The 223,531-nt window shown below is 64.0% G+C and carries 211 protein-coding genes and 1 tRNA gene (1 of these 212 cut by a window edge); 117 read left to right on the forward strand and 95 right to left on the reverse strand.

Annotated features, from left to right (window positions below; all coding sequences use genetic code 11):
- Positions 1 to 174: 174 nt before the first annotated feature.
- Positions 175 to 1,566: a Si-specific NAD(P)(+) transhydrogenase gene (sthA, locus tag BMW89_RS12030; RefSeq protein ID WP_092027269.1), complete on the reverse strand. Its 1,392-nt coding sequence runs from the start codon at positions 1,564 to 1,566 to the stop codon at positions 175 to 177.
- Positions 1,567 to 1,725: 159 nt separating this feature from the next.
- Here sthA and BMW89_RS12035 point away from each other — a divergent pair, with 159 nt between their 5' ends.
- Together BMW89_RS12035 and BMW89_RS12040 are read left to right on the forward strand one after the other, a co-directional pair.
- Complete coding sequence (locus tag BMW89_RS12035) at positions 1,726 to 3,138, forward strand: MFS transporter (RefSeq protein WP_092026380.1); 1,413 nt, start codon at positions 1,726 to 1,728, stop codon at positions 3,136 to 3,138.
- Between the two features lie 139 nt (positions 3,139 to 3,277).
- Positions 3,278 to 4,432, forward strand: coding sequence for an extracellular catalytic domain type 1 short-chain-length polyhydroxyalkanoate depolymerase (locus tag BMW89_RS12040; RefSeq protein ID WP_177195996.1), 1,155 nt, complete (start codon positions 3,278 to 3,280; stop codon positions 4,430 to 4,432).
- Between the two features lies 1 nt (position 4,433).
- Here BMW89_RS12040 and BMW89_RS12045 read toward each other — a convergent pair whose 3' ends face one another.
- Positions 4,434 to 4,736, reverse strand: coding sequence for a hypothetical protein (locus BMW89_RS12045; protein ID WP_244547579.1), 303 nt, complete (start codon positions 4,734 to 4,736; stop codon positions 4,434 to 4,436).
- A gap of 139 nt (positions 4,737 to 4,875) precedes the next feature.
- Between BMW89_RS12045 and BMW89_RS12050 the strand changes: the two genes are divergently transcribed.
- Positions 4,876 to 5,244 (forward strand): winged helix-turn-helix transcriptional regulator, encoded by a 369-nt coding sequence (locus BMW89_RS12050; RefSeq protein WP_092026385.1) that lies wholly within the window; start codon positions 4,876 to 4,878, stop codon positions 5,242 to 5,244.
- Between the two features lie 3 nt (positions 5,245 to 5,247).
- Here the strand turns inward: BMW89_RS12050 and BMW89_RS12055 are convergent, their stop codons facing one another.
- Positions 5,248 to 5,916: an MBL fold metallo-hydrolase gene (locus tag BMW89_RS12055; protein ID WP_092026388.1), complete on the reverse strand. Its 669-nt coding sequence runs from the start codon at positions 5,914 to 5,916 to the stop codon at positions 5,248 to 5,250.
- Positions 5,917 to 6,088: 172 nt separating this feature from the next.
- Between BMW89_RS12055 and BMW89_RS12060 the strand changes: the two genes are divergently transcribed.
- Positions 6,089 to 7,693 (forward strand): alpha-amylase family glycosyl hydrolase, encoded by a 1,605-nt coding sequence (locus BMW89_RS12060; RefSeq protein ID WP_092026391.1) that lies wholly within the window; start codon positions 6,089 to 6,091, stop codon positions 7,691 to 7,693.
- Between the two features lie 42 nt (positions 7,694 to 7,735).
- Here BMW89_RS12060 and BMW89_RS12065 read toward each other — a convergent pair whose 3' ends face one another.
- Positions 7,736 to 9,433, reverse strand: coding sequence for an alpha-amylase family protein (locus BMW89_RS12065; RefSeq protein ID WP_092026395.1), 1,698 nt, complete (start codon positions 9,431 to 9,433; stop codon positions 7,736 to 7,738).
- A gap of 126 nt (positions 9,434 to 9,559) precedes the next feature.
- On the opposite strand from BMW89_RS12065, the gene BMW89_RS12070 reads away from it, so the two are divergent.
- Entirely contained in the window at positions 9,560 to 10,051 is a 492-nt protein-coding gene (locus BMW89_RS12070) for an MmcB family DNA repair protein (protein WP_092026398.1), read from the forward strand.
- A gap of 185 nt (positions 10,052 to 10,236) precedes the next feature.
- On the opposite strand, the gene BMW89_RS12075 is transcribed toward BMW89_RS12070, so the two are convergent.
- Together BMW89_RS12075 and BMW89_RS12080 are read right to left on the reverse strand one after the other, a co-directional pair.
- Positions 10,237 to 10,791 carry an ActR/PrrA/RegA family redox response regulator transcription factor gene (locus tag BMW89_RS12075; RefSeq protein ID WP_092026401.1) on the reverse strand — a complete coding sequence of 185 codons (555 nt, stop codon included), beginning with the start codon at positions 10,789 to 10,791 and terminating at the stop codon, positions 10,237 to 10,239.
- A gap of 102 nt (positions 10,792 to 10,893) precedes the next feature.
- Complete coding sequence (locus BMW89_RS12080; protein WP_092027273.1) at positions 10,894 to 12,204, reverse strand: ActS/PrrB/RegB family redox-sensitive histidine kinase; 1,311 nt, start codon at positions 12,202 to 12,204, stop codon at positions 10,894 to 10,896.
- 105 nt (positions 12,205 to 12,309) lie between these two features.
- On the opposite strand from BMW89_RS12080, the gene BMW89_RS12085 reads away from it, so the two are divergent.
- The 5 genes from BMW89_RS12085 to BMW89_RS12105 all read left to right on the forward strand — a co-directional run bounded on the left by BMW89_RS12085 (position 12,310) and on the right by BMW89_RS12105 (position 16,894).
- Positions 12,310 to 13,116: an ABC transporter ATP-binding protein gene (locus BMW89_RS12085; protein WP_092026404.1), complete on the forward strand. Its 807-nt coding sequence runs from the start codon at positions 12,310 to 12,312 to the stop codon at positions 13,114 to 13,116.
- Entirely contained in the window at positions 13,113 to 13,931 is an 819-nt protein-coding gene (locus BMW89_RS12090; protein WP_092026407.1) for an ABC transporter permease, read from the forward strand. Before BMW89_RS12085 ends, BMW89_RS12090 begins: the two co-directional genes overlap by 4 nt.
- A gap of 121 nt (positions 13,932 to 14,052) precedes the next feature.
- Positions 14,053 to 15,381 carry a polyhydroxyalkanoate depolymerase gene (locus tag BMW89_RS12095; RefSeq protein WP_092026410.1) on the forward strand — a complete coding sequence of 443 codons (1,329 nt, stop codon included), beginning with the start codon at positions 14,053 to 14,055 and terminating at the stop codon, positions 15,379 to 15,381.
- A 217-nt stretch (positions 15,382 to 15,598) separates the two neighbouring features.
- Positions 15,599 to 16,438: a M48 family metallopeptidase gene (locus BMW89_RS12100; RefSeq protein WP_092026413.1), complete on the forward strand. Its 840-nt coding sequence runs from the start codon at positions 15,599 to 15,601 to the stop codon at positions 16,436 to 16,438.
- A gap of 24 nt (positions 16,439 to 16,462) precedes the next feature.
- Positions 16,463 to 16,894 (forward strand): hypothetical protein, encoded by a 432-nt coding sequence (locus BMW89_RS12105; protein WP_092026415.1) that lies wholly within the window; start codon positions 16,463 to 16,465, stop codon positions 16,892 to 16,894.
- 197 nt (positions 16,895 to 17,091) lie between these two features.
- On the opposite strand, the gene BMW89_RS12110 is transcribed toward BMW89_RS12105, so the two are convergent.
- On the reverse strand, positions 17,092 to 19,302 hold the full coding sequence (locus tag BMW89_RS12110; RefSeq protein ID WP_092026418.1) for a transglycosylase domain-containing protein: 2,211 nt from the start codon (positions 19,300 to 19,302) through the stop codon (positions 17,092 to 17,094).
- Between the two features lie 168 nt (positions 19,303 to 19,470).
- Here BMW89_RS12110 and BMW89_RS12115 point away from each other — a divergent pair, with 168 nt between their 5' ends.
- Entirely contained in the window at positions 19,471 to 19,896 is a 426-nt protein-coding gene (locus BMW89_RS12115; RefSeq protein ID WP_092026420.1) for a DUF1330 domain-containing protein, read from the forward strand.
- A 137-nt stretch (positions 19,897 to 20,033) separates the two neighbouring features.
- Here BMW89_RS12115 and BMW89_RS12120 read toward each other — a convergent pair whose 3' ends face one another.
- The 3 genes from BMW89_RS12120 to BMW89_RS12130 all read right to left on the reverse strand — a co-directional run bounded on the left by BMW89_RS12120 (position 20,034) and on the right by BMW89_RS12130 (position 23,218).
- Positions 20,034 to 21,260, reverse strand: coding sequence for an ABC transporter substrate-binding protein (locus BMW89_RS12120; protein WP_177195997.1), 1,227 nt, complete (start codon positions 21,258 to 21,260; stop codon positions 20,034 to 20,036).
- A gap of 233 nt (positions 21,261 to 21,493) precedes the next feature.
- Positions 21,494 to 22,720, reverse strand: a complete 1,227-nt coding sequence (locus BMW89_RS12125; RefSeq protein WP_092026426.1) for an ABC transporter substrate-binding protein — start codon at positions 22,718 to 22,720, stop codon at positions 21,494 to 21,496.
- A gap of 135 nt (positions 22,721 to 22,855) precedes the next feature.
- Positions 22,856 to 23,218, reverse strand: a complete 363-nt coding sequence (locus BMW89_RS12130) for a DUF1304 domain-containing protein (RefSeq protein ID WP_210187570.1) — start codon at positions 23,216 to 23,218, stop codon at positions 22,856 to 22,858.
- Between the two features lie 95 nt (positions 23,219 to 23,313).
- On the opposite strand from BMW89_RS12130, the gene BMW89_RS12135 reads away from it, so the two are divergent.
- Entirely contained in the window at positions 23,314 to 23,844 is a 531-nt protein-coding gene (locus tag BMW89_RS12135) for a methylated-DNA--[protein]-cysteine S-methyltransferase (RefSeq protein WP_092026429.1), read from the forward strand.
- Between the two features lie 10 nt (positions 23,845 to 23,854).
- Here BMW89_RS12135 and BMW89_RS12140 read toward each other — a convergent pair whose 3' ends face one another.
- A complete protein-coding gene (locus BMW89_RS12140; protein ID WP_092026432.1) occupies positions 23,855 to 26,644 on the reverse strand; it encodes a [protein-PII] uridylyltransferase in 2,790 nt (929 codons plus the stop codon).
- Positions 26,645 to 26,832: 188 nt separating this feature from the next.
- On the opposite strand from BMW89_RS12140, the gene BMW89_RS12145 reads away from it, so the two are divergent.
- The 6 genes from BMW89_RS12145 to BMW89_RS12170 all read left to right on the forward strand — a co-directional run bounded on the left by BMW89_RS12145 (position 26,833) and on the right by BMW89_RS12170 (position 32,945).
- On the forward strand, positions 26,833 to 27,804 hold the full coding sequence (locus BMW89_RS12145) for an aliphatic sulfonate ABC transporter substrate-binding protein (protein WP_177195998.1): 972 nt from the start codon (positions 26,833 to 26,835) through the stop codon (positions 27,802 to 27,804).
- Positions 27,805 to 27,957: 153 nt separating this feature from the next.
- Entirely contained in the window at positions 27,958 to 28,803 is an 846-nt protein-coding gene (locus BMW89_RS12150; RefSeq protein WP_092026439.1) for an ABC transporter permease, read from the forward strand.
- 17 nt (positions 28,804 to 28,820) lie between these two features.
- The gene (locus BMW89_RS12155; protein WP_092026442.1) at positions 28,821 to 29,606 is read left to right on the forward strand and encodes an ABC transporter ATP-binding protein; all 786 of its coding nucleotides are present in this window, start codon (positions 28,821 to 28,823) and stop codon (positions 29,604 to 29,606) included.
- A gap of 54 nt (positions 29,607 to 29,660) precedes the next feature.
- The gene (locus tag BMW89_RS12160) at positions 29,661 to 30,170 is read left to right on the forward strand and encodes an OsmC family protein (protein ID WP_092026446.1); all 510 of its coding nucleotides are present in this window, start codon (positions 29,661 to 29,663) and stop codon (positions 30,168 to 30,170) included.
- A 40-nt stretch (positions 30,171 to 30,210) separates the two neighbouring features.
- Entirely contained in the window at positions 30,211 to 31,020 is an 810-nt protein-coding gene (locus BMW89_RS12165; protein WP_092026449.1) for a hypothetical protein, read from the forward strand.
- 248 nt (positions 31,021 to 31,268) lie between these two features.
- Positions 31,269 to 32,945 carry a methyl-accepting chemotaxis protein gene (locus BMW89_RS12170; protein WP_092026452.1) on the forward strand — a complete coding sequence of 559 codons (1,677 nt, stop codon included), beginning with the start codon at positions 31,269 to 31,271 and terminating at the stop codon, positions 32,943 to 32,945.
- 89 nt (positions 32,946 to 33,034) lie between these two features.
- Here BMW89_RS12170 and mutS read toward each other — a convergent pair whose 3' ends face one another.
- Positions 33,035 to 35,770 (reverse strand): DNA mismatch repair protein MutS, encoded by a 2,736-nt coding sequence (gene mutS / locus BMW89_RS12175; RefSeq protein ID WP_092026455.1) that lies wholly within the window; start codon positions 35,768 to 35,770, stop codon positions 33,035 to 33,037.
- Between the two features lie 216 nt (positions 35,771 to 35,986).
- Between mutS and pcaF the strand changes: the two genes are divergently transcribed.
- The 6 genes from pcaF to BMW89_RS12205 all read left to right on the forward strand — a co-directional run bounded on the left by pcaF (position 35,987) and on the right by BMW89_RS12205 (position 42,681).
- A complete protein-coding gene (gene pcaF, locus BMW89_RS12180; RefSeq protein WP_092026458.1) occupies positions 35,987 to 37,195 on the forward strand; it encodes a 3-oxoadipyl-CoA thiolase in 1,209 nt (402 codons plus the stop codon).
- A 104-nt stretch (positions 37,196 to 37,299) separates the two neighbouring features.
- Positions 37,300 to 38,193: a dioxygenase family protein gene (locus BMW89_RS12185; RefSeq protein ID WP_092027277.1), complete on the forward strand. Its 894-nt coding sequence runs from the start codon at positions 37,300 to 37,302 to the stop codon at positions 38,191 to 38,193.
- A gap of 96 nt (positions 38,194 to 38,289) precedes the next feature.
- Positions 38,290 to 38,991, forward strand: coding sequence for a protocatechuate 3,4-dioxygenase subunit beta (gene pcaH / locus BMW89_RS12190; protein WP_092026461.1), 702 nt, complete (start codon positions 38,290 to 38,292; stop codon positions 38,989 to 38,991).
- Positions 38,966 to 39,583 carry a protocatechuate 3,4-dioxygenase subunit alpha gene (pcaG, locus tag BMW89_RS12195; RefSeq protein ID WP_092026464.1) on the forward strand — a complete coding sequence of 206 codons (618 nt, stop codon included), beginning with the start codon at positions 38,966 to 38,968 and terminating at the stop codon, positions 39,581 to 39,583. Before pcaH ends, pcaG begins: the two co-directional genes overlap by 26 nt.
- Before the next feature lie 269 nt (positions 39,584 to 39,852).
- Entirely contained in the window at positions 39,853 to 41,544 is a 1,692-nt protein-coding gene (locus BMW89_RS12200) for a methyl-accepting chemotaxis protein (RefSeq protein ID WP_092026467.1), read from the forward strand.
- A gap of 48 nt (positions 41,545 to 41,592) precedes the next feature.
- On the forward strand, positions 41,593 to 42,681 hold the full coding sequence (locus BMW89_RS12205) for a phosphotransferase (RefSeq protein WP_092026470.1): 1,089 nt from the start codon (positions 41,593 to 41,595) through the stop codon (positions 42,679 to 42,681).
- Positions 42,682 to 42,818: 137 nt separating this feature from the next.
- Here the strand turns inward: BMW89_RS12205 and BMW89_RS12210 are convergent, their stop codons facing one another.
- Genes BMW89_RS12210 through BMW89_RS12220 form a run of 3 tightly spaced genes read right to left on the reverse strand, consistent with a single transcriptional unit; the run spans position 42,819 to position 46,018 of the window.
- The gene (locus BMW89_RS12210; protein WP_092026473.1) at positions 42,819 to 44,375 is read right to left on the reverse strand and encodes an MDR family MFS transporter; all 1,557 of its coding nucleotides are present in this window, start codon (positions 44,373 to 44,375) and stop codon (positions 42,819 to 42,821) included.
- 4 nt (positions 44,376 to 44,379) lie between these two features.
- Entirely contained in the window at positions 44,380 to 45,543 is a 1,164-nt protein-coding gene (locus tag BMW89_RS12215) for an HlyD family secretion protein (protein ID WP_092026476.1), read from the reverse strand.
- Complete coding sequence (locus BMW89_RS12220; protein WP_092026479.1) at positions 45,536 to 46,018, reverse strand: MarR family winged helix-turn-helix transcriptional regulator; 483 nt, start codon at positions 46,016 to 46,018, stop codon at positions 45,536 to 45,538. The genes BMW89_RS12215 and BMW89_RS12220 overlap by 8 nt, the downstream gene beginning before the upstream one ends.
- 157 nt (positions 46,019 to 46,175) lie before the next feature.
- Between BMW89_RS12220 and BMW89_RS12225 the strand changes: the two genes are divergently transcribed.
- From BMW89_RS12225 to BMW89_RS12245, 5 genes are all read left to right on the forward strand, one after another.
- Positions 46,176 to 46,670: a Fur family transcriptional regulator gene (locus tag BMW89_RS12225; protein WP_092026481.1), complete on the forward strand. Its 495-nt coding sequence runs from the start codon at positions 46,176 to 46,178 to the stop codon at positions 46,668 to 46,670.
- 35 nt (positions 46,671 to 46,705) lie between these two features.
- Positions 46,706 to 47,659: a DMT family transporter gene (locus BMW89_RS12230; RefSeq protein ID WP_092026485.1), complete on the forward strand. Its 954-nt coding sequence runs from the start codon at positions 46,706 to 46,708 to the stop codon at positions 47,657 to 47,659.
- Positions 47,660 to 47,671: 12 nt separating this feature from the next.
- Positions 47,672 to 48,955, forward strand: coding sequence for a flavodoxin-dependent (E)-4-hydroxy-3-methylbut-2-enyl-diphosphate synthase (ispG, locus tag BMW89_RS12235; RefSeq protein WP_092026488.1), 1,284 nt, complete (start codon positions 47,672 to 47,674; stop codon positions 48,953 to 48,955).
- 147 nt (positions 48,956 to 49,102) lie between these two features.
- Positions 49,103 to 49,999 carry a TauD/TfdA dioxygenase family protein gene (locus BMW89_RS12240; protein ID WP_092026491.1) on the forward strand — a complete coding sequence of 299 codons (897 nt, stop codon included), beginning with the start codon at positions 49,103 to 49,105 and terminating at the stop codon, positions 49,997 to 49,999.
- 77 nt (positions 50,000 to 50,076) lie between these two features.
- Positions 50,077 to 50,424 (forward strand): Vch_cass14 family protein, encoded by a 348-nt coding sequence (locus BMW89_RS12245; RefSeq protein WP_092026494.1) that lies wholly within the window; start codon positions 50,077 to 50,079, stop codon positions 50,422 to 50,424.
- A gap of 100 nt (positions 50,425 to 50,524) precedes the next feature.
- Here BMW89_RS12245 and BMW89_RS12250 read toward each other — a convergent pair whose 3' ends face one another.
- On the reverse strand, positions 50,525 to 51,388 hold the full coding sequence (locus BMW89_RS12250; RefSeq protein ID WP_143062751.1) for a hypothetical protein: 864 nt from the start codon (positions 51,386 to 51,388) through the stop codon (positions 50,525 to 50,527).
- Between the two features lie 215 nt (positions 51,389 to 51,603).
- Here BMW89_RS12250 and BMW89_RS12255 point away from each other — a divergent pair, with 215 nt between their 5' ends.
- The gene (locus tag BMW89_RS12255) at positions 51,604 to 52,941 is read left to right on the forward strand and encodes a Rieske 2Fe-2S domain-containing protein (protein ID WP_092026500.1); all 1,338 of its coding nucleotides are present in this window, start codon (positions 51,604 to 51,606) and stop codon (positions 52,939 to 52,941) included.
- A 3-nt stretch (positions 52,942 to 52,944) separates the two neighbouring features.
- Complete coding sequence (locus BMW89_RS12260) at positions 52,945 to 53,772, forward strand: N-acetylmuramoyl-L-alanine amidase (RefSeq protein ID WP_092026503.1); 828 nt, start codon at positions 52,945 to 52,947, stop codon at positions 53,770 to 53,772.
- A gap of 107 nt (positions 53,773 to 53,879) precedes the next feature.
- Here the strand turns inward: BMW89_RS12260 and BMW89_RS12265 are convergent, their stop codons facing one another.
- The 3 genes from BMW89_RS12265 to BMW89_RS12275 form a co-directional block, all read right to left on the reverse strand.
- Positions 53,880 to 55,490 carry a Na+/H+ antiporter gene (locus BMW89_RS12265; protein ID WP_092026505.1) on the reverse strand — a complete coding sequence of 537 codons (1,611 nt, stop codon included), beginning with the start codon at positions 55,488 to 55,490 and terminating at the stop codon, positions 53,880 to 53,882.
- A gap of 46 nt (positions 55,491 to 55,536) precedes the next feature.
- Positions 55,537 to 56,394 carry a class A beta-lactamase gene (gene bla / locus BMW89_RS12270; RefSeq protein ID WP_092026508.1) on the reverse strand — a complete coding sequence of 286 codons (858 nt, stop codon included), beginning with the start codon at positions 56,392 to 56,394 and terminating at the stop codon, positions 55,537 to 55,539.
- A 150-nt stretch (positions 56,395 to 56,544) separates the two neighbouring features.
- Positions 56,545 to 56,919 carry a nuclear transport factor 2 family protein gene (locus BMW89_RS12275; protein WP_092026511.1) on the reverse strand — a complete coding sequence of 125 codons (375 nt, stop codon included), beginning with the start codon at positions 56,917 to 56,919 and terminating at the stop codon, positions 56,545 to 56,547.
- Between the two features lie 94 nt (positions 56,920 to 57,013).
- On the opposite strand from BMW89_RS12275, the gene BMW89_RS12280 reads away from it, so the two are divergent.
- Together BMW89_RS12280 and BMW89_RS12285 are read left to right on the forward strand one after the other, a co-directional pair.
- Complete coding sequence (locus BMW89_RS12280; RefSeq protein WP_177195999.1) at positions 57,014 to 57,442, forward strand: GFA family protein; 429 nt, start codon at positions 57,014 to 57,016, stop codon at positions 57,440 to 57,442.
- Positions 57,443 to 57,623: 181 nt separating this feature from the next.
- A complete protein-coding gene (locus BMW89_RS12285; protein WP_092026516.1) occupies positions 57,624 to 59,444 on the forward strand; it encodes a caspase family protein in 1,821 nt (606 codons plus the stop codon).
- A gap of 16 nt (positions 59,445 to 59,460) precedes the next feature.
- Here BMW89_RS12285 and BMW89_RS12290 read toward each other — a convergent pair whose 3' ends face one another.
- Together BMW89_RS12290 and BMW89_RS12295 are read right to left on the reverse strand one after the other, a co-directional pair.
- Entirely contained in the window at positions 59,461 to 60,150 is a 690-nt protein-coding gene (locus BMW89_RS12290; RefSeq protein WP_092026519.1) for a DUF1345 domain-containing protein, read from the reverse strand.
- Positions 60,151 to 60,159: 9 nt separating this feature from the next.
- Complete coding sequence (locus BMW89_RS12295; RefSeq protein ID WP_092026522.1) at positions 60,160 to 61,083, reverse strand: polyprenyl synthetase family protein; 924 nt, start codon at positions 61,081 to 61,083, stop codon at positions 60,160 to 60,162.
- A gap of 161 nt (positions 61,084 to 61,244) precedes the next feature.
- Between BMW89_RS12295 and mtgA the strand changes: the two genes are divergently transcribed.
- The 3 genes from mtgA to BMW89_RS12310 all read left to right on the forward strand — a co-directional run bounded on the left by mtgA (position 61,245) and on the right by BMW89_RS12310 (position 63,053).
- Positions 61,245 to 61,919, forward strand: a complete 675-nt coding sequence (mtgA, locus tag BMW89_RS12300) for a monofunctional biosynthetic peptidoglycan transglycosylase (RefSeq protein WP_092026525.1) — start codon at positions 61,245 to 61,247, stop codon at positions 61,917 to 61,919.
- Positions 61,920 to 62,087: 168 nt separating this feature from the next.
- The gene (gene rpmF / locus BMW89_RS12305; RefSeq protein WP_007598106.1) at positions 62,088 to 62,270 is read left to right on the forward strand and encodes a 50S ribosomal protein L32; all 183 of its coding nucleotides are present in this window, start codon (positions 62,088 to 62,090) and stop codon (positions 62,268 to 62,270) included.
- 144 nt (positions 62,271 to 62,414) lie between these two features.
- Positions 62,415 to 63,053, forward strand: coding sequence for a hypothetical protein (locus BMW89_RS12310; protein ID WP_177196000.1), 639 nt, complete (start codon positions 62,415 to 62,417; stop codon positions 63,051 to 63,053).
- Between the two features lie 106 nt (positions 63,054 to 63,159).
- Here the strand turns inward: BMW89_RS12310 and BMW89_RS12315 are convergent, their stop codons facing one another.
- Positions 63,160 to 63,420, reverse strand: coding sequence for a hypothetical protein (locus BMW89_RS12315; protein ID WP_177196001.1), 261 nt, complete (start codon positions 63,418 to 63,420; stop codon positions 63,160 to 63,162).
- Positions 63,421 to 63,641: 221 nt separating this feature from the next.
- Here BMW89_RS12315 and BMW89_RS12320 point away from each other — a divergent pair, with 221 nt between their 5' ends.
- On the forward strand, positions 63,642 to 65,336 hold the full coding sequence (locus BMW89_RS12320; RefSeq protein ID WP_177196002.1) for a bifunctional diguanylate cyclase/phosphodiesterase: 1,695 nt from the start codon (positions 63,642 to 63,644) through the stop codon (positions 65,334 to 65,336).
- A 98-nt stretch (positions 65,337 to 65,434) separates the two neighbouring features.
- Here BMW89_RS12320 and BMW89_RS12325 read toward each other — a convergent pair whose 3' ends face one another.
- The 4 genes from BMW89_RS12325 to BMW89_RS12340 form a co-directional block, all read right to left on the reverse strand.
- Positions 65,435 to 68,302, reverse strand: a complete 2,868-nt coding sequence (locus BMW89_RS12325) for a PAS-domain containing protein (protein WP_092026536.1) — start codon at positions 68,300 to 68,302, stop codon at positions 65,435 to 65,437.
- 324 nt (positions 68,303 to 68,626) lie between these two features.
- Positions 68,627 to 69,502: a GNAT family N-acetyltransferase gene (locus BMW89_RS12330; RefSeq protein WP_092026539.1), complete on the reverse strand. Its 876-nt coding sequence runs from the start codon at positions 69,500 to 69,502 to the stop codon at positions 68,627 to 68,629.
- A gap of 38 nt (positions 69,503 to 69,540) precedes the next feature.
- Complete coding sequence (locus tag BMW89_RS12335) at positions 69,541 to 70,521, reverse strand: amino acid--[acyl-carrier-protein] ligase (RefSeq protein WP_092026542.1); 981 nt, start codon at positions 70,519 to 70,521, stop codon at positions 69,541 to 69,543.
- 47 nt (positions 70,522 to 70,568) lie between these two features.
- A complete protein-coding gene (locus tag BMW89_RS12340) occupies positions 70,569 to 71,786 on the reverse strand; it encodes an acyl-CoA dehydrogenase family protein (RefSeq protein WP_092026545.1) in 1,218 nt (405 codons plus the stop codon).
- A 356-nt stretch (positions 71,787 to 72,142) separates the two neighbouring features.
- Here BMW89_RS12340 and BMW89_RS12345 point away from each other — a divergent pair, with 356 nt between their 5' ends.
- The 3 genes from BMW89_RS12345 (at position 72,143) to mtnA (ending at position 74,526) form a co-directional block, all read left to right on the forward strand.
- Positions 72,143 to 72,415: a phosphopantetheine-binding protein gene (locus tag BMW89_RS12345; RefSeq protein ID WP_092026548.1), complete on the forward strand. Its 273-nt coding sequence runs from the start codon at positions 72,143 to 72,145 to the stop codon at positions 72,413 to 72,415.
- 110 nt (positions 72,416 to 72,525) lie between these two features.
- Positions 72,526 to 73,401 carry an S-methyl-5'-thioadenosine phosphorylase gene (locus BMW89_RS12350; RefSeq protein WP_092026550.1) on the forward strand — a complete coding sequence of 292 codons (876 nt, stop codon included), beginning with the start codon at positions 72,526 to 72,528 and terminating at the stop codon, positions 73,399 to 73,401.
- An 18-nt stretch (positions 73,402 to 73,419) separates the two neighbouring features.
- Complete coding sequence (gene mtnA, locus BMW89_RS12355; protein ID WP_092026554.1) at positions 73,420 to 74,526, forward strand: S-methyl-5-thioribose-1-phosphate isomerase; 1,107 nt, start codon at positions 73,420 to 73,422, stop codon at positions 74,524 to 74,526.
- A 6-nt stretch (positions 74,527 to 74,532) separates the two neighbouring features.
- On the opposite strand, the gene BMW89_RS12360 is transcribed toward mtnA, so the two are convergent.
- On the reverse strand, positions 74,533 to 75,168 hold the full coding sequence (locus BMW89_RS12360; RefSeq protein ID WP_177196003.1) for an HAD-IA family hydrolase: 636 nt from the start codon (positions 75,166 to 75,168) through the stop codon (positions 74,533 to 74,535).
- A gap of 103 nt (positions 75,169 to 75,271) precedes the next feature.
- Between BMW89_RS12360 and BMW89_RS12365 the strand changes: the two genes are divergently transcribed.
- Both BMW89_RS12365 and BMW89_RS12370 read left to right on the forward strand, forming a co-directional pair.
- Positions 75,272 to 76,030 carry a S1 family peptidase gene (locus BMW89_RS12365; RefSeq protein ID WP_177196004.1) on the forward strand — a complete coding sequence of 253 codons (759 nt, stop codon included), beginning with the start codon at positions 75,272 to 75,274 and terminating at the stop codon, positions 76,028 to 76,030.
- A gap of 122 nt (positions 76,031 to 76,152) precedes the next feature.
- A complete protein-coding gene (locus BMW89_RS12370; RefSeq protein WP_092026557.1) occupies positions 76,153 to 77,655 on the forward strand; it encodes a flavin-containing monooxygenase in 1,503 nt (500 codons plus the stop codon).
- Positions 77,656 to 77,716: 61 nt separating this feature from the next.
- Here BMW89_RS12370 and BMW89_RS12375 read toward each other — a convergent pair whose 3' ends face one another.
- A complete protein-coding gene (locus BMW89_RS12375; protein WP_092026560.1) occupies positions 77,717 to 78,811 on the reverse strand; it encodes a citrate synthase/methylcitrate synthase in 1,095 nt (364 codons plus the stop codon).
- A gap of 79 nt (positions 78,812 to 78,890) precedes the next feature.
- Here BMW89_RS12375 and BMW89_RS12380 point away from each other — a divergent pair, with 79 nt between their 5' ends.
- Positions 78,891 to 80,126 (forward strand): citrate/2-methylcitrate synthase, encoded by a 1,236-nt coding sequence (locus BMW89_RS12380; RefSeq protein ID WP_092026562.1) that lies wholly within the window; start codon positions 78,891 to 78,893, stop codon positions 80,124 to 80,126.
- A 156-nt stretch (positions 80,127 to 80,282) separates the two neighbouring features.
- On the opposite strand, the gene BMW89_RS12385 is transcribed toward BMW89_RS12380, so the two are convergent.
- Positions 80,283 to 80,942, reverse strand: coding sequence for a DedA family protein (locus BMW89_RS12385; RefSeq protein ID WP_092026565.1), 660 nt, complete (start codon positions 80,940 to 80,942; stop codon positions 80,283 to 80,285).
- A 337-nt stretch (positions 80,943 to 81,279) separates the two neighbouring features.
- Between BMW89_RS12385 and cobS the strand changes: the two genes are divergently transcribed.
- The 7 genes from cobS (at position 81,280) to BMW89_RS12420 (ending at position 88,356) form a co-directional block, all read left to right on the forward strand.
- Positions 81,280 to 82,278: a cobaltochelatase subunit CobS gene (gene cobS, locus BMW89_RS12390; protein ID WP_092026568.1), complete on the forward strand. Its 999-nt coding sequence runs from the start codon at positions 81,280 to 81,282 to the stop codon at positions 82,276 to 82,278.
- Between the two features lie 16 nt (positions 82,279 to 82,294).
- Positions 82,295 to 82,705, forward strand: a complete 411-nt coding sequence (locus BMW89_RS12395) for a GNAT family N-acetyltransferase (protein WP_092026571.1) — start codon at positions 82,295 to 82,297, stop codon at positions 82,703 to 82,705.
- Positions 82,702 to 84,609: a cobaltochelatase subunit CobT gene (gene cobT / locus BMW89_RS12400; RefSeq protein ID WP_092026574.1), complete on the forward strand. Its 1,908-nt coding sequence runs from the start codon at positions 82,702 to 82,704 to the stop codon at positions 84,607 to 84,609. The genes BMW89_RS12395 and cobT overlap by 4 nt, the downstream gene beginning before the upstream one ends.
- Complete coding sequence (locus BMW89_RS12405) at positions 84,606 to 85,676, forward strand: esterase-like activity of phytase family protein (protein ID WP_092026577.1); 1,071 nt, start codon at positions 84,606 to 84,608, stop codon at positions 85,674 to 85,676. Before cobT ends, BMW89_RS12405 begins: the two co-directional genes overlap by 4 nt.
- 52 nt (positions 85,677 to 85,728) lie before the next feature.
- A complete protein-coding gene (locus BMW89_RS12410) occupies positions 85,729 to 86,427 on the forward strand; it encodes a hypothetical protein (RefSeq protein WP_092026583.1) in 699 nt (232 codons plus the stop codon).
- A gap of 165 nt (positions 86,428 to 86,592) precedes the next feature.
- Positions 86,593 to 87,705, forward strand: coding sequence for an NADH:flavin oxidoreductase/NADH oxidase (locus BMW89_RS12415; RefSeq protein WP_092026586.1), 1,113 nt, complete (start codon positions 86,593 to 86,595; stop codon positions 87,703 to 87,705).
- Between the two features lie 243 nt (positions 87,706 to 87,948).
- Positions 87,949 to 88,356 carry a hypothetical protein gene (locus BMW89_RS12420; protein ID WP_092026589.1) on the forward strand — a complete coding sequence of 136 codons (408 nt, stop codon included), beginning with the start codon at positions 87,949 to 87,951 and terminating at the stop codon, positions 88,354 to 88,356.
- Between the two features lie 250 nt (positions 88,357 to 88,606).
- On the opposite strand, the gene BMW89_RS12425 is transcribed toward BMW89_RS12420, so the two are convergent.
- The 3 genes from BMW89_RS12425 to BMW89_RS38565 all read right to left on the reverse strand — a co-directional run bounded on the left by BMW89_RS12425 (position 88,607) and on the right by BMW89_RS38565 (position 90,880).
- On the reverse strand, positions 88,607 to 88,852 hold the full coding sequence (locus tag BMW89_RS12425) for a PilZ domain-containing protein (protein ID WP_177196005.1): 246 nt from the start codon (positions 88,850 to 88,852) through the stop codon (positions 88,607 to 88,609).
- Positions 88,853 to 89,160: 308 nt separating this feature from the next.
- Positions 89,161 to 90,483 carry a T6SS phospholipase effector Tle1-like catalytic domain-containing protein gene (locus BMW89_RS12430; RefSeq protein ID WP_092026595.1) on the reverse strand — a complete coding sequence of 441 codons (1,323 nt, stop codon included), beginning with the start codon at positions 90,481 to 90,483 and terminating at the stop codon, positions 89,161 to 89,163.
- A 262-nt stretch (positions 90,484 to 90,745) separates the two neighbouring features.
- Positions 90,746 to 90,880, reverse strand: coding sequence for a hypothetical protein (locus BMW89_RS38565; RefSeq protein ID WP_283805326.1), 135 nt, complete (start codon positions 90,878 to 90,880; stop codon positions 90,746 to 90,748).
- Positions 90,881 to 91,236: 356 nt separating this feature from the next.
- Here BMW89_RS38565 and BMW89_RS12435 point away from each other — a divergent pair, with 356 nt between their 5' ends.
- The 3 genes from BMW89_RS12435 (at position 91,237) to BMW89_RS12445 (ending at position 92,199) form a co-directional block, all read left to right on the forward strand.
- Positions 91,237 to 91,503 (forward strand): hypothetical protein, encoded by a 267-nt coding sequence (locus BMW89_RS12435; RefSeq protein ID WP_092026598.1) that lies wholly within the window; start codon positions 91,237 to 91,239, stop codon positions 91,501 to 91,503.
- Positions 91,496 to 91,795 carry a hypothetical protein gene (locus BMW89_RS12440; protein ID WP_092026600.1) on the forward strand — a complete coding sequence of 100 codons (300 nt, stop codon included), beginning with the start codon at positions 91,496 to 91,498 and terminating at the stop codon, positions 91,793 to 91,795. Before BMW89_RS12435 ends, BMW89_RS12440 begins: the two co-directional genes overlap by 8 nt.
- 125 nt (positions 91,796 to 91,920) lie before the next feature.
- On the forward strand, positions 91,921 to 92,199 hold the full coding sequence (locus BMW89_RS12445; RefSeq protein ID WP_092026602.1) for a DUF1488 family protein: 279 nt from the start codon (positions 91,921 to 91,923) through the stop codon (positions 92,197 to 92,199).
- A gap of 118 nt (positions 92,200 to 92,317) precedes the next feature.
- Here the strand turns inward: BMW89_RS12445 and eruA are convergent, their stop codons facing one another.
- Together eruA and rpmB are read right to left on the reverse strand one after the other, a co-directional pair.
- Positions 92,318 to 96,586, reverse strand: coding sequence for an NACHT domain-containing antiphage protein EruA (eruA, locus tag BMW89_RS12450; RefSeq protein WP_143062752.1), 4,269 nt, complete (start codon positions 96,584 to 96,586; stop codon positions 92,318 to 92,320).
- 233 nt (positions 96,587 to 96,819) lie between these two features.
- Positions 96,820 to 97,131, reverse strand: coding sequence for a 50S ribosomal protein L28 (rpmB, locus tag BMW89_RS12455; protein ID WP_092026606.1), 312 nt, complete (start codon positions 97,129 to 97,131; stop codon positions 96,820 to 96,822).
- Between the two features lie 418 nt (positions 97,132 to 97,549).
- Between rpmB and BMW89_RS12460 the strand changes: the two genes are divergently transcribed.
- The 5 genes from BMW89_RS12460 (at position 97,550) to BMW89_RS12485 (ending at position 104,346) form a co-directional block, all read left to right on the forward strand.
- Positions 97,550 to 98,413, forward strand: a complete 864-nt coding sequence (locus BMW89_RS12460) for a DUF3108 domain-containing protein (RefSeq protein WP_092027282.1) — start codon at positions 97,550 to 97,552, stop codon at positions 98,411 to 98,413.
- A 614-nt stretch (positions 98,414 to 99,027) separates the two neighbouring features.
- On the forward strand, positions 99,028 to 102,450 hold the full coding sequence (locus BMW89_RS12470) for a helicase-related protein (RefSeq protein ID WP_092026609.1): 3,423 nt from the start codon (positions 99,028 to 99,030) through the stop codon (positions 102,448 to 102,450).
- 22 nt (positions 102,451 to 102,472) lie between these two features.
- On the forward strand, positions 102,473 to 102,730 hold the full coding sequence (locus tag BMW89_RS12475) for an RNA-binding S4 domain-containing protein (protein ID WP_092026611.1): 258 nt from the start codon (positions 102,473 to 102,475) through the stop codon (positions 102,728 to 102,730).
- A 132-nt stretch (positions 102,731 to 102,862) separates the two neighbouring features.
- Entirely contained in the window at positions 102,863 to 103,201 is a 339-nt protein-coding gene (gene fdxA / locus BMW89_RS12480) for a ferredoxin FdxA (protein WP_092026614.1), read from the forward strand.
- 350 nt (positions 103,202 to 103,551) lie between these two features.
- Complete coding sequence (locus BMW89_RS12485) at positions 103,552 to 104,346, forward strand: CarD family transcriptional regulator (protein WP_177196006.1); 795 nt, start codon at positions 103,552 to 103,554, stop codon at positions 104,344 to 104,346.
- A 119-nt stretch (positions 104,347 to 104,465) separates the two neighbouring features.
- On the opposite strand, the gene BMW89_RS12490 is transcribed toward BMW89_RS12485, so the two are convergent.
- From BMW89_RS12490 to cyoA, 9 genes are all read right to left on the reverse strand, one after another.
- On the reverse strand, positions 104,466 to 104,822 hold the full coding sequence (locus BMW89_RS12490) for a DUF1496 domain-containing protein (RefSeq protein WP_092026619.1): 357 nt from the start codon (positions 104,820 to 104,822) through the stop codon (positions 104,466 to 104,468).
- 54 nt (positions 104,823 to 104,876) lie between these two features.
- Complete coding sequence (locus BMW89_RS12495; protein WP_143062753.1) at positions 104,877 to 105,488, reverse strand: hypothetical protein; 612 nt, start codon at positions 105,486 to 105,488, stop codon at positions 104,877 to 104,879.
- Positions 105,489 to 105,771: 283 nt separating this feature from the next.
- Positions 105,772 to 106,305 (reverse strand): response regulator transcription factor, encoded by a 534-nt coding sequence (locus BMW89_RS12500; protein WP_092026624.1) that lies wholly within the window; start codon positions 106,303 to 106,305, stop codon positions 105,772 to 105,774.
- Positions 106,295 to 107,692: an ATP-binding protein gene (locus BMW89_RS12505; RefSeq protein WP_092026627.1), complete on the reverse strand. Its 1,398-nt coding sequence runs from the start codon at positions 107,690 to 107,692 to the stop codon at positions 106,295 to 106,297. The genes BMW89_RS12500 and BMW89_RS12505 overlap by 11 nt, the downstream gene beginning before the upstream one ends.
- The gene (locus BMW89_RS12510) at positions 107,664 to 108,515 is read right to left on the reverse strand and encodes an SURF1 family protein (protein WP_092026630.1); all 852 of its coding nucleotides are present in this window, start codon (positions 108,513 to 108,515) and stop codon (positions 107,664 to 107,666) included. Before BMW89_RS12510 ends, BMW89_RS12505 begins: the two co-directional genes overlap by 29 nt.
- On the reverse strand, positions 108,512 to 108,892 hold the full coding sequence (gene cyoD / locus BMW89_RS12515; RefSeq protein ID WP_092026632.1) for a cytochrome o ubiquinol oxidase subunit IV: 381 nt from the start codon (positions 108,890 to 108,892) through the stop codon (positions 108,512 to 108,514). The genes BMW89_RS12510 and cyoD overlap by 4 nt, the downstream gene beginning before the upstream one ends.
- Positions 108,889 to 109,518 (reverse strand): cytochrome o ubiquinol oxidase subunit III, encoded by a 630-nt coding sequence (gene cyoC / locus BMW89_RS12520; RefSeq protein WP_092026635.1) that lies wholly within the window; start codon positions 109,516 to 109,518, stop codon positions 108,889 to 108,891. The genes cyoD and cyoC overlap by 4 nt, the downstream gene beginning before the upstream one ends.
- Positions 109,519 to 111,516 (reverse strand): cytochrome o ubiquinol oxidase subunit I, encoded by a 1,998-nt coding sequence (cyoB, locus tag BMW89_RS12525; protein ID WP_092026638.1) that lies wholly within the window; start codon positions 111,514 to 111,516, stop codon positions 109,519 to 109,521.
- Between the two features lie 11 nt (positions 111,517 to 111,527).
- Positions 111,528 to 112,688, reverse strand: coding sequence for a ubiquinol oxidase subunit II (cyoA, locus tag BMW89_RS12530; RefSeq protein ID WP_092026641.1), 1,161 nt, complete (start codon positions 112,686 to 112,688; stop codon positions 111,528 to 111,530).
- Positions 112,689 to 112,869: 181 nt separating this feature from the next.
- Here cyoA and BMW89_RS12535 point away from each other — a divergent pair, with 181 nt between their 5' ends.
- On the forward strand, positions 112,870 to 114,198 hold the full coding sequence (locus BMW89_RS12535; protein ID WP_092026644.1) for an MFS transporter: 1,329 nt from the start codon (positions 112,870 to 112,872) through the stop codon (positions 114,196 to 114,198).
- Between the two features lie 69 nt (positions 114,199 to 114,267).
- On the forward strand, positions 114,268 to 114,663 hold the full coding sequence (locus BMW89_RS12540) for a c-type cytochrome (protein ID WP_092026647.1): 396 nt from the start codon (positions 114,268 to 114,270) through the stop codon (positions 114,661 to 114,663).
- Positions 114,664 to 114,673: 10 nt separating this feature from the next.
- Here the strand turns inward: BMW89_RS12540 and BMW89_RS12545 are convergent, their stop codons facing one another.
- Complete coding sequence (locus BMW89_RS12545; protein ID WP_143062762.1) at positions 114,674 to 116,164, reverse strand: M48 family metalloprotease; 1,491 nt, start codon at positions 116,162 to 116,164, stop codon at positions 114,674 to 114,676.
- Between the two features lie 32 nt (positions 116,165 to 116,196).
- Entirely contained in the window at positions 116,197 to 117,048 is an 852-nt protein-coding gene (locus tag BMW89_RS12550; RefSeq protein ID WP_092026650.1) for a thermonuclease family protein, read from the reverse strand.
- A gap of 195 nt (positions 117,049 to 117,243) precedes the next feature.
- Here BMW89_RS12550 and BMW89_RS12555 point away from each other — a divergent pair, with 195 nt between their 5' ends.
- The 4 genes from BMW89_RS12555 (at position 117,244) to BMW89_RS12570 (ending at position 122,422) form a co-directional block, all read left to right on the forward strand.
- Positions 117,244 to 118,449 (forward strand): ABC transporter substrate-binding protein, encoded by a 1,206-nt coding sequence (locus tag BMW89_RS12555; RefSeq protein ID WP_092026652.1) that lies wholly within the window; start codon positions 117,244 to 117,246, stop codon positions 118,447 to 118,449.
- Positions 118,450 to 118,579: 130 nt separating this feature from the next.
- Entirely contained in the window at positions 118,580 to 119,368 is a 789-nt protein-coding gene (locus BMW89_RS12560; protein WP_092026655.1) for an enoyl-CoA hydratase, read from the forward strand.
- 2 nt (positions 119,369 to 119,370) lie between these two features.
- Positions 119,371 to 120,117, forward strand: a complete 747-nt coding sequence (locus tag BMW89_RS12565; protein WP_177196050.1) for a VOC family protein — start codon at positions 119,371 to 119,373, stop codon at positions 120,115 to 120,117.
- A 190-nt stretch (positions 120,118 to 120,307) separates the two neighbouring features.
- The gene (locus BMW89_RS12570; protein ID WP_092026659.1) at positions 120,308 to 122,422 is read left to right on the forward strand and encodes an acetate--CoA ligase family protein; all 2,115 of its coding nucleotides are present in this window, start codon (positions 120,308 to 120,310) and stop codon (positions 122,420 to 122,422) included.
- Between the two features lie 33 nt (positions 122,423 to 122,455).
- Here BMW89_RS12570 and BMW89_RS12575 read toward each other — a convergent pair whose 3' ends face one another.
- From BMW89_RS12575 to BMW89_RS12585, 3 genes are read right to left on the reverse strand one after another with little or no spacing between them, the layout of a single operon-like run.
- The gene (locus BMW89_RS12575; RefSeq protein WP_092026662.1) at positions 122,456 to 123,274 is read right to left on the reverse strand and encodes an enoyl-CoA hydratase/isomerase family protein; all 819 of its coding nucleotides are present in this window, start codon (positions 123,272 to 123,274) and stop codon (positions 122,456 to 122,458) included.
- Between the two features lie 15 nt (positions 123,275 to 123,289).
- Entirely contained in the window at positions 123,290 to 124,450 is a 1,161-nt protein-coding gene (locus BMW89_RS12580; protein ID WP_092026665.1) for an acyl-CoA dehydrogenase family protein, read from the reverse strand.
- Positions 124,451 to 124,466: 16 nt separating this feature from the next.
- On the reverse strand, positions 124,467 to 125,531 hold the full coding sequence (locus BMW89_RS12585) for an acyl-CoA dehydrogenase family protein (protein ID WP_092027284.1): 1,065 nt from the start codon (positions 125,529 to 125,531) through the stop codon (positions 124,467 to 124,469).
- A gap of 247 nt (positions 125,532 to 125,778) precedes the next feature.
- Between BMW89_RS12585 and BMW89_RS12590 the strand changes: the two genes are divergently transcribed.
- On the forward strand, positions 125,779 to 126,564 hold the full coding sequence (locus tag BMW89_RS12590) for an SDR family NAD(P)-dependent oxidoreductase (RefSeq protein ID WP_092026667.1): 786 nt from the start codon (positions 125,779 to 125,781) through the stop codon (positions 126,562 to 126,564).
- A gap of 100 nt (positions 126,565 to 126,664) precedes the next feature.
- Here BMW89_RS12590 and BMW89_RS12595 read toward each other — a convergent pair whose 3' ends face one another.
- Together BMW89_RS12595 and BMW89_RS12600 are read right to left on the reverse strand one after the other, a co-directional pair.
- Entirely contained in the window at positions 126,665 to 126,937 is a 273-nt protein-coding gene (locus tag BMW89_RS12595; protein WP_177196007.1) for a GlsB/YeaQ/YmgE family stress response membrane protein, read from the reverse strand.
- Between the two features lie 28 nt (positions 126,938 to 126,965).
- Positions 126,966 to 127,568 (reverse strand): YidB family protein, encoded by a 603-nt coding sequence (locus tag BMW89_RS12600; protein ID WP_092026675.1) that lies wholly within the window; start codon positions 127,566 to 127,568, stop codon positions 126,966 to 126,968.
- Between the two features lie 160 nt (positions 127,569 to 127,728).
- Here BMW89_RS12600 and BMW89_RS12605 point away from each other — a divergent pair, with 160 nt between their 5' ends.
- Positions 127,729 to 128,736, forward strand: coding sequence for a 2-dehydropantoate 2-reductase (locus BMW89_RS12605; protein WP_092026678.1), 1,008 nt, complete (start codon positions 127,729 to 127,731; stop codon positions 128,734 to 128,736).
- Positions 128,737 to 128,754: 18 nt separating this feature from the next.
- Positions 128,755 to 128,958 (forward strand): hypothetical protein, encoded by a 204-nt coding sequence (locus BMW89_RS12610; RefSeq protein WP_092026681.1) that lies wholly within the window; start codon positions 128,755 to 128,757, stop codon positions 128,956 to 128,958.
- Between the two features lie 118 nt (positions 128,959 to 129,076).
- Here the strand turns inward: BMW89_RS12610 and BMW89_RS37870 are convergent, their stop codons facing one another.
- Positions 129,077 to 129,697 (reverse strand): hypothetical protein, encoded by a 621-nt coding sequence (locus tag BMW89_RS37870; protein ID WP_177196008.1) that lies wholly within the window; start codon positions 129,695 to 129,697, stop codon positions 129,077 to 129,079.
- Positions 129,698 to 129,906: 209 nt separating this feature from the next.
- Here BMW89_RS37870 and BMW89_RS12620 point away from each other — a divergent pair, with 209 nt between their 5' ends.
- The 6 genes from BMW89_RS12620 to BMW89_RS12645 all read left to right on the forward strand — a co-directional run bounded on the left by BMW89_RS12620 (position 129,907) and on the right by BMW89_RS12645 (position 134,789).
- Positions 129,907 to 130,935, forward strand: a complete 1,029-nt coding sequence (locus BMW89_RS12620) for a hypothetical protein (RefSeq protein ID WP_092026683.1) — start codon at positions 129,907 to 129,909, stop codon at positions 130,933 to 130,935.
- Positions 130,936 to 131,026: 91 nt separating this feature from the next.
- Positions 131,027 to 132,544, forward strand: coding sequence for an AMP-binding protein (locus BMW89_RS12625; RefSeq protein WP_092026686.1), 1,518 nt, complete (start codon positions 131,027 to 131,029; stop codon positions 132,542 to 132,544).
- A 22-nt stretch (positions 132,545 to 132,566) separates the two neighbouring features.
- A complete protein-coding gene (locus tag BMW89_RS12630) occupies positions 132,567 to 133,205 on the forward strand; it encodes an RraA family protein (protein ID WP_092026688.1) in 639 nt (212 codons plus the stop codon).
- Between the two features lie 27 nt (positions 133,206 to 133,232).
- The gene (locus tag BMW89_RS12635) at positions 133,233 to 133,604 is read left to right on the forward strand and encodes a cupin domain-containing protein (protein ID WP_092026691.1); all 372 of its coding nucleotides are present in this window, start codon (positions 133,233 to 133,235) and stop codon (positions 133,602 to 133,604) included.
- A gap of 48 nt (positions 133,605 to 133,652) precedes the next feature.
- Positions 133,653 to 134,609 (forward strand): tripartite tricarboxylate transporter substrate-binding protein, encoded by a 957-nt coding sequence (locus tag BMW89_RS12640; RefSeq protein WP_092026693.1) that lies wholly within the window; start codon positions 133,653 to 133,655, stop codon positions 134,607 to 134,609.
- 103 nt (positions 134,610 to 134,712) lie between these two features.
- Positions 134,713 to 134,789: transfer RNA gene (locus tag BMW89_RS12645), tRNA-Arg, on the forward strand.
- Positions 134,790 to 134,803: 14 nt separating this feature from the next.
- On the opposite strand, the gene BMW89_RS12650 is transcribed toward BMW89_RS12645, so the two are convergent.
- Positions 134,804 to 135,787 carry a GlxA family transcriptional regulator gene (locus tag BMW89_RS12650; RefSeq protein WP_092026696.1) on the reverse strand — a complete coding sequence of 328 codons (984 nt, stop codon included), beginning with the start codon at positions 135,785 to 135,787 and terminating at the stop codon, positions 134,804 to 134,806.
- A gap of 105 nt (positions 135,788 to 135,892) precedes the next feature.
- Between BMW89_RS12650 and BMW89_RS12655 the strand changes: the two genes are divergently transcribed.
- The 4 genes from BMW89_RS12655 to BMW89_RS12670 all read left to right on the forward strand — a co-directional run bounded on the left by BMW89_RS12655 (position 135,893) and on the right by BMW89_RS12670 (position 140,820).
- Complete coding sequence (locus tag BMW89_RS12655; RefSeq protein ID WP_092026698.1) at positions 135,893 to 136,534, forward strand: HD domain-containing protein; 642 nt, start codon at positions 135,893 to 135,895, stop codon at positions 136,532 to 136,534.
- Between the two features lie 110 nt (positions 136,535 to 136,644).
- Positions 136,645 to 137,367, forward strand: coding sequence for a DUF2569 family protein (locus BMW89_RS12660; RefSeq protein ID WP_092026701.1), 723 nt, complete (start codon positions 136,645 to 136,647; stop codon positions 137,365 to 137,367).
- A gap of 202 nt (positions 137,368 to 137,569) precedes the next feature.
- Positions 137,570 to 139,576 carry an SPFH domain-containing protein gene (locus BMW89_RS12665; protein WP_092026704.1) on the forward strand — a complete coding sequence of 669 codons (2,007 nt, stop codon included), beginning with the start codon at positions 137,570 to 137,572 and terminating at the stop codon, positions 139,574 to 139,576.
- A 104-nt stretch (positions 139,577 to 139,680) separates the two neighbouring features.
- Entirely contained in the window at positions 139,681 to 140,820 is a 1,140-nt protein-coding gene (locus BMW89_RS12670) for an amidohydrolase/deacetylase family metallohydrolase (protein ID WP_092026706.1), read from the forward strand.
- 35 nt (positions 140,821 to 140,855) lie between these two features.
- Here the strand turns inward: BMW89_RS12670 and BMW89_RS12675 are convergent, their stop codons facing one another.
- Together BMW89_RS12675 and BMW89_RS12680 are read right to left on the reverse strand one after the other, a co-directional pair.
- Entirely contained in the window at positions 140,856 to 142,466 is a 1,611-nt protein-coding gene (locus tag BMW89_RS12675) for an ABC transporter substrate-binding protein (protein ID WP_092026709.1), read from the reverse strand.
- Between the two features lie 197 nt (positions 142,467 to 142,663).
- A complete protein-coding gene (locus BMW89_RS12680) occupies positions 142,664 to 143,809 on the reverse strand; it encodes an acyl-CoA dehydrogenase family protein (RefSeq protein ID WP_092026712.1) in 1,146 nt (381 codons plus the stop codon).
- A 126-nt stretch (positions 143,810 to 143,935) separates the two neighbouring features.
- On the opposite strand from BMW89_RS12680, the gene BMW89_RS12685 reads away from it, so the two are divergent.
- Complete coding sequence (locus BMW89_RS12685; RefSeq protein WP_092026715.1) at positions 143,936 to 144,613, forward strand: alpha/beta hydrolase family protein; 678 nt, start codon at positions 143,936 to 143,938, stop codon at positions 144,611 to 144,613.
- Positions 144,614 to 144,616: 3 nt separating this feature from the next.
- Here the strand turns inward: BMW89_RS12685 and BMW89_RS12690 are convergent, their stop codons facing one another.
- Positions 144,617 to 145,591, reverse strand: a complete 975-nt coding sequence (locus tag BMW89_RS12690) for a ketopantoate reductase family protein (RefSeq protein ID WP_092026718.1) — start codon at positions 145,589 to 145,591, stop codon at positions 144,617 to 144,619.
- Positions 145,592 to 145,747: 156 nt separating this feature from the next.
- On the opposite strand from BMW89_RS12690, the gene BMW89_RS12695 reads away from it, so the two are divergent.
- Positions 145,748 to 146,551 (forward strand): enoyl-CoA hydratase-related protein, encoded by an 804-nt coding sequence (locus BMW89_RS12695; RefSeq protein WP_177196009.1) that lies wholly within the window; start codon positions 145,748 to 145,750, stop codon positions 146,549 to 146,551.
- Between the two features lie 41 nt (positions 146,552 to 146,592).
- Here the strand turns inward: BMW89_RS12695 and BMW89_RS12700 are convergent, their stop codons facing one another.
- A complete protein-coding gene (locus BMW89_RS12700; protein WP_092026722.1) occupies positions 146,593 to 147,477 on the reverse strand; it encodes a LysR family transcriptional regulator in 885 nt (294 codons plus the stop codon).
- 113 nt (positions 147,478 to 147,590) lie between these two features.
- Here BMW89_RS12700 and BMW89_RS12705 point away from each other — a divergent pair, with 113 nt between their 5' ends.
- From BMW89_RS12705 to BMW89_RS12720, 4 genes are read left to right on the forward strand one after another with little or no spacing between them, the layout of a single operon-like run.
- Positions 147,591 to 148,955 (forward strand): FAD-dependent oxidoreductase, encoded by a 1,365-nt coding sequence (locus BMW89_RS12705; RefSeq protein ID WP_092026726.1) that lies wholly within the window; start codon positions 147,591 to 147,593, stop codon positions 148,953 to 148,955.
- 43 nt (positions 148,956 to 148,998) lie between these two features.
- The gene (locus tag BMW89_RS12710) at positions 148,999 to 150,003 is read left to right on the forward strand and encodes an ABC transporter substrate-binding protein (RefSeq protein WP_092026729.1); all 1,005 of its coding nucleotides are present in this window, start codon (positions 148,999 to 149,001) and stop codon (positions 150,001 to 150,003) included.
- Between the two features lie 15 nt (positions 150,004 to 150,018).
- Positions 150,019 to 150,792 carry an ABC transporter ATP-binding protein gene (locus BMW89_RS12715; protein ID WP_092026732.1) on the forward strand — a complete coding sequence of 258 codons (774 nt, stop codon included), beginning with the start codon at positions 150,019 to 150,021 and terminating at the stop codon, positions 150,790 to 150,792.
- Positions 150,785 to 151,600: an ABC transporter permease gene (locus BMW89_RS12720; RefSeq protein ID WP_177196010.1), complete on the forward strand. Its 816-nt coding sequence runs from the start codon at positions 150,785 to 150,787 to the stop codon at positions 151,598 to 151,600. Before BMW89_RS12715 ends, BMW89_RS12720 begins: the two co-directional genes overlap by 8 nt.
- Positions 151,601 to 151,715: 115 nt before the next feature.
- Here BMW89_RS12720 and gtdA read toward each other — a convergent pair whose 3' ends face one another.
- Positions 151,716 to 152,756, reverse strand: coding sequence for a gentisate 1,2-dioxygenase (gene gtdA, locus BMW89_RS12725; RefSeq protein WP_092026738.1), 1,041 nt, complete (start codon positions 152,754 to 152,756; stop codon positions 151,716 to 151,718).
- A gap of 94 nt (positions 152,757 to 152,850) precedes the next feature.
- Here gtdA and maiA point away from each other — a divergent pair, with 94 nt between their 5' ends.
- Both maiA and BMW89_RS12735 read left to right on the forward strand, forming a co-directional pair.
- A complete protein-coding gene (gene maiA / locus BMW89_RS12730; protein ID WP_092026741.1) occupies positions 152,851 to 153,483 on the forward strand; it encodes a maleylacetoacetate isomerase in 633 nt (210 codons plus the stop codon).
- A complete protein-coding gene (locus tag BMW89_RS12735) occupies positions 153,473 to 153,982 on the forward strand; it encodes a MarR family winged helix-turn-helix transcriptional regulator (RefSeq protein ID WP_177196011.1) in 510 nt (169 codons plus the stop codon). The genes maiA and BMW89_RS12735 overlap by 11 nt, the downstream gene beginning before the upstream one ends.
- A gap of 138 nt (positions 153,983 to 154,120) precedes the next feature.
- Here BMW89_RS12735 and BMW89_RS12740 read toward each other — a convergent pair whose 3' ends face one another.
- From BMW89_RS12740 to BMW89_RS12760, 5 genes are all read right to left on the reverse strand, one after another.
- Positions 154,121 to 155,734 (reverse strand): benzoate-CoA ligase family protein, encoded by a 1,614-nt coding sequence (locus BMW89_RS12740; RefSeq protein WP_092026747.1) that lies wholly within the window; start codon positions 155,732 to 155,734, stop codon positions 154,121 to 154,123.
- Positions 155,731 to 156,888, reverse strand: a complete 1,158-nt coding sequence (locus BMW89_RS12745) for an FAD-dependent monooxygenase (protein ID WP_177196012.1) — start codon at positions 156,886 to 156,888, stop codon at positions 155,731 to 155,733. Before BMW89_RS12745 ends, BMW89_RS12740 begins: the two co-directional genes overlap by 4 nt.
- 184 nt (positions 156,889 to 157,072) lie before the next feature.
- On the reverse strand, positions 157,073 to 157,288 hold the full coding sequence (locus BMW89_RS12750) for a hypothetical protein (RefSeq protein WP_092026749.1): 216 nt from the start codon (positions 157,286 to 157,288) through the stop codon (positions 157,073 to 157,075).
- A 122-nt stretch (positions 157,289 to 157,410) separates the two neighbouring features.
- Complete coding sequence (locus BMW89_RS12755) at positions 157,411 to 158,199, reverse strand: cysteine rich repeat-containing protein (protein ID WP_092026752.1); 789 nt, start codon at positions 158,197 to 158,199, stop codon at positions 157,411 to 157,413.
- Positions 158,200 to 158,355: 156 nt separating this feature from the next.
- Positions 158,356 to 159,357, reverse strand: a complete 1,002-nt coding sequence (locus BMW89_RS12760) for an NADP-dependent oxidoreductase (RefSeq protein ID WP_092026754.1) — start codon at positions 159,355 to 159,357, stop codon at positions 158,356 to 158,358.
- 209 nt (positions 159,358 to 159,566) lie between these two features.
- On the opposite strand from BMW89_RS12760, the gene BMW89_RS12765 reads away from it, so the two are divergent.
- Positions 159,567 to 160,862, forward strand: a complete 1,296-nt coding sequence (locus BMW89_RS12765) for a dicarboxylate/amino acid:cation symporter (protein ID WP_092026756.1) — start codon at positions 159,567 to 159,569, stop codon at positions 160,860 to 160,862.
- A 12-nt stretch (positions 160,863 to 160,874) separates the two neighbouring features.
- On the forward strand, positions 160,875 to 161,795 hold the full coding sequence (locus tag BMW89_RS12770; protein WP_092026758.1) for an amino acid ABC transporter substrate-binding protein: 921 nt from the start codon (positions 160,875 to 160,877) through the stop codon (positions 161,793 to 161,795).
- A 187-nt stretch (positions 161,796 to 161,982) separates the two neighbouring features.
- Here BMW89_RS12770 and BMW89_RS12775 read toward each other — a convergent pair whose 3' ends face one another.
- Positions 161,983 to 162,786, reverse strand: a complete 804-nt coding sequence (locus tag BMW89_RS12775; protein WP_092026760.1) for an ATP-grasp domain-containing protein — start codon at positions 162,784 to 162,786, stop codon at positions 161,983 to 161,985.
- Between the two features lie 376 nt (positions 162,787 to 163,162).
- Between BMW89_RS12775 and BMW89_RS12780 the strand changes: the two genes are divergently transcribed.
- The 4 genes from BMW89_RS12780 (at position 163,163) to BMW89_RS12795 (ending at position 167,174) form a co-directional block, all read left to right on the forward strand.
- Entirely contained in the window at positions 163,163 to 163,936 is a 774-nt protein-coding gene (locus BMW89_RS12780) for a ferredoxin--NADP reductase (protein ID WP_092026762.1), read from the forward strand.
- A gap of 192 nt (positions 163,937 to 164,128) precedes the next feature.
- Positions 164,129 to 165,001, forward strand: a complete 873-nt coding sequence (locus BMW89_RS12785) for a patatin-like phospholipase family protein (RefSeq protein ID WP_244547589.1) — start codon at positions 164,129 to 164,131, stop codon at positions 164,999 to 165,001.
- 201 nt (positions 165,002 to 165,202) lie between these two features.
- Positions 165,203 to 166,828 carry an FMN-binding glutamate synthase family protein gene (locus BMW89_RS12790; protein ID WP_092027291.1) on the forward strand — a complete coding sequence of 542 codons (1,626 nt, stop codon included), beginning with the start codon at positions 165,203 to 165,205 and terminating at the stop codon, positions 166,826 to 166,828.
- 106 nt (positions 166,829 to 166,934) lie between these two features.
- A complete protein-coding gene (locus BMW89_RS12795; protein WP_092026764.1) occupies positions 166,935 to 167,174 on the forward strand; it encodes a PilZ domain-containing protein in 240 nt (79 codons plus the stop codon).
- 13 nt (positions 167,175 to 167,187) lie between these two features.
- Here the strand turns inward: BMW89_RS12795 and BMW89_RS12800 are convergent, their stop codons facing one another.
- The 4 genes from BMW89_RS12800 to BMW89_RS12815 form a co-directional block, all read right to left on the reverse strand.
- A complete protein-coding gene (locus BMW89_RS12800) occupies positions 167,188 to 168,483 on the reverse strand; it encodes a hemolysin family protein (RefSeq protein WP_092026766.1) in 1,296 nt (431 codons plus the stop codon).
- A 124-nt stretch (positions 168,484 to 168,607) separates the two neighbouring features.
- Positions 168,608 to 170,572, reverse strand: a complete 1,965-nt coding sequence (locus tag BMW89_RS12805; RefSeq protein WP_177196013.1) for a carbohydrate porin — start codon at positions 170,570 to 170,572, stop codon at positions 168,608 to 168,610.
- 393 nt (positions 170,573 to 170,965) lie between these two features.
- Positions 170,966 to 171,226, reverse strand: coding sequence for a hypothetical protein (locus BMW89_RS12810; RefSeq protein WP_092026769.1), 261 nt, complete (start codon positions 171,224 to 171,226; stop codon positions 170,966 to 170,968).
- Positions 171,227 to 171,366: 140 nt separating this feature from the next.
- On the reverse strand, positions 171,367 to 172,173 hold the full coding sequence (locus BMW89_RS12815) for a creatininase family protein (RefSeq protein WP_092026771.1): 807 nt from the start codon (positions 172,171 to 172,173) through the stop codon (positions 171,367 to 171,369).
- A 139-nt stretch (positions 172,174 to 172,312) separates the two neighbouring features.
- Here BMW89_RS12815 and BMW89_RS12820 point away from each other — a divergent pair, with 139 nt between their 5' ends.
- Genes BMW89_RS12820 through BMW89_RS12840 form a run of 5 tightly spaced genes read left to right on the forward strand, consistent with a single transcriptional unit; the run spans position 172,313 to position 176,672 of the window.
- The gene (locus tag BMW89_RS12820) at positions 172,313 to 173,335 is read left to right on the forward strand and encodes an ABC transporter substrate-binding protein (RefSeq protein WP_092026773.1); all 1,023 of its coding nucleotides are present in this window, start codon (positions 172,313 to 172,315) and stop codon (positions 173,333 to 173,335) included.
- Positions 173,336 to 173,345: 10 nt separating this feature from the next.
- Complete coding sequence (locus tag BMW89_RS12825; RefSeq protein ID WP_092026775.1) at positions 173,346 to 174,176, forward strand: ABC transporter ATP-binding protein; 831 nt, start codon at positions 173,346 to 173,348, stop codon at positions 174,174 to 174,176.
- The gene (locus tag BMW89_RS12830; RefSeq protein ID WP_092026777.1) at positions 174,173 to 174,991 is read left to right on the forward strand and encodes an ABC transporter permease; all 819 of its coding nucleotides are present in this window, start codon (positions 174,173 to 174,175) and stop codon (positions 174,989 to 174,991) included. Before BMW89_RS12825 ends, BMW89_RS12830 begins: the two co-directional genes overlap by 4 nt.
- A complete protein-coding gene (locus BMW89_RS12835) occupies positions 174,991 to 175,980 on the forward strand; it encodes a 2-hydroxyacid dehydrogenase (RefSeq protein ID WP_092026778.1) in 990 nt (329 codons plus the stop codon). The genes BMW89_RS12830 and BMW89_RS12835 overlap by 1 nt, the downstream gene beginning before the upstream one ends.
- On the forward strand, positions 175,980 to 176,672 hold the full coding sequence (locus BMW89_RS12840; protein ID WP_092026780.1) for a protease inhibitor Inh/omp19 family protein: 693 nt from the start codon (positions 175,980 to 175,982) through the stop codon (positions 176,670 to 176,672). The genes BMW89_RS12835 and BMW89_RS12840 overlap by 1 nt, the downstream gene beginning before the upstream one ends.
- A 67-nt stretch (positions 176,673 to 176,739) precedes the next feature.
- On the opposite strand, the gene BMW89_RS12845 is transcribed toward BMW89_RS12840, so the two are convergent.
- The gene (locus tag BMW89_RS12845; protein ID WP_092026783.1) at positions 176,740 to 178,125 is read right to left on the reverse strand and encodes a peptidoglycan-binding protein; all 1,386 of its coding nucleotides are present in this window, start codon (positions 178,123 to 178,125) and stop codon (positions 176,740 to 176,742) included.
- Positions 178,126 to 178,430: 305 nt separating this feature from the next.
- Between BMW89_RS12845 and BMW89_RS12850 the strand changes: the two genes are divergently transcribed.
- Entirely contained in the window at positions 178,431 to 178,736 is a 306-nt protein-coding gene (locus BMW89_RS12850; protein WP_092026785.1) for a YMGG-like glycine zipper-containing protein, read from the forward strand.
- A 239-nt stretch (positions 178,737 to 178,975) separates the two neighbouring features.
- On the opposite strand, the gene BMW89_RS12855 is transcribed toward BMW89_RS12850, so the two are convergent.
- The 3 genes from BMW89_RS12855 to BMW89_RS12865 all read right to left on the reverse strand — a co-directional run bounded on the left by BMW89_RS12855 (position 178,976) and on the right by BMW89_RS12865 (position 180,576).
- On the reverse strand, positions 178,976 to 179,200 hold the full coding sequence (locus BMW89_RS12855; protein WP_092026786.1) for a DUF4926 domain-containing protein: 225 nt from the start codon (positions 179,198 to 179,200) through the stop codon (positions 178,976 to 178,978).
- A gap of 190 nt (positions 179,201 to 179,390) precedes the next feature.
- Positions 179,391 to 180,104: a RadC family protein gene (radC, locus tag BMW89_RS12860; RefSeq protein WP_092026788.1), complete on the reverse strand. Its 714-nt coding sequence runs from the start codon at positions 180,102 to 180,104 to the stop codon at positions 179,391 to 179,393.
- 85 nt (positions 180,105 to 180,189) lie between these two features.
- The gene (locus BMW89_RS12865; RefSeq protein ID WP_092026790.1) at positions 180,190 to 180,576 is read right to left on the reverse strand and encodes a VOC family protein; all 387 of its coding nucleotides are present in this window, start codon (positions 180,574 to 180,576) and stop codon (positions 180,190 to 180,192) included.
- 296 nt (positions 180,577 to 180,872) lie between these two features.
- Here BMW89_RS12865 and BMW89_RS12870 point away from each other — a divergent pair, with 296 nt between their 5' ends.
- The 3 genes from BMW89_RS12870 to BMW89_RS12880 all read left to right on the forward strand — a co-directional run bounded on the left by BMW89_RS12870 (position 180,873) and on the right by BMW89_RS12880 (position 183,008).
- Complete coding sequence (locus BMW89_RS12870) at positions 180,873 to 181,439, forward strand: TetR/AcrR family transcriptional regulator (RefSeq protein ID WP_092026792.1); 567 nt, start codon at positions 180,873 to 180,875, stop codon at positions 181,437 to 181,439.
- Positions 181,440 to 181,487: 48 nt separating this feature from the next.
- Positions 181,488 to 182,456: a quinone oxidoreductase family protein gene (locus BMW89_RS12875; protein WP_092027293.1), complete on the forward strand. Its 969-nt coding sequence runs from the start codon at positions 181,488 to 181,490 to the stop codon at positions 182,454 to 182,456.
- A gap of 111 nt (positions 182,457 to 182,567) precedes the next feature.
- Positions 182,568 to 183,008, forward strand: a complete 441-nt coding sequence (locus BMW89_RS12880) for an antibiotic biosynthesis monooxygenase family protein (protein ID WP_092026794.1) — start codon at positions 182,568 to 182,570, stop codon at positions 183,006 to 183,008.
- Positions 183,009 to 183,114: 106 nt separating this feature from the next.
- Here BMW89_RS12880 and map read toward each other — a convergent pair whose 3' ends face one another.
- Together map and BMW89_RS12890 are read right to left on the reverse strand one after the other, a co-directional pair.
- Positions 183,115 to 183,933, reverse strand: a complete 819-nt coding sequence (gene map / locus BMW89_RS12885; RefSeq protein WP_092026796.1) for a type I methionyl aminopeptidase — start codon at positions 183,931 to 183,933, stop codon at positions 183,115 to 183,117.
- A 107-nt stretch (positions 183,934 to 184,040) separates the two neighbouring features.
- Positions 184,041 to 185,357, reverse strand: coding sequence for a mechanosensitive ion channel family protein (locus tag BMW89_RS12890; RefSeq protein WP_177196014.1), 1,317 nt, complete (start codon positions 185,355 to 185,357; stop codon positions 184,041 to 184,043).
- A 209-nt stretch (positions 185,358 to 185,566) separates the two neighbouring features.
- On the opposite strand from BMW89_RS12890, the gene BMW89_RS12895 reads away from it, so the two are divergent.
- Entirely contained in the window at positions 185,567 to 187,360 is a 1,794-nt protein-coding gene (locus BMW89_RS12895; protein ID WP_092026800.1) for a potassium/proton antiporter, read from the forward strand.
- Positions 187,361 to 187,489: 129 nt separating this feature from the next.
- Here BMW89_RS12895 and BMW89_RS12900 read toward each other — a convergent pair whose 3' ends face one another.
- From BMW89_RS12900 to BMW89_RS12920, 5 genes are read right to left on the reverse strand one after another with little or no spacing between them, the layout of a single operon-like run.
- Entirely contained in the window at positions 187,490 to 188,398 is a 909-nt protein-coding gene (locus BMW89_RS12900) for a polysaccharide deacetylase family protein (protein ID WP_092026802.1), read from the reverse strand.
- A 4-nt stretch (positions 188,399 to 188,402) separates the two neighbouring features.
- On the reverse strand, positions 188,403 to 189,200 hold the full coding sequence (locus tag BMW89_RS12905) for an ABC transporter permease (RefSeq protein WP_092026803.1): 798 nt from the start codon (positions 189,198 to 189,200) through the stop codon (positions 188,403 to 188,405).
- A complete protein-coding gene (locus tag BMW89_RS12910; protein WP_092026805.1) occupies positions 189,200 to 190,063 on the reverse strand; it encodes an ABC transporter permease in 864 nt (287 codons plus the stop codon). The genes BMW89_RS12905 and BMW89_RS12910 overlap by 1 nt, the downstream gene beginning before the upstream one ends.
- Positions 190,060 to 191,139 carry an ABC transporter ATP-binding protein gene (locus BMW89_RS12915; RefSeq protein WP_092026807.1) on the reverse strand — a complete coding sequence of 360 codons (1,080 nt, stop codon included), beginning with the start codon at positions 191,137 to 191,139 and terminating at the stop codon, positions 190,060 to 190,062. The genes BMW89_RS12910 and BMW89_RS12915 overlap by 4 nt, the downstream gene beginning before the upstream one ends.
- Positions 191,136 to 192,170, reverse strand: a complete 1,035-nt coding sequence (locus tag BMW89_RS12920) for an extracellular solute-binding protein (RefSeq protein WP_092026809.1) — start codon at positions 192,168 to 192,170, stop codon at positions 191,136 to 191,138. The genes BMW89_RS12915 and BMW89_RS12920 overlap by 4 nt, the downstream gene beginning before the upstream one ends.
- Positions 192,171 to 192,366: 196 nt before the next feature.
- Here BMW89_RS12920 and BMW89_RS12925 point away from each other — a divergent pair, with 196 nt between their 5' ends.
- The 5 genes from BMW89_RS12925 to BMW89_RS12945 all read left to right on the forward strand — a co-directional run bounded on the left by BMW89_RS12925 (position 192,367) and on the right by BMW89_RS12945 (position 197,049).
- Positions 192,367 to 193,131, forward strand: a complete 765-nt coding sequence (locus tag BMW89_RS12925; protein ID WP_092026811.1) for a GntR family transcriptional regulator — start codon at positions 192,367 to 192,369, stop codon at positions 193,129 to 193,131.
- A gap of 406 nt (positions 193,132 to 193,537) precedes the next feature.
- Positions 193,538 to 194,116, forward strand: a complete 579-nt coding sequence (locus BMW89_RS12930) for a class I SAM-dependent methyltransferase (protein WP_092026813.1) — start codon at positions 193,538 to 193,540, stop codon at positions 194,114 to 194,116.
- 10 nt (positions 194,117 to 194,126) lie between these two features.
- Positions 194,127 to 194,804, forward strand: a complete 678-nt coding sequence (locus BMW89_RS12935) for a DedA family protein (protein ID WP_092026815.1) — start codon at positions 194,127 to 194,129, stop codon at positions 194,802 to 194,804.
- A gap of 317 nt (positions 194,805 to 195,121) precedes the next feature.
- A complete protein-coding gene (locus BMW89_RS12940; protein ID WP_244547590.1) occupies positions 195,122 to 195,913 on the forward strand; it encodes a UDP-2,3-diacylglucosamine diphosphatase in 792 nt (263 codons plus the stop codon).
- The gene (locus tag BMW89_RS12945) at positions 195,913 to 197,049 is read left to right on the forward strand and encodes a glycosyltransferase family 4 protein (protein ID WP_244547581.1); all 1,137 of its coding nucleotides are present in this window, start codon (positions 195,913 to 195,915) and stop codon (positions 197,047 to 197,049) included. The genes BMW89_RS12940 and BMW89_RS12945 overlap by 1 nt, the downstream gene beginning before the upstream one ends.
- On the opposite strand, the gene modC is transcribed toward BMW89_RS12945, so the two are convergent.
- The 5 genes from modC to mepA all read right to left on the reverse strand — a co-directional run bounded on the left by modC (position 196,949) and on the right by mepA (position 201,053).
- Positions 196,949 to 197,611, reverse strand: a complete 663-nt coding sequence (gene modC, locus BMW89_RS12950; RefSeq protein ID WP_092026817.1) for a molybdenum ABC transporter ATP-binding protein — start codon at positions 197,609 to 197,611, stop codon at positions 196,949 to 196,951. The two genes, BMW89_RS12945 and modC, sit on opposite strands and share 101 nt — an antisense overlap.
- Before the next feature lie 2 nt (positions 197,612 to 197,613).
- Entirely contained in the window at positions 197,614 to 198,309 is a 696-nt protein-coding gene (gene modB, locus BMW89_RS12955; protein ID WP_092026819.1) for a molybdate ABC transporter permease subunit, read from the reverse strand.
- 6 nt (positions 198,310 to 198,315) lie between these two features.
- On the reverse strand, positions 198,316 to 199,101 hold the full coding sequence (modA, locus tag BMW89_RS12960) for a molybdate ABC transporter substrate-binding protein (RefSeq protein ID WP_092026822.1): 786 nt from the start codon (positions 199,099 to 199,101) through the stop codon (positions 198,316 to 198,318).
- 183 nt (positions 199,102 to 199,284) lie between these two features.
- Complete coding sequence (locus BMW89_RS12965; protein ID WP_177196015.1) at positions 199,285 to 199,788, reverse strand: hypothetical protein; 504 nt, start codon at positions 199,786 to 199,788, stop codon at positions 199,285 to 199,287.
- Between the two features lie 320 nt (positions 199,789 to 200,108).
- On the reverse strand, positions 200,109 to 201,053 hold the full coding sequence (gene mepA, locus BMW89_RS12970) for a penicillin-insensitive murein endopeptidase (RefSeq protein ID WP_092027296.1): 945 nt from the start codon (positions 201,051 to 201,053) through the stop codon (positions 200,109 to 200,111).
- A gap of 514 nt (positions 201,054 to 201,567) precedes the next feature.
- Between mepA and BMW89_RS12975 the strand changes: the two genes are divergently transcribed.
- The gene (locus BMW89_RS12975) at positions 201,568 to 203,730 is read left to right on the forward strand and encodes an EAL domain-containing protein (RefSeq protein WP_092026825.1); all 2,163 of its coding nucleotides are present in this window, start codon (positions 201,568 to 201,570) and stop codon (positions 203,728 to 203,730) included.
- A gap of 206 nt (positions 203,731 to 203,936) precedes the next feature.
- Here BMW89_RS12975 and BMW89_RS12980 read toward each other — a convergent pair whose 3' ends face one another.
- Both BMW89_RS12980 and BMW89_RS12985 read right to left on the reverse strand, forming a co-directional pair.
- Positions 203,937 to 205,901 carry a methyl-accepting chemotaxis protein gene (locus BMW89_RS12980; protein WP_092027299.1) on the reverse strand — a complete coding sequence of 655 codons (1,965 nt, stop codon included), beginning with the start codon at positions 205,899 to 205,901 and terminating at the stop codon, positions 203,937 to 203,939.
- A gap of 206 nt (positions 205,902 to 206,107) precedes the next feature.
- On the reverse strand, positions 206,108 to 207,262 hold the full coding sequence (locus BMW89_RS12985) for an acyl-CoA dehydrogenase family protein (RefSeq protein ID WP_177196016.1): 1,155 nt from the start codon (positions 207,260 to 207,262) through the stop codon (positions 206,108 to 206,110).
- Between the two features lie 273 nt (positions 207,263 to 207,535).
- On the opposite strand from BMW89_RS12985, the gene BMW89_RS12990 reads away from it, so the two are divergent.
- Entirely contained in the window at positions 207,536 to 209,164 is a 1,629-nt protein-coding gene (locus BMW89_RS12990) for an amidase family protein (protein WP_092026829.1), read from the forward strand.
- 36 nt (positions 209,165 to 209,200) lie between these two features.
- Here BMW89_RS12990 and BMW89_RS12995 read toward each other — a convergent pair whose 3' ends face one another.
- Together BMW89_RS12995 and BMW89_RS13000 are read right to left on the reverse strand one after the other, a co-directional pair.
- Complete coding sequence (locus tag BMW89_RS12995; protein ID WP_092026831.1) at positions 209,201 to 209,470, reverse strand: hypothetical protein; 270 nt, start codon at positions 209,468 to 209,470, stop codon at positions 209,201 to 209,203.
- Between the two features lie 13 nt (positions 209,471 to 209,483).
- Positions 209,484 to 209,693, reverse strand: coding sequence for a hypothetical protein (locus BMW89_RS13000; RefSeq protein WP_143062754.1), 210 nt, complete (start codon positions 209,691 to 209,693; stop codon positions 209,484 to 209,486).
- 158 nt (positions 209,694 to 209,851) lie between these two features.
- Between BMW89_RS13000 and BMW89_RS13005 the strand changes: the two genes are divergently transcribed.
- Complete coding sequence (locus BMW89_RS13005; protein ID WP_092026834.1) at positions 209,852 to 210,541, forward strand: aspartate/glutamate racemase family protein; 690 nt, start codon at positions 209,852 to 209,854, stop codon at positions 210,539 to 210,541.
- 163 nt (positions 210,542 to 210,704) lie between these two features.
- Positions 210,705 to 211,448 (forward strand): hypothetical protein, encoded by a 744-nt coding sequence (locus BMW89_RS13010; RefSeq protein WP_092026835.1) that lies wholly within the window; start codon positions 210,705 to 210,707, stop codon positions 211,446 to 211,448.
- A gap of 36 nt (positions 211,449 to 211,484) precedes the next feature.
- On the opposite strand, the gene BMW89_RS13015 is transcribed toward BMW89_RS13010, so the two are convergent.
- Complete coding sequence (locus tag BMW89_RS13015; protein WP_092026837.1) at positions 211,485 to 212,384, reverse strand: LysR family transcriptional regulator; 900 nt, start codon at positions 212,382 to 212,384, stop codon at positions 211,485 to 211,487.
- A 115-nt stretch (positions 212,385 to 212,499) separates the two neighbouring features.
- On the opposite strand from BMW89_RS13015, the gene BMW89_RS13020 reads away from it, so the two are divergent.
- Genes BMW89_RS13020 through BMW89_RS13040 form a run of 5 tightly spaced genes read left to right on the forward strand, consistent with a single transcriptional unit; the run spans position 212,500 to position 215,773 of the window.
- Positions 212,500 to 213,708 carry an arabinose transporter gene (locus BMW89_RS13020; protein WP_092026838.1) on the forward strand — a complete coding sequence of 403 codons (1,209 nt, stop codon included), beginning with the start codon at positions 212,500 to 212,502 and terminating at the stop codon, positions 213,706 to 213,708.
- A complete protein-coding gene (locus BMW89_RS13025) occupies positions 213,705 to 214,490 on the forward strand; it encodes a carboxymuconolactone decarboxylase family protein (RefSeq protein WP_092026839.1) in 786 nt (261 codons plus the stop codon). Before BMW89_RS13020 ends, BMW89_RS13025 begins: the two co-directional genes overlap by 4 nt.
- A 26-nt stretch (positions 214,491 to 214,516) precedes the next feature.
- The gene (locus tag BMW89_RS13030) at positions 214,517 to 214,912 is read left to right on the forward strand and encodes a (R)-mandelonitrile lyase (RefSeq protein ID WP_092027301.1); all 396 of its coding nucleotides are present in this window, start codon (positions 214,517 to 214,519) and stop codon (positions 214,910 to 214,912) included.
- A gap of 59 nt (positions 214,913 to 214,971) precedes the next feature.
- Entirely contained in the window at positions 214,972 to 215,364 is a 393-nt protein-coding gene (locus tag BMW89_RS13035) for a putative quinol monooxygenase (protein ID WP_092026840.1), read from the forward strand.
- 25 nt (positions 215,365 to 215,389) lie between these two features.
- Entirely contained in the window at positions 215,390 to 215,773 is a 384-nt protein-coding gene (locus BMW89_RS13040; protein WP_177196018.1) for a DUF1330 domain-containing protein, read from the forward strand.
- Between the two features lie 108 nt (positions 215,774 to 215,881).
- On the opposite strand, the gene BMW89_RS13045 is transcribed toward BMW89_RS13040, so the two are convergent.
- Together BMW89_RS13045 and BMW89_RS13050 are read right to left on the reverse strand one after the other, a co-directional pair.
- Entirely contained in the window at positions 215,882 to 216,175 is a 294-nt protein-coding gene (locus BMW89_RS13045; protein WP_092026843.1) for a hypothetical protein, read from the reverse strand.
- Between the two features lie 82 nt (positions 216,176 to 216,257).
- Positions 216,258 to 216,881 carry a hypothetical protein gene (locus BMW89_RS13050; RefSeq protein ID WP_092026844.1) on the reverse strand — a complete coding sequence of 208 codons (624 nt, stop codon included), beginning with the start codon at positions 216,879 to 216,881 and terminating at the stop codon, positions 216,258 to 216,260.
- Positions 216,882 to 217,153: 272 nt separating this feature from the next.
- Here BMW89_RS13050 and BMW89_RS13055 point away from each other — a divergent pair, with 272 nt between their 5' ends.
- The gene (locus tag BMW89_RS13055; protein ID WP_092026845.1) at positions 217,154 to 217,567 is read left to right on the forward strand and encodes an SRPBCC family protein; all 414 of its coding nucleotides are present in this window, start codon (positions 217,154 to 217,156) and stop codon (positions 217,565 to 217,567) included.
- Positions 217,568 to 217,843: 276 nt separating this feature from the next.
- On the opposite strand, the gene lepA is transcribed toward BMW89_RS13055, so the two are convergent.
- The gene (lepA, locus tag BMW89_RS13060; protein WP_092026848.1) at positions 217,844 to 219,655 is read right to left on the reverse strand and encodes a translation elongation factor 4; all 1,812 of its coding nucleotides are present in this window, start codon (positions 219,653 to 219,655) and stop codon (positions 217,844 to 217,846) included.
- Positions 219,656 to 219,781: 126 nt separating this feature from the next.
- Here lepA and BMW89_RS13065 point away from each other — a divergent pair, with 126 nt between their 5' ends.
- The gene (locus BMW89_RS13065) at positions 219,782 to 221,407 is read left to right on the forward strand and encodes a glycosyltransferase family 39 protein (protein WP_092027303.1); all 1,626 of its coding nucleotides are present in this window, start codon (positions 219,782 to 219,784) and stop codon (positions 221,405 to 221,407) included.
- Positions 221,408 to 221,414: 7 nt separating this feature from the next.
- Here BMW89_RS13065 and BMW89_RS13070 read toward each other — a convergent pair whose 3' ends face one another.
- From BMW89_RS13070 to BMW89_RS13085, 4 genes are all read right to left on the reverse strand, one after another.
- Positions 221,415 to 221,732: an HPr family phosphocarrier protein gene (locus BMW89_RS13070; protein ID WP_092026851.1), complete on the reverse strand. Its 318-nt coding sequence runs from the start codon at positions 221,730 to 221,732 to the stop codon at positions 221,415 to 221,417.
- Positions 221,729 to 222,130 (reverse strand): PTS sugar transporter subunit IIA, encoded by a 402-nt coding sequence (locus tag BMW89_RS13075; RefSeq protein WP_007597752.1) that lies wholly within the window; start codon positions 222,128 to 222,130, stop codon positions 221,729 to 221,731. Before BMW89_RS13075 ends, BMW89_RS13070 begins: the two co-directional genes overlap by 4 nt.
- Before the next feature lie 209 nt (positions 222,131 to 222,339).
- Entirely contained in the window at positions 222,340 to 222,804 is a 465-nt protein-coding gene (locus BMW89_RS13080) for an HPr kinase/phosphorylase (RefSeq protein ID WP_244547582.1), read from the reverse strand.
- A gap of 11 nt (positions 222,805 to 222,815) precedes the next feature.
- A protein-coding gene (locus BMW89_RS13085) for a sensor histidine kinase (RefSeq protein WP_177196019.1) crosses the window boundary here: on the reverse strand, positions 222,816 to 223,531 show its 3' end. It continues 1,081 nt past the right edge of the window; 716 of the gene's 1,797 nt are visible here — the last part of the coding sequence; its start codon lies off the right edge, out of view; its stop codon occupies positions 222,816 to 222,818.

Consider the following 223,531-nt stretch of genomic DNA (forward strand, 5'->3'; position numbering starts at 1 on the left):
CCGAACTCGTCGGCCAGCTTCTGTTCACCCGCCGAGCCCTTGCCACGATCGACAAGCCCCCGCCCATCAACCCCAGCCGCCGCCAATCCTGCAAAATCCCCGGCCAGATCGAGTTCTGCTACGGCTGAGTTTCCCCGGACAGCCCTGCCGCAAGCGGGGCGAGGTGAAGGAAGATCAGCGCGTCATCCTGTTCCACGCATCGAGGCCGGCGATCTTGTACGCCTCCGCCAGCGTCGGATAGTTGAAGGTGTTCTGGATGAAATAGTCGATGGTGCCTTTGAGATTGAGCACGGCCTGACCGATATGGATCAGCTCGGTGGCGCCTTCGCCCAGAATATGTACGCCGAGCAGGCGGCGCGTCTTGGTCGAGAAGATCATCTTCATCATGCCGCTGTTCAGCCCCATGATGTGGCCGCGCGAGGTCTCGCGGAAGCGCGCGATGCCGACCTCGTAGGGAATGCCGCGCGTGCGCACCTCTTCCTCGGTGAGGCCGGTGGTCGAGATCTCCGGCACCGAATAGATGCCGTAGGGAAAGAATTCCGGCGGCGCCATCGGCTCCATGCCGAGCGCATGGCACGCGGCGACGCGGCCCTGCTCCATCGACGTCGAGGCAAGGCTCGGAAAGCCGATCACGTCGCCGGCCGCGTAGATGTGCGGCACGCTGGTCTGCAAGGTCACGGGATCGACCGAGATGCGGCCGCGATGGTCGACCACGATGCCGGCGGCCTCTAAGTTGAGGCGATCCGTGGCGCCGACGCGCCCCGCGGCGAACAGCAGCATTTCCGTGGTGACGTGCCGCCCGTCCGACAGATGCGTGACGATGCTGCCTTGTGCGGTCTTCTCGATCGAGTTGACCTTGGCGCCGAGCCGCAGCGCGACGTTGCGGTCGCGCAATTCGTGCATGAACTCGTCGATCAATTCCTTGTCGATGAAGTCGAGGAAGGTCGGCCGCGGCTCGATCAGGGTCACGGGCACGTCGAGCGCGCTGAAGATGGTGGCATATTCGACGCCGATCACGCCGGCACCGATCACGGCCAGGCTGCGCGGCAGCTTTGGCAGATCGATGATCTCGTCGCTGTCGAGCACGGTCACGCCGTCGAACGGCACGTCGTCGGGCCGGAACGGCCGCGTGCCGCAGGCGATCAGGATGAAGGCAGCCGTGACCACCTTGGTCTCGCCGATCGGGCTCGTGATCTCGATCTCGTGTGCCGAGACCAGCCGCGCCTCGCCATTGGCGGTCCGCACCTGATTGCGACTGAACTGATGCTCGAGCACCTCGACCTCGTGGTCGAGCGTCTTCTGCAGCCGGGTCATCAGATCGCTCGCCGCGATGTCCTGCTTCACCCGGTAGGAGCGGCCGTAAAAGCCGCGCTCGCGCCAGCCCGACAGGTTCAGCACGGTCTCGCGCAGCGTCTTCGAGGGAATTGTCCCCGTGTGAACGGAAACGCCGCCGACCCGCCGGCCCTTCTCGACCACCAGCACGGCCTTGCCGAGCTTGGCACATTGCACCGCGGCCCGCCGACCCGACGGGCCCGAGCCGATCACCACCATGTCGTAGTCGTACATCGCGAAGACTTCCGAGCCCGCAAAACCAGCAGAAACCGACATGCAGCAATCGGGCCAGAGCGGCAAGGGGGTAGCAAGTCCTACCTCGGAGGTAATCGCGCGGATGCCGCCGATCTGCCAGCATCGCGCGCAAATAAATTCCCTGGGGTTCGCGCGCCGATGCATCAAATCGTCACAAAGCCTATCGATTCGACGCGGCGCTGGTGGGTGCTCGCCATCGTCGTCGCGGCACAGTTCATGTTCGGCGTCGACGCCTTCATCGTGAACGTCGCCATTCCCACCATCGCGGTCGACCTGCATGCGACGCCGGCGCAGATCGAATCCGTCATCGCGATCTATCTGATCGCCTATGCCACGCTGGTCGTCACCGGCGGCCGGCTCGGCGACATCCGGGGCACCAGGAACGTCTTCCTCGCCGGCGTGCTCGGCTTCACGGCGACCTCGCTCTGGTGCGGTCTGGCGCAATCAGGCTTCGAGCTGATCGTCGCGCGGCTGGCGCAGGGCGCCACCGCGGCGCTGATGGTACCGCAGGTGCTGGCGACGCTGCATTTGCTCTTCACCGACGAGCAGCGAAGCCGCGCCTTCGCCGTCTACGGCATCGTGCTCGGGCTCGCGGGCGCTGCGGGCTTCCTGCTCGGCGGTCTCCTCGTCACGCTCGATCTCGCCGGTGCCGGCTGGCGCTCGGTGTTCTTCGTCAACGTGCCCTGCGGCCTCGTGATCGCCGCTGTGGCCTGGCGCATCATGCCGTCGGTGCCGCGCCGGGCCGGCACAAGGCTCGACATCAAAGGGAGTGTCGTGCTGTTCGCGGGGCTGTTGTGCCTGATCGGTCCGCTGCTGTTCGGCCACGATGCCGGCTGGGCGCCGTGGCTGTGGGCGGTGATGATAGGCGGCGGTGCGATCCTCGCGGGATTCCTGAAGCTCGAGCACGCGGTCGCACGTGCCGGCGGCATGCCGCTGATCGATCTCACGCTACTGGCTGACGCAGCTTTCCTGCGCGGGCTCGGTGCTGCCTTCTTTTTCTTCGTCGCCAATCTCTCATTCTATCTGGTCATGACGCTGTTCATGCAGCGCGGTCTGAAGATCCCGCCGCTCGCAGCCGGGCTAGTCTTCGTTCCGCTCGCGCTGGCCTTCGTCGTGGCGTCGCGCCACAGCGGCGCGCGGGCGCGCCATCGCGGCACCAAGGTGCTGATCGAGGGCTGTGCGTTGCAGATCGCAGGTCTTGGAGCGCTCGCGCTTGTTGCGGCCTATGTCGAAGCGCCGACGCCGATCGTGCTCGCATTGACGCTGATCATCTTCGGTTACGGTCAGGGCCTCGTGATGGCACCGCTGTCAGGCGCGGTGCTCTCGACCGTCAAACCCGCCGCCGCAGGCTCAGCTTCCGGCATGTACGGCACGACGGCGCAGATCGGAAATGCGGCCGGAGTGGCCGCAATCGGAGCCGTGTTCTTCGCGGTCGAATCATTGCAATCAGCGCGCGCAGGATTCCTGGTCTCGCTTGCATTGTTCGCGGTGTTAATGATGATCTGCGTCGCATTTCTGTCGTGGATGCGCCGCGCATCTGCACGAAGTTGAGGCATTGCGGTTAATACGCACGGATTCCTGCGGGGTTTTGCGTGATTCAGGGCTGATCGACAGCACACGGCCTTTTCATTTTGCAGTGCAGCAACTATTTGGTTGGCTGAACGTTGAACGTCGCCTGCCAGGAGTTGCCGTGTCGCTCGCCAAAAATCTCGATCTCTTGAGACATCTGCCCAAGGTGGATGGTTTGCGCCTGACCGAGTTCGGCCGGAGCGCGGATGTGTCCAGTCCGTTGCAGGAAGTCACTGATTTCGGTGACAATCCCGGGGCCTTGCGCATGTTCGCATTGGTGCCGGAGCAATTGCAGAAGTCGCGTGCGCTCGTCGTCGTGCTGCACGGCTGCGGCCAGACCGCAGCAAGTTACGATCTCGGTGCGGGCTGGTCGACGCTAGCGCAGCATTACGGCTTTGCGCTGGTGATGCCCGAGCAGCAGCGCATCAACAATGGCAACACCTGCTTCAACTGGTTCAATCCGGAAGACACCGCGCGCGACAGCGGCGAGGCGCGTTCGATACGCGAGATGATCGCGCACATGGCCACGACACACCGCATCGATCCCAGGCGCATCTTCATCACGGGGCTTTCCGCTGGCGGCGGCATGACCTCGGTGATGCTCGCGACCTATCCGGAAGTTTTCGCGGCCGGTGCGATCATCGCCGGGCTTCCTTACGGCATCGCGTCGAATTTGCGTGAGGCGCTCGACGGCATGTTTCATTCGCCGGAGCGGCCCGAGCGCGAGCTCGGCGATTTCGTGCGGCGGGCCTCGAGCCATAGCGGGCCCTGGCCGAAGGTTTCGGTGTGGCACGGCAGCGCCGACCGCACCGTCAATCCCGGCAATGCCAACGAGATCGTCAAGCAGTGGCTCGATCTGCACGACCTGCCGCTGGTGCCGATGGCGGAGACCAATGTCGACGGCTATCCGCGCCAGGCCTGGTGGGACAAGGACGGCGAGACGCTGGTCGAGTCCTATGCCATCACCGACATGGCGCACGGCACGCCGCTTGGGCTCGCCGACAACGACCAACGCTATGGCGTCGAAGGCGCGTTCCTGATCGAGGCCGGCATTTCGTCGTCCTACCACATCGCGAAGTTCTTTGGCCTGACCGGATGGATTGCGGACGCGAAGAACGCGGAGGCAAAGCCGACACGTTCGCCCGCGCCGCATCTGGCACGCTCGATCCGCGCGGCGGTCGCGGAGCCGGCCGAGCCGAAGCCCGAGGAGGCCCGCGGCTTCGATCTCGGCCAGATCATTACCCGCGCGCTGACCGCCGCGGGGTTGATGAAGTAGCTCAGGCCGTCGCGTCGACCATCTCGATCGGCGTTACCGTCACCTCGCCACCGGCGACCTTCCGCGTCATCTCCTGATACTGCTTGAAGAACTCCCGCGATTGCAGCGCCTTTTGCGCGGCATCGTCGGCGGCGCTGGCGAGATGGAAATAGTGGCCATCGTCGCGGTTCTTGAGGACGCGGTAGCCGATCCGCCCTTTCAGCTCCGGGTCGCCGTCGATCGCCTTGATGAAGCGGCCGATCTCCTGGTGCCAGGCTTCCGTCGTGCCGTTTTTGAATTCATACCGGATCATGAAGTGCTTCATGTGACGCTCCCTGTTCGTCATGTGCACCATCATCTGCGGCCTGCAGGCAATCCTGCAAGTATGGACAAAATTGATAGTATGGACTTTTTCGGCGTCGCTCCTATCCTCATGCGAGTCCGCTGCACATGGAGGAGACGACATGGCAAAAGCTTCCGCCGTGCGCACCTGCCCGGTCGCAGCGTTTCAAAAAATGATCAGCGGCAAGTACAAGCTGCGCATCGTCTGGGACCTCAAGGACGGCCCCCGCCGCTATGGCGAGATCAGGAGCGGCCTGCTGCGCGGCACGGAAGGCAGCGCCGAGATTACCCCGCGCGTGCTCAGCCGTGAATTGAAGGCGCTGACAGAGAGCGGCCTGATCGACCGCAAGGATTTTGGCGAGGTGCCGCCGAAGGTCGAGTATCGACTGACGCGGAAAGGAAAGAGTTTTGTCCCCGTGGTCGCTGCGATCCGCGAATGGGGTGAGCGCAACCTGAGTGAGACGGCGGCGCTCGTAGACGCCGCCGAATAACCCTCACATCTCGCCGGTGATGAACGGATTGGTCATCCGCTCCTGGCCGATGCTCGAACCCGCGCCATGGCCGCAGATGAAGCCGACATCGTCGCCGAGCGGCAAGAGCTTGGTCTTGATCGAGTTGATCAGCGTCGCATGACTGCCGCCGGGCAAATCAGTGCGCCCGACCGAGCCTGCGAACAAGACGTCGCCGACATGGGCGAAACGTAAATCCTTGTTGAAGAACACCACGCTGCCCGGTGAGTGGCCGGGGCAGTGGAAAATCTCGAAGTTGAGGTCGCCGATCGACACGGTGTCGCCCTCGTCGAGCCAGCGGTCCGGCTCGAAATTGCGGCCCCCCGTCATGCCGAAGCGCGCGCCGCTCTCGACCACGTTGTCGAGCAGATATTTGTCCGCTTCATGCGGGCCCTCGATCGGCACCTTCAGCGCATCGCGCAATTCCGCCGCGCCGCCGACATGGTCGATGTGGCCGTGGGTCAGCCAGATCTTCTCCACGGTGACGCCGGTCTGCTTGATCGCCTCCAGAATTTTCGGCACGTCGCCGCCGGGGTCGATCACCACGGCCTTCTTGGAAGGCTCATCCCAGATGATGGTGCAGTTCTGCTCGAACAGCGTCACGGGGACGATGATCGCGCCGGCCTTGGCTTTGTTGTCATCTTGCTCTGTCATGGCGCCACAATGCCGATTTTTGCCATGCCGCCAAGCAAAAGATTCGTGGCGGGCTCGGGGAACGGCGGCCCCGGCCGTCACACGGCCGTCCCATTTCGCCTGCTGGTTTGAACCGGGACGTCGCTTCCGCGTTCTCTTGCGCGAGACATAGTTTCAGGATGGGTTTTCCAAGATGGGTCAGGGCAGCGAGACTTGGTGGCGCGACGGCATCTTCTATCAGATCTATCCGCGCTCCTATCAGGACTCGGACGGCAATGGCGTCGGCGATCTCGCCGGGATCCTCCGGCGCCTTCCCTATGTGAAATCGCTCGGCGTCGACGCGATCTGGCTGTCGCCGATCTTCCCCTCGCCGATGGCCGATTTCGGCTACGACATTTCCGACTATACCGACATCGATCCGCTGTTCGGCACGATGGCGGATTTCGATGCGCTGCTCGCCGCCGTGCACGACAACGGTCTCAAGCTGATCCTCGACCTCGTGCCGAACCACACTTCGGACCAGCATCCCTGGTTCGTCGAGAGCCGCTCTTCGCGCGACAATCCCAAGCGCGATTGGTACATCTGGCGCGACCCGCAGCCTGATGGAAGCGCGCCCAACAACTGGCTGTCCGAGTTCGGCGGCAGCGCCTGGCAGTTCGACGAGGCCACGGGTCAATATTACTACCACGCCTTCCTTGCGAAGCAGCCGGACCTCAATTGGCGCAACCCTGAGGTCCGCGCCGCGATCTACGACGTGATGCGGTTCTGGCTGGGGAAGGGCGTCGACGGCTTTCGCGTCGATGTGATCTGGCACCTGATCAAGGATTCCGAATTCCGCGACAATCCGCCGAACCCGCATTATGTCGAGGGCCGGCCGCCGAACGAGAAGATCCTGACGCAATACTCCACCGATCAACCGGAGGTGTTTGACGTCATCGCCGAGATGCGGCGTGTCACCGATGCCTATGATGCCCGCGTGCTGATCGGCGAGATCTATCTGCCGCTGCACCGGCTGATGGCCTATTACGGCAACGATCTCACCGGCGCGCAGATGCCGTTCAACTTCGCACTGCTCTCGACCTTCTGGAGTGCGCGTTCGATCGAGCACATCATCGAGGATTACGAGAAGGCGTTGCCGAAGGGCGCCTGGCCGAACTGGGTGCTCGGCAACCATGATCGCCCGCGGGTGGCAAGCCGCGTCGGGCCCGAGCAGGCCCGAATCGCCGCCATGCTGCTGCTGACCTTGCGCGGCACGCCGACGCTCTATTACGGCGACGAGATCGCCATGCACCAGCTCGCCATTGCGCCCGAGGACGTCCGCGACCCCTTCGAGAAGAGCGTCCCCGGGATTGGCGTCGGGCGCGACGGCTGCCGCACGCCGATGCAATGGGACTCGTCCGGCTTCGGAGGCTTCTCGGAGGTCAGGCCGTGGTTGCCGCTGCCGGAGGACCATATCCATGAGAACGTCGTCAATCTCGAAGCCGACACGCGCTCGATCCTGAACCTGTACAAGCGCCTGATCGCGTTGCGGAAGACCAGCCCGCCGCTGGTGTCAGGCGACTATCACCCGATCGCCGCGCAGGGCGATTTGCTCGTCTATCGCCGCGAGGCCGAGGGCAGGAGCGTGATCGTGGTGCTCAATCTCGGCCCCGAGCCGATCGCCGTGACCACCAGCGCGATCCGTTTCGGCAGCGAGATCTTGCTGTCGACGTTTCTGGATCGTGAGGGTGAGAGGTTGGAAGGCGTATTGGACTTGCGCGGCAACGAGGGCGTGGTGGTGATGCCGCCACATACCTAGCTGTCGTCCTCGCTTTCGCGGGGACGACAGGCGTGTGTGTGGTTACCCCGGATGCTTGTTGCCCGCGGTATTCTCGTCGATATCACTCCGCTTCAGCAAATAATCCAGCCCACCCACCCGGTACCAGCGATAGCCATACGGCTCCAGCACGATGCGATGTTGTCCGCGCTTGTCGGCGTGGCTGTGGTCCTCCGCGAGCAGATTGATCAAATGCTCGCCGGCATCGCCGGGCAGTCCCACTGAGAACGCGGTCTCGCGCGGCTTTTCGTCGAGATTATGCACGAACAGCACCGAGTTGTTGCGCCAGTCGTAGCGCATGATGAAGACGGCGGGATCGCGCGTCGGAATGACAGCGAAATCGCCCCAGCCGATCTCCGGCACCTCCTTGCGCATGCGGACGATACGCTCGGTCCAGTTCAGCATCGAGTTGGGATCGCGCCGCTGTTTTGCGACGTTGACGTGCTGATAGCCGTAGGGACCCTTGTCGATGACGGGGCAGGCCGGCTTGTTGCTCTTGGTGAAGCCGCCATGCGGCTCGGTCGACCATTGCATCGGCGTACGCGCGCAGTTGCGCTCGGGCAATGAGAGGTCGTCGCCCATCGCGATCTCGTCGCCGTAGCGGATCACGGGCGTTCCCGGCAGCGTGCACATCAGGCTGTAGGCGAGCTCGAGCCGTCGGCGGTCGCCGCCCAGCATCGGCGCGAGGCGGCGGCGGATGCCGCGGTCGTAGAGCTGCATGTCCTTGTCGGGGCCGAATTTGTTGAACACGGTGTCGCGCTGCGCCTTGGTCAGTCGTCCCAGATCGAGCTCGTCGTGATTGCGCAGGAACAGGCCCCATTGCGCCGCGGCCGGCCGTGGCTTGGTCGCCTTCAGCGCCTTTGCGAGCGGTCGTGTATCGCCGGACGCCAGCGCATAGAACAGATGCTGGTTGACGTGGAAGTTGAACATCATGTGCATGCGGTCGCCATCCCTGCCGAAATATTCCATGTCGGTTTCCGGCAGCACATTGGCTTCGGCGAGGATGATGGCATCGCCCTGCCGCCATTGCAGGAATTCGCGGAGCGCGCGCAGCATGTCGTATTGCTCGACCGGTTTCTTCACCTTGGCGCCCTTGGTCGCGATCACGAACGGCACGGCGTCCATGCGGAAGCCGGAGACGCCGAGCTGGATCCAGAACCCCATGATCTTCAGAATTTCCGCCTGCACATGCGGGTTCGAGGTGTTGAGATCGGGCTGGAAATCGTAGAAGCGGTGGAAGTAATACGCGCCGGCTTCCTTGTCGCGCGTCCAGGTCGATTTCTGCACGCCGGGAAACACCATGCCCTTGTTGGCATTGGCTGGCTTCTTGTCGGACCAAACATACCAGTCGCGATACGGGGAATTCTTGTCGCGCCGCGCCTCCTTGAACCAGTGGTGCTGGTCGGACGTGTGGTTGACGACGAGGTCGATGATGATGCGGATGCCGCGCTGCTTGCAGCCATGGGTGAACTCGACGAAATCGCCGAGCGTGCCGTAGCGGGAATCGACACTGTAATAATCGGCGATGTCGTAGCCGTCGTCGCGGCCCGGCGAGGTCTGGAACGGCATCAGCCAGATCGTGGTGATGCCGAGCCCGTGCAGATAATCGAGCCGGCGCAGCAGCCCCTTGAAGTCGCCGATACCGTCGCCGTTGGCATCCATATAGGTGCCGACGGAGAGGCAATAGATCACGCCGTTCTTGTACCAGAGATCGTCGATCATGCAGGGCAGCCCTCGTCGGTCCGCCTGCGACCGTCGGCGGCTGCGTGATAATTGCGAGGACAGGGTGAGGTTCCCGCCTCCCGCCCCGGAATGACGGGCTCAACGGAATCGGCTATCCTGCCTCCCATGGACAGCAGCGCCCGCAACATCGCCCTCGTGCCACCGCCGGATCGCCGGCAATCCGAGACAGCGCTCGCGATCGCGCGCGGCACGGCGCGGCTGCTGCGCTCGCTCGGCTTCACCTGCATCAGCGAATTGCCGCTGCCGTCGGGCCGGCGCGCTGATCTCGTGGCGCTGAACGAGCGTGGCGAGATCTGGATCGTCGAGATCAAATCGTCGGTCGAGGATTTGCGCGCCGATCAGAAATGGCACGAATACCGCGCCCATTGCGACCGGCTGTTCTTCGCCTTCACGCAGGATCTCCCCTGCGAGATCTTCCCGCAAGACACCGGCCTGATCATCGCGGATGCCTATGGCGCGCACATGCAGTGCGAGGCGCCGGAGCACAAGATCGCCGCGGCTACGCGCAAACAGATGACGGTGCGGTTTGGAATGGCGGCGGCTTTGCGGATCAACCGCCTGGTCGATCCGCAGGGGCACGCGGAGCTCTGGGAGTGAGGCGTTCTCGTGTCCCGGACGCGCTGCGGCGTGTAACGCTGCAGCGCAGAGCCGGGACCCAGAAGGCCGCGGCGTGAACACAAGAATGGGGCCCGGCTCAGCAGCGCATCACCGTAGCGCGTCGAAGACGCGCGTAAACACGCTTGTGGTGCTGCGCTGCGTCCGGGGCACGAGAGCGGTGAAGGTTACCTTGGCGCGCGCTTGGCCAGAATACGCTGCAAGGTCCGGCGGTGCATGTTCAGCCTTCGCGCCGTTTCCGAGACGTTGCGACTGCACATTTCGTAGATGCGCTGGATGTGCTCCCAGCGGACGCGGTCGGCGGACATCGGGTTGCTCGGCAGCTCGGATTTCTCCGCGCTGGTCGAGAGCAATGCTGCGACGACGTCGTCGGCATCCGCGGGCTTCGAGAGATAGTCGACCGCGCCCATCTTCACCGCGGTGACGGCGGTGGCGATATTGCCGTAGCCGGTCAGCACGATCGCGCGGGCATCGGGGCGCTTCTTCTTCAGCGCCGAGACCACGTCGAGGCCGTTGCCGTCACCGAGCCTGAGATCCACCACCGCGAATGCGGGCGCCGACTTGCCGATCTGCGCCAGGCCGTCCGAGACGCTGTCGCAAGACGTCACCGCAAAGCCGCGTGTTTCCATGGCGCGCGACAAGCGCTCCAGGAACGGCTTGTCGTCCTCCACGATGAGAAGCGAGCGGTCGGTCTGTTCGTTCAGTTCGGCGATGGCGTTCAAGGTTTTTCCTCTCTCCTGCTCATCTACATATGGCGTCGCAATCGGGCGGTGCCAAGGCCGCCAATAGTCGATCAGGCGGTCCGTGCGACGCAAGGTCGCGGTCTATCCTATTGTTTCTTCGAAGGTCTCGATAGCCTCAAAACCGTCTCGCGGCCAGGTGACCTGGACCACCGCACCGTGTTCCGGGAACACTCGATTGGTAAACGAGACCTTGGCGCCGGTGCGTTCGAGCAAAGTGCGCGCGATGAACACGCCGAGCCCGAGCCCGCCGCCTGCTTCCTGGGTGCGCCGCCGCGACAGATAGGGCTCGCCGATCCGGTTGAGGATGTCAGGCGGAATGCCGGGACCGTCGTCGGAGATCAGGAGCTCGATCGTATCCTTGTTCCACCAGGCGTTCACCTCGACGGTGGTGTGGGCGAAATCGACCGCGTTCTCGACAATGTTGCCGACGCCGTAGAGGATTGCCGGGTTGCGCGAGCCGACCGGTTCGGCGAAGGCGGCGACCGCGATCCGCACCTTGATGTCGACGCCGAAATCGCGGTGCGGGGCCACCACCTCCTCGATCAGCTCCGACAGCCTCATGCGGTCGAACGGCGCGCCTTCGGAGGAGAGCTGGGTGATCTTGCTCAATATGTCGCGGCAGCGCTGGGTCTGCTCGCGCAGGGTTTTCAGATCGGCGGCAAAGCTTGCGTCCTTCACCGTCTTTTCCAGCTCGCGCGAGATCAGGAAGATGGTCGCGAGTGGCGTGCCAAGCTCGTGCGCGGCGGCGGCCGCAAGACCGTCGAGCTGGGTCAGGTGCTGCTCGCGCGTCAGCACCAGCTCGGTTGCGGCCAAAGCATCCGCAAGCTTGCGCGCCTCTTCGGTGACCTGGAACGAGTAGAGGCTGGTGACGCCGATTGCGAGCACGATCGAGAGCCAGACGCCGACCAAATAGATCGGCGGCAGCACCAGCGGATCGTCGGAATCCCAGGGCAGCGGCAGATGGAAGAAGAACAGCACCGAGGCGCAGGCCACCGCCAGCACGCCGAGGCCGAAGGTGAAGCGCGCCGGCAGCGCGGTGGCGGAGATCAGCACCGGCGCGAGGAACAGGAACGAGAACGGATTCTGAAGTCCGCCGGTGAAGAACAGCAGGCCGGCGAGCTCCACGATGTTCAGCGCGAGCAGGCCGGCGGCCTGCATCGGCTCCAGCCGATGCATCGGATTGGCGACGGTCTGGAGCGCCAGATTGAGCGCGGCCGACAGCGCAATGATGCTGACGCAGGGGACGATCTCGACATTGAACTCCAGCCCCTGCGCGACGATGAAGATCGCGGCGAGCTGGCCCAGCACCGCGAGCCAGCGCAGCCGCAGGATGGTGTCCAGGCGGATATGCCGCTGCGCGGGGCGGAAGTCCGTATCGGCAGTCTCAGTCATCTCGGCCAATGTGGCGGCGCCTTCTTGTCACAAACGCAGGGCTCGCGGAACCACCCGGATTACAAGCCTTGCGCTCTCCGCTGCAATAGCAGAAGAACGGCCAGCATGACCGGGAATGACAAGGCTTCAAGTCGGCCGACTGTCGCGGGTAGCACTTCATCCGCGGCAATCGAGGTCGATCGCCTGGTCAAGGTCTACAAGCAGACCCACGCCGTCGACGATATCTCCTTTTCGCTGCCGCGCGGCAGCATCACCGGGCTTTTGGGCGGCAACGGCGCCGGCAAGACCACGACCATCGCGATGATCATGGGCCTGGTGCTGCCGACCTCCGGCCGCGTGCAGGTGCTCGGTCACCGCATGCCCGAGGAAAGCGCGGCCGTGCTGGGGCGGATGAATTTCGAGAGCCCCTATGTCGACATGCCGATGCGGCTCACGGTGCGGCAAAATCTCACCATCTTCGGCAAGCTCTATGCGGTGAAGAACCTGTCCGACCGCATCGCTGAGCTCGCCGACGATCTCGATCTCACCGAATTCATCGACCGTGCCAACGGCAAGCTCTCCGCCGGGCAGAAGACCCGCGTCGCGCTGGCGAAGGCGCTGATCAACCAGCCCGAGCTCTTGTTGCTCGACGAACCCACCGCCTCGCTCGACCCTGATACCGCCGATTGGGTGCGGGGCCATATGGAGCGCTATCGCAAGGCGAACAACGCCACCATTTTGCTGGCCTCGCACAACATGCTCGAGGTCGAACGGCTCTGCGACCGCGTCATCATCATGAAACGTGGTCGCGTCGAGGACGACGACACCCCTGAGGCCATCATGGCCCGCTACAACCGCACCACGCTGGAAGAGGTGTTTCTGGACGTCGCGCGCGGGCGTGTGAACGGTCTCAAGGAGGAGGCGGCGCGATGACCGAGCTTTCCCTCCATCGCGGCCTGTCCATGCAGCGCATCGGCGCGATGATCCTGCGCTACTGGTACCTGCTGATGTCGTCCTGGCCGCGGCTGCTCGAGCTGCTGTACTGGCCGGCGATGCAAATCATCACCTGGGGCTTCATCCAGCATTACATCGCCCTCAACGCCAATTTCTTCGCGCGCGCGGGCGGCACGCTGATCGGCGCCGTCATCCTCTGGGACATCCTGTTTCGCGGCCAGCTCGGCTTCTCCATCTCCTTCCTGGAGGAGATGTGGGCGCGCAACCTCGGCAATCTCATGATGAGCCCGCTCAAGCCGATCGAGTTTCTGCTGTCGCTGATGGTGATGAGCCTGATCCGGCTCGCGATCGGCGTGATCCCGATGACGCTGCTGGCGCTATTCCTGTTTCACTTCAACATCTATGGCCTCGGCCTGCCGCTGATCGCCTTCTTCTGCAATCTGATCTTCACCAGCTGGTCGGTCGGCATCTTCGTCTCGGGCCTCGTCTTGCGAAACGGCCTCGGCGCCGAGAGCATCGTCTGGACACTGATGTTCGCGATCATGCCGCTCGCCTGCATCTACTATCCCGTCAGCGTGTTGCCGGTCTGGCTGCAATACGTCGCTTGGGCGCTGCCGCCGACTTACGTGTTCGAGGGGATGCGCGCGCTGCTGATCGAAAACACCTTCCGGATCGATCTGATGCTTGATGCGTTGGCTATCAATGCAGCGCTGCTGGTTGCTTCTTTTTGGGCATTCCTTGCCCTTTTGCGCAGCGCCAAGAAGAACGGCTCGCTGCTGTCGGGCGGCGAATAACGTCACTTTCTCGTGGATTCAGGCTAGTTTAACCGTCTTCGCTACGTAGATGTACGGAACCATGCATTGACGCAATATTACGCATTCGGCAGTATGCTGCGATGCGAAAAGGAATATAGCGATGCCTATTGGTGAGTTTGGCGGCGCGCCGCCCCTGTCGACCGAAGGCAGTCCGGTCCTGACGACGCCGATGTACTGGATGTACGAGATGGGGCAGGCCTCTCTCAATCCGGCGCGTGCGATCACCGACGCGACCAAGCTCCTGTTTCAGAATCCCCTCAATCCCTGGGCGCGTACCGAGGTCGGCAAGTCGGTCGCTGCGGCCTGCGAATTGTTCGAGCGCACCACGCGCCGCTATGGCAAGCCGGAATGGGGTCTCAACGACACCGAGGTCAACGGCATCCGCGTCCCGATCGAGGTTCGCTCGGTCTGGGAAAAGCCGTTCTGCCGGCTGCTCTACTTCGATCGCAAATTCACCCGTCCGCTGCGCAGCCCGCAGCCGCGCGTGCTGATCGTCGCTCCGATGTCCGGCCATTATGCGACGCTGCTGCGCGGCACGGTCGAAGCTTTCCTGCCGGCGCATGAGGTCTACATCACCGACTGGGCCGACGCCCGCATGGTGCCCTTGAGCGATGGCCGCTTCGATCTCGACGACTACATCGACTACGTCATCGAGATGCTGCACGTCCTCGGCGGCAACACCCATGTGCTGGCGGTGTGCCAGCCCTCCGTGCCCGTCGTCGCCGCCGTCTCGATCATGGAAGCGCGCCGTGATCCCTTCGTGCCGACCTCGATGACGCTGATGGGCGGTCCGATCGACACCCGCCGCAATCCGACCGCGGTGAACAACCTCGCGCAGGAGCGCGGCATCGACTGGTTCCGCAACCACGTCATCACCAAGGTGCCGTTTCCGCATCCGGGCATGATGCGCGACGTCTATCCGGGATTCCTGCAGCTCAACGGCTTCATCAGCATGAATCTCGACCGTCACATGGACGCCCACAAGCAGCTCTTCGCCAATCTGGTGAAGGGCGACGGCGACCTCGTCGACAAGCATCGCGACTTCTATGACGAATATCTCGCGGTGATGGACCTCTCGGCCGAGTATTATCTGCAGACCGTCGACACCGTGTTCGTGAAACACTCGTTGCCGAAGGGCGAGATGTCCCATCGTGGAACTCGCGTCGATCCCTCCAAGGTCACGCGCGTTGCGTTGATGACGGTCGAAGGCGAGAACGACGACATCTCAGGTATCGGTCAGACCGAAGCAACGCACACATTATGCAGCGCGATTCCAGATCATCGCCGTGTTCATTACGTCCAGAAGGGCGTCGGACATTACGGCGTGTTCAACGGATCGCGTTTCAAGTCGGAAATCGTGCCGCGGATTCATGATTTCATGGTCTCGGCCGCGACTCCGAACGCATCGCAGGCGCTCGCGGCCGAATAACCTTCGTTTTCGGCTTTCCCGTCGAAAATTCAGGCCCTGCCGGAGGTTCCGGGAGGGCCTGGTTCCCTCCAGATTCGAGGTATTTAGGTAGCGATCTAGGAGTGAGTCAGCCCTCACCCCTTGGGGGTGCCGCATGCGTCCAGCGGGGGCGAAAAAAGCCGGTTCCAACCCCAGTCTGTAGGGTCTCCCGGACGCCAGACCCCTGTATATTGGGCAAATGATTTGTTTTTGCGCCGAGCGCTTTCCCTGGCGGCGGTTATGGCAGAATCCGGGCGAACTCTTGCTCCCCGGACTGACAGACATGGCCACTCGCGCGCTCCTCTACCGTCGGCCCCACGAACCAAAGACCCTTCTGATCGCCCACGGGTCGCAATTCTTTGCGATTCGATTGCGCCGGCATCGGCGCGCGCGCCGCTACACGCTCAGAATCCATCCGAGCGATCGCGAAGCCATCCTCACCATGCCGCCGCGAGGAACACTCGCTGAAGCAAAGGACTTCGCGCAGCGTCATGGTGCATGGATCGCGGCACGTCTCGGCCGTTTGCCGAAGGCCGCACCGTTCCAGCCTGGCACAGTGATACCGCTTCGTGGCACGCCCCATCGCATCGTTCACCGCGCCGGCACGCGGGGCACGGTTTGGACCGAGGTGCGCGACAGCGGCGAACGCATTCTCTGCGTCGCCGGCGGCGCCGATCATGCTGATCGTCGCGTCCACGATTTCCTCAAGCGCGAGGCGCGCAAGGATTTGCAGCGTTCGGCGGAGGCCTATGCCGTCGAGCTCGGCGTCAAGGTGAAGCGGCTCTCGATCCGCGACCAGTCCAGCCGCTGGGGCTCCTGCACCTCGGCGGGCTCGCTGTCGTTCTCCTGGCGCCTGATCCTCGCGCCGCCCTTCGTGCTCGACTACCTCGCCGCCCACGAGGTCGCCCATCTCGTCGAGATGAACCACTCAGCGCGCTTCTGGCGCGTGTGCGGCAAGGTGTGTCCCTCGATGGAGCGCGCCAAGAAGTGGCTCGATACGTACGGGAACGATCTGCACCGGTATGGGGTCGAGGATTAGGGCCGGTCAGGCAAGGCATCAGCGATGATCACAGCCAGGCGTGTGGCTGTCGCATCGCTGCTGCTGATCATGTGGCGTGTTGCCCACGTTGTGGCGAGTCTCGCTCCGGCCTGCATGCCTCCCCCGCAAGCCGCCCCCATCCCGTTTGAGCACGTGCCGCCGGTATTGCTGCGGTCATTCAAGGAGAGGCTCGGCGAGATCTCCGCGCCGGGCGGAAGCTTCAACGCCACCGACGTGGTCTGGTTCGAGAGCGTGCCGCAGCGCCGCTTCATGTTCTTTTGGACGGTCGGCCGAAGGTGGCTCATCGCGACCGAACGCGGTGGCTTCGCCTACAGCAACCCGATCTTTCTCTACGATCTTGGCAACGATGAACGGAAGGCCGATCTGATTGCTGAGAAGGACGCGTCGTCCGATACGGCGTGTGCGGTCGCGCTGGATCTGATCGCCGCGCCGTAACCACGCTCGGCGCCGAATCCAGCCAAACCACCCGATTCAGGGCGGCGCGGCGGTTGTTGCGCGCTCGGTCGAAATTTGCTCGACAAACCAAGCAGTTTCGCAAATCCACCGAGCATCACGCCGGAAGTCACCGGCTACTGTGCATGGGGTTGTTTTCGACATTTTTGTTTTGAGGCCGCGACGACCTCAGTCCAGCGCTACCTGTTCCCGCCAAACAGCCGGTCCATCAACCAGCCATCGAGCCCTGACGCTGCTTCAGGCCGCACATTGGCGCGCGTGGGTGGCGGTCGATAGCCGCCATTGTTCGCCGGAGCCGGAGCGGGTGCTGCCGCTGTCGGCGGCGACACCTGCGAGGCCGCCTGTGCCAAGTTCGACAGGCCCCATGTGCCTTGTGAGTTCGGCAAGTTTGCCACCGGCACGCCCTCGTGTGCCGTCTTCATGAAGCGCGACCAGACTTCCACCGGCAAGCCGCCGCCGGTCGCCTTCTTGGTCGGCGAGTTGTCGTCATTGCCGAGCCAGACGCCGGTGACGAGGTTGGCGGTGTAGCCGATGAACCAGGCGTCGCGGTAATCCTGGCTGGTGCCGGTCTTGCCGGCGGCCGGCCAGCCGGGGATCTCCGCCTTCTTGGCGGTGCCTGATATCAGCGTCTCCCGCATCATCGTGTTCATCATGCCCACATAGCGCGGGTCGATCACCTGGTTGTGCTCGTCCGCCTGGCGCATGTAGAGCAGCTTGCCGCTGAGCGTCCTGATCCGCGTCACGACATGCGGGGCCACTGCAAAACCGCCATTGGCGAACGGCGCGTAGGCGCCGACCAGCTCGACCACCGAGACTTCCGACGTGCCGAGCGCGATCGAGGCATTGGGTTCGAGCTTCGAGTTGATGCCGAGCCGGTGCGCGGTGCGGACCACGTTCTTCGGCCCGACTTCGAGGCCGACGCGGATGGCGACCGTGTTGAGCGACATCGCCAGCGCCTGGGTCAGCGTCACCGCGCCGAAATATTCGTGGGTGTAGTTCTCGGGCTTCCAGCCCTTGACCTCGATCGGTGCGTCCTGGCGCACGGTATCCGGCGTCAGCCCCTGCTCGAGCGCGGTCAGATACACGAACGGCTTGAACGAGGAGCCCGGCTGGCGCTTTGCCGTGACCGCGCGGTTGTACTGGCTGTCGGAATAGTTCCGCCCGCCGACCATGGCGCGCACCGCGCCGTCGGGCGTCATTGCCACCAGCGCGCCCTGGCTGACATTGAACTTCACGCTCTTGGCCGCGAGCTCGTCGATGATGGCGGCTTCCGCCACGCTCTGCAGCTTCGGATCGATCGTGGTCTCGACCTTGATGCTCTCGTCGATCTGGCCGACCAAATCGTCCAGCACCTCGCCGATCCAGTCTGCGACGTAATTGACCGTGCCGGCGCCGGCCGGCTTCACATTGTAGGAGGGATGGCCGATCGAGGCCTGCGCCTGCGCATCGGTGATGAATTGTGCATCCGCCATCGCCGTGAGCACGATCTTCGCGCGCGCTTCGGCGCCTTCGGGATTGCGGTTCGGCGCCAGCCGTGAGGGCGATTTGACGAGGCCGGCCAGCATCGCGGCCTCGGCGATCGTCACGTTCTTCGCGGGCTTGCCGAAATATTTTTGCGCGGCGGCTTCGACGCCGTAGGCACCGGAGCCGAAATAGACGCGGTTGAGGTAGAGCTCCAAAATCTCGTTCTTGGAATGCTTGCGCTCCAGCCAGATCGCGAGCTCCGCCTCCTGCAGCTTGCGCGCCATGGTGCGCTCCTGGGTCAGGAACAGGTTTTTGGCGAGCTGCTGCGTCAAGGTCGAGCCGCCCTGCGACACGCCGCGATGCATGACGTTGGTGACGAGGGCGCGCAGGATGCCTACGGGATCGATGCCGAAATGTGAATAGAAGCGGCGGTCCTCGATGGCGATGAACGCTTTCGGAAGATAGGGCGGCAAATCCTTCAGCGACACGTTGGCGCCGGCCATCTCGCCGCGCTGCGCCAGCATGCTGCCATCGATGCCGACGATCTGGATCGTCGGCGGGCGTTTTGGAATCTCCAGCGAGTCGATCGGCGGCAGATGGGCGCCGACATAGATCACGACGCCCGTCACGGCGATCACGCCCCACAGGCTGAGCACCGCGCCCCAATAGACCAGGCGGCCGAGGCTGAACCCTCCGGACTTCGATCGCCGTTTGGCGCCGCTGCGGCTGGCCTGCGGTTTCCGCTCGCGCGGCGGCTCGTCGCCGGAATCGGCGGCTTTGCGCTTGGCTAATGACTTGTCTGATTTCTTGGGCTTGTCCTCGGCATTGGGAATGCGGTCCGCCGCCGTCAGGCGCAGATCGGCGAGCGCAGCAGGCAAGCCGAACAACGGCTCCTTCCGCCCACCCTTTTTCTTTCCCAACCCCATACGCAAAACGCCCGGTCAGCCCGCCCCGCCGCACGCTAGCGGTCGCTGTTTAAGGCTCGGTTACGCGGACGTTAACGCGTGATTAGGAGATGCGGCATTCGCCTGCCGCAGTTCCGCTTCCGGGGGGCCGGGGCTAGGATCGCGGCCATAAAACAAGAGGGAACCCACATGGGCCACATCGATCCGACCAAGGAGATCTTTGCGCAATTCCGGGACAATAACCGCCCGGGCCCGATCCACATGCTCAATATGGTGCGCCTGCGCAAAGACGCCGCCTATCCCGACGGCCGCAAGGCCAGCGGGGCGGAGGCCTATGCGGCCTATGGCCGCGACAGCGGCCCGGTGTTCGAACGCCTCGGCGGCAAGATCGTCTGGCAGGGCCGGTTCGAGCTGATGCTGATCGGCCCCGAGACTGAGCGCTGGGATCATTGCTTCATCGCCGAATATCCGAGCGTCGGCGCCTTCGTCGAAATGATCCGCGATCCCGTCTATCGCGAAGCGGTCAAGCATCGCCAGGCGGCGGTGGAGGATTCGCGATTGATCCGCCACGCTGTGCTGCCGGTGGGGAAGAACTTTGGGGAGATACCCACCTGAATAGTGTCGGGCGAATCTCTCTCCATCGTCATGGCCGGGCTTGACCCGGCCATCCACGTTTTCCTTTGCCGCTCCAAGAACGTGGATGCCCGGGACAAGCCCGGGCATGACGTCGTTGAGGCAGTGGAGCGAGAGAACTAACCCGCTGGACCCGCATCCTCGAGGATCGGGCCGAACAGCTCCCAGCGCTCGCCGTTGAACTTCATCATCTGAAGCTGCTTGTTGACGCGGTAGTCGGTCGGCGAGGTGTTGGCCTTGATGCCGGGCAACGCGGTGTCGCTGACGACGTCCTTCAGCGACGCGGCCTGCTTCATGACGTTCTCGCGCGTCAGGTCGTCGCCGCACTGCTTCAGCACATGGACCAGCAGCTGCGCCGTGCTGTAGCCATAGGTGTTGAAGTTCGAGTCCTTGTCGCCATCAGGATAGTACTTCGCCATGAAGTCGAAATACCTCTTCAGGCCGGCATCGTCCTTCCAGGTCGGATCCAGCGGTTCCTTGCCGTAGTTGACGCTGATCAGGCCCTTGGCGGCATCGAGGCCTGCGGGCTTCAGCACTGCGCCGACCGAGGTGGCGTTGATGTCGACGATCTGCACCGGATGCCAGCCCATCTCCGCGATCTTCTTGATCGCCTGCGCGGCCTGCTTCGGTGTTGTCGCGCTGAAGAACAGATCGGCGCCGGCGTCCTTGATCTTGAGGACCTGCGAGTCGACCGTGGGATCCGACACCTCGTAGGACGCTTCGGTCACGATCATCTTGGCGGCCTTGTCGCCGAGGCCGGCCTTGATGCCGTTCAGATAGTCCTTGCCGAGATCGTCGTTCTGATAGAGCACGCCGATCTTGGCGTTCGGATACTCCTTCGTGATGTACTGACCGTAGATGCGGCCCTCGACGAAGTAGTTGGGATTGAAGCCCATGGTCCACGGGAAGTTCTTCGGGTCAGTGAACCTGGAGGCGCCGGTCGCCGCGAACAGCTGCGGCACTTTCTTGGAATTGAGATATTTCTGGACGGCTGCGTTCACCGGCGTGCCGATGATCTGGAAGGTCAGCAGCACCTCGTCGCTCTCGACCAGCTTGCGAATCTGCTCCACGGCTTTCGGCGGCGAATAGGCGTCGTCGTACTGGATCAGGTTGATCTTGCGGCCATTGATGCCGCCCTGGTCGTTGATCATCTTGAAATAGGCGGCTTGGGTCTTGCCGATCGACGAATAGGCCGACGCCGGTCCTGAGAACGGCATGGTCTGGCCGACCTTGATCTCGGTGTCGCTGGCGCCCGGATCATATTTCTTCTGGGCATTGGCCGCCGAGACCGACAGCGCCAGAGTCAGCGCCGTGCTCGCAGCCAGATGCAGAATTCCATTCCTCATTGGCAGTTTCCTCAGTTTGTTATTGCAGGTGATCGATCCGGCTGGACGTCACCGCTGAGGGCGATTGTGGAGGAGGCGTTGCTGCAACGCAAGGTGGGGAGAGACACGCAGTTCGTAGGGTGCAAGTTTGTAGGGTGGGTTAGCCTTGCGGCTGCGCGAAGCGCCCACCACTTCTGTTGCCGCGGGTAGAAAAGAGGTGGGTTACGCTGACGCTAACCCACCCCACGTAGTTGCTAGCCCGACGGACCGTTGTCCTCGATGATCGGTCCGAACAGCTCCCAGCGTTCGCCGTTGAACTTCATCATCTGCATCTGCTTGTTGACGCGGTAATCGTTCGGCCCGGTGTTGATCTTGATGCCGGGCAGCGCGAAGCTCGGGGTGAAATCCCGGATGTTGGCGACCTGCTTCATCACGTTCTCGCGCGACAGGTCGTCGCCGCATTGCTTCAGCACCTGCGTCAGCAGTTCGGCCACCGAATAAGCGTAGGTGTTGACGGTGTTGAGCTTGTCGCCTTCGGGAAAATACTTGTCCATGAAGGCGAAGAACGCTTTCACGCCCGGATCGTCCTTCCACTGCGGATCGCTCGGCTCCTTGCCGTACTGGGTCGAGATGATGCCCTTGGAGATGTCGAGGCCGGCCGGCTTCAGCGTCGCCGAGATCGGGCTCGCATTGATATCGAGGATGTGCACCGGATTCCAGCCGAGCTCGGCCACCTTCTTGATGGCCTGTGCCGCGAACTTCGGCGTCGAGGCATCGTAGAAGAGATCGGCACCCATCGACTTCAGCTTGACCACCTGCGAGTCCACCGTCGGGTCGGTGACCTCGTAGGAGACTTCGCCGACGATCATGCCGGCGGCCTTGTCGCCGAGGCCGCTCTTGAGGCCCGCGAGATAGTCGCGGCCCATGTCGTCGTTCTGGTAGAGCACGCCGATCTTGGCGTTCGGATGCTCCTTTAGAATGTACTTTGCGTAGATGCGTCCCTCGGACACGTAGTTGGGATTGTAGGCGATGGTCCAGGGATAGTTCTGCGGATCATTGAAGCGCGCAGCGCCGGTCGAGGCCAGCAGCTGCGGGATCTTCTTGCCGTTGAGATATTTCTGCACGGCCGCGTTCGCCGCGGTGCCGATGATCTGGAAGGTGAACAGCACCTCGTCGCCTTCGACGAGCTTGCGCACCTGCTCGACCGTCTTCGGCGGCGAATAGGCGTCGTCATACTGAATCAGATTGATCTTGCGGCCGTTGATGCCGCCCTGATCGTTGATCATCTTGAAATAGGCGGCCTGGGTCTTGCCGATATTGGCATAGACGGAGTAGGCGCCGGAGAACGGCACGGTCTGGCCGATCTTGATCTCGGTGTCGCTTGCGCCGATGTCGTATTTCTTTTGTGCGAGGGCTTGGCTGGCGGAGAACGCGAAGGCGAGCGCCGCCGTGGCAGCTAAAAAGGCTCTGCGATTGCTCATGTTGGGATGTTCCTCCTGACGGAATTTTCCGGCCGACGGTCTTGTCCCGTTGATTGCAACGGTCGCCGTCGCTGCCGAAGATTGTGGAGGAACGTCAGCCGCCGCGCAAGGATCGCGGCGCTGCGCCGAAGCGTCTCAGGCGAGAAACAACACAACCAGCGCGATCGCCGCCGGCAGCGCCTGCACGATCAGGATGCGCGTGCTGACGGTCAAAGCGCCATAGGCGCCGGCCACGATCACGCAGAGCAGGAAGAACGCCTTGATCTGGAACGCGAAGGCCGGGTTGCCGTGGAGCAGGCCCCAGATCAGGCCGGCGGCGAGGAAGCCGTTATAGAGGCCCTGATTGGCGGCGAGCACTTTCGTGATCTCGGCCTTCTCCGGCGTATTGTGGAATGTCTTCAAGCCAAGCGGCTTGTCCCAGAGAAACATCTCCAGGATCAGGAAATAAGCGTGCAGTGCGGCGACGAGCGCCACCAATATATTGGCGATCCAGATCAAGTTGAGCTCCCCCCAAAAGCGTCAGCTTTCGGGTGGACGTTAGCACGGCCGCCATGGCAAACGCGATGGGTGTGTTTCGATGCCATGGTGCCGCAATGCCCGTGCGATCAACTAAACCGTCTGTAAGCTTCGGCCTCGATCGGCTGCCAACGCCGATCGGAACCGCGTTGCTCGTCACCGACGCTGACGGTGCGCTGCGCGCGCTCGACTGGGAAGATTACGAGCACCGCATGCGCGAGCTGTTGCGCCTGCACTATGGCGCGGTGGATCTGAGTGACCAGACTGCGCCGGCGCAGATGCGGACGGCGTTGTCGCGTTACTTCGAAGGCGATCTCGGCCAGCTCTCAGGCGTCGCATGGCGCATCGCCGGCACGCCGTTCCAGCAAAAAGTCTGGACCGCGCTTGCGAAAATCCCCGCCGGCACCACGATGAGCTACGGCGCGATGGCTGCAAAAATCGAGATGCCCAAGGCCATTCGCGCCGTCGGCCATGCCAATGGCTCCAACCCGATCAGCGTAGTGCTGCCGTGCCACCGTCTGATCGGTGCGGATGGCTCGCTGGTGAAATACGGCGGCGGGCTCGCGCGCAAGCGCTGGCTGCTGCGGCATGAGGGCGTGGAGGTTTAGATCTCTCGGCTCACGCCGCCGGCTGAACCGCCTTGTCGCCGGCCATCACATGGGTCAGCGCGCTCTTGATTGCGGACTGGCGTGTTGGCGCGTTGATCTGGGCGCCCAGGAGATCAGTGACATAGAACACGTCGCGGGCGCGCTCGCCGAACGTCGCGACATGGGCGGACGCAATGTTGAGATTGAGCTTCGAGATCGCGGTGGTCAGCTCGTAGAGCAGGCCGGGGCGGTCGAGGCCGGACATCTCGATCACGGTGTAGCGGTCGGACCATTGGTTGTTGATGGTCACCTCGGGCTCGATCACGAACGGACGCGCCTTGCTGCGCACGGTGCGCCGCGCCACCACTTCGGGCAGGCGGAGCTTGCCTTCCAGCACGTCCTCGATCATCTCGCCGATGCGCGTGGCGCGGCGGCCCTCGTCTTCGTCGCGGTCGTATTCCCGCGAGATCGAGATCGTGTCGAGCGCGCGGCCGTCGGTGGTGGTGTAGATCTGGGCGTCGACGATGTTGGCGCCGGCCGAGGCGCAGGCGCCCGCGATGATCGAGAGCAGCCAGGGATGGTCGGCCGCGAAGATCGTGAGCTCGGTGACGCCGCGCACTTCGTCGAAGCCGACATTGATCGCGAGCTTGTGGCCGGCCTGCTCGCTGGAGCGGACGAAGCGGGCGTGGCGGATTTTTCGCGGCAGCTCGACCTTGAGCCAGTAGGCCGGATAATGCCGGCCGATATAGGCATCGAGCTCGTCCGTCGGCCATTCGGCGAAGGCCATGCGGAATTCGGCGTGCGCGGCCACGAGGCGCTTGCCGCGGTCGACTTCCGAGAAGCCGCCGGTCAGCACCGGCTCGGTCTCATAATAAAGCGAGCGCAGCAGCTGCGCCTTCCAGCCGTTCCACACGCCGGGACCGACGCCGCGGATGTCGGCGGTGGTCAGGATCGTCAAAAGCTTCATCTGCTCGACCGATTGCACCACGGCGGCGAAATTCTCGATGGTCTTGCGATCGGACAGATCGCGCGACTGCGCGACCGTGGACATCGTCAGATGCTCCTCGATCAGCCAGGCCACGAGCTCGGTGTCTGCTGCACTGAAGCCGAGCCGCGGGCAGAGCCGCCGCGCCACCTTGGCGCCGGCGATCGAGTGATCCTCGGGCCGGCCTTTGGCGATATCGTGCAGCAGCGTCACGATGTAGATAACCGAACGGTGCTCGGGCCGGATCTTGCGCATCAGATCGCTGGCGAGCACGAACTCGTCGAGGCCGCCGCGCTCGATGTCCTGCAAGAAGCCGACGCAGCGGATCAGATGCTCGTCGACGGTGTAGTGATGATACATGTTGAACTGCATCATCGAGACGATCTTGCCGAAGGCGCGGATGAAATGGCCGAGCACGCCGGTCTCGTTCATCCGCCGCAGCACGATCTCGGCGTTGTCGGAGGTCAGGATCTCCATGAACAGCCGGTTGGCTTCGGGGTTCTCGCGCATACTCGCGTTGATCAGCCCGAGCGAGCGGGTCACGTCGCGCATCGCATCCGGGTGGAAGGCGAGGTTGTTCTTCTGCGCCAGCCGGAAGATGCGGATCAAATTGACCGGATCGTGCTTGAAGATGTCGGGCGCGGCGACGTTGATGCGGTTGTTGTCGACGATGAAGTCGTCGCTGTCAGGCACGCGCCGCTTCACGGGCGTGGGCCGCAGCCGGGCCATCATACGGCTCAAGACCGGCGCGGGCTTGGCCTGCTGGTCCTCGAGCTTGGCGCACAGAATGGCGGTGAGGTTGCCGACTTCCTTGGCAACCAGGAAGTAGTGCTTCATGAAGCGCTCGACGTCCTGCATCCCGGGATGCGAGGTGTAGCCAAGCCGGACCGCGATCTCGCGCTGGAGGTCGAACGACAGCCGCTCCTCCGGTCGTCCGGAATAGAAGTGCAGATTGCAGCGCACCGACCAGAGGAAGTCTGCGCAGCGGCGGAAGGTGCGGTACTCCTGCGCGTCGAACACGCCGCGCTCGACCAGCTCGTCGGTGTCGCGGACGCGGTAGACGTATTTGGCGATCCAGAACAGCGTGTGCAGGTCGCGCAGCGCGCCCTTGCCGTCCTTGACGTTGGGCTCGACCAGATAACGCGACTGGCCGCCGCGGCGGTGGCGTTCCTCGCGCTCGGCAAGCTTTGCGGTGACGAATTCGGACGCGGTGCCCTGCACCACTTCCTTGTCGAAGCGATCGACCAGCTCGTCATAGAGCGGCTGGTCGCCGGTGAGGAAGCGGGTCTCCAGGATCGCGGTGCGGATGGTCATGTCGCCGCGCGCCTGGCGGATCGATTCATCGACCGAGCGCGTGGCGTGGCCGACCTTCAGCCCCATGTCCCAGAGGCAGTAGAGGATGGCTTCGGCGACCTGCTCGCCCCAGGCGGTCTGCTTGTAGGGCAGGATGAACAACAGATCGATGTCGGATTCGGGCGCCATCAGGCCGCGGCCATAGCCACCGGTCGCGACCACCGCCATCCGCTCCGCGCCGCTCGGGATATGCGAGCGGTAGAGATGGCGCGTCGCCGCAGAATAGAGAATGCGGATGATCTCGTCCTGCACATGGCACAGCCGCTCGGCGCAGCGGCGGCCGTGGCGGTCCTTCAGCAGGATCGCCTGTGCTGCGGCGCGCGACGCGATCAGCTCGGCCTTGAGCAATTGCGCCATGGCGGTGCGGAACGCGTCCTCGCGGCCCTCATGCTTTTCGGCAAGCGCATCGACCGCGGCGGTGATCCGCGCGGTGTCGAAGCGATCGTCCACCTCTGGCTTTTGCTCAGTCGCGACGCTGTCCATGCTTCACCGGATATAAGAGGTGACAGGCGCTGTCACCCGCCATTCTCTGGCAATAGTCGTTCCATGCTGGAAAAGGCCGGCTTGGAGCAAATCTGTTCTCAGGCGGCGGCCTTTCAAGGGGCGGATTTTCTCGTTGACCTCTAGTTATAACTCATTGAAAAACAATGAAGTTTTGGAGGAGGCTGGGCATGACCAAGATAACACGACGCATTCTGTTGGCGGGAGCAGTTGCATTCGCCATGACCCCCGCGGCGAAGGCGGCGGACCCGCTCAAGGAAATCCGCATCGACTGGGCGACCTACAATCCGGTGTCGATGGTCCTGAAACAGAAGGGCCTGCTGGAGAAGGAGTTCGCCAAGGACGGTATCACCGTCACCTGGGTGCAGTCGGCGGGCTCGAACAAGGCGCTCGAATTCCTCAACGCCGGTTCGATCGATTTCGGCTCGACCGCGGGCTCGGCGGCGCTGGTCGCGCGCATCAACGGCAACCCGATCAAGTCGATCTACGTCTATTCGCGTCCCGAGTGGACCGCGCTGGTGACGGCCAAGGATTCCAAGATCGCGAGCGTGGCCGATCTCAAAGGCAAGCGCGTCGCGGTGACGCGCGGCACCGACCCGCACATCTTCCTGGTGCGCGCGCTGCTTGGCGCCGGCTTGACTGAAAAGGACATCACGCCGGTGCTGCTCCAGCATGCCGACGGCAAGACCGCGCTGATCCGCGGCGACGTCGACGCCTGGGCCGGTCTCGATCCGATGATGGCGCAGGCCGAGGTCGAGGAGGGCGCAAAGCTGTTCTACCGCAAGGCCGACGCCAACACCTGGGGCATCCTCAATGTGCGCGAGCAGTTCTTGAAGGATTATCCGGACGCCGCCCGCCGCGTGCTCGCGGTGTACGAGGACGCGCGCAAATATTCGCTGGCGAATTACGATGATCTCAAGAAGACCTTCATCGCGGTGACCAAGCTGCCTGAGGCTGTCGTCGACAAGCAGCTTAGAGAGCGCACCGAGCTCACCCATAGCCGCATCGGCGCGCCCCAGCGCGAGTCGATCCTCGCCGCGGGCCTCGCGCTGCAACAGGCCGGCGTCGTCGATGCCAAGGTCGATGTGAAGGCGACGCTGGATGCCCTGATCGACGACCAGGTCCCGCTGCCGACGAATTGATCTCAGACTTGTAGCCCGGATGGAGCGCAGCGAAATCCGGGACTGCTCGAACGATGGCGAGGTCCCCGGATTGCGCTGCGCTCCATCCGGGCTACGCGGAAGAGACCGCCGCACGCCCTTGCATTCCCCGATCAGACGCGCTTCCTACCGGCCATGATCTCCGACGCGCCAGTCCTGCAACAGACCTCGGAACCAGCGGACAGCACCGCTGCGCCGTCGCGACTGTCGCGCTATGCGCGGCCTCTGCTGGGCGTGCTGTTGCCGCTGATCCTCGCGCTCGGCTGGGAGATCGTGGTCTGGTCCGGCTGGTCCAACGGCCGGCTGGTGCCGCCGCCCTCGCGCGTCTTTGCCACCATCGCCGACCTCGCCCGCTCCGGCGAATTGGTCCGCCACATCGCCGCGACGCTGTGGCGTGTCGGCCTCGGCTTCGCCTTCGGCGTGGTCGCGGGCACGCTGTTAGGCGCCATCTCCGGCTATTGGTCGCTGGCGCGGCGGCTGCTCGATCCGACCGTGCAGGCGCTACGCGCGATCCCGTCGCTGGCCTGGGTGCCGCTGTTCATCCTCTGGCTCGGCATCTTCGAGACCTCGAAGATCGTGCTGATCGCCGTCGGCGTATTCTTCCCGGTCTATCTCGGCGTGATGGGTGCGATCCTCATCGTCGATCGCAAGATTGTCGAGGTCGGCCGCACCTTCCGTCTCTCCGGCCCGGCGATGATCCGCCGCATCCTGCTGCCTGCGGTGCTGCCGGCCTATGTCGTGTCCTTGCGTGTCGGCCTCGGCCTCGGCTGGATGTTCGTCGTCGCGGCCGAGCTGATCGGTGCTTCCGAAGGCCTCGGCTATCTCCTGCTCGACGGCCAGCAGCTCGGCAAGCCCGCGCAGATCCTGGCCGCGATCGTGATCTTCGCCATCCTCGGCAAGCTCACCGATTGGCTGATCGAGGTCGGCGCCGCGCCGTTCCTGCGCTGGCAGGACGCCTTCGGGCGCGCCAAAGAAACTTGACAAGGGAGCGTAACGCGATGCTGGCGCTCGACCGGGTCAGCAAGACCTATCCCAACGGCGTACAGGCGCTGGCGCGGTTCTCCGCCGAGATCAGGCAAGGCGAGATTCTTGCCATCATCGGTGGCTCCGGCTGCGGCAAATCAACATTGCTGCGCGCCATCGCCGGCCTCGATCGCGCCAGCTCCGGCACGGTGACGCTCGATGACGAGGCGATCGCCGCGCCGCATGCCAAGATCGGGATCATCTTCCAGGAGCCGCGACTGCTGCCCTGGCTCAGCGTCGCCGATAACATTGGTTTCGGCCTCGCCGATCTGCCCGCAGCCGAGCGGCGCGCGAAGGTCGCGCGGGCGCTCGAACGCGTCGGTCTTGCCGACAAGGCGCAGGCCTGGCCGCGCGAGCTCTCGGGCGGGCAGGCGCAGCGCGTCGCGATTGCGCGGGCGCTGGTGCCGCAGCCCGAAGTGCTGCTGCTCGACGAGCCGTTCTCGGCACTCGATGCCTTCACCCGCCGCGACCTCCAGGATCATCTGCTCGACCTCTGGGCTGATACGCGGCCGACCTTGATCCTCGTCACACATGACGTCGACGAGGCCGTGGTGCTGGCCGATCGCGTGCTGGTGATGCGGCCGCGGCCGGGCCGGCTGTTCGACCAGATCGAGATCAATCTGGGCCGGCCGCGCGACCGCAATTCGCCGTTGTTCGAGAATTTCAAGCGAAGTGTGCTGACGTCACTCGACCGTTCGCTCGACCGCAATGTGCCCGACCGTGACGCAACCCAGGGTCCCGGTCAGGCCATGTGGTGGTGACATTCTCTCTCTGAGCCGGTACATCGAGGAGCGATTTTTCCGGGAGAGAACAAGATGGACGCCGCAGAACTGCGCCAGATGCAGGCCCCGATCAAGGAACGTTACAAGACCGATCCCAAGACCGCGATGATCACGCTGAAGGCCAAGGGCTCGACCGACAGCGAAGGCATCGCCTGCAAGGTCGAGACCGGCCGCGCCATCGCGATGGCGGGCCTGCATCCGGCCACCGGCGGCTCCGGCCTCGAGCTCTGCTCCGGCGACATGCTGCTGGAAGCGCTGGTCGCCTGCGCCGGCGTCACGCTGAAATCGGTTGCAACCGCGGTCGAGATTCCGTTGAAGACCGGCAACATCTATGCCGAGGGCGATCTCGATTTCCGCGGCACGCTCGGCGTCGACAAGGAAACCCCGGTCGGCTTCGCCGAAATTCGCCTGCGCTTCGAGGTCGACACCGATGCGCCGCAGGACAAGCTCGATCTGTTGCTGAAGCTCACCGAGCGTTATTGCGTGGTCTACCAGACCATCAAGAACGGCCCGAAGGTTTCGGTGTCGATGCAGCGGATGTGATGCTCTGACCCTCCCCTCCAGGGGAGGGTAAGAAGAAAAAATGTCCCCCGATCTCCACTTCGTCCTCTTCCTTCTCTTGCGCATGGCGATAGCGGCGGCGTTCGTCGTGACGGCGTCTGTTATCACCGAGCGGTCGGGCCCCGTGATCGGCGCGCTGATCGCGACCCTGCCGGTCTCGGCCGGTCCCTCCTACGTATTCCTCGCGATCGACCACGACGCCGCCTTCATCGCGCAGGGCGCGCTGGCGAGCCTGCCGATCAATGCGGCGACGATTTCCATGTGTCTCACCTATGTCGTGCTGGCGCAGCGGCGCGGCATGCTGGTGAGTTGCGCAAGCGCGTTCGCGGTCTGGATCATACTGGCCTCGATCATCCGCCGGTTCGACTGGTCGCTCACCGCCGGGCTCGCCGCCAATCTGATCGCGTTCGGCATCTGCATTCCGCTGCTCGCGGGCTATCGTCACGTCAAGATGCCGCTGGTGGCGCGCCGCTGGTATGACGTCCCGATGCGGGCCGTGCTGGTCGCAACCCTCGTCGCCATCGTAGTCTCGACCTCCAGCTGGGTCGGCCCTCGCATCAGCGGCATCATCGCGATCTTTCCGGTCGTGTTCTCCAGCATCATGGTGATCCTGCATCCGCGCATCGGCGGTCCACCGACAGCCGCCGTGCTCGCCAACTCCGCCTGGGGCCTGCTCGGATTCGGCATGGCGATTGCCGTTATGCACGTCGCGGTGGAGCAGTTCGGTTCCGCGATCGGTTTGAGTCTCGCGCTCGCGACCTGCGTGACATGGAACCTGACGCTCTGGGGGATCGGGCGGCGTGCGGTGCACAAGGCGCGGCAGACGCCGTGAGACTACGGAAACTTGTCGCCGCCGGATTTCGACATGTTCGTTAGAACTTTATTCGAGCTTTCCCCTTACGAATTATATTGCGTGCCCGTCTCGGCTCCATTCGTGCGTCATGATGGCGAATTTGGCGATTTGATCGCCCCGGACCCGCGGGATTGTGGATTGGAATACGGCGACTCCGCCGCACGGTTGCACTCCCTGGTTTAGATGGGCGTGTTCCATCGGCGTTATTTCGAGATGGAGATTCCTTGATGTTTGGTCGTAAGTCCCGCGGTGATGCGGAAGCACAGCTCGCTGCCATCGGCCGCTCGCAGGCGATGATCGAATTCAAACTTGATGGGACGATCATCACGGCTAACAAGAATTTTCTCGATGCCCTCGGCTATCGGCTTGACGAAATCCAGGGCAAGCATCACTCGATGTTCGTGCCGGCCGACCAGCGCGACAACGCTGAGTACGAGGCGTTCTGGGCCGCACTGAACCGTGGCGAGTATCAGGCGCGCGAGTTCAAGCGGATCGCGAAGGGCGGCCGCGAGGTCTGGATCGAAGCATCCTACAATCCGGTACTCGACGGCGATGGCAAGGCGGTGATGGTCGCCAAGATTGCCACCGACATCACTGAGAAGAAGATCCGGGGCCTGACGGACGCCTCGAAGATCGCCGCCAACAGCCGAGCCCAGGCCGTGATCGAGTTCAAGCTTGACGGCACCATCGTCACCGCCAACGAGAATTTCTGCAAGGCGCTCGGCTATTCGCTCGCCGAGATCCAAGGCAAGCATCACAGTCTGTTCGTCGCCGAGGCTGACCGCAACAGCACGGCCTATCGTGAATTCTGGGCTGCGCTCAACCGGGGCGACTACCAGGCCGGCGAGTTCAAGCGGATCGGCAAGGGCGGCCGCGAGGTCTGGATCCTCGCCTCCTACAATCCGCTGCTCGACGAGAACGGCAAACCGTTCGGCGTCGTCAAATACGCAACCGACGTCACCGCGGAGAAGCTGAAGAACGCCGATCTCGCCGGTCAGATGTCGGCGATCGACAAGGCGCAGGCCGTGATCGAGTTCAACATGGACGGCACGATCATCACTGCCAATCCCAATTTCCTCGCCACGCTCGGCTATTCGCTGGCCGAGATCCAGGGCAAGCATCACAGCATGTTCGTCGATCCGTCGGAGCGCGACAGCCCCGCCTATCGCGAGTTCTGGGCTGCGCTTGGCCGCGGTCAGTACCAGGCGGCCGAATACAAGCGCATCGGCAAGGGTGGCCGGGAGGTCTACATCCAGGCGTCCTACAACCCGATCCTCGATCTCAACGGCAAGCCGTTCAAGGTCGTGAAATACGCCACCGACACCACGCGGCAGGTGCTGGTCCGCATGGGCAATGAGCGCGTCCGCGCCATGATGGAATCGGTTGCGGCAGGCTCGGAGGAGCTGAACGCCTCGGTGCGGGAGATCTCCGCGGCGATGACGAAGTCGCGGGAGACCGCGATGAGCGCGGTGGATCAGGTCGCTTCTGCGGACGCCAAGGCGCAGCGCCTCACCGAGGCCGCGCAGTCGATGAGCGGTATCGTCGAGATGATCAACAGCATCACTGGCCAGATCAACCTGCTGGCGCTGAACGCCACGATCGAATCCGCCCGCGCCGGCGAAGCCGGCCGTGGCTTTGCCGTGGTTGCGTCCGAAGTGAAGAGCCTCGCCAACCAGGCCAAGCAGGCAACCGACAAGATCGGCCAGGAGATCGGCAGCCTCAACGGCATCTCAGGCGATGTCGTCAGCGCGCTCGCCTCGATCAAGCAGGCGATCAACAATGTCAGCGAATACGTGACATCCACGGCCGCCGCCGTCGAGGAGCAGAGCACGGTCACGAACGAGATGTCGACCAGCATGCAGCGTGCCGCCGCGGAAGCGACCGCGATCGCGGCTAGGGCGTAGATCTCCATCTGTAGCCCGCATGAGCGTAGCGATATGCGGGACACGCGATCCCGGATGTCGCTTCGCTCATCCGGGCTACGGCACTGTCTCTACTTCGGTAGCTTGGCCCTCAGCGCATACAACGCATCGAGCGCCTCGCGGGGCGACATTTCGTCCGGGTGCAGCGCCTTCACGGCATCCATCAGCAGCTCGGCTTCGCTCGGCGGCGCGGCTTCGGCGGCGGCGCGCGAGGGCACGGCGAATAGCGGCAGATCGTCGGCCAGCGCACGGGCGGTCTGACCGCGGTCCTGGGCCTCAAGCTTTGCCAGCACCGATTTGGCGCGATTGATCACGGCCGGCGGCAGGCCTGCGAGCTTCGCCACCTGGATGCCGTAGGAGCGGTCGGCGGAGCCGGGCAGCACCTCGTGCAGGAACACGACATTGCCCTGCCATTCCTTCACCCGCACCGTGGCGTTGAACATGCGCGGCAGTTTTGCCGAGAGCGCGGTCAGCTCGTGATAATGCGTCGCGAACAGCGTGCGGCAGCGGTTGCTTTCGTGCAGATGCTCGATCGCGGCCCAGGCGATCGAGAGGCCGTCGAAGGTCGCGGTGCCGCGGCCGATCTCGTCGAGGATCACCAGCGCGCGCTCGCCGGCCTGGTTGAGGATCGCGGCGGTCTCGACCATCTCCACCATGAAGGTGGAGCGGCCGCGGGCCAGATCGTCCGCGGCGCCGACGCGCGAGAACAGCCGGTCGATGATGCCGATCCGCGCGCGCGTGGCCGGCACGAAACTGCCGATCTGGGCGAGCAGCGCAATCAACGCGTTCTGACGCAGGAAGGTCGACTTGCCGGCCATGTTCGGACCGGTGAGCAGCCAGAGCTGGCCGGACTTTTGCGCCGGCCCCGGCGACAGGTCGCAAGCATTGGCGATGAACGGCTCGCCGTTGCGCTTGAGCGCCTGCTCCACCACGGGATGGCGGCCAGCCTCGATGGCGAAGCCGAGGGAGTCATCCACGTCCGGCCGCACATAATTATCGTCGATTGCGAGCTTGGCCAGCGAGGTCGCGACGTCGAGCAGCGCAAAGGCATGAGCGGCGGCGCGCAGATCGTCGCTGATATCAAGTGCCTTCGCCGAAAGCCGCTCGAAAATTTCGAGCTCGAGCCCGAGCGCGCGGTCGCCGGCATTGGCGATCTTGGCTTCGATCTCGCCCAATTCCGAGGTGGTGAAGCGGACTTGTCCTGCCAGCGTCTGGCGATGGATGAAGGTCGCATTCAGCGGCGCCGACATCAGCTTGTCGCCGTGCTGCGCAGTGACCTCGACGAAATAGCCGAGCACGTTGTTGTGCCGGATCTTGAGACCCTTGACGGAGGTCGTGTCGGCGTAGCGCGCCTGCATCGAGGCGACGACGAGGCGGGAAGCATCGCGCAAGCTTCGCGTTTCGTCGAGAGCGGGCTCATAGCCCTGACGAACGAAGCCGCCATCGCGCTTGATCAGCGGCAATTGCTCGTCGAGCGCAACGGCAAATTCGGTCGCGAGCTCGCGCGACGGGCGCTGCAGGGCCGCCATCACCGCCCCGATCTCCTGCGGCGGCTGGTCGAGCTCGCCGAGGCGCGCCAGCACCTGGTCGGCGGCGATGATGCCGTCGCGCAGGCCTGCGAGGTCGCGCGGGCCGCCGCGGCCGACCGAGAGACGGGCCAGCGCGCGTGACATGTCGGGCGCGCCGCGCAGGATGCTGCGGATGTCTTCGCGTGCAGCCGAGTCGGCAACGAAGGCGCTGACGGCATCGAGCCGCCGCGCGATTGCCGCTGCGTCGGTGAGCGGCGCCGCCAGCCGCTGCGCCAGCAGGCGCGAGCCGGCCGAGGTCACGGTGCAGTCGATGGCATCGAGCAGCGAGCCGCGGCGTTCGCCCGCGAGCGTGCGCGTCAGTTCGAGATTGGCGCGCGTGGCCGGATCGATCGCCATGGTCGCGCCGGAGGCTTCGCGTGCCGGCGGCGACAGCGGCGGGTGCTTGCCGACCTGGGTGCGATCGACATAGGTGACAGCGGCGGCAGCAGCCGTGGCTTCCAGCCGCGTGAGCTGAGCCAGCCCGTCCATGGTTGCGACCGCAAAATAATCGCACAGGCGCTTCTCGGCGGTGGCGCCGTCGAAGACGTCGCGGGTCAGCGGCGTCACCGCCGGCAATTCGCGCAAGGTCTGTCCGAGTTCGCTGTCATTGTAGAGCGCGTCGGCGACGATCGCCTCGGTCGGGTTGATGCGCGCCAGCGTGGCGGCAAGCTCGCCGCTGGAGCATTCCAGCACGGTGAATTCGGCGGTCGAGATGTCGATCCAGGCAAGGCCAAAGCGGTCGCCGCCGCCGGAGGCGCGGGCGCGCGCGATCGCCAGCAGATAATTGTTGGCGCGCGCATCGAGCAGCGTGTCCTCGGTCAGCGTGCCCGGCGTCACCAGCCGCACCACGCCGCGGCGGACCACGCTCTTGTTGCCGCGGGCTTTCGCGGCGGCCGGATCCTCGGTCTGCTCGCACACCGCGACCCGGTGGCCGGCGATGATCAGCCGATGCAGATAATCCTCGGAACGCTCGACCGGCACGCCGCACATCGGGATATCGGCGCCCTGATGCTTGCCGCGCTTGGTCAGGACGATGCCGAGCGTTTTCGAGGCGATCTCGGCGTCCTCGAAGAACAGCTCGTAGAAATCGCCCATCCGGTAGAACAGCAGCAGGCCCTGATGCGCCGCCTTGATCTCGAGGTACTGTTCCATCATCGGGGTGACGCGCGCGGCGGCTTCTGCCTGCGGCGCGGGCGCTTCGTCGGGGGGCGGTATGGGTATCGGCTGTTGCATTGTCATGAGCGGCGCAACCTACAAAATTTCACCCCCTGCTCCTATCGCTTTGGCCGGGGCGGGGAGGTTTTCCACGTTGTCCGCACCGCGGCATGCGCCAGCGGCGTGCGCGCCCCTCGGAACATGCAAGAAACCGTCAATTGACCTGCCGCGGGCGCCCTCCTAAAACTCCGCCGACATTGAAGAATTTTCGCCGAACCGCGGCATTCAGGGAGAACAACGATGCGTGACGTCTTTATCTGCGATGCCGTGCGGACCCCGATCGGTCGTTTCGGCGGCTCGCTCGCCAAGGTGCGCGCCGACGATCTGGCCGCCGCGCCGATCAAGGCGCTGATGGCAAAACACCCCAATCTCGACTGGGCGCAGGTGGACGAAGTCTTCTTCGGCTGCGCCAACCAGGCCGGCGAGGACAACCGCAACGTCGCGCGCATGGCGCTGCTGCTGGCCGGCCTCCCGGACTCGGTTCCCGGCCACACCCTCAATCGCCTCTGCGCCTCCGGCCTCGATGCGGTCGGTGCGGCCGGCCGCGCCATCCGCTCCGGCGAGATCGAGCTGGCGATTGCCGGCGGCGTCGAATCCATGACCCGTGCGCCCTTCGTGATGGGCAAGGCGCAGGAAGCTTTCTCGCGCTCGGCTGAAATCTTCGACACCACGATCGGCTGGCGCTTCATCAATCCGCTGCTGAAGGCCCAGTACGGCGTCGACGCGATGCCGGAGACCGGCGAGAACGTTGCCGAGGAATTCCAGGTCTCGCGTGCCGACCAGGACGCCTTCGCCATCCGCTCGCAGCAGCGCGCGGGCGCGGCAATCGCCGCCGGTTATTTCGCGGAAGAAATCATCGCGATCACCATTCCCGGCGGAAAGGCCGGTCCCATCACGATCGACAAGGACGAGCACCCGCGCCCCGAGACCACGCTGGAAGCGCTCGCCAAACTGAAGCCGATCGTGCGCAATCCCGGCACGGTCACCGCCGGCAACGCTTCCGGCGTCAATGACGGCGCTGCCGCGATGATCCTGGCGTCCGAAGCCGCCGTGAAGAAGCATGGTCTGACGCCGCGCGCGCGCATCCTCGGCCTCGCCTCGGCCGGCGTGCCGCCGCGCATCATGGGCATTGGACCGGTGCCCGCAACCCGCAAGCTGATGGAGCGGCTCGGCAAGAAGATCAGCGATTTCGACCTGATCGAGCTCAATGAAGCCTTCGCCTCGCAGGGCATCGCCTGCATGCGCCAGCTCGGCGTCGCCGATGATGCCGATTTCGTCAATCCGCATGGCGGCGCCATCGCACTCGGCCATCCCCTCGGCATGAGCGGCGCGCGCCTCGCGCTCACCGCCGTGCACGGCATGGAGAAGCGCGGCGGCAAGCTGGCGCTGGCCACCATGTGCGTCGGCGTCGGCCAGGGCGTCGCGGTTGCGATCGAGAAGCTGAACTGACGGTCTATTCTCTCCCTCTCCCCGTTCTTACGGGGAGAGGGAGAGGAGTCCGGGGCCGCTCCTTCCATGCGCGCCCGGAACGACCGGGTGGTTGGGAGGTGGCCATGATCATCGAACGCGAGCAGGACGTCACGGCCGCCGCACTGGCGGTGATGGAGCGGACGTCCGATCCGCGGATGCGGCAGATCATGATCTCGCTGGTCAAGCATCTGCATGGCTTCGTCCGCGATGTCAGGCTGACCGAGAAGGAGTTTCGCGACGCGACCGCTGTCATCGCCGAGCTCGGGAAGCTGACGACCGACACGCATAACGAAGTCGTGCTGATGGCCGGCTCGCTCGGCGTCTCGCCACTGGTGTGCCTCCTGAACAATGGCGACCAGGGCAATACCGAAACTGACCAGTCGCTGCTCGGTCCATTCTGGCGGCTGAACTCGCCGCGGGTCGAGAATGGCGGATCGATCGTGCGCTCGGAGACGCCCGGCGCACCGCTGTTCGTCAGCGGCCACGTCGTCGACAAGGACGGTCGTCCCGTCACGGGCGCCGAGGTCGATGTCTGGCACGCCTCGCCGGTCGGGCTCTACGAGAACCAGGACCCCGAGCAGGCCGACATGAACCTGCGCGGCAAGTTCACGACCGATTCAGATGGGCGCTTTGCCTTCCGCTCGGTGATGATGATTGGCTATCCCATTCCGACCGATGGTGTGGTCGGCCGCCTGCTGGAGGCGCAGAGCCGACATCCCTATCGTCCCGCGCATCTGCATGCCCTGATCTTCAAGCCCGGCTTCAAGGTGCTGATCTCGCAGGTCTACGATCCCAACGACCCCCATATCGACAGCGACGTGCAGTTCGGCGTGACGCAGGCGCTGATCGGCAAGTTCCAGCGCCACGATGCGCCGCATCCGACCGCACGCGACGTCGCGACGCCCTGGTATTCGCTCGACCACACCTACCGGCTCGAGGCCGGCGAGGCCGTGCTGCCGCGCCCGCCAATCAAATAGAGCGCTCCTGCCGGGCTTCCCTAGATTAGTTATATTGTATAATGATCGGGGAAGCGTTGACCGGCCGGACCAACATGGCCGGGGAGGAGTTTGCCCATGACATTCATCTATCCCACGGACAGCAACAAGGCGCATCCGCTGCCGCTGTCGCCCGAGTACAAGAGCTCGATCAAGCGTGCGCCGAACAAGCCCTTGATCCCGATGCGCCACACGCTGTCGGAATTGACCGGCCCGGTCTACGGCCACGAGACCGTGCGCGACGGCGACAGCGATCTCACCACCCAGCATACCGGCGAGCCAATCGGCGAGCGCATCATCGTGCACGGGCATGTGCGCGACGAGGACGGAAGCGGCGTGCCGAACTCGCTGGTCGAGATCTGGCAAGCCAATGCTTGCGGCCGCTATGTCCATGTCCGCGACCAGCATCCGGCGCCGCTCGATCCGAATTTCACCGGCGCGGGCCGTACCGTGAGCGATGCCGCCGGCTACTACCGCTTTGTGACGATCAAGCCCGGCGCTTACCCCTGGGGCAATCACCACAATGCCTGGCGGCCCGCGCACATCCATCTCTCGGTGTTCGGCCATTCCTTCGTCACCCGGCTGGTGACGCAGATGTACTTCCCGGCCGACCCGCTGTTCCCGTTCGACCCGATCTTCAACTCGGTGCCGGACGAGAAGGCGCGGGCGCGGATGGTGTCGTCGTTCGACCTGGAGAATACCAAGCCCGAATGGGCGCTGTGCTACCGCTTCGACATCGTGCTGCGCGGCAAGAATGCCACTCCCATGGAGACCAAGTAACGTGCAGGATAATGGGATCACACCATCGCAAACGGTCGGCCCGTTCTTCAAATATGGCATGACGCCAACAGGCGAATATGCCTGGAACGACGCCTTCACCAACTCGACGCTGACGCCCGACGTCACCGGCGACCGCGTCCGCATCGAGGGCTGCGTCTTTGACGGCGACGGTGCCACCGTGCCTGACGCCATGCTGGAGATTTGGCAGGCCGATGCACAAGGCCGCTTCGCCGATCCGCAGGACAAGCGCGCGCTGCCGAACGCCAGCTTCCGCGGCTTCGCCCGCTGCGGCACCGACAAGGACGGCAATTATTCCTTCGACACCATCAAGCCGGGCGTGGTGCCTGATCCCGATGGCAAGCCGCAGGCACCGCACGTTGTTCTGGCGGTGTTCGCGCGCGGCATGCTGCGGCATCTCTATACCCGGATCTATTTCAGCGACGAGGCCGGCAACGCCGCCGACCCGGTGCTGGCGCTGGTCCCCGCCGACCGCCGCGCCACGCTGATTGCGGTGCGCGAGGCGGGTAAAGCCGTCTATCGCCTCGACCTGCGTTTGCAGGGCGACGGCGAGACGGTGTTCTTCGACGTCTGAAGCGACGACATGCCGGCGATCTTGAAGTCGCCGGCACGGGCTTCTCACGCAGCGCATCGATGACCGATGCTGCGCTGTATTGCCGGTGCGAATTGATCTGTCGTCGCCTCTGTGTGTCAGCCTCGCTGTCCCAAAGCCAAATTTCCCTGCGTTGCGAATCCCGTAGTCTTGCGGAGTTGTCCCGTTGGGCGGTCTCAACCGGAGGCAATCCCGTGTTTACCGCGTTGGCATAGGGTCGTTGCGGAACTGATTCGGGCCGGGATTGCTCTATGAAAATTCGTCTTTCGCTGTCCTCCGCGATCATCGCGTTCGGTGTCGTGATCGCCATCGGCTTCACCGCGGTGGTCTCGACCAGTCTGTATGCGTTGCGCGAGCTCAAGGTCGGCGGTCCGCTCTATTCCGACATCAAGCTCGGCAACGACCTCATCGCCGACATCCTGCCGCCGCCGGAATACGTCATCGAGGCTTATCTTGAGGCGACGCTGGCCATGCGCGAGCCGGATCAGCTGGCGGCCCATGGCGAGCGCCTGGTCCAGCTCCGCAAGGATTACGACGAGCGCAAGGCCTACTGGACCGCATCCAGCCTCTCGGCCGACCTGAAGACTGCGCTGGTGTCGAAGTCCGATGCCGAGGTGCAGAAGTTCTGGAAGCTCCTGTCCGACCAGCTCTTGCCCGCCTTGAAGGGCAAGGACATGGCCGCCGCCGAGCGCGCCTATGCGCAGCTCAAGGACGCCTACGCCGCACATCGTGCCGTCATCGACAGTATCGTCGAGAGCTCCAACAAGCAGAACGCGGACATGGAGAAGCTGGCCGCGGATCGCGACAGTGCGATGCTCTATATCCTGCTCGGTGTCTCTGCCGCGGTGCTGGCTTTCATCGCCGCCGGCCTGCTCGGTGTCGCGCTCGGTGTGGTGCGCCCGATCGTGCGCATGACCGGGACGATGCAGAAGCTCGCGACCGGGGATCTCGAAGCCGACATTCCCTTCGCCAACCGGCAGGACGAGGTCGGCTCGATGGCGGGTGCATTGCTGGTGTTCAAGCAGTCAGCGGTCGAGAATTCCCGTCTGCGCGATGAGCAACTGCGCAACGAGCAGGAAGCGGCGCTGGCCAAGCGCTCTGCTCTGCAACAGATGGCCGAGACCGTCGAGCGCGAGACCGGCCGCTCGGTCGACACCGCGAGCGCGGCAAGCCAGGGCGTCGAACGGGCCGCCGCCAGCCTGTCCGAGATCGCCCGATCGCTGTCCGTGGAGTCGCAGGCGGTTGCCTCCGCCTCCACCCAGGCGCTGGGCAGTTCGCAAACCGTTTCGGCCGCAGCCGAAGAGCTGAGCGCTTCGATCCGGGAGATCGCGACCCAGGTCGCGCGCACCAGCACGGTCACCAAATCGGCGGTCGCCGGCCGCGAGCAGGCCCGTTCGACCATCCAGACACTAGCCGGCTCGGTGAAGAAGATCGCCGAGGTCTCCGACCTTATCGGTGGCATCGCCGGCCAGACCAACCTCCTGGCGCTCAACGCCACGATCGAGGCGGCGCGTGCCGGCGAGGCCGGCCGCGGCTTCGCGGTGGTCGCCGCCGAAGTGAAATCGCTCTCCGACCAGACTGCCAAATCGACCGAGGAGATCTCGCGGCTGATCGCGGAGATCCAGGCCTCGACACAGGCCGCGGTCGATGCTGTCGAGACCATGGGCGGCCACATCGTCGAGATCGACGGCGTTGCGACCTCGGTCGCCGCCGCGATGGAAGAGCAGGACGCCGCGACGCGGGAGATCTCGCGCTCGATCTCCGAATCGGCGTCTGCCGCGAAGGAAGTCTCGGCCAAGATCTCCAATGTCAGCCGCGACGCCGCCTCGGTGAACGAGCGCGCCGCGGAGGTCAGGCAGGCGATCACAGGCATGGCGGCCAATCTCGAACAGCTGCGGTCGGTCGTGGTCCGGACCGTGCGCGATTCCACCGCCGCGGCTTGAGCCCGGCATCAGGTCGGCCGCTGGCGCCCGGGGTGTTGATCGTGCAGTATGCCGCGGCACAGGGGCATCGGGGTCATGACACCTCCACAATTGCCTGAAGTCGTTGAGCCCGGCCGACTGACGGCGGCGCTGCGCAGGAGCGGCGTGCTGGACGCCGGCGCGGTGCGCGAGGTGAAGGTGCTGCACCAGCGTGACACCGTGGTGTCACATATCATCCGCCTCGGCCTGCGCTATGTCGGGGAATCCGCCGGTGCTCCGCAATCGCTGATTCTGAAGACCGCGAATGCCGAGTTTGCCGGCACGCTCGCGGATGCCGGCCGGCAGGAGGTCGCCTTCTACACACGGCTTGCGCCGAACATGCCGCCCGGGCTGGCGCCGCGCTGCTTCGACGGGAGCTTCGACGAGGAGAGCCTGGTCTGGCATCTTTTGCTGGAAGATCTCACCGACAGCCATGAGATCGCAACCCAGTGGCCGCTGCCGCCGTCGCATGAGCAGGCGATGGCCATCGTCACGACGCTGGCGCGCTGGCATGCGGCATGGTGGGATCATCCCGGCCTTGGCGACACCGTCGGCACCTGGGCGAGCGCCGAGGATCGGGCGCAGCACATGGAGACCTTCGCCGGCCATTACGACCGATTTGCCGATCTGCTCGGCGACCGCCTCGGCGAGGAGCGTCGCATCCTCTACCGTCGCTTGATCGAGCACTCGGCTCGGCTATCCCAGCGCTATCGATCGCGGCGTCACATCAGCATCGCCCATGGCGATGCCCATATCTGGAATTTCCTGCTGCCGCGGCCCGGCGTCGCAGACACCGCGCGCATCTTCGATTTCGACCAGTGGCGCATCAATGTGCCTACGAGCGACCTCGCCTACATGATGGCGATGCAATGGTATCCAGACCGCAGGCAGGCACTCGAACGTCGGCTGCTCAATCACTATCACGAGACGCTTCTCGCCCACGGCGTGGTCGGCTACACGCGCGGCGCGCTCGACCAGGACTACCGTCTGTCGGTGCTGTGGCACATCACCAGGCCGGTTTGGCAGTGGAGCATCAACCTTCCGCCGCTGATCTGGTGGAATAATCTGGAACGAGTGATGATGGCGGTCGAGGATTTGGGGTGCGAGGAGTTGCTGTAGAAGCTCTCGTGTCCCGGGCGCGGTGCAGCGTGTAACGCTGCGCCGCAGAACCGGGACCCAGTTGCCGCGAGTATGGGCTCCGGCTCTGCAGCGCATCACTCGCGTGCTGCGCTGCGTCCGGGGCACGAGAGCGCGTCCTACTCCATCACCGCATGCTCCGGCCCAGCCGTCTGCTTTCGCAGCATGGCCTTGGTCGAGCCGATCATCAAGGCGAGCGGGATGGTGCAGAGGATGAAGACCATCACCAGCATGTAGTCGTGCGCAAACGCAATGATCTGCGCCTGCACGTTGACCATCCGGTCGGCCATGGCGCGGCCGGCGTCTGTGGAGAGGTCGATCATGCTACGCACGTTCGGCATCTGGAGCGCGTGATTGAACGGGTTGATGTATTCCGAGAGGATCGCATAGGTCTTGCGCGTGCCCTGCGTCAGCTCGGCGATCACGATGGAGATGCCGACCGAGCTCGCGACGTTGCGCATCAGCGTCAGCATCGAGGTGCCGTCGGTGCGCAGATGGTTCGGCAGCGTCAGGAACGCCACCGTCGACAGCGGCACGAAGACCAGGCCGAAGCCAAAGCCCTGGATGACGCTGACGACGACGATCTCCGGCACCTGGGTCTGGTCGGTCCAGCCGGTCATCTGGAACAGCGAGGCCGCCGTCAGCGTCAGTCCGGTGATGATCAGCGTCCGCGCCTCGATCCAGCGCATGATGCGGCCGACCATCATCATCGCGAAGAAGGTGCCGAAGCCGCGGCTCGCGAGCAGGCCGCCGGCGGTCATGATGGGATAGCCGATGACGTTTTGCAGATAGGGCGAGGCCAGCGCCATGGTCGAGTACAGCACGAGGCCCATCACCGTCATGAAGATGCAGCCGGTGAGGAAGTTGCGATCCCGAAACAGCGCGAACTGGATGAACGGACGCGAGGTCGTGAACGAGTGAGCGAAGAAATAGTAGAAGGCGACGCCTGAGATCACGAACTCGGTCACGATCTCGGCGGATTCGAACCAATCGAGCTGCTCGCCGCGGTCGAGCGCGAGCTGAAGCGCGCCGATCCCGACTGCCAGCGCGGCAAAGCCGAACCAGTCGAATTTGAGACTGGTGTCCTGCTTGGTCTCGTCCATGAAGACGCTGAGCCCGAGCACGGTGATGGCGCCGAAAGGAATGTTGACGAAGAATACCCAGTGCCAGGAATAGCTCTCGGTCAGCCAGGCACCCAGAGACGGCCCCATGATCGGACCCATCATCACGCCCATGCCCCAGATCGACATCGCCTTGGCGCGTTCCTGGAGCGTGTAATAGTCGAGCATGACGGACTGCGACAGCGGCACCAGCGCCGCGCCGAACACGCCTTGCAAGAGGCGGAACAGCACCATCTGGTTGATGTCTTGCGCGAGCCCGCACAGCACGGAGGCGAAGGTGAAGCCGGCAGCGCAGATGATGAAGATGCGCTTGCGGCCGAAGCGGTTGGAAATCCAGCCCACCGGCGCCGTCATGATCGCGGCTGCGACGATGTAGGAGGTCAGCACCCAGTTGATCTGGTCCTGCGAGGCCGACAGCGTGCCCTGCATGTAGGGCAGCGCGACGTTGGCGATGGTGGTGTCCAGCGCCTGCATGATGGTGGCGGTCATGGCGCAGATCGTCACCATGTTCCGGCGCAGGCCGGGGACCATGAGGGCGGGATTGGACTCCGCCATCGGATCAGTCCTTGTCCTGACTTGCCGTCGCCGACAGGCCGAGCAGGCCGGCGAGCGAGCGCTGGTGGCCGGTGTCGATGGTGGCGTAGACGCTCATGCCGGCCTTCAGCCGCCGCACATATTTGTCGGTCTCGTCGAAATAGATGCGGATCGGCACGCGCTGCACCACCTTGACGAAATTGCCAGTGGCGTTCTGCGGCGGCAGGATCGCGAATTGCGCGCCGGTGCCGGGCGAGAGCGAGCCGATCTTGCCCTTGAAGACGTGGTTCGGGAATGCGTCGACCTCGAGGGTAACGGCCTGGCCTTCGGTGACGTGGGTGAGGTCGCTCTCCTTCGGATTGGCATCGACCCAGGGATGGGCGACGTCGATGATGGAGAACACCGCCATGCCCGCGGTGACGTAGCGGCCGAGCTGGATCTGCTCGACCTGCGTCGCGACGCCACCCATCGGCGCGCGCACCACGGAATGGTCGAGGTTGCGCTCGGCGTTGTCGAGCTTGGACTTGGCTTGTGCGTAAGGCGGGAATTTCTCCAGCGGCAGGTCGGTGTCGCCAAGCAATTGCGTCTTGGCCGTCGACATCTGCTGCTTGACGTATTGCGCGATCGAGCCGGATGTGACCAGCGCGTTCGAGGCGTTGTCGAGATCGAGCTGCGAGCCAAAACTGTTCTTCACCAGCGCCTGCTTGCGCTCGACATCGCGCTGCTTCAGGTCGACGCCCTTCTGAGCGAGATCGAGCATGTCGCCGTAGATCTTGATGTTGGCGCGGAGGTTGTCATAGGTCGTCTGCGCCTGCATCAGCTGCGCCTTGGCCTCATTCACCGCGAGGCGAAACGGCACGGGGTCGATCTCGAACAGTTCGTCGCCCTGCTTGACGATCTGGCCCTCCTTCACGACGACCTTCTCGATCTTGCCGGAGATGTCGGGCGTGACCAGCACCTTCTGTGCGCCGACATAGGCGTCGTCAGTGCCGACATAGCGGCCGCCGTTGAGATAGAAGGTGATGCCGGCGATGGCGACGACGATTGGCAGCACGACCATCAGCAGGACGCGGCGATACCGTCGCAGGCCTGCGATCAGGCGGCGGCGCGGATTGGTGCCGGCCTTCTTGGTGGACTTGCCGCTGTCGATCTTCTGCTCGGGCTGGAACTTGAGAACCTGATCAGCCATAGCGCTGCTCCTTACGCGCTTGTTCCGCCCCAGAGGCCTGGATCGCGTTACGCACGTTTTCCTTGATGGATTCGAGTTGGGTGAGGAGACGGTGGGCGTCCGCCGGGCTGATGCCGTCGAGCGCGTTGGCCGTGAGTTCCGACTTCAGGCCGCTCATCTTGCCGAGCAGCGTCCGTCCGGCCTTCTTGAGGTACAGCCGCTTGACGCGGCGGTCCGAGGGGTCGTTGCGGCGCTCGATCCAGTCGCTGTCGCAGAGCTTGTCGATCAGCCGCGTCAGCGTGATCGGCTGCATATCGAGGAGCTCGGCGAGTTCCGACTGTTTCATGCCCTCGCTGCGCTCGACCTTGGCCAGCACCGCCCATTGGGCGCGGGTGATGCCGAAGCGCGAGGCCTCCTTGTCGGCGTAGACGCGGAGCAGGCGGTAAAGCTCACCGAGCGTGAACAGGAAATTATGGTCAACGGACCCGCGGGTCATAAGCTTGGTCTCCAATAAGCTTGGAATATTATAAGCAAGCTTATGATTATGACATGGCGGGTTGCCGGGACGCTGTCCCGCGGGATGAGCATGGCTGGCAGCCGTGCGGCGGGTCGCGCTTTGGGTTCCCCCGCCGAAATGCTAGAACGCCGATCCCATGACCCTCGCAAAGCCAGCATTTCCCGCGCCCGACCACGATCACGGCCGCTGCACCGCGGACGCGCTGTCCCATGCGGAAGCGGTCTGCAAGCAGCGCGCGCAGAAATTCACGCCGATACGCCGCCAGGTGCTTGCGGCGCTGCTCTCCAGCCACCGCCCGCTCGGCGCCTATGAGGTGATCGACGAATTGGCGAAATCGATGCCGCGGCCGGCGCCGATCACGGTCTATCGTGCTCTCGATTTTTTGATGACGAATGGCCTGGTGCACCGCATCGAAAGCCGCAACGCCTATCTCGCCTGCGCCGCCCATGACCATGATGCGACCTCGGCGGTGGCGTTCCTGATCTGCGAGCGCTGTGGTCTGGTCGGCGAGATTCCGTCGGCGTCCTTCGCCGGGGATCTCAACGCCGCGGCGCGAGCGTCAGGCTTCGCGCCGAAGCTGTCCGTGGTGGAGATCACGGGCGTCTGCACCCATTGTCAGAAAGCTGCATAAAGCAACAACGGCGCAAAGCCGGTATCCGGGAAGACATGTCCTCACCTCAAATCAACCCATCCGCCGCGCGCCCCCTCAGTGCCGGCGCCATCGCCCTGATGCTGATGCTGTGCCTGACCTGGGGCTTCAACCAGATCGCGGTGAAGCTGGTGCTGCCGGAGATCCCGCCGATGCTCCAGGCCACGATCCGTTCGATGGGTGCATTGCCGGTGCTGTTCATCATCGGCACGTTTCGCGGCGTCAAATTCTTCGAGCGCGATGGCACGTGGAAGGCCGGCCTATTTGCCGGGGTGATGTTCGGCATCGAGTTCGTGCTGATCTACCAGGGCCTGCGTTTCACCTCGGTGTCACGCGCGGTCGTGTTTCTCTACACCGCGCCGTTCTTCGTCGCGCTCGGCTCCTACCAGGTGCTCGGCGAGCGGCTGGGCGGCGTGCAATGGCTGGGTCTGGCCGTGAGCTTTGCCGGTGTCGCGCTCGCGATCGGCGTGCCGCAGCCGGATGTCGATGCCTGGGTGCTGCTCGGCGACCTCATGATCGTGGGCGGTGCCGGGCTGTGGGCCGCAACCACGCTGGTCGCCAAGAGCACGCGGTTGCGCTTCATCGCGCCCGAGAAGGCGCTGGGCTATCAGGTCGCGACCTCGATCCCGATCCTGGGCCTGGCCGCCTTGCTGTTCGGCGAGACCATCCCCCACACGCCGTCGCCGCTGTCCATCGCCTTGGTGGCCTTCCAGGCGATCTGGGTGGTGGGAACCACGTTCACGCTTTGGTTCGCGCTGGTAAAGACCTATTCGGCCAGCAAATTGTCGGCTTTTACCTTCATCACCCCTTTGTTTGGCGTGGTGGGTAGCTATTTCATCATGCACGACACCTTGAGCCTGACATTCGGGGCCGCAGCGATCCTTGTAATTGCTGGGCTTTTTCTGGTTAACCGTCCGAGCCAAACGGCTGCGGCGCCACGCGATGCATTGCTGAACGTCACCAAAACCTGATATTTGGACCCCATGAACAAGCTCGAAAACACCATCGATTCCGACATCGCGGGCCCGGCGCCCCGGCATCACACCACCCAGGTCATGGTCGGCGACGTCGCCGTCGGCGGCGGTGCGCCGATCGTCGTGCAGTCGATGACCAACACCGATACCGCCGATATCGACGGCACCATCGCCCAGGTCGCAGCGCTCGCGCGCGCCGGTTCCGAGCTGGTCCGCATCACCGTCGATCGCGAGGAGGCGGCGGCTGCCGTTCCGCATATCCGCGACGGCCTGCTCAAGCTCGGTCTCACCACGCCCCTGATCGGCGACTTCCACTATATCGGTCACAAGCTGCTCGCGGCTTATCCGGCCTGCGCCGAAGCGCTGGCGAAGTACCGCATCAATCCCGGCAATGTCGGCTTCAAGGACAAGCGCGACACCCAGTTTGGCGACATCATCGAGATCGCCAACAAGAACAGCAAGCCGGTGCGCATCGGCGCCAATTGGGGCTCGCTCGACCAGGAACTGCTGACCAGGCTGATGGACGAAAACACCGCCTCGCCCAATCCGCGCGATGCGCGCGCGGTGATGCGCGAAGCCATGGTGCAGTCGGCGCTGCTCTCGGCGGCGCGCGCCGAAGAGCTCGGCATGCCCAAGAACCGCATCATCCTGTCGGCCAAGGTCTCGGCGGTGCAGGATCTGATCGCGGTCTATGAGGTTCTCGCCAGCCGTTCCGATTACGCCATCCATCTCGGCCTTACCGAGGCCGGCATGGGCACCAAGGGCATCGTTGCCTCCTCCGCCGCGCTCGGCATTCTGCTTCAGCAGGGCATCGGCGACACCATCCGTATCTCGCTGACGCCGGAGCCCGGTGGCGACCGTACCCGCGAAGTGCAGGTCGGCCAGGAACTGCTCCAGACCATGGGCTTCCGTACCTTCGTGCCGCTGGTTGCGGCCTGCCCCGGCTGCGGCCGCACCACCTCGACCACGTTCCAGGAGCTGGCCCAATCGATCCAGGGTTTCATCCGCGACGAGATGCCGAACTGGAAGACGAAATATCCGGGCGTCGAAGAGCTCAACGTCGCGGTGATGGGCTGCATCGTCAACGGCCCTGGCGAATCCAAGCACGCCAATATCGGCATCTCGCTGCCCGGCACCGGCGAAGCGCCGGCCGCGCCCGTCTTCGTCGACGGCAAGAAGTTCCGCACGCTGCGCGGGCCGACCATCTCCTCCGACTTCAAGGCACTGGTGATCGACTATATCGAGCAGCGCTACGGCCAGGGCGCCAAGGTGCCGGTGACCGCGGCGGAGTAGGCGTCTCCAAACATCGAAATCGTAAGGCGGGTTTGCGAAGCGCAACCCGCCTTATTTTTTTGCGCGCGCGAAGTGGCGGGTTACGCTTCGCTAACCCGCCCCACATTGCTACGATGGCTCCCAATCAAAACGATCGGGAGACACGCCATGAGCTCACTCGCCGGCAAGCAGGGCCCGCGCTATCGCCACACGGCGGATGACGGTGCGCCTTACGAGACCATCGCGGTCGAAAAGCTCACCCCCATCATCGGCGCAGAAATCTCCGGCGTCGATATCGGCAAGCTCGTCTTGGACGACGCGCGCTCCAACCAGCAGATGGACGAGATCCATCGCGCGCTTGCTGAAAACCTCGTCATCTTCTTCCGCGACCAGCACATCACGCCACAACAGCACCTCGCCTTCGGCCGCAAGTTCGGCGAGCTGCATTTCCATCCTGCCGCGCCGCACGAAGACGAAGACCCGGCGCTGATGAAGATCTACGCCGACAAGAATTCGCCGCGCGCCAACGGCGAGGGTTGGCATTCCGACGTGTCCTGCGATCAGGAGCCACCGATGGGCTCGATACTCTATATCAAGCAGTGCCCGCCGCGTGGCGGCGACACGCTGTTCGCCAATATGTACGCCGCCTATGAGGCGCTGTCGGATCGTATGAAGGCCTATCTCGACGGGCTGACCGCGCTGCACGACGGTGAGCCGATCTACCGCGGGCTCTACGCGAATTACGGCGTCGCCGACCGCCCAGCCTATCCGCATGCCGAGCATCCGGTGGTGCGCACGCATCCGGTCACGGGCAAGAAGGCGCTCTACGTCAACCGCGGCTTCACCCGCCACATCAATGGCGTCCCGCGCGACGAGAGCGACGCCATGCTCGCCTATCTCTACCAGCACGCCGAAAACCCGCTGTTCCAGTGCCGCTTCCGCTGGACCGAGAACGCCATCGCCTTCTGGGACAACCGCTGCGCCCAGCACCGCGCGATGTGGGATTACTGGCCGCATACGCGCTCGGGCACGCGGGTGACGGTGAAGGGGGAGCGGCCGGTGTAGGGGATCACAAGAAGAGTACCGCAGTTGCAGCTCTCTCTAATTTATTGAGGATCACAAAACGCGGAGTCGGATGCGCTATGGCTAGACGACTTAGAACCGACGCTCAGATCGACAATTTCATCAGGAGAGTAAGAAGTGAAGCCGAACACCATGCGCCAGGCGTCGCTGCCATAATCGAGCCTCTCTCGGATGCTGTTCGAGAAAGGTTGGATTTGTCCGTCGATAGGATTGAAGTGTACGAGCGCAACGGGCGCTTGGCGCGGACTTGTTGGGTCACGATTTCAGGTCATCGTTACTCATTCTCGTACAATTACTCAGAAGGAATGATTGATTTAAGAGATGGCGGATTGCAGGGCCCTCTGCTTCATCAATTCGACAACAACACTTCTCAGCGTGAGGTGCGGCGCCAAGCAAGACAGCTTTAGTGTTGCTAGGGAGACTCGAGTAACGGCAATGAGATCGCCGTCTCCGGAGGACTTGTAGGCTCTCGCTTTCTCTGCTCCTCGTCTACAAGCTATCCGCGGATCACGCCCATTGGGCTAGCTCGTCAATATATTCTTGCGCCGTATAGGTCGCTCCACAAGCGATGCAATTTACGGAACCGTCCCGCCGCTTCTGTGCGAATTTTGGTTCAGAATCGTCGTATTTGGTCTGAAGGGATTTGCAGTTCGGGCAAAGAACGCCCCTCTTTCTTTTGTCATATCCAAAGAAAGCTTTGGTGTAGCGATTTTCAAGTGAAGACACTGCGGCGGTGAGTTCGTAAAGAAAATTTGAGTGAGTGAAGTCCTCCTCGTAGTCTGAAATTGGCGAATATTCACCGGTCGATATCATATATTTCTTTCGAAACTCGATCCAATTTCCATCAGGAAACAAAAATCTATATCCCGTCAGTATATCCACGAGAATCTTGTGTGCTTCGACCCGAGCGTTTCCCGCATTTAGGTGAGCTATCTTGTTCCTCTGGGTTCTGATGCGTTCGAAGAAGGAATTGAAGTCCGAATGTAGACGGGTGTTAGTAGCAAGACTAACGGCTCGACAGAGTTGTGACGCATCAAGCGTTCGAAATTCTGAGAACCTTACCTCGCCTGCCTTGCTTGCTTTTGGCCATGATTGCGGATCGCCCACAATGAGAAGGTACGGGCTGGTCTCAGCAATTCTCGTCTTCAGCAGGAGCTCAATCGATTGCTGAAGGAGCGCAATAGCGTTGTTTAGTCTGTAGCGTTTCTGGTGCCAGTATGCCTCAAGTGGACTTTTCTCGGGATTTTCTTCACTTAGTTGCTCAAGATAGCCCGCGCTGTCTTGAAATTTTGCCAAGGCTTCAATTGTGATTTCCCATGCGAGGTTGAGCCAACCGTTGGCTGTCTCGCCTAGTTCTTGATGGTCTGGCACGTCGATTATCATTGTTAGCAACGCGTGTCTGAGTAAAGAATGCTTCAAACAGGAAGCTCACGTTAGCCATCGTGGCTCGTATCATCCCCCGATTCAACCGGCATAGGGATGCAGCGGATGGTCGAATTTGAAACTGCGTCGCAACGGGCGTTGACGCCTCGCCCCGCCTGCGACAAGCTTGGTCAAAAGCAAAATAATAGTCCGGAGGGCGCCCCATGCTCCGCGCAGAAGACAACAAGTTCCTGACCGAGTCCGGCCCAGGCACGGGAATGGGTGAGCTGTTGCGCCGCTTCTGGATTCCCGTGCTTCTCTCTGAAGAACTCCCCGAGCCCGACGGCGAGCCCAAAAAGATCACCGTCCTCGGTGAGGAGCTGCTCGCCTTCCGCGATACGCGCGGCGTCGTCGGTGTCATCGATCAATATTGCCCGCATCGCGGCGCCAATCTCTGGCTGGGGCGCGTTGAGGAGTGCGGCATCCGTTGCGTCTATCACGGCTGGAAATTCGATACCGACGGCCGATGCATGGACATGCCGACCTCCTATCCCGACCTCAACGCCAAAGACCTGATCCGCATCAAGTCGTATCCTGTGCGCGAATGGGGCGAGATGATCTGGGCCTATATGGGCCCGGCGGACGCCATGCCCGAGCTGCCCGATCTCGAAATGGCGCTGCTGCCGGCCTCGCACCGCTACGTCAGCAAGAAATGGCAGGACTGCAACTGGGTGCAGGCACTGGAAGGCTCGATCGACACCGCGCATTTCACCTTCGCCCATCTCTCCTTCGACAAGGAGGAGAACGAGATTCTGGACATCAAGCGGCATTTCGTGAATCCGATCGCGCGGATGTCGAGCGATCACATGCGCTGGATCGCGGAAGACCCGCGGCCCGTGATCAAGATCAACGCGCACGACGCCGGCCTCACCATCGCCGGCGGCCGGCTCACCGGCGGCGACAACATTTACTGGCGCATCGCGCAGTTCCTGATGCCGTTCCATGCCTACGCGCCAAGCGCGATGCCGGGCGAGAACATCTTTGGCCAGACCTTCGTGCCCGTCACCGACACCAATTGCTGGATCTACACCTATGCCTGGAATCCGGAGCGGCCGCTGACGCAAGCCGAGCGTGATGCCTACGACCGCGGTAACGGCGTGATCTCGGAGGTCGACGACAATTACGTGCCGCTGCGTCACAAGGGCAACGATTATCTGATCGACCGCAAGCTCCAGAAGACCCGAAGCTATACCGGCATCAAGGGCGTCTCCGAACAGGACGCCGCCGTGCAGGACAGCCAGGGCCCGATCGCCGACCGTACCCGCGAGCATCTCGGCCCGACCGATCTCGGCATCATGCATTTCCGTAAAACCGTGATGGAGTTGGCGCGCGCGCTCCAGCAGGGCGAGCCGCCACCGCAGGCCGCGCATCAGGATCGCTACGCGGTGCGCTCCGGCGCCTGCGTCACCAGCAAGGCCAAGGACCTGCCCGCGGTGATGCTGGAACGTTTTGGCGATGTCGCGGGATTTGTGGGTCGTCCCCAGGTTGCGGCAGCGGAGTAGGGCTTGTCGCGGGCGCGGGGCATCATCGGAACTCTCGTCCTGTCGCTCGTCGCGTCGATCCTGTTGTCGTCGCTTGCGCCTGTTGACCCCGGCCACGCCGCTGCCGCGCGAAAGATCGCGAAACTGAAGGCGAAGTCGCCGCAGCCGGCGGCCAAATGCGAGAAACCAAAATTCCGCATCGTCGTGGATGCCGGGCATACTCCGGATTCCTATGGTGCGTTGAGCGCGCGCAACGATCCGGAGTTCGGCTTCAATGTTCGTCTTGCAAGACTGATCACGGCGAAACTCAAGTCCGAGGGCTTTGCCGCAACCCGCTTGCTCGTCACGGACGGCAAGGCGCGGCCGAGCCTGTTCAAGCGTGTCAGTGCGGCGAATGATGGCCGGGCCGATCTGTTGCTGTCGGTCCATCACGATTCGGTGCCGGACAAATTGCTCGAGACCTGGGAATTCGACGGCGCGCAGAGCTATTTCAGTGACCGGTTTTCAGGCCATTCGCTGTTCGTATCCGAACGCAATCCGCACTTCGCCAGCAGCCTGATGCTGGCCCGGATGATCGGCCGGCGGTTGAAGGATCAAGGCCTGCACTATGCCGGCCAGTACACCCTGCCGGTGATGGGGCGCTATCGGCGCGAGTTGCTCGACAAGGATGTCGGCGTCTACCGCTATGACGGGCTCGTCGTGCTGTCGCAAACGAGAAGCGCGGCAGTGCTGCTGGAGGCCGGCTCCATCATCAACCGCGACGAGGAGATGACGATGAACTCGCCGGAGCGGCAGGAGCTGATTGCGGGGGCTGTGGCAGCGGCGATGGGGGAGTTTTGCGAGAGGCGGTAGTGTGCCCCGGTGCTTCAACAACCGTCATTGCGAGCGCAGCGAAGCAATCCAGAATCTTTCCGTTGAGGCTATCTGGATTGCTTCGCTGCGCTCGCAATGACGAGGAGCTACAGCGGCACGCCCCGATACTCCCGGTTCGCCAGGCTCGCCTCCTCCAGATCGAGATCTCGCTCGATCCGGCGCCGTGTCTCGTCGGTGATCTGGCCGTCGCGCAGGAGGCCGTGGATGAATTTGCGCTCGGCGGCGATCAGCTCGCGAGTCAGTGCGGTGCCGGCGGCGGAGACATCATGGTGGGCGGGATCGAGCGAATCTGGAAGCTGGGTGACGCGAATCTCGTGGCGTGCGCGCAGGAGCCTCATCACCTCCTCCGACACCTCCTTCTCCTCCGTCAATGCGTCCAGCGATTTCAGTGCGGCGTCGAGGGCCTGGCGGCGTGCGGCGATCTCGGCCTCGTGCTCGGCGACGTGCTCGTTGCGGCCGGCCTCGGCAACGCCGAGCCAGCGCACCACCGGCGGCAGCGTCAGGCCGACGCCGATCAGCGTGACGAAGATGACGCCGAACGCGACGAACAGGATCAGGTCGCGATAGGGAAAGGCATCGCCATCAGGCAGCGTGAACGGCAGCGCCAGCGCGGCCGCCAGTGACACCGCGCCACGCACGCCGGTGAAGGCGAGCACGAACGGCCATTGCCAGGGCGGCGACGGATCGCGCTCGCGCAGCGACTTGCTGAGGATTCGCGGCAAATAGGTCGCGGGATAGAGCCAGACGAAACGCGCGATCACGATGATCGCCAGCACCACGGCGGTGGCGATCAGGATGTCGTCAAGCGGGAACGCCTTCGACTTCTCGTAGAGCGCCCGCATCTGGAAGCCGGTGAGCAGGAACAGCAGGCCCTCGATCAGGTAGATGATGAGGTCCCAGAAGAAAATGCCTTGCAGGCGCGTCGCCGACGAGATCAGGAGCGGGCCGTTCCAGCTGACATAGAGGCCGCAGGCCACCGTTGCGATCACGCCGGAACCGCCGACATGTTCGGGCAGCCAGTAGGAGACGAAAGGCGTGATCAGCGACAGCGTCAGCTCGACCTGCTGATCCCTCGCCCATTTGCGCAAGCGCAGCGAGAGCCAGCCGACGCCGATGCCGAAGGCGATCTCGCCGGCGACGATCAGGACAAACTCGCCGGCCGCGAGCGGCAGCGAGAAATGTCCGACCATGATGGCGGCGAGTGCGAAGCGGTAGAGGATCAGGGCGGTGGCGTCGTTGGCGAGCCCTTCGCCCTCGAGGATGACCAGGAGCCGGCGCGGCATGTTCAGCCGGCGCGCGATCGCGAGCGGGGCCACCACGTCGGGCGGAGCGACGATGGCGCCCAGCAGGAAGCCGATGGTCCAGGGCAGGCCGATCACATAATGCGTGGCGGCCGCGACCAGTGCCGCGGTGAAGATCACCGCGCCGACCGCGAGCAGCACGATGGGGCGCAAATTGTTCCTGAACTCGCGCCAGCTCATGGCGACGCTCGCCGAGTAGATCAGCGGCGGCAGCACCATCAGCAGCACCAGCTCCGGCGGCAGCTCCACCGGCGGCATGCCCGGCACGAACGCAAGGCCGACGCCGGCCAGCATCAGCAGAATGGCCGGGGCGATATTGAAGCGGCGGGCGACAAGCGCAGTGCCCGCCAGGACAGTGAGCAGGATGAGAAAGATCTGAAATTTCGCTGCGATCATGACCTGTCTTGGCCCGGAAGCGGCCAGAAGGTCAATGCAGCGCGGTTCACGCGAGACGTTCGGCCACCATGCGCCCGATGCGCGCGAACGCCGCCTCGATCTGTGCTGAGGTCGGCGTGCCGCCCTGGGTATAGGCCGCGATCAGGATCGGCCGATCTGGCTTCGGCCAAACCACCGCGATATCGCCCGATGCGTCCTTGCCGTTGTTGCCGGTCTTGTCGCCGATGGTCCAGGCTGCCGGCAGGCCGCCGCGCAGCCGGTTCGCGCCGGTCTTGCAGCCGACCATCCATTCGGTGAGCTGGGCACGCGAGGCGCCTGACAGCGCCTCGCCCGTCACCAGCCGCTTCAGATTGCTCGCCATCGCTGCTGGCGTCGCCGTGTCATGGGGATCGCCGGGTGGCGAGCGATTGAGCTCGGGCTCGTTGTGGTCGAGCCGCGAGATGGTGTCGCCGAGCGATCGCCAGAATGCGGTGAGTGCGGCGGGGCCGCCGATCCGCGCCAGCAGCAAATTGGCGCAGGTGTTGTCGCTGAGCTCGACGATCGCCTTGCACATCTCGGTGACCGACATCGCGCCGGCCGAAAGATTCTGCTTCGCGACCGGTGCGTACTCCAGCAGGTCAGCCTTGCCGTAAGGGATCATGCTCGCAAGCTGCTCCTCGCCGCGATCGACCCGTGCCAGCACGCAGGCCGCGAGCGAGGCCTTGAAGGTCGAGCACATCACAAAGCGCTCGTCGGCACGCCAGGCGAGCTTGGCGCCGGTCGCAAGGTTTTCAGCATAGACCCCGATCCGCCCGCCGCTTTCGCGCTCGTAGGATTCGAGTTCAGGTGGCGCCTCCGCGGCGAATGCGGGCGAAGCGGCGATCCAGCAGAGCGAGGCGAGCAGGGAACGGCGGTCGAGCGGCATGGGAACTTTCAGACATCGTCATTGCGAGCGGAGCGAAGCAATCCAGAATCTCTCCGCGGAGACAGACTGGATTGCTTCGCTGCGCTCGCAATGACGGAGAATGCGGGGCGAGTGTGCCGGATTTCGGGCAGTGCGAGGGTGAAAGCCCTCTCAGTCTCTCAAATCATACCGATACGATTTCGACACGATCTGCCAGCCATCGGCGAGCTTCATCGCCACCAGATAATCCGTGAAGAAACGTGGCGGCAGCTGGCACCGGACCTTGATGAAGGCCGTCTTCTCGTCGGAGCGGTCGATGGTGACGATGAAATCCTCGCGCGGCTTGCCTTCGGCCTTGCCGGAGGGGCGCTTGCGCACGCGGTCGAGCCAGTCGGGTACGGTCAACACCTGCAATTCGCCCTTCTCGACCCAGCGCAAATCGGCCGAGGGATGGAAGATCGCGCCGAGCTTTTCGGCATCGCCATCGTAGAGTCCGTCGAAATAGGATTGCACGACGGCTTCGACGCTCGAACGGTTCTGGCTCATGGGTCGTCCCTTTGGATGATGGCTTGGGCGGAACTTAGTCGTACACATCGAAATGCGCTATGGCTGTGTCAGCCATTTGCGCCAAGGCATTGCCATGACCGGATCAGAAAATTCGAACGCTCGTATCCTCACCGGCGAATGCTATTGCCGCGCCGTGCGCTACGAGGTGGCGGACGCATTCTCCTATGCGATGAACTGCCACTGCTCGAATTGCCGCCGCACCACCGGCTCGGCCTTCAAGCCGTTCGCCGGAATCCCGCAGGACAAGCTCCGTATCGTCCATGGCGAGGACCAGCGGTTGATCTACGGCGACGACATCACCCATGACGCGCACTGCGTCCGCTGCGGCTCGCTGCTTTATTCCCGGGTGCGCGAGGGAAAATGGGTCCATGTCGCCATGGGAACCCTGGTCGATGCCCCCTCGATCCGGCCAAACGCCCATATTTTTGTCGGCTCGAAGGCGCCCTGGCACGAGATCACGGACAATCTGCCGCAGTACCGGGGGCATGTCGGGGATTCCTAGGGGAATCCGATCCGCGCGGGCATTCGTCGGCGAACCCCGACCGCGCTGGCGCGACATACAAAAAGGGGGCTCTCGGCCTGTCGTCGGCGCCGCCTTCGTGACCTCCATCACAAGCGACGGCGGTGGATCTTGCTAAAGCGGTCCCAAAGGGGCGAACGGCCCTGAATTTTCGGAAGTTGTCATGCGCATTTTGTTCAGACTTTACCCGCTTCTCCTCGCCGCAGCGCTGCTGTTCGGCGCCGGGCCCGCATTCGCAGGAAAGCGGGTCGCGCTGGTGATCGCCAACTCGGCCTACCAGCACGCGCCGTCGCTGACGAACCCCGTCAATGACGGCTCGGTGATGGCGAAGACGCTGAAGGACGCCGGCTTCGACATCGTCGATTCCCGGCACGACCTGACGGCGCTGGATACGCGGCGTGTGCTGCGCGAATTCGCCGATACAACCCGCGATGCCGACATTGCCGTGGTCTACTATGCCGGCCACGGCATCGAGGTCGAAGGCTCGAACTATCTGATCCCCGTCGATGCCAAGCTCGAGCGCGACACCGATGTCTACGACGAGGCGCTCTCCCTCGATCGCGTCCTGGTCGCGGTCGAGCCGGCAAAACAGCTTCGCCTGGTGATCCTCGATGCCTGCCGCGACAATCCGTTCGGCAGGACCATGAAGCGCACGCTTGCGTCGCGCGGCATTGGCCGTGGCCTGGCCCAGGTCGAGCCGACCAGCTCCAACACGCTGATTGCCTATTCGGCCAAGGCCGGCTTCACGGCCCAGGATGGCGACGGCGCCAACAGTCCTTTCACGATCGCGCTGTCGAAGCATCTGACGACACCGGGCCTCGACGTCCGCCGCGCCTTCGGTTTCGTGCGCGACGACGTGCTCAAATCGACCGGCAACAAGCAGGAGCCGTTCGTGTACGGCTCGCTCGGCGGCGAAGATGTGCCGCTGGTGCCGGTCAAGATGGTGGCTGCAGCACCTGCGGCACCAGTGGCGAACCCGCAGGTCGATATCCGCCGCGACTACGAGCTCGCGCTCCAGGTCGGCAACAGGGCGGCGTGGGATGCGTTCCTCGCCCAGCATCCCGACGGTTTCTATGCGAGCCTTGCCAAGCTTCAAGTCGAGAAAATCGGCGCCGAGCAGGCTCATGCGACGGCCACCGAGAAGGCGAAGCAGGCCGAGGCCGAGCGTGATCGTCTCGCTGCCCTCGGTGCTCAGAAGGATACGCAGGCCAAGGCCGCAGCCGATGCCAAGGCGGCCGAGCAGGCGCAGCTCGTCGCCCAGAAGGCCAAGGAGCAGGCGCAACAGCAGGCGGCTGCCGCCGAACAGCAGCGCGTCAATCTCGCCGCCGCCGCGCCGAATGCTGCGCCCAGTACGGCGAGCCCCGCCGGCACCAACGTCGCTTCGCTGACGCCGGCGACCGCGCCGGCCGATCTCAGCCGCTCGATGCAAACTGAGCTCAGCCGCGTCGGTTGCTTCTCGGGCCAAGCCGACGGCAATTGGACCACGTCCTCGCAGCGGTCGCTGTCGCAGTTCAACCGCTATGCCGGCACCAAGCTCGACGTGAAGGTGGCGAGCACCGACGCGCTCGATACGGTCAAGGCCAAGCCGTCGCGCGTCTGCCCGCTGGTCTGTGAGCACGGCTTCAAGGCCGACGGCGACAAGTGTACCAAGATCGTCTGCGGCGACGGTTATGTGCTCGACGACGACAATGACTGCGTGAAGCAGCGCGCCGCCAAGCCCGCGTCGTCAAAGCCCGCGACCTCGCGGCGCGACGACAGCGAGGACCGTCCGGTGCGGCAGCGCCCGCAGATCGGCGCCGCGGGTGGTTATGGCGGCATGGGCGGCGCCGCGGCCGGTATTGCAGCCGGCGCGGGTCGCGCCTCGGGCGGCGGGCAGGTCTTCTGCAATGGCACCGGCTGCCGTCCGGTCAACCGCGGCTGCCATCTCGAATATCGCGGCGGCGGCGGACCCGGCAACGATGCCAATGCCGAGGTGTGTCATTGACCTTGCAGGGACGACGTCAAGCCGAAATCGCGCTCGCCGCGATGTTCACCGTCAAAGCCAGCAAGGCCGTGTTGTAGATGAACGAGACGATGCCGTGCGCGGTGGCGGTGCGGCGGATGGTCTTGTCTGTGATGCCGACGTCGGAGACCTGCGCGGTCATGCCGATCACAAATGAGAAATAGACGAAGTCCCAATAATCGGCGTGGTCCTCCTTGTCGCCGCTCGGGAACTGCAACCCGCCCACCGGCTGGCGGTAATAGTCATGGGCGTAATGCAGCGCGAAGGTGGTGTGCACGGCGGCCCAGGACAGCGCGATGGTGGTGATCGCGATCGTCAGCTCCCATGCCCCACGATGCGGCGTGCCGAGTTCGGAAACGATCGCCGCGATGCTCGCGAAGGCGCCGATCGCCGTCACCAGCAGGATCACGAAGCGGCCGTCGTCCTGCATCGCCGCGCTGCGGCGGATGTGCTGATGGTCGTTGCACAGCATCATCGCATAGACCAGCACGAGATAGACCGCGATCAGCGCATCCCAGCCGAACAAGAGGCGCGTCACCAGCCGGTGCGAGCCCGGCACGAGCAGGCAGACGAGGATGCCGACGCCGAGCGAGATAAAGGTCCGCGGCCGCGCGTAGATCAGCCGCACCGGCCGCGACATCTTGCGGAAGCGGGCGAGGACGGGATCTTCTTTGCCCTCGATCGCCATCGTTGCGCGCTAGCTCTTGCGCTCAGCGACGAACCGCGCTGCGGCTTGCAGCACGGCGGCACGGTCGCCGAAGATCGACACGGCGCTGTCCGCACGCGCGAGCAGGTCGCGCACGCGCTGCTTGGCGCCATCGATGCCGAGTTGGGTGACGAAGGTGGTCTTGCCGAGCGCGGCATCGGCGCCGGCCGGCTTGCCGAGGGCTGCGGCATCGCCTTCGACGTCGAGCAGATCGTCCGCGATCTGGAAGGCTTCGCCGAGCGCGCGGCCGTAATCGTCGAGCGCCTGATATTCCTTTTGCGGGGCCTGGCCGAGGATCGCGCCGGCGATGCAGCCGTAGCGCAACAGCGCGCCGGTTTTCATCTGCTGAATACGTGCGACATCGATCGGCTCGTTGCCGCCGAAGCGGCCTTCGCCGGCGAGATCGAGGATCTGGCCGCCGACCATGCCGCCGATGCCGGCGCAGCGCGCCAGCGCGCGCGTCAGCAGCAGCTGCACATTGGCGTCGCGATGGATCTCGTCGCGGGTGACGATGTCGAAGGCCAGCGTCAACAGGCCGTCGCCGGCGAGGATCGCGGTGGCGTCATCGGTCTGCTTGTGCAGGGTGGGGCGGCCGCGGCGCAGGTCTGAATTGTCCATCGCCGGCAGATCGTCATGAATCAGCGAATAGCAGTGGATGCATTCGAGCGCCGCGCCGACGAGCAGCGCCGCTTCGCGGGGAACTCCGAACACGGCCGCGCTTTCGACGACCAGGAACGGCCGCAGGCGCTTGCCGCCGTTCAGGCTCGAATAGCGCATTGCGTCCATCAGTCGCTTGGGCCGGGCGATCTCATCGTGCAGGATGTCGTCCGACAGCAGGCGGCCGAGCAGGGCCTCGGTATCATCAGCGGTCTTGTCCAGACGTTTGGCGAAATCGGACGGGGACGTGCCGGTCATCAAGAAGGGCTCCAGAACTAAAATTCGGCGGGACAATCCTTTATGCGCCCGCCTCAGTCAATCGTTTGGAAGGCCTAAAAAGTGCTGGAAAAGGCCCGATTTATCACAGACTTAATGCCGGGATCCGTGGCCGCGTTTCGTTCCGCGCCGGAAAGGTCGATTTGCGCATCGTCAAAATCCTGCTGGTAGCGCTCGCGGTCGTCGTTCTCGCGCCTTACGTGATCGCGCCGTTCTACCGCACCGGCCATCCGGTTTCGACACTGATGGCCTGGCGCAGCCTGCGGGGCGCGCCGATGCAGCGGGAATGGATCGATCTGGCGGCGATGTCGCCTTATCTACCGCGCGCGGTGGTGGCGGCCGAGGACGCCCATTTCTGCAAGCATCATGGCATCGACTGGGGCGCACTGCGCGAGGCCATCGACGACGCCAAGGAGGACGGCACCGCCTTCCGGGGCGCCTCCACCATCACCCAGCAGGTCGCGAAAAACCTGTTCCTCTGGCAGGGCCGGGATTTCGTCCGCAAGGGTCTGGAATTCCCGCTGGCGCTGTGGATCGACTTCGTCCTGCCCAAGCCGCGGATCCTGGAAATTTACCTCAACATCGCCGAGCTCGGCCCGCAGGGTCAGTTTGGCGTCGAGGCGGCCAGCGCCTATGCCTTCGGCAAATCGGCCGGGGACCTCTCGCCCCGGGAGGCGGCCCTGCTGGCCTCGATCCTGCCGAATCCGGTCAAACGCAGCGCCCGGACCCCTGGCCCGGGTGTCCGGCGGCTGGCCGGGACCTATGTGGCGCGGGGGCAGGCGAGCTCGCTTTCGACCTGCTGGCGGGAAAATCGCTGATTTCGGGTCCTTTTCGGGCGTATTTTCCGGCCCAGAACCCTAGATTTAAGGTCGGCCTTCCTCTATAAGCCCGGCCTTGACTGGCATTCAGCTCGCCTCGGTTTGCGGGTGCTGAGCCGTTCCTTCGTGGACGATGCCCCGAAACACCAATCCCTAGAGGATATTGAAATGGCCGTTCCGAGAAGAAAAACCTCGCCGTCGCGTCGTGGCATGCGCCGCTCGGCAGACGCCATCAAGAAGCCGACCTATGTGGAAGACAAGGACTCCGGCGAGCTCCGTCGTCCGCACCATCTCGACCTCAAGACCGGCATGTACAAGGGCCGTCAGGTCCTGAAGAAGAAAGAGTCCTGAGTTTTAGGACCTTTCTCCGGGCAGGATGATTTCGCCTGCCTGATTTCGGCCACCCTATGAGATATGACAGTGACGGCGGCGGAGCCAATGCTTCGCCGCCGCATTGTCCTGTCCGGATATCTTGATCGAGAAGGCATTTCGCCGATGGTCGGTTTCCCGCTGCTTTTGATTCCGCTCGCGGTCTACAACATCATCGCCTTCCTGATGCCGAGCGTGTCCTTTACGGACGTGCTGTTCAAGGTGCCGATGATCACGGGCGAGGCCTGGCCGGTCACGCTCGCCGACTTGATGCTCGCCCTCGGGATCGTGCTGCTGCTGCTCGAAGTCGTCAAAGGCGCGCGGCCCGGCTCGAAATTCCTGATGGATCATCTGCTGTCGCTGATCATGTTCGGCGCGGCCGCGGCCGAATTCGTGATGTGGCCCAAATTCGGCAACTCCACTTTTTTCCTGCTGGTGCTGCTCGCGATGGCCGATTTCCTCGGCGGTATCGCTCAGCGCACGCGCCGCCGCGTCACCTATGTCGCCGAGACGACAGTGCCGGCGCCGCGCAAGTCCAAGCGCCAGGCCGAGGCGCCGGTGGAGGATGTCGCGTCCGAGCCCAGGTTCGAGCCGGTGACCGCGCCGCAAGCAGCGCCGCCTGCGCCTTCCGCGCAGTCGGTCGCTGAATCCGTGCTGATGGATCATCCCGCGCCCAAGCCGGTGACGCCGCCCTCGCCGGAAATTCCCTCGCCGGACCTGCAGCCAGGCAACGGCACCCCGTCCTCGCCCGACGCGCCGCGCTGATTTTTTGAGATTTGCCTAAGCCTCACCGCGCCGGTGGTGCGCTTCCTCGCCCCGTTCTTACGGGGAGAGGTAAGAGGCCGCGCGTCCTTCAACAAATTCGTTGTGTTCAAGCCACCTGCCGCGTGCGCGCGGTGACGCTTGGAAGCGGGCGCTTGTTGCCATAGGCCATCTGCGCATCTTCGGAGGACGCGCGGCGGAGCCGGCTCGTCTGGGGCAGGTGCTCGGCATTGGCGATGAGCTGGGTGACGAAGCTCGAATCCGGGCGCGGCAGCGGCGTCTTGTTAACCCACTGCAACGTCGGAATCATCGGCACCAGGGCCGTGCCCGTGCCGTTCGCCGCCTCGTCTGATCGATCGGTACCCAACATCGCAATCACCGTTGATCCGGCGGACGCTGTCGCGTTTCGGGACGCGTGCGCCGGGTGCGTGTCAGTACTCGCAAGGCCTATGCCGGACGGGCCGTTTGGTTCCGTCGCCCCTTCATAACGTGGTTTCCAAATTGTTTATGAACTTTGCCTAGGGTCGGAGGCGAATCTGGCCGTATTCTGTGCCGGCTCAGGACTCCCCGCTGTCCCGAAACGAGGCGATTTTGACCCCTGCATTGCCGCAAGCCTCCGACATCCTGGCTGCCCTCGGCCAGGCCGTGTTCGCCTGGGACATCGCCAGTGACGTCATCGTCTGGGGTGAGCAGCTCAGTGCCGTCTTCCCCGGCATCCCCGCCGAGCGGCTCGCGACCGGCGCCGAATTCGCCAAGCTGATCGAGCCCGTGCAAACGCTCCGAACTGCCGCGCTGGCGCAGACCTCCCCCGTGCACGGCGCCGACGGCACGCCCTATCGGGTCGAGTATGGCGTGCGCATGAGCGCTGCCGATCCCGTGGTCTGGATCGAGGAGACCGGCCGCTGGTTTGCCGGTCCCGACGGCCGCCCTACGCGTGCGATCGGGTCCGTTCGCATCAACAATGAGCGTCATGCCCGCGACGAAGAGCTGACGAAGCTGGCGCGGCTCGATCCCCTCACCGGCGAGCTCAACCGCTCGCATCTGATCGCGGCGCTGGCCGAGGCGATCGAGGAGACGGCCCGCTTCCGCTCGACCGCGGCCTTCATGCTGGTCGGGATCGATCACCTCGCCCGTGTCAACGACGCCTTCGGCTTCGATGTTGCCGATGCCGTGATTCTCGACATCGGCAAACGCATCCGTGCGCGCCTGCGCGGCGGCGACGTGCTCGGGCGCTTTTCCGGCAACAAGTTCGGCCTGATCCTGAAGAACTGCACCATCGACGACATGAACGTCGCGGCCGAGCGTTTCCTTGCCGGCATCCGCGACGAGGTGGTGCCGACGAAATCAGGTCCGGTCTCGGTCACGGCCTCGATCGGCGCGGTCAGCCTGCCGCGCTACGCCCGCAACACCGACGAGGCGGTCAACCGCGCCCATGAGACGCTGGATGCCGCCAAGCGCCGCCGCGCCGGCTCATTTGCGACCTGGCGTCCGGACGCCACGCGCGATGCGCAGCGCCGCGTCAACATCCGCGTCACCGACGAGATCGTCACCGCGCTGAACGAGCGCCGCATCAAGCTCGCCTATGAGCCGGTGGTTGCGGCCGCCTCGCGCGCGAGCGCATTCCATGAATGCCTGGTGCGGATGGACCAGGGTGACGGCCAGGTGCTGCTCGCGCCTGATATCGTGCCGGTTGCCGAACGGCTCGGCCTGATTCGCCTCGTCGATCATCGCGTGCTCGAGCTCGTGGTTGCCGAGCTCGCGGCCGCGCCCGACATAAGTCTCAGCCTCAACATCTCACCTGATACGACCATGGATCCGGATTGGTGGGCGGGCATCGAATCGCTGATGCAGGCCCATCCCGGCGTCGCCGAGCGGCTGATCGTCGAGATCACCGAGACGGTTGCGATCCAGGACATCGATGATGTCCGCGGCTTCGTCACGCGGCTGAAGAATTTCGGCAGCCGCATCGCCATCGACGATTTCGGCGCCGGCTACACCTCGTTCCGCAATCTGCGCAAGCTCGGCGTGGATATCGTGAAGATCGACGGCGCCTTCGTGCAGAACATCACCCGTTCCGCCGACGATCGCGCCTTCGTGCAGACCCTGATCGACCTCGCCCGCCGCCTCGACATCAAGACGGTCGCCGAATGGGTGCAGGACGAAGAGGCCGCCAACATGCTGCGCGACTGGGGTTGCGACTACATCCAGGGCCGCCTGATCGGCCTCGCCTCCGGGGAACGCCCGTGGGGTGCGTCGCCGGACAGTGCACTGCCTGCGGCGGGGTAAGTTGCGTAGGGTGGATTAGCGTAGCGTAATCCACCACCTTCTCGCGTCTGGATGGAAATTGGTGGATTACGCCTTCGGCTAATCCACCCCGCGTGCCCTCACGCCACTTGCCGGACCATGGTGAGTCGTTCGATCGTGCGGCCGACCTCGTCCGCCGGGCAGGGCCTGCCGAAATAAAATCCCTGCACCGCGGTGCAGCCGCATGCGCGCACGAAGTCGAGCTGCTCGATCGTCTCGACACCCTCCGCCGTGGTCTCGACGCCGAGCACGGAGCCCAGGCTCGCAATGGTGCGGACGATCGCGACACTCTCCGGGCTTTCGCCGAGCGTGCCGACAAAGGAACGATCGATCTTGATGCGGTCGAACGGAAATTTGCGCAGATAACTCAGCGAAGAATAGCCGACGCCGAAATCGTCGAGGCTGACGCGCACGCCGAGTCCGCGGAGCTGGTGCAGGATCTCGATCGTTGCCTCGCTGTCGTCGAGCAGCGCGGTCTCGGTGACCTCGAGCTCGAGCCGCTGCGGCGGCAGGCCGGCCTCGGCAAGCGCGCTCGTGACCATCGTCACCAGCCCGCGCGAGCGGAATTGTACCGGCGACAGGTTCACCGCGATCGTCATAGCAGGCCAGGAGGCGGCCGTGGCGCAGGCGGAGCGCAGCACCCACTCGCCGATCGGAACGATCAGCCCGTTCTCTTCGGCGAGCGGAATGAATTCCGCCGGCGAAACCAGGCCGCGCGTCGGATGTTTCCAGCGCAAAAGCGCCTCGAAACCGGTGAGCTCTGTGGTGTCGAGCCGCACCTGCGGCTGGAACACCAGGTGGAATTCGTTGGATTCCAGCGCGCCGCGCAGGTCGTGCTCGAGTGCGTGACGGCTGCGCGCCTGTTCCTCCATCTCGGGCTCGAACAGCTGATAGGCGCCGCGTCCTTTGGCCTTGGCCTGGTACAGCGCGAGGTCGGCGCATTTCATCAGCTCGTCGGCATCGAGCCCGTGATCCGGCGCGATCGCGATGCCGACGGAGACGCCGACATGGATCGACTGGCTTTCCAGCGGCGGCGGGTGGCCGATGATCTCGACCAGGCGGCGGGCGAGCCGTTCGGCCGATTGCGGCTGCGGTCCGCGCTGGAGCACGGCGAACTCGTCGCCGCCGAGGCGCGCAACGGTGTCGTGCTCGCCGACACTCTCCTTCAGCCGCGCGGCGACCCAGCGCAACAGCCGGTCGCCGGCGGCGTGGCCGAGGCGGTCGTTGACGGTCTTGAAATTGTCGAGGTCGAAGCACAGCACGGCCATCGCGCCGCCGGCGATCGCGACCTGGTTCAGTCCCTCGCCCATCTTCTCGCGGAACAGCGTGCGGTTGGGCAAGTCGGTCAGGGCGTCGTGCCGCGCCATGTGCGCGACGCGGGCCTGCGCCTTGTGACGCTCGGTGACGTCCTCATAGGTGACGACCCAGCCGCCGAGCTCCATCCGCTTGTGGTTGAGCTTGATGATGCGGCCGTCGCTCAAATGGCGGTGCAGCGTGTGCTCGCCCTCGCGCAGCCGCTCGACATAGTCGGCGTAGATCTTCGCGCCCGTCGTGTTCGGATGGATGCCGAGATCGCAGCTGTGCTCCATGATCTCCCGCATCGAGACGCCGGGCTTCACGATCTCGGGCGAGAGCCCGTACATCTCGATATAGCGGCGGTTGCAGACGATCACGCGCAGGCTCGAATCGAGCATGCACAGGCCCTGGCTCATATTGTTCAGCGCCGCGTCGAAGCGGCGATATTGCTCGCTCAGCTCCTCGACTGCGTGCTCGCGCTCGGTGATGTCCTCGTAGGTGGCGACGAAGCCGCCCTCGGCCAGCGCGCAATAGCGCACCGAGATCACGGTGTCGTTCGTCATGCTCCGGCGCATCGCCGAGGAATCGCGGTTCGCGATCCGTGCACTGGCGGATTCCAGGATCTGCTGCGGGGTGTATTCCGAAGAGAACGCGCCGTTCGTCATCGATCGTTCGATCAACTCGCCGAGATGCGTGCCGGGCCTGGTCTCTTCCGGCGACAGCCGGTAGATCTTGCGGTAGGTGTTGTTGCAGACGCGCAGGCGCATGTCGCTGTCGTAGAAGGCGAGCCCGTGCGCCATGTTCTCCAGCGCCGCGTCGAGCATGAAGTTCTGCTGCCTCAGCGTCTCCTCGTATTGCAGCCGTTCGGTGACGTCTTCATGCACGGTGACCCAGCCGCCGTCGGGCAGGAAGCGGGAGACCGCCTGCACCATCCGCCCGTCGTAGCGCATCACCAGCAGGGTCTTTGCCTTCCTGCCGCGCACGTCCCCCAGGCGCGTGTCGTGGAATTCGTCGGCGGACATGCCCGGCAGGTTGCCGCGCGAGAGCCAGTGGTCGATGGTCGTTTCGTGGGCGACGCCCGGCTTCACGATGTCGGGGTCGAGGTCGTAGAGGGTCAGGAAGCGCTCGTTGCAGACGACGATGCGGCTGTCGGAATCATACATGATGAGGCCGTGCGACATGTTGGCGAGCGCATGCTGGCTGCGTTCGGTCTGAAGCTGCAGCTCAGCCTCGAGCCGGGCGAGCCGGCTGACATCATCGCAAATCGTCATCCAGCCGCCGTCGGGGAGCGGCTTCAGTTCGAGCGTTATGACAAGGCCGCTTGGCAGTGTCTGGCGGGTACGGAAGGGTTTGCCAGCCGCGATCAATGCGATTCGTGAAGCGTAGAGCGCGTCGACTTCCTCTGCCGGGATGTTGCCGAGCACAACGCTGTGGCCGAGCACATCACGATAGCGCGTGCCGACCCGGACGATCTCGCCCGACATGTTGAACAGCGTGAGGTAACGCTGGTTGATCAGCACGATCCTGTTGTCGGCGTCGTAGACGCAAACGCCCTGCTCCATGTGGTCGAGCGCAAGCTGGCCGAGCGCGACCAGGGCCTGCGGGCCCTGCTCACGGTGTGCACCAAGCTCGTTGTCGCAGGTCGACGTCATGGGATCGGTGGGTCTCGGCGTGCAATACACTTAACGCAACGTAATCCGAGTGCCGAGGGTAACGAAGAGGCGGGAAAATTCCCTTAAGCGCAGTAGTTTACGGAGGGTGACTGGCGGTGGATAGATGCGTGTGTGCCGACATCTGAATGGTGAGGTCTTACCACCAGCCCGGACCTTATCACCGTCATCCTGAGGTGCCGGAGCGAAGCGGAGGCCTCCAAGGGCGACGGCCCGGCTGCATTCCGCCCGTTCATCCTTCGAGGCTCACCGCGCTGCGCGCGGCGAGCACCTCAGGATGACGGAGCTAGGGCAGGCTGCAGACCACTACGGTCCGTACAGCACGAGCTCGGTGTCGGTGAGGTCGGCGAGCCGCGGCCGGTGCGGGCCCTTGAAATATTTGCGGCCGCGCCGCTCGGTATAAATGCCGACGAGGCCGGGAATCGGGCCGTTGGCGTCGACGATCACCGAGATCTTGCCGAGTCGCAGCAGCAGGCGGCCGATGCGGCCAGCGCAGGCGGCGTATTCGGCGGCGCTGCGGCAGTAGATCAATTGCATCGCCGGCGGTGCAATGAAACCGCGGCGGATGCGCACCGGCTGCAGGACGAACGGGAACGTGCCCTTCGGCGTGCGGCAGACCAGGCTGAGGCAATTGTAGCGTGCATGCCGCGTCAGCAGCTCGGTCTCGGTCTCGGAAAGCCCCTCAATCGTCTTGGCGTGGGGCGAGATGACCTCGATCTTGCTCCAGCGTGGCGCGCGCGACAGTGCTGGCACCGAGAAGAACAGGCCCCGGCAATAAGCGCGAAAGCCCTGCGTCTCGATGATCGGCCAGGTCCACACCGCCGGGCTGATGTTGAGATAGGTGACGTCCTTGTGCCGCTGCGCGATCTTGGTCAGCAGCGGCGCGTAGTTGCGGTAGGCGGGATCGACATACCAGCTCGACAAATTGCAGTGGATGGCGGTGGTTTCGCCGTCCTTCCGCGCCGTGTAGATCAGCAGCAGCACGCCGACCGGCGTGCCGTCATTGTCGAGCATGTAGCCGAAACGCGGATAGCCCTCCGGCACCGGCCGGAAAGCCTGCCGGCGCAGGCCCTGGATCCAATAATTGCGCGAGCGGCCCACAAAGCCGCGCGTCAACAGGTCCGCGACCGCATCGACGTCGGCTTCGGTGATCTCGCGGCATCGGACCTTGGTGTGGATCACGCTCGTCTTGCCCGTAGAAATGGTCGGCCTCTTATCTCTTAGCGCCAGCCTTCGCCGTGGGCGCCGGCCGCGACTTGCGGCTGTAGCCCCATGATCTCCCGCACCTTGGCGGGCCAGGCGGAAAGGTCGGTGCCGTGGGTTTGGAACATGGCGACCGCAAGCCGGTCCATGCCGAAAGCGACGCAGCCGGTGTGGGCCGCCTCACCATTGGTGTCCTGGATGCCCCAGGTGATGCCGAAATGCTCGCGGTGATAGTTGAAGCTCATGCAGGCGGTCGGCTGCTCTTCCGAGCGCAGCGGGATCAGCAGCTCGAATTTGAGCTGCTGCTGCTTCTGGCTCACCGCCTTCATCTGGCCGACGCGACCGAAGAAGGGATCGCTGGCATAGTCGACGCGGAAGGTGAGGCCGAGATCGGTCGCGATCGCCTGCGCGCGCACCATCCAGCGATCGCGGAAATCGGACACGTCGTCGGGACTGCCGATGCAGACATATTCGCGCATCCGGAACGATTGCAGCCGGTCGAGATGCTTTGACGGCTCGCGGCGGAAGCAGTCGGCGGCGACGTCGAAGCGCAGGCCGCCCTTCGGCAACTGGCCGCGGCTCGCGGCGATCGGATAGACCGGATAACAGGCGGCGGGCGACAGCACGAGATCGGCTGGTGAGAGTGATGAAGTCCAGTCACCGCCGGCATCGAAGCGGCTCACCGCGGCGTTGATCTCGCGCTCGGTGCCGTGCAGGCCGCAGACGCAGCCGAGCAGGTTCGGGAAGCTCTTGAGGTAACCGGATTTCTCCAGCTGGGAGCGGCTCATCACCGGCGGGAAGCGCATCACCTCGGTACCGGCTTCGCGATGGCTCGTGATCAGCGCAGCGAGCTTTTCAACAACGCCCTCGTAGAGCGCGGTGCGGGCATAGACGCCATCCGCACCCATGCGATGGAACAGCTTGTCGGCGAGGTGATCGAGCGGATCGACGATCTGCGGGGCGGTCTCGGGCGAATCGGGGAGAACAGCAATGTTCATGTTCGAGGTCCTGCTATCTGAAATTATTATTGTTGATCGAAGGCTCGTCAGTCACGAAGGCTCGTCGGCACGCCGCTCATGAGCGTCGAAGTCGCGGCGTTGGCCAGGATGCGGTCGTTGTTGATCATGATCGGCGACGACAGCACGTCGCGCAGATGGCGGCCCATGGTGAACTCGCCGTCGTTGCGGTAGCCGGAAAGGCCCGCAGTGCGCATCGCATGCATCACGGTCTCGACCGCGAGCTCGGAGGCCTGCACCTTCAGCAGCGTGATCGAAGACTGGAAATCGAGCGAGCCAAGTGCGCGCTCATCATGCTCGGCGCGGGCGAAGGCGTCGATATTGGCCGATATCAGCGCGCGGAGTTTTGCGAGCGACATTTTTGCGGCGGTGAAATGTGCGGCCGCCGGCGGCATCTGTCCGCCGGAGCTGCGGGCGGCCTTGCGGACGAAAGCCTGTGCGCGGGTCACGGCAGCAGCGGCGATGCCGGCCCAGGCCGACGACCAGCACAGATGCGCGAACGGCGTCATGGTCTGGGCGTGGATCTTGTCATAGGATTCGGGGAAGACGCGGTCGGCCGGGCAGTCGACCTTCAGCTCGAAACCGGTCGAGCAGGTGCCGCGCATGCCGAACGTCTCCCAGCCCAGCGTCCGCTTCAGCGAATAATCGTCCTTGGCGAGCGCCATCAAGACCTGGTCGGAGGCGGCGGCCTCGGTGGCGCGGCGGGCGATGGTGACGAGACCGTCGGCCTCGGCGCCGTAGGAAATCACGGTGGCGTCGCGCACCAGCGAAACGGTGTCGCCGGCGTGGTCGACGGCAGCGGCGCTGGCGCGAATGTTGCCGCCGTTCTGGCCTTCGGTGGTGGAGGAGGCGAGCAGCCACTGGTCGCGCGCGACCCGGCGCATCATGGTTTCCATCCAGGGGATGCCGTGGCCGTGCCTGATGACGCAGGCGACCTTGGTCGTGTGCATCGCGTAGACCATCGCGGTCGAGGCGCAGGCGCGCCCGAGCGTGTAGCAGATGTCGGTGACGTCGTGGATCGAAGCACCGAAGCCGCCGAACTCGACGGGGATCATGACGCCGAGCAGTTTCTGCTCACGCGCGACGTCGAAAGCCTTGTGAGGGAAGCGGGCGTCGCGATCGACGCCGTCTGCGTCGGCTGCCGCCGCAGCCGCAGTTTGGGCGGCGCGCTCGATCAGCGAGGGACCTTGCTCGAGGAAGCTCGTCTGCGTCTCGTCGACAGTGAGGACCGCTTCACGCACGTTCATGCTCGTCCGCCTCCGGTTTGCCGTTCAGGATCGCCGGCATCATTCGCGATGCCGCTCGACAATCCTCCGACCATCTTTGCTTGTGAGATGAGGCTACGGATTTAATTCAAATTCGTCGATGAAATAGAGGGTAAACGATCTGCAATTCCAAACGAACAGTTAAGGCCCGGTTTTTCGCATCCCCCGGATTTCCGCGATCGCGTTAGGGATCTGGAAGAAGTCTGAATTCCAGACAATCTGAGTCATCGTTTACTAAGAAACGCGAAGTAATGGTGTCGCCCATTGCGGGATCGGCCGTCCCTGCCCATCGTAGCCGGCAGACCGGTCCGACCTTTATATACAGATGGAATTTAACCATGCAGGCCTTCGACGCCGACGTGCGCAACCGCATCATCAAGCTGGTGAAGGGCATCCTCGCGCAGAATTCGCTCACGGCTGACGTCACGCCATCGACGAAACTCGTCGATGCCGGCTTGACCTCGATGGACATGGTCAATCTGATGCTCGGCGTCGAAGCCGAGTTCGACTTCACCATTCCGCAAGTCGAGATCACGCCGGAGAATTTCCAGTCCGTCGAGACGCTGGAGCGCATGGTCGCCACCCAGCTGCAGCCGGCGACCGCGGCTTAAGTCCGGCGCGCGTCTTCCTCCCCGGCATCGCCGCACCACCCCGTTTCAAAATCGCCGCAAAACTGGCATAGCTTAACCATGTCGCAGGTAGCGGACAGGGTGGAGCAGGCATGACGCAGGCGGTATTGGGCATCATCGGTGGCTCCGGCATCTACGATTTGCCGGGACTCGAGGGCGCGCACGAAGAGGTGATCGCGAGCCCCTGGGGCGAGCCGTCGGCGCCGCTGCGGCGCGGCTCCATCGCCGGTCTTCCGATCGTATTCCTGCCGCGGCACGACAAGGGCCATCGGCTGTCGCCCTCCGACATCAACTATCGCGCCAATATCGACGTGCTGAAGCGGGCTGGCGTCACCGATTTGATCTCGCTGTCGGCCTGTGGCTCTTTCAAGGAAGAAATGCCGCCCGGCACCTTCGTGCTCGTCGATCAATTCGTCGATCGCACCCACAAGCGCGAGAGCTCGTTCTTCGGCCGGGGCTGCGTCGCGCATGTGTCGATGGCGCACCCGGTCTCGCCGCGCTTGCGCATCCATCTTGCCGCCGCCGCCGAAGCCGAAGGTCTCGCGATCGCGCGCGCCGGCACTTACGTCTGCATGGAAGGGCCGCAATTCTCGACCTATGCAGAAAGCATGACCTACAAGACGCTGGGCTATTCCGTGATCGGCATGACGAACATGCCCGAGGCAAAGCTCGCGCGCGAGGCGGAGATTTGCTACGCCACCGTTGCGATGGTGACGGATTTCGATTGCTGGCATCCCGACCACGACGCCGTCACCGTGCAGGACATCATCCGCGTGCTGACGTCCAATGCCGACAAGGCCAAGGCGCTGGTGGCGCGGCTGGCCAAGGATTTTCCGCGCGAGCATGAACCGTGCCCGATCGGCTCGGACCGCGCGCTCGACACCGCGCTGATCACGGCGCCCGAGGCGCGCGATCCCGCGCTTCTGAAGAAGCTCGATGCGGTGGCCGGGCGTATCCTGCGGGCGTGATACGAAAGGCAGAATGCCATGAAGGTCGACGGTAAGCATTTCCGCAGCATCTGGCGCGAGCGCGACGGCTGGTCGGTCGGCGCGATCGACCAGCGCAGGCTGCCGCATGAGTTCGTCCTCGCGCGCCTGACGTCGTGCGAAGACGCGGCCACGGCGATCCGCGACATGCTGGTACGCGGCGCACCACTGATCGGTGCCACCGCGGCTTACGGCATGGCGCTCGCGATGCGCGAGGACGCCTCCGATGCTGGCCTGAAACGGGCTTACGAGACGCTCGTCGTGGCGCGGCCGACAGCGATCAACCTGAAATGGGCGCTCGACGAGATGCGCACGGCGCTGACACCGATCGATCCGCTTGAGCGGGCGGAAGCCGCCTATGCCCGCGCCGACGAGATCGTCGAGCAGGATGTCGAGATCAACCGCGGCATCGCCGCCAACGGACTGAAGCTGATCGAGGCGATCGTCGCGAAGAAACCGGGCGAGACGGTCAATGTGCTGACCCATTGCAACGCCGGCTGGCTCGCCACCGTCGACTGGGGCACCGCAACGGCGCCGATCTATCTGGCGCATGAGCGCGGCATCAAGATCCATGTCTGGGTCGACGAGACCCGCCCGCGCAACCAAGGCGCCTCGCTCACGGCGTGGGAGCTCGGTCATCACGGCGTGCCGCATACCGTGATCCCCGACAACACCGGCGGGCACCTGATGCAGCACGGCATGGTCGATCTCGCCATCGTCGGTACGGATCGCGTTGCCGCCAACGGCGATGTCTGCAACAAGATCGGGACCTATCTGAAGGCGCTCGCAGCGCACGACAACAACGTGCCGTTCTACGTCGCATTGCCGTCGCCGACGATCGACTTCGCCGTCAATGACGGCATTCGCGACATTCCGATCGAGCAGCGCAGCGGCACCGAAGTCACCGACATGACCGGCCGCACCGCGGACGGACGGTTGGAGACGGTGCGCATCGTGCCCGAGGGATCGCCGGTCGCGAATTATGCGTTCGATGTGACCCCGGCGCGCCTCGTCACCGGCCTGATCACCGAGCGCGGCGTGCTGAAGCCGGATCGCGCCTCGCTGGCGGCAGCGTTCCCGGAGCGGATGGCGGCTGCGGCGGAGTAATTCGGGCTAGGAGAGCTTCAGCCCCGTCGCCGCCTCGAGCTCCGCGATCGCCTGCGCGCCACTTGCGACCTTGATCGTCGTCATGCCCATCTCGCGCGCCGGCTTCAAATTGACGCCGAGATCGTCGAGATAGACGCAGGCCTTCGGATCGACCTTCAGCGTCTCGATCATCAGCTGATAGATGCGCGGATCCGGCTTGCGCAGGCCGATCTTGGCGGATTCGATGACGTGGTCGAACAACACCATCACCTCGGCAACATAGAGTGAGCGCCCGGTCATGCTGCCGATCGCGTTAGCCGGCAGATTGTTGGTGATGCAGCCGGTCTTGAACTGCGCCTTGATGCGCTTCAGGGCTTCGACCATTTCGGGGCGAAGATCGCCCTGGAGCAGCGGCAGCACGTCGCGGCCGCGCACCTCGGCGCCAAGCGCGCGCGATTCCTCGGCGAACAAATGATCGAACGTCTCGATATCGACCTCGGCGCGCTCGAACTTGGCCCAGGCGTTCTCCAGATGATTGGCGGTGTTGGTGCGCCGGATGATGTCGACGGGCAGGCCGCGCTCGGTCTCGAACCGCGAAAACGCCTCGAACGGCGAACTCGTCAGCACCCCGCCAAAATCAAAGATCACAGCCTCGATCGCCACTATCCTGCCCTCGTCAATTCCTTTCCAAGACGGCTAGCATGCGCTATCGGCAAGAGCCAGTCCGAAGCAATTTTCCGCCGTCACCGACGCTGAAGCGTGTTCCATGAAGAAGCTTGTCACTCTCGTCACAGCCGCGCTGCTGCTCGCGACGCCCGCTTATGCCATTGTCGGTGGCGGCACGCCGCAGACGGATGGCGTTGCGCGCGCGGTCGTCACCATCGTCGGCTCGCGCGGCAATTTCTGCACCGGCACCCTGATCGCACCCAAACTGGTGTTGACGGTCGCGCACTGCGTGCAGCCGGGCGCCGACTACAAGATCGTGGATCGCGGTGCCGACGGCGCGCCGCAATTGCTGAACGTGCGCACCGTCGCGATCCATCCCGGCTTCAACATGCAGGCGATGCAGGCGCATCGCGCCACCGCCGACGTGGCACTGCTGCAACTGGAAATTCCACTCAAGGGAAAATCGACGGTGCCGGTCGGCGCACCAAACATTCCAATCCAGGTCGGCAGCCGCTTCGTCATCGCCGGTATCGGCGTCACCGTGCGCGGTGACGGCAAGAGCGGCGGCACGACACGCGTTGCCGGGCTCGTCGCCACCGGCCAGCCCGGCACGCTTCAGATCCGGCTGGTTGATCCCGTAACCAACGGTGTTCGCGACGGAATTGGCGCCTGCACCGGCGATTCCGGCGGTCCCGTGTTCGAAGACAAGCCTGGTGGCGCGGTGCTCGTCGGCGTCATCAGCTGGTCGACAGGGCCGAACGGCGCGGCCGGTTGCGGCGGATTGACCGGGGTCACGCCGCTCACGCTCTATCGCGACTGGATCTTGCAGACTGCGCGGGGCTGGGGCGCGGCGTTGTAGTTTGATCGCGGCTTGATCTATGTCATTTTGCAGGGGAAGCGCGATGGGCGGCAATGCCCGTCGCGGAGGAAACGCGTCGCCAATCAATGGCGGCCTGAAAAAGACAAGGCATAGAAGCAACAATGAATGTCGCTGTTCGCAGTCACGCCACCACCAAGCAGGCCTCTGAACATTTCGACGTGCTGATCGTCGGCGCCGGCATCTCCGGCATCGGCAGCGCTTATCACATGAAAAAGCAGCTTCCGGGTGCGAGCTTCGTCGTCCTGGAAACGCAGGCGACTTTCGGCGGCACCTGGACCACGCATCACTATCCCGGAATTCGTTCGGACAGCGACCTCCACACCTTCGGCTACAGCTTCAAGCCCTGGGTCGGGCCGCCGATCGCAACGGCCGAGGAAATCCTCACCTACATGAACGAGGTGATCGACGACAACGACATCGCGAAGCATATTCGCTACAAGCACAAGATCAATTCCGCGAGTTGGTCGAGCGAGAACAATCTCTGGACCATCGAAGCGGTGACGACCGACACCGGCGAAGTAAAGACCTTCACCGCCAACTTCCTCTGGATGTGCCAGGGCTATTACCGCCATTCGGAAGGCTACACGCCGGAATGGAAGGGCACGGATCGCTTCAAGGGCCGCATCGTCCATCCGCAGACCTGGCCTGACGATATCGACCTCACGAACAAGAAAGTCGTCGTGATCGGCTCGGGCGCGACGGCGGCAACGCTGGTGCCGAACATCGCCGACAAATGCGCGCATGTCACCATGCTGCAACGCTCGCCGACCTATTTCCGGCTCGGCCGCAATGCCATCGAGATCGCCGAAGAGCTACGCAGGCTTCAGGTCGACGAAGAATGGATTCACGAGATCGTCCGGCGCAAGATTTTGTTCGAGCAGGATGCGTTCACAAAGCTCTGCCTGTCCAAGCCGGAGCAGGTGAAGAAGGAGCTGATCGGCCAGATCAGCGCGGTGCTCGGCCCGGACTACGACGTCGAGACGCACTTCACACCGAGCTATCGGCCATGGCGGCAGCGCATCGCCTTCGTGCCCGACGCCGATCTGTTCAAGGGCATCGCCAGCGGCAAGGCCTCCGTCGTCACCGACGAGATCGAATGCTTCGTCGAGAACGGCGTCCAGCTCAAATCAGGCAAAGTGCTCGAAGCCGATGTCATCGTCACCGCGACCGGCTTCAACCTCGCAGCCCTCGGCGACATCGCCTTCGAGATCGACGGCAAGCCGCTCGCCTTCGGCGACACCGTCACCTATCGTGGCATGATGTTCACGGGCGTGCCGAACATGGTCTGGGTGTTCGGCTATTTCCGCGCCAGCTGGACGCTGCGCGTCGATCTCGTCGCCGACTTCGTCTGCCGTTTACTCGGACACATGAAAGCGAAGGGCGCGAAGAAGGTCGAGGTCGCCTTGCGTCCCGAAGACCACAACATGCCGATCCTGCCCTGGATCGATCCGGAAAATTTCAACCCCGGCTACATCATGCGCGACATGAACCTGCTGCCCAGGCGCGGCGACAAGCCGGAATGGCAGCACAGCCAGGACTACTGGACCGAGAAGGACGAGATCCCGAAGACGGATCTGGACGACGGGGCGTTCGTGTATGGCTGAGCGAGCCGCCGTCCCGTAGCCTGTAGCCCGGATGGAGCTTCGCTCCATCCGGGCGGCTTCATCACGCCTCCGGCATTGCCCCCACATAAGACGAGCTCGGCCGGATCAACCGCCCCGTCCGCTGCTGCTCGCGCGCATGCGCGGTCCATCCCGCCGCGCGCGCCACCGCGAAGATCGGCGTGAACGCCTGCCGTGGAATCGCCAGTGCATCGAGCAGGATCGCGGTGAAGAACTCGACATTGGTCTCCAGCGGCCGCTCCGGATTTTTCTTCCGCAGCGCGCTGCGAATGTAGGCTTCGACCTCGCCGGCAAACGGCAGGTTCGCGCCATTGGAGGCGAAAGCCTCGATGGCGGTCTTGAGCACGTCGGCGCGTGGATCGCGCACGCGATAGACGCGGTGACCAAAGCCCATCATCCGCTCGCCGCGCGCCAGCGCAGCATCCACCCAGGGCTGGATGCGCTCGCGCGATCCGATCGCATCGAGCATTTCCAGCACCGGCTCCGGCGCGCCGCCGTGCAGCGGCCCCGTCAGCGCGCAATAGCCCGCGGTCACGGCCGCAAACAGATCGGCTTGCGTTGAAGCCACCACGCGCGCGGTAAAAGTCGAGGCATTCATGCCGTGGTCGCTGGCGGTGACGAGATAGGCGTCCAGCGCGGTGACCTCGCGTGTTTCAGGTGCGCGCCCATGCAGCATGCGCAGCGTATCGGCGGCATGGCTCGCATTCGGATCAGGCGCGATCGGATCGAGCTCCTTGGCGCGCCGGACCAGCGCGCCCGCGATCACCGGGAATGCGCCGACGATGGTCGCCTCATGCGGCAGGCCGTGCTCCGCGCGAAGGCCGGCGACCGCCGCGCGAAATCCGTCGACGATGCCCATGCCGCGCGTCGCCGGCAGCAGCTCGTCCAGCCGCGCGAAGGCGCGCTCACGGGCCGCACCGAGGCTCGCCCGCACATTGGCTTCGCTCAAGCTGCTCTGGCTCGCGCCATTCCAGAGCCGGGCGGTAACGCCTTCAAAACTTGATTTGGCGGCGAGGCGTCCGACATGCTCGCCGGCGATGATCAGCTCGCCGCGCTCGCCGTCGACATGGCTCAGCACGGTCTCGGCCGCGGGAACGCCGTCCAGCCCGATCTGGCTTTTGGTGAGGTGGATGTTCATGGCCCAATCTCCTTTGCACTGCACCAAGGGAAAATCGGGCCTCTCGACAGATTGATCAATCTTGATTACATAAATCAATATGAAAAATTCGGAAGGTCTCTACCTCTCCGCCCGGGAAGCCGCCGCCGAGCTCGCGATCTCCCCGGCCACCCTCTACGCCTATGTCAGCCGCGGCCTGATCCGTTCCGAGCCGACGCCGGACTCGCGGAAGAACCGCTACCGCGCCGAGGACGTCCGCGGCCTCAAGGAGCGCCGGGTGCCGTCGCCGGAGCCGCGCGGCCTGCGCAGCTTCGATGCCGATCTGCCTGTCATGGACACGGAGATCTCGACCATCACCGAGGAGGGCGCGATCTATCGCGGCGTCAATTGCGTCGATCTCGCCGAGAACGACACGCTGGAGCACACGGCAACGCTCTTGTGGGACGTCTCCGACGTCGATCCCTTCGCGCCCGACAATCAGCCCGAGATCTCCGACGAGATGCGCGCGATCGCGGAGGCCGCGCGCCGCGCGGCGCCGATCGACCGCGCCATCGCGGTGCTCGCGCTTGCCGCGAGCGCCGATCCCCGCGCGTTCACCCGCGCGCCCGACGGCCGCGCGATGGTCGGCGGCCGCATCGTCCGGCTCCTGGTCGCGACCATGCTCAATACCGGGCCGTCGTCCGACCCACTTCATCAGCAGATCGGAAAAGCCTGGGCGCCCGACAACAAGCACGCGCCCGACCTCATCCGGCGCACGTTGGTGCTGCTCGCCGATCACGAATTGAACGCCTCGACCTTCACCGCACGCTGCGCGGCGTCCACCGGCCTCAACCTCTACGACTCCGTCATCGCAGGCCTCGCCGCGCTGAAAGGCCCCAAGCACGGTGGCGCCGGCGTGCTGGCCTCGCAGCTCGTCAAGACGCTGATCGATCGCGATGTCGCCCCGATGGTGCGCGAGCGCGTCGCGCTCGGCGAGCGCTTTGCCGGCTTCGGCCACGGCGTCTACAAGCGCGGCGATCCCCGCGCGCAATCGCTGCTCAACGCGCTCTCGCGCGCCGGTGCGCCACGAAAATTCACGCGCGAAGTGCCGGAACGGATCGTCGAAGCGACCGGCGAGCTCGTCAACATCGATTACGCGCTCGCGGTGCTCGTGCACGCGCTGCGGCTGCCCGCAGGCAGCGAGCTCGCCTTGTTCGCGATGGCCCGCAGCGTCGGCTGGATTGCGCATGCCAGCGAGCAATTGCAGTTCGGGAAGTTGATCCGGCCGCGGGCAAGGTATGTGGGGCCTGCGCCGGGGCGGCGGGCGGGGCCTCCGGAGACCAAGGGCCAGATCTAGACCCTTACGGTGAGGAGCGCGGAACGCGCGTCTCCGGACGATGCTGCGCATCGCCGGGCGAACCATGCAGGCCCGGCTCTTGCCCGCGGCCATCCTTCGAGACGCCCGCTTCGCGGGCTCCTCAGGATGAGGTCAGAGTGCCTGGATGCAGTAGATTTAGCCCGGCGGCTTTGCTGTCGCGACACTGCCGCCATTCCGGCGGCGATAGAGCCAAGCCGCCACGCCCAACGCGATCGCCACGCCGACCACGGTCAAAATCCACATGTGCTTGCCGATATGCCCGTGGTGCGGCAGGCCGGCATATTCATGCAAGGCCGTCACCGCCAGAACGCCCGGCAGCACATGGGCTGGCGCCCAGACCAGGATCGCCGGGATGTTGATGGCGTAGAAGCGAGCAGGGGGCATGCCGAGCGCGCCGGCCGTCACCGGCACGAACGCCCGGATCGGCGGCACGAAGCGGGCGAAGAACACGGCCCAGGTGCCGAAGCGGTTGAAGAAGGTCTCGCTCTGCTCGACCACGCGCGGATAATTGGTCAGCGGCCAGGTGTTGAGGATTTCTCGCTGTTGCCGGTGCCCGATCCAATAGGCCGAGCCGTCGCCGAGCACGGCCCCGATTGCGGCTGCCAGCAGGACCCACTGCAACTTGAGGTCCCCGCCCGGAACCAGCGCGCTCAGGGCCAGGATGATGGTCGAACCGGGGATCACCGACCCCACCACCGGCACGGCTTCGAGCAGCGCCGCCAGGAACAGGGTCAGATAGGCCAGCCACGCATGGGCCGAAACGAAGGAGATGAGGGGATCAAGGAAGGATGTCACGACGTCTTTCGTGTCGGCGGCGGGTCCAAGGGTTCAGAAGAGTCCAGGAGGGTTCAGACCAGGCATCAGGGGGCCAGACCCTACATAAGTAAGGAGCGGCGGCAAAAGTGCCATTCGCGTGGGCAGCGCCGTTACCCCGCCCGAAATTCGAGCGTGATTCGCAGGGCAGCCTTTCAAAAATCGCGTTCCTTGCCTATCTAAATGAAAAGACAACGGAACTTTGATTTGGGGGCGGGCTTCTGCCCGCACGTTGTCTCTGATAGGTTCGCAGGCGCACCCAGCCGCAGCCAACGTGCAAATAACTGGTCTCGGGATCGCCCGGGACTTCGGAGGATTGATGACGACCGCCGCGATGTCCAAAGTTGAGGAAGTTTCCGGAATGCCCGACATGAAGGTGTCGGTGCGCCAGGTGTTCGGGATCGACACCGATCTCGAAGTGCCGGCCTATTCCGAAGTCGATCCTCATGTGCCCGAAGTCGATTCCGACTACCGCTTCGACCGCGCCACCACGCTCGCCATTCTCGCCGGCTTCTCCCGCAACCGCCGCGTGATGGTCACAGGCTATCACGGTACCGGCAAATCCACCCATATCGAGCAGGTCGCGGCCCGCCTGAACTGGCCCTGCGTGCGCGTCAACCTCGACAGCCATATCAGCCGTATCGACCTCGTCGGCAAGGACTCGATCGTGGTCCGCGACGGCAAGCAGGTCACCGAGTTTCGCGATGGCATCCTGCCGTGGGCGCTCCAGCACAATATTGCGCTGGTGTTCGACGAATATGACGCCGGCCGTCCCGACGTGATGTTCGTGATCCAGCGCGTGCTCGAAGTGTCGGGGCGCCTGACGCTGCTCGACCAGAACAAGGTGATCAAGCCGCACCCGGCGTTCCGTATGTTCTCGACCGCCAACACGGTCGGCCTCGGCGATACCTCGGGCCTCTATCACGGTACCCAGCAGATCAACCAGGGCCAGATGGACCGCTGGTCGATCGTCACGACGCTCAACTACCTCAGCCATGACGAGGAAGTGGAGATCGTGCTGGCCAAGGCCAAGCACTATCGCACCCCGGAGGGCCGCGACATCGTCAACAAGATGGTCCGCCTTGCCGATCTCTCCCGTAACGCCTTCGCCAATGGCGATCTGTCGACGGTGATGAGCCCGCGCACGGTGATCACCTGGGCGGAAAACGCCGACATCTTCAGCGATATCGGCTTCGCCTTCCGCGTCACCTTCCTCAACAAGTGCGACGAGCTCGAGCGTTCCCTGGTCGCGGAGTTCTATCAGCGCTGCTTCAACGCGGAGCTGCCGGAATCGGCAGTCAACGTGGCGCTCAGCTAGGCCAGATGACCTGACAATGCCGACCATCACCGTCGAGCGCACCATTGGGACCACCAAGAAGGCTGTGCTCGCCGGGCTCGGCGCCTATAACGACGAGCACTTTGGCAAGCAGCCGATCAAGAGCATCGCGGTCTCGTTGAAGGACCGCGGCAAGATCGTCGGCGGCATCGTCGGGCATATCTGGGCGACGGTTTTGTTCATCCAGTATTTCTGGATCGACCAGAAGCAGCGCGGCAAGGGCGTTGGCACGAAGCTGATCGCGGCGATCGAGGACGAGGCAAGACGGCTGGGCGCGGTCCAGGCCCATGTCGACACGATGAGTTTCCAGGCGCCGGGCTTCTATCGTTCCCAAGGGTACGAGGAATTCGGCGCCCTCAAGGGCTATCCCGGCGGCGTGACACGCCATTCGTTGACGAAGTCGCTATGAGCACATCATCATCCAATTCCAAATTCCGTAACACCAAGGAAGCTCCGACCGAGCCGTTCAAGCGCTCGGTCGCCTCCTGCCTCAAGGCGATCGCGAAATCGCCCGAGCTCGACGTCTCCTTTGCGGCCGAGCGCCCGGGCCTCGCGCCCGGCAAAGCCCGGCTGCCTGAGCCGGCGCGAAAAATGACCAAGCGTGATGCCGCGATCGTGCGCGGCCACGCCGACTCGATCGCGCTGAAAATCGCCTGTCACGATGCAAAGCTGCATCGCAAGCTGATGCCCGGAAATCCGCAGGCGCGCGGCGTGTTCGAGGCGGTGGAGCAGGCCCGGGTCGAGGCGATCGGCGCGCGCCGCATGGCGGGCGTTGCGAAAAACCTCACCGCGATGCTCGACGACCATTTCCATCGCGGCAAGTTCGACGAGATCACCGACCGCGCCGATGCGCCGCTGGCCGATGCGCTGGCGATGCTGGTGCGCGAGCGCCTGACCGGCATGGCGCCGCCGGCGGCCGCGAAGAAGATGGTCGATCTCTGGCGTCCCATTCTCGAAGACAAGATCGGCAAGCGGCTCGACCGGCTCGACGGCGTGGTCGAGGACCAGACCAAGTTCGGCGACGCCGTGCATGATCTCTTGACCGCGCTCGAGATCGGCGACGAGCGCAACGCCGACAGCGAGGACAATGACGACAACGACGAGAACCAGGACGGCGACAACGATCAGTCCGGTGCCGAGGGCTCGCCCGATTCCGACGCCGCGCAGGAAATGAGCGCCGATCAGGCGCAGGCGTCCTCGGAAGAGATGAGCGACAGCGCGATGGAAAGCGCGCAAGCCTCGACGTCTGACACGTTCGATGACGGCGAGCTCGGCGACGACGAGACGCCGGGCGAGGCGACGCGTCCGAACTCAAGCGGCAAGAACGAGCCGCGCGGGCCGGAATATCACGCCTTCGCGCCGAAATTCGACGAAATCATCGCCGCCGAAGACCTCTGCGACCATGACGAGCTGGAGCGCCTGCGCGCCTATCTCGACAAGCAGCTCGCGCATTTGCAAGGCATCGTCGCCCGTCTCGCCAACCGGCTTCAGCGGCGCCTGATGGCGCAGCAGAACCGCGCCTGGGAGTTCGACCTCGAAGAGGGCATCCTCGACCCCGCGCGCCTGTCGCGCGTGGTGACCGATCCCTATCATCCGCTGTCCTTCATGCACGAGAAGGAGGCGACGTTCCGCGACACCGTGGTGACGCTGCTGCTCGACAATTCCGGCTCGATGCGTGGGAGGCCCATCACGGTCGCCGCGACCTGCGCCGATATTCTCGCCCGCACGCTGGAGCGCTGCGGCGTCAAGGTCGAGATTTTGGGCTTCACCACGCGCGCCTGGAAGGGCGGGCAATCGCGTGAGGCGTGGTTGGCCGCCGGCAAGCCGGCCAATCCCGGCCGCCTCAACGATCTCCGCCACATCATCTACAAGTCCGCCGACGCCCCCTGGCGCCGTGCGCGGAAAAACCTTGGCCTGATGATGCGCGAGGGCCTGCTCAAGGAGAACATCGACGGCGAGGCGCTCGACTGGGCGCATAAGCGCCTGCTCGGCCGGCCCGAGCAGCGCAAGATCCTGATGATGATCTCGGACGGCGCGCCGGTCGACGATTCCACGCTGTCGGTCAATCCCGGCAACTACCTCGAACGGCATCTGCGCTACATCATCGAGGAGATCGAGACCCGCTCGCCGGTCGAGCTGATCGCGATCGGCATCGGCCATGACGTGACGCGCTACTACCGCCGCGCGGTAACGATCGTGGACGCCGAAGAGCTCGGCGGCGCCATCACCGAAAAGCTCGCCGAGCTGTTCAGTGAAACCAACACTGCACCCACGCAACCGGCCGGTCGCCCGCGACGCAAACTGCATTCGTGAGCACGCTTCGATCCCGCCGCAGCTTTATCAGCCACGCGGCGGCGGGATTTTCCACTCTCGCAATCTCCCGGATGGCGCAGGCTCAGGTTGCGACCGAGCCGCCACCGCGCATCTCGCAGATCGAGCACGCCGTCACCGAGCCTGTCGGCGTCGAGGTCAACGCGCGGGCAATTCCCAATTTCGAACCACGCGATCGATCGCGCACGCGCTTCGGCTCGTTGCAATATCGCAGCGGCCTCGTGCTCACCTCGCCCTATCGCGGTTTCGGCGGCCTGTCCGGCATCCGGCTGGACGCCAAGGGCGAGCGCTTCCTCGCGATCTCCGACCAGGGTGGTTGGTTCACCGGCAGCATCCGCTATTCCAGCGGCAAGATGGTCGGGCTCGACGACGTCGAGGCGGCGCCGATGCTGAACGCGGAGGGGCGGCCGATCACGGAGAAGCGGCTCTGGTACGACACCGAGTCGCTCGCGCGCGACGGCTCGTTCGTTTATGTCGGGCTGGAGCGCGTCAACCAGATCATGCGCTTCGATTTCTCGAAGGGCGGCACGCGCGCCCGCGGTGAGGTCATCCCGACGCCGCCGGCCGTGCGGAAATTGCCTGCCAACAAGGGGCTCGAGGCGATGGTCGTAGTGCCGAAAGGCCAGCCGCTCGCGGGCACGCTGATCGCATTTTCCGAGCGCGGGCTGGATGCCGACGGCAATCTGGTCGCCTTCCTGATTGGCGGTCCATCGCCCGGCCAGTTCAGCGTGCGCCGCACCGAGAAGTTCGACATCAGCGACGCGACGCTGCTGCCATCGGGCGAGCTTCTCATTCTCGAACGTAAATTCTCCTGGTTCACCGGCATCAACATCCGCATCCGTTCGATCCCCCTGAAATCCATCGCGCCGAACGCGCTGGTCGACGGCCCCGCATTGTTCGCCGCCGATCTCGGCCACGAGGTCGACAACATGGAAGGCATCGACGCCCACGTCACGGCGGAGGGCGAGACCGTGCTGACGCTGGTGTCGGACGATAATTTCTCGCTGCTCCAGCGGACATTGCTGTTGCAATTCACGCTGGTGGAGTAGGCCGGACGACGGCTAGAGTGAACTCGCGCCCACCCCTCCGCGACACATCCTCATGCCTCACCTTCGCGCCATCCTCGCCCTCATCCTCACGCTCGCCGCGCTGACGCAGGCGCACGCCACGGCCGAGCACCGCTATGGCAAAAACGAATACGCCATCATCACGGGCGGCCGCGCGCCGAATGGCAAGCTCTCCGTCGCGGCCCATGGCGGCGGCGAATCCGGCAGCGAGGGTTTTCGCCTCTCACTGATGACCGAGCCCGGCCATCGCCGGCTAATGACGCTCGACGACGTCAACGACGACAACATCCTGGACTCGGCGCCCGATGCCTTCCACGCGGCGTGGTCGTCGGACTCGCGCACTGTTGCCGTGTCGTTCCGCAGCGAGCGCCATATCGTGACGCTCAACATCTACGCCATCGACGGCAAAAGCACGAAGCTGGTCGCCGGGCCGGACCTGTTCCGCGACGTCAGCGGCGGCAGCATCGACGTCAAGACCGACGGCGACATGCGCACCTCCGTGCCGGCGCTCACATGGCTGGCGCCGCGCCGCTTCCACCTCACCGACTACCGCGTGTTCGTCCAGGACGACGCCGCGCTCGCCGACAAGCTCGGGCCGCTCGGCAAGGCCTCGAAGCGCGAGGGTGGCGGGATCACGATCCAGTTCTCGGCCGAGGCGGATGGCGAGCTGCTGCCCGATGGCAAGATCCGCATGGGCAAGCCGCAAGCCGGCAAGTTCGAGGATTTGCCATAGGGATGCGGCGACCGCGGCGATTGTGTCGCGGTCTTGTGATCATGTGACGCGCAAAATGCATGGCCCCACGGGCGGCCATTCCCGCCGCGCAGGTGGCAATCCGCTCGTCGCCCACTACACTCCATGCAATTGCTTCCATTCCTCCATCCCTCCGGAACTCCCCGCATGAGCGCCCTGTTTTCCCCGATCAAGCTGCGCGGCCTGAATTTGAAGAACCGTGTCGTGGTGTCGCCGATGTGCCAGTATTCGGCCGAGGACGGCGTTCCCACCGACTGGCACTTCACCCACATCAACAATCTCAGCCTGTCGGGCGCGTCGATGTTCTGCATCGAGGCAACGCACGTCGAGGCGATCGGCCGCATCACGCCGGGCTGTCTCGGGCTCTACAGCGACGCCGCTGAAGCCGCGCTGAAGCAGATCCTCGCCTCGGTGCGAAAACATTCCTCAACGGCCATCGCGATGCAGCTTGCGCATGCGGGCCGCAAAGCCTCCAGTGCGCGGCCCTGGGACGGCGGCCAGCTCATTCCCTTGAGCGAGGGCGGCTGGCAGACGGTGGCGCCGTCAGCGCTGCCGCACAAGGAGGGCGAGGCCGCGCCGCTGGCGCTCGATGCGAGCGGTCTGAAGCGCATCCGCGATGCCTTCGTCGACTCTGCGAAACGCGCGGATCGCATCGGCATCGACGCCATCGAGCTGCACGGCGCGCACGGCTATCTCATGCATCAGTTCCTGTCGCCGATCTCCAACAAGCGCACCGACGAATATGGCGGCTCGCTCGAAAACCGCATGCGCTTCCCGCTCGAAATCTACGACGCTGTCCGGGCGGTCTTCCCGCGCGAAAAGCCGGTCGGTATGCGGGTGTCGTCGACCGACTGGGTCGAGGGTGGCTGGGATCTGGCGCAGACCATCGAATTTTCCAAGGCGCTGAAGGCGCGCGGCGTCGACTGGATCGATGCCTCCTCCGGCGGCGTTTCGCCGCTGCAGAAGATCACGCTCGGTCCCGGCTATCAGGTGCAGTTCGCCGAGGCCATCAAGCGCGAGACGGGATTGCCCACCATCGCCGTCGGCCTGATCACCGAAGGCAAGCAGGCCGAGGAGATCGTCGCGTCCGGCAAGGCCGACATGATCGCGCTCGCCCGCGGCATGCTCTACGACCCCCGCTGGGGCTGGCACGCTGCGGCCGAAGTCGGCGGCGAAGTCGAGGCCCCGCCGCAATTCTGGCGCTCGCAGCCGTCGACGCAAAAGGCGCTGTTCGGCAAGACCACATTCGGGGCGCGGTGACTTCTTTACCTCTCCCCGCTTGCGGGGAGAGGTCGAATTCGATCGCAGATCGAATTCGGGTGAGGGGGTACAGGTGCGGCGATCATCTCACGTGCGGAGAGAGGCCCCTCACCCCAACCCTCTCCCCGTAAGAACGGGGAGAGGGAGTCAACCGCGCCTCACGCATCCGTAAAACTCCTCAGCTTCCACACCCCGCAAAACTGGCCTAACCTCCGCACACTCAACGCCTCACGGAGGCTGGCCATGCGGTTTCGTGTTCGCAAAACTGCCCATCTGTTCGAACGCGTGGGCCTGGCGATGGCAGGCGCCGCGTGCGGGCTGTTCGTCGGCGCCTATGTTGGATCGGCGATCGCCCCGCTGACCACCCAGGGCTTCCTGCTGCTGATGATGCTGCTCGGCTTCGTCGGCTTCTATCTCGGCATCGACACGCCGCAGCTGCCCTTCGACGACGCCCACAGCACGATCGACGCCGCGGAGCTTTTGAGCGCCGCCGGCACGCTCTGTGCCGCGCTTGCCGCGCTCGCCTCCGTCGCCGTCATCGTGCTCCGCCTCGAGCCGCATATCGGCTTCGCCTGGCTCGTCCTGCTCGGCTGGATCGCCGGCGCCGCCATGCAGATCGTCGGCGGCGCGAAGGCGCGGATGCGGAAGTAGCTTCTTTGTTGGACGAGATCGCGCCGCAAGCACACTGCGTTCCCTCCCCCCTTGCGGGGGAGGGCCAGGGAGAGGGGTAGCCACACGGCAAGCTCTTCAATGTTGAACGACGCTCCGCTGCCGGTGCGGAGGACTGCGACCAGAACCATTTGCTGGGCCACCCCTCTCCCCAACCCTCCCCCGCAAGGGGGGAGGGAGCCGAGCGGGTTGCTTGGCACTGCTTTTGGTCAGCAATTGGAAGGACGCATTCCTAAAACACCACGCCCACCCGCGTGCCGCGCTTCCAGGCGATGCGGCAGCGTTTCTTGGTGTTGACGTGCAGCAGATCGAAGCGATCGGGGATGCTCACCTGCCCGCCGAGATCGACGCAGGCCCCGCCGGCCGAATAGTCGATCAGCGTGCAGACGATCACAGGCGCGCGCGGGTCGGTGATGATCTTGGCCTGGCGGGACACCAGCCCTGCGGGTTTGACGCGGGCATGTCGGCGCGGATGCATTGGCACTCTCCTCCAATTCCGCGGATAGCGCGGTGAGCTTGGGGAGATGATGGAAGGCAGATGATGCGATCCGGCTAAGGCGGGCTGGAGAATTTTAATGAAAAGTAGCGGCGAATGGAGAAAGCGGCGGTAGTGGGGTGGGCTTCCTTCCCCTCTCCCCTTGTGGGAGAGGGTGGATCGCTGCGAAGCGGCGAGACGGGTGAGGGGTTTCTCTCCGCCCATCGAGCTCAGTGTTTGCGGAGGCAACCCCTCATCCGGCGCTTCGCGCCACCTTCTCCCGCAAGGGGAGAAGGGAAGAACACCTCACCTCACCCCGTCACGATCTCATCCGCATCAGTGCCCGCCCCCGGCTCCACCGGCATCGGCACCGTCTCATATACCTTCGGCAAATTCACCGGCTTATACCCCGGCTCTACCGCCATCCGCCTCACGACGCTCTCATGTACATGCGCGCCCTCGGGGATGAATCGCGGCTCGCAGCAGGGGATGTACCAGCCCCAAAACACCTTCCGCTCCGGCCATTCCTTGTAGGTCGCGCGCTTCGGCACGCACTCCAGCACGCGCCAGGCCGCACTCATCGAATTGTGCAGCTCGCCGACCTTGCCGGTGTATTCAGGCGGAACATATTTGAACGGCGAGTTCTTGCGCTGGATGCCCCAGGCGAGCTGGTTCACGGTGCGCTTGTTGAAGTTCAGCCCCGCCTTCGCCGCCTCCTCGATCATCCAGATCAGCGGATATTTGGACTCACCGCTCTCGGCCTCGGGATAGCCGCCGCCGACGTCGCAATGAACGCCTGAGAACCACACCTGCAAAATGTCCTGCGGCACTTTCTTCTCGTCGGGCACGTAGCGATGGCTCCAGTATTCCTGCGGCTCCACATACTCTTTCAGGCGGAACATGCAGCGCCGCTCGTCGATCGCGATCGCCTGGCGAAAGATGTTCACGCTCGGATTACGCAGCGTGAAGGCGAGTTCTTCCAGGCTGAAGACGAGGAAGAAGACGTCGCGCCGCGGCACGATCACGCTCGCCACCGTGTCCCAGACGCCGATGAAATGGATGGTCGGCCAGCGCGTCGAGGTGATCCGCGCGAACTGCGCGGCAAGGTCGAATGCGTCCTTCGGCAGCGGCCCGTCCTCGTCGGTGGAGATGTCCTTGAGGTCTTCGATGTCGTTGCCGTGTCCGGTGCCGGAATATTGCTTGTAGGCGACGAGGCCCGAGCCTGCGAGGTTCGCCTGCTCCGGCGAGATCAGGCCGATTTTGTGGATCAGCCCCGCCAGCACGCGAACTGTGTAGGCACCGCGCGAAAAACCGAACAGATAGATGCGGTCGCCGGGCGCGTAATGCTCGACCAGGAAGCAATAGGCCGAGAGCACATTGTCATCGAGCCCGTAGCCGGTGGCGAGCCCCAGCACCAGATTGACGTTGGCCTTGAGCCGGTGCCACGTCGACGGCTCCGTCACCGTGCCGACGCCGGGATCGTAAAACACCATCTGCCGCGGCTGCGTCTTGTCGGTCTTGCGCAGGCAGCGATAGAGCTTCAGGACGTTGGAGATATTTTCCGAGATCTCGTTGCCGGTGCCGTCACAGCAGATGACAAGGTTTTTCGGTTCGGTTTTGTGGCCGTGATCCACGGTATGCCCCTCCCGGTGATGCTACCGGTGCGAGTATAGCGCAAAAGCGCGACGGGGAGGAGACGATGGTGGTCTTACCCTCTCCCCCTTGTGGGAGAGGGTGGATCAATCGCGCAAGGCGCGATTGAGACGGGTGAGGGGTCTCTCTCCGCGGGTGACTCTCGCGCGTAGAATTCCCGGAGAGAGACCCCTCATCCGCCTTGCCGTTGGCAAGGCACCTTCTCCCACAAGGGGAGAAGGGAAGGTGCCTCGCCTCCGCCCCCTACTTCTTCTTCCCCGCGCCGATCTCCGGCTGCCAGGCGGCGTCCTTGCGGCTCGGTGCCGCGGCGGTCGCCTTGATCTTGTCCTTCTTCGGCTTCTTGGTCTCGCGGTTGCTGCGTTGCTGTCCCTTGGCCATGATGTCCGTCTCCTCTGGGGTTCGAATTCGTCCGGTTGCGAGATTGGCGCTGCCATGTGCGCGGGTCGCGGCGACGAGATGGGGCACGCGGTGCCACGCACACGGAGACACGAAAGGTGCAGCGCGATAGACCTGCGGCAATTGCGTGAGTTGCGCTGACGTGATCGAGCCTACGCCTGCCCCACGCCCAAGGCGAGGAATAAAACGCGAGGCCAAAAACGCCGCGCGCGCGCTGCTTGCGGTCGTCCGTGCACGCGGGCCGCGGGGGCGATAGTGCTGGCAATTGCCATGCAACACGTGCATGGTCGCCGCTGTCGGCGTCGGTTGGGGCCCCTCTTTGCGAAAGGCAGGCGCGCATGACCATCCGCTCGCGGCACGAAACCGTGACATTCAAGCATCCGTTCCACCTCCGTGGCATCACGCGCGAATTGCCGGCGGGCGCCTATGATGTCGTCACCGACGAGGAGACGATCGATGGCCTGTCGTTCGAGGTCTGGCGCCGCGTCGCCACCCTGATCACCGTTCCGGCCGAAGGCATGCGCGGCACCACCGAGCGTCTGTCGATCGGCTCTGTCGATCTTGCGGATGCGCGGACCACCGATGCGAGCGCCGCCCATGACTGACATCCCGGTCGATCTCGACAAGCATCGCGGCATGGCCGCCCAAAAGGCGACCGATCTGCGCCGCGCGCTGGCCGACGTCGAGGCCCAGGTCAGGGAGCTGCGCGAGCGCGAGTCCGAGCTCGAAACCCGCATGATGACGGTGCCCGCGATGTCGTGGCCGGAGGCCGCGGTCAAGGCGCGCCATCTGCTCAATCTCTACGCCGCGAGCCTGCCCACTGAGGACACCCGCCACCGCGCGCTGGTGACGGCACTGTTCGACGATTTTGTAAGGCTCTCGGCTGAGGAAAGCTGAGGCAGCCAGCGCTGCGCGCTACGGCGACGGTGTGCTCCCTCGCCCCGCGCTTGCGGGGAGAGGGTTGGGGTGAGGGGCCTGTCCGCGGAGGCAGTGCCAATGAGACGCGCGTAAAGGAATAACCCATGACGCTCACCAGCGGCCGCTTCGTCGGCCACGAACAGGACCGCGGCATCGTCCAGTTCTCGATGCAGGACGGCGAGAAGGAGATCGCCTGCGCGATCTCGACCTCCGCCCTGGACGACCTCGAACGCGGCCCGCGCGCGCGGCCGAGCGAGCGCGAGGACCAGTTCATGCGCCTACGCGAGCGCATCGAAGCCTGCGTGGAACGCAAATATCAGGCAACGGAGTTCGAGGGGACCCCGCCGGGGATCGTGCTGCGGAGCATTGATTTTCGGGGGTAGGGAGAGGGCGGGATCTCAGCGCGTAAGTCGACCACCGAACTGATATCGCCTAGCCTCCGAAGCGGCTTGTTTTTCTCGCGCTCTTAGTTTCTGCGTCACCTTCTGCCGCGTTTTGACGTCACTGCTTCAAGGTCTTCAGCCTCGCGCGCGCAGGCCCCTTCTTGCCCCGTTTCTTCAGATCTGCTTTTGAAGGTGTTGCGGCTGGCGCCTTTTTGGCCCCCAGCGTGCGTGAACCCGGTTTCGCGATCGCTTTGATTGTTGCCAGCTTCCTTCTCTTGTTTTGCTTCTTGGCTCGCTTCTTCGCGGCCGTTTTTGCGGATTTGGCCCCAACTGGTACGGACACATCGAGCACGGCGACACGCAACTTCGATCGACGTTGTCCACTAATAAGGTTCTCTAGCCGTTGCTTCAACTCCTCTGGGGATCGCGGTGGCGGGGTTCCTAAGAGGCGCGGTATTCTTCCCTTACGATTGGTGCCGTACCAAAAAATCGCATAAATGCCGTATCCGCTTGCGTCGGGATCTCTGGTGTAAAATCGATCCAGCTGATCGTTGTGTGCTGTCCACAAGTCTGGATGTGTATCGCGCTTTAGTTCAAGAATCACCTTAAGACCCGGAAGTCCGATTACAATGTCGGATCGTTTATCCGCAACCATATGGCCTTCAGGTTCTACGGAGATCTTGAGCGGGTATAATCGATGTCGAATCAGTTCTAGCAAGACGTCGCGAGCGCTTTCCTCGCTCTTCTGAACGGTAACGTGACCATGGCTGTCTTCGTTCCAGAATTGCTTAAAGCCATCGCTATTAGCTGTGCCGAAGCGAGATCCAATCTCTTGCATGTGCTCGATCACTAGAGCCAACAGATCTTCTATATTTGCAGGCGCCTCATTCGAAATTGCCGCGATCGCTTCGGCCCAAGTGGGTTGGCGATAGTTCATCTCGCGGGAACGAGATCGTTGATTAGCCAGAGCGTGCTTGATGTCGTCGAGATATGTCGACAAATCGGGATGCGATGCCAACTTGAACAAAAAGTCGCTTCCGGCCCCGCTTGCGTCAGCTGAGAGTGCGGCTAGAAGATTGCGAACTAGCTCTGCGGCGTCCCAAGCGTTTCTATCGCCCGACCATCCACCCCTCGGGTGATATGTATTTGGAAAGTGCTTCGCAATAAGCTGGACGAAAATATAGAGCTGTCGCGGTTCTATCGGACTGGTCTGACGGGGGTTATTGTTGCTTCTACCATAGCTCGACAATGCCTGAATATCCCATGTCACCTCTGGAGAGGCATTGGCGATCTCAATCAGCGAATGCTCGAAAGAATTCGGCTCAACAATAAAGCCGGCGACGATCCAAAGACGCTTCTGCTGCTCACCCAGCTTGGATGGCTGATCGCTTAGCACGACTTTTGCGATAGCCGACAACTCTGCTGAAGTCTCGCTCGCGAGGGCATTCTGAAGGAATTGCTCCAGCTTTTGACGAGGAGAATTTGGAAATTCGTTCGCGAGTTCGAGCGCGATAGCGGGTCGATCATCGGCGAAAATTTCGTTATGAAAGAGCTCGCTGATGCCTAGTGAAAAATCGGACTCCTTCCTGAGCGCTTGCTTGGCCATGTTGAGGTAAATCGACTTCGCGGTTTCCCTTCGATCTCGAGCAAACGTGGTGGCCCAGTCATGAACATCGTTTGAGATCGTGTTTGCGGAACTCTTTGATTGTGTGGTCAGTATGCTCTGTAGAGCCATCAGCGATGCGATTGTCTGGGCGGAGAAGCCAAGCAAAGAGGGAGATTCCAGCCAAAGTTCATCCATGCCGGCGAGGTAAGCGTACCAAGCATAGGGATAAGAGTTGTTCTTCTCTGCAGATGAAATCTCTTCAAGCGTTGGCAAAATAGCCTTCTTCAAGAAAGTTTTCATGCCACCGAGAAGCTTTGCTGCGTTTTCGTTGCCTAGCTCGAATTCGAGCCTTTCCCTTGGAGGTTTGGCAGCGTCAACATCTAGGAACAATCCGTAATACACTTGCGCAGCCCAGATCATCCATCCGTTATGCGTTCCGTCCTCAATCTGCGGCAAATCCCTCTTGAATTGCTCAAGGTTTTTAAGCCTTCCCGCGGCTCGCTTCTGCTCCTCCTTGCTGACTCTCGCGGCGTCCTTCTGCCTCCATTGGTTCACCGAACATGTGCAGAGACGAGTGCGGATTTCAATCAATTCAGGCGCGCGGTCGCCCAGGTTATATAATGCCTCGAAAATTTCCACGGTGTTGGCTGAATCGGCAAAACTCCACAAGAGCGCAAGTTCGTAAGTGAACGTCAGTTTGAAGCCGGAAAGCGTGTGCCCCTCAAGTAGCTCGAGCGCCCAGCGTAGCGGCAGATCACTGAAAATGAACGGGAGCCACGCATTTAGACTAGAAGTGAATTCAAACCAATTCGCGCCAACGGCTTGACTTTCGATCGAAGCGTAAAAGATTCCTCTGATCAGGTGTGGGGAATTGACTAGGGCTGCCTTAATCCGCTCGCTCCCTCGACCAGAAATTTGAGGATCGAGTGATTGAAGTAATTTGAGCCATTGCCATAACTGCAGCGAGGTTATTTCCCCTGATCGCTCCTGGATTGTGCGGACCATAAGAATTTCGATAAGGCTTCTTATCTCCCTTGCGTTGCTATCTTTACCTGAATGAGCGGTCTCATTGGAGAAATGACGCGCGAGCGGAGCGTCCGCTAGCGCGTCCAATACGGTCGAGGCGTCTTGTATCGGCAGCGTCTTCGCCAAGTTCCATAGCAATCCGAGTAAGATTTCTTGGTCGCAGTCCGCGATCGATTCCGCGAGCGCAACTATGTCCTTCGGGTGAAAGTGTTCCGTGTAGAGCGTTGATATGATGTCTGCTCGGAGTCGGAGTTCGTCTGAACTATCTCCAAGCTTGCGATAGAAGTTGGCAATCGCTTTGGTCGTCGTACCTCCCAGTCGAGTGGCTGCACTTAGCGCTCGGTGTTTCAACCCATATGGCGAGACGCTGTCTGACAGGAGCGACAAAAGCGCGGACCGGAGCTCCAACAATGGAGGGTTGACGCGTAGTGCGTCGAGGATGAGTGCTTTGAAACCGAACGGTGAGTCTGAGTCCCTCAACGATACGGCCAACGAAGAAGCCATGTCGGGCATGCTTAACGCCGCGAGGGCGGCGCTGGCCCTGCGCTCTTCGCGAAAAAGGGAGTCATTGTAAGGCCGGAACTGGGGATCCTCTTTTGCCAGTCCCTTCAGTGCACTGAGCAATCTTTTGCGGTTCGAGTAGGGGAGGTCAGGCGCGTCACCGTAGATCAGCACGCCAAATGGGTCAGCATCGATCAGTGACGAAGCATGTTCTGGCAATGCATGTACGAGCCAGGCATGTAAGCCCCTTAACTCCGGGGTCGGCACCCCCTCTGTGCCGATCAGTGCTCGAACCCTACTTAGTGGCAACCCAGCCCTGACTTTCTCTGCAAGCCAATGGGCAGCAACGTACTCAGCATTCATTCTGTGAAAGTATTCGACAGTTTCGTTGCCGGAAGCTCGAAAAGCCCGGCGTCCGAGTGCTGCTAACACCAACTCGGGCTTTGAGAACGGGATGGAGCGATAGCTCGGGAATTGAGGGTCGGTTTCGGAATTGAGAAGGCTTATACCGCTAACATCACTTATCAAACGCAGGGCGTATGCGGCGCCCGCTGGCGCTCGAACTTCGTGAACCTCATATTGTCCTTCGCCGTCTCGGCTTCGTCGCGTGTTGTGCTCACGCAGTAGCAAATCGGTAGTCGTCGCAAATAGCTCAGCTTTCGTCTTGGGCCAATGCTTCTTGCGCACCGCCTCAACGAGCATGATTAGATTTTGGGGGTTTAAGAGTAAGTCGGCCAAGTCTCTCGCGGCCGCTTCGGCCAGGAAATCGACTGGATCACTGATGCCGTGCCGCTGGAGTAGAATTTGTTGCTCAGTGCTTGTGAGAGCTTGCAACGACAGCACGACGTGTCCGCCGGACGCAGAAAAGATAGGATGGAAAGCTGCAAGATCGGTTCCTCCGAGCCAATCATGTTCTCGGCAGGCCAGACGGATTTTTCGAGGGCGTGCAGCAATCAGCTTTTGCACAATCAGGTCAATAGTGGCCGAGTCGTTACGGCCAGCTCGTCTTTCATCTAGTGCATCAATGAATAGGATCGCGCCTGGATCAAAGCTCGGAGTGTTCAGAAAAGTCCTAGTTGAATATAGCTTGGTGCCTGCTGTTAGAGCGCTTTGTTCAAACAGATGGGACTTCCCGCTACCAGGGTCACCTACTAGGACGATGTTTGGGAAGCTCTCAAATTCTGAAAAAAGTCTGCCCTTAGGTTCGCTCTCATTTGGTATCGGATCAATCTGACGAACAAAGCGATCGGACATCTGGAGGGCCCTGCGAGCATACCGTGAGATTAAGGGCTAGAGCGCTAGCATTGACAACTCATGGTAGCTTTGCTCCGGGTGAAATCCCCGACTCTCGCGGTCTCTATCAGTCGAACCGGTATCAGATGCCCCCAAACAAAAACGGCCGGATCTTTCGATCCGGCCGCAACAAAACTCTGCTTGGCTAAACCTACGTCACGCGACGCAAGCCTCCGCCCAATTCGAAAATTCGCTTAGCTGGCCTTCTTCGCCGGCGCGGGCGTCGGGCCGACCTTCTTCTGGATGGCGCGCTTGAGATCGAGGGCGCGCGGCGACAGGACGTCGGCCTTGGCCTTGATCAGGAAGGCGTCGAGGCCGCCATTGTGGTCGACGCTCTTCACCGCGTTGGTGGAGACGCGCAGGCGCACGTTGCGCTCGAGGGCTTCGCTGATGAACGTCACGTTGACGAGGTTCGGCAGGAAGCGGCGCTTGGTCTTGATGTTGGAGTGGCTGACCTTGTGGCCGACCTGGGGACCCTTGGCGGTCAGTTCGCAGCGGCGAGACATGGTAGAAATCCTCTTCTGTCCCCCAACGATTTGCGGCCGCCATTCTGGGCGCCACGGGGGCAAATTCTTTCGTCCTTGCAGGGAGCGGGCGGACGTATAGGGGGGAAGCGGCGGGACGTCAAGGTTTTGGGGCGTCTGGGCCGCGGGTTTCGTGCCCCACGACAGGTGTCATCACCCGCCCCAGTGCGCAAGTGCGCACAAGGCGGGGCATGACGGCCGAGAGGGCTGAGAGGTGCGCGCTCCTGACGCGCCCCCCGATCACCAAAACGGCAATGTTTAAAGCCCCTTACCATCACATAAAGGGCGTATTCACCCCCGAAAAGTCCGGTGAGTTCCGTAAGCCCCCGTGCGCGGATACATTGTCTGCCGCGGGTTTTGGCTTAAATAACAACCGTTCGCGCCCCGATTGGACTGTTTCGTGCTCAGATCCACCCCCCATTGGCCCCGGCTGCATTCGGCCGGCCGGCTCGCCTTCGCGGCCCTTTGCGGGCTCGTCGTGGCGTGGAGCGCCGAGCCCGTGGCGGCGCAGGGGAAGCTCGAGGCGCAGTATGAGGCCTCGCTGGCCGGCATTCCGGTCGGCAAGGGCGCCTGGAATATCGATATCGGCGACGATGTGTTCGCAGCCGCGGCCAGCGGCGGCACCTCGGGGCTGCTGAAATCGATCGCCAACGGGTCCGGCACCGGCGCCTCGCAGGGGCGCGTGGTCAACGGCGCGCTGGTCGCGACCGGTTACCAGGCGTCCACCACCACCTCGAAGAAGACCGAAGAGATCCGCATCACCCTCGACAAAGGCAATGTGAAGGATTTTGGCATCGTGCCGGAGCCGCCGGTCGATGCCGACCGCATCGTCGTCACCGACGCGCATCGCCGCGGCGTCTGGGATCCGATGACGGCCTCGCTGTTGCGCGTATCAGGCACCGGCGACCCCGTGACGCCGGAGGCCTGCCATAGCAGCGCAGCCGTGTTCGACGGTCGCATGCGCTACGAGCTCAAGCTCGATTTCAAGCGCATGGAAACGGTGAAGGCCGAGAAGGGCTATAAGGGCCCGGTCGTGGTCTGCTCGCTGTTTTTCGTGCCCGTCGCCGGCTACATCCCCGACCGCCCCGTGATCAAATACCTCGCCGCCCAGCGCAACATCGAGATCGCGTTCGCGCCGGTGGCGGGCACGCGCATCCTGGTCCCGTTCTGGCTGAAGGTGCCGACGCCGCTCGGACCTGCGATGCTGGAAGCCACCAGCTTCATCACCTCAGCCCAGCCGCCACGCGTGGCGAAAACGCAGTAAATCCGGGGCCTCCGACCTAACCCCTCGTGGCCGAACATTGAACCTAACGAATTCAATGACTTGCCTACTGTGCATGGGGTTGTTTTCGGACACATGCGTTTGCGCGCCTCCGACCCGGGAATCCATTTGACTCCTCCCCGATTCTGATTCGACTCCGCGCCGTCCCCAACTTAACGCTTTCCGTCATCAAATCGTCGCTTGTACGGCCGGGCAAAACTCCATCTAGTCGTCCCGAACAAGAGTCCCGCGACATGTTGCGAGAACGGAACAGGACTCACCAGGGAGTCAGCGATTCGGCCGCGATTCGTTCTAGAGTCGTTCCGAAGCTTAAAGCCAACGGGAAAAGCGTCGCAAAGTGAGACAGTTGCGCGGGGTTCGGGGAGGGAGCTGTTCTCCCTCGCCCCGTTCTTACGGGGAGAGGGTTGGGGTGAGGGGCTGCTTCCACGGGTTCGGTGATAGCTGGTTCGCGGAGAGTCCCCCTCAGCCGGCGCTTCGCGCCGACCTCTCCGCGCAAGCGGGGCGAGGTGACTTTCAAGCGCTCCGCGCCCAAGCCCCCAACCCGCCCCAGATAGCACTGACATTCGCCCAAATCGGCACTACCTAATCATCCAGACATGCCCTTTTCCTCCTCCCCCTTCGCTTCCGAGCGGCTCCCTGGCGCTGGCGTCACTGCGGTGCTCGGGCCGACCAACACCGGCAAGACCCATCTCGCCATCGAGCGGATGCTCGCGCATCCCTCAGGCGTGATCGGCCTGCCGCTGCGGCTGCTCGCGCGCGAGGTCTACAACAAGATCGCAGCCAGGGTCGGCAGCGACGCGGTCGCGCTTGTGACCGGCGAGGAGAAGATCAAGCCGAAGAACCCGCGCTATTGGGTATCGACCGTCGAGGCGATGCCGCGCGACCTCGACGTCTCCTTCCTCGCCGTCGACGAGGTCCAGATCGCCTCGGATCTCGAACGCGGCCACGTTTTCACCGACCGCATTCTCAACCGCCGCGGCCGCGACGAGACGCTGCTGCTGGGCGCCGCCACCATGCGCCCGATCATCGAGCGCCTGTTGCCCGGCGTCTCCATGATCACGCGGCCGCGCCTGTCGCAGCTGGAATTCGCCGGCGACCGCAAGATCACCCGCCAGCCGCGGCGTACAGCGATTGTCGCCTTCTCCGCCGACGAGGTCTACGCCATCGCCGAGCTGATCAAGCGCCAGCATGGCGGCGCCGCCGTGGTGCTGGGATCGCTGTCGCCGCGCACGCGCAATGCGCAGGTCGAGATGTTCCAGAACGGCGAGGTCGACTATCTCGTCGCCACCGACGCGGTCGGCATGGGCCTCAATCTCGACGTCGACCACGTCGCCTTTGCCTCCGATCGCAAGTTCGACGGCTACCAGTTCCGCCGCCTGACGCCGTCCGAATTCGCGCAAATCGCCGGCCGCGCGGGGCGGGCCACGCGGAACGGGACCTTCGGAACAACAGGCCGCTGCGCCCCGTTCGAGACCGAGCTCGTCAACGCGCTGCAGAACCACACCTTCGAAAACGTGAAGATGCTGCAATGGCGCAATGCCAAGCTGGATTTTGCTTCCCTCGGCGCGCTCCAGGTGTCCCTGAACCAGTCGCCCGGCCATGAGGCGCTGACGCGGGCGCCCATTGCCGAAGACATGCGCGTGCTCGAGCACGCCGCCCGCGACGCCGAGGTGCGCGATGTCGCACATGGCAAGGACGCCGTGGAGCGCCTCTGGGAGGCCTGCCAGGTCCCGGACTACCGGAAACTGTCGCCGGCGGCCCATGCCGAGCTCGTGACCACGCTGTACGGCTTCCTGATGCAGAAGGGCTGCATCCCCGATTCCTGGTTTGCGGCCCAGATCGACCAGGCCGACCGCACCGACGGCGACATCGATACGCTGTCGGCCCGGATCGCGCAGATTCGCACCTGGACCTTCGTCGCCAACCGCCCGGACTGGCTGAGGGACCCCGAACGCTGGCAGGGGATCGCCCGCGAGGTCGAAAATAAATTGTCTGATGCGCTCCATGAACGCTTGACTGAGCGTTTCGTTGATCGCCGTACCAGTGTATTGATGCGCCGCCTGCGGGAGAACACGAGCTTGAATACGGAAATCGGCAAGACCGGCGAAGTCATCGTCGAAGGCCATGTCATCGGCCGCCTCGATGGCTTCACCTTTGCACCGGATGCGGCGGAAGCCGGCTCCGATGCGAAAGCCTTGCAGGCTGCCGCGCAAGCGGTGCTCGCCGGCGAGATCAACACGCGCGCCGAAAAACTGGGCAATGCGCCGGACGATCAGTTCGTGCTGACCTCGGAAGGCATCATCCGCTGGACCGGCGATGCCGTGGCGCGGCTGTCCGCCGCAGAGGACGCGCTGCATCCGCGCATCCGCATCATCTCGGACGAGCGCCTGACAGGTAGCCCGCACGAGAAGGTGCAGGCGCGCCTCGAGCTCTGGCTCAAGACGCATATCGAAAAGCTGCTCGGGCCGATGTTCGAGCTGTCGAAGGCCGAAGACGTCACGGGCATTGCCCGCGGCATCGGCTATCAGCTGGTCGAGGCGCTCGGCGTGCTGGAGCGCCCGAAGATCGCCAACGAGCTGAAGGATCTCGATCAGCCCTCGCGCGCCGTGTTGCGGAAGTACGGCGTCCGCTTCGGCGCCTATCACATCTATTTCCCCGGCATTTTGAAGCCCGCCGCGCGTGCGCTCGCCGCACTGCTGTGGGCGCTGAAGCAGGACAATGTCGATCTGTCGTCGCTCTCGGGCGCCCAGCATCTGGCATCTTCGGGCCGCACCTCGTTCCCGGTCGACAAGCAGCTGCCGCGCGATGCCTATCGCGTGCTCGGCTACAAGCAGGCCGGCGAGCGTGCCGTCCGCGTCGACATTCTGGAGCGTCTTGCCGATCTGATCCGCCCGGCGCTGGCCTGGCGCGAGAATTCGTCCGGCGAAAAGCCCGCCGGCGCGTTCGACGGCCGCAGCTTTGTGGTGACGCAGGCCATGACCTCGCTCACCGGCTCCGCCGGCGAGGATTTTGCCTCCGTGCTGCGCGCGCTCGGCTATCGCATGGACAAGCGCCCGCCGCTGCCGGTGAAGCCGGTGGCTGTTGTTGCGGAGACACCGGCTGCTGAAGTCAGCGCTGAGGCTCCGGCCGAGACCGTTGCGACCGAGGACGCCGTAGTCTCCGCGGACACCGCGATCGAAGCGGCCGCCGAGCCTGTCACCGTCGAAGATGCGCCCGGCATGGAGCAACACGACGAGCCCGCTCCCGAAGAGCCGGCGCTCGAAGCATCGGTTGAGGCTCCCGTCACGCCGGAAGATGCTCCCGGCATCGCGCCGCCGGCCGAGGAAGCTGCTGCGCCCGCTGAGGCTGCTGCTGAAGCCGTCCCCGCCGAGACTGCTGCAACCGAGACTGCTGCAACCGAAGCTGCTGCATCGGCCGATGCCGCCGCACCGGTTGAGGCTGCCGCTGCGCCCGCTGAACCCGAACTCATCGAGGTCTGGCGTCCCGGCGGCCGTCACGACGAGCGCAAGCCGCGTCACGAACGCCATCGCCACCAGCGTCACAACAATCAGCGTCCGCAGGCCGGTGCTGAAGCAGGTGCTGCGCCCGCCGAAGGCGAGGCCGTGCAAGCCGCCGACGGCGAGAAGCGTGGCGAGCAGCGGCATCGCCGCGGCGGCGGTCATCGCCGGGATGGTGGACGGGACTTCAACAAGCCGCGCGAAGGTGGCGCCGACGCTGCGCCGCGTCCGGAGGCGCGCGACGACAAGAACCGCAGCTTCCAGGGCAGAGATCAAGGCAAGGATCGCGACAATAAGGATCGCAACCGCGACAACAAGAAGTTCGGCGGCGATCGCGACAAGGGCCGCGACAATCGTGGCCGCGACCGCGACAAGGGCGGCCGCGATCGCCAGGGCGGTCCCTCGCTGCGTCCCTACGCCTCGAGCGCCAACCCGCGCGAGCGCGATCGTCCGGTTGATCCCAACTCGCCCTTCGCCAAGCTCGCCGCGCTGAAGGAGCAGCTCGCCGGTCGCAAGGAGTGATCCCACGACCGAGCGGCAGCGCATCGACAAATGGCTGTGGCACGCGCGGGTGGTGAAGGCGCGCACCTCTGCGGCTGAGCTGGTTGAGAAGGGTCACGTCCGCATCAACGGTGAGCGCGAGAAATCGCCAGGCCATGCGATCAAGATCGGCGACGTCATCACCGTCGCGCTCGATCGCACTGTGCGCGTGTTGAAAGTCACTGGCTTCAACGAGCGCCGCGGCGATGCGGCCTCGGCCCGCGTGCTCTACGAGGAGCTCAGCGAAGCAAAGCGCAATTAATTGCGCTTCGAATTCATTTCTTGGTCGATCGAACACATAAAGCCGTCATGATCGGGGTTTCCCGACCTTGCAGCGCTCGGCCATCCGCGCTACGCAAGCCGCGACTTTTAAAAGAGCTTTTCGGAGCGTTGGATGACTTACGTCGTCACTGAAGCCTGCATCAAGTGCAAGTATACCGACTGCGTCGAGGTCTGCCCGGTCGACTGTTTCTACGAGGGCGAGAACATGCTCATCATCCACCCGGACGAGTGCATCGACTGCGGCGTGTGCGAGCCGGAATGCCCCGCCGACGCCATCAAGCCGGACACGGAACCGGGCCTCGAAAAGTGGCTCCAGCTCAACGCCGACTACGCCAAGACCTGGCCGAACATCACCCAGAAGAAAGAATCACCTGCCGACGCGAAGGAATTCGACGGGCAGGAAGGCAAGTTCGAGAAATATTTTTCTCCGAACCCCGGCTCCGGCGACTAAATTCCGGCGCAAACTTAACCCTAATACCTTCGTCAACGCCGAAAACCAGCCCTGAAGACCCCTAAATCATTGATTTTTGCGGGAAATGTGCTATATTGGGCACATTAAGCTGAACCCCCGGTCAGCCCAGTTGGCCCCGTTGGGTTCCCGTGAAACCAAATGTCGAACAGGGGCGTGGCAGTTTCCGCGCGCAGGCTGTGTCACAGAAAACGCGTAAAAAGAGTACTTCAGCGAGGGCTTCCCATAAGGAGGCCAAAAAAGTCGCCACGGCCAGCCGTAGCGCATCCAAGGGTCGGGCCGCTGCCAAGGCGCCGCCGGCTGCAAAGTCCTCGAAGAACAAAAGAAGCGCAATGCCTCACAAGACTGCCAAACCGGCCGCGAAAGCGACCGTTGCCAAGCCCGCTGTTGCCAAGGCTCCCGCTCCCAAGCCCGTTGCTCCGAAGGCTCCTGTTGCCGCCGCCCCTGCCAAGGCCCCCGTTGCTGCTGCCAAGCCGGTCGTGAAGGCTGCTGCTCCCGCGCCGAAGGTCGAGGAAAAGAAGGTCGTGACCCAGCGCCAGGGCTTCAAGGCCAATGAATTCGTCGTCTATCCCGCTCACGGCGTCGGCCAGATCCTGGCGATCGAGGAGCAGGAGATCGCCGGCGCGAAGCTCGAGCTGTTCGTCATCAACTTCATCAAGGACAAGATGACGCTGCGCGTTCCGACCGCGAAGGTCATGAATGTCGGCATGCGCAAGCTGTCCGAGCCCGCGCTGGTGAAGAAGGCGCTGGAGACCCTCAAGGGCCGCGCCCGCGTCAAGCGCACCATGTGGTCGCGTCGCGCCCAGGAATACGAAGCGAAGATCAATTCGGGCGACATCGTCGCGATCGCGGAAGTCGTGCGCGACCTCTATCGCTCGGAGTCGCAGCCCGAGCAGTCCTATAGCGAACGCCAGCTCTATGAAGCGGCGCTCGATCGTCTGTCCCGCGAGATCGCGGTGGTGCAGCACTCGACCGAGACCGAAGCGGTCAAGGAGATCGAGGCCCAGCTCGCCAAGAGCCCGCGCCGCACCGGTGCCAAGTCTGAAGCCGCCGAAGGCGAGGCGGATGCCGAGACCGACGAGACCGATGGTGACGGCGGCGCCACTGTCGCCGACGAGGCCGCGTAAGCGCCTCTCGCGTCGATCGCAACAAATCAAAAGCCCGGCCGTCTGGCCGGGCTTTTTGCTGTCGGCGGATCATCGTCCGATCTCGCGCCGCCCGGCCCGGATCACCGCAAGATGCGGGTTCACTCGCAATAGTGCTTGCCGTTGAAGTCGAAGCATTTGGCGGGGCCGACCATGAGATCCCGGTGATGCACGCGATAGGCCGTCCGGATCCGCGTGTGATGCCGACGGACATAGGGTGCTGGAGCGCTGCATCGATCCGCCAGATCCTTGTCGGTGACGGTCGTCCAGGTGAAGCGTCCGCCGTCGGAGCGACAGATCAGCGCGACTGATTTCTGCACGCACACGAACGCGCCGTCGCTGTAGCTCCTGCTCGCATAGACGCAATTGGGCGTGGTCGGCTCGGCCTCGCCCGGCGCAGTGGTTGCAAGCACCGCGAGGGCGGCCAGCGCGATGGTGAGATTGCGCGAAATCGTCATGGATCGGTGCTCGCTATGGTCGGAATTGCGGGAAGCAGTTTCGAAGATCCAATTCTAGTGCTCGAACGCGTTGCCGACCTGAATCGAGCAGCTCGTATTGCTCACATGGGCTTCCTTGATCTCGAGCGCCGCGCCATTGATCAGCGAGCGCCCCCGCGCGATTGCGGTGCCGTTCTCGCGGCCGAGCACCACGCTGGTGGTGCAGCCGGAGAAATCCGCATTGAACTCGATCCGCACCAGGCGAACGCCGCCGGCAAACTGCGTCGTCACGATCAGGGACCGGCCGCTCACGCGGGCCTGCTGACCTCCGGGCCCGTCCGATCCGACACTGCTTGCTTGGCCCGTTTTCGGCCTGCGTGCGCCGCCTCCGTAAACCGTGCGGCGTGCGAACACGCGCCCCTCCGTCGAAACATAGGCACTGAGCGTTTGCGAAAAACTCTTCGGTACAAACTCTCCCATGCCGCCGAGGCGTTGAAGCCGTTCCTCGGTCCATCCCGCCGTCACCGACTTGCCGCGAAGCTGCGGCGCGGCGCTCTGCGCCAGGGCGGGAGACATGCTTGCGGCGAGAAGAAGCAGACACCATTGCGTGCGCGCCCGAAACATCTGAACCTCCGAAAAAAATGGCAGGTAAAAACAACTGGCGTCTGTGCGTATGCGCACAGACATGCAATCACGGCAGCAAGGCGCAATTCGCCTCCAGGATGTATCGATCCAACGCTGTCTACTGACGAGATCATCGATGATCGCAAATGCGCGGTCAAGATCGAGGAGAGGTGCGAAGCCGGTGCAGCAATCGCGCTGTCGTCCCGGGGCGCGCGAAGCGCGAGCCTGGGGACCCATAACCCCAGGGAGAGGTTACGGGGCGAGCAGGTAACCACGGGTCAAATGACTTTCTGTGGCTGGGTCCGGATCGGCGCTCCGCTTCGCCGCGCTTGTCCGGGATGCCGGCTCATTTTACCGGCCGCTTCTCGAGCTTCCTTGCCAGCGTCCGCCGGTGCATCCCCAATCGCCGCGCCGCTTCCGAGATATTGAAATCCGTCTCGATCAAGGTCTGGTGGATGCGCTCCCATTCCAGCGTCTTGATCGAGGTCGGCCGGGCATCGAGTGCGACTTCGGTGTTGCCTTCGGCCTTGTTGAAGGCGGCTTCGATGTCGTCGGTGTTCGACGGCTTTGCCAGATAGTGGCAGGCGCCCAGCTTGATCGCCTCGACGGCGGTGGAGATGCTGGCAAAGCCGGTCAGCACCACGATCAGCATGTCAGGATCGTGCGTGTGCAGGAGCTCGACGCAGGCAAGGCCTGAGGCGCCGCCGAGCTTGAGGTCGACCACGGCATGGCTGAAGGAGCGCTCCTCCAGCGCCTTGCGCACGTCTTCGATTGAGGCGGCCAGCACGACATCGTAGCCGCGGCGCTCGAATGAGCGTTTTAGCGTGCGCGCAAAACCTTCATCGTCCTCGACGACGACGAGCGACCGGTCAGGCGTCAAAGCTGCCTCCGATCGCGAGCGTTGCGAGCGGCAGCGTCAGGCGGACGGTGGCGCCGCGCTTCCTGTGGTTCTCGGCGGTGACGCTGCCACCGAGCTTGCGCACGACGTTCACCACCAGGAACAGGCCGAGCCCACCACCGGCGCGGCCCTTGCTTGACTGATAGGGTTTTCCGAGCTGCGTCAGCATCTCCGGCGCAAAGCCGGGGCCGCGGTCGCTGATCGCCAGCACGAGATTGTCGCCCTCGCGCTCGGCCACAAGCTCGACCCACTCGCGCGAGACCTCATAGGCGTTGTCGAGCACGTTGAAGATCACCTGCTTCAGCGCGATGTCGGAGACGATCGCGACGTCCTCGCCAAAAGTGTTGATGAAATAGAGCGTGCGGGCCGAGCGTGCGTCGCGCCACTCCTCTACCAGCGCCGTCACGAAAGCCGTCACCGTGGTCGGCGACGAGCCTTCGCCGCGCGCTTCGCCGGCCGACACCAGGATGCCTGTGACGATGGTCTTGCAGCGCTGGAGCGAGGTCTCCATTTCCGAAAGATCTTCGGCGAGCTCCTGGTCGGCGGCGAGATCCGGCATGCGGCGCCAGTCGCTGAGGATGACCGAGAGCGAGGCCAGCGGGGTGCCGAGCTCATGTGCCGCGCCGGAGGCGAGCAGGCCCATGCGCACGATGTGATCCTGCTCGGCCGCATGTTGGCGCAGCGCCGCCAGATGCGCGTCGCGCTCGCGCAAATTCCTGTTGATGCGGGTCACGAACACGACAAGCAGAACAGCGTTGAGCGCGAAGCCCAGGAGCATGCCGGCGACGGTGAGCGTATAGGTCTCGCTGAGCGGGTTCGGCGGCAGGTCGAGCGGCCGGTAGGCCAGCGTCAGCCAGATAAAGCAGGCGCAGGTCAGCGCCACCAGGGACCAGGTCGAGCGGGCGTCGAGCAGCACGGCGGCGAGCGTCACCTGGAGCAGGAATAGCGAGGTGAAGGGATTGGTGGCGCCGCCGCTGAGATACAGCTGCGCGGTCAGCGCGGCGACGTCGAGCATCAGCGCGACCAGCAGCTCGTTGCTGGAGACGGCGGCGCGATGGCGTACCCAGATCAGGCTGGAGAAATTGAGCAGCACCAGCGCGCCGATCACCGCGCCCATCCGCTCCAGGGGCAGAGGGATCCCGAGCCAGAAATGCACGCCGCCGATGGTCACGATCTGGCCGACCACGGCGGTCCAGCGCAGCTGGATCAGCAGCGCCATGTTCTTGCGGTTGGTCTCGTCGTCGGTGGGCGCAGCGCCGATCAGCTCGCTGCGCGCGTCCGCCTGCGATTGCAGCGTGACGGCCAGCTCGCCAAGCGGTCGGGGAGGCGTTCTTCCGTCGTCAGGCCTGTTCGACGATCGTTCCAGCATCTGATCCCGTCCTGCGGGCGGCATCGCCGTCCGGTTCGTGGACGAAGCGCCTGTGGCGGAACAGCCCGCCGCAGAATGTGACGAAAAGCCTACCGGCCAGCATGAACGCCAGCGCAAACCACGTCAGCGCGTAGATCAGGTGGTTATTGGGAAAGCGGACCACGGTCAATCCGCCGATTGGCCCTTGGTTGGGGCCTTGGGCGGTTTGTGATCCGGCTTCAGCATCGACGAAGAAGGGCGCGACATTGTCGAGGCCGCGCGCCGCGGCGATCGCGGCGACATCCCGCGAATACCACCGGTTGTGCTGGGGCACGTTGTTGCGGAGGAATCCGCCTTTCGGCTCGGTGACGCGAAGGAGGCCGTCGATCTCGACCCGGCCATCCGGATTACCGCCCTGGCGCGTCGATGCGTCGCGCCGCTCGGAAGGCACGAAGCCGCGGTTGACGAGGACCAGCGTGCCGTCGTCGCGCTTGAGCGGCGTCAGCACCCAATAGCCGCCGCCTTCCTCGGTGACGGCCTGAACCAGCGTCTCGCGGTCATGCAGGAAACGGCCGCTGACACTGACGTGCCTGTACTCGTCATTCGCAGTGGAGATCGTGGGCCATGAATCGGGCGAGGGCGCCGGCTGGGCGGGCGCATGGACGCGCTGCTCGACGCGGTCGATCAGCGCCAGCTTCCAGGCGCGGCGCTCGATCTGCCAGACGCCGAGCGCAATCAGAACGGAAAAGACCGTGAGCGAGAGGACCGTGAGCCACAGGCGCGGACGCGCAGCCTTGCGGCGCGCGTCCTTTGCGTTGCTCGTCACGGTCCGGATCTCGCTCACTTCATTCCCGTCATCTCGTGCATCGGCATCATGTTGCTGTTGAGATGGTTCATCACCCACAGCGAACCGGACAGCGCAATCACCACCATGACGATGGTGAAGATCAGCGCCATCATGCTCCAGCCGTTCTCGGACTTGGGGCTCATGTGCAGGAAGTAGATCATGTGCACGACGATCTGCACGACAGCGAAGGCCATGATGACCAGCGCGGTGATCTGCTTGCTCGGCAGCGCGCCGCTCATCACCAGCCAGAACGGGATCGCGGTCAGCACGACCGAGAGCGCGAAGCCGAGCATGTAGGTCGAGAAGGTGCCGTGGGCGTGGCCGTCGTCGTGGTGATGGTCGTCCGCGTGGGCAGCGTGGGTATCGGTGTTCATCGCAGAACTCCCAGGAGATAGACGAAGGTGAAGACGCCGATCCAGACCACGTCGAGGAAGTGCCAGAACATCGACAGGCACATCAGGCGGCGGCGGTTGGCTTCGATCAGGCCGAACTTCCAGACCTGCACCATCAGCGTCACCAGCCAGATCAGGCCGCAGGAGACGTGCAGGCCGTGGGTGCCGACCAGGGTGAAGAAGGCCGACAGGAAGGCGCTGCGCTGCGGCGTCGCGCCTTCATAGATCATGTGGGTGAACTCGGAGAGCTCGATGCCGATGAAGGCGAGGCCGAACAGGCCGGTGATCGCCAGCCACATCTGCGTCTGGGCGGTCTTGTTCTGCTGCATCGTCAGCATCGCAAAACCGTAAGTGATCGACGACAGCAGCAGCATCGAGGTGTTCACCGCGACCAACGGCAGCTCGAACAGGTCCTTTGGCGCGGGCCCGGCGGCGTAGTTGGCGCCGAGCACGCCGAAGGCGGCGAACAGCATCGCAAAGATGAGACAGTCGCTCATCAGATAGATCCAGAAGCCGAGCGAGGTGCTGTAGCCTTCCGGATGCGGGTGTTCGTCGGCGAGATAGAAGACCGGCTCGCCGGTCTGCGAGGGATTGACAGCGACAGTCATTTACTTGGCTCCGGCGAGCAGTTTGGTGCGCGCGTCCTCGGCCCGGATGACGTCGTCGGCCGGAATGTCGAAGTCGCGGTGATAGTTGAAGGTGTGACCGATGCCGACAGCGAGCATCGCGATGAAGCTCACGGCGGCCAGCCACCAGATGTACCAGATCAGGCCGAAACCCATCGCAGTGGCGAGGCCGGCGAGGATCACGCCGGTGCCGGTGCTGCTGGGCATGTGGATCGGCTTGAACCCGGTGAGCGGACGATGGTAGCCGCGCTTCTTCATGTCCCACCACGCGTCATTGTCGTGAACGACGGGGGTGAAGGCGAAGTTGTAGTCCGGCGGCGGCGAGGAGGTCGCCCATTCCAGCGTGCGCGCATCCCAGGGATCGCCGGTGACGTCCTTGAGCTGCTCGCGCTTGAGGAAAGAGACAGCGAACTGCATCAGCATGCTGAGGATGCCGAGGAAGACGAGGCCGGCGCCGATCGCGGCGATGACGAACCAGATCTGGAGCGAGGGATCGTCGAACACGCGGAGGCGGCGGGTCACGCCCATCAGGCCGAGCACATAGAGCGGCATGAAGGCGAGGTAGAAGCCGGTGACCCAGAACCAGAACGACAGCTTGCCCCAGAACGGATCGAGCTTGAAGCCGAACGCCTTCGGGAACCAGTAGTTGATGCCGGCGAATGCGCCGAACACCACGCCGCCGATGATCACGTTGTGGAAGTGCGCGATCAGGAACAGGCTGTTGTGCAGGACGAAATCGGCCGGCGGCACCGCGAGCAGCACGCCGGTCATGCCGCCGAGCACGAAGGTCAGCATGAAGGCGATCGTCCACAGCATCGGCAGCTCGAAGCGGATCCGGCCGCGATACATCGTGAACAGCCAGTTGAACATCTTCGCGCCCGTCGGGATCGAGATGATCATCGTGGTGATGCCGAAGAACGAGTTGACGCTGGCGCCCGAACCCATCGTGAAGAAGTGGTGCAGCCAGACCAGGTACGACAGGATGGTGATGACGACAGTGGCGTAGACCATCGAGGTGTAGCCGAACAGCCGCTTGCCGGAGAAGGTCGAGGTCACTTCCGAGAAGATGCCGAAGGCGGGGAGAACCAGGATGTAGACCTCGGGATGGCCCCAGATCCAGATCAGGTTCACGTACATCATCGGGCTGCCGCCGAAATCGTTCGTGAAGAAGTTGGTGCCGACATAGCGATCGAGCGTGAGCAGCGCGAGCACGACGGTCAGGACGGGGAAGGAGGCCACGATCAGGATGTTGGTGCAGAGCGCGGTCCAGGTGAACACCGGCATCTTCATCATGGTCATGCCGGGGCACCGCAGCTTGACGATGGTGCAGATCAAATTGATGCCGGATAAGGTCGTTCCGACGCCCGCGACCTGCAGCCCCCAGATGTAATAGTCGACGCCGACGTCAGGACTGTAGCCGATGTTCGACAGCGGCGGATAAGCCAGCCAGCCGGTGCGGGCGAATTCGCCGATGAACAGCGAGGCCATCACCAGCACCGCGCCGCCGACCGTCATCCAGAAGCTGAAATTGTTCAGGAACGGGAACGACACGTCGCGTGCGCCGATCTGGAGCGGCACGACGAAATTCATCAGGCCGGTGACCAGGGGCATCGCCACGAAGAAGATCATGATCACGCCGTGGGCGGTGAAGACCTGGTCGTAGTGATGGGAAGGGAGGAAGCCTTCGGAGCCGCCGAACGCGAGCGCCTGTTGCGCGCGCATCATGAGCGCGTCGGCGAAGCCGCGCAGCAGCATCACGATGCCGAGGATCATGTACATGATGCCGATGCGCTTGTGGTCGACGCTGGTGAACCACTCGCGCCAGAGATAACCCCAGAGGCGGAAATAGGTCAGGCCGCCGAGCAACGCGGCGCCGCCGAGCGCGACCATGACGAAGGTGCCGACGAGGATCGGCTCGTGCAGAGGCAGCGAATCGATGCTGAGACGGCCGAAGATGAGCTTGAGAAGATCAGGAGACATGCGGGATCTCTTTAGGAGTCTGACTTCGGACGTAGTCCGAGGAAGAAGGACGAGGACTTCAGCGGCGCAAAGGTCGGCCGCTTCAGGCCAGCGCCGAGCAGCGGCGCGGTGTCGACCGGCGCCGTAATGGAGGCGGTGGTCTTGCCCTGCGGCGCATCCGGCGTGCAGGTACCGGCGACGAAGGTCGGCTCCGGCCCAAATACAGTGCCGCGGCGGGCGTACTTGTCGTAGGCCAGCGGCAGCGTGTTGTTCAGGCCCTCATGGCCGTTGCCGCCCTTGGCGTCGATCGCCATCATCTCGCTCTGGCACATCTTGCCGGTCTCGACGCACATGTTGAGGATCAGGCGGTAGAGATCGGAATCGATCGTGCCGTAGCGGTGGACCGGCTCGTTCTGGCTGGGCTTTTCGAGCTGGAGATATTCGGCGCGGCCGAGCGAGCCGCCCGCCGATTTGGCGCTGGCGATCCAGGCGTCAAAGCCCTTGTCGTCGAGGCCCTGGAAGTTGAAGTGCATGCCGGAGAAGCCGGCGCCGCTGTAGTTCGCCGAGAAGCCTCGGTAGGTGCCGGTGTGGTTCACCACGGCGTGGAGCTTGGTCTCCATGCCCGGCATCGCGTAAATCTGGCCGGCGAGCGCGGGGATGTAGAACGAGTTCATCACCGAGGACGCCGTGATGCGGAAGTTGATCGGACGATCGACCGGAGCGGCCAGATCATTGACGGTGGCGATGCCGTAGTCCGGATAGATAAAGAGCCACTTCCAGTCGAGCGCGACGACGTCGACCTCGAGCGGAGCCTTGGACTGATCCACGGCGTGCTCCGCCTTGATGCGGCCGAGCGTGCGATAGGGGTCGAGCAGATGCGTGCCCATCCAGGTCAGCGCGCCCAGGCAGATGATGATCAGCAGCGGCGCCGACCAGATCACCAGTTCGAGGCTGGTCGAGTGATCCCATTCCGGCTCGTAGCGGGCCGAAATGTTCGACTGGCGGTAGCGCCAGGCGAACAGCACCGTCAGCGCCATCACGGGGACGACGATCAGGAGCATCAGGACGGTGGAGATGATGACGAGGTCGCGCTGTTGAGCCGCGATATCGCCGGCCGGCGCCAGCACGACGTAGTTGCAGCCGCTGAGCGCAACTGCCAGGGGTAGCAGCGCCAGGATCTTGAGACGGGACACGGGGCCGAGCCTTTGAAATGAGTTTCTTTTGCGAGGCCAAGGGGTAGCTGCGGCGCAGCAATCCGGACATTGGACAATTTGTCCAATGTTGCAGTGCGGAATGTTGCGCCAGACAGTCCGGATTGCCTGGCGCCCCGCCGGGCGGTCGGCTTTGGTTTACAGGACGTTAAGGGCGCAACGCATGGCGACGGCACAGACCCCCGCAATGGCAGACATCCACTCGGGCGAGCACGGCCACGACCAGGCCAGTCCCGGCGAGATCGCCATCGGCGTCATCATCGGCCGCACCTCGGAATTCTTCGACTTTTTCGTCTACGCGATCGCCTCGGTGATCGTGTTCCCGCGCCTGGTGTTCCCGTTCACGAGCGAACTGACCGGTACCCTCTATTCCTTCATGATCTTCTCGCTGGCCTTCGTGGCCCGGCCGATCGGCACCGTCATTTTCATGACGGTCGACCGGGAATACGGCAAGACGGCCAAGCTGGTCTCGGCGCTGTTCCTGCTTGGCACCGCGACCGTGGCGCTCGCCTTCCTGCCCGGCTATTCCGAGATCGGCGTTGCGGCGATCTGGCTGCTGGCGCTGGCGCGTATCGCGCAGGGTCTGGCCTGGGGTGGTGCCTGGGACGGCATGGCCTCGCTGCTGGCGCTGAACGCGCCGCCCTCGCAGCGCGGCTGGTACGCGATGGTGCCGCAGCTCGGCGCCCCGCTCGGCTTGATCGTGGCAAGCGCGCTGTTCGCCTATTTCGCCGGCAATTTGTCGGCTGACGATTTCTTCGACTGGGGCTGGCGCTATCCGTTCTTCGTCGCGTTTGCCATCAACGTCGTGGCGCTGTTCGCCCGCCTGCGCATGGTGACGACGGAAGAGTATGCCTCGCTGTTCGAGACCCGCGAATTGCAGCCCTCGCGCATCTCCGAGACGGTCGCGCGCGAAGGCCAGAACATCATGCTCGGCGCGTTCGCGCCGCTGGCGAGCTTTGCTCTGTTCCACATGGTGACGGTGTTTCCGCTGTCCTGGGTGTTCCTGTTCACCCGCGAAAGCCCGGTGCGCTTTTTGATCATCGAGATGGTCGCCGCCGTGTTCGGCGTCGGCGCCATCGTGCTCTCCGGCATCATCGCCGACCGCGTCGGCCGCAAGTCGCTGCTGATGGGATCGGCGATCGCGATTGCGATCTACAGTGGCTTTGCCCCGCAACTGCTCGATGCCGGCGCGTTCGGTGAGACCATCTACATGGTGATCGGCTTCATTCTGCTGGGTCTCTCCTTCGGCCAGTCCTCGGGCGCGATCGCCTCGAACTTCAAGCAGGCCTACCGCTACACGGCCTCGGCGCTGACCTCTGACATGGCCTGGCTGTTCGGCGCCGGCTTTGCGCCGCTGGTGGCGCTGCTGCTCGCGACCAATCTCGGCGTTATCGCCTCAGGTGCGTATCTGCTGTCCGGCGCGTTCTGGACGCTGCTTGCGCTCTGGCTCAGCGGCCAGCGTGAGGCCGGCGATATGGATGCGGGCGCTTAAGCGTCCCCCGGACGGGAATAAAACTCAGGACCGACGATCCTGTTTGCGGTGACGCAAGCAGGAGATCCCATGAAATTCCGGTCCAATTCCGTCCACCAGCAAAGCTTTGCAAGTCTGGCCTTTGCCGCCATCGCGATTGTTTGCTCGACCGGGCTTGCCCACGCCACCGGCAACGTCGCGCGCGGCCAGACGCTCTACAAGGGCTGCGCAGATTGCCATTCGATCAACGAGAATGCCGTCGGCCCGATGCACAAGGGCGTCGTCGGCCGCAAGGCGGGTAGCGTTCCCGGCTACGACTACTCGCCCGATCTGAAGAGCTCAGGGATCGTCTGGACCGAGGACAATCTCGACAAATGGCTGGCCGGACCGCAGGCCATGGTTGCAGAAACCAAGATGTTTTTCGATGTGCCCGACGCGCAGGATCGCGCGGATATCATCGCGTATTTGAAGGAAAGGGCGCGGTAGTCAACGCGCCTCAATCCGCCACCACCTTCACACGATCCCGCACCTTCACTTGCGCGGTGCGATCGAGCCCGTTCAGCACGCGAAAGCGCTCGGCGGGATGATCGACACCGGCCATGCGGTGCGAGAGTGATTCCACGGTGTCCCCGGGCTGCACGGTGATGACCTTGATGCGCAGCGGACGCGCGGCCTGGATCTCGTCCAGCGTCAGGCGGCGGAATGAATTGACGGTCTCGCGCGCGTTGCGCTCGCTCTCGGTCGACTTCTGCCGTGCCGCGAAGATGAAGCGGTAGACGTCGCTGCCGAAGCGCAGCGCATAGACCTTGAACGACCACTGGTCGCCCTTGGCGGTGGCGGACGCGGCCGGGAAACCGTTGATGGTGATGTCCTCGGTGGACGCCTTCTCGACGCCTTCCATCCAGCCGGAATTGAGGTAATCGCCGAGCGACTGTTCGGCCGGCACCCGCACGACGTCGAAGCGCATCGCCTGCGAGCCGCCGTCGCGCACGCCGATCACCGCCTGCGCGGTGTTGTCGAGCGTGAAATTATCCGGCGCCTGGAAGGTGAAGCCGAGTTTTGGATGCAGGAAACGCCGGCCGCGGACAAAGCCTTCGCTCGGGTCTTCGCCGTAGACGAGGTTGTCGATCGCGGCGAGATAGGTCTCGCGGTCGCGCTCGCCACCTTCGGGAGCGACGTATTGCCGTGCGATGGTCTGTGCGTTCTGCACGCGCTCGGGCGTTGCCGGATGCGACGAGGTGAAATCCTGCGCGCGCGGATCGAGCGAGGTCTTGCCGGCCTTCAGCTCGGCATTGCGCTCCATTGCGGAAAGGAAGCGTGCGGCACCATAAGGGTCGAAATGTGCCTTGGCGGAAATTCCGACGCCGATGCCGTCAGCCTCGAACTCCTGGTTGCGCGAAAAGCTCGCCATGGTGAGCTTGGTCTTGGCGAGCGCGAGCGCGGTAAGGTCTGGATCGTTGCTCATGTCGGTGACGACGCGGGTGACGATCGCGGCCTGACGCGCCTGGTCCTCACGCATCGCGGCGTGCTTGGACAGCACATGCGCCATCTCGTGGCTGAGCACGGAGGACAATTCCGACGTATCGCTGGCAAGCGCAAGAAGTCCGCGCGTGACATAGAGCTGGCCGTTCGGCAGCGCGAAGGCGTTCACCGCGCCGGAATTGAGGATGGTGACCCGGTAGCCCTGGTCGGGGCGGTCGGACGCCGCGACCAGCCGGTCCACGGTCTTGGTCACCAATGATTCGAGCCGGGGGTCGTCGTAGGTGCCGCCATAGCTCGCCAGGATGCGCTCGTGCTCCTTTTCGGTGGCGGGCGTCTGCGCGACGGCGGGCTTCGGTTTGGGGAGGGCGACGGTCGTCGGAACTGCTGCGGTCTGGAACCGGCCCATGTCGCCGCAACCGGCGAGAGCGGTGCCGAGCAGAAGGCATAGCGCGGCCGGCGCTGCCCGCAGGCGGCGGCCTTCACCTCGTCCGTGCCGTTCTAGCACCCCATTCACGTCGCTTAACCCGTGCCCTGGCCTTAAGGCCGTACCCCAGTAGGCTCGTTTGCGCCCAGCAACTCAACCTGTCCCAAGAGACGCACGTCGATACGCGGCCCCACAGTCCCCTCAACCCAGCCCCGGACACGAATACGCTTATTTTCCAGGGACTTAAGGGCCACACCGGCGTTTTCGAACGCCGGTAACGCGCGCCTTGAAATAGTCACGGCAAAGCCGCGTGTCCAGTTCCGTCCGAAGTTGAGGTAGGTCATTGCCCCAGCTTGCCGGACCGACAGGACTTTGCCCTCGACCACCACAAAACGCCCGATCCCGGCCAAAATATCGTCCGGACTTTCCGCGTTTTTTATGGCCGACGGGTCAGCCCAGTTGCCCTTTTTTTGGCGACGCGCCTCGGCCTCCGCCGCCATCAGGGCCGCCGCGCAGTCCTTGTCGGTGATTTCAGCGGAGACGATGGCGTCGCCCTGGGCGAGGAGCATGGCCTGCACGGAGGTATCGCTCTCGCCGATGAACATGAACGCGCCCTGGCGGCCGTAGCGGTCGGGTGTGTCGTCGTTGCTGCGCAGGATGACGTCGCGACCAATGAGCAGCGATGCCAGCGCCTGCTTCGCCGCCGCCGTGGACTCGATGCCGGTGAGACGAACCTCGCGGCCGTCGTCGAGACGGACACTGCGCGCATCGACGATCGCCGCCACGCGGCCTTCGCCTTGCGTTTCGAATTGACACGGCGTGGCGAACGCAGTGCGACCTGCGATGAGGAGAAATGCGACGATGAGGTGAAGTCGTTGCGTCACGCGACCCGGACAGGTTGTGGTGTGCCTCAATCTTAACTCAAGCGTGGCGGGTCGCGAAGAGGTCTCCTCATACTCCGTCATTGCTTCGCTGCGCTCGCAATGACCATACGGAAACATCTTGCGTCGTTCACCATTCCGCTTTGCGGAAAACACAAGGCCGTCGCAACACGCGCACCGCGCTTCTGCTTGCTGCGCTGTCGCGCATGCGGCATGATTGCGGCAACACCAATAACCAAGCCGCCGTTAGAGACAGGCGATCAAGGGAGGTCTTTTTCAATGAAGCTTATTTTGTCGGGCATTTTTGCCGCAGCGTTTGCCCTGAGTGCGAGCGCCGCGCAGGCCCAGGACAAGCCGCCCCTGAAGATCGGCGGTATCCTCGACATGTCGAGCCTGTATGCCGACATCACCGGCCCCGGCAGCGAGACCGCGGCGAAGATGGCCGTGGAAGATTTTGGTGGCGAGGTGCTCGGACGCAAGATCCAGGTGCTGGCCGCCGACCATCTCAACAAGGCTGATCTGTCGGCCAACATCGCCCGCGACATGCTCGACAATCAGGGCGTCGAGATGATCTACGACGTCGCGGCTTCCGCGACCGCGCTTGCCGCCGGTGAGATCGCGAAGGCGCGCAACAAGATCATCATGTTCAACGGCCCGGGCTCGATCCGTCTCACCAACGAGGCCTGCGGTCCCTACACCATCCATTATGTGTTCGACACTTACGGCCAGGCCAACGTCACCGGCCTCGCGGCCGTGAAGTCGGGCCTCGACAGCTGGTTCTTCCTCACGGCGGACTATGCCTTCGGTCAGGATCTGGAGAAGGACACCAGCGCCGTCGTGACCAGGACCGGCGGCAAGGTGCTCGGCGCCGTGCGTCATCCGCTCAACACGTCGGATTTTTCGTCGTTCCTGCTGCAGGCCCAGGCCTCCAAGGCCAAGGTCATTGGCCTCGCGAACGCCGGCGGCGACACGGTCAACGCCATCAAGCAATCGGCCGAGTTCGGCATCATGAAAGGCGGTCAGAAAGTCTCGCCGCTGCTCGCTTTCGTCACCGATATCGACTCGATCGGCCTGGAGACGGCGCAAGGGCTGCTGTTGGCAGAGGCCTTCTACTGGGACCTCAACGACGACACGCGCGCATTCTCGAAGCGCTTCATGGAGCGTATGAAACGGCCGCCGACCTCGGCGCAGGCCGGCGTCTATTCCTCCGTCACACATTATTTGAAGGCCGTGAAGGCGGCCGGCACGACGGATTCGGCTGCGGTCATGAAGGTGATGAAGGAAACGCCGATCAACGACTTCTTCGCCAAGAACGGCAAGATCCGCGAAGACGGCCGCATGCTTCACGACATGTACCTGTTCGAGGTGAAGAAGCCGTCGGAGTCGAAGGGCCGATGGGACGATTACAAGCTGCTCGCCACCGTGCCCGGCAGCGAAGCGTTCCAGTCGCTGGAGCAATCGCGCTGCCCGCTGGTGAAGAAGTAAGCCTCGTCATTGCGAGCGAAGCGAAGCAATCCAGAGATGTTTCCGCAGAGACAGTCTGGATTGCTTCGTCGCAAGAGCTCCTCGCAATGACGGTGTGATCTCGATCAAACAACAACAAGGGAGACGCCCCATGAACGACATGGTCCTGCAAAAGCTCGAAGGCGGGCTGCTCACCATCACGATGAACCGTCCCGAGCGGAAGAACGCGCTCAATCCCGAGATGGTCGCAGGATTGGTCGAGGCGGCGCGACGCGCGGCCGACGATCCCGAGGTGCGCGCGGTGCTGTTCAAGGGCGCCGGCGGCTCATTCTGCGTCGGCGGTGACGTCAAGTCGATGGCGGCGGGCCGTGCGCCGCTGCCGTTCGAGGTGAAGATGGCAAACCTGCGCCGCGGCATGGAGGTCTCACGCATCCTGCACCAGATGCCGAAGCCCGTGGTGGCGCAGCTCGACGGCGCGGCGGCCGGTGCCGGCCTCTCGATGGCACTGTCGTGCGATCTGCGTATCGCCAGCGAATCCTGCAAGATCACCACCGCCTTCGCAAAGGTCGGCTTCTCCGGCGATTACGGCGGCACCTATTTCCTGACCCAGCTCATCGGCAGCGCGCGGGCGCGCGAGCTTTACCTGACCTCGCCGGTGCTGACCGCCAAGGAAGCCCATGCGATCGGCATGGTGACGAAGGTCGTGCCTGACGCTGAAATCGACGCGGCCGCACACGAGCTCGCGCTGTCGCTGGCGCAAGGGCCGTCGATCGCGCTCGGCTTCATCAAGCGCAACATCAACAATGCCGAGCATCTGGCACTGGAGGACTGCTTCGACGGTGAGGCGATCCATCACACCCGCTGCAGCGACACCGAGGATCACAAGGAGGCTGCAAAAGCTTTCGTCGAGAAGCGCAAGCCGGCTTTCAAGGGCGCATGACCATGGCGCCCTATATGCGGCTGCGGCAGATCTGTCTCGTCGCGCCGCAGCTGGCGCCCGCCATCTCCGACATCGCCGGGATCATGGGCCTCGCCGTCTGCTACCAGGACGGCAATGTCGCGAAATACGGCCTGGAGAACGCGCTGCTTCCGGTCGACACCATCATGCTGGAGGTGGTCGCTCCGTTCCAGGACGGCACCACGGCCGGCCGCTTCATCGAGAAGACCGGCGGCCGCGGCGGCTACATGGCGATCTTTTGCTGCAACGATCCGGACGAGCGCGGTCGAAATGCCAACGCGATCGGTGTGCGCACGGCGAACGTGATCGACCACGCGCCCTATCACGGCGTCCAGCTCCACCCCCGCGACTGCCGCGCCGCCTTCATCGAGTTCAACCACACCGAAGGCAGCGACGATATTTTGGGCGCGTATCCGCCGGCCGGGCCGGACTGGCAAAACTTCATCCGCAAGGATGTGACGCAGGCGCTGACGGGCGTGGAGATGCAGAGCCCGGATCCGATAGGGCTGGCTGAGCATTGGGGGAAGATCATCGGGGTTGCGGCTGAAGGCTCCGAATTGAAGCTGCCCAACGCAATTTTTCGCTTCGTGAAGGGTGCCAGCGAGATCATGAGCGCGCTGGAGTTTCGTGTGGCTGACGTTGCCCAGGTGCTGCACGCCGCCAGGGCGAAGGGGCTCGCTGTGGCGGGCAACGAGTTTTTGCTGGGTGGGGTGACGTTCCGCTTGAGTTGATTGCTTTGCAGTGATCCGTCACCCTGAGGTGCTCGCCTCTTCGGCGAGCCTCGAAGGGCGACGGCCGGCGGCGGGGCCGCTCATCCTTCGAAGCTCCCCGCACGGTGCTGCGCACCGAGCGGCTCGCACCTCAGGATGACGGGGTAGAGAGTGCGGCGGGCTCACGAAGAGCAAGAAGGGAACACCCAACATGCCGCATCCGCTCGACAGCTTCTTCGCACCCGCAAGCATCGCGCTGATCGGCGCCTCCAGGGATCACGAGAAGATTCCGGGGCGGTTGCTGTCGATGCTGCGCAAGAACGAGTATCCCGGAAAAATCTATCCGGTGAACCCGAACTACGCCGATATCGACGGTCTCGCCTGCTACAAATCGATCGCTGAGATCGGCGCGCCGATCGATCTCGCCGTCATTATCATCCCGGCCCGTGCGGTGCTTGCCGCGCTCGAGCAATGCGCCGCCGCCGGCGTGAAGAACGCCGTCATCATCTCTTCCGGCTTTGCCGAAGAGGGCGGCGACAGCGCGGCGATGCAGGACGCGATCGCGGCGCTGGCCAGGCGCACGGGCATGCGGATCTCAGGTCCGAATGCCGAGGGCTTTTTCAGCCAGGTGCAGCGCGTGGCGGCAACGTTCAGCCCCGCTGTGGACGTCAAGCCTGATGTCGTGCCGCTGGTCGCCACGACAAGACGGATCGGCATCGTCGCGCAGAGCGGCGGCATCGGCTTTGCCTACTATCACCGCGCCAAGGCCCTCGGCATCGCGGTGAGCTATGTCGTCAGTGCAGGCAATGAATCCGATCTCGGCGCCGGAGAGTTTCTCGATTACATGGTGCAGGACGCCGCGACCGACGTGATCCTGCTGTTCATCGAGGGCATCCGCGACGTCGACAAATTTCTTGCTGCGGCACAGCGCGCAGCGGAGATGAAAAAGCCCGTCATCGTCACAAAAGTTGGCCGCTCCGGCGCAGGCGAGCGCGCCGCGGCCTCGCACACCGCGAGCATGGCCGGCTGGTCGGCGGCCTATGACGCCGTGTTCGCGAAATACGGTTTTATCGTTTCCAACGATCTCGACGAGGCGCTGACGATCGCGGCGGTGCTCGCGAGCAATCCGCTCCCGAAAGGAGACCGGGTCGCAGTGGTGACGGTGTCGGGTGGCGCAGGCATCTGGGGTGCCGATGCCGTGGCACTCCATGGTCTAGGGGTTCCGGAGCTTTCGGAAGCGGTGCAGGCTGATATCAAGAAGCTGATGCCGTCCTACGGCAGCGCGCGCAATCCAATTGACGTCACCGCGCAAGGCGTCACCTCGGGCGGTCTACAAAAGAGCGTTGATCTGCTGACGGCATCCGACGAGGTCGACGCAGTCCTGGTCCTGCTGTCGCTATCGAGCGAAGTGCGCAGGCCGTTCAAGGAGGCTGAGCTGAAGCCGGTGCTGGCGGCGCAGAAGAAGCCGGTGCTGTTCTATTCCTACACGGTGCCGTCGGATTTCGCCCGGCACGATCTCGCGAAATCCGGTGTCGTGGTGCTCTCGGGCCTCACCCATGCCGGCGTCGCCTTGCGGCAGATCGTCGACTACGCGCAGTTCAGCTTGCTGGCGCCCGCGGACGAAGCGCGGCTGCCGGCGCGCGATCTCTCCGCGCATCTGACCTCGCCGGTGCTGTCGGAGGCGGACAGCAAGGCGTTGCTCCGCGCCGCCGGCATCGCGCTGCCGGATGAGGTGCTGGTCAAGGACAAGAGCGAGCTTGATGCGGCGGTCGCCCGCGTTGGCTTTCCGCTGGTGATGAAGGTCCAATCGCCCGATATTGCGCACAAGAGCGAGGTCGGCGGCGTGCGCGTCAACATCACCACCAAGGGCGAGGTGTTTCTGACGTTCGAGGCCCTGCTCAACAATGCACGGAAGCATCGGCCGGAGGCAACGATCCAGGGCGTGCTGATCGGGGCGATGGCCAAGAAGGGTGTCGAGATCATCATTGGCACGATGACAGACAAGACGTTTGGGCCGATGGTGATGGTCGGGCTCGGCGGCGTTATCACCGAGTTGTTTCGCGACGTCGTCTACCGCCCCGCGCCTGTCATTGCGGAGGAGGCGGACGCGATGCTGGCGGGCCTGAAGGCTGCACCGCTGCTGAACGGATTTCGCGGAGCGGCGAAGGCGGATGTTTCGGCGCTGGCGCAGTTGATCGCGGATATCTCAGTGCTCGCCGCGCGACATGCGGCGGAGATTGCTGAGATCGAGCTCAATCCGGTGCTGGTGCATCCGGAAGGGCAAGGCGTGACGATCGTCGATGCGTTGGTGGTGGGGCGCGGTTAAACCTTCTCCCACAAGGGGAGAAGGAAGAAGAGACTACCGCCCCTTGAAATTCGCCGCGCGGCGCTCTTCCGTCGCCTTCACGCCTTCCCTGAAATCTTCCGTCGCACGCAGTCGCGTTTGCTCGGCGAGCTCGTGGTTGGTCTGGGCCATGACGCGGTCCGCCAATCCGGCGCGCATCGTGGCGCGGGTGGAGAGCAGGCCGAGCGGGGAGCATTCGGCGATTTCGCCGGCGAGCTTCATCGCGGCTGACTTGACCTGGTCCTGCGGCACCAGCTCGTTGGCGAGGCCCCATTTGACGGCCTCTTCGCCGGTGACGCGACGGCTGGTGTAGAACATCAGCTCGGCGTTGTTCTTGCCGATCAGCTCCGGCAGCGTCGTCGTCAGGCCGAAGCCGGGATGGAAGCCGAGTTTTGTAAAATTCGCGGCGAAGCGCGCTTCGGGGCAGGTGACGCGGAAATCCGCCGATACGGCGAGCCCGAGGCCGCCGCCGATGGCTGCGCCCTGCACGGCTGCGACGATCGGCTTCTTGGCGCGGAAGATGCGCACGGCCTGGATGTAGAGATGGTTGATCGCGCCAAGGCTGTCGGCCGGATCGCCTTTTGCGGCTTTATCGGCCTCGCGCGCCTCCTGCTCCTGCCGCGCCGGATCTTTGAAATTGGCGCCGGCGCAGAACGCCTTGCCTTGCGCCGAGAGTACCGAGGCGCGGATTTCGATGTCTCGGTCGAATTCGTCGAGCGCATCCGCGATCTGGTTGATCAGCGAGATATCGAAGAAATTCAGCGGGGGCCTGCGGATCTCGATGGTGCCGACGTGCCCGACCTTCTCGACGCCGATATCTTTATAGGTGCTCATGATGTCCTCGACAGTTTAGCGGAGCCCAAGTCCGCGCGCGATGATGCCGCGCAGCACTTCCGTGGTGCCGCCCTGGATGGTGAGTTTCGGTGCGGTCTTGATGGCGAAGTCGAGCTGCCGCTCCAGCGTCTCGCGGTTGGTCGCGGTCTCCTCGACGAAGGCGGCAAGGTCGCGCACGCGGTGCGGAAGCTGCTGCTCCCAGACCGTGCCGATGTCCTTGACGATGGACGCTTCGACGACCGGCTCCTTGCCGGCCTGCAGCATGCCGGCGACCGAGACCGACATCCGGCGCATGGTGTGGAGCTGCGCCACGAGCCGGCCGATGCCTTCGGCGCTGCGGGTATCCGGGTTGGGCCCTACCGCGCGCACCAGTTCGGTCAGCACGTAATAGGTTTCGAGGAAGCGCTCGGGGCCGGAGCGCTCATAGGCGAGCTCGCTCGTCGCCTGCTTCCAGGCGCCGTCGACTTCGCCGAGCACGTGATCCTCGGGGACGAAGAAGTCGGTGAAAACGACCTCGTTGAATTCGTGCTGGCCGGTAATCTGGCCGATCGGGTTCACCTGAATGCCCGGCTGCTTCATCTTGACCAAAAACTGCGTCAGGCCGTGACGACGGTTTTCCTTGGTCGGCTGTGAGGTCCGGAAAATCGCGATCATGTAGTCGGCGATATGCGCCGACGAGGTCCAGATTTTTGTGCCGTTGATGAGATAGCCGCCGTCGGTCTTGGTCGCGCGGGTCTTTGCGGCGAACAGGTCGGAGCCGGAGTTCGGCTCGCTCATGCCGATGGCAAAGCAGATCTCGCCGCGGCAGATCCGCGGCAGGATGTCCATCTTGATGTTTTCAGGCGCGTATTTGATCAGCACCGGCCCGCTCTGGCGGTCGGCGACGAAGAAGCGCCGCGTGGGCGCGTTGGCGACCCGCATCTCTTCGGTCACCACGTAGCGTTCGAGGAAGGAGCGCTCCTGGCCGCCATATTTCTTCGGCCAGGTCATGCCGAGCCAGCCCTTGGCGCCGACCCGGCGGGAAAATTCCGGCGCGTCGGTGTCTTCGCGGTTGGGCTTGTGCGGATCGAAAGTGCCGGCGGCGATTTCCTCGGCGAGGAACGCGCGCACTTCCTTGCGCAGTTGCTCGCATTTTTCGGGCAGGCGGATCGGATCGAAACGGAGGGCAGCGGTCATGTGTTTCGTCCCCTGATCAGCGCGAAGCCACGAGCGGCCACAATTCGTCGGCGCCACGATTTGCGACGAGCTTGCCGAGCTCGACGGCCCAGTGGCTCTCCGAGCCGAAATCGTCGCGCCATGCCAGCGCTCGCAGCGAATAGCGATGCAGGATGTGCTCGCTGGTGAAGCCGATCGCGCCATGCACCTGATGCGCGATGGCGCCGCCCTTTTCGGCAGCTTCCGCGCAACGGATCTTTGCGGAGGCGGCCTCGAGGTAGACCTCGTCGTCGAACGATTGTGCATTGGCGATGGCGTCGGCTGCGGACGTCGCAGCCGCAAGAGCTGCGGCGGATTCGCCGGCGAGGCGGGCGAGATTGTGCTGCACCGCCTGAAACTTCGAGATCTTCTTCTCGAAGGCAACGCGCTCGTTGGAATAGCGCACGGAGATGTCGAGCAGGGATTCCAGCGCGCCCGCGATCTGAAGGCTGCGTGCGACGCCGCCCATCAGCATCATCGTGGTCTGGTCAAAGCCTTTCGGCGCGGCCTTGATGGTGACGGGCTGGACCTTGTCGAGCGTGACGGTGTCGCTGTGGTCGTAGCCGACATTAAGGCCGGATTCGATGCGGCTCTTGCTCGCATCGATCAGCGCGATGGAAACACCGTCCTTGCCGTGCGCGAGCACCGCAAAATGTTTTGCGGCTTTTGCAAAGGGCACGCCGCGGCAGCGGCCGGAGAGCGCGCCATCGGCATCGAGGGTGACTCGATCCTTTGGAGACGAAGGCAGCACCGTCATCTCGCCTTCGGGCGAGGCAATCTTCGCCTGTGTCAGCAGCCAGCCTGCGAGCATGGTCTCGGCCAGGGGAACCGCAACCGCAAAGCGGCCGGCGGCGTTGAGCAGCGCAAAACCGTCGGCAAGGCTCGCGCCGGAGCCGCCGAGATCATCCGGCACCCAGGACAACGGCAAGCCAGCCTCGGTCAGCGCCTGCCATAGCGGCGCCTGCCACGAATCCTTCTTGTCGTTGTTGATCTCTTGCGGATCGGCGAGATCGGCGAAGATTTTTTCCGCGGTCTCGACGACGATATTGTCACTCTCCGCCACAGCGTTCCCCGTGTTTTGCCATTGGCGCGTCCCGCCCGACGGACCGGCGCGCAGGTTCTTCTTGCGCCCGATGATCCGAAAAAGCCATGGCCCTGACAAGCGTTGATCGCAGGTCAACCTGCGGCGCAGGCATGGGCGCAAGAACCGTTCAGGACTAATTCCGCTTAGCGGAGTTTGCTCGATTTGCAGGGCGCGGCAAACTCGCTAAACAAGGCGCCGATACTCAATCAAGGGGAAGGAAATCCGGATGGCCAAAGATAGTTTGTGCGCAATCGTGACGGGGTCCGCATCCGGGCTTGGTGCTGCGACCGCTGAAATTCTCGCACGGAGCGGGGCGCGGCTCGTCATCAACTACTCGTCGAGTAAGACCGAAGCCGAGGCCACGGCAGAGCTCTGCCGCAAGGCCGGCGCTGCCGAAGTGCTGGTCGCGCAGGGCGACGTGTCCAAGGATGAGGATTGCCGCAGAATCGTTGCGGCGGCGAGCGGCTGGGGCCGGCTCGACATCCTCGTCAACAATGCCGGCACCACCAAGCATGTCGCCCATGCCGATCTCGACGGATTGTCGGCGGAAGATTTCCAGCGGCTCTATGGGGTCAACACCATCGGCCCGTTCCAGATGGTGCGCGCGGCGCGCAGCCTGCTTGAAGCCGGATCGAAGGCGTCGGGGCGGCCGTCTGCCGTGGTCAACATCTCCTCGGTCGCCGGCATCAGCGGTGTCGGCTCGTCGATCGCCTATGCCGCGAGCAAGGGCGCGCTGAACACGATGACCCTGTCGCTGTCGCGCGCGCTGGCTCCGCTGATCCGCGTCAACACGGTGTGTCCCGGCTATATCGACACGCCCTGGTTCACCAAGGGCCGCGGCGAGGCCGGCGCCAAGCAGGTGCGCGACAGCGTGGTGGCGAAGGTGCCGCTCAAGGTCGCCTCAACCGCCGACGACATCGCGCAGCTCGTCTGCTTCCTGGCGATGCCGGCCTCCAGCAACATGACCGGCGAAATCGTGCGCATGGATGCGGGGATGCATTTGATTACGTGATTTCGTCATTGCGAGCGAAGCGAAGCAATCCAGAATCTTTCCGCGGAGAAAGTCTGGATTGCTTCGTCGCAAGGGCTTCCTCGCAATGACGAGGAGAGCGCTACCCCTTGATCACGCCGCTCGCGACCAGCCGGTGCCAGATGAACAGCACCACCACGGCGCCGATCGTGGCCATGATGAAGCCGGCGCCCTGATCGGGGCTGTAGTGCCCGATCGCCTGGCCGATGAAGGTGGCCAGAAACGCACCGACGATGCCGAGGATGGTGGTGAGGATGAAGCCGCTCGGGTTGTTCGGTCCCGGCGCCAGCCAGCGCGCGATGAGGCCGGCGACGAAGCCGACGACGATGATCCACAACAGGCCGCCCATGCTCATGTCAGTGCTCCCCTTGCTTTGACTAAAATCAGATTCGACCCGAGAGCTCGTTCTCGGTCGGCAGCCGTCCATCCGGCGTCAGATGGTCGATCACCTTCGGCAGATACTGGCTGAGGCCGGAGAGCAGTTCGTCGCGCGACAGGCCACTCTGGGCGGACAGGCTCTCGATCTGGTCGGCGCCGAGCGCGTTGGCGAGATCGCCGGGCGCGATCGCCTTGTTCTCGCCCTTGCCGACCCAGGAATTCGCGGTCTCGCTGTGGCCGCCCTGCTGAAGCTGGTTGAGGAGATCGCCGAGCCCGCCGCTCAGCACGCTGCCGGCCGCGCCACCCGCGAGCAGGCCGCCGAGGCCGCCCTTGAGCAGGTCACCGAGGCCGCCGCCTCCGCCAAGCATGCCGCCAAGACCGCCGCCAGCACCGGCATTCACCGGCGGGGGCAGCTGCGTCGGCGTCGGAGATGGCTGCGGGGCCGCACCGGGCTGGCCCGCCGTCAAATGCTTGAATGCCTTCCACCCCAGCAAGGCAATGATCGCCATCGTCATCGGCGACATGCCGCCGGAGGATTGCTGTGAGCTTGGCGTGCTCTGGCCGCGCGGGCCGTTCTGCATGCCGTTGAGGACGTCGAGTAGACCCATGGTGCTCTCCTGTGGCGTTCTCGTCGGCGATCGCTCGCCGCTGACTGCCCCCGGGGCGAAAACATATGGGGCTCTCATGACGGTTACAAGGCGGATGCGACGTAGCCGCGAGGCCCCCGGCTCTGCTATCGAAGGCCGGTCATTCAGGGAGCAAGGCGAGGTGGTGACGGATCGACCGATCGTGGTGGCGGGCGCAGGCGCCATCGGCTGTTTCGTCGGAGGCCAGCTGGCGGCCGCTGATCGCCGCGTCGCGCTGCTGGTGCGGCCGCGGGTGAAGACCGAGATCGAGCGGTTCGGGCTGCGGCTGACCGATTTCGACGGCTCCGAGAACAAGCTCGGCCCGGGCCAGCTTGCTCTCTCGGAGGACCCTGCGATCTTGCACAGCGCCGGCATCGTGCTGGTGACGGTGAAGAGCGCCGACACCGCCGATGTCGCGGACCAGATCGCGCAGCATGCGCCGCAAGACGCCGTCATCATCTCCCTGCAAAACGGCGTCGGCAATGTCGCGGTCCTGCGCGAGCGTCTCGGTGGGCGCCGCGTGCTCGCCGGCATGGTGCCGTTCAACGTGATCGCGATGGGCGAGGGCCGTTTCCACCGCTCGACCTCCGGCGACATCCATGTCGGAGAGGACGCCGAGAACACGGCCGGGGCGCTGTCGGTGCCGGGCCTCACGGTGCGCGCGAGCGGTGACATCACCGGCGTGCAATGGGGCAAGCTGATCATCAATCTGAATAACGCGCTCAGCGCATTGTCCGACATGCCGCTTGCCGCGCAACTGGCCAATCGCGGCTGGCGAAGGCTATTCGCCGACCAGATGGCGGAAGGCGTAGCGGTGCTGAAAGCCGCCGGCATCGCGCCGGTCTCCGCGACGCCGATCCCGACGCGGTGGACGCCGACCTTGCTGCGGCTTCCCGATGCGATCTTCAAGGTGATCCTGGGGCGGACGATGAAAATCGATCCCGAGGCGCGCTCCTCGATGTGGCAGGATCTGAAACAAGGCCGCAAGACCGAGATCGACTATTTGCAAGGAGCGGTCATTGCGCTTGCCGAGCAGAATAAGGTCGCCGTGCCGCTGATGCGCCGCATTGTTGCGCTGATCAAGGAGGCTGAGGTGGCGGGTAACGGTTCACCAGGGCTGACACCGCAGCAGATTCGTGGGGGCGCCTGAGTGCGAGGGAGATGCGCGATGAAGCGTTGTTGGACGATCGGGCTCGCGCTGGCCGCGTTTTGTGGCGTGTCGACGCTCGCTTACGCGAGGCCGCCGACGGTCATGAACTCGCCCGGCTATGACAGGCGATTGCAGGAGAGCCGTAAGGAGTTGGGCGGTTCAACGACAACAACAGCGCCGGTGGCTGCACCGAAGCGCAGCAAGAAGAAGCAGCCGAACTGAGGATGGGACGCGAATCTCCATCCACTCGTCATTGCTAGCGCAGCGAAGCAATCCAGAATCCCTCCGCGGAAAGACTCTGGATTGCTTCGCTGCGCTCGCAATGACGGCTGTGGTGAGCTTACCCCTTCTTCGCCGGCTTGCCCGGCGTCGGGTTGAACAGCTTCTTCAGATCGTTCAGGCTTTCCGATAGCCGCGGCCATTCGCAGGAGAATGAGCCCTTGGCGCAGGGCGCACCCTTCGGCCGCTGGCCGATGGTCTGAAGGACTTTCGGCCGCTCCACCGGCACGGGCACGCGCGCAACGTCGGTTCGCAGCGCGACCTGCTGGAGCTGCTGCGCTTGCTGTTCCTGCTGCTCGAGCTGCTGTCGCATCGCGGCTTGGGCCGCTTCGTTGCTGCGACGCTGATTGGCGAGATAGGCGGTGTAGGATTCGTCGATCTTCTTCTGCTCGTCCGGCGTCGGGTTCGGTCCGGCGATGTCGAAGGTGCGGTCCTGGAGGAAGTCGTAATAGGCATAGCCGCCGCCGGCCTTGCGGCGACCGGCGAACTTGGAATTGCAGCCGGCAAGGGCGGACGTCTTTTCGGCCTTGGTTGCGGCTTTCTCGGCGGCGTCGGCGCATTCCTCGAAATCAACCGGCGCGCGCTTCCACCATTGCGCCTGGGCATGCGAGTGCGTCAGCAGAAAAAATCCTGCTGCGGCAACGAGAAGCGCCGCACGACGCGATGCAACCACGGACAACATTCTACGAGAGCATTCCTTGCAAAACTCAACCCGAACTGAGTCGAGCCGAATTTTTGCCCCTTTATCGCCGGCTTGTCACCCGTGGAACCCGGGAATTTCATGGCTGCAATGCTGACATTTTTTGCTTGACGTGGCGCGGCAGTCACAGCCACGCGGCACCTGATGCGATTAGAGTTTTATCGGTGTGGATACGAAGGGGACTTTCCGTCATGAGAGCGCTGGCCTGTCTCGCCGCCCTCGCTTTGGGGCTGATTTGCGGCCACGCCTTCGCGGCGGACGAAGACGCGCCCAACCGCAAGCCGGTGAAAGCCATCGGCGATGCGCGGCTCTCGGTCGGCGGCCGGGGAATGCTGCCGCTCTACCTGTCCCGCGACTGGTCGCTGCCGCAGCCCGCGATCTCGCGCGCGATCATCGTGCTGCATGGTCGGCTGCGCAACGCCGACGAATATTACATATCGGCCAACAACGCCCAGGCCGCGGCGGGCGACGACGGCAAGGCCTCGCTGATGATCGTGCCGCAGTTTTTGGCCGAGATCGATATCGAGGCGTACAAGCTGCCGCAGGACATGCTGCGCTGGTCGCTGGAGGGATGGGAGGGCGGCGACGCCGCGCTTGCGCCCAATCCGGTCTCCTCGTTCGAGGCGCTCGATGCGATCCTCGCAAAACTCTCGGAACGGCGCGTCTTCCCGAACCTGAAGCAGGTCGTGGTCGCCGGGCATTCCGGCGGCGGCCAGGTCGTGCAGCGCTATGCCATCGCCGGCAAGGGCGAGGCGGCCTTGTTGCGCCAGCACATCGACATCCGCTACGTCGTCGCCAATCCCTCGTCCTATGCCTATTTCAGCGCCGAGCGGCCCATGCCGAAGATTGCCGCATCCTGTCCCGGCTACGACAATTGGAAATACGGCATGGGCGACCGGCCGCCCTATCTCGCCGACGCGACGCCTGCGGCGCTCGAGCAGCGCTATGTCGAGCGCGAGGTGATCTACCTGCTCGGCACGCTCGACACCAATCCAAAGCACTCGGCGCTGGACAAGAGCTGCATGGCCGAGGCGCAGGGGCCTTATCGTTACGCCAGGGGTCATGCCTACGTGGACGCGATGGCCAAGCGCGACCATGGCACGCCCAGTCACCGGGTCTGGGATGTCGCCGGCGTCGGCCACGACGGCGACAAGATGCTGACCTCGAAATGCGGGCTCGCGGCCCTGTTCGATATTCCGGGCTGCGGGGCCGAACGCTGATGTCTTGAAGCATCGGCTCCGGCTGTTACACTTCGCCCCGCGCCGCGCCTCATCCTGAGGCGGCGCCAAGAAGACGAAGTGGAAACGCCTGATGCTGCTGCCCCTGTCCGACGTGCCGCGCTGGTATGCGGAGCGCAAACCGCAAGGCACGATCGCCATCCAGCATGGGCAGGATACGCTGACTTGGGACCAGCTCGAACGCGGCGCCAACCGCCGCGCGCGGGCGTTTGCCGCGAAAGGTGTGAAGCCGGGCGATTTTGTCGCAATCGGCCTTCCCAACGGCAACGCTTTCTTCGAGACATCCTTTGCGGTGTGGAAGTGCGGGGCGACGCCGACCTCGCTGTCGTGGCGGCTGCCGCGCGGCGAAGCCGCTGCGGTGCTCGACATCCTCAAGCCCGCGCTGGTGGTCGGCGGCGAGGCCGACTGGAATGCGTCGAACCGCCTGCCTGCCGATTTCGTGCCGGAAGGTTTTTCGGACGAGCCGCTCAATCCGCCGGTGGCGCGCTATTGGAAGGCCATGACCAGCGGCGGCTCGACCGGCCGGCCAAAAGTGATCCTCGATCATCAGCCTGCGGTGACCGACACGGTCGCTGCGCCGCCGCTCAACATCCCCTTCGGCGTCTCGCTGCTCAATCCCGGCCCGCTCTACCACAACGCGCCGTTTATCGTGTCGCACTATGCGCTGTTCACCGGCGGCAAGCTCACCGGCCTTACCAAGTTCGACGCCGAAGAGACGCTGCGGCAAATCGCGCAAGAGCGCGTGCAATGGGTCAATTTCGTGCCGACCATGATGCACCGGATCTGGGCGCTGCCGGAGAGCGTCCGCAACGCTTACGACGTCTCGAGCCTTCAGACCGTCTTCCACATGGCCGCTCCGATGCCGCCCTGGCTGAAGGAGAACTGGATCGCCTGGCTCGGGCCCGAACGGGTCTGGGAGCTCTATGGCGGCACCGAGCGGCAGGGCTCGTGCATCATCTCCGGCACGGAATGGCTGACGCATAAGGGCTCGGTCGGCAAGATCGGCGAGATGGCGCGCCTGCGCATCGTCGGCGAGGACGGCAACGACGTCGCGCGAGGCGAGACCGGCGAAATCTATTTCCTCAACAATGACGGCAAGGACGCCACCTATCATTATCTCGGCGCCGAGCCGAAGCGGCGCGCCGACGGTTGGGAATCGCTCGGCGACATCGGCAGGCTCGATGCGGAAGGCTATCTCTATCTCGGCGACCGCCTCGCCGACATGGTGCTGCGCGGCGGCGCCAACATCTACCCGGCCGAAATCGAGGCGGCGGTCTCGGAGGCTCCCGGTGTGCGGTCGTGCGTGGTGGTGGGATTGCCCGATCCGGAACTGGGCCAGCGCGTGCATGCCATCATCGAGCCGGAGCCTGACGCGGATGGCCAGGCCATCGCTGACGGCATGGCGGATTTCCTGAAGGACAGGCTGAGCCGCTACAAGCACCCCGAGAGTTTCGAGATCGTCAACGCCCCGCCGCGCGATGATTCCGGAAAAGTTCGCCGCACGCTGTTGCGCGACGAGCGCGCAGCATGGATGAAGGAAGGGCGCGCCTTCCGGATCATGCCATCGAAGGCGCGGGCGCACGCCGACTGAAAATCACGGAAGGACCAGAAGTATGACCATCACCATCGCAGCGAACAGCGTGCCGAAGCCGCCGGCCGATATCATCGAAGGCTTTCGCGGTGCGCCGACCTCGGTCATCTCGGACAATCTCGCCCGGCTGCCGGGCGCGGTGGGGCTAAAGCCCTACCATCGCGGCGGCAAGCTGGTGGGGACGGCCTTCACCGTGCGCACCCGTCCCGGCGACAATCTCGCCATCCACCGCGCGCTCGAGCTGGTCGGTCCCGGCGACGTCATCGTGGTCGACGGCGGCGGCGACGAGACCCGCGCGCTGGTCGGCGAGATCATGAAGACCATCGCGCAGTGGCGCAAAGCGGAGGGCTATGTGATCGACGGCGCGATCCGCGATGTCGCGTCGTTCGCGGCCGACGACTTCCCCTGCTATGCCCGCGCGGTGATCCATCGCGGTCCCTACAAGAATGGCCCCGGCGAGATCAACATTCCGGTCTCGATCGGCGGCAGCGTGATCTCGCCCGGCGACATCGTGGTTGGCGACGAGGACGGCGTGGTGTCGTTCCCCGCCGCTGGCGCCGCCGCGCTGCTGGAGGCGGTGCGCGCCCAGGTCGCGCGCGAGGAGGAAACCATGAAGGCGATCCGCGAGGGCCGCTACCAGGGCTCCTACGGCAAGTCCTGACAAGATGAAAACGAACGGGAGGATGGCGTGAGCCAGAAAGAAGAATTCCACAATATCGATAATCCCGGCGACGGGCTGTTTCGCGAGCTCGCGGCGGGGGTGACCACGCGCATCTTCTCCGGCGAGCAGGCGATGCTGTCGGTGGTGACGCTGGCGCCACATGCGCAAGGCACGCTGCATCATCATCCCGAGGAGCAATGGGGCGTGCTGCTCGACGGCTCCGCCATCCGCGTCCAGGGCGATGAGGAAATTTCCGTGAAGAAGGGCGATTTCTGGCGCACGCCCGGCAACGTGCCGCACACCATGCGCGCCGGGCCCGACGGCGCCCGCGTGCTGGACATTTTTAGTCCGCCGCGACCAGAATACAAGAAAGCGGGGTCGGGTTTCGGAACGACCTAAGCGCCAAAGAGCAAAAGCCGGGCGCGGAAACAAAAAGGGAGAGAGACCATGACGATCACACGACGGGCGCTGCTGGCGGCGCCCGCCATCCTCGCGATGGCACCGGGACGCGCGCAAGCCGGCAAGATCACACTGGTGGTGCCGTTTCCACCGGGCGGCTCGACCGATGCGATGGCGCGGCTGCTGCAGGCCAATCTCCAGACAAAACTCAACCGAATCGTCATTGTCGAGAACAAGTCGGGCGCGGCCGGCGCGCTCGGCGCGGCGCAGGTCGCCAAGAGCCCTGCGGACGGGTCGACATTCCTTGTCACCTTCGATTCCCACGCGGTGATCCCTGCTATCCTCGACAATCCGCCGGTCGACGTCGAGCGCGAGCTGATGCCCGTGCTGCTGGTCGGCACTGCGCCTTACGTGATCGCGGCCGGTGCCGGCCGTCCCTACAAGAGCTTTGCCGACGTCGTCGCCGCCTGCAAGGCGACGCCCGGCGCGGTGAAATACGCCTCCGTCGGCATCGGCACGCTCGGCCATCTCGCCATGACCGTGCTCGGCAACAAGGCCGGCGTCGAGATCATGCATGTGCCCTATCGCGGCGGCGGCCCGGCCATGAACGACGTGCTCGGCGGCCATGTCGATCTCATTGCGGGATCGGCGGCGCTGGTCGCAGCCCAGCTCGGCACCAACATGCTGCGTCCGATCCTGCAACTCGGCCGCGAGCGGCTGCCGGGCCTGCCGGATACGCCGACCGCGATCGAGGCCGGCTTTCCGGATTTCGAGACGCTGGCGTGGTGGGGCATCTTCGCGCCCACAGGCACGCCGCCGGACATCGTCGCAGGCATCGCGACGGCGTCGAAGGAGATCCTGAGCGAGCCTGCGACCGCGGCCCAGCTCAAGGACACCCAGCAGATGACGCTGCTGCTCGAGGACGGCCCCGCCTTCAAGACCTTCTTCGACAAACAGGTCGCCACTTGGGGCAAGGTGGTCCGAGACAACAATATCAGGGCGTAAAGGAGCGGCTGTCCTCCCGCATTCGGCGAGGCGAAGGGCTTCCGATCCAGCCCTCGCTTTGCTATGAACGGCTCCAGGCAACCCGCCCACCGGCGGGTTCCGCGGTCCCGTAGCTCAGCCGGATAGAGCGACGGTTTCCTAAACCGTAGGTCGCATGTTCGAGTCATGCCGGGATCGCCAGTCTTCCTTTCACATCAAGCCACGATCCGCGCAAAACGCTTGCGATATTCGGCAGGTGTCACGCCAACATGGCGCGCGAAGGCGCGGCGCAAGGTGTCCGCGTCGGCAAAGCCACAATGCGTGGCCACTTGCTTGGGGGCTTCGTTTCCGAGCTCCAGCAGGCGCCTCGCAGCGTTGACGCGGGCTTCCTCGACCCAGGTCGCGGGGGTGATGCCGACTTCGGCACGGAACAGCCGCGCAAAGTGACGCGGGCTGATATCCATGCGCTCCGCCAGGCTCGCGACGCTGTGATCCAGTCCGGGATTGGCGGCAACCCAGCGCTGGAGCTCCTGTAGCGCGGCGCGGCCGGCGGGGACGGTCTCGCCCTTGCGGGTGAACTGCATTTGCCCGCCCGGCCGCTTGAAGAACATCACGAGCTGACTGGCAACCTTCATCGCCGTCTCGCGTCCGAGATCTTCCTCCACGAGAGCCAGCGCGAGATCTAACCCCGCGGTCACGCCGGCAGCCGTGCGGAGCTTGCCGTCGGTGACGTAGATTGCGTCCTTGTCCACGCTGACCAACGGGAATTTTTCGGCAAGCCGGTCCGCAACCGCCCAATGCGTCGTGACCCGTCTGCCGTCGAGCAGACCTGCTGCCGCGAGAAAGAAGGCGCCTGAGCACACCGACCCGAAACGCCGGGTCCTGGAGGCCCTGCGGCGAAGCCAGTCGATCACCATGCCGTCGGCCGGCACATCGGCAGCGTTCGGGCATCCGGCGATCAACAAGGTGTCGATATTCTCCTGGAAGCCGCGATCGATGATGCGGTCGGGCATCAGCCGCACGCCCGAGGAACTGCGGATCGGACCCGGCTCCGCCCCTGCCACGAACAGCGCATAGGCCTGATGGCCGGCCTGCAAATTTGCCTCGGCGAACACGTCGAGAGGTCCGGCGACGTCGAGTAGCTGCACGCCCGGCAGCGCGACGATCACAACAGTTCTCGGTTTCGGCTTCGCGCCCATGTCCGCCTCGGTCGGTATTTGTCTGTTTTAGACGTACTACCTCAATTGAGGACAACGTAGCGCTAATCTACCTTCTCGGCGACCAGAGATTTTCAGGAGACCATCATGCAAGAGATGACCGAAGCCGCCACCATTCCCGACAGCAAATTGGCGCGCGCCATCACCGACTACATCCGCGATACCGAGACGGATCTGCTCTTCAACCATTCCAGCCGCGTCTATCATTTCGGTGCACTGGCCGGCGTCCGCCGCGAGCTTAAGTTCGACCGCGAACTGCTCTATGCCGGCGCCATGTTTCACGACATCGGCCTGATGCCGGGCCATGGCAGCAAGCACGAGCGGTTCGAAGTCGACGGTGCGCACGCCGCGCGCGATTTCCTGCGCAGCCATGGCATCTCCGATGCTGATGCCTATACTGTCTGGACCGCGATCGCGCTGCACACGACGCCGGGCGTACCACAGCACATGCATCCCGTCGTCGCGCTGGTGACAGCGGGTGTCGAGATGGACGTTCTCGGGCTCACCTACAAGGACTATTCCGACGAGGAGCGCGAGGCCGTCGTGAAGGCGTTTCCGCGAACGCCGCACTTCAAGGAAGACATCATCCAGGCGTTCTACGACGGCATCAAACACAGGCCGGATACCACGTTCGGCAACGTCAAGGCCGACGTCATCGCCGACAAGGAGCCGCACTTCCATCGCGGCAATTTCTGCAGCGTGATCCGCAACTCCCGTTGGCACGGCTGAGCGGCGTTCCCTGTCGCGCATGTCCGCGGCGGTAATGCCCCACTCGTCATTTTCTATCGTGACGTGTGCCGACAGCCGGCTAGAATACGGCGGGTGCAGGGGGCGTTGGCGTGGCGGATTTATGGTTCTACGCGGAAGGCGGGCAGCAGCGCGGCCCTGTGCCGATTTCGGAGCTCCTTCCGCTGCTGGCTCGCATCGCAGATCCGCGGCGTGTGTTGGTCTGGCGGGAGGGCCTGGAGAGCTGGAAGCCGGTCGAGGAGGTGCGTGAGATCGCGGAGCGGCTTCTTGGAGCGCAGCCGCTGGATTCCGCACCGCCACCGGTCGCCGCCGATCGGGAGCCTGCCGTCCTCGCAGAAGACGCTGCGGCCTTTAGAGATGTCCAGCCCGAGACGACCGGCATCAGCGGTTGGCTCGCGCTTCTCGCGTTCGGCCAGGTGATGGGCATCCTGCGCCTGGTCTTCAACGTCGGACAATATGTGCAGTCGATCACCGACGACGTCTGGACTTACTTTCCGACGGTGATCTGGACTGAAATGCTGATCAATGCCGCCATGATCGGCTTGGCGATCTGGACAACGGTGCTCCTGTTCAGACATTCCCACCGGTTTCCAGCCTTCTTCATCGTGCAGATGATGTGCGCGGTGCTGATGCCGCTCGTCGATCTCCTCTGCGTCGCGTCGTTTTTTTCCGCCGCCCTGAACCGTCCTTTCGGCGATTTTTTCATCTTTGAACTTCAGCAGGTCGGACAAACGCTTGTCGGTGCGATCAGTGCCGCGGTTTGGATCACGTACGTCCTTCGCTCCCGCAGGGTCGCGAATACGTTCACGAAATAAGTCATGTTACGACGCGCTTTGCTGAGCCGGGCGGTTCTCCCGGTTTCCCTGCGCGTCAAGTCTCCAATAAAAAAAGATCGGCACGGCTTTACGCGACAGCCGGCTTGCGAAGCTCGGTCTCTCTTCACATCTCCGCTCCCGCAATTCTGGGGTGTGGCTTTGGTTAACAAGGCCGCCCAGTTGCGAATTGTGGAGATGAACTATGGACTTCTATGGTTTCAATGGCGCCTGGCTGATCCAGCCGGCGCTGTGGGCCGCGGCGGCGATCGCGCTCGTGATCCTGCTGCGGATGGCCAATATCTTTCGCTACATCCCGAACAACCAGGTCGGCATCGTCGAGAAGCTATGGTCGACGAGCGGATCGATCGACGGCGGCTTCATCGCGCTGAACGGCGAAGCCGGTTATGAGCCGGAAGTGCTGCGCGGCGGCCTGCACGTGTTCTTTCCGTTCATGTACCGGATTCATAAATCGGATCTCGTCACGGTCGGACAGGGCAAGATCGCCTATGTGTTCGCGCGCGACGGCGCGCCGCTTGGCGCCTCGCAGGTGCTCGGTGCCAATGACAACGAAGACAGGTCGGACTTCCAGGATGTGCGGCGATTCCTGCTTGGCGGCGGCCAGAAGGGACCGCAGCGGGAGGTGCTGCGCGAAGGTACCTATGCGATCAACACGACGCAGTTCGCGATCATCACCGACGAACGTGTCTACGGTCATGCGCTAAGCGGGCAGGAGCGTGGCGTGCTCGATGCCATGCAGCTGACTATCGCCGAGCGCTGGGGCTTTACGCCCGTCGTGCTCGCGGCTGATCACGATCTGGTTGGCGTCGTCACCGTGCATGACGGCCCGTCGCTGCCATCAGGCGAGATCATCGCGCCCGAGGTCGGTGTCGACCTTCGCGACGCCGAGATCTTTCACAACAACTTCCAGGAGCCCGAGAAATTCCTGGCGGCCGGCGGCTATCGTGGCCGGCAGCTCCAGGTCATCGTCGAGGGCACCTGGTACATCAATCGCCTGTTCGCGACCATCGAGGCGGTGCCCAAGACCGTGATCCCGGTCGGCAATGTCGGCGTCGTCATCTTCTACACCGGTCCGCACAGCGACGACGTGTCGGGCGAGCAATATCGCCATGGCGAGCTGGTCATCAACGGCTGCCGCGGCGTCTGGAAGGATCCGCTGCTGCCGGGCAAATACGCGTTCAACACCTATGCCGGCAAGATCGAGATCATCCCGACCGTCAACTTCATCCTGAAATGGGTGCGCGGCGAGGTCGGTGCGATGAAGCTCGACGAGAACCTGTCGGAGATCTCGCTGATCACGCGAGATGCGTTCGAGCCGACACTGCCGCTCTCGGTGGTGATGCATATCGACTACAAGAAGGCGCCGATGATCATCCAGCGCTTCGGCGACGTGAAGAAGCTCGTCGAGCAGACGCTCGACCCGATGGTCAGCGCGTTCTTCAAAAACTGCGCGCAGAAAATGACCTTGATCGAATTGCTCCAGAACCGGGCCTCGATCCAGGAGGAATCTGCAGCTCAAATGAAGGCGAAGTTCGAGAGCTACTCGCTCGACCTCCAGGAGGTCCTGATTGGCACGCCGCGCGCCGCCACCGGCGACCACACAATCGAGAACATCCTGATCCAGCTCCGCTCGCGCCAGATCGCGCGCGAGCAGGTCGAGACCTACCAGGAGCAGGAGAAGGCGGCGGTGCAGGAGCGCACGCTGAACGAGGCCAAGGCAACCGCGGCGGCGCAGACGGCGCTGACGCAGTCGCTGATCCAGATCAAGGTGAACGAGAACGAGGGTGCCGCGGCTTTCGCCCGCGCGCAGAAGGACGCGGAGACCAGAAAAGTGACGGCCGCCGCGGTCGGCGAGCAGTCGCGGCTCGAAGGCCAGGGCGAGGCTGACCGGGTGCTTGCGGTCGGCACCGCCAACGCCCAGTCGACAAAACTCTCGGTCGATGCCTATGGCGGACCGGAGTTCAGGCTGGCCGAGCAGAACTTTGCGAAGTTCGCGGACGCCCTGACCAAGATCAACCAGCCGCTGGTGCCGCAATTCCTGATGTCCGGCGGACAGGGCCAGGAGACCGGCAATGCCGGCCTGATCCCGACCGCGATGCTGAGCTCGATGTTCGGCCGCATGATGCCCGATGCGTTGGAGCGGCTGAAGGAGGAGGCGCCGAAGGCGGCCCGCAGGCCCAACGGGCAGTGATCGTGGCCGATTTGCTTGGTCGGCGCGAAAATTGCTAACAGAGGCGACCGGGCTGGAAGAGCACCTTCCGGCCCGGTCCATGTTTGCCATATCCGGAGACGACAATGCCTTTCGACTTGATCCTGCGCGGCGGCCGTGTGGTCGACCCGTCCCAGAAGCTCGACGCCGTGACCGATGTTGCCTTTGCGGGCGGCAAGGTTGCTGCGATCGGCAGCGGGCTCAAGGCTGATCCGGGCACTGACGTCCGCGACGTTTCCCGGTACGTCGTGACGCCCGGGCTGATCGACCTCCACACCCATGTCTATTGGGGCGGCACCTCGCTCGGCATCGATGCCGAGGAATTCTGCCGTCTCTCCGGCGTCACCACGGCGGTCGATACCGGCAGCGCCGGGCCCGGCAATTTCGCCGGCTTCCGCAAGCACGTGATCGAGCCGAGCCAGGTCCGCATCCTCGCTTATCTGCATGTCTCGCATGCCGGCATCTTCGGCTTTTCGCACCGGATCATGGTCGGCGAGAGCGAGGAGCTGCGGCTGATGAACCCGATCGAGGCGGCCAAGGTGGCCGATGAAAACCGCGATCTCATCGTCGGCATCAAGGTGCGCGTCGGTCTGCACTCCTCGGGCACATCCGGGGTGGTGCCGCTCGACATCGCGCTCGAGGTCGCCAACGAGGTCGGCATGCCCTTGATGGCGCATATCGACCATCCGCCGCCGAGCTACGAGGAGGTGCTGAGCCGTTTGCGTCCCGGCGACGTGCTCACCCACGCGTTCCGGCCCTTCCCCAACACGCCGGCGACCGCGCAGGGCACGGTGAAGAAGGCGGTGCTGGATGCGCGCGAGCGCGGCGTGCTGTTCGACATCGGCCACGGCAAGGGTTCGTTCGCGTTCAAGACCGCGCGCGCGATGCTCGCCAACAGCTTCTATCCCGATACGATCTCCTCCGACATCCACCAGCTCTGCATCGACGGCCCGGCCTTTGACCAGGTCACGACCATGTCGAAGTTCTTGTGCATGGGCATGGAGCTGTCCGACGTGGTCGCGGCCTCGACGGTGAATGCCGCGATGGCGCTGCGCCGCCCCGAGCTAGGCAGCCTCAAGCCGGGCAGCGTCGGGGACGCGACGCTAATCTCGGTCAAGCAGGGTCAGTTCGACTACGAGGACGTCGTCGGCGAGCACCTGATCGGGGATCGCAAGATCGTGTCCGAGGGCGTCGTCATCGGCGGCCGCTGGTGGCATCCGAATTAGGCTTCGCCTCTCGCCGCTTGGGAGCGGCCGTAAGCCTACTCGTTCTTGTCGACATTCCAGAACATCGGCGTCGCCGGGCCGTCGATCACGCCGGTCAGCGATTTGCGCCATGCGCTCGGCGCCTGGAATTGGCCGAGCGGAATGTAGATCACCTGGTCATAGGCTTCCTTCTGCACGTCGAGCGCGATCTTCTTGCGCTCCTCGGGCGAGGTCGCGCGGGCAAAGGAATCGCGTAGCTGCTCGAGCTTGGGGTCCTCGGACCAGCCGTACCAACCGCCATTCGTGCCTTTGCCGCCCATCGGGATGTTGACCAGCGGGTTCATGGAATCGGCGGCGCCCTGATAGGTGAAGAACATGTTCCAGCCGCCGTCCTTCGGCGGCTTCTGGATGGCACGGCGCGTGACCACGGTCTGCCAGTCCATCGCCTGGACGTCGACCTTGAAGCCGGCCTGACGCAGGAGTTGCGCCACCATAAGCGGCTGCGTCTTCAACAGGATCTGGTCGGTCGGCGCCATGATCACCACGGGCGTGCCGTCATAGCCGGATTCCGCCAAGGCCTTCTTGGCCCGCTCCATGCCATCGCCCTTGATCAGGGTCTCGCCACCGGCATCGCTTGCCAGCGGCGTGTCGCAGATGAAGAAGGCGCCGCAGAGCTTGTAGTATTTGGCATTGCCGATCTGCGCGTCGAGCACGTCCTTCTGGTTGATCGCCAGCTGCGCGGCGCGGCGGATCTTCACATTGTCGAACGGCGGATGCAGGAAGTTCATGCGGCCGAACGACTGGAATCCGAACTTGTTCAGGATGGACACCTCGATGTCCGCATTGGATTCGAGCGCGGGCAGCATGTCGAATGGCGGCGTTTCGACGAAATCGACATCCCCGGATTGCAGCGCGTTGAGCGCGGTCTGCGCGTCCGGCATCGTGATCCATTCGACGCGGTCCACCTTGACCACCTTGCCGCCCGACGTCCATTCGGCCGGCTCCTTGCGCGGCAAATAGTCGGTGTTTTTGACGTAGATGGCCTTCACGCCCGGCTGGAATTCAGCCGCGAGGAACTTGAATGGGCCGGAGCCGATCTGCTCCGGAATCTGCTTGTCGATCGGGGTCTCGGCAAGCCGCTTGGGCATCATGAAGGCGACGACCGCCGACGGCTTGGCGATCGTCTCGAGCACCAGGCCATAGGGCTCCTTCAGCTTGAAGACGATCGTTTTGGCGTCTGCGGCTTCGATGCCCGCCGTGAAGTCCATCAGCTTGCGCGCCATGCCGTCGACGCTCGATCCCCAGCGCTTCAGCGAGGCGACGCAGTCCTCCGCCGTCACCGGCGCTCCGTCATGCCACTTCAGTCCGTCGCGCAAGGTGAAGGTATAGGTCAGCTGGTCCGCGGACACCGTCCAGTCGGCCATCTGCGGCCGCACCTTGAAGCTGGAATCGATGCCGAGCAGCGTGTCATAGACCATGTAGCCATGGTCGCGGGTGATGATGGCTGTCGTGAATCCGGGGTCGGTGACGCGAAGGTCCGATTGCATCACCGCGATGAGGGTCTTGGTGCCGGCCGCGGCCGATGCCACGGATGTCCAGGCGGCGGGAAGGGCGGACGGCGCAACCGCAGCAAGCTGAAGCAGTTTCCGGCGCGAGACGTGAACCATTCGCTAGTCTCCTGACGTGACGCAAACGAAACCAGATGGTGGTTGCCCCGTCGTAATGCAGCCTATGGTCTGGTGCCGCACCTGGCAATGATGGGTTGTCTCGTAACCCGAATTCGTTCGCGATCGCACAAGGGCCAGCTGCCTTGTCCCAGGCCCGCTAGCGGTAGAATTGCCGACAAGCGGACGAGATAGACGCGTTACAGCGACCGCGCGATCAGCAGCTTCATGATCTCGTTGGTGCCGCCATAGATCTTCTGGATGCGGGAATCGATGAAGATGCGCGAGATCGGGTATTCCTGCATGTAGCCGTAGCCGCCGAACAGCTGGAGGCATTCGTCGGCGGTCTGGACCTGCTTGTCCGAGCACCAGTATTTCGCCATCGACGCAGTGACGGTGTCGAGATCTCCGGCGACCAGCTGCTCGATGCACCAGTCGACGAAGACGCGCGCGATCATGGCTTCGGTCTTGCGCTCGGCGAGCGTGAAGGCGGTGTTCTGGAAATCCATCAGCGGCTTGCCGAAGGCTTTCCGCTCCTTGGTGTAGTCGACGGTGAGTTTTACGGCGCGCTCCATCGCGGCGACCGCGCCGACCGCGAGCGCGAGCCGCTCCTGCGGCAATTGCTGCATCAACTGGACAAAACCCTGGCCTTCTTCCTTGCCGAGCAAATTCTCCGGCGGCACCGTCACATTGTCGAAGAACAATTCTGACGTGTCGGAGGCGTGCAGGCCGATCTTGTCGAGGTTGCGCCCGCGCTTGTAACCGTCTGCGCCCGCGGTCTCGACCACAAGCAGCGAAAGGCCTTTTGCACCAGCCTCGCCAGTGCGCGCGACGACGACGACGAGGTCGGCGGCCTGTCCATTGGTGATAAACGTCTTCTGGCCGTTGATGACGTAGGAATTGCCGTGCTTCTTCGCCGTGGTCTTGACGGCTTGCAGATCCGAGCCGGTGCCGGGCTCGGTCATGGCGATGGCGCCGACCATCTCGCCGGACGCCATCTTCGGCAGCCAGCGCTTCTTCTGCTCCTCCGAGCCGTAATTGAGAATGTAGTGCGCGACGATGGCGCTGTGCACCGAGACGCCGGTGGTCAGCTCCGGCACCGTGCTTTCGAGATCATCCAGCACCGCCGCGTCATAGGCGAAGTTTGCGCCGAGGCCGCCGTATTCCTCCGGCACGCTCGCCAGCAGCGCGCCCATCTCGCCGAGCCCGCGCCAGGCGAAGCGGTCGACCATCTTCTGCTCGCGCCATTTTTCGGCGTGCGGCGCCAGGTCCTTGGTAAGATATTTCCGGAACTGGTCGCGGAAGACGTCAAGCTCTTCGGTCATCCAGGAGGAGCGGTAGGACATGGTTACCTCGGTTGATTCAGCTTTCCGGCTTGGTAGGCCAGCAGGTCACGGCAATTATTGTGTTTTCAGGCTGCGCCGGTGACGCTACCAAGGCGGCCGTAGCAGCGTCTGTCGGGATGCCTGATTGTGGCCGCCAAAATCAAAGAGCTCAAGCTTGACATCGAGCGCATCGGCGTGGTCTCGGCGATCCTGATCCAGCCGGCCGACGCACGTGCCTGCTACGTGCTGGCGCACGGCGCGGGCGCCGGGATGCGGCATGCATCGATGGACAAGATTGCGGAAGGCCTTGCAGACCGCGGCATTGCGACGTTCCGCTTCAATTTCCCCTACATGGAAAGGAAACAGGGCCGCCCCGACCAGCCGGCGGTCGCGCACGCCGCGATCCGTGCGGCGGTCGAGGAGGCGGCGCGGCTTTGCCCCGGATTGAAGCTTGTTGCCGGCGGAAAGTCGTTTGGCGGGCGCATGACCTCGCAAGCGCAGTCCAAGGCGCCACTGCGTGATGTCAAAGGGCTCGTGTTCCTCGGCTTTCCCCTGCATGCCGACAAAAAGCCGTCGATCGAGCGCGCTGAACATCTGGAGCAGGTCGATATCCCCATGCTGTTCCTGCAAGGCACGCGCGATGGGCTCGCCGATCTCGGCCTTCTCAAGCCCGTCATCGCGGGGTTCGGGGCGAAGGCGACGCTGCATGAGGTCGCAGGCGGCGATCACTCCTTCGCGGTGCTGAAGAAGTCCGGTCGTAGCAATGACGAGGCGCTGACAGAGGTGCTCGACACGCTTGCAGCCTGGATCGACCAACTCGCCTGAGGCTCAGGCCGAATAAAGCCCCTTGTCGCGCGCCTTCTGGATCGCGAGCGCCGCAATGAGATCGAGCGTCGGCGTCGACAGGCCGCCGGTGCGCGCGAAGGCGGCGGGCGCCCTCACCAGCACGTCGATCTCCATGGCGCGGCCGAGCTCGTAATCCTGCAGCAGCGATGGCTTGTGGTTGGGGGCCGGGCCGCTGCGGGTCACGCGCTTGACCTCGGGAATGAAGTGCTGGGCGATGTCGTTGGCCTCGTTCAGCATCCGCGGGATGAGCTCGGTGAAGGCGGGGTCGTCGCGGACGCCGCGCGCGGTCTGGCCGGTAAGCAGGCACAGCACCGACAGCGACATGTTGGTCAGCAGCTTTGACCAGATCGCCTCGCGGATTTCGGCCACCGGCGGGGATTCCAGCCGCGCATCATTGAAGACGCCGCGGAGTTTCGTGATCCGCTCGCAATTGCGGTCGTCGCATTCACCAATCAGCAGACGATTGCGGTCCGGCGTCAGGTTCTGCACCACGCCGGGTGCGGTGACCTCGTTCGAGGAGAAGATGACGCCGCCGATGATTCGCTCCTTCGGGATGCAGGCGCGCAAGCGCCCGCCCGGATCGAGGAATGATATGTCCGGCGGTGTGGGGTGTCGCGGCGGCAGGCCGATACCGTACCACCAGGGAATGCCGTTCTGCGCGAACACGATGGCGGTGTCGTCCTGGAGCAGCGGCTTGAGGCTGGAGACCAGCCCCGTCAGGGCAGTGGCCTTGAGCGTCGAAATCACGACGTCCTGCGGGCCGAGCTGGGCCGGGTCGCCTGACGCGTTCACCTTGGCGCTGACCTCGGAATCGCCGACGCGCAGCTTAAGGCCATTGGCCCGGACGGCCTCGAGATGCGCGCCCCGCATCACGCAACTGACCTCATGGCCGGCGCGCGCCAGCCGTACTGCAAGATGGCTGCCGACGGCGCCCGCGCCGAAAATGCAGATGCGCATGTGATGTCCCGTCCCTGATCCCTTGACTGCCGCCCGGCGTCACCATGACACAAGCCGCCATGCGGTGGACGCGGCCGCCCCACGCTGGAAAGATATGGATCGGGACACGTGGCCTCGGCCATAGTGCGCGCCAAACAAACGACCGGAGGATCGCCGATGACTGCCAACCCCGTCCTGTGGACCCTTGATGCGCGTGGGGTTGCGACCGTCACGTTGAACCGGCCGGAGGTCAACAACGCCTATGACGGCGCGCTGATCGCGGGCGTGCTCGCGGCGATGGACGATCTCGGCAATAAGCCCAATCTGCGTGTCGTCGTGCTCAAGGGCAATGGCAAGCACTTTCAGGCCGGCGCCGACCTCAAATGGATCAACGGCGTGCGGCCGCAATCGCCTGAGGCCAACGAAGCGGCGTCGCAGGCGACTTTCGAGGCCGTCCAGCGTCTCAACACGCTGCCGATCCCGACCGTGGCGCTGGTGCAGGGCGGTTGCTTTGGCGGCGGCACCGGCGTGATCGCGGCCTGCGACGTCGTGATCGCCGCGGACAACGCGCTGTTCTCGATCACTGAGGTACGATGGGGCCTGACGGCCGCGATCATCATCCCGCAGCTTTGCGATGCCATTGGTGTACGGCAAGTCCGCCGTTACGCGCTGACCGGCGAACGCTTTGGCGCCGAGGACGCCCGCCGCATTGGCCTCGTTCATGAGGTGGTGCCGCTGGCCGATCTCGAAGCCGCCGGAGCCAAGGTGGTCGAGCAGCTGCTCGCCAACGGCCCAGAGGCGATGGCCGAGACCAAGCGGCTCGCGCTGGAGAGCTCGTTCGGCGGGATGGCGGTGGACGATGAGGCCTACAAGCGGCTCGTGCACCTGCATTCGCTCAAGCGCCAGAGCGCCGAGGCGGCGGAAGGGCTGGCCTCGTTCGCCGAGAAGCGGGCGGCGAATTGGGGCGGCGGGAAAGGCTGAGCGTCAGCAGCTCAACAGCCGTGGTCAACGGCACGGCAAATTCACAGCGACGACGCAAGTGACGTTTTCAGCAAAGCGAGCAGTGCCTGCACCGCGGCGGCATTGCGTCGCCGCTCGGGGATCGCGGCCTTCACCCACAATTCCGGAATCGGAAAGTCGCGCAGCACGGGCTTGAGCGTGCCGTCGCGCAAGGCGTCCGCGACGAGATAATGCGAGATCAGCGCGATGCCGTTGCCGGCGATGGCGCTGCGCGCCAGCACATGCCCCTCATTGGAGGAGAGCAGCGGGCTGACCTGGATGCTGATGCGGCCACGGGGGCCGTCAAAGATCCATTCCGGGCCGGTCGGCATAAAGCTGAGGCAGCGGTGCTCGACGAGATCGCGCGGATGTTTTGGCGTGCCGTGCTTCTTCAAGTAGGCCGGCGAGGCGCAGAGCAGCCGCTTCAGCGCACATAGCGGCTCGTCCACTACGCCGCCAAAGGAATGCGGGAAGGCGCCGATGGCGATGTCGAATCCCTCCGTCACCGGGTCGACCGGGCGGTCGATCAGCACGATCTCGAGTTTCAGCCGCGGGTTCTGGGTCTGGAACGCGCTGAAGGCATCGGCGAGCCGCGCCACCGTGAGCGAGGTCGGCGCCTTGATGCGGAGATGATCGACGAGGTCGTGGCCTTTCTCGCCCATGCGCGAGAGCAAATCGGTGGCGTCGGTGACGACGCCGCGTGCGCGATGCACGTAGCGCTGGCCGGCGTCGGTCAGCCGCAATTGCCGGGTCGAGCGGTGAAACAGCGGCGTGCCGATCCGCGCTTCCAGCTGTGTGACGCGCTTGGCGACGACCGAGGTCGAGACATTGAGTTTTCGGGCGGCGGCGGAGAACCCGGCCGCGTCCGCAGTGGCGAGGAAGGCCTGCAAGTTCACCAGAATGTCCATCCCGACCTTTCGCGATTCGAGAAAGCTGATCGCTTATTTTGGTGGATTGTAGCTGGCCCCGCGTTAATTCATAGTCGGGCCCAAGCAAGAGATTTTCAGGGACAGGACGCGCCATGCGGGCCAATACGATCGAAGAACCAGCACGCCAGGTGCCGCTCTACGGCGAATATGAAGTCGTCGTGCTCGGCGGCGGACCGGCCGGCATCGTGGCGGCGGCCTCAAGCGCGCGCGCAGGACGGAAGACGCTGCTGATCGAGCGCTACGGCTTTCTCGGCGGCATGGGCACCGCGGCCGGCGTCACCAATTTCTGCGGCCTGCACGGCAATGTCTACGGCGAGGCCCACCGTCTGGTGCAGGGCATGGCGTCCGAGCTGCTGGCACGGATCGATCGGCTCAATGGCCTCAACGCGCCACATCTGATCCTCGGCAAGGTTTTTGCCCAGGCCTATGACACCGCGGCCTACAAGATCGCGGCCGACCAGCTGCTCGCCAGCCACAAGGTCAACATCCTCTTCCACGCGCTCGGCGCCGGCGTGGTGATGGGCGATAACAGCCGCATCGACGCGCTGATGGTCGAGACCAAGGCCGGCCGGCAGGCAGTGCGCTCAGAGATTTTTATCGATTGCTCCGGCGACGGCGATCTCGCCGTGTGGGCCGGCGCGCCGTTCGACATCGGCGACGAGCACGGCCATCCGATGTACCCCTCGATGATGCTCCGCCTCAACGGCATCGATCCGGAGAAGGCGGGCGATGCCTGGCGCACCATTCCGCAATTGATGGAAAAGGCGCTCGCCGCCGGCACCCACACATTCCCGCGGAAAAGCGCGATCGTGCGGCCGCAAAAGTCCGGCATCGAATGGCGGGTGAATTTTACGCAAGTGGCGCGCGAGGACGGCCACGCCATCAACGGCATCGAGCCCGACGATCTCACCCGCGGCGAGATCGAGGGCCGCAAGCAGGCGCTCGCGGCGTTTGAATTCCTGCGCACGGTGCCGGGGTTTGAAAAATCCTACATCGTTGACCTGCCGCCGCAGCTTGGCATCCGTGAGACCCGCCGCATCAGGGGCGGCTATCAGCTCAGCGGCGAGGACGTGCTTGGCTGCGCCTCGTTCGAGGATTCCATCGGGGTCAATGGCTGGCCGATCGAGGCCCATGTTCCCGGCGATGTCGTCTTCACTTTTCCGCCAATCCCGGAATCGCGCGGCTATAACGAGCTGCCTTATCGTATGCTGGTGCCCGAGGGCGTCGACAATCTTCTGGTCGCCGGGCGCTGCGCCTCGATGACCCATGAGGGCCAGTCGGCGGCGCGGGTTTCCGGTGCCTGTTTCGTGATGGGCGAGGCGGCCGGTTCCGCAGCAGTGCTGGCGCTCTCCGGAAACCGGATTCCACGCGAAATCCCCATTGAAAAATTGCAGGAAACGTTGAAACAACAGGGCGCCTTCATCGGGCGGGATCAGCCCGTGCCCGAAGGTTTGTGACAGCTGTAACAGAACGACCAAGAGAACCACTGGAGGAAACGGGATGATCGGGATTGCGCGGCTTGCGGCTGCCGGCCTGGTGGCGATCATGGCGATGGGCACGGCGAGGTCCGAGGATGCGCTGAAGGCCAAAATCGGCGTCCTCCGCCTGTCCTCCTCCGCGCCCGTCTTCATTGCCCAGGACAAGGGCTACTTTCGTGAAGCCGGCCTCGACGTCGAGCTGAAATTCTTCGACGCGGCGCAGCCGATCGCGGTCGCGACCACCTCGGGCGACATCGATTTCGGCGTCACCGCCTTCACCGCGGGTCTCTACAATCTCGCCGGCAAGGGCGTGCTGAAGGTGATCGGCGGCATGAGCCGCGAGAAGGCCGGCTATCCCCTGATCGGCTATTTCGCCAGCAACAATGCCTATGCGGCCGGTCTGAAGACGCCGAAGGACCTCGCGGGAAAACGTGTGGCGATGACGCAGGTCGGATCGAGCTTTCACTATTCGCTCGGCCTGCTCGCCGACAAATATGGTTTCAAGCTCGCCGAGGTGAAGATCGTGCCGCTGCAATCGCTGTCCAACGCGGCCGCTGCCCTGAAAGGCGAGACCGTCGATGCGGCGCTGCTTCCGATCTCGACTGCGCGAAAGCTGGTGGACGAGGGCGGCGCGAAGTTTTTGGGCTGGGTCGGTGACGAGACGCCCTGGCAATTAGGCGCAGTGTTCGCCTCGCCGAAGACGCTGACCAACAAGGCGCTGGTGACAAAATTTCTCGGCGTGCTCGCGAAAGCCGACCGGGAATATCACGACGTCATTCTCGCCGCGATGAAGGACGGTGTCGCCCCGATCAACGAACAGACAAAACCGCTGCTGGAGATCATCGCCAAGTACACCAATCTGCCGGTCGAGCAAGTCGTCGGCAATTGCGCCTATATCGATCCCGAGGGCAAGCTGGACGTGAAGAACGTCGACAACCAGATCAAATGGCTTCAGGAGCAGGGCTTTGCCGACAAGGGCTTTGACGCGAATGCGATCATCGCCAAGGATTTTGTGAAGGCGGATTGAGAGTAGAGGCAGCTCATGGACCTGATCGCCAACCACATCTCCCACCGCTTCGGCGATCTCGCCGTGCTCGACGACGTCTCTTTCGCCGTCAGCGCAGGTGAGGTCGTGGCGATCGTCGGTCCGTCCGGCTGCGGCAAGAGCACGTTGCTGTCGATCCTCGGCGGGTTGTTGCAGCCGACCTCCGGTGCGCCCGAGCTGCGCGGGGCGCCGCCGGCGGACAGTCTCAATCCGCTGACCTTCGTGTTCCAGGATTTTGCGCTGCTGCCCTGGGCTACGGTCGAGGAGAACGTCGAATTCCCGTTGCTGCATACGCAGCTCTCGGCAACACAGCGCCGCGCTTTGGTCGACGACGCCCTGCGCCGCACCGGGCTGACGGATTTTCGCAAAACCTATCCAAAGCAGCTCTCCGGCGGCATGCGCCAGCGCGTCGGCATTTCGCGCGCGCTCGCGGTCAAGCCCGCGATCCTCTTGATGGACGAGCCGCTCTCGGCGCTGGACTCGCAGACGCGCGAGCTGCTGATGGAGGATTTCGTCCGCCTGCTCGCCGACGGCGGCATGGGCGCGGTCTATGTCACGCATAATCTCGAAGAGGCCGCGCGCCTCGCCGACCGCATCGTGGTGCTGTCGCGCCGGCCGGGCCGCATCCGCGAGGTCGTGACCGTGCCGATGACGCGCACGGAGCGCGGCGAAGCCGCTGCGCGCGAAAAGCTGCTCGCGCTCCAGAACCAGATCTGGTCGCTGATCCGCAACGAGGCGATCGATGCCGAGCGCGAGGTCCAGCATGCTTGATCGCGCGGCGACGGAGATTACAAGCGCGACGCGGCCCGTCCGTTTTCGCGGCGGAGGCTTCGTGCCCGCGAGCAGCCGTTTTGGTGGCTGGATCGCACTCGCGCTGGTCATCGCGATCTGGCAGGCCGCCGGCAGCACGGGTCTGGTCAATCCTCTGTTCCTGCCCGCGCCATTCGCGATCGCGCGGGCGATCTACCAGCTCGCGATCTCAGGCGCGCTCTGGCAGCATCTCTCGGCCTCACTCCTCCGCATCGGTGTCGGCTGGGTGCTTGGCACCGCGGCCGGTGTCGCCGTCGGCTTCGCCATCGGCCTGTCGCGGCTGGCGCGCAGCGTCGGCATCACCTTTATCTCGGCGCTGTTTCCGATCCCGAAGATCGCGCTGCTGCCGCTGCTGATCCTCTGGCTCGGCATCGGCGAAGAGCCGAAGATCGCGACGATTGCACTCGGCGTGTTCTTCTCGACCGCGATCTCGGTCTATAGCGGCGTCGACGCGGTGCCACGCAATCTCATCCGCATGGCGCAGAGTTTCAACGTCCCCTTCGCCACCATCGTGCGCAAGGTGGTCTGGCCCGGCGCGCTGCCGGCGATCCTCGCCGGCTTCCGCATCACGGCCTCTGTGGCGTTACTGCTCGTCGTCAGCGCCGAGATGATCGGCGCGCAATACGGCATCGGCGCGTTCGTGCTTCAGGCCGGCAATCTGATGCAGACGGATCAGCTGCTCGCGGGCGTGGTGATTTTGTCGGTGTTCGGGCTGGTGGTGGGGAAGGTGATCAATCTTCTGGAGACGCGGTTGTTGCACTGGCGGTGAGGCATACTCCGTCATTGCGAGCGCAGCGAAGCAATCCAGAGTCTTTCCGCGGCGGGATTCTGGATTGCTTCGTCGCAAGAGCTCCTCGCAATGACGATGTGGTCAGCAGCGTGGCCTACGCGTTGCCTCTATCCTCGCGAAACAGATCCAGCTTCTGCTGCACCGGCCGGTCCGAGAAACTAAAGAGCACCGCATCCTCATCCGCCTCGTGCGTCACCCACTGCCAGCTCGGCACCACGAACAAATCGCGCGGGCCCCATTCGAAAACGGATTCGCCGATACGGCTGCGTCCCCGGCCCTCGATCGGGCAGAACACCGTCGCATCCGTCGCGCGGTAACGCGCGGTCTTAAAACCCTTGGGCAATAGCTGGATGAAGGTGCCGATGGTCGGCATCGCGAAATCGCCGGTCTCGGGGTTGCTGAATTTCAGCTTCAGCCCGTGGCAAGCGTCCCATTCCTGGCTCGTGCGGGCCTTCTCCAGCGCTTCGCGGGTGTAGGCATAGGGATAGCTGAAGATCGGCGAGGTCTTTGAGCTCCGCTTCACATCGACCGGCAGCAGATTGTGGCCGTAGCGCGCAAAGCTGTCGCCGGCGGGTCTTGTGATCTTCTGCTGGTCTTCCTTGGAGCCTTCGGCAAAGGAACAGTCGAAGAACTGCACCAGCGGGATGTCGAGGCCGTCGAGCCAGAACATCGGCTCATCAGTCTCGTTGGAATGATCGTGCCAGGTCATCGACGGCGTGATGATGAAATCCCCTTGCTCCATCGCGGTGCGCTCGCCGTCGACCGCGGTGTGGGCGCCCTTGCCCTCGAGCACGAAGCGCAGTGCCGACTGGCTGTGGCGGTGTGCGGGCGCGACATCGCCGGGCACCACCATTTGCACGCCGGCATAGAGCGAGGTCGTGATTTTTGATTGCCCGCGCAGTCCGGGGTTTTCGAGCACCAGCACGCGCCGCTCGGCTTCCTTGGCGGTGATCAGCTTGCCGGCTTCGGCCATGTAGTCGCGGATGACATCGAACTTCCAGAGGTGCGGCCGGCAGGCGCTCTTCGGCTCCGGCGTGATCAGATCGCTCATCACCGTCCACAGCGCGGTGAGATTTTCGCCGTCGATCTTCTTGTAGAACGCCTCGCGTTCCGGCGTCTTGGTCACGGCTTCCATGGTTGCTGCTCCCGTTCGTTTTGTTGATTGACAGTATACTGACGATCTAGGTAGCGTCAACGTGACGAACAAGAACGAAAATGGGAGGGTTCCGATGAAGCTGCACGGCTATTTCCGATCGAGCGCCGCCTATCGCGTGCGGATCGCGCTGAACCTCAAGGGCCTCGGCGCCGAGCATCTTCCGCATCACTTACGCAAGGGCGAGCAATGCGCGCCCGCCTATCTCGCCATCAACCCGCAAGGGTTGGTGCCTGCGCTGGAGGACGATGCGGGTACGGTGTTAACCCAATCGGTCGCGATCATCGAATGGCTCGATGAGACTCACCCCCATCCGCCGCTGCTGCCGAAGGATGCGTTGCAGCGCGCCAGGGTGCGGGCGTTCGCACTGGCGATCACCTGCGATACCCACCCCGTGCAGAATTTGAAGGTGCTGGCGCGGTTGCGCGAGCTCGGCCTGGCCGAAGAGAAGGTCCAGGAATGGGCTGCCTGGGTCAACCGCGAGGGGCTGTCGGCGTGCGAGACGCTGATCTCGGACGAGCCGGGCTCGTTCTGCTTCGGCGATGTGCCGACGCTCGCCGATCTCTGCCTGGTGCCGCAGCTCGCCAACGCGCGCCGCTTCGGCGTCGACGTCGGGGTCTATCCGCGCCTGCTGAAGGCGGAAGCTGCGGCAAAAGCGCTGCCGGCGTTCGCCGATGCCGCCCCGGAGAAGCAGCCCGATGCCGAGTAAGCCTGCCCCGATCACGATCGACGCGGTCTATGCTGCGCCGGGCTATCTGTTCCGGCGCATGCAGCAGATCGCGGTCTCGATCTTCATGGAGGAGTGCAAGGCGTTCGATCTCACGCCGGTGCAATATGCCGCGCTGATCGCGATCCACACCCATCCCGGCATCGACGCGACGCGGCTGTCGGCAGTGATCGCCTTCGACCGCTCCACGCTCGGCAGCGTGATCGAGCGGCTCCAGGCCAAGGATTTTGTCGAGCGTAAGCCGGCGCCCGAGGACAAGCGGATCAAGCTGCTCCATCTGACCAAGTCGGGCGCGGCGATCCTGCGCGAGATCATCCCCGCAGTCGAGCGCGCCCAGGCGCGCATGCTGGAGCCGCTCAAGCCCGCGGACCGCAAGGCGCTGATGGGGCTGATGGTGCAGCTCGTCGATCTCAACAACGAGGCCTCGCGGGTGCCGTTGCGGGCGGAAGATGCGCTGGAGCATCTGGGGAAGGCGGGGTAAGGGGGTATGCCGTTGCAACAAAAACGGTGTCATTCCCCGCGAAGGCGGGGAATCCAGTACGCCGCGGCCTCTCGGCTCAATCACAACTGCCTCTGGAATACTGGATCGTCCGGTCAAGCCGGACGATGACGGCGGTGGTCACATCCGCAACAACGCCTGCCGGTCAATCTTCCCCGTGCCCGTCTTCGGCAGCTCGTCGGTAAAAATCACTTCGCGCGGATATTTGTACGGCAGCAGCTTGCCTTTGACGTAGTCCTGAAGTCGCCGTGTCGCCTCGCTCTGGTCAGCGGCGCGATTGTTCATCACCACCACCGCCTTCAGCGTCATGCGACGGTCGGGCAGCTCGGCGGCGAACACCGCGCATTCGCGGATATCGGGGTGGTCGGCGAGGCACAGCTCGACCTCTAGCGGGTAGACCCACTGGCCCGAGATCTTGATCAAATCATCGGCGCGGCCGCGGAAGAAGTGAAAACCGTCGGCATCTCGGACGAAGCGGTCGCCGGTGTAGATCCAGCCGCCCTCGCGAATGGTCTCGGCGGATTTCTCCGGCCGGTTCCAGTACAGGGGGGTGTTGGAATCGCCACGGACCCACAAAATGCCTTCCTCGTCGTCGGCGACGTCGCGGCCCTCCTTGTCGCGCAGCGCGACCTCGTAGCCGGGCACGCGCAAGCCCGCGGCGCCGAGCTTCTTCTGCTCGGGGCGGTTGGACAGATAAATGTGCAGCACCTCGGTCGAGCCGAGGCCTTCGACGATCTCAAGCCCCGTGAGCGTCTTCCAGCCGTTGAAGACCTCCGCCGAGAGCACCTCGGCGGCGGAGAGCGACATGCGCAGCGACGAAAAGTTCGTCTTGTCCGCGCCCTCGGCCTTGGTCAGCGACGTGTACAGCGTCGGAAGGCCGAAGAAGACTGATGGCTTATATCGCTCGATCGCGGCAAAGATCGACGCGGGCTTCGGCTGGCCCGGCAGCAGCAGCGTCGCCGCACCCGCCGAGAACGGGAAGGTGACGGAGTTACCAAAACCGTAGGCAAAGAAGATCTTCGGCACCGAGAAGCAGATGTCGTCCGGCGTCAGCTTCAGCACGTTCTGTGCGAAGGCTACATCGCTGTAAGCCATGTCGTGCTGGAGATGCACGATGCCCTTGGGCCGGCCGGTCGAGCCGGAGGAGTACATCCAGAACGCCATCTCGTTACGATGGGTGTCGGCTTCCGCCAGCTCAGTCGGGAATTGCGCGAGCCAACTTGCCGCGCCAATCGCATTTGGCGCGGCGTGATCACCGACCTCGCCGTTGACGACGATCAGCGTGCGCAGGCTGGTGTCCTTGCATGCCTCGGTATTGAAGCGGGCAGAGAATTCGGACTCGGCGACCGCAACATTTGCGCCGGAATCGGCGAGATAGAATTGCAGCAGATCCGGCGGCGTCAGCGTGTTGATCAGCAGCGGCACGAAGCCTGCACGCACCGCGCCGAAGAAGGCGGCAGGATAAGCCGGCGTGTCGTCGAGGAACAGCAGCACGCGGTCGCCGCGCTTCAGGCCGAGCGAGGTAAAGCCGTTGCCCCACCGGCAAGCTTCCGCGCAAAGCTCGGCATAGGTCCGCGTGCCCGCCGGGCCGATCAGCGCGAGCCTGTCGCCGTGACCCTTGGCGAGATTGTCGAACAGCACGCGGCTGGCGTTGTAAATTTGCGGAACGGCAAAGCCGATCTCGCGGGCGCCCGCACAGTCCGCGGGCACCTGATCGCGGATCTCGTTGCTCATGCCGTAGCCTCGCCGTCCGTATCTTCGCCACCGTTCTTGGCGGCCTCGTACCGCGCCATGAAGGCGGGCGACATGTGGCGCAGGCGTGCATCGTCGATGCGCCCGGAGCGGGTGATATAGCTGTAGGCAAAGTCCACCAGATCAAGCTGCATGTGCTGGGCGAAGTGCTCGTACCAGAAGGCGCTGGTGCGTGCAGCATTGACCAGCTTCTGCACCACCGGCTTTCGCGCGGCCTGATAGCGATGCAGGGCGGTGGTCAGATGCGCATCGGATTCCAGCGCCTTGACCAGCGCAATCGCATCCTCGATCGCAAGCCGCGTGCCCGAGCCGATCGAGAAATGCGCCGAGTGCAGGGCGTCCCCGATCAGCACCATGTTCTTGAACGACCAGTGCTCGTTCCAGACCCAGGGGAAATTGCGCCACACCGATTTGTTGGAGACGAGGCAATGGCCGCCGAGCGTGTCGGCAAACACCTCCTCGCAGACGCCCTTGGACTGCTCGACGTCCTTGTAGGCGAAGCCGTAGGCCTGCCACGTCGCGTGGTCGCATTCGACCAGGAAAGTGCTCATGGTCGGCGAGTAGCGGTAGTGGTGGGCGTTGAAGGCGCCGCGGTCGGTCTTCACAAACGTCTGCGACAGCGTATCGAAGCGTTTTGAGGTGCCGTACCAGACGAACTTGTTGGACGAGTAGGACAGCGACGTGCCGAAATCGCCCTCATAGGCGCGGCGTACCAGCGAGTTCAGCCCGTCGGCGGCGATAATGAGGTCGTGGCCGTTAAGCTGGTCGATCGTATGGATCTGGGTGTCGAAGCGCGGCGTGACGCCGACATCGAGCGCGCGCTGCTGGAGGAATTGCAAAAGCTCGAGCCGGCCGATCGAGGAGAAGCCGACACCGTCGATGGCGACGCTGTCGCCGGCGAGGTTCAGCGTGATGTTCTCCCAGCTCTCCATATGCGGCGCGATCGCGTCGACCGTCTCGGGGTCGTCTGCGCGCAAAAATTCCAGCGCCTGGTCGGAGAATACGACGCCAAAGCCCCAGGTCGCGTCGGCCGGGTTCTGTTCGAACAGGTCGACTTGATCCTCAGGGTGACGCTTCTTCCAGAGATAGGCGAAGTAGAGCCCACCGGGCCCCCCGCCAATCACGGCGATCCGCAAATTCTGCCTCCCTAATTGACAGTATACTTACTATCTAGGGGTAGCCTAATGGGCTCCGGCTTCTCACGCCAGCGGAATTATCGAAGGCGCACCAAAGCCCACGCCCGGACACGCGCATGGCGAGCGTCCGAAGCAGTGACATTGCGAATCATAGCCAAACCGCGCCGGCTTGGCTATTCGCGCGTCAGACGCAGCGCTTCACGTAGACCCCGTCCACCAGCACCCTGGTGCAGCGGACCACCGGAACCGGCTTGCGGACCACGACGGCTCCGTTCGGCCCGGCGCAGCCGGCCCGATAGACGCCGCGGGCGCATACCACCGCATTGGCATCGGTAGCCTCGAAAGTCATGGTCGCGCCGAAAGCGAGGAGCGCGGAAGCGATGAGCAGCAATGAACGCATATTGTCCTCCGGTCTTGTCGTGAAGCCTTGTCTTGATTGAAATCGATATCAGCAAAGGTTTGTCGCAACAGGCGCGCAAAAATTCATGCGCGCACGCTGCCGATCAGTATCGTGCGCTGCTGCTATCGCGCAGCGAACGGGGCGAGCACGTCCTTGCAGCCGGGCGAGAGCGACGCGGCATTGCTCGCGATGCATTGCACGATGCGGCCGCCGCCCGGCGCGACGCCGGCGCAGAGCGTACGGATGTCGGCGCCGCAGGCCGAGCGTACGATGAACAGTTCTTCGCGCGGCCGCAGCGGCCGCAAGACAATCACGGTGGGCGCTGCGCCCGCTGGCGCTGACGTTGCCGCGGCGCCGCCGCCACCGGTCGCGGCGGTCACGGCCTTCGCGCAGGCCGCTGACACCTTCGCCTTGTTCTTCTCCAGACATTCGAGCGCAGGAGCGCCGCCCGGCGGCACGCTGGCGCACACTTTGGGATAATCGGCGCGGCATGCGCTCTTGACCGCGGAAACCTGCGCGCTGCTCGGCTGCTTGGCGGCGGCGGCTTTCGGAGCAGCGCCAGTTGCCGGCTTGGCGGCAGGCTCTGCGGCGGGCGCAGCTTCCGTTTTTGCCGGCTCGGAATTGGTGGGCGCGGCTTCCGTCTTGGGCGCTGCGGCCGGCTCGACCGCGCGCACCGCGGTCTGGCATCCCGATGACAGGCTGGACATGTTCTTCTGGAGACATTGATAAGCTTCGACCCCGCCGGGCGTGACGCTCGAGCAATGCGCCATGAAGTCCGAGCGGCACGCGGAGCGGATGGCGCTCTTCTGGGCCTCGGTCGGCGCTTGCGCGAACGCGCCTGTTGCAGTTGCGAAGAGTGCGGCCACGAGCAACGCATTGCGCGTTGACGTATGTTTCAACGTGTTGAACATTTGAATGAATTCCTGCCCTGTCGGTAACGCCGACGTCTTATTCAAAATGAAGCAAGCGCAATCATCGCGCGTGGTACCTCGCGCGCGACATCTTTGGCCGCTTTGGCCTCTACCGCAAGTAGAAAGTGCTGGCGCACTGACGACGTAACTACGTCGTCATAGCTTGATCATCCGCTTGCCGCGGTTCTCGCCCGCGAGCAATCCGATCAGCGCCTGTGGCGTGTTCTGCAATCCATCGATGATGTCTTCCTGCACCTTCAACTTTCCAGACTTCACCCAGCCTTGCAGGTCGGCGAGTGCATGCTGACTGTCCTTCATGTAGTCCATCACGATAAAACCCTGCATCACGAGCCGCTTCACCACGATCAGGCCGGGCACGCCGCGCGGGCCATGCGCCGAAGGCGCGCCGTCATATTGCGAGATCGCGCCGCAGCAGGCGATGCGGCCGAAATTGTTCATCTGCGGCAGGCAGGCTTCGAGAATGTCGCCGCCGACATTGTCGAAATAAACGTCGATGCCCTTTGGCGCGGCTGCGCGCAGGGCCTTGAAGGTCGCGCCATCCTTGTAGTCGACGGCAGCGTCGAAGCCGAGCTCGGAGGTCAGCCAGTTGCACTTGTCCGCGCCGCCGGCGATGCCGATGACGCGGCATCCCTTGATCTTGGCGATCTGCCCGACGATCGAGCCGACCGAGCCCGCGGCCGCGGAGACCACGACCGTCTCGCCCTCTTTCGGCTTGCCGATCTCCAGCAGCCCGAAATAAGCGGTGAGGCCGGCGATGCCGAACACGCTGAGCAGATGCGTCATCGGCTCGAGCTTCGGCATTTTTGTGAGATGCTTCGCCGGCACCGCGGCATATTCCTGCCAGCCGGTGTCGCCGAATACGATGTCGCCGGGCGCGAGCCCCGGCGCGTTCGAACTCACGACCTCGGCGATGGCGCCGCCGGCCATCACACTGTTGGCTTCGACGGCTGAACGATAGGTCGCGCCATGCATCCAGGCGCGGTTGGCGGCGTCGAGCGAGATGTAGTGCACGCGCAGCAAGGCCTCGCCGTCCTTCGGTTCCGGCATCGCCGCCTCGACCATCCTGAAATGTTCAGAGCCGAGCTTGCCGCTGGGCTTTTCAACCAGAAGAATCTGACGATTGCTGCTGCCGCTCATGGTGTTTCCCTCCGTTTATTTGACGATTATTGATGCAGCTGCCGCAAACAAAACGTGCAAGCCGCATTCGTTGTGCGCTGCATGAAGGCTAGATCGCGGGCGCTGGTTTCGCAACGGGAACATCCGCCCAAGCGGGCGCACGCGAAGCGTGTTGCGTCGTCGTCATATCTGCGACATCATGAAGCGGTCGGTGGTGTGGGGGTGTTTCGATGTCGAACAGGTTTACGCAATACATTTTGGCGGCGATGGTGCTCGGCATCATCATGGGCTCGGCGATCTATAATTTCATGCCCGATACGCGAGGCGACTGGGCCTCGTCCATCAACCTGATCGCTGTGATATTCCTGCGCCTGATCAAGATGATCATCGCGCCGCTGGTGTTTGCGACCCTGGTCGGTGGCATCGCGCATATGGGTTCGGGCTCCAAGCTCGGCCGCATCTTCGCCAAGACCATGGGCTGGTTTATCAGCGCCTCCTTCATCTCGCTGATGCTCGGCCTCGTGATGGTGAACCTGTTGCAGCCCGGCGCGAACTTCCCCGGCACGCTGCCCGCGGCGGGGCAATCGACCGGCCTGCCGGTCTCGGCGTTCTCGCTCGAAAAATTCCTGACCCATCTGATCCCGACCTCGATCGCCGACGCGATGGCGCAAAACGAGATCTTGCAGATCGTGATCTTCGCCGTGTTCTTCTCGGTGGCGATGGGTTCGATGCCCGAGCGCTCCAAGTCGATCCTGGCGCTGATCGACGACATCGGCCACATCATGCTGAAGGTGACGAGCTATGTGATGCTGTTCGCGCCGATCGCGGTGTGGGCCGCCATCACCGCGACCGTCGCCAAGAACGGCCTGCTGGTGCTCTGGAAGCTCATCGTCTTCATGGGCGGCTTCTATCTCTCGCTGATGATCCTGTGGGGCATCCTTGTCATCGTGGGCTTCATCGTGATCGGACCGCGCTACAGCCATCTGCTGAAGCTGATCCGCGAGCCCTTGATGATCGCGTTCTCCACCGCGAGCTCTGAAGCGGCCTACCCGAAGACGCTGGAGGGGTTGAACAAGTTCGGCGCCTCGTCGCGGATATCGAGCTTCGTGCTGCCGCTCGGCTATTCCTTCAATCTCGACGGCACGATGATGTACTGCACTTTCGCCAGCATCTTCATCGCGCAGACCTATCACATCGAGATGTCGCTCTCGACGCAGCTTGCAATGCTGGCAACGCTGATGATCACCTCCAAGGGCGTCGCCGGCGTGCCGCGCGCCTCCCTCGTTGTGATCGCCTCGACACTGTCGCAATTCGGCATCCCCGAGGCGGGCCTGCTGATGATCATGGGCATCGACACCTTCCTCGACATGGGCCGCAGCGCCACCAACGTGATCGGCAATACGCTGGCGACCTCGGTCGTGGCGAAGTGGGAAGGCGAGCTCGGGCCCGAGCACGAGCTCGGACCCGGCGACGCCGTGCCCGGCGACATGATCCCCGGCGAAGTGCCCGCGATGGCCGGCCATTGATCGGAGTGCGACATGCACCTTTCAAAGGCGATTTCGGGCGGCCTGTTGCTGGCAGCATGTCTACTGGCAACCGGTGCCTCCGCCCAGACCGGCGGCAGCGAAGGACTTAGCCCGACGCTGTCGACCATCAAGACAGCGCACACCGTGCGGCTCGGCTATCGCGAAAGCTCGCCGCCGTTCTCCTTCCTCGACCAGTCGGGTCGCCCGATCGGGTATAGCCTCGAATTGTGCGAGGCCATCGTCGAGGAGATCGGCGTCGAGGTCGACGATCCCAATCTGAAGATCGACTACGTCAAGGTTACCTCGGACGATCGCATCGACGCGGTGCTCCAGAACAAGATCGACCTGGAATGCGGCTCGACCACGGCCAACGCGGAGCGCGGCAAGCGCGTCGCGTTCTCGCCGCTGATGTTCGTCGCCGGCACCAAGCTGATGGTGCCGAAGGCGTCGAGCGTCCAGCAGCTCGCCGATCTGAAGGGCAAGACCATCGTGGTGACGAAGGGCACCACCAACGAGCAGGCGATCCAGGCGGCCGACAAGAAGCTGTCGTTGGGGCTGAAGATCGCCGTGGGCGCCGATCACGAGCAGTCGTTCCAGATGCTCGCCGACGGCAAGGCCGATGCGTTCGCGACCGACGACATCCTGCTCTCCGGCCTGATCGCGCGCCATAAGGCACAGGACAAGTTCCGCGTCACCGGCGATTATCTGTCCTACGATCCCTACGGCATCATGTTCCGCAAGGGTGAGCCGCAATTGTCAGCCGTCGTCGACCGCACCTTCCGCAAGCTCGGCTCCAACCACGATCTCGTGCCGCTCTACAACAAATGGTTCATCGCGCGGATGCCGACCGGCGAGAAGATGAACGTGCCGATCTCGCTGCAATTGGAAGAAGCGTTCAAGGCGATGGACGATTCCGCGAGCGCGAATAATTGAGCCACGAGCTCGGTGCACCCTCGCCCCTTGCGGGAGAGGGTGGCTCGCCGCATAGCGGCGAGACGGGTGAGGGGTCTCTCTCCACGAGTCCAACTCTCATTCGAATTCGTGGAGGGATACCCCTCATCCGGCGCTTCGCGCCACCTTCTCCCGCAAGGGGAGAAGGATTACGGCGAGCGCTCGGCACTCAGTGCGTCTCCTCAAACACCCGATCCAGCGCCGCGTCATACGTCGCCTGCACCAGCTCCGGATGCAGCTTCGCCAGCGCTTCCATCATCACGCCGGAATTGATCTCGAGCACGCGCCAGGTGCCATCGACGCGGGTCACGTCGATCGAGGCGAAGGTGATGCCGATGGCGCTCGCGGCGTCGATCGCGAGCTTCACGCAAGCTGTTCGGGCTTCGCCGTCCTCCAGCAGCACCGGCTTTGCGCCGGCATCGAGATTGTGCCGCCAATCGGAGCCGCGCTGCTTGCTGTAGACGACGAGGGGGGCATCATCGAGCAGCACCACGCGCACCTCTTGCTCGATCGCGACATAGGGCGAGATCACGAGCCCGGCGCTCATCGCAAAGACCTCGCCAACTCCATGGTCAAGCTCGGCCTCCGTCGTCACCCTGAAGACAGATCGTCCCGACGTCCCCTCGTTCGGCTTCACCACCACGCCTTGCGGATTGGCGCGAAGCAGCCGAAGCATTTCATCGCGCCAACCGGCGCCAACGACGTTCTCGCCCAGCTTCGGGTTGAGGAAGAGGTGATGCGGAATGCAGGGCACGCCGTCCAGCGTCAGGGCCTCTGATGTCGCCGATTTGTCGTTGGCGAGGCGATGCGCAATGGCGCTGTTGAGGCCGATGTCATAGCCGAACGCAAAGTGCCGCTGTTCGCCCCGGCGCATCGCGATCAGCCAGCCGCCGGCGCGGACATCGACCGCGATGTCATGGGCCGCGCAATAGCGCCTGATCGCCTGGACGAAGATCCGCTCGCTGCTCGCCATGTGCCTTCTTCATTCCTGTCGCCAGAAGCCGCAAAAATGCGGGAAACAGCGCCAAACCGGGGTGAAAATCAGAGCTATTCTTAATGAACTTCTCGCGAGCACGACGGAAATTAAGTGCTGCGATTGTGCCTCCCAGGGAAAAGAAATTGCCCTTAGGGCAGGCCGGACAGCAGATCCGTTAATGATGCGGCCGTTTCCTGCGCAAATGCCGGTTTGATCGGCATCAATTGCATCCGAAACGAGGTTGATTATTGGTCTCAATGGCGTAGATCACACCCTAGAAATCCTCCGCCATGACAAGTGGTGCTCGCCTCGCTTCCAGAGGCCGGGCAACGCTGTTGCCCTAAAACCGCAATTATTCGGAATATCGAAAATCATGAGCGCGTTTTACCGAGAGAAGGTTCTGTCCGTCCAGCACTGGACCGACACGCTGTTCAGCTTCCGCGCCACGCGCGACACCGGCTTCCGCTTCCAGAACGGCCAGTTCGCGATGATCGGCCTCGAGATCGACGGCCGTCCGCTGCTGCGTGCCTACAGCATGGCGAGCGCCAACCATGAGGAAGAGCTCGAGTTCTTCTCGATCAAGGTTCAGGACGGCCCGCTCACCTCGCGCCTCCAGAAGATCAAGGAAGGCGACACCATCCTGGTCGGCCGCAAGGCGACCGGCACGCTGATCACCGACAACCTCATCCCCGGCAAGCGGCTGATGCTGCTGTCGACCGGCACCGGCCTTGCGCCGTTCGCGAGCCTGATCAAGGACCCCGAGGTCTATGATCAGTTCGACAGCATCGTGCTGGTGCATGGCTGCCGCCAGGTCTCCGAGCTCGCCTATGGCGAGAAGCTGGTCGCGAATTTGCGCGAAGACGAGCTGTTCGGCGAGCTGCTTGCGGACAAGCTGATCTACTATCCGACGGTGACCCGCGAGCCGTTCAGGAATCGCGGCCGCATCACCGATCTCATCAGCTCCGAGCAGATCTTCAACGACATCGGCCAGGGCCCGCTCGACATCGCGACCGACCGCGTCATGATGTGCGGCAGCCCGGGGATGCTCGAAGAGCTGAAGGTGATGTTCGAAGGCCGCGACTTCATCGAAGGCTCCGGTAACAAGCCCGGCCACTTCGTGATCGAGAAGGCGTTCGTCGAGCGCTGAGCACGGTTCGCGGCAATTAACTCACCCGCCGTCCCGGCTTTCGCCGGAGCGACGGTGAAGAGTGTAGCCCCTCACCATCCTCCCCCGACTTTGTTATTGGCGCCGCCTTCGTGAGCGTTGCTATATGCTCGTGCCAAAATCTCGCCGCGATGTTGCAATGCGAGAGCTGGGGGAGCTGCGCAAATCTTGCACGTGATCGACCATGGCCGTCCGCCGAAACCGACTGCCTTCGTGCTGGCGGGTGGCGGCAGTTTTGGAGCGATCCAGGTCGGGATGATGCATGCGCTGGTGAGGCACGGGGTCGTCGCAGACCTCGTGGTCGGCTCCAGCGTCGGCGCGATCAACGGCGCCTATTATGCCGGCGATCCCTCGCTCAAGGGCGTGCTTGGGCTTGAAGCGATCTGGCGCGGGCTGAGGCGTCATGATGTCTTTCCGGTGACCTGGAAGAGCCTCGCCGGATTCATGTGGCGGCGGGATTTCCTGATTCCCCATGACGGCGTCCGCAAGCTGGTCGAGGACCATATCCCCTATCGCAACCTCGAAGATGCCGCGTTGCCCGTGCACATCGTGACCACCGATTTCGTCTCCGGCGAGAGCGTGGTGCTGTCGGAGGGATCGACGGTGGAGGCAATCCTGGCGTCGACCGCGATTCCAGGCGCATTCTCGCCGGTCCATTATCGCAATCGTTATCTTGCCGACGGCGCGATTTCCTCGAACACGCCGGTCCGGGTCGCGATCCAGAAAGGCGCAAAACGGCTGGTTGTGCTGCCGACCGGGCACGCCTGCTCGGTGAAGGATCCGCCGATCGGCGCCGTGGCCAACGCCTTGCATGCGTTGACGCTGCTGATCGCGCGGCAATTGGTGTCGGAGCTGGAAGGCCTTGCGCCCGATATCGAGTATGTCGTGGTGCCGCCGCTCTGTCCGCTGGTGGGATCACCTTACGATTTCTCGTGCACCGACGACCATATCGAGCGCGCGGTCGCGAGCACCGATGCCTGGCTGGCGCAAGGGGGCCTTGAGCGGCACGGCGTGATTCCGCACGAGGCGCAGCCTCATGGTCACTGATTTGTCATTTCATTTGAATCTATTGCACTGCAAAACACGCGTCCGAACCGATTGATTTGCAGCACCCGGATTCAGTAGCCTCAAGCCAGCCCCGCGTCATATCCATGGACGTGGCGCGGGCGTATCATACCCCGTCAGTCTGACGAGAGGGACGCGGCCGTGGCCAACGAGAACAAGACGCAAGCTTCGCCCGAAGGGCTGATGGAAACACTGCTGCTTCCATTTTCGCCGCGCTTCATCATCCTGACGATATGTGCGGTCGTCACCGCGCTGTTGATCGGCATCGGCATCGCCGACCGCAAGATCTTCGACATCCTGCTGGTCCCGATCGTGATCTTCGGCGCGCTGACGCTGCTCGGCGTCCGCGATCTCATGCAGAAGGGCCATGCGGTCCTGCGCAACTACCCGATCTCGGCGCATATGCGCTTCCTGCTCGAAGAGATACGCCCGGAGATGCGGCAGTATTTCTTCGAGAGCGAGAAGGACGGCATGCCGTTCTCGCGCGATACCCGTTCGTTGGTCTATCAGCGCGCCAAGATGCAGCTCGACAAGCGACCGTTCGGCACCCAGGAGGACGTCTACCGCGAGGGCTATGAGTGGATGCATCACTCGGTCGCGCCGAAGGCGCATGCCGAGGAAAGATTCCGCATCACCGTCGGCGGTCCCGACTGCAAGCAGCCGTATTCGGCCTCGGTGTTCAACATCTCGGCGATGAGCTTTGGTGCGCTCAGCCCGAATGCGGTGCGGGCGCTCAATGCCGGCGCGAAGAAGGGCGGCTTCGCCCACGACACCGGTGAGGGCGGCTTCAGCCCCTATCACAAGGAGATGGGCGGCGACATCATCTGGGAGATCGGCTCGGGCTATTTCGGTTGCCGTCATCTCGACGGCACTTTCGATCCGGAGGCGTTCGCGCGCGTTGCGAGCCAGGACCAGATCAAGATGGTCGAGCTCAAGATCAGCCAGGGCGCCAAGCCCGGCCATGGCGGCGTGCTGCCGGCGGCGAAGGTGTCGGAGGAGATCTCGAAGATCCGCGGCGTCGCCATGGGCGAGGATTGCATCTCGCCGGCCTCGCACCGCGCCTTCTCGACGCCAACAGGCATGATGCAGTTCATCGCCGAAATGCGAAAGCTCTCCGGCGGCAAACCGGCGGGCTTCAAGCTCTGCATCGGCCATCCCTGGGAATTTCTGGCGATCTGCAAGGCGATGCTGGAGACCGGCATTTATCCTGATTTCATCGTCGTCGACGGCAATGAGGGCGGCACCGGCGCGGCGCCGCTGGAGTTCATGGATCACCTCGGCATGCCGATGCGCGAGGGCGTCAATTTCGTCCATAACGCACTGATCGGCATCAACGCGCGCGACCGCATCAAGATCGGCGCGTCCGGCAAGATCGCGACCGCCTTCGACATGGCGCGGGCGATGGCGATCGGCGCTGACTATTGCAACTCCGCGCGCGGCTTCATGTTCTCGCTCGGCTGCATCCAGTCGCTAAGCTGTCACACCGACCGCTGTCCGACCGGCGTCGCGACGCAGGATCCGACCCGGGCGCGCGCACTCTACGTGCCGCTCAAGATCGACCGCGTCCACAACTACCATCATGCGACGCTGCACTCGTTGACCGAGCTGATTGCCGCGGCCGGCCTCGAACATCCCCAGCAGCTGCGCCCGATCCACTTTAGCCAGCGCACCTCGACGACCGATGTGAGATCCTTCGCCCAGCTCTATCCGGCGCTGCGTCCGGGTGAGCTTATCGAAGGCACCGAAGACCCGCGGTTCCGCGACGCCTGGCGGATGGCGCAGACCGGGACGTTCCAGCCGGCGATGTAGGCGCCAGTCCGCCGCATGATACCGCTGCGCTTGTCAGCGGTGTAATTTCATCGGGGACCAGCTTGTGTCTTAACGTCTGTGTCAGCTTCGGGTGTAAATTGTCCCCATGGACGAGCGACGCGATAAAGCCAGGCACCGCGTGCTGAAAGCCGGAACCATCGAGTTCGGCGGCGGCGCGATCTCCTGCACCGTCCGCAATTTCTCCGACACCGGCGCAGCCCTCGATGTCACCAGCCCGGTCGGCATCCCCGAACACTTCACCCTGTTCATCCAGGCCGACGGAAAGCATCTGTCCTGCACGGTGGTCTGGCGCAAGGAGAAGCGGATCGGGGTGAGATTTGGGTAGGGGGGAAAGCCTCTTACCCCGTCTCGACCTCACTCAGCCGGCTCGCCATGATCTTGTCGATCCTGCGGCCATCGAGATCGACCACCTCGACGTGCCAGCCGGCGAAATCGAAGGCATCGCCGACATTGGGCAGCACGTTGAACTGCTGCAGCACCAGGCCCGCCACCGTGTTGTAGCGGTGCGGCGGCAGCTCGATGCCGAGCAGCTCGCCGAATTCGTCGACCGGCATCCAGCCTGCGACCAGCAGCGACGAGTCCGCGCGTCTGACATAGGCCGGCTCCGGCGGCCCCTCCTCGGAATGGAAGGCGCCGACGATCGACTCGAGGATGTCGGCGGTCGTCACCATGCCTTCGAAGGCACCGTATTCGTCGTAGACCAGACCGACGTGAACCGGCGCGGCTTTCAGGATCGCCAGCACATCGCGCGCGTCCGCCGATGCCGGGATGCCGGGCGCCTCGCGCACCAGCGCGCGCAGATCCGGAGCACGTTCGCTCATATAGGCGATCAGCAAATCCTTGGCCTGGAGCACGCCGATCGGCTTGTCGCGATCGCCGTCCGAGACCGGAAAGCGCGAATGCGGGCTCTTGACGATGGTCTCGTGAATGGCTTCCGGCGTATCGCTCAGGTCGATCTCGTTGACCTCCGTGCGCGGCGTCATGATCGCGCCAACCGGCCGGTCGCCGAGCCGCATCACGCCGGCGATCATTTCCTTTTCGCCCGACTCGAGCACGCCTGCGTTCTCGGCTTCGCTGACGAGGTGATGGATCTCGTCCTCCGAAATATTCTCCTCGGCCTTGCCTCCCTGGCCGAGCAGCGTGAGGATCAGCTTGCCGGAGAGATCGAGCAGGAACACCAGCGGCAGCGATATCTTCGCAAGCACGTGCATCGCCGGCGCGACCTTGACCGCGATGCTTTCGGGGTCGCGCAGCGCCACCTGTTTCGGTACCAGCTCGCCGACGATCAGCGTCGCATAGGTGATCAGCGTGACCACGATGCCGACGCCGACGATGTCGGCAATTCCGGGGGAGAGACCAAGTTCGACCAGCCATAGCGTCAGCCGCTGCCCGAGCGTGGCGCCCGAGAACGCGCCCGAGAGCACGCCGACCAGCGTGATGCCGATCTGCACCGTCGAGAGGAATTTGCCGGGATCGGCCGCCAGCGCCAGCGCCCGCCCGGCGCCGCGCACGCCCTTTGCGGCAAGCATGGAGAGACGGGCCGGGCGGGACGAGACCACGGCCAGCTCGGACATGGACAATAGGCCGTTGATGACGATCAGGACGACGACGATGATGAGTTCGACAGACAACATTGTGCGCAAGGAAAAGGGAAATCAGACCCGGCGGACGCCGGACCAAGCCCCTTATATATGAACTCCATGCGCGATTTGCCCGGTTTCGACCCAAATTGTCGCACCGGAACTGTACCTGCGACCCTTAGAATTCGCCGTGGAGCCGCCCCGAGAACACCGACACCGGCCCGCGGTCGGCGTTGTAGGCCGGGTTGACGATGAGCTGGTAGTCGGCGGTCAAGGTCAGCGCCTTGTTCAGCGCATAGGCGTAATAGGTCTCCAGCACGCGTTCGTGTCGGTAGTTGAGCTGGCCGTCGCCGATGAGCGGCCCGAGCCCGCCGGCGGCGATGAAGTCGCGATGGTCCTGCGACAGGCCGTTGATGGCGCCGGCGATGGCGACGACGTCGTCGGGCCGGCCCCATTTGGTGCCCTTGATCGAGGTGCCCAGCGACAGGCTGCGATCGATGTCGGTGAAGGCCATGATCTCGTTACGGCCGTCGTTCCAGCTCCAGCGGCCGAACACGCCGATGTCGTCGGTGATCGCCTGTTCGAGATTGAGTGCGTAGCCGTATTTGAGGCGGCCGCGGCGGGTCTGGCTGATGTCGAGATTGAGCAGGGGATTGTCCAGCGTCTCGCGATAGCTGCCGGAGTAGGCGCTGTTGACGAAGCCGAGCGTGCGCAGCTTGCCGGGCTGGCCGAACAGCGAATAGCGCGTCTCCAGCTCCATCACATATTCGCCGCGGCGGCCGACATTCATGTCGAAATTGTTCGAATTGGATTCGGCGTCCATCAGGAAGTAACCGGCGCGCAGCGCCCATTGCTTCTGGTTCAGTTCGGCGGTCGCGCCATAGCCGAGGCCAAGCTTGTCGGCGGCATAGTCGAAGGCGCCGGAGGCCCAGATCGACCAGTTCATGAAATCCTTGCGCGGGTCGTGCGCGTAGGAATTGCCGTCGAACACGTCGACCACGGAGAATTTGCCGACCTGCAAGGTCAGGCGCGAAATGTCGGCCTTGCCTGCGAGCTGAAGCTGGCCGCTGGCTAGCTCCTCCTGCTCGCCGCCGAAGCCGAAGGTGTGGCGCACGAACAGCCGCGACGGGTTGAAATGCGGATAGGGGAAGCCGGACTTTTGCGCTTCGCCGTTCGGGAAGCCCGCGGCGCCCGTGGTGTTGTTGAAGCCAAAACCCTGGAGCAGCTCGGGATTGAAATAGACTTCGCCGCCGTCCCATAGCCGCGCATTTAGATAGAGCGAATTGCTCCAGGTCTGCTGAAAGTCCGGCGACGGGTTCAGGCTGTTCGGTCCGGTATAGGGCGCGTGGAATGCCGGGTAGCCCTGCCCCAATGCGGTTGACTGGCCGTGGATTTCCCAGCGACCCGATTCGGGATCCGTCACGTCGGACTTCGGATTGGTGGTCGGCACGCCCGGCCAGTCGATCTTGCGATTGAGGCCGATCCGCAGGCTCTGGAAATCCATCGACGACGAATATTGCGCGCCCGAGGGGAAGGTGACGTCGGCGTTCTCTAACTTGCTGTAGAGATATTCGAGCCGTGCGCTCCAGTGCGGCGCGAAGGCATATTCGACGCCGCCGCCTGCGGTCCAGCCGAACCGCGTCTTCAGCACCTTCTCTTCGTTGCCGCCCGTGGGCGTCGAGAGAAAGCGCTCGCCGGCGAAAGCTGCGCCGCCGGTCGCGTAGAGCAGCCAGTTGCCGGTGGCATAGCCGAGCCGCGCGCGCAGGCTCGCGACGTAGTCCCAGCGCTCCTCCGTGCTCGACAGCGCGGTCGCCGCTGACGACACGACGTGATTGGAGGGCAGGTAGTTCGGAAACGAGATGTCGCCCTCGACGCCGAGCAGCAGGCCCGAGTTGAGACGCCAATTGTAGCCGGCCTGGACGCCGCCGGTCGCGCCGTTGAAGACATGGTTGTCAGTTGCGATCGTGGGGTCGGTCAGCGTCGCCGAGGATGTGCCGCGGGTGACGCCGGTATGCACGCCGATATAGAGGCCGGTCCAGTCATAGACCGCTTTCAGCGCTGGTGCCTTCAGCGGCAGATCGGCAGCAAAGCCTGCGGCCGGAAACGCCATCACGCCCGAGGCAATCGCCGCGGCCGTTCGCAAATACCGGTGTCCTCTCAAAATCAAAACGCACGCCCCCAACGCGAATGTGTCCCACCCGCCGCGATATCCCTGCCGATTCGCGACGGCCCTGTCATCAGGTCTTGGTGGCCTCCGCGGCCGGATCGGATGATCCCGATTCGACGCGATTTCTTCCCAAGCCCCTCAGCCTGCTGCGAACCTTATTGCGATTAATTCGCAATAGCAACTGGCGTAGATTGCCGCAGGGCATGGTTGGCACCGCTGTGTGACGGGACTGCAACAAATTCCCGGGGCCCAAAAAAGGATGACCCCGCCCGGGGGGACAGCCGGGCGGGGTCGGGGGTGCGACACGGGGTGGATGAGGCGCCCGTGTCGGACGCAGGATCCACGTGAGATCGGCCTCAGATACCTAGATCAGTAGCAGCTGCGAACGCTGCCGACGTACTGGCCGAACGCATTGTAACGGGGGGTCCAGCCGCAGCGGTGATAGCCGTAATAGGGGTCATTGCTGGCGGCGATCGCAGTGCCGACGACGGCGGCGGTCGCGATGCCCAGGCCGACACCGACGCCCCAGCCGAGCGGCTTGGCTTCAGCCTGCGACGTCGTGGACACGATGCTGCCGGTGACGGCGAGGGCGGCGAGAGCGAGGGCGGCAATCTTGGTCTTGATCGACATTTTGAAACTCCATCCGGGTTGAGGCGGCCCGTTGTGGCCCGCGTGCTCAGTTGGACGGAGGCTCTTCGAATCCGGTTCGAAGGCGGCAATTGGCGCTACCGAGTCCGGATCTTTCCTGAATGATTCCAGGAGGATGTGGGCTAGCCGAGAGGGCCTTTGGCGAGCCTGTTCACGTCGAAGTTATCGACCTCGGCAAGCAGCTCGCAGAAGGCCGTCGCGCCCTGATCGAGCAGCTGCTCGCCCTTCTGCGCGACAGCCATTGTCGCGTTGCCGATCGCGCCGCTGGCGTTGAGATCCTGCGCCTGCCAGGCGAACGGCGCGGGCCGCTGTGTCGACAGCCAGCGATATTGCTTCTCCATCGCAATGCTGCTCGCGGGAAAATCCGCGATCGCATCCTTGCGTACCTGCTCGGGATAGCGCGCCAGCATGATCGAAGTCTCGACCGCGCCGCCGTGAATGCCGTGGCGCACTTCATCGACCGGGAACAATGTGTCCGCGCCCGAGAGCCGCGACCACGACGTTGTCACCGCGAACAGTTTTTGATGCGCGCGAAGATCCTGCGCGATCAGCATCATTGCCGCGCTGTTGCCGCCATGGCTGGTGATGATCACGAGCTTCTTCACGCCGCGCCGCGCGACCTCTTCGCCGATCGCGGTCCATCGCTTCAGCGCGACCTCAGTCGGCAGCGTCTGCGTGCCGGGATAGTCGATATGCTCCGTGGAAATCCCGATCGGCTCAACGGGGAGAAAGCAGGCCGGAACGCTGTCGGGCAGAAGCGCGCGCACCCGTGCCAGATAGGCGTCGGCGATCAGCACGTCGGTCGTAACAGGCAGATGCGGGCCATGCTGCTCGGTCGCGGCCAGCGGCAGCACCGCGATCCAGCGCGACACATCCGCAGGCGCAGCATCGGTCCAGTTGATGTCGATCCAGTCGCGGGGCGGCGTCATCAAGGTTTCTTTGCCCAATTTTGTCACGTAATTTGGGGTATGGAGGGGACGCGGGCCTGGCCGGCTCGCGTCCCCTGATATCTTGCGGTTTTATCGCGTTGGACTGGGATCGGCTAGAAGCGATCGACGGAGTGCACCCATGAGCCCCTCTCATCTGCGGCGAGCGTTAACGGCAGGCTTGATGGCCGCTTGCGTCTCTCTTGCGCCGACGCACGCCGAGACCCTGGACAAGGTCACCTTCGGCACCAATTGGGTCGCCGAGGCAGAGCATGGCGGCTTCTTCCAGGCGGTCGCCGACGGCACCTATCAGAAATACGGCCTCGACGTCACCATCGTCCCCGGCGGTCCGAACGAGAACAACCGGATGCTGCTGATCGCCGGCAAGATCGATTTCTTCATGGCCGCGAACACGCTGATGTCGTTCGATGCGGTCGCCAACAACGTCCCCGTCGTGACCATTGCCGCAGTGTTCCAGAAGGATCCGCAGGTGATGCTGACGCAGCCGGACGCCAAGGTCGCGAAGATCGAGGACCTCAAGCCGCTGACCTTGTTCGTCTCCAAGGAGGGCATGGCCAGCTATTTCCAGTGGCTGAAATCCGAATACGGTTTTAGCGAGAAGAACGTCCGTCCCTACAATTTCAATCCGCAGCCCTTCATCGCCAATCCCAAGAGCGCGATGCAGGGCTATGTCACCTCCGAGCCGTTCGCGGTCGAGAAGGCCGCCGGCTTCAAGCCCAACGTGCTGCTGCTCGCCGATTACGGCTTCAACACCTATTCGACCTTGATCGAGACCCGCCGCGACATCGCCGAGAAGAAGCCCGATCTGGTGCAGCGCTTCGTCGATGCCTCCATGATCGGCTGGTACAATTACATCTACGGCGACAATTCCGCCGGCAATACCATGATCAAGAAGCTCAATCCGGAGATGACCGACGATCTGCTCGCCTATTCCGTCGCCAAGATGAAGGACTACGGCATCGTCGATTCCGGCGACAGCGTGAAGAGCGGCATCGGCGCAATGAGCGACGATCGCTACACCTCCTTCTTCAACAAAATGGTGAAGGCCGGCGTCGTCAAGGGCGATCTCGACTTCCGCAAGTCTTACACGCTGCGCTTCGTCAACAAGGGCGTCGGCGTCGAGCTGCGCCCGAGCAAGCCGTAACGCTGGGTCCATGGCAGACGTCAAAACTTCGCCCGCGGTCGAGGCTGGGCTGACGGCACTCGCCGTCAGCCTGCGCGGCGTGACGAAGGCGTATGACAATGGCGTCATGGCGCTCGGCCCGCTCGACCTTGCCGTGCGCAAGGGCGAGTTCATCTCGCTGCTGGGTCCGTCCGGCTGCGGCAAGTCAACGGCACTGCGCATCATCGCAGAACTCAGCGCGCCGTCGTCAGGCACCGTGCGGGTGGCGCGCCACGCGGGTGAGGCGCAGCCCGGCCATGTTCAACCAGGTCATGGCATCGGCTTCGTGTTTCAGGAACCGACCCTGATGCCCTGGACCAGCGTGCGCGAGAATGTGCGGTTGCCCTTGAGGCTTGCGGGCGTGCCAAAGGCCGAGGCCCGCGCGCGTGCCGACGAAGCTCTCGCGAGTGTCGGCCTTGCCGATTTCGCCGACGCCTATCCGCGCGAACTCTCCGGCGGAATGAAGATGCGGGTGTCGCTGGCGCGCGCCCTCGTCACCGACCCCGATATCCTCCTGATGGACGAGCCGTTCGCCGCGCTTGACGAGATCACGCGCTTTCGCCTCAACAACGATTTGCTGGCGCTGTGGCGAGCTCTGGGCAAAACCGTCATCTTCGTCACCCATTCGGTGTTTGAATCCGTCTATCTGTCCCAGCGCGTCGTGGTCATGACGGCGCGGCCGGGCCGTATCCAGGCCGATATCCGCATCGAGACGGTCGAGCCTCGGGGCGAGGAGTTTCGGACGTCAGCGGCCTATTCCGACTATTGCCGGAAAGTGTCGGCCGCGCTGGCGCCGTCTTATTCGGGGCAGTCGACGCTATGAACGCGCAGCCTTCTGTCACCGCAAAGCCGTCCGGCGCACAACGCGCGATGCGCTTCGTGCTTCCCGTTATCGTGTTTGCGGCAGGACTTCTGGCCTGGGAACTCGTGGTCCGCATCAAGGACATCCCGCCTTACGTGCTGCCGGCGCCCTCAATCATTGTCCTGACGCTGATCAAGGACTGGGCGGTGCTGTCACAATCGCTTGTGGCCACGCTGCTGACCACGTTCGAAGGTTTTGTCGCTGCCAGCATCGGCGGCATCGCGCTGGCGCTGCTGTTCAACCAGTCGAAATGGGTGGAATATTCGCTCTTCCCCTATGCCATCGTGCTCCAGGTGACGCCGGTGATCGCGATTGCGCCGCTGCTGCTGATCTATTTGGAGCAGCAGACCGCGGTCGTGGTCTGCGCCTTCATCGTCGCCTTTTTCCCGGTGCTCTCCAACACCACGCTCGGGCTGAATTCGGTTGATCGCAACCTCGCCGGGCTGTTCCAGCTCTATGGGGCCTCGCCACAGCAAGCCCTGCGCTTCCTGAAGCTGCCGGCAGCGCTGCCCTATATCCTCGGCGGCTTGCGCATCGCCGGCGGCCTGTCGCTGATCGGCGCGGTCGTGGCCGAAATTGCGGCTGGAACGGCCGGTGCCGGCTCCGGGCTCGCCTACAGAATCGCCGAATCCGGCTACCGGTTGAACATACCCCGCATGTTCGCAGCGCTGCTTTTGTTATCGCTGGCCGGGATTGTCATCTATGGGGTGCTGGCGCTAGTTTCCCACCTCGTTTTACGGCGCTGGCACGAAAGCGCGCTTGGAAAGGAAAACTGATGTCTACCGGTTCGATTTCGTCCGACAAGATCGACCTTTTGATTTATGGACCGGTCCGGCCGATCCTCGAGAACGGGTTTTCCGATCATTTCGTCGTCCACAAGGCCGAGACGCGCGGCGACCTCGAGCGGCTGACGCCGGCGATCCGCGAAAAGATCCGCGGCATCGCGGTGACTGATCACACCGCCCGCGTCGACAAGGATTCATTGTCGCAATTGCCCAGGCTCGAACTCGTGTCCAGCTTCGGTGTCGGCTACGACCACGTCGATGCCAAATACGCGGCCGAGCGCAACATCATCGTCACCAACACGCCTGATGTGCTGACCGAGGAGGTCGCCGACGTCGCGATGGGCCTTCTAATCTGCACTCTGCGCGAATTCATCAAGGCCGACCGTTATGTGCGTTCCGGTCTCTGGCAGACCCAGAACTATCCGCTCAGCGTCGGCTCGCTGCGCGACCGCAAGGTCGGCATCGTCGGCATGGGCCGGATCGGCCAGGCCATCGCGCGCCGGCTCGATGCCTCGCTGGTGCCGGTGGTCTATCACACCCGCAATCCGTCCAAGGACGTCTCCTACAAGCACTATCCCGACCTGATCGAGATGGCGAAGGCGGTGGATACGCTGATGGTGATCGTGCCCGGCGGCGCCAGCACCAACAAGATGGTCAATGCGGAGGTGTTCAAGGCGCTCGGTCCGCGCGGTGTGCTGGTCAACGTCGCGCGCGGCTCCGTGGTCGACGAGGCCGCGCTGGTGCAGGCGCTGAAATCCGGCACCATCCTCGCCGCCGGTCTCGACGTGTTCGCGGCCGAGCCGAACGTGCCGGACGAGCTCAAGAGCATGCAGAACGTCGTGCTGCTGCCGCATGTCGGCTCGGCCTCGGTGGTGACGCGCAACGCGATGAACCAGCTCGTGATCGACAACCTCAAATCATGGTTCTCAGGCAAGGCGCCGCTGACGCCGGTTGCGGAAACGCCGTTCAAGGGGCGCTGATGTCTGGTCTTCGGGGCGTTGCATTCGCCGTCGCGGCCTGCTTGGCCGCGATCGGCATCGCACGTGCGCAGGATGCGACGACCCTGAAGAAAGAGATGCTCGGGCAGTGGGAGCTTTCGACCACCGAGCGCAGCAAGACCTGCGTGGTCACGATGAAGGGCGATCCTGCGGGGCAGGGGTTCAAGCTGGAGCTTGAGCCGGCCTGCAAGGCGGCACTGCCCTTCACCAAGGACATCGTGGCCTGGAGCGTGAGGGGTCTCGACATCGTACGTTTGCAGGACGCGACCGGTGAATCCGTGATCGACTTCACCGAGGTCGAGGCCGGCATCTTCGAGGGCCTGCGGCAGGGCGAGGGCGTCTACATCCTGCAAGACCTCGCCGCGGCCCGCTCGATGGCCAAGTCGATGGACCAGATGATCGGCGACTGGTCGATCGTGCGCGGCAACGGCCAGCCGGTGTGCGGGCTGACGCTGACCAACACCGAGGCAGGCCCGGACAATTTCCAGGTCTTCCTCAAGCCGAGATGCGACGCGACCATCGCGCAGTTCAACCCGACGCAATGGCGGCTCGAACGTGGCCAGATCATCCTGATGTCGAAATCAGGCGACGTCTGGCAGTTCGAGGCCGACGACAACGCGCAGTGGCGGCGCGTTCCCGATGCCGCCGATCCCCTGATCATGCTGCGGCAGTAGGCGCCGCGAAACGCGACCTCATCCTGAGGGCCCGCCATAGGGGGGCGTCTCGAAGGATGGCCGCAGGCTACGTCGTCGTCTTGGGCGGCGGTGCGGTGCCTTGCGCCCATTTCTCCAGCTTGCCGAGCATGCCCCAGGCGGTGAGCGCCAGCGAGATCGGCATTGCGAACTGGCCGAGGCCCGGCACCGCGGAGACGATCGTCCCGAGCAGTCCGGCAATGCCGCCCGCATTGGGGCTCGCCGTCACCGACGTGAGCAGCGCGGTGAGCACCGAGCCGCCGAGGCCGAGCGCGGTCTTCTTGCCGTCGAGCAGCTTGCCGATGGTTTCGCCGAGCGCGCCGTTGACCTGGCCGAGCACGGGCTTGCCGTCCTTGTTGAGCAGCGCGCCGAGCAGGTCGATCACCTGCTTCAACTGATCGACGGGCGCGGCGTTCGGCGCGCCCGGCGTGGGCATCCCGGGTACGGCGCCGGTCTTGTTGACGAGCGTCAGCAACCGCTCGAGCAGGTTGATCGGGTCGCCGGCTGCGGGCGCCGGGTTGTTCGGCGGTGCCAGCACCTTGGGTCCGGCTTGAAACAAACTCATCAGATCCTCCAGGCGCTTGAGAACGGGAGACAAGTCGGCCGGCTGGGCAACCGCCACGGATTGCTGTGCGGCCCGTGTAATGGCGGCGGTCGTCGCGCTGTCGAGGATCCCGGTGTCGCTCAGGCCGTGCTGCTGCTGAAACTGCACCACCGCCGCCTTGGTCATCGGTCCGACGATGCCGTCTTCGTCCAGGCGGGGATTGGCGCCGAGCTTGTTGAGCGACTGCTGCATCAGCAGCGCCATCGGCGCCAGCGCTTCCTCCGGCTCGATGTGACCCGGTGCCAGCGGGGCATCATCCAGCGTGATCGACGGATCGAGCGCCATCATCGCCTGAAGGATCACCGCGGCGCCGAGTTGCGGATCGACCTTGTCTGGATCGAACACGCCGTCCGAGACGAACTTGCCGGCCCGTTGCTCGGGCGGACCGTAGATGTTCGACCCGCCCCAGAGATAGGGCGAGTTGACGCTCTTGTTGCGATAGCCGAAGCCGTTGAACTTCTCCAGCCGGAACAGGATTTTCGCGATGCCCCAGTCGCGTGCGTCGAGGAAACCCTCGAGCCTGAGCGCGTCCACGGCGCCGTCGACGAACGAGGCAAACGGGCCGCGGCCCCTCGGGACGATGGTCGTCATCCTGTGCAGCGACTGGCCGTTGCCGAGATAGGTGTCGAAGTCGAAATCGGATTCGCGCGAGTGAAGTATTGCGCAGAAAAACCATTTCACGCCGGTCTTGTCTTCGATCTGCTTGTAGATGTCCTTGCCCCTGAGCGCCTTGCGCGCCGTTTCGTTGGCGATGTCGGCGCGCGCCGGCCTGATCCTCATGTTCGACCAGTTTCTCTCGTACTCGGCCTTGATGTTTTCGAATGACACCATGTTCGGCTCCCGCAAATTGATGGATGATCGAAATGTCGTGCAAGTCAGATGTGGACCAGGCGCCGTGATCGGGGCGTGACTCCAGCGTGATCTGCGCGAATGTCGCAGCTTGCCGGTTGGGGCCATATGAAATGGCTTACAGATTTTGGCCCGCCAATCGGGGGCCCCTCGGTCCGAGGGCCGCCGCACGGCTGTCGCAACAGGCTGGCCGTCTGGCGCAACAAGCGAGCGGGGCTGCGACAATTAGTCTGGTCCGGGATCGTCCCGAACGCTATGACTGCGGGCATCAACCGGGAGGATTCGGGATGCTTCGAGCTGTTGGAATGGCGGTCTGTCTGACTGTTGCGATGGCGGTGCCGGCGCATGAGGCGGCAGCCCAGGACGCCGTCGGCGGCGCCATCATCGGCGGTGTCGGCGGGGCGATCCTCGGCGGCGCGCTCGGCGGAGGTCGCGGCGCTGCAATCGGCGCTGTCGTCGGTGCCGGCACGGGCGCTGCGATCGCCTCCGAAGGCGAGCGTCGCCGCTCCGGCTACTACGCCTATCAACGCGGCTGCTACATGCAGCGCCCCGACGGCCGCTACGTTCCGGTCGATCCCCGCTATTGTTATTGAGCGATTGGCGACAGACGTGGGCGCCAATTTGACCCGGATTGCTGATGCACCCACGATGCAGGGTCGGATCAGCAATTTTGCGCGTCAAGCTGGATTGTGCCGCAGTCGCGGCAAAGGACGTTCCACATCAAGAGGGGGCTGGGGATCATCCATTGCCGGTAAGGTCGAATGGTGAAGCGTTCCCCCGGACCGGGTCAAAATGGCGACAAAACCCAAGCTCGTGGACGCGGTCAGCAGCCTCAGTTGACGGCGCGCGCGTGGACGATCTCTCGGGCCTCGACTGGACGAACGTCGGACGCATCGAGGGTCACAACAGCAACGGTATCGCCAGACAGAGTCATGAACTCAACTTCGTAAGCTGCGCCCTTTTGATGCACCAGGACGACGGTACCAACATCACCAGCGGTTAGCCGCACCGTGGGTACGTCCCGCTTCAATACAACAAGATCCAATTCATTGATCATCAGTACCAATCCTCCTCGGTACCAGGGTCACCAAGCGGGGGACATTATCCGGAGGCTCCACGAACCATCTTTGCCTCAGGGACGACGGCGCGATCCAAATGAGTCAGGCGTGACATGTCCGGTTCTCATGCGTATCCCAAGAACCTGCAATTTCTAGCGATGCAAAGCGTGAGGGGCAACGGTATTGCCGCTAAATCAACCGCATCCCCCTCAAACTCGCATGCCCGCCTCTGCCGACGATGATGTGATCATGCACGGCAATCCCCAACGGCTTGGCGATGTCGATGATCGCTTTCGTCATCTGGATGTCCGCCTGCGACGGTGAGGGATCGCCTGAGGGATGGTTGTGCACCAGGATCAGCGCGGTCGCCGAGAGCTCAAGCGCGCGCTTGATCACTTCGCGCGGATAGACCGGGGTGTGGTCGACGGTGCCGGTCTGCTGCACCTCGTCGGCGATCAGCTGGTTGCGCTTGTCGAGGAAGAGCAGGCGGAATTGCTCCTTGTCTGAAAACGCCATGCTGGAGCGGCAATAGTCGATCACCTCGTTCCATGACGACAGCGCGTTGCGGCTGTTGACCTCGCCCTTGGCGACGCGATGCGTTGCCGCGGCGATCAGCTTGAGCTGGTTGATCGCGGGTTCGCCGACGCCGTCGATCTCGCGCAAGCGTGCCACCGGCGCGTGGATGACTTCCGCGAACGAACCAAAAATCTTGATCAGTGTCTTCGCCAACGGCTTGGTGTCGCGCCGCGGCAGGGCCGGAAACAGCGCCATCTCCAATAGCTCGTAATCGCTCAGCGCATCCGCGCCGGCGTTGTAGAAGCGCTCGCGCAGCCGCTCGCGATGGCCGTGATAGTGCGGCGCGTCCTCCGGGCTGGTCTTGTCGTGGTCGGGTTTGGCAGGCATCGGCCATAACCATGCCGCACGGCGCGCGTTTTGCAACCAAGAAGTGTTGTAGCCCGGCGGCTCGCGGCCGCCGGGGAGTGCGCGCCTACGGTGCGAGGCCGCCGGGCGGGGTACAGATTTCGATCAGGACATTGCCCGGCGCGTTGCAATAGAAGTGCGGGACGGGCGCGCCGCCGCCGCGGTCCATGAAGGCGATCCTGCCCGGGTTTAGACCCGCGGCCGACAGTTCGGCGTGCTTGGCCTTCACCTCGCCAGCCTCATCATAATAGAAGCCGACGTGAAAATTGGCGGGATAGCCCGCCGGCTCGCCCTTCTTGCCGCGCATCACGGTCAGAATGAAATCCTCCCTGTTGCGCAGGACGACGAGCGCGTCGCCCCGGGCCGCATAGGGTGTGAAGCCGAAGTAGCGCTCGAAGAAGGCGGCAAGCGCCGGGACGTCGGATGTCGCGAGGTTGAGATGTTGCAGTCGCATGGTTGCTCTCCGTTCAGGGTGAAAGAACGGACGAGGCGAGATCGCAACGCTTGAGCGGCGGCCGATAGGACACGGTGACACGACCCGCCGAGCAGCGTGACGATCGCGTCACTCTGTCCGGCCGTGGGTCCACCCATGGAAACGGTGGTAGAATTCCTGGAAGGTCAGGAACAGGCCGGGCTTACCAATCCGGCCATGCCTTTTTCGGCGCGGTTTCAATAGCAGCGATCCCGTCCGCGGGCAATGCCGCTGCAATCGATAATTGACTATTTGTTCCAGAATAGCTATTGTCAGTCATGGCAAGGACCAGGGAATTCGACAAGGACGAGGTGCTCGACGCCGCGATCTCTGTGTTTCGCGAGCACGGCTTCGAGGGAACCTCGACGCCGATGCTTGTCGACGCCATGGGGATCGGCCGCCAGAGCATCTACGATACCTTTGGCGACAAATGGCAACTCTACTGTGAATCGGTCCGCCGCTACGCCACCGCCGAGACAGAGGCGCATCTGGTGGCGTTGCGTGGGTCGTCGCGGGCCATGGATGGGATCAAGGCCATGATCGCGCGCGTCGTTCGCGATGCGCATCTGGCCTGCCTCGGGGTTGGTTCAACCTGCGAGTTCGGTCGCACCCGGAACGATCTCACGGAGATACATCACGCTGCCGGGCGGACGCTCCGCCTGACAGTCTCAAAGCGAATTCGCGAAGCGCAGGCGGATGGCGATGTCGCGGCGGATGTCGATGCCGATGAAGCAGCGGAGTTCCTGCTGACGAGCTTCGCCGGCATCCGCATCGCCGCGCGCGGTGGCGCCAAGGGACGGCACTTGCGGGCGCTGGGTGACCTGGCTCTGCGCGCGCTGCGCTGATTTTTTTTGACCAATTATGGAACGATCAATCAAATATGGAGCGACAAGATGAAGGCCGTTGTGATGAATCGTAAGGGGGGCCCCGACGCGATTGCCTATGTCGAGTGGCCCGACCCGGTCATGGGTCCGGGTGACGTGTTGGTCGAGGTTGCTGTCGCAGGCGTCAACTTCATGGACGTGGGTGTCAGGCAAGGAATGGCCTGGACCGCCATGCCCGATCCGAAAATCCTGGGCGTCGAAGGCGCGGGCCGGGTTCTCGCGGTTGGCGAGGCCGTCGATGGCATCCGGATCGGCCAGCGCGTGGCCTGGGTCTATGCGCCCGGAAGCTATGCCGACAGGCTCGTTATCCCGGCGACGTCGCTCGTGCTGGTGCCCGATGCCATCGATGATCGGACCGCTGCGTCGGTGATGATGCAGGGGCTCACCGCCAGCCATTTTGCGACGGATTTCTATCCGGTGCAGCAAGGCGATATCGCTCTCGTACACGCCGCCGCAGGCGGCGTCGGTCTGCTCCTGACCCAGATCATCAAGCTGAGAGGCGGATACGTGATTGGCCGCGTTTCGTCAGCCGACAAGGTGGCGGTTGCGAAGGACGCGGGTGCAGATCATGTGATCGTCGATACCGAAGGCCGTTTCGCCGGCGAAGCGGTGCGGCTGTCGGGCGGCGAGGGTGTGCATGTCGTCTATGACGGCTCGGGACCCAAGACCTTCCAGGGCTCGCTCGAAGCGCTCCGGCGCTCGGGCACGTTCTGCTGGTACGGACCCGTGCTCGGCGGACCGGGGCCGCTCGACATCATGAGCCTGCCGAGGAGCATCAAAATCGGCTACGCGACGTTCTTCGACCACATTCATACGCCGCAACTGTTGCGGTCCCGCGCGGCCCGTCTCTTCGACTGGATCATCGAGGGCAAACTCAGGATCAGAATCGGCGGGGAATATCCCTTGGCGGCTGCGGCCAAAGCCCACGCCGACATGGAGAGCCGCGCGACGACCGGTAAGCTGCTCTTGATCCCGTGAGCGGTGATAGCTTTAAAAAAATCGCCCGGACTGTCTTAATCGCCCGGCATCGTTCGTCTCAGCGGTGTTGGCCACTCTGCGTGGCCGATATTCCGCAAAGGGAGACCATCGATGTCTGAGATCAAACCTGCGTCGTCACGTCGTGCCTTCGTCGCCACCGGCCTCCGAGCCGGTGTCCTGCTCGCCGCGCAGGCGGCGCCGGCCTACAGCCAAAGCAGCAGCTCGAAAATGGAAGCGACCATTCGCACCGGCGGCGACGTCATGACCCTCGTCAACGTCTTCACGGTCGAGCCGGAAAACCAGCAAAAGCTGGTCCAACTCCTCAAAGAGGGCACTATGTCCTTCTTCAGCAAGCAGCCCGGGTTCATCTCGTCCAGCGTCCACGCCAGCAAGGAGGGCCGGCGCGCGATCAACTATTCGCAATGGCGAAGCGCAGGCGATATCGAGAATTTTCGCGGGGATCCGCGATTTGCGCCTTACGTCCAGAGCCTCGCTGCGCTGGCGAAGGCCGAGACGATCCTGTGTGAGGTCGTCGAGGTCAATCATGCCTGAGCTGCTGCGGGGAGCATCGCGACCCTGATCGATCCATCACGCTGAAGCGCGATGACGATTGAATCCTGATCTCATCGCGCTTTGGGGTGAGGCGGCGGCCGGAAAATCACCCGATCTGCTTCTCGCCGTGCCGCTCCGACAGCGTGAAAATCTCGACGCCGGTCGCGGTGACGCCGACGGAGTGTTCGAACTGCGCCGACAGCGAGCGGTCGCGCGTGACCGCGGTCCAGCCGTCGGAGAGAATCTTCACATGCGGCTTGCCGAGATTGATCATCGGTTCGATGGTGAAGAACATGCCGGGCTTGAGCTGAACGCCCTCGCCGGGCCGGCCGATATGAATGATGTTCGGCTCGTCGTGGAACATGCGACCGAGGCCATGGCCGCAGAAATCGCGCACCACGCTCATGGCCTGCGGCTCGACAAAGCTCTGGATGGCGTGGCCGATGTCGCCGGTGGTGGCGCCGGGCTTTACGGCGGCAATGCCGAGCATCATCGCTTCATACGTGACTTCGATCAGGCGCTCGGCCTTCCGCGCGATCGGGCCGATCGCATACATCCGGCTGGAATCGCCGTACCAGCCGTCAACGATGAAGGTGACGTCGATATTGACGATGTCGCCCTCTTTCAGTGGACGGTCGCCGGGCATGCCGTGGCAGACCACGTGGTTGAGCGAGGTGCAGGTCGAGTAGCGGTAGCCGCGATACATCAGCGTCGCCGGATAGGCATTGTGGCTGAAGGCGAAGTCGCGGACGAATTGGTCGATGCGCTCGGTCGGCACACCGGGCCCGACGATGTCGGTGAGCTCGTCGAGGCACTTCGCCACCAAAGCTCCCGCCTTGCGCATGCCGGCAAAGGCGCTCGGCCCGTGCAGCTTGATCTGTCCGGTTTTGCGGAGGGAGGTATCGGAGGCTTCGACGTAGCTCATGCGGGGCTGGTCTCGATGTCGGCGGAAGGGCTTGATTTCAGGGCCCTAATCTAATGATCGCGGGCCCTCATGCAAGTCAGGCGTGCCTCTTGCGCCCGAAACCGGGCCTAATTCGGGACTTCTACGGTGGTTTCCACCGGCAGGGCGCCGCCGCGGACGCGGATTTCGCGGACCGGGTAGGGAACCCGGATGCCCTCGCGCTTGAAGGCGTCCCATAGCGCCAGCATCACGTCGCTCTTGACGTTGTCCATGCCGTCGGGGTCCGCGATCCAGAAGGTCAGCGAGAACTTCATCCCGGCTTCCGCGAACTCGGTCAAAATGCTGTTCGGCGGCTTGCCCTTCGTCGCGCGCGGATGGGCGGCGGCGGTCTCGGCGGCGAGCTTGCAGACCAGTCGGGGGTCGGCATCGTAATTGGTGCCGAAGGCGATCTTCACCAGCGTGTTCTTGTCGGTATAGGTCCAGTTGACGACCTTCTGCGTCACCAGGTCCTCGTTCGGCACCAGGAATTCGCGGCCGTCGCCGGCGGCAACGGAAATATAGCGCGTCTTCATCGCGCTGATGCGGCCGGTGTTGTCGCCGATGGTGACGAGGTCGCCGGGCTTCACCGATTTGTCGGCGAGCAGGATGATCCCCGAGATGAAATTGGCGACGATCTTCTGCAGGCCGATACCGATACCGACGCCGACCGCGCCGGAGAATACCGCAAGCGCGGAGAGGTCGATGCCGACGGAGCCGAGCGCGATCACGATCGCGATCGCAAGCAGCCCGATGCGGATGATCTTGACCAGCAGCACCTGCACCGACGGCGTCAGATCAGTCGCCGAATTGATCCGGCTCTCGGCGAAATTGCTGGCGATGTTGGTGGCCCAAAGCGCGATGAGCAGCAGCACGCCGGCCTTGATCACCAGCAGCGGCGTCAGCCGCAAGCCACCCAGCACGATGGCGAAGGAGTCGAGCAGGTCGATTGTCGCGCTGAGCTGTCCAATGATGGACAGTGCTGCGACGAACCAGGCCGTGACCGACACCAGCCTGACGATAAAGGCGTTGCGCAGCACCGGGGTCACGAGCCGGATCGCGAGCCAGGCGAGGCCCAGCTTGGCCGCGACCATCAGCAGGTAGCTACGGCTCGGCCAGGTCGCGTGATACATCACCAGGCGGGAGACGATCACGAGCAGGGTGAACACCGCGGTCGAGGCGCTGGAAACCATCACGCGGGCAAAATGCCGGAGCGGCAGCGGCCAGCGCATCGCCAGCGATGTCAGGTCGACGCGGTTACGAACCCCGGCTTCCGCCGCATAGGCGATGCCCGCCGCGGCCAGGATCAGGCCGAATTGCAGGTAGAACCAGGGTGAGGAGATTTCCGCCCCGACGCTGCGCGCGGTCGTTTGCACGAACTCCATGAAGTCTTTGAGGTCCATGTCCATCGGGAGGTCTCGTCGGGAAGCGGGGGGAGTTGATTCGAAGGCGCCGCAGAATCCCACAAAGGCCGCGGCCGGGCCATCGATACACCGCTAAGTGAAGCGCGTTAAGGCCGCAAAATACGGGCAGATTGCCGCGAGACGCGAAAATGGGTTGGCGTGGGAGTCCGCCGACGATAAGGATGCAATTCCAGCGATTTGTACCCGGAAGGTGGATGGCCTCTCTCGACTCTGTCAGCCTCGCCATATTGCTCGGCGCCGTCCTCGTCATGGCCGGCATCCTGTCGAGCCTGCTTGCGCTGCGCTTCGGCGCCCCCCTGCTGCTGGTCTTCCTTGCGATCGGCATGCTCGCCGGCGATTCCGGTCCGGGGCAGCTCCAGTTCGACGATGTCCGCACCACCTATCTGGTCGGCTCGGTGGCGCTGGCCCTGATCCTGTTCGATGGTGGCCTGAAGACGCGCTTTGCCAGCATCCGCACCGTGCTCGCGCCCTCCGTGGTGCTTGCGACCGTCGGCGTGCTGCTGACCGCGCTGATCACGGCGCCGTTCGCCAAATACGCGCTCGACCTCAACTGGACGGAATCGCTGCTGGTCGGCGCCGTCGTCGCCTCGACCGACGCCGCCGCGGTGTTCCTGCTGGTGCACACCCAGGGCCTGCGCCTGCGCCCGCGCGTCGGCGCGACGCTGGAGGCCGAATCCGGCACCAACGATCCGTTCGCGATCTTCCTCACCTTGATGTTGGTCGAATACATCTCGCTGGGATCGAGCTCGCCCGGCCATGTCCTGATGGAGTTCATCCAGGAAGCCGTGCTGGGTGCCGTCGTCGGCTTCTTCGGCGGACGTCTTGTCGTCATCGCGCTCAACCGGGTGGCGCTGCCGCAGGGCCTGCATGCGCCTTTCGTGACGACGGCTGCGCTCGTGATCTTCGGCGGCTCGCAGATGATGCACGCTTCAGGTTTCCTTGCGGTCTATCTCGCCGGCATCATCATCGGCAACCGGCCGACCCGCGCGCATAATTCGGTGGTGGCGTTTCTTGATGCCGCGACCTGGCTGGCGCAGATCGTGATGTTCGTGCTGCTCGGCCTGCTGGTCTCGCCGAGCCGGCTCGGCTCCAGCGTGCTGCCGGCGATCGGCGTCTCCTTCGTCCTGATGCTGGTGGCGCGACCGATCGCCGTGTTCGTGTGCCTGGCGCCATTTCGTTTCAACTGGCGCGAAAAGATCTTCATCGCCTGGACCGGCCTGCGCGGGGCCGTCGCGATCTTCCTGGCCTCGATCCCGATGCTGGTGGGCTTGTCGAAAGCCTATCTCTATTTCGACGTCGCCTTCGTCGTCGTCATCATCTCGCTGTTGCTGCAAGGCTGGACGCTGGCGCCCGCCGCGCGCAAGCTGCATGTGGCGCTGCCGCGCGCCGAGCGCGGCCCGCGACGCGTCGAACTGGACCTGCCCGGCCAGCTCGAGCAGCAGCTCGTCGGCTATCCGGTACGGCCCAAGAGCCTGTATTTCCGCCGCGGCCTGATCCCGTCCTGGTCGAAGCCCACGTTGGTGATCCGCAAAGAGAGCATCCTCACTCCGACAGAAGCCGACCCGATCGCGCCGGGCGATTACATCTATCTGCTGGCACCGCCGGAAAAGGCCGAGGCACTCGACCGCTTCTTCGTCGACATGCAGCAGGGCTCTGCGCCCGATCCGCATCTGCTAGGCGACTTCATGGTCTCCGGCGAGCACACGCTTGCGGAGCTTGCCGAGATCTACGGCGTCAAGGTCAGCGAGGACGAGGCCAAGCTGACGCTCGCCGATTGGTTCGACGTCCATCTCGACCGCGCACCAAAGGAAGGCGCCGAGCTTGCGCTGGATCCAATCGTGCTCGTCGCCCGCTCCATCTCCGGCGGCCGCGTCAACGTCGTCGGTCTCCGTCTGCCCGAAGACGAGGAAACGCCCGCGCCGCTGACGCGCCGGCAGTCGCTGCGGAAGAAGTTTTCGGAGCTGTGGATCTCGGTGGCGGGGATTTAGGCGGTCTCGTGTCCCGGACGCGGTGCGGCACAAAGTGCCGCTCCGCAGAGCCGGGACCCATGACGCGTGGGCCCCGGCTCTGCGACGCACCACTTCGCGCTGCATCGCGTCCGGGGCACGGAGAACGCGTCACGCCCCCGCCGGCACCACGTCCAGCCAATGCCGCGCAATCGCCGCGCGCGGTGCAATCCACGCGGCGCCGCTCTTCGTCATGTGCGCCAAAATCCGATCCAGCGCACCGATGCGCCCCGGTCGCCCGATCATGCGTAGATGCAAGCCGACCGACATCATCTTCGGCGCCGTCTCGCCCTCGCGCTTCAGCCATTCGAACGCATCGATGACATAGTCGGCAAAGTCCGCGCCGTTGAAGCGCGAGGCGTTGTAATATTGCATATCGTTGGTGTCGAAGGCGTAGGGCAGGACCAGATGCTGCTTGCCGGAAACCTCCCTGTAATAGGGCAAATCGTCGTTATAGGCGTCGCTGTCGTAGAGAAAGCCGCCGTCTTCGACCAGCAGGCGCCGTGTGTTCGGCGATGTCGCCGAGCGGGTGTGCCAGCCGACCGGGCGCTGTGCCGTGACGCGTTCGATCGCCGCCACTGTCTTGGCGATGACCGCACGCTCGCTCGCCTCATTCATGTCGGCGTGGCTCTGCCAGCGCCAGCCATGCGCCGACACTTCGTGGCCGCGCGCGATGGCATCACGCGCCAGTTCGGGCGAGCGCTCGACGGCGCGGCCGCAGGAGCTCACCGTCGCCTTGACGCCGTGCGCGTCGAACAAATCCATGATGCGCCACCAGGCGGCGCGCGTGCCGTACTCAAAGTGGCTGTCGATGCAGCTGTCGGGGCCGTCGAGTTTGTGCACGACCTCGTAGATCGCCTCATTGCCCGCGTCGCCGTCATTGACGGAGAATTCCGAGCCTTCCTCGAAATTCACCACCAGCGACACCGCGACGCGCGCGCCGTTCGGCCAGCGTGGATTCGGCGGCTTGCCACGGTATCCAACAAAGTCACGCTGCGGAGAATTGGATTCGTTGGTCATGGCATCAATCCGAAGTTCCGGCCATGCGGTGCAGGCCGACGGCGCGGTCGCTGACGAACAGCAGGATCACTGTCCCGGCGAGGATGAGGGTGGAGAGCGCCGCGAGCGTCGGATCGGGCGCCTCCTCGATATATTGCAGCATGCGGATCGGCAGCGTCTTGGTGCGGACGTCGGCAAGGAAGATCGACACCGGATAATTGTCGAACGAGGCCAGGAACGAGAAGATCCCCGCGATCAGGAACGACGGCGCCAGCGCCGGCACCATCACCCGCAGCACGCTGCCCGGATAAGTGCAGCCGAGCGTGCGTGCCGCCTCGATCAGCGTGAAGTCGAACCGCGCAAGCCCTGATATCATCGTGCGCGCGACGTAGGGCAGTGTGATGACGAGATGCGCGACGAGCAGCGTCGCCCACGGCGCGGTAAACCCGATCGCGCGAAAACCCTGGAGCAGCGCGATGCCGAGCACCAATCCCGGCATCATCAGCGGCGAAACCAGCGCGGTCGCAAAGATCCCCGCCCCCGGCAGCTTTCCGCGCGCGATCGCGATGGCCGCGAGTGTGCCGCACACCAGCGAAATGGCCGTCGACAACAGCGCGATCTCAAGCGACAGCAGCAGCGACGGCCAGAAGCCGTCAAGCCGGCCGATCTTGCCGTACCAGCGCGTCGATGCGCCCGTCAGCGGGAGGTCGAACACCGGCGTCGGCGAGAAGCTGGCCGCCGCGATCACCAGCAATGGCGCGATCAGGAACAGTGCCAGCCCGATCGCCATCACCCAGCAGACGATGATTGCAGCCCGAATCATCACTTCGGCTCCCGCGACAGGCGTGCGCTCAGCGCAACGACGGCGATAGCGATGGCCAGCAGTACGACACCGGCGGCGGCGCCGAAGCCGGGCTCGCGTGCCAGCAGATAGGCCTTTGCGATCGTGGTCGCGAGCGTCGGATATTTCTCGCCGATCAGCAGCGTCGGCACCACATAGGCCGAAACGGAAAGCGAGAACACCAGCGCGACGCCCGCGATGATGCCGGGCAGGGTTAGCGGCAGGATCACGCGAAAGAACGTCACGACTGGCGAGGCGCCAAGCGTTGCGGCTGCTTCCGCATAGCGGGGATCGAGCTGGGCGACGATCGCGTAGATCGGCAGGATCATGAAGGGCAGGAAGATATTGACGGCGCCGACGATCAGCGCGGTCTCGGTGAAGATCATCCGGATCGGGTCTTCGATGATGCCGAGCGCGATCAGCGTTTCGTTGACGATGCCGTCGCTGCGCAAGAGGATCGTCCAGGCGAACGCCTTGACGATGACGCTGGCGGCCAGCGGCAGGAACAGCGTCGCCAGCAGCAGCGAGCGCAAGGGCCCGCGGGCCCGCGCCAGCGCAAACGCGGCGGGATAGCTGATCAGGAAGGCGATCAGCGTCGTCAGCAATCCCAGCCGCAGCGAATTCCAGATCACCCAGAGATAATAGGGCGTGCCGAGCAGCCGCTTGTAGTTGGCAAAGCTCAGCCCATTCGCGTCAACGTAGCTGACGCCGAGGAGGAGCACCAGCGGCAGAGCGAATACGCCGGCGATGATGAGGAAGGAGGGCAGCACGAACCCGATCGCCGTCAACCGTTCGCGATCGACCGCGGGCGCCGCAACGGGGGCTGGAAGCGTCGCCTCGGTCATGCCTGTGCCTCCATCGGAAACGCGAAGGTCTCGGTCACAGGCCAACTCAGGCGGATCTCGTCATGGACGCGGGGGATTGCGCCGTCACGCCCGGAGAGTTCAGCGAGCAGGCTTTCGCCCGCGCCGGCATCGACCTCGACCAGCGTGCGCGAGCCCTGGAACACCACGGAGCGGACGCGGCCTGCCGCGGAGTTGGATTCGCCCTGTTCGCCGAGACGAAGCTGCTCGGGCCGCGCGGCGACGATGACGGGGGAGCCTGCCTGGAAATTGCCGAGCGCCGACAGCCGGCCGACCTTGGTCTCGACATCGACCTTGCCGTTATCAGCCGCAAGAACAGTGCCGGAAATCCGCGTCGACAGCCCGACGAAGTTGAGGGCGAACAGGCTCGCGGGCCGCAAGTAAAGCTCGCGCGGCTCGGCGAGCTGCTCGATCCGCCCCTTGTTCATGACCGCGACGCGATCGGACATGGTCAGCGCCTCGTCCTGGTCGTGCGTCACGAAGATCGCGGTCGCCTTGACGTCCTGGAGCAGGCGGCGCAGTTCCACCTGCATCTCTTCGCGCAGCTTGCGATCGAGCGCGGAGAGCGCTTCGTCGAACAGCAGCACATCGGGCTCGACCGCGATCGCGCGCGCCAGCGCCACGCGCTGCTGCTGTCCGCCTGATAGCGCCGAGATGCGCCTGCTGGCGAGATGGCCGAGCTTGACCAGCGACAGCGCACGATCGACCGCGATGTCGATCTCGCGCCTGGCCATGCCGCGCACCTTCAATCCGAACGCGACGTTGCCGGCAACGGTGAGATGCGGGAACAGCGCGTAGCTCTGGAACACGACGCCGACATTGCGCTTGTGCGGCGGCACGTTGGTGATGTCGCGGCCGGCGAGCTCGACCTTGCCGGTGTCGGGTTGCGCGAGCCCCGCGATGGCGCGGAGCAGCGTGGTCTTGCCGCAGCCGGACGGGCCGAGCAGCGTCACCAGCTCGCCGCGGCGGATGGTGAGGTCGATATGGTCCAAAACCGTCGTCGGCCCGTATCGTTTGGAGACGCCGCGGACGACGAGATGCGGGCTGCCCTCGCTCATGTCATCTCCTTGCTCCAGCGGTCCACCCAACCGGCGCGGTTCTTGGCGACGAACGCCCAGTCCGGCGCAAACAACGAGGCCGGATCGGGGAAACCGGCCGGCGTCGGCGTGCCCTTGTTGGTCGGCGCGACAAACGCCTTGTCGGCGAGAATGGTCTGCGCCTCCGGGCTCAGGAAAAAGTCGATCGCCGCATCGGCAAGATCGCCGGCCGGCGCGCCCGCCACCTTCGCGATTCCTGAGGGCATCGCGAAGCCGCCATCCTCAGGCACGGCGAGATCGACCGGCGAGCCCTCGGCCTTGCGGATCAGCGTGTAGGCGGAAAACTGTCCGCCGATCATCCAGGCCTCGCCCTGCTCCATCAGATTGATGGCCTGCGGCGCGTTGGTATAGACGTTCAGCAAATTCGCCTTCAGCTCCTTCACCTTCTTGAAGGCGGCGTCGATCTCGTACTGTGCCTCCTTGTAGGGTTTTCCAGTCTCGAGATGCGCGGCCGCGAGCAGCGTCCAAAACCCTTCGGTGTTGGAGAGCGACGGCACGATCACCTTGGAGGCATATTTTGCATCCCAGAGGTCGGTCCATTTGGTGGGCGCCGTCTTCATGCGCTTGGTCGAATAGGCGATGCCGGCCCAGGGCCGCTGGTAGTTCGCCCACATCCCGTCCTGATGCACCGAATTATCGACGAGCTTGCCGAGATTGGCGATCGACGATGCCGACATCTTGGTGATCAGGCCCTCGGCTGCTGCCGGCAGCATCACCGGATCGTCCATGATGACGACGGAGATTTTTGGTGCGGCCTTGTCGGCCTGCATCTTCTGGAGATTGGTCAGGGAGTTGGTGCCCTCATACAGCACCTTGCAGTCGAGCTTCTTCTCCAGCACCGGAAACAGATCGGCGTTGAAATATTTTGCGGCGCCGGCGGGGCCGCCGATGACGATCTCCCTGGGCGCGGCGCGCAGCCGCGCGGGAGCTGCGAGAACCGCGGCGAGGGCCGCGCCGGATGTCAAAACGCTGCGTCGGGAGGGGGTGTGCATGGGCATGTCCCGTTTGTTGTGCGTAAGGCTTGCATCGAAGCAGCAGCAAGCGCCATGCCAAATGTGCACATTTTTGAATTATCAAATAATATCAATGGTATGAATTCGAGAAGTGATTACTGCCTGCCCTGTCGCGCGAAAAATGTGCACATTTTTTGGAGGTGACGCTGCGCATCCTTTGGGCCTAGCTATCGCCATGGCGACGCAGCGCGGGCGAAACGGCAAGGGGATCGGCAAGGGGATCGGCAAGGGGATCGGCAAGGCCAATCCGGCCGAGGACGAGGCGGTCTATCAGGCGATCCTGCATGCGCTGCTGGAGGGCAAGCTGAAGGCGGGGGTGAAGCTCGCCGAGCCGCCGCTCGCCGACATCTTTGGCGTGTCGCGCGAGCGCATCCGCAAAGTCCTGCATCGTCTCGGCGCGGAGCGGCGGCTGGAGATGATCCCGAACCGCGGCGCCCGCGTGCCGCGCCCGACGCTCGACGACGTCCGCCGCGTCTACGAGGCCCACCGCGTGCTCGAGGCCGGCGTGCTGACGCAGCTCGTCCGCCATGTCGACGATGCCTTGATCGAAAAGCTGACCGCGCATCTCGCCGAGGAGCGTGCGGCGGCAACACGCGGCGATCGCGCCGCCTCGGTGCGGCTGTCAGGCGCGTTCCATGTCCATCTGGTCGAGGCGCTCGGCAATGCCGAGCTCACGCGCTTCCTTGCAGACCTGCTCAGCCGCTCCTCGGTCATGGTCTCGGTCTACGAGCCGGCGACGGATTCGATCTGCGCGGTGGACGAGCACGGCGCCATCGTCGAAGCGTTACGTGCTCGCGATGTGGCGCGGGCAATTGCCGTGTCGCGCGAGCATTTTCTCCATGTCGAGAGCCGCCTGCATCTGGATGATGATCCGGCGCCGGTGAGTGAGGATTTGACGAGTGTGTTCGCGACGGTGAAGCCGAAGCGACGGAAGCGCTAGCTTTCCGCGCCGCTCTCTCCTCCCGTCATTGCGAGCGGAGCGAAGCAATCCAGTCTACCTCCGCGGAAAGATTCTGGATTGCTTCGCTGCGCTCGCAATGACGGTGGAGGGACTATTGCCTCACGTCCTTCGCGCTCGTCGGATTTGTGCCCAATTCATTGCGGCAACGTTGCGGCTCGATCGGGCGAGAACGTTGCGGATATTTTCCGAAGGCTGCGCAATCGCGACAGACTCTCGCAATGTTGGCGTGAGACTGAAGCCAGTAGCGGGCGAGGGACGATCATCCTGCCGCGCCCGGCATGGCTCATCTAGCGCGTGTCTCACACGTGCAGGCGGAAAGATATTTGAATGGCCCTGGTACAAAACCTCATCTGCGAAACCGGCTGCCTCGCGAAGGAGAGACGGCATGTCGGCTGCTGACATCCTGCCGTTCTTCCGCGCCTGGATTCGCGACCCCATGCGTGTGGCGGCGGTTGCGCCGACGGGACCCGCCGCGTCGTCGCTGATGGCGCAGGAGATCTCGGCCGAGACCGGCCCCGTCATCGAGCTCGGCCCCGGCACCGGCGCTTTCACCCGCGCATTGCTCGATCGCGGCGTCCGGCAACAGGATCTGACGCTGGTCGAATACGGCTCCGATTTCATCCCGCTGCTGCAGCGGCGGTTCCCCGGCGCGCGCGTGCTGTGGATGGATGCGGCCTGGCTGGTGAGAGAAAAACTGTTCGAGGGGGCGCCGGTCGGTGCCGTCGTCAGCGGGCTCGGGCTGCTGACGATGCCGCAGGGAAAAGTGCTTGCGATCCTCGCCGGCGCGTTTGCCTATCTCCGTCCGGGCGGCGCGTTCTACCAGATCACCTACGGCCCGCGCTGTCCCGTCCCCGATGCGATCCTCGATCATCTCGACCTGCAGGCAAGCCGCATCGGCCAGACCTATCGCAACCTGCCTCCGGCCTCGGTGTACCGGATCAGCCGCCGTCCCCCCTTCGCGTAACCGAGGCATCATGGACACGTCGAGCGCGATCGCAATGTTTCTGCACTTCGGCCTGCTGGGCATGGGTTGCCTGGCGATCGCCGAGAAATTCATTCCGGTGTTTCCGTCCTATGTTCTGTTGATGCTGCTTGGTCTCACCGTGTCCGACGGCGCGATGCTGGCCATGGCCATCCTGGTGACGAGTGCCGGGTCCGTGGTCGGCGCGATCGGCTGGTACGGGCTTGGCCGCGCGCTCGGCTCGCAACGGATCGAGCGACTGGTGAGGACCTATGGCAAATATGTGCTGCTGCGGCCCTCGTTCTACGAGCAGCTCACCGATGCCTATCGCGGTAACCATTTCTGGGTCACGCTGATCGGCCAGACGCTGCCGACCGTGCGAATCTATCTGGCGCTGCCGGCCGGCGTGTTGCGGCTGGAGCCGCGCGCCTTCGTCACCGCCACTGCGATCGGCACCGTGATCTGGAACATGCCGTTCCTGAGCCTCGGCTACGCGCTGCGCGACAGCGGTCAGGATCCCGTCAGCGTCGGCTTCTGGGTGGTCGCCATCCTCATCGCCGTGGAGGTCGCGATCATTCTCGGACTTCGCTCTTACAAGCGCGCGACCGCGCGGCCGCGCCTCGCGTCACCGCGCGCCATCGCCGCCCCCAAAGCGTTAGGGGAGATCAAGGCCGTGGAGGAGATCGCATGAGGGTTCTGTTGTCCCGCTTTCGGCCCGGCTCGCACACGCTTGAACACCTCAGCGCCGGGGTGCTGATCCTGCTCGCTGGTCTTCAGTTCGGTGTCGCGGCGTCAGACGGGCGGCATCGCGGCGCACAGTTTGCGCTGCTGGTTTTTGCCGTCGCCGTTTATTGGCATCGCTCAATCTTCCGACGGCGCGCCAACCGGGATGTGACGAAGGCGGTCGCGGGATTGGCGGAAGCTGCCGCGATGGCATTCCTCCGCGATGGCCATAGCGGCGACCGGTCGGCGCAATGCCAGAACAGGGATGCGGCTTTGCCGTCCGAAATGGTCAAGGTCAGGAGCCTGTTCATCTCCGATGTCCATCTCGGGACAAGAGGATGCCAGGCCGAACGGCTGATCGACTTTCTCCATCACCATGACGCCGACACTGTGTACCTGGTCGGCGACATCGTCGATGGCTGGTACCTGCGGTCGAGCTGGTATTGGCCAAACACGCACAACGCGGTGGTGCAGGAACTCGTCGATCTTGCGCGGCGCGGCAAGCGGCTGGTCTATGTGGCCGGCAATCACGACGAGTTCGTGCGCGACTATGTCGGCTCGACCTTCGGCAACGTCGAGGTGGTTGAGCACGCGATCCACCGGGGCGTTGACGGCCGCGATTACCTCGTCGTCCATGGCGATCACTTTGATCTCGTCGTGCGCCACGCCCGCTGGCTGGCGCTGCTCGGCGATGTCGGCTATCGCGCGGCGCTTGCCTCCAACGTCTGGCTCAACTGGATCCGGAGCCGGTTCGGGCTGGCCTATTGGTCGTTCTCGTCCTGGGCGAAGCTGCGGGTCAAGAATGCGGTCAATCACATCGGCCGCTTCGAGGAGGTGCTGTCGTCGGAAGCAAGGCGCCACGATGCGCAGGGCGTGATCTGCGGCCACATCCACCACGCGGCGATGCATGATGAGTTCGGCATTCGCTACATCAACACCGGCGATTGGGTGGAATCCTGCACCGGGGTCGTGGAGCACCATGATGGCCGGTTCGAGATCGTCCGCTGGGCCGAGGCGCGGCCGCAGCAGATGTCGGGCGGGTCGAGCGTGGTGCCGTTCGCACGGGCGGTCGCCTGATGCGCGTGCTGGTGGCAACTGACGCCTGGCGCCCACAGATCAACGGCGTGGTGCGCTCGCTCGAATATCTCGCCAGCGAAGCGCCCTTGTTCGGCGCCAATATCGGCTTCCTCACGCCGGGCGATTTTCGCACGTTGCCGCTGCCCGGCTACCGGGAGATCCGCCTTGCGCTGGCCTCGGTGGGGCGGATCGAGCGCGCGATCAAACGCATGGGTCCGGATTCCGTGCACATCGCGACCGAGGGGCCGATCGGGTGGATCACGCGTTATGTCTGCCGGACCCGCGGCTATCCGTTCACGACGAGCTATCACACCCGCTTTCCTGAATATCTGGCGGCGCGGCTGCCGGTGCCGCTGAAATGGAGCTATGCCGCGTTGCGCCGTTTCCACAATAGCGGCGATGGCATCATGGTCGGCTCGCCGACGCTGGAGCAGGCGTTGAAGGCGCGTGGCTTCCGCAACCTGATGCCGTGGTCGCGCGGCGTCGATGCCGAGCTGTTTCGTCCTCGCAGCGTGCGGCCGCTCGCCTTTCCGGGGCCGGTGTTCCTGTATGTCGGCCGCATCGCGGTCGAGAAGAACATCGAGGCCTTCCTGGCTCTGGACCTGCCGGGCTCGAAGGTCGTGGTTGGCGACGGGCCGCTGCGTGCCAGCCTGCAGGCGCGATTTCCGCAGGTCCATTTTTTGGGCATGCGGACCGGGCAAGCGCTCGCCGATGTCTACGCGTCAGCCGATGTCTTCGTCTTTCCGAGCCTGACCGATACGTTCGGGATGGTGATCCTCGAGGCGCTGGCGTGCGGCCTGCCGGTCGCGGCCTTTCCGGTGATGGGGCCGCTCGACGTGATCGGCAAGTCCGGCTGCGGCTGTCTCGATGTCGACCTGCGCCGCGCTGCGCTCGCGGCCTTGCAGGTGCCGCGCGAAAAATGCCGGGCCTATGCCTTGACCTTCACGTGGCGGGAAAGCGTGCGGCAGTTTCTCGACAACGTCAAACGGGCACACGGCACGCTGGCGGACGCCGCGCTCCATCCGGGCTACGGCCTCACGACAGCACCTTCACTCCACCAAACGACGTCACCCGCCCCTGCTTCAGCATCACGATCTGCGTTGCGAGCTGGCGCAGTTCAGCAACGTCGTGGCTGACATAGACCATCGGCACGTTGGCCTCGTCGCGCAGACGGACCAGATAGGGCAAGATCTCGAGCTTGCGGCCTTCGTCGAGTGCGCCGAGCGGCTCGTCGAGCAGCAACAGGCGCGGCTTCGACAGCAGCGCGCGGCCGAGCGCGACGCGCTGGCGTTCGCCGCCGGAGAGTTTTCCGGGGCGGCGATCGAGAAGCGCGCCGATGTCGAGCAGATCGACGACACGCTTGTGCTGCGCAGGATCGGCGGCCAGGCCGTTCATCCGCCTGCCATAGTCGAGATTCTGCGCGACGTTGAGATGCGGAAACAGCCGCGCGTCCTGGAACACATAGCCGATGCTGCGGCGATAGGTCGGCACATGGATGCCGGCCGCGGTGTCGTCGACGGTCTCGCCGTCGATCACGATGGTGCCGCGGTCGGGCCGCAGCAGGCCTGCGATCATGTTGACCAGCGAGCTCTTGCCGGCGCCCGACGCACCGAACAGGCCGATGACGCGGCCTTCGCTGGTGAATGAAGCAGAAAGCGAAAATTCGCCGAGCTCTTTTTCGATGTCGACGCGCAGCATGGTCAGTTCCCGTGCAGGCGTTGCGTGGCGCGGCGAGCGAACCATTCCGCGGCGATGAGGGCACCTATCGCGAGCACGATCGAGACGATCACGAGCCGCCCCGCAGCGCTGTCACCGTCAGGCGTCTGGATTAGCGAATAGATCGCGGAGGAGATCGTCTGGGTCTCGCCGGGAATGTTGGAAACGAACGTGATGGTGGCGCCGAACTCGCCGATCGCCTTGGCAAAACCAAGCACCATGCCGGCGAGCACGCCGGGCAGCGCCAGCGGCAGTGTCACCGTGAAGAACACTTTCCAAGGGGCCGCGCCGAGCGTCTCGGCGGCCTGTTCCAGCCGCCGGTCGATCGCCTCGATCGACAGCCGCATCGGGCGCACCAGCAGCGGAAACGACATGATGCCACAGGCGAGCGCCGCACCGGTCCAGCGGAACGCGAAGACGATGCCGAGATGATCGGCGAGGAAAGCACCGACGAGGCCGCGGCGGCCAAAGGTGAGAAGCAGCAGATAGCCGGTGACGACCGGCGGCAAGACCAGCGGCAGATGCACCACGGCGTCGAGGAGTGATTTGCCCCAAAAATCCTTGCGGGCGAGCAGCCACGCCAGCGCAATGCCGAACGGCGTTGCGACCAGCGTGGCGATGACGGCGACCCTGAGCGAGAGCAGGATCGCCGTCCATTCGGCGGGAGAGATGTCGAGCACGAAAGATCAGGTGGTGGGGCTGATCAGGAACTTGAAGCCATATTTTTCCAAAATGGTCTTGGCCGCCGACGTGCGCAGGAAGGCGAGATAGTCGTTGGTCTCGGGCTTCGCGGTCGTTGTCGCTGCGACTGGATAGATGATCGCGGGATGCGAATCCGCCGGGAAGGTGCCGACGATCTTGACGCCGGGCTCGACCTTGGCGTCGGTCGAATAGACGATGCCGAGATTGGCTTCGCCGCGCGCCACCAGCGTCAGCGCGGCGCGCACGCTCTCGGCCATCGCGAATTTCGGCTCCGCGGCAGTCCAGGCGCCCAGCTTTTCCAGCGCCGCCTTGGCGTATTTGCCGACCGGCACGGACTTGACGTCGCCGGTCGCGATCTTGCCGTCACCGGCGAGCTTGGCGAGATCGAAACCCTGCGCGATGGTGACGTTGTCGATCTTGGAATCCTTCGGCGCGATCAGCACGATGCTGTTGCCGAGCAGGTTGACGCGGGTCGGCTCGTTGATGGTCTTCTTGGAGATCGCGTAGTCCATCCAGTCGGTGTCGGCGGAGACGAACACGTCGGCCGGCGCGCCCTGCTCGATCTGCTTGGCGAGCACCGAGCTCGCGGCATAGCTGACGCTGAACTTGACGCCGGTCTTGGCGGTGTAGGCGGCGTCGATCTCGTCGAGCGCGTTCTTCATCGACGCCGCGGCGAACACGGTGATGGTCTTTTCCTCGGCGGCGGCAGGCGAGAGGCTCGCGCCCGCGAGGATCACGAAGGCGGTGAAAAGTCCGGCGATACGAATCATGGAATGCGCTCCGTGCGAGCTCGCGCGCACAAATGCACGCGCAAATCTGGCGTTGGGTTAAGTCAATTCGCGACGGGCGGAAGCGCTGTTCCACGGGTCCTTGCGGCGGCTTACGGCCGGCAGGGATATCGCATCTCACGAAGATAGCAGGCCAGCGCCTCAGGTCAAAGGCGACGGTTTGGCCTATTGCGCCGGCAGGATCGCAATCGAGAGCGAATTGTCCTTGGCGCCGCTGATCTGGACCACGAAAGGCTGGGCCGACAGCTCGTATTTCATGGTCTTGCGGATGCCGTCGCAATCGGTGGCGCCGCTGAAGGCCACGGGCTTGAGGAAATGCCCGTCCTGGACCACGTCGACCCAGGCCCCGGAGGACAGGCTGACCGTGTACAGCCCGGCCTTCGCTGTCTTGATGCCAGTGAAGCCGGCAAAGGTGCCGTCCTTCGGCGCCCGCTCCGGCGGCGTCGGCAGCTTTGCCTCGGTCGGGGCGACCAGGCCCAGTGTGATCGCTGTTGACGGCAACGCAGCCTGCTCGCTGCCCGACGCGAGCTTGGCACGATCCGGCGCGGTCAGCGCAGCGCGCTCGCGCTCGATCGGCCATTTGAACTTGTCGCAGCCGCTGGGTTCCTCGGCAGCGAGAGCAGAGGTCGAGCCGAGCGAAAGCATGGCGAGGAAGGCGAGGATGCGCATGTCAAATCTCATCGTTGGCCACGCGACGGACGCGGGGCTTGCGGTCAGGCTTTTCGAGCAACGGGATGCGCATCCCGGAATGCCGCGGGCTTACGGCTGAGCGGCAAGGGTGATCCTAGCCCATTCACGCGGTGCGGACCAACCAACGAGTTTGTCATCCCGGGGCGCGCGCAGCGCGAGCCCGGGATCCATAGCCACAGGAAGGCGTGTGGCGAAGATTCGGAGTGACCAGCTCCTGCTACAACCACTCCCTGTGGCTATGGGTCCCGGGCTCGCTTCGCGCCCCGGGACGACAGCGGAGGGTGAGGCTCCAGCGTACCCTACGGCTTCGCATCGCCCGCGTGCAGCACCACTTTGCAAGCCGCCGGCATCTGCGCCAGCGTCATCGGCGGCCTCGGTTTCGGCGGCTCGGGCGGCGGCTTCGGGTGCAGCACGCCGTCGCTGAACCAATAGGCGAGATCGGCAGGCTTGCAGCCTTCGTCCTCGGATTGCGACGGCTGGCCCTCGCATTCGCTCGAGCCCGCCGGGCAGCGCATGCGGATGTGGAAGTGATAGTCGTGGCCCCACCACGGCCGGATTTTTGACAGCCAGGAGCGGTCGCCCTTGGCCTCGCGGCACAGCGCCTTCTTGATCGCGGCATTGACGAAGATGCGCTGCACCGCCGGCTCCTGCGCCGCGTCGCGCAGCACCAGCACATGGCTCGGCGTGAACACCTTTGGGTCGATGTCGAGCCGGTCCTGCCGCACCATCATCACCGCCGACATGTCCTCGCGCTCCTCGCGGGAGAGGCGATGATCCGGCATCGGCGTCAGCCAGATATCGGCATCGAGCCCGACCTGGTGGCTGGCATGGCCCGACAGCGCCGGCCCGCCGCGCGGCTGGCCGATGTCGCCAACCAGGATGCCGGGCCAGCCCGCATCCTTGTGCGCCTTGGCCGCGAGCCGCTTGATCAGCGCGATCATGTCGGGGTGACCGAAATTGCGGTTACGCGACAGCCGCATCACCTGCCAATTGTCGCCGTTGAGCGGCATCTGCATGGCGCCGCCGATGCAACCCTTCACATAGGAGCCGATGACATGCGCCGGCCCCGTCGAGGGAAGCAGTTTTCGCGCGAACAGCTCCCTGGCGCCGATCGTGGGATCATTGGGGTTGGCGAGCGCTGGCAGCGGCTTCGGGTTCACGCTGCCCTTGTCCTGCGCCAGCGCGTCGCCGGCGGCCAGGAGCGTCATGACGAGCAGGAGAGGGGCGATGCGGCGGGGACTCATGCTGACATCCTTATAGCCCAACACCGCGTCAGGGTTAAGAATTAGCATCCCGCGCGAGGGGGCGCGCAATACGACGATCCGCATCTCCAACTAACTTGTCCAAAAGTCGTAGATTTTACCGGGGATCGGCCGCGTCCTTAACAGCGCGATAACCCTATCCTGCATTGACCAAAATACGTGCGCGGCGTGGGGGATATCCGCGGCCCGCATGCAATCGCGCGCGATCCAGTAAATGATTCAAGCGAGCGCGCAATTTTGCGCCATCGCGCCCTCTCCGTTGCGACGGTGGAACAGGTTTGCTGCGCCCGCCGGGGTTCTTGCGCCTCGCAAACAGGCACAAATGCCTGACACACGAGGACCGCGGCGTCGGCCGTCGCGCGGCCCGACCGGCGAAGATTACTTTTTTTTCAGACACTTGCCCCAAGACTTGTCTCAAGACTTGCGGCCGCTGGGCGCGATTGGACATGTGAAGTTGAGTTTGGGGTCTCGAAAACCAGGAAAGCGAAAGCAAAGCGTGCTTGCCGGCCGCCGGCCGCGCAAACCGCGATTCGCGCGCGCGCCGCATCCGCCCGTTGACCACCACGAGCTCGTGCAGCGCCGCGCCGAAGCTGAAGCGGCCATCACCGAGGCGCGCAAATCGCATGAGCGGCTGCGCCAGGCTGTCGATTTGCTGCCGCAGGGCATCGTGATCCTCGACCCCGAAGGCCGCTACGTCCTCTGGAACAAGCAATATTCGGAAATCTACAGCAAGACCGCCGATCTGTTCGCCGAAGGCGCGCGCCTCGAAGACACGCTGCGCGTCGGCGTTGCCCGCGGCGATTATCCGGAAGCCGCCGGCCACGAGGACGAATGGATCGCCGAGCGGCTGAAGAAGCTGCACGAACCCGGCAAGCGCCACGAGCAGACGCTGTCGGACGGCCGCGTCATCCTGATCGAGGAGCGCCGCACCGATGACGGCGGGGTCGTTGGCCTCCGCGTCGACATCACCGAATTGAAGCAGCGCGAGGCCTCGTTCCGCCTGCTGTTCGACGGCAATCCCGTCCCCATGATCGTCTGCGCGCTGGACGACGAGCGCATCCTCGGCGTCAACGATGCCGCAATCGCCCATTACGGCTACAGCCGCGCCGAGTTCGAGAAGCTGAAGATCCGCAGCCTTCAGGCCTTCGACAGCGAGCCGCCCTGGACCACCGATCGCTCCAGCGAAGAGCAGGCCGCGCGCACCTGGAAGCACGTCAAGGCCGACGGCGCGCTGATTGATCTCGCGATCTACTCCCGCGAACTAACCTATGCCGAGCGGCCTGCGGTGCTGCTCGCGCTGATGGACATCACCGAGCGCAAGCGCGCCGAGGCGCGGTTGGCCTTCATGGCCCAGCATGACGGATTGACCGGCCTGCCGAACCGCAATCTGCTGCGCCAGCAGGTCGACGAGATGTTGCTGCACGGCCGGCGCAGCTCCGACAAGGTCGCGCTGCTGATGCTGGGGCTGGACAATTTCAAGGCCGTCAACGACACGCTGGGACACGCCGTCGGCGACAAGCTCCTGCGTGGCGTTGCCAAGCGATTGCGCTCGACCTTGCGCGAGGACGACGCGCTGGCACGGCTCAACTCCGACGAGTTTGCAATCGTACAGAGTGGCCTGACGCGTCCCGAGGACGCGGTGCTGCTGGCAAAACGCTTGCTGGAGGCCATCGCCGATCCCTATCTGCTTGACGGCCATTCCGTGGTGATCAGGGCCTCCATCGGCATTGCGATGGCGCCCGGCGACGGCGATGAGTCCGAAAAACTGCTCAAGAGCGCCGACATGGCGCTGTCGCGCGCCAAGCTGGATGCGCGCGGCACTTTTGCGTTTTTCGAGGCGGCGCTCGATGCCAAAGCGCAGAGCCGCCGCAAGATCGAGGTCGAGCTGCGCGACGCGATCCAGAACGACGTGCTGCGGCCCTATTACCAGCCGCTGGTCGACCTCCAGAGCGGCCGTATCACCGGCTTCGAGGCGCTGGTGCGCTGGCCGCATGCCGAGCGCGGCATGGTCTCGCCGGCCGAGTTCATTCCGGTCGCGGAAGAGACCGGGCTGATCAATGCGCTCGGCGGCTTGATGCTGCGTCGCGCATGCCTCGACGCCGCGACATGGCCGGATGACGTCCGCGTCGCCGTCAATCTGTCGCCGCTCCAGTTCCGCACTGGCAATCTGCTCTCGGTGGTGACCGATGCGCTAAAACATTCCGGCCTGCCGCCGCGGCGGCTGGAGCTCGAGATCACCGAGACGCTGCTCTTGGAGAAGAGCGCGCAAGTGCTGGCGACGCTGCATGCGCTGCGCGCGCTCGGCGTGCGCATCTCGATGGACGATTTCGGCACCGGCTATTCCAGCCTCAGCTATTTGCGCAGCTTCCCGTTCGACAAGATCAAGATCGACCAGTCCTTCGTGCGCGATCTCGGCGCCAACCGCGAAGCCCAGGCGATCATCCGCTCCATCGTCAGCCTCGGCAAAGGTCTTGGCGTCACCATCACCGCCGAGGGCGTCGAGACCGAGGCCGAGCTGAGCTGTCTCCGCACTGAGGGCTGCGACGAAGGCCAGGGCTTTCTGTTCAGCAAGGCCCGCCCGAATGCGGAGATCATCAGCCTGCTGACGGCGCAACGCGGGATCGATGGGGACGAAGAAGACGCCGCGCTGGTTGCGTGAGGTTCTTACCTCGCCCCGCTTGCGGGGAGAGGTCGGAATACGCGCGTAGCGCGGATTCCGGGTGAGGGGGTACAGGTCCCTCGACGACCAACCATGCGGAGAGAGGCCCCTCACCCCAACCCTCTCAGCGCAAGCGAAGCTTGTCGCGGCCCCGTAAGAACGGGGCGAGGGAGCGCAGCACCGTCGCAACTGATATCTCGCGACCGCTAAGCCGCCCGCAGCCCCGCCAAAAACGTATCGACACTCTTCATCAGCGCAGACGCGTGCTGCCCGAGCTCGCCCGACGCCACCATCACATTGCCCGCCAGCGCGCGTGACTGGTCCGCGGACTGGCTGGCGCCGGCGACATTGGCCGAGACGTCGGTGGTGCCGGCGGAGGCCTGCTGCACGCTGCGGGCAATCTCGCGCGTCGCCGAGCCCTGCTCTTCGACCGCGGCGGCAATCGTGGTGGTAATGCCGCTGATCTCGCGGATGGTGTCGCTGATCCCGGAGATCGCGGTGACGCAATTGCCGGTGGCGGCCTGGATCGCCGAGACCTGGCTCGCAATCTCGTCGGTGGCCTTCGCGGTCTGGCTGGCCAGCCCCTTCACTTCGGCTGCAACCACCGCAAAGCCGCGGCCGGCTTCGCCCGCGCGCGCCGCCTCGATCGTGGCGTTGAGCGCCAGCAGATTGGTCTGGCTCGCGATCTCGCTGATCAGCCGCAGCACGTCGCCGATGCGCTCGGCGGAGGCCGCAAGGCTCGTGACCATCTCGGTCGTCTCGGCGGCCTTCACGACGGCATTGCTGGCAACCTGGCTGGAATGGGTGACCTGACGGCCGATCTCGCTGACCGATGAGGCCAGCTCCTCGGTCGCCGCTGCAACCGCATTGACGCTGGTCGAAGCTTCCTCCGATGCCGTCGCCGCGGCGGATGCGCGCTGCGAGGTGCCGTTGACGCTCGTGGTGATCTCGCCGGCGACGCTCTGCATGCCTTCGGTCGCCCTGGCGACGGCCGAGACCACGCCCTTGACGTCGGCCTCGAAGCGGTCGGCCATCTGGCGCTGCATCGCCTGCTTCTCGATCTCGCTCTTGGCCTTGTCGGCCTCCTGCGCTTCGCGTAGCGCGCCCGTCTCGAGCATGCCCTGGCGGAACATTTCCACCGCCTTGGCCATGGTGCCGAGTTCGTCCGGCCGTTCGCTGCCGGGAATGGTGACGCTGGTGTCGCCGCTCGACAGCCGATTCATGATGGCGGTGATCGCGATCAGCGGCCGTGACAGGCCGCGTCCGAGCAGGAACGCCAGCAGGATGGCAATTGCGAGGATCGCGACCGTGCCGAGGATCAGATTGCGCTCCGCGGCGGAGAAAGCGGCCTCGTACTCCGTCGTGTCCTTGATGATTTCGAGCACACCGACCGGGGCGCCAGCATAGTTCTTGATCGGCCCGGCATAGACCGCGACCGGATGACCATCGAGCTCGGCCTCGCGCAGCAGCGGCGTGCCGTCGACCGCGGCCTTCAACTCGTCGGGCTTGGCGACCGCGTTCTCGCCGAAGGTCGAGGACAGCTTGTTCAAATTCTTGCCGTCCACCGAATAGACGGCGAGATCGATGCCAAACCGCTTCTTGGCGCGGTCGACGAACTCCTTGCCGAAGGCGGCGCCTATGTCGACATTGGCGAGATTCTTGCCGTCGCGCACGATCGGCGTCAGGCCGAAGATGCCGAGCGCCTCGCGGCCCGGCTCGACGCCGACGATCTGGCGGCCGGTCTTGAGCGCCTCGACCACGGTGGCGCGGCGGCTGGAGACGTCGTCGCCGAAGGTCTTTGGCGTGTGGACGCGATAGAACGAGATTGCCGGCGGAAGCTGGAAGGTGATCAGCGGGATGCCCATCGCCTTCAGCGCCTTGTTGGCATCGCCGAGCAGGACGCCGAGCGCGTCACGGTCGCCCCTGATGATGGCATCGCCGACCGGCGGCAGCGCCGCGATCACGGCGGAGACTGCCAGAGCCGAACGTCCCTCATAGTCGATCGCCGCGACCACGCTTTCATATTGCAGCTTGAGCTGTTGATCGAGCGCGAGCCGGGTCAGCGCCCGCTGCTGGGTGATCGAGAAGCCGGAGAGGATGGCGCAGGCCACCGCGACGGTGAGCGCGATGGCGAGAATCAGGCGGGCGGCAATCGACTTGAGCTTGAACATCGAAAAATTCCCGGGCATTTCCACGTATTGCATTTCCAAATCTTGCTTTTGTGGAAAGGTCCCAGAAATTGCTTAACAACAGCCCGGTGCGCCTCCGTGTTTCAACGGAATCGTTGTCATCCTTTTGCATGACTCAATGCCGTCAGCGCATGCGGATGAGCCGTTCGTCGTAAGAAGAGACAAAGCGCCGCAGCTTTGCTCGCCGACTAGCGGTTTTCGGCGAGGATCATCCTACCGACGTCCTCGTAATGCGTGTCGCGCGCCTGGATTTGCTGGGCGATGGCGTGCATGTCGCGGAACCGGCGCTCGAACGGATGCTTTCGGAACACCGCGGTCGCCCCGGCCATGTGATAGGCGGTGTCGACCACTTTTGCGGATTGATGAATGGTCCAGGTCGCCGCCAGCCTGACCGCGCTGCGATGCGCCGCGCTGAACGTGCCTGTTACGGAGAGATCGCGCCACATCGCCTTCGCTGTCGCATAGAGATAGGCGCGCGCGGCGCGCAAATCGCCCTCGGTGCGGCCGATCAGGCCCTGAACCGCCTGGTTGTCGCGCATGGCGCTGGCGGCGAGCGACTGATGTTTTGCGCGCGACAAGGCGATGGCAGCATCCAGGGTCGCCCGCGCGACGCCGAGCGAGACCGCGGCAAAGCCGAGGCTGAAGGTCGAGCCGGTACCGATCCTGTAGAGCGGACCCTTCTCAACCAGCGCATGCGGTACATCGCGGAACGCCGTGAAGCGCTCGGGGATGAAGAGGTCGGCGACCTCGTACGAATCCGTGCCGGTGCCGGCGAGCCCGATCGCCTGCCACACATCGTGCATCACAGCGCTCGCGACCGGAAACAGGATGGTGCGCACCTCCGCCGATCCGTCGGCATTTTTGCGCGGCGTCCCGTCACTGCCAACGATGCGCACATGCGCCCCGAGCCAGCTCGCCTGCCGCGAGCCCGAGGCAAAGTCCCAGCGCGCCGTGACACGATAGCCGTCCTCGACTGCGCGCGCCTCATGCGCGATCGCGCCCCAGGCGAGGATGCCGGGCGCGGCGTTGAAGATCTCCAGCGCGGTGTCGTGGTCGAGGGACGCGGCGATCATGGCGCAGACGCTGCATTGGCCGAGACACCAGGCCGTAGAGGCATCCGCCTTGGCGATCTCCTCCAGCATCTGCATGAAGTGGTCCGGCGCGGCCTCGGTGCCGCCAAGGCTCTGCGGCAGCAGCGCGCGATAAAGTCCGTGCTCGATCAGCGCGGTCACGACCACAGGCGTCAGCCGTCGTGTCCGCTCGATCTCGTCCGCCTCGCGCGCAATCAGCGGCGCGATGGCGCGAGCCCGCTCGACCAGGCCAAGTTCGGGAGTTGCGTTCATGCGCGTTTCCTCGCCCATTCTTGGTGTGAGCGGTAAGAGGCACGATGGTCGTCTATTTGGCGGAGAGGATCAAGATCACATCCCGGCGCATGGCCCGCAGGCCACGATCGCTCCATGATGATCGTGCGTTCGTCACCATCATAGCTGTCGCGCAGGCCATTTGAATCTGAGTTGGGCGTAGAAAGTTTCAGCGGTGCAATCAACTTGTCGTGCCATCGGCCTTAATGCTACCGTTTGTAGCGCATTCGCAGCAAGCCGTCCAAGAGGCACGTCATGACGAAGCCACCCCGCCGCGCCGCAGCTGCAGTCCGCGCCGAGGCGCAGGCCGGGCTGAAGCTCGAGGACGCGCCCATGAGCGACATCCTCGATGCGCTGGCGAACGGGCAGGTCACGGCCACGGCGCTGACCGAGGCTTATCTCGCGCGCATCGAGGCCTATGACCGCAGCGGGCCCATGCTCAATTCCGTGCGCGCGCTCAATCCCGACGCGCTCACGATCGCGGCCAAGCTCGACGGCACCAAACCGTCGGCCAAGCGACCGCTGGCCGGCGTCCCCATTCTGCTGAAGGACAACATCGCCACCGGCGACAAGCAGCCGACCACGGCGGGCTCGCTGGCGCTGGAGGGCGCGCATGCGAGGCGCGATGCCACAATCGTCAAGCTGCTGCGGAACGCCGGCGCGATAATCCTCGGCAAGGCGAACCTGACGGAGTTCGCCAACATCCTCGCGATCGAGATGCCCTCGGGCTATTCGTCGCTGGGCGGTCAGGTGAAGAACCCCTATGCGCCGGTGCTGATGGACGATCGGGGCATTCCGGTCGTGAGTCCCGGGGGCTCGAGCTCGGGGTCGGCGGTCGCCGTAGCAGCCGGTCTGTGCGCGGCCTCGGTCGGCACCGAGACCTCAGGCTCGCTGCTGTTCCCCGCCAGCCAGAATGGCCTCGTCACCGTCAAGCCGACCGTCGGGCTGATCAGTCGCGCCGGCATCGTGCCGATCGCGCATAGCCAGGACACCGCGGGACCGATGACGCGCACTGTGCGCGACGCGGCGCTGCTCCTCAACGTGCTGGCGGCGAGCGACCCGCGCGATCCCGCCACGGAGCGGCAGAAGCGGCCGGCCGATTACACCGCCGGCCTCACACAGGATGCGATGAAGGGCGCGCGCATCGGCGTGCCGAGCGACCCTGCAGATACCCTGAACGATCCCTATTACGGCAAGCTGCCGGCGGCATCGGCGAGGATGATGGCCGACGCCATCAAGGTGCTGGAGGATCTCGGCGCTGTCATTGTGCGCGCCAGCATGCCGACAGCCGGCTGGATGGCCGGACCGGGCACGACCATGGCTGTGTTCAACCGCAATCCGCTGAGTCCCAACAAAGGCAATCCGATGATGCAGTGGATCGTCTTCCTCTACGAGCTGAAGCACGATCTCAACCTCTATCTGAAGCATTGGGCGACCGGCACCGACATCAAGACCATCGCCGACATCGTCGCCTTCAACGAAGCGAACGCGGAGATGGCGCTGCGTTTCGGCCAGGACCTGTTCCTCGCCGCCAATGCGAGCAGGGGCGATTTGAGCGAGCGCGAATACAAATCGGCCCGCGCCATGGACCTGCTCGCCGCCAAAACGCGCGGCATGGACGCCTATATGAACCGGCACAAGCTCGACGCCGTGCTGTTCCCCGGCAGCGGAGGTTGCGTGATATCAGCCAAGGCGGGCTATCCCAGCGTCATGGTGCCCGGCGGCTTCGTCTCGGGAGCCGGCGACAAGGAAACGCCCGACTATCCGCTCGGCGTCACCTTCGCCGGCCGTGCCTGGAGCGAGCACAAGCTGTTGCGACTGGCCTACGCCTATGAGCAGGCGTCGGGAATGCGCAAGCCGCCGCGGGATTTGCCGGCGCTCTAGATTTCAAAATTCTCAACCGATGCTATCGGCGGATACTCAGCCGTTCGGCGGCCACCACCCGAAGATCGCGATGGCGAGGCACGCCGCCAGACACAGGGCCTGGTGGCCCATTTCCATCCAGTACCTGATAGGCGCCGTGTCCCGCTGAAAGACCTGCCGCGACCGGTCCAGCAGCCAGACCACGAGATCGGGACTGAAAGCCCTGATCTCCCGTTCGGCATAGCCATCCCGCAGCATGCGGATGCAATCGACGCATAGATAGATCGCGACGATGCGCGCGACGATTTCGCAAAAGAAAAACCGCATGTAATGACGCCGCTCAGGCCGGCGCCTTCCGGCCGATCAGGCCGAACAGGATCATGACGAGGCTGATGCCGCCGACGGCGCCGGAAACCTCTCCGACCGTCCGCATCACAGTGGCGGGATCATTGGACCACGGCGTCGTGTCCCGCATCGACAGGAAGAACAGGACGGCCAGCACCAGCAGCACCGTGCCGACCGCGATCAATCGCCAGTTTCGCTCTCGCATGACGGACGTTCCCGTATTGCCCATGGATGGGCGAAGCCGCTCACCAGGCAAGGGGATAGTGTCGCCGAACTCGGATCGGGTTCAATCGGAACGGCAGACATGGCCAGCTCTGACCTCTTCGTCTACGATCCGACCGAGTTGTTTGTGGAGCCGCCGGAATGCGAACGATTGGTCTGATTGGGGGCATGAGCTGGGAGAGCACTGCGCTCTACTACAAGCTCATCAACGAGCGCGTCCGCGACCGCATGGGCAAGCTGCATTCGGCGCCGCTGCTGATGTATTCCTACGATTTTCAGGCGATCAAGGAGATGCAATATGCCGACCGCTGGGACGAGGCGGCGGCCAGCCTCGCGGAAATCGCACGGCGTCTCGAAAGCGCCGGCGCGCGCGCGATCGTGCTCTGCACCAACACGATGCACAAGCTGGCGCCCGAGATCATGTCGAATGTGACCATTCCCTTCATTCACGTCGGCGACGCAACGGCAGAGCGCATCCGCTCCAGAGGCTACCGGCGGGTCGGGCTGCTCGGCACCAAGTTCACGATGGAGGAAGATTTTTACATCGACCGGCTGCGCGCGCATGATCTCGACGTCCTGGTTCCTCCCGCAGACGCCCGGGCCGACGTCAACCGCATCATCTACGATGAACTTTGCCTCGGCAGCGTCACCGCTCCCTCGCGCCGCCGCTATCAGGAGGTGATGGCCGCGCTCGTCGCCGCGGGCGCGGAGTGCATCATCCTCGGCTGCACCGAGATCACGATGCTGGTCGGTCGAGACGATACTTCGGTCGAGACGTTCGACACGACCGCCATTCACGCGGAGACGGCGGCCGATTTCGCGATTGGATGATCGCGGTCCCGGTGGGGGCTGGAGGGCGTCCGCGAGTTCACCGCAACACCGGACCTCATCCTGAGGGCCCGCCGCAGGTCCGCGAACCTCGACGGCGTCGGCTGCGACTAACAACCGCCATCGTCACGAACGGCGCGGCGTATCGCGCCGGTTGAGGTTGCCCATGCCGATCGTCAGAATCCTCCTGGTCCTCCTCGCACTCGCTTCACCGGCGCTTGCACAGGATGGCGCGCATGATGCGGCCGCCGCGCGCGAGGCCGCGCAGGCTTTCCGGATCTATGTGGAAGGCGTGACCAAAAAGGGCGGGCGGCCCGACCTGACCCGGCCGGAGATCGCAGCCCTGCTCGGCCGCGTGTTCGATCTCGACGCCCTGGCGGCGTTGCCGCCCGCGCAGGCGAGCGACATGGACTGGCTGATGGACTGGACCGACGCCGCCAACGCGACCCACAAGCTGTTCATCCTTTACGGTGCGAAGCCGCCGCAGCCCGATCTTGTCGCGCTCCAGCGCAACATGACCGAGTACGGCGACCAGTACGCGGTGGCGATCAGCTTCATGATCCGCGGCATGGCGCGCGAGGCGGTTGCGGGCCAGTTGTTCTGGGCGGGCCTTGCGCCGGAGCAGCGCACCCGCATCCGCGAGGAGGGACTTGCCGGCTTCCGCCGCAACGCCGCGCAATATATCCTCGGCATTGTCTGCGCGGCGATCCAGGGCGCCACCAAGCCCGAGAACGCCCGCCTCGTCGCCGCCGCCATCCGCGACACAAGCGAGGTCTGGGCAAGCTTCCTGCTGCCGCAGGACCGGGCGCGCGTGATCGAGCAGCTCGCCGACCTCCCCCATTGGGCGCCAGATGAGATGGCGCGAGCCGATCTCGCCGCGTTCACGGCTGCGCTGCGGACGGTGAATTGATTTTGCGACCTGCGGGGCTGTGGTGGCAGCGGTGTCCTACCTTCCGCGATATCGAAGCGCCTCGACCAGCACCGAAAAGGCGGAAGAGGGCTGTCGCCTGCTGGGGTAGTAGAGGTGGTAGCCCGAGAAGGGCGGACACCAATCCGAAAGCACCCGGACGAGCCGGCCTTGGGACACGTATTGCTGAACGTGACCCTCGGTCAGGTAGGCGAGGCCCAGGCCCTTGAGCGCTCCGTCCAGGAGGAGGGTCGCGCTGTTGAACACCAGCTGTCCCTCCACGCGCACCTTGAGCTCTCGCGCGTTCTTCTCGAACTCCCACGCGTACAGGCTACCGCCATGGGTCGGCAGGCGAAGGTTGAGGCAATTGTGATGCGTCAGATCCTGGGGCGTCTTTGGCCTTTTGCGTTCGGCGAAGTAGGAGGGCGAACCAACGACGGCCATCCGGAGGTCTGGACTGACCCGCACTGCGATCATGTCCTTGGCAACAAGCTCGCCGGGGCGGATGCCGGCATCGACCTGCTGCGCCACGATGTTGGTTAGCCCGTAATCGATGACGATCTCGACGTTGATGTCGGGGTATTTTGGCAGGACCTTGCCGAGGGCGGGCAACAAGATCTCGGAGGCGGCGTACTCCGTCGCCGTCAGCCGAACGGTCCCGGCCGGTTTTTCCCGGAGCTCGCTGAGTGCGGCGAGATCGGCATCCATCTCGTTGAACTTGGGCCCAATGCTCAGGAACAGCCGTTCGCCAGCCTGAGTTGGGGTGACGCTGCGCGTCGTCCGGTTCAGAAGCCTGACACCGATCCGCTCCTCCAGCTTTCGGATGATCTGGCTGAGGGCAGATTGCGTCATGCCGAGTTTCGCCGCGGCACGGGTGAAATTGCGTTCCCGGGCCACTGCGAGAAAGGCCAGCAGGTCGCTCGCGTCGTCTCGCTGCATTGATGAGCCACCCTAATAACTGCATGCAAAATCTATCACCTAATCGCGGGCCATCGGAAGCCTTAGATTCAGACCAGTCGCCCGGCGGCTCCGCCGTCTCAGCGAAAGGCAAGGCATGTCCGCAACCACCACGCAGCAATCCGTTGCCGCCCCGCGTCTCGCGGCGGCCTTGCTGCCGATCATGGGCGTGGTCTTCGTCGCTTTTCTCGTCATCGGCATTGCCATGCCGGTTCTTCCGCTTCACGTGCACGATGGCTTGGGGCTGGGAACGTTCGTCGTCGGGCTCGTCGCCGGCAGCCAGTTCGCGGCGTCCCTGATCTCGCGACCTTGGGCGGGGCACTTTTCGGACAGAAGCGGTGCCAAGCGCGGCGTCATCGCAGGCCTGATAGCGGCCGGTGCTGCGGGATTGCTCTATCTGGCGTCGCTCGGCTTCGTCGGCGCGCCGCTGACATCCGTTGCGATCCTGCTGGCAGGGCGTGCGCTGCTCGGCGCTGCAGAGAGCTTCATCATCACGGCCGCGGTGAGCTGGGGGCTGGCGCTCGTGGATTCCCGCAGCACGGGCAAGGTCATTGCCTGGGTCGGGTCCGCGATGTTCGCGGCGTTTGCGATCGGCGCGCCAGCGGGCTCTGCGCTCTACGCTGCCTATGGCTTCACCGCAATCGCGCTCGCCACCGCCATAGCTCCGCTGCTCACCTTGCTGCTCGTTGCGCCCCTTCCGACGATTGCGCCGGTGCAGCGCGCGCGCTTCTCGTTCACCGAAGTGATCGGCGCCGTGTGGGTGCCGGGTCTCGGCTCTGCCCTCGGCAGCGTCGGGTTCGGTGCGGTGACGACGTTCGTCGCCCTGCTGTTCGCGAGCCGAGGATGGGACAACGGATGGCTCGCCTACACCGCCTATGCCGTCGCTTTCATCGTGGCGCGGATATTCTTCAGCCATGTGGCCGATGCGATTGGCGGTGCAAAGGTCGCGCTGGTCTGCGCGGTGATCGAAGCCGCCGGCCTCGTCCTGCTCTGGCTGGCTGTTCGGCCCGAGATGGCGCTGGCGGGCGCGGCGCTCACCGGCTTCGGCTTCTCGCTGGTTTACCCCGGCTTCGGCGTCGAAGCGGTTCGTCGGGTACCGGCGCAGAGCCGCGGCCTTGCCATGGGGGCCTACACCGCCTTTCTCGACCTGGCGCAGGGAGTTGCGAGCCCTGCGCTCGGGTTGATCGCGGTCGGTGCGAAGCTGAACGCCGTGTTTCTCGCCAGTGCCGTCACCGTGCTCTGCGCCGCGCTGGTCGCCGCGTGGTTGCTGGCGCACCCGACAATTTCGGAAGGATACAAGCAATGAGACGGCTCGCAGCGACCCTGTTTTCATTCAGCCTGTTCGCCGGCGGCGCCATCGCCGCAGATCAGGCGCCCACCCAAGGAGCAAATCCCATGTTGAAATCGGAAGAAATCCGTGCCGTCGCGCCCGCGCTGGAGAAATATGCGCAGCAATTTCTGCAGGGCGATCTCTGGAAGCGAGCTGGTTTATCGCCGCGAGACCGGAGCATCGTCACGCTCGCGGCGCTCATCGCTCGCAATCAGACCGTCGAACTGCCGTTCTATCTCGGTCTCGCGCTCGACAACGGCGTGAAGCCGGCCGAGATCTCCGAGATCATCACGCATCTGGCGTTCTACACCGGCTGGGCGAACGCGATGAATGCGATCCCGGCGGCGAAGAACGTCTTCAACAGCCGCAACATCGGCGCCGATCAACTCCCGCCGGCGTCGGGACCGCAACTCCCCCTTGACGAGGCTGCCGAGAAGCAGCGGGCGACCCGCGTCGGAGAGCAGTTCGGCCAGATCACGCCAAGCCTCGTCCAGTACACCACGGACGTCCTCTTCCGGGACCTCTGGCTCAGACCGGGCCTCGCGCCTCGGGACCGCAGTCTCGTCACCGTGAGCGCCCTCATCGCAGCCGGACAAGTCGCCCAGATCACCTATCACCTGAACCGTGCGATGGATAACGGGCTGACTCGGGAGGAAGCCGGGGAGGTGGTTGGCCATCTCGCCTTCTACGCCGGCTGGCCCAATGCCTTCTCGGCGGCGCCCGTCGTCAAGGACGTCATCGAGAAGCGTCCGCGCTAGAGGAGCATCAGGAGTTTCCTATGGACATCGACATCAAGAGAAACGGATCCCGGCCCTCCCAGAAGGGCTCGCAAGACTGGTTCACCGGGACGGTGCGGGTCGATCCGCTGTTCCAGGCGCCGGATCCCGCCCGCGTCGGCGCCGGCCAGGTCACCTTCGAACCCGGTGCCCGCACCGCGTGGCACACGCATCCGCTGGGGCAGACGCTGATCGTCATCGCCGGGCTCGGGTGGGTCCAGCGTGAAGGTGGTCAGGTCGAGGAGATCCGGCCCGGCGACGTCGTGTGGTTTCCGCCGGGACTGAAGCACTGGCATGGCGCGTCGCCCACGACCGCGATGACGCATATCGCGATTCAGGAATCCAGGGACGGCAAGAACGTCGATTGGCTCGAGAAAGTCAGTGACGAGCAATACCGCAAGTGAGCTGATACCCTACGAGATGCGATGCCGCTAACGTCGTTGGCGCTGCGCAGGAGGTAACGATGAACACAAAGCATCTTCTGATTTTGGGCGCATCCATGCTGGCTTCTACCCTGGGAGCGTCTGCCACGGCCCAGGAGGCACAAGGCCAGTACATCCAGCTCGCCGAAATCGAGATCGATCCCGCTCAACTCGAGGCCTACAAGGCAGCGGTCAACGAACACATCGAAACGGCAGTCCGCGTCGAGCCGGGCGTTCTGGTGCTGTACGCCGTGTCCGACAAGGACAACCCGACCCAGGTGAAAGTCTTCGAGATCTATCGCGACATCGAGGCCTACAAATCGCACCTCGAATCCCAGCACTTCAAGAAATACAAGGCGACTACGGAAAAGATGGTCAAGTCGTTGAAGCTGGTCCGAACCGATGCAATTGCGCTCGGAGCGAAGACGAGGTGAGCGGCCATTCAGGAGGACAGTGCTTATGAAAGCTCTTTTTGTGGCGGCCGGAGCCTTGGTCGCAGGCATCGGCATCGGTGCGCTGGAGAGTCACGGAATTCACGCGCAGGCGAACCGTCCGGTCTTCATGATTGAAGACAACACAGTGAAAAACCCCGAAGGGTTTGCAAATGAGTTTGCTCCGCTCGCCCGTGACAGTGTCAAGGCCTACGGCGGACGCTATCTTGCAGGCGGAAGTGGGGTTTCGATCGACGGCGAGCCGCCGAAGGGCCGCGTCGTCCTGATCGAGTGGGACAGCATGGAGCAACTCATGAAATGGCGACAATCGCCTGAGTACACGCAGGCTCGCGCGGTCGGCGAGAAATACGGCAGCTTCCGCATCATCGCCGTTGAAGGCGCGGCGAAGTGAAGGTCGTGCTGGCTAAGGCCGGATCGCATTCGATCCGCCGATCACACACGCTGCGATGTTGGAGTTACGGTGAGAGTGCTGGACTCCCGCGAACTTGCGATAGCGGCGTCAGACGTCCGCCATCGGGACCAATTCCAGTGTCGCAGCTGATTTTTCCAACATCCGCGCATGCGCCGTTCGCCGGGGATCGTTCCGGTAATTCTGAAAGTCAATTTCGGACGCAAAGCTGACGATGTGCATCTCGACGGTGCCTGCCGGATTGCGAAGACGTCGCTCCAGGCAACCGTTGAACTCGGGCAGTAGCGGCAGCACAGCATCCTCATAGGTGCGAAAGTCCGCGACACCCTTCGCTGGTATTCGGGCTATGAGCACGAACGTGACGGGGCCGGTTTGATGGGACATCACCGTAACTCCAGACCCTGAGAGGCGAACATTGAAGACGGGCGATCCTGCGGTCGCCGCCGCTTATGGGTTTCGCAAAAGCTCAACCCATCCTGCGGTCTCGGTCTTCCTCCGGCGGATATGGCCATGCGCGCCACGTTTGCACCCAATGACGGGCCCGGTGAAGCGCGGCTATTGTTGCCCCGCGACCAAGCACAAGCGCAGCTCCGATCGTGAGCTTCACCAGGATTTGCAGGAGCGTAGAGACCTGGAATCCGGTCATGGCCGTCCAAACTGACTTCAGCGCCGCCGAGCCATCCAGCGAATAGATGAAGCCCTGGCTGAACGCGAATCGGCAGAGTTCGGCGAACCCGTCTGCGAGGAAATACAGTCCAATCACGGCGACGAGGCTGACCTCGATGTTTTTCAGATCGGTCGATGCCACCGGCAAGCGGTCATTCTGAGGGACCTGGCTGGCTCGATCCACGATGCGGCCGCTCCACCACATGAAGATCAGGCCGAGGGCCGCATAAATCGCCGCCGGTCCGAATTGGTAGGTTACGGCGACGAGGAGTGACGGCAAATCAGAGACGACCCTTGCTGCGGCCCACATTTTCATCTGCAACTCGAATCCGTAAATGGTCGAGGGCAGGTTGGCCGCAGTGCTCAGGAGGAGGAGCAGGCCGAACACTCTGATGAGAAGTCGCGTGAGGTCCCGGCGCGTCATGCTCTAACCTTTTTGCAGGCAGGCCTTGTCTCGGGAACAGCAAAACACTTTCCATAGGCCGACTCAACCTCAGCCCGTAGGATGGGTTTCGCGAGGGCTCTACCCATCCTACCAGCTGGCGGCGCCTTGAACCCCAGATTTCACGACCCGACCATGTCGGCGCCGACGGGTTTCGATCGTCCTTGGTTTACAATTCCCGGAAGTGCCGCGGATGGCCCGGCACACGGGAAGTGAAGCGTCACCTCGACACGAATTGAACTGGAGCAATGCCCATGAGGATCACCGTCGAAACCAGCGTAGCAGCCCCCATCGATCAGGTCTGGCATGCCTATACGACGCCTGCCGACATCGTGAAGTGGAATACAGCGTCCGACGACTGGCATACGACCAAGGCAACGGTCGACCTGCGGGAAGGCGGCGTCTTCTCGTCCCGGATGGAAGCCAAGGACGGCAGCATGGGCTTTGACTTCGCCGGCACCTACACGAAGATCGTGGAACACAAGCGGATCGAGTACGCGTTCGGCGACCGAAAGGCCGAAGTCGAGTTCGTGCCTGGGGCGAAGGGCGTTGTCGTCCGCGTCGTCTTCGATGGCGAAGCGACGCACTCGGTTGAGCAGCAGCAAGGCGGCTGGCAGGCGATCCTCGACAATTTCGCGCGGTACGTCGAGGCGAAGCGGAAGACGTGATCGATCAGGGATCGGACGTGGACGCCTGCATCACACACCCTGCGATGCTGCCACCATACCCCTGTTTTGCCCGACGGAGCAAGTTAAATTCTGGAAATCGGAAAAACTCAATTCCATCAAGCGGCCGTCTACTGTGCATGGGGTTGTTTTCGACATTTTTGTTTGTCCGACCCGGCCATCCACGCCTTCGCCGCGCCGAAGGGGCTTCGGCCCCGTAGGCGGGACGAGCCCGGGCATGACGGCGGCTGATGATCCGTGAGAGCCTAAGCCCCCGCCTCAGCTGTCCACCTTCAGCGCGGCAATAAACGCTTCCTGCGGGATGTCGACCTTGCCGAACTGCCGCATCTTCTTCTTGCCTTCCTTCTGCTTCTCCAGAAGTTTGCGCTTACGGGTGATGTCGCCGCCGTAGCATTTTGCGGTGACGTCCTTGCGCAGGGCGCGGACCGTCTCTCGCGCGATCACCTTGCCGCCGATCGCCGCCTGGATCGGGATCTGGAACATGTGCGGCGGGATCAGCTCCTTCATCTTCTCGACCATGGCGCGACCGCGCCCTTCCGCGCGGGTGCGGTGGACCAGCATGGAGAGCGCGTCGACCGGCTCGTTGTTGACCAGGATCTGCATCTTCACGAGATCGGCCGGCTTGTAGTCGGTGAGATGGTAGTCGAACGAGGCGTAGCCCTTCGAGACCGACTTCAGGCGGTCGTAGAAATCGAACACGACCTCGTTGAGCGGCAGATCGTATTTCACCATCGCGCGCGAGCCGACATAGGTCAGCTCCTTCTGCGAGCCGCGGCGGTCCTGGCACAGCTTCAGCACGCTGCCGAGATATTCGTCGGGGGTGAGGATCGTGGCCTCGATCCAGGGCTCCTGGATCTCGGCGATCTTGACCACATCGGGCATGTCGACGGGATTGTGAATCGAGATTTCCTGGCCGTCGGTCAGCGCCATCTTGTAGATCACGCTCGGCGCGGTCGCGATCAAATTGAGATCGAACTCGCGCGACAGGCGTTCCTGGATGATCTCCAGATGCAACAGCCCGAGGAAGCCGCAGCGGAAGCCGAAGCCGAGCGCGGCGGAGGTTTCCATCTCGTAGGAGAAGCTGGCATCGTTGAGGCGCAGCTTGCCCATCGCCGCGCGCAAGGTCTCGAAATCATCGGCGTCCGCGGGGAACAGGCCGCAGAACACCACGGGAATGGCCGGCTTGAAGCCCGCCAGCATCTCGGTGACAGGCTTCCTGTCGTCGGTGATGGTGTCGCCGACGCGGGTGTCGGCGACTTCCTTGATCGCGGCGGTGATGAAGCCGATCTCGCCGGGGCCGAGCTCGTCGACCTGCGTCATCTTCGGCGTGAAGAAGCCGACGCGTTCGACGTCATAGGCGGCGCCCGTTCCCATCATGCGGATGCGGCTGCCCTTCTTCATCACGCCGTCGACGACGCGAATGAGCACGACGACGCCGAGATAGACGTCGTACCAGCTGTCGACCAGCAACGCCTTCAGCGTCGCGTCGCGATCGCCCTTCGGCGGCGGCAGGCGGGTGACGATGGCCTCGAGCACATCGGGGACGCCGAGGCCGGTCTTGGCCGAGATCATCACCGCGTCCGACGCGTCGATGCCGATCACGTCCTCGATCTGCTGCCTGATCTTCTCGGGTTCGGCCGCGGGCAGGTCGACCTTGTTGAGGACCGGTACGATCTCATGACCGGCGTCGAGCGCGTGGTAGACGTTGGCAAGCGTTTGCGCTTCCACGCCCTGGCTGGCGTCGACCACCAGCAGGGAACCCTCGCACGCCGCCAGCGAGCGCGAGACTTCGTAGGCGAAGTCGACGTGGCCCGGCGTGTCCATCAGGTTGAAGATGTAATCCTTGCCGTCCTTGGCGTGGTATTTCAGCCGAACCGTCTGCGCCTTGATGGTGATGCCGCGCTCGCGCTCGATGTCCATGGAATCGAGCACCTGCTCCTTGCCCGCCATTTCGCGGTCGGAGAGGCCGCCGGTCATCTGGATCAGGCGGTCGGCCAGCGTCGATTTGCCATGGTCGATATGGGCGACGATGGAGAAATTGCGGATGTTCGAAATGGGGACGGTCGTCATGGGCGCGGGATACCACTCACACCCCCGTGCGGCAACCATATTGCTGTATTTTCAGGGCCTTTCTTCACGGCAAGCTGATTCCACGATGGGCCAAAACGCGCTACGCAAGCGCCCATGTCCAGGCCGATGTCCACCACCGCGATCCCCTCCGCCCGTACACGCGTCAAACCCCGGGTGAGCTTTGACCGCTTCCGGGCCTGGCTGGTCGCCAGCGCGACCCGGCCGGAGGCGCGGCTCTGGCTGGTGATCCAGCTCGCTATCCTGCATGCGGTGCTCTGGACCTTCATCCTGATCAATCTCAAGGCGGCGCAGGACGTTCACATGGACGTCGCAGAAGCCTGGGGCTGGGGCCAGAAATTCCTGTGGGGTTACGGCAAGCACCCGCCTTTGTCGGGCTGGGTTGCCGGCCTCTGGTTCACCATGTTCCCGGCGACCGACTGGGCCACCTACGCGCTGGCGATGGCGACCGTCGGCGTCGGTATGGTGATCTGCTGGCTGCTTGCACTGCGCGTCGTGGACCCGCGGCGCGCGTTCCTGGTCGTGGTGATGGTCGCGCTCTATCCGATCTTCAATTTCAAGGGCTTTAAATACAACCCGGACCTGCTCCAGCTCGTCACGCTGCCGCTGCTGGTGCTCGCTTATCTCAATGCCTTCGAGAAGCGTACGTGGCACTCCGGAGTCTTGCTTGGGCTCGCCGGCGCGCTGGCGTTGATGACCAAATACTGGGTGCTGACGATGATCGGCGCCATCGGCCTTGCCGCGCTGATCCATCCGGAGCGGATGAAATTCCTGCTGTCGCCGGCGCCATGGGTCGCGATCGCGACGATGGTGGTGGCGATGATCCCGCACATCGTCTGGCTGGCGGACGTGCATTTCGTGCCGCTGACTTATGCCGGCGACACCTATAGCCTCGAGGACGCCGGCTTCGTGCATCAGCTCGTGGCCGGCTATGCCGTGCACAATGTCGCGCTGCTGGCGCTGCCGGTGGCGCTCGCTGCGCTCGCCATGGCGCTAGTGCCGCCATGGTTCACGCTGCTGTTGCGCGCGCCCTTGCGCGTCGTCACGCGGGCTTGGGCCCGTGGGGGCAATTCCGGCGTCAATGTCTCGCAGGCGCTGAATGTCTGGATCATCCAGATCATCGTCGCGGTCGGCCCGCCGCTCGGCGCGCTGGTGTTCAGCATCTACATGAAGACCGATTGGGGCATCTCGCTGTTCTTCCTGGTGCCGCTGGCGCTGGTCGCGATCCCCGCGCTGCGGGTGCAGAGTGCGGTGCTGTTCAACATCGTCGCGATCTGGCTTGTGCTCAGCGTCGCCACGCTCGCGGCTTCACCCTGGATCGCCGCGCGCGAGATGGCGGCCAATGCCGGCAACACCGCGACCTATGGCGCGCGGTCGGAGCTCGCGCGCGAGTTGACGCAGGCCTGGCACGCGCGCTTTGCCTCGCGCTGGGCGGTCGTCGCCGGCACGATGGAGTCGATCCAGCCGATGGTGTTCTACAGCCCGGATCATCCGGCGGCGCTCGTGCCGATCGAAGCCTGGGATTCCGGCCTGACCTCGCGCGATGATGCCAGGACGTATGGCTTCATCGGCGTGTTCGATCCGACCGATGGCCGCCTGCCGGCGTTCGAGAAATGGGTGTCGGAAGTGGCGCCGAATGCCGAGCGCATCGTGATGACGACGCGCCGCTTCACAAACGGCAAGGCCGGCCCGGCGATGAGCTGGAACATCTACATCGCGCCGCCGGCGAAGTGATCGGGAACTAAATCCCTTCCTCGTTGAACTTGCTTTCAACGAGTTCCGTAATCGCCGCGAGCGCGGCGTCCGCTTCGGCACCAGCCGCGGCCACCGTGATGGTCGTGCCCGGTCCTGCCGCAAGCATCATCAGGCCCATGATCGAGGTGCCGCCGACGGTCTCGCCCCCGCGCGTCACCCACACTTGCGCGTTGAAGCGCTCGACCGCCTGGACGAATTTTGCCGAGGCGCGCGCGTGCAGGCCGCGCTTGTTGATGATCAGGAGCTCTTTCGAAATCGCGCCCGCGGGCACGCCGGGCCCGGCTTGCGGCGCGTCGTCGCTCATTTGCCGGCGAGCACGCGGCTGGCGATGGTGACGTATTTGCGTCCGGCTTCCTGCGCCATCGCGATCGCGTCGGGCAGCGGACGCTCTTCACGCACCTTGGCGAGCTTTACCAGCATAGGCAGGTTGATGCCCGCGAGCACCTCGACCTTCGGCCGGCTCATGCAGGATATTGCGAGGTTCGACGGCGTGCCGCCGAACATGTCGGTGAGGATCGCAACCCCATCGCCGGAATCGACGCGGTTAACCGCCTCGATGATGTCGCTTCGGCACAGATCGGAATCGTCTTCGGCACCGATCGTGATCGCTTCGATTTGCTTTTGTGGGCCCATGACATGCTCAAGCGCTGCCTTGAACTCGTCGGCAAGGCGCCCGTGGGTCACAAGTACTAGACCAATCATCGGAAAAACTCCTCGCGGGCGCTTTTGGTGCACCGCACGAACGCGCCACTTTGACCATCCAGAGCCCCCGCGCAAGAGGGGATGTTGCGTATCTCCCTGAATCTAGACGGATGGATGAGGGGAGCTGCGCCGGACTATTCGGTCGCGATAGTGGGGTTCATATGGTTACCATTTCCCTTCAAACAATCGCCTGAAGGGTTAGCCAGAGGTTAACTCTTGGTAGTGGTCAAGGCTGCGACAACCAAAGGGAGGGGCGGAAAGTCGCGACTCACCGGGATTCGCGGTATTTCGACACCGAAAATGCTGGTTTTCAGGGATTCGGCCGGCGGCAGCCGTTCCGCGTCCACGGCGTCCAGATCGACCACGAGACCGACGGTCGCATGCACCGCAAAGTTGCAGCGGCGGATTCCGAGGCCCCGAATCTCGATCAGGCCGGCCAGCACGGGCGCGGGACGGACCTCAATTTCGTCGCCGACTGTCGCCAGATGGACACGGTCGTCACCGACCAGAACGGCCCTTTCGACCATCCCTGCGCGCCCCGCCATGATCAAATCGAAGGCAAGGCGCGACTTGCCGGAGCCCGAGGGACCGCGGATCAGCACGGCCATTTGTCCGACCTTGACCGCGGAGGCGTGCACGCTGGGCCCGCCGTCGTTCAAGCTGCCGTCGTTCAAGCTGCCTTGGCTCATAGCGCCGGCAGCCTCACCACGAAGCGCGCGCCTGATACCGTCGGGACGCCCTCATCGTCCGGGGGCCCAGCGCGGTTCTCGGCCCAGATGCGTCCGCCATGGGCATCGACGATCTGCTTGGAGATCGAAAGTCCGAGGCCGGAGTTTTGGCCGAAGCCCTGATGCGGACGATCAGTGTAGAAGCGCTCGAAGATGCGATCCAGCGCGTCGTCGCGAATGCCGGGACCGTCGTCGTCGACCACGATCTCGATTTCTCCGCGCACGCGGCGGCAAACGAGGCGGACCTTGCTGCCGGCTTCCGAGAAGGACTGGGCGTTGGAGAGCAGGTTGGAGACCACCTGTCCGAGCCGTGAATCGTGGCCGGTCACGGCGAGCGCGTCGTTCGCTCCGCGCCCCTCGAAGCGCGCCTCGACCGCGACGTCGTGGCCGAGCTTGGTCTCGTTCGCGACCGAGACCAGCGTGCCCAGCAGGCGGCGCAGATCGACCGGGACGGCGTCCTGCCGCTGCAGCTCGGCATCGAGCCGGCTCGCGTCGGAGATATCAGTGATCAGCCGGTCGAGCCGCTTAACGTCGTGCTCGATCACTTCGAGCAGGCGGGCGCGGCTGGTCTCGTTGCGCGCCAGCGGCATCGTCTCGACCGCGGAGCGCAGCGAGGTCAGCGGGTTCTTGAGCTCGTGGGCGACGTCGGCGGCGAACATCTCGATCGCCTCGA

The sequence above is a fragment of the Bradyrhizobium sp. OK095 genome (assembly GCF_900109945.1).
Lineage (GTDB): Bacteria > Pseudomonadota > Alphaproteobacteria > Rhizobiales > Xanthobacteraceae > Bradyrhizobium.

What these genes read in the sequence shown, in the direction of transcription:
- sthA (WP_092027269.1), bottom strand. Translation starts at nt 1,566, where the DNA reads ATGTACGACTACGACATGGTGGTGATCGGCTCGGGCCCGTCGGGTCGG.
- BMW89_RS12035 (WP_092026380.1), top strand. Translation starts at nt 1,726, where the DNA reads ATGCATCAAATCGTCACAAAGCCTATCGATTCGACGCGGCGCTGGTGG.
- BMW89_RS12045 (WP_244547579.1), bottom strand. Translation starts at nt 4,736, where the DNA reads ATGAAGCACTTCATGATCCGGTATGAATTCAAAAACGGCACGACGGAA.
- BMW89_RS12050 (WP_092026385.1), top strand. Translation starts at nt 4,876, where the DNA reads ATGGCAAAAGCTTCCGCCGTGCGCACCTGCCCGGTCGCAGCGTTTCAA.
- BMW89_RS12055 (WP_092026388.1), bottom strand. Translation starts at nt 5,916, where the DNA reads ATGACAGAGCAAGATGACAACAAAGCCAAGGCCGGCGCGATCATCGTC.
- BMW89_RS12060 (WP_092026391.1), top strand. Translation starts at nt 6,089, where the DNA reads ATGGGTCAGGGCAGCGAGACTTGGTGGCGCGACGGCATCTTCTATCAG.
- BMW89_RS12065 (WP_092026395.1), bottom strand. Translation starts at nt 9,433, where the DNA reads ATGATCGACGATCTCTGGTACAAGAACGGCGTGATCTATTGCCTCTCC.
- BMW89_RS12070 (WP_092026398.1), top strand. Translation starts at nt 9,560, where the DNA reads ATGGACAGCAGCGCCCGCAACATCGCCCTCGTGCCACCGCCGGATCGC.
- BMW89_RS12080 (WP_092027273.1), bottom strand. Translation starts at nt 12,204, where the DNA reads ATGACTGAGACTGCCGATACGGACTTCCGCCCCGCGCAGCGGCATATC.
- BMW89_RS12085 (WP_092026404.1), top strand. Translation starts at nt 12,310, where the DNA reads ATGACCGGGAATGACAAGGCTTCAAGTCGGCCGACTGTCGCGGGTAGC.
- BMW89_RS12090 (WP_092026407.1), top strand. Translation starts at nt 13,113, where the DNA reads ATGACCGAGCTTTCCCTCCATCGCGGCCTGTCCATGCAGCGCATCGGC.
- BMW89_RS12095 (WP_092026410.1), top strand. Translation starts at nt 14,053, where the DNA reads ATGCCTATTGGTGAGTTTGGCGGCGCGCCGCCCCTGTCGACCGAAGGC.
- BMW89_RS12100 (WP_092026413.1), top strand. Translation starts at nt 15,599, where the DNA reads ATGATTTGTTTTTGCGCCGAGCGCTTTCCCTGGCGGCGGTTATGGCAG.
- BMW89_RS12105 (WP_092026415.1), top strand. Translation starts at nt 16,463, where the DNA reads ATGATCACAGCCAGGCGTGTGGCTGTCGCATCGCTGCTGCTGATCATG.
- BMW89_RS12110 (WP_092026418.1), bottom strand. Translation starts at nt 19,302, where the DNA reads ATGGGGTTGGGAAAGAAAAAGGGTGGGCGGAAGGAGCCGTTGTTCGGC.
- BMW89_RS12115 (WP_092026420.1), top strand. Translation starts at nt 19,471, where the DNA reads ATGGGCCACATCGATCCGACCAAGGAGATCTTTGCGCAATTCCGGGAC.
- BMW89_RS12120 (WP_177195997.1), bottom strand. Translation starts at nt 21,260, where the DNA reads ATGAGGAATGGAATTCTGCATCTGGCTGCGAGCACGGCGCTGACTCTG.
- BMW89_RS12125 (WP_092026426.1), bottom strand. Translation starts at nt 22,720, where the DNA reads ATGAGCAATCGCAGAGCCTTTTTAGCTGCCACGGCGGCGCTCGCCTTC.
- BMW89_RS12135 (WP_092026429.1), top strand. Translation starts at nt 23,314, where the DNA reads ATGCCCGTGCGATCAACTAAACCGTCTGTAAGCTTCGGCCTCGATCGG.
- BMW89_RS12140 (WP_092026432.1), bottom strand. Translation starts at nt 26,644, where the DNA reads ATGGACAGCGTCGCGACTGAGCAAAAGCCAGAGGTGGACGATCGCTTC.
- BMW89_RS12145 (WP_177195998.1), top strand. Translation starts at nt 26,833, where the DNA reads ATGACCAAGATAACACGACGCATTCTGTTGGCGGGAGCAGTTGCATTC.
- BMW89_RS12150 (WP_092026439.1), top strand. Translation starts at nt 27,958, where the DNA reads ATGATCTCCGACGCGCCAGTCCTGCAACAGACCTCGGAACCAGCGGAC.
- BMW89_RS12155 (WP_092026442.1), top strand. Translation starts at nt 28,821, where the DNA reads ATGCTGGCGCTCGACCGGGTCAGCAAGACCTATCCCAACGGCGTACAG.
- BMW89_RS12160 (WP_092026446.1), top strand. Translation starts at nt 29,661, where the DNA reads ATGGACGCCGCAGAACTGCGCCAGATGCAGGCCCCGATCAAGGAACGT.
- BMW89_RS12165 (WP_092026449.1), top strand. Translation starts at nt 30,211, where the DNA reads ATGTCCCCCGATCTCCACTTCGTCCTCTTCCTTCTCTTGCGCATGGCG.
- BMW89_RS12170 (WP_092026452.1), top strand. Translation starts at nt 31,269, where the DNA reads ATGTTTGGTCGTAAGTCCCGCGGTGATGCGGAAGCACAGCTCGCTGCC.
- mutS (WP_092026455.1), bottom strand. Translation starts at nt 35,770, where the DNA reads ATGACAATGCAACAGCCGATACCCATACCGCCCCCCGACGAAGCGCCC.
- pcaF (WP_092026458.1), top strand. Translation starts at nt 35,987, where the DNA reads ATGCGTGACGTCTTTATCTGCGATGCCGTGCGGACCCCGATCGGTCGT.
- BMW89_RS12185 (WP_092027277.1), top strand. Translation starts at nt 37,300, where the DNA reads ATGATCATCGAACGCGAGCAGGACGTCACGGCCGCCGCACTGGCGGTG.
- pcaH (WP_092026461.1), top strand. Translation starts at nt 38,290, where the DNA reads ATGACATTCATCTATCCCACGGACAGCAACAAGGCGCATCCGCTGCCG.
- pcaG (WP_092026464.1), top strand. Translation starts at nt 38,966, where the DNA reads ATGCCACTCCCATGGAGACCAAGTAACGTGCAGGATAATGGGATCACA.
- BMW89_RS12200 (WP_092026467.1), top strand. Translation starts at nt 39,853, where the DNA reads ATGAAAATTCGTCTTTCGCTGTCCTCCGCGATCATCGCGTTCGGTGTC.
- BMW89_RS12205 (WP_092026470.1), top strand. Translation starts at nt 41,593, where the DNA reads ATGCCGCGGCACAGGGGCATCGGGGTCATGACACCTCCACAATTGCCT.
- BMW89_RS12210 (WP_092026473.1), bottom strand. Translation starts at nt 44,375, where the DNA reads ATGGCGGAGTCCAATCCCGCCCTCATGGTCCCCGGCCTGCGCCGGAAC.
- BMW89_RS12215 (WP_092026476.1), bottom strand. Translation starts at nt 45,543, where the DNA reads ATGGCTGATCAGGTTCTCAAGTTCCAGCCCGAGCAGAAGATCGACAGC.
- BMW89_RS12220 (WP_092026479.1), bottom strand. Translation starts at nt 46,018, where the DNA reads ATGACCCGCGGGTCCGTTGACCATAATTTCCTGTTCACGCTCGGTGAG.
- BMW89_RS12225 (WP_092026481.1), top strand. Translation starts at nt 46,176, where the DNA reads ATGACCCTCGCAAAGCCAGCATTTCCCGCGCCCGACCACGATCACGGC.
- BMW89_RS12230 (WP_092026485.1), top strand. Translation starts at nt 46,706, where the DNA reads ATGTCCTCACCTCAAATCAACCCATCCGCCGCGCGCCCCCTCAGTGCC.
- ispG (WP_092026488.1), top strand. Translation starts at nt 47,672, where the DNA reads ATGAACAAGCTCGAAAACACCATCGATTCCGACATCGCGGGCCCGGCG.
- BMW89_RS12240 (WP_092026491.1), top strand. Translation starts at nt 49,103, where the DNA reads ATGAGCTCACTCGCCGGCAAGCAGGGCCCGCGCTATCGCCACACGGCG.
- BMW89_RS12245 (WP_092026494.1), top strand. Translation starts at nt 50,077, where the DNA reads ATGGCTAGACGACTTAGAACCGACGCTCAGATCGACAATTTCATCAGG.
- BMW89_RS12255 (WP_092026500.1), top strand. Translation starts at nt 51,604, where the DNA reads ATGCTCCGCGCAGAAGACAACAAGTTCCTGACCGAGTCCGGCCCAGGC.
- BMW89_RS12265 (WP_092026505.1), bottom strand. Translation starts at nt 55,490, where the DNA reads ATGATCGCAGCGAAATTTCAGATCTTTCTCATCCTGCTCACTGTCCTG.
- bla (WP_092026508.1), bottom strand. Translation starts at nt 56,394, where the DNA reads ATGCCGCTCGACCGCCGTTCCCTGCTCGCCTCGCTCTGCTGGATCGCC.
- BMW89_RS12275 (WP_092026511.1), bottom strand. Translation starts at nt 56,919, where the DNA reads ATGAGCCAGAACCGTTCGAGCGTCGAAGCCGTCGTGCAATCCTATTTC.
- BMW89_RS12280 (WP_177195999.1), top strand. Translation starts at nt 57,014, where the DNA reads ATGACCGGATCAGAAAATTCGAACGCTCGTATCCTCACCGGCGAATGC.
- BMW89_RS12285 (WP_092026516.1), top strand. Translation starts at nt 57,624, where the DNA reads ATGCGCATTTTGTTCAGACTTTACCCGCTTCTCCTCGCCGCAGCGCTG.
- BMW89_RS12290 (WP_092026519.1), bottom strand. Translation starts at nt 60,150, where the DNA reads ATGGCGATCGAGGGCAAAGAAGATCCCGTCCTCGCCCGCTTCCGCAAG.
- BMW89_RS12295 (WP_092026522.1), bottom strand. Translation starts at nt 61,083, where the DNA reads ATGACCGGCACGTCCCCGTCCGATTTCGCCAAACGTCTGGACAAGACC.
- rpmF (WP_007598106.1), top strand. Translation starts at nt 62,088, where the DNA reads ATGGCCGTTCCGAGAAGAAAAACCTCGCCGTCGCGTCGTGGCATGCGC.
- BMW89_RS12310 (WP_177196000.1), top strand. Translation starts at nt 62,415, where the DNA reads ATGGTCGGTTTCCCGCTGCTTTTGATTCCGCTCGCGGTCTACAACATC.
- BMW89_RS12315 (WP_177196001.1), bottom strand. Translation starts at nt 63,420, where the DNA reads ATGTTGGGTACCGATCGATCAGACGAGGCGGCGAACGGCACGGGCACG.
- BMW89_RS12325 (WP_092026536.1), bottom strand. Translation starts at nt 68,302, where the DNA reads ATGACGTCGACCTGCGACAACGAGCTTGGTGCACACCGTGAGCAGGGC.
- BMW89_RS12335 (WP_092026542.1), bottom strand. Translation starts at nt 70,521, where the DNA reads ATGAACATTGCTGTTCTCCCCGATTCGCCCGAGACCGCCCCGCAGATC.
- BMW89_RS12340 (WP_092026545.1), bottom strand. Translation starts at nt 71,786, where the DNA reads ATGAACGTGCGTGAAGCGGTCCTCACTGTCGACGAGACGCAGACGAGC.
- BMW89_RS12345 (WP_092026548.1), top strand. Translation starts at nt 72,143, where the DNA reads ATGCAGGCCTTCGACGCCGACGTGCGCAACCGCATCATCAAGCTGGTG.
- BMW89_RS12350 (WP_092026550.1), top strand. Translation starts at nt 72,526, where the DNA reads ATGACGCAGGCGGTATTGGGCATCATCGGTGGCTCCGGCATCTACGAT.
- mtnA (WP_092026554.1), top strand. Translation starts at nt 73,420, where the DNA reads ATGAAGGTCGACGGTAAGCATTTCCGCAGCATCTGGCGCGAGCGCGAC.
- BMW89_RS12365 (WP_177196004.1), top strand. Translation starts at nt 75,272, where the DNA reads ATGAAGAAGCTTGTCACTCTCGTCACAGCCGCGCTGCTGCTCGCGACG.
- BMW89_RS12370 (WP_092026557.1), top strand. Translation starts at nt 76,153, where the DNA reads ATGAATGTCGCTGTTCGCAGTCACGCCACCACCAAGCAGGCCTCTGAA.
- BMW89_RS12375 (WP_092026560.1), bottom strand. Translation starts at nt 78,811, where the DNA reads ATGAACATCCACCTCACCAAAAGCCAGATCGGGCTGGACGGCGTTCCC.
- BMW89_RS12380 (WP_092026562.1), top strand. Translation starts at nt 78,891, where the DNA reads ATGAAAAATTCGGAAGGTCTCTACCTCTCCGCCCGGGAAGCCGCCGCC.
- cobS (WP_092026568.1), top strand. Translation starts at nt 81,280, where the DNA reads ATGACGACCGCCGCGATGTCCAAAGTTGAGGAAGTTTCCGGAATGCCC.
- BMW89_RS12395 (WP_092026571.1), top strand. Translation starts at nt 82,295, where the DNA reads ATGCCGACCATCACCGTCGAGCGCACCATTGGGACCACCAAGAAGGCT.
- cobT (WP_092026574.1), top strand. Translation starts at nt 82,702, where the DNA reads ATGAGCACATCATCATCCAATTCCAAATTCCGTAACACCAAGGAAGCT.
- BMW89_RS12410 (WP_092026583.1), top strand. Translation starts at nt 85,729, where the DNA reads ATGCCTCACCTTCGCGCCATCCTCGCCCTCATCCTCACGCTCGCCGCG.
- BMW89_RS12415 (WP_092026586.1), top strand. Translation starts at nt 86,593, where the DNA reads ATGAGCGCCCTGTTTTCCCCGATCAAGCTGCGCGGCCTGAATTTGAAG.
- BMW89_RS12420 (WP_092026589.1), top strand. Translation starts at nt 87,949, where the DNA reads ATGCGGTTTCGTGTTCGCAAAACTGCCCATCTGTTCGAACGCGTGGGC.
- BMW89_RS12425 (WP_177196005.1), bottom strand. Translation starts at nt 88,852, where the DNA reads ATGCATCCGCGCCGACATGCCCGCGTCAAACCCGCAGGGCTGGTGTCC.
- BMW89_RS38565 (WP_283805326.1), bottom strand. Translation starts at nt 90,880, where the DNA reads ATGGCCAAGGGACAGCAACGCAGCAACCGCGAGACCAAGAAGCCGAAG.
- BMW89_RS12435 (WP_092026598.1), top strand. Translation starts at nt 91,237, where the DNA reads ATGACCATCCGCTCGCGGCACGAAACCGTGACATTCAAGCATCCGTTC.
- BMW89_RS12440 (WP_092026600.1), top strand. Translation starts at nt 91,496, where the DNA reads ATGACTGACATCCCGGTCGATCTCGACAAGCATCGCGGCATGGCCGCC.
- BMW89_RS12445 (WP_092026602.1), top strand. Translation starts at nt 91,921, where the DNA reads ATGACGCTCACCAGCGGCCGCTTCGTCGGCCACGAACAGGACCGCGGC.
- eruA (WP_143062752.1), bottom strand. Translation starts at nt 96,586, where the DNA reads ATGTCCGATCGCTTTGTTCGTCAGATTGATCCGATACCAAATGAGAGC.
- rpmB (WP_092026606.1), bottom strand. Translation starts at nt 97,131, where the DNA reads ATGTCTCGCCGCTGCGAACTGACCGCCAAGGGTCCCCAGGTCGGCCAC.
- BMW89_RS12470 (WP_092026609.1), top strand. Translation starts at nt 99,028, where the DNA reads ATGCCCTTTTCCTCCTCCCCCTTCGCTTCCGAGCGGCTCCCTGGCGCT.
- fdxA (WP_092026614.1), top strand. Translation starts at nt 102,863, where the DNA reads ATGACTTACGTCGTCACTGAAGCCTGCATCAAGTGCAAGTATACCGAC.
- BMW89_RS12485 (WP_177196006.1), top strand. Translation starts at nt 103,552, where the DNA reads ATGCCTCACAAGACTGCCAAACCGGCCGCGAAAGCGACCGTTGCCAAG.
- BMW89_RS12490 (WP_092026619.1), bottom strand. Translation starts at nt 104,822, where the DNA reads ATGACGATTTCGCGCAATCTCACCATCGCGCTGGCCGCCCTCGCGGTG.
- BMW89_RS12495 (WP_143062753.1), bottom strand. Translation starts at nt 105,488, where the DNA reads ATGTCTGTGCGCATACGCACAGACGCCAGTTGTTTTTACCTGCCATTT.
- BMW89_RS12505 (WP_092026627.1), bottom strand. Translation starts at nt 107,692, where the DNA reads ATGCTGGAACGATCGTCGAACAGGCCTGACGACGGAAGAACGCCTCCC.
- cyoD (WP_092026632.1), bottom strand. Translation starts at nt 108,892, where the DNA reads ATGAACACCGATACCCACGCTGCCCACGCGGACGACCATCACCACGAC.
- cyoC (WP_092026635.1), bottom strand. Translation starts at nt 109,518, where the DNA reads ATGACTGTCGCTGTCAATCCCTCGCAGACCGGCGAGCCGGTCTTCTAT.
- cyoB (WP_092026638.1), bottom strand. Translation starts at nt 111,516, where the DNA reads ATGTCTCCTGATCTTCTCAAGCTCATCTTCGGCCGTCTCAGCATCGAT.
- BMW89_RS12535 (WP_092026644.1), top strand. Translation starts at nt 112,870, where the DNA reads ATGGCGACGGCACAGACCCCCGCAATGGCAGACATCCACTCGGGCGAG.
- BMW89_RS12540 (WP_092026647.1), top strand. Translation starts at nt 114,268, where the DNA reads ATGAAATTCCGGTCCAATTCCGTCCACCAGCAAAGCTTTGCAAGTCTG.
- BMW89_RS12550 (WP_092026650.1), bottom strand. Translation starts at nt 117,048, where the DNA reads ATGACGGAGTATGAGGAGACCTCTTCGCGACCCGCCACGCTTGAGTTA.
- BMW89_RS12555 (WP_092026652.1), top strand. Translation starts at nt 117,244, where the DNA reads ATGAAGCTTATTTTGTCGGGCATTTTTGCCGCAGCGTTTGCCCTGAGT.
- BMW89_RS12560 (WP_092026655.1), top strand. Translation starts at nt 118,580, where the DNA reads ATGAACGACATGGTCCTGCAAAAGCTCGAAGGCGGGCTGCTCACCATC.
- BMW89_RS12565 (WP_177196050.1), top strand. Translation starts at nt 119,371, where the DNA reads ATGGCGCCCTATATGCGGCTGCGGCAGATCTGTCTCGTCGCGCCGCAG.
- BMW89_RS12570 (WP_092026659.1), top strand. Translation starts at nt 120,308, where the DNA reads ATGCCGCATCCGCTCGACAGCTTCTTCGCACCCGCAAGCATCGCGCTG.
- BMW89_RS12575 (WP_092026662.1), bottom strand. Translation starts at nt 123,274, where the DNA reads ATGAGCACCTATAAAGATATCGGCGTCGAGAAGGTCGGGCACGTCGGC.
- BMW89_RS12580 (WP_092026665.1), bottom strand. Translation starts at nt 124,450, where the DNA reads ATGACCGCTGCCCTCCGTTTCGATCCGATCCGCCTGCCCGAAAAATGC.
- BMW89_RS12590 (WP_092026667.1), top strand. Translation starts at nt 125,779, where the DNA reads ATGGCCAAAGATAGTTTGTGCGCAATCGTGACGGGGTCCGCATCCGGG.
- BMW89_RS12595 (WP_177196007.1), bottom strand. Translation starts at nt 126,937, where the DNA reads ATGAGCATGGGCGGCCTGTTGTGGATCATCGTCGTCGGCTTCGTCGCC.
- BMW89_RS12600 (WP_092026675.1), bottom strand. Translation starts at nt 127,568, where the DNA reads ATGGGTCTACTCGACGTCCTCAACGGCATGCAGAACGGCCCGCGCGGC.
- BMW89_RS12610 (WP_092026681.1), top strand. Translation starts at nt 128,755, where the DNA reads ATGAAGCGTTGTTGGACGATCGGGCTCGCGCTGGCCGCGTTTTGTGGC.
- BMW89_RS37870 (WP_177196008.1), bottom strand. Translation starts at nt 129,697, where the DNA reads ATGTTGTCCGTGGTTGCATCGCGTCGTGCGGCGCTTCTCGTTGCCGCA.
- BMW89_RS12620 (WP_092026683.1), top strand. Translation starts at nt 129,907, where the DNA reads ATGAGAGCGCTGGCCTGTCTCGCCGCCCTCGCTTTGGGGCTGATTTGC.
- BMW89_RS12625 (WP_092026686.1), top strand. Translation starts at nt 131,027, where the DNA reads ATGCTGCTGCCCCTGTCCGACGTGCCGCGCTGGTATGCGGAGCGCAAA.
- BMW89_RS12630 (WP_092026688.1), top strand. Translation starts at nt 132,567, where the DNA reads ATGACCATCACCATCGCAGCGAACAGCGTGCCGAAGCCGCCGGCCGAT.
- BMW89_RS12640 (WP_092026693.1), top strand. Translation starts at nt 133,653, where the DNA reads ATGACGATCACACGACGGGCGCTGCTGGCGGCGCCCGCCATCCTCGCG.
- BMW89_RS12650 (WP_092026696.1), bottom strand. Translation starts at nt 135,787, where the DNA reads ATGGGCGCGAAGCCGAAACCGAGAACTGTTGTGATCGTCGCGCTGCCG.
- BMW89_RS12655 (WP_092026698.1), top strand. Translation starts at nt 135,893, where the DNA reads ATGCAAGAGATGACCGAAGCCGCCACCATTCCCGACAGCAAATTGGCG.
- BMW89_RS12665 (WP_092026704.1), top strand. Translation starts at nt 137,570, where the DNA reads ATGGACTTCTATGGTTTCAATGGCGCCTGGCTGATCCAGCCGGCGCTG.
- BMW89_RS12670 (WP_092026706.1), top strand. Translation starts at nt 139,681, where the DNA reads ATGCCTTTCGACTTGATCCTGCGCGGCGGCCGTGTGGTCGACCCGTCC.
- BMW89_RS12675 (WP_092026709.1), bottom strand. Translation starts at nt 142,466, where the DNA reads ATGGTTCACGTCTCGCGCCGGAAACTGCTTCAGCTTGCTGCGGTTGCG.
- BMW89_RS12680 (WP_092026712.1), bottom strand. Translation starts at nt 143,809, where the DNA reads ATGTCCTACCGCTCCTCCTGGATGACCGAAGAGCTTGACGTCTTCCGC.
- BMW89_RS12690 (WP_092026718.1), bottom strand. Translation starts at nt 145,591, where the DNA reads ATGCGCATCTGCATTTTCGGCGCGGGCGCCGTCGGCAGCCATCTTGCA.
- BMW89_RS12695 (WP_177196009.1), top strand. Translation starts at nt 145,748, where the DNA reads ATGACTGCCAACCCCGTCCTGTGGACCCTTGATGCGCGTGGGGTTGCG.
- BMW89_RS12700 (WP_092026722.1), bottom strand. Translation starts at nt 147,477, where the DNA reads ATGGACATTCTGGTGAACTTGCAGGCCTTCCTCGCCACTGCGGACGCG.
- BMW89_RS12705 (WP_092026726.1), top strand. Translation starts at nt 147,591, where the DNA reads ATGCGGGCCAATACGATCGAAGAACCAGCACGCCAGGTGCCGCTCTAC.
- BMW89_RS12710 (WP_092026729.1), top strand. Translation starts at nt 148,999, where the DNA reads ATGATCGGGATTGCGCGGCTTGCGGCTGCCGGCCTGGTGGCGATCATG.
- BMW89_RS12715 (WP_092026732.1), top strand. Translation starts at nt 150,019, where the DNA reads ATGGACCTGATCGCCAACCACATCTCCCACCGCTTCGGCGATCTCGCC.
- BMW89_RS12720 (WP_177196010.1), top strand. Translation starts at nt 150,785, where the DNA reads ATGCTTGATCGCGCGGCGACGGAGATTACAAGCGCGACGCGGCCCGTC.
- gtdA (WP_092026738.1), bottom strand. Translation starts at nt 152,756, where the DNA reads ATGGAAGCCGTGACCAAGACGCCGGAACGCGAGGCGTTCTACAAGAAG.
- maiA (WP_092026741.1), top strand. Translation starts at nt 152,851, where the DNA reads ATGAAGCTGCACGGCTATTTCCGATCGAGCGCCGCCTATCGCGTGCGG.
- BMW89_RS12735 (WP_177196011.1), top strand. Translation starts at nt 153,473, where the DNA reads ATGCCGAGTAAGCCTGCCCCGATCACGATCGACGCGGTCTATGCTGCG.
- BMW89_RS12740 (WP_092026747.1), bottom strand. Translation starts at nt 155,734, where the DNA reads ATGAGCAACGAGATCCGCGATCAGGTGCCCGCGGACTGTGCGGGCGCC.
- BMW89_RS12750 (WP_092026749.1), bottom strand. Translation starts at nt 157,288, where the DNA reads ATGCGTTCATTGCTGCTCATCGCTTCCGCGCTCCTCGCTTTCGGCGCG.
- BMW89_RS12755 (WP_092026752.1), bottom strand. Translation starts at nt 158,199, where the DNA reads ATGTTCAACACGTTGAAACATACGTCAACGCGCAATGCGTTGCTCGTG.
- BMW89_RS12760 (WP_092026754.1), bottom strand. Translation starts at nt 159,357, where the DNA reads ATGAGCGGCAGCAGCAATCGTCAGATTCTTCTGGTTGAAAAGCCCAGC.
- BMW89_RS12765 (WP_092026756.1), top strand. Translation starts at nt 159,567, where the DNA reads ATGTCGAACAGGTTTACGCAATACATTTTGGCGGCGATGGTGCTCGGC.
- BMW89_RS12770 (WP_092026758.1), top strand. Translation starts at nt 160,875, where the DNA reads ATGCACCTTTCAAAGGCGATTTCGGGCGGCCTGTTGCTGGCAGCATGT.
- BMW89_RS12775 (WP_092026760.1), bottom strand. Translation starts at nt 162,786, where the DNA reads ATGGCGAGCAGCGAGCGGATCTTCGTCCAGGCGATCAGGCGCTATTGC.
- BMW89_RS12780 (WP_092026762.1), top strand. Translation starts at nt 163,163, where the DNA reads ATGAGCGCGTTTTACCGAGAGAAGGTTCTGTCCGTCCAGCACTGGACC.
- BMW89_RS12790 (WP_092027291.1), top strand. Translation starts at nt 165,203, where the DNA reads ATGGAAACACTGCTGCTTCCATTTTCGCCGCGCTTCATCATCCTGACG.
- BMW89_RS12795 (WP_092026764.1), top strand. Translation starts at nt 166,935, where the DNA reads ATGGACGAGCGACGCGATAAAGCCAGGCACCGCGTGCTGAAAGCCGGA.
- BMW89_RS12800 (WP_092026766.1), bottom strand. Translation starts at nt 168,483, where the DNA reads ATGTTGTCTGTCGAACTCATCATCGTCGTCGTCCTGATCGTCATCAAC.
- BMW89_RS12810 (WP_092026769.1), bottom strand. Translation starts at nt 171,226, where the DNA reads ATGTCGATCAAGACCAAGATTGCCGCCCTCGCTCTCGCCGCCCTCGCC.
- BMW89_RS12815 (WP_092026771.1), bottom strand. Translation starts at nt 172,173, where the DNA reads ATGACGCCGCCCCGCGACTGGATCGACATCAACTGGACCGATGCTGCG.
- BMW89_RS12820 (WP_092026773.1), top strand. Translation starts at nt 172,313, where the DNA reads ATGAGCCCCTCTCATCTGCGGCGAGCGTTAACGGCAGGCTTGATGGCC.
- BMW89_RS12825 (WP_092026775.1), top strand. Translation starts at nt 173,346, where the DNA reads ATGGCAGACGTCAAAACTTCGCCCGCGGTCGAGGCTGGGCTGACGGCA.
- BMW89_RS12830 (WP_092026777.1), top strand. Translation starts at nt 174,173, where the DNA reads ATGAACGCGCAGCCTTCTGTCACCGCAAAGCCGTCCGGCGCACAACGC.
- BMW89_RS12835 (WP_092026778.1), top strand. Translation starts at nt 174,991, where the DNA reads ATGTCTACCGGTTCGATTTCGTCCGACAAGATCGACCTTTTGATTTAT.
- BMW89_RS12840 (WP_092026780.1), top strand. Translation starts at nt 175,980, where the DNA reads ATGTCTGGTCTTCGGGGCGTTGCATTCGCCGTCGCGGCCTGCTTGGCC.
- BMW89_RS12845 (WP_092026783.1), bottom strand. Translation starts at nt 178,125, where the DNA reads ATGGTGTCATTCGAAAACATCAAGGCCGAGTACGAGAGAAACTGGTCG.
- BMW89_RS12850 (WP_092026785.1), top strand. Translation starts at nt 178,431, where the DNA reads ATGCTTCGAGCTGTTGGAATGGCGGTCTGTCTGACTGTTGCGATGGCG.
- BMW89_RS12855 (WP_092026786.1), bottom strand. Translation starts at nt 179,200, where the DNA reads ATGATCAATGAATTGGATCTTGTTGTATTGAAGCGGGACGTACCCACG.
- radC (WP_092026788.1), bottom strand. Translation starts at nt 180,104, where the DNA reads ATGCCTGCCAAACCCGACCACGACAAGACCAGCCCGGAGGACGCGCCG.
- BMW89_RS12865 (WP_092026790.1), bottom strand. Translation starts at nt 180,576, where the DNA reads ATGCGACTGCAACATCTCAACCTCGCGACATCCGACGTCCCGGCGCTT.
- BMW89_RS12870 (WP_092026792.1), top strand. Translation starts at nt 180,873, where the DNA reads ATGGCAAGGACCAGGGAATTCGACAAGGACGAGGTGCTCGACGCCGCG.
- BMW89_RS12875 (WP_092027293.1), top strand. Translation starts at nt 181,488, where the DNA reads ATGAAGGCCGTTGTGATGAATCGTAAGGGGGGCCCCGACGCGATTGCC.
- BMW89_RS12880 (WP_092026794.1), top strand. Translation starts at nt 182,568, where the DNA reads ATGTCTGAGATCAAACCTGCGTCGTCACGTCGTGCCTTCGTCGCCACC.
- map (WP_092026796.1), bottom strand. Translation starts at nt 183,933, where the DNA reads ATGAGCTACGTCGAAGCCTCCGATACCTCCCTCCGCAAAACCGGACAG.
- BMW89_RS12890 (WP_177196014.1), bottom strand. Translation starts at nt 185,357, where the DNA reads ATGGACATGGACCTCAAAGACTTCATGGAGTTCGTGCAAACGACCGCG.
- BMW89_RS12895 (WP_092026800.1), top strand. Translation starts at nt 185,567, where the DNA reads ATGGCCTCTCTCGACTCTGTCAGCCTCGCCATATTGCTCGGCGCCGTC.
- BMW89_RS12900 (WP_092026802.1), bottom strand. Translation starts at nt 188,398, where the DNA reads ATGACCAACGAATCCAATTCTCCGCAGCGTGACTTTGTTGGATACCGT.
- BMW89_RS12905 (WP_092026803.1), bottom strand. Translation starts at nt 189,200, where the DNA reads ATGATTCGGGCTGCAATCATCGTCTGCTGGGTGATGGCGATCGGGCTG.
- BMW89_RS12910 (WP_092026805.1), bottom strand. Translation starts at nt 190,063, where the DNA reads ATGACCGAGGCGACGCTTCCAGCCCCCGTTGCGGCGCCCGCGGTCGAT.
- BMW89_RS12915 (WP_092026807.1), bottom strand. Translation starts at nt 191,139, where the DNA reads ATGAGCGAGGGCAGCCCGCATCTCGTCGTCCGCGGCGTCTCCAAACGA.
- BMW89_RS12920 (WP_092026809.1), bottom strand. Translation starts at nt 192,170, where the DNA reads ATGCACACCCCCTCCCGACGCAGCGTTTTGACATCCGGCGCGGCCCTC.
- BMW89_RS12925 (WP_092026811.1), top strand. Translation starts at nt 192,367, where the DNA reads ATGGCGACGCAGCGCGGGCGAAACGGCAAGGGGATCGGCAAGGGGATC.
- BMW89_RS12930 (WP_092026813.1), top strand. Translation starts at nt 193,538, where the DNA reads ATGTCGGCTGCTGACATCCTGCCGTTCTTCCGCGCCTGGATTCGCGAC.
- BMW89_RS12935 (WP_092026815.1), top strand. Translation starts at nt 194,127, where the DNA reads ATGGACACGTCGAGCGCGATCGCAATGTTTCTGCACTTCGGCCTGCTG.
- BMW89_RS12940 (WP_244547590.1), top strand. Translation starts at nt 195,122, where the DNA reads ATGGTCAAGGTCAGGAGCCTGTTCATCTCCGATGTCCATCTCGGGACA.
- BMW89_RS12945 (WP_244547581.1), top strand. Translation starts at nt 195,913, where the DNA reads ATGCGCGTGCTGGTGGCAACTGACGCCTGGCGCCCACAGATCAACGGC.
- modC (WP_092026817.1), bottom strand. Translation starts at nt 197,611, where the DNA reads ATGCTGCGCGTCGACATCGAAAAAGAGCTCGGCGAATTTTCGCTTTCT.
- modA (WP_092026822.1), bottom strand. Translation starts at nt 199,101, where the DNA reads ATGATTCGTATCGCCGGACTTTTCACCGCCTTCGTGATCCTCGCGGGC.
- BMW89_RS12965 (WP_177196015.1), bottom strand. Translation starts at nt 199,788, where the DNA reads ATGCGCATCCTCGCCTTCCTCGCCATGCTTTCGCTCGGCTCGACCTCT.
- mepA (WP_092027296.1), bottom strand. Translation starts at nt 201,053, where the DNA reads ATGAGTCCCCGCCGCATCGCCCCTCTCCTGCTCGTCATGACGCTCCTG.
- BMW89_RS12980 (WP_092027299.1), bottom strand. Translation starts at nt 205,901, where the DNA reads ATGTTCAAGCTCAAGTCGATTGCCGCCCGCCTGATTCTCGCCATCGCG.
- BMW89_RS12985 (WP_177196016.1), bottom strand. Translation starts at nt 207,262, where the DNA reads ATGAACGCAACTCCCGAACTTGGCCTGGTCGAGCGGGCTCGCGCCATC.
- BMW89_RS12990 (WP_092026829.1), top strand. Translation starts at nt 207,536, where the DNA reads ATGACGAAGCCACCCCGCCGCGCCGCAGCTGCAGTCCGCGCCGAGGCG.
- BMW89_RS12995 (WP_092026831.1), bottom strand. Translation starts at nt 209,470, where the DNA reads ATGCGGTTTTTCTTTTGCGAAATCGTCGCGCGCATCGTCGCGATCTAT.
- BMW89_RS13000 (WP_143062754.1), bottom strand. Translation starts at nt 209,693, where the DNA reads ATGCGAGAGCGAAACTGGCGATTGATCGCGGTCGGCACGGTGCTGCTG.
- BMW89_RS13005 (WP_092026834.1), top strand. Translation starts at nt 209,852, where the DNA reads ATGCGAACGATTGGTCTGATTGGGGGCATGAGCTGGGAGAGCACTGCG.
- BMW89_RS13010 (WP_092026835.1), top strand. Translation starts at nt 210,705, where the DNA reads ATGCCGATCGTCAGAATCCTCCTGGTCCTCCTCGCACTCGCTTCACCG.
- BMW89_RS13015 (WP_092026837.1), bottom strand. Translation starts at nt 212,384, where the DNA reads ATGCAGCGAGACGACGCGAGCGACCTGCTGGCCTTTCTCGCAGTGGCC.
- BMW89_RS13020 (WP_092026838.1), top strand. Translation starts at nt 212,500, where the DNA reads ATGTCCGCAACCACCACGCAGCAATCCGTTGCCGCCCCGCGTCTCGCG.
- BMW89_RS13025 (WP_092026839.1), top strand. Translation starts at nt 213,705, where the DNA reads ATGAGACGGCTCGCAGCGACCCTGTTTTCATTCAGCCTGTTCGCCGGC.
- BMW89_RS13035 (WP_092026840.1), top strand. Translation starts at nt 214,972, where the DNA reads ATGAACACAAAGCATCTTCTGATTTTGGGCGCATCCATGCTGGCTTCT.
- BMW89_RS13040 (WP_177196018.1), top strand. Translation starts at nt 215,390, where the DNA reads ATGAAAGCTCTTTTTGTGGCGGCCGGAGCCTTGGTCGCAGGCATCGGC.
- BMW89_RS13045 (WP_092026843.1), bottom strand. Translation starts at nt 216,175, where the DNA reads ATGTCCCATCAAACCGGCCCCGTCACGTTCGTGCTCATAGCCCGAATA.
- BMW89_RS13050 (WP_092026844.1), bottom strand. Translation starts at nt 216,881, where the DNA reads ATGACGCGCCGGGACCTCACGCGACTTCTCATCAGAGTGTTCGGCCTG.
- BMW89_RS13055 (WP_092026845.1), top strand. Translation starts at nt 217,154, where the DNA reads ATGAGGATCACCGTCGAAACCAGCGTAGCAGCCCCCATCGATCAGGTC.
- lepA (WP_092026848.1), bottom strand. Translation starts at nt 219,655, where the DNA reads ATGACGACCGTCCCCATTTCGAACATCCGCAATTTCTCCATCGTCGCC.
- BMW89_RS13065 (WP_092027303.1), top strand. Translation starts at nt 219,782, where the DNA reads ATGTCCACCACCGCGATCCCCTCCGCCCGTACACGCGTCAAACCCCGG.
- BMW89_RS13070 (WP_092026851.1), bottom strand. Translation starts at nt 221,732, where the DNA reads ATGAGCGACGACGCGCCGCAAGCCGGGCCCGGCGTGCCCGCGGGCGCG.
- BMW89_RS13075 (WP_007597752.1), bottom strand. Translation starts at nt 222,130, where the DNA reads ATGATTGGTCTAGTACTTGTGACCCACGGGCGCCTTGCCGACGAGTTC.